This is a genomic window from Paenibacillus sp. CFBP 13594 (assembly GCF_014842675.1).
Lineage (GTDB): Bacteria > Bacillota > Bacilli > Paenibacillales > Paenibacillaceae > Paenibacillus > Paenibacillus amylolyticus_B.
The window spans coordinates 1-230,686 of record NZ_JACYVQ010000009.1 but is presented as its reverse complement, the minus strand read 5'-3'; the positions used below and the strand labels follow the sequence as shown (position 1 = coordinate 230,686).

At 47.7% G+C, this 230,686-nt stretch carries 202 protein-coding genes and 3 riboswitches (1 of these 205 cut by a window edge); of the genes, 141 read left to right on the top strand and 61 right to left on the bottom strand.

Annotation, left to right across the window (positions count from 1 at the left end):
• The 3 genes from IFU39_RS33455 to IFU39_RS25565 all read left to right on the top strand — a co-directional run.
• Positions 1 to 224, top strand: the end of a protein-coding gene (locus IFU39_RS33455) for a heparinase II/III domain-containing protein (protein ID WP_192135639.1). It extends 1,780 nt beyond the left edge of the window; the window shows 224 of its 2,004 coding nt (coding positions 1,781–2,004); its start codon lies beyond the left edge, outside the window; the stop codon is at positions 222 to 224.
• Complete coding sequence (locus IFU39_RS25570; protein WP_192135637.1) at positions 221 to 2,200, top strand: glycosyl hydrolase; 1,980 nt, start codon at positions 221 to 223, stop codon at positions 2,198 to 2,200. Before IFU39_RS33455 ends, IFU39_RS25570 begins: the two co-directional genes overlap by 4 nt.
• 164 nt (positions 2,201 to 2,364) lie before the next feature.
• Positions 2,365 to 3,501, top strand: coding sequence for a glycoside hydrolase family 88 protein (locus tag IFU39_RS25565; protein WP_192135635.1), 1,137 nt, complete (start codon positions 2,365 to 2,367; stop codon positions 3,499 to 3,501).
• Positions 3,502 to 3,672: 171 nt separating this feature from the next.
• Here IFU39_RS25565 and IFU39_RS25560 read toward each other — a convergent pair whose 3' ends face one another.
• Positions 3,673 to 4,278, bottom strand: a complete 606-nt coding sequence (locus tag IFU39_RS25560) for a methyltransferase domain-containing protein (protein WP_091019980.1) — start codon at positions 4,276 to 4,278, stop codon at positions 3,673 to 3,675.
• A 210-nt stretch (positions 4,279 to 4,488) separates the two neighbouring features.
• Here IFU39_RS25560 and IFU39_RS25555 point away from each other — a divergent pair, with 210 nt between their 5' ends.
• Complete coding sequence (locus IFU39_RS25555; protein WP_192135634.1) at positions 4,489 to 6,861, top strand: Ig-like domain-containing protein; 2,373 nt, start codon at positions 4,489 to 4,491, stop codon at positions 6,859 to 6,861.
• Between the two features lie 160 nt (positions 6,862 to 7,021).
• Here the strand turns inward: IFU39_RS25555 and IFU39_RS25550 are convergent, their stop codons facing one another.
• The 6 genes from IFU39_RS25550 to IFU39_RS25525 form a co-directional block, all read right to left on the bottom strand.
• Entirely contained in the window at positions 7,022 to 7,567 is a 546-nt protein-coding gene (locus IFU39_RS25550) for a chromate transporter (protein WP_017691072.1), read from the bottom strand.
• A gap of 2 nt (positions 7,568 to 7,569) precedes the next feature.
• A complete protein-coding gene (locus IFU39_RS25545; RefSeq protein WP_074093159.1) occupies positions 7,570 to 8,157 on the bottom strand; it encodes a chromate transporter in 588 nt (195 codons plus the stop codon).
• 12 nt (positions 8,158 to 8,169) lie between these two features.
• The gene (locus IFU39_RS25540) at positions 8,170 to 8,664 is read right to left on the bottom strand and encodes an Lrp/AsnC family transcriptional regulator (protein ID WP_192135632.1); all 495 of its coding nucleotides are present in this window, start codon (positions 8,662 to 8,664) and stop codon (positions 8,170 to 8,172) included.
• Between the two features lie 271 nt (positions 8,665 to 8,935).
• Entirely contained in the window at positions 8,936 to 10,051 is a 1,116-nt protein-coding gene (locus tag IFU39_RS25535; protein ID WP_192135631.1) for a PAS domain-containing sensor histidine kinase, read from the bottom strand.
• A complete protein-coding gene (locus IFU39_RS25530) occupies positions 10,044 to 10,694 on the bottom strand; it encodes a response regulator (RefSeq protein WP_192135630.1) in 651 nt (216 codons plus the stop codon). The genes IFU39_RS25535 and IFU39_RS25530 overlap by 8 nt, the downstream gene beginning before the upstream one ends.
• Positions 10,695 to 10,803: 109 nt before the next feature.
• Positions 10,804 to 11,235, bottom strand: a complete 432-nt coding sequence (locus IFU39_RS25525) for a GAF domain-containing protein (protein WP_091019986.1) — start codon at positions 11,233 to 11,235, stop codon at positions 10,804 to 10,806.
• 373 nt (positions 11,236 to 11,608) lie between these two features.
• On the opposite strand from IFU39_RS25525, the gene IFU39_RS25520 reads away from it, so the two are divergent.
• A complete protein-coding gene (locus tag IFU39_RS25520; RefSeq protein WP_244661116.1) occupies positions 11,609 to 12,385 on the top strand; it encodes a Crp/Fnr family transcriptional regulator in 777 nt (258 codons plus the stop codon).
• Positions 12,386 to 12,546: 161 nt separating this feature from the next.
• On the opposite strand, the gene IFU39_RS25515 is transcribed toward IFU39_RS25520, so the two are convergent.
• The 3 genes from IFU39_RS25515 to IFU39_RS25505 form a co-directional block, all read right to left on the bottom strand.
• Positions 12,547 to 13,104 (bottom strand): GNAT family N-acetyltransferase, encoded by a 558-nt coding sequence (locus IFU39_RS25515; RefSeq protein WP_091019996.1) that lies wholly within the window; start codon positions 13,102 to 13,104, stop codon positions 12,547 to 12,549.
• A gap of 315 nt (positions 13,105 to 13,419) precedes the next feature.
• Positions 13,420 to 13,575 carry a hypothetical protein gene (locus tag IFU39_RS25510; RefSeq protein WP_017691064.1) on the bottom strand — a complete coding sequence of 52 codons (156 nt, stop codon included), beginning with the start codon at positions 13,573 to 13,575 and terminating at the stop codon, positions 13,420 to 13,422.
• Between the two features lie 152 nt (positions 13,576 to 13,727).
• Positions 13,728 to 14,018 (bottom strand): hypothetical protein, encoded by a 291-nt coding sequence (locus IFU39_RS25505; protein WP_143786580.1) that lies wholly within the window; start codon positions 14,016 to 14,018, stop codon positions 13,728 to 13,730.
• A gap of 227 nt (positions 14,019 to 14,245) precedes the next feature.
• On the opposite strand from IFU39_RS25505, the gene IFU39_RS25500 reads away from it, so the two are divergent.
• The 4 genes from IFU39_RS25500 to IFU39_RS25485 all read left to right on the top strand — a co-directional run bounded on the left by IFU39_RS25500 (position 14,246) and on the right by IFU39_RS25485 (position 20,293).
• Positions 14,246 to 15,760 carry a DUF6359 domain-containing protein gene (locus IFU39_RS25500; protein ID WP_244661123.1) on the top strand — a complete coding sequence of 505 codons (1,515 nt, stop codon included), beginning with the start codon at positions 14,246 to 14,248 and terminating at the stop codon, positions 15,758 to 15,760.
• 215 nt (positions 15,761 to 15,975) lie between these two features.
• Positions 15,976 to 16,605 (top strand): sporulation-specific diadenylate cyclase CdaS, encoded by a 630-nt coding sequence (gene cdaS / locus IFU39_RS25495; protein ID WP_192135629.1) that lies wholly within the window; start codon positions 15,976 to 15,978, stop codon positions 16,603 to 16,605.
• Between the two features lie 287 nt (positions 16,606 to 16,892).
• Positions 16,893 to 17,999 (top strand): Glu/Leu/Phe/Val family dehydrogenase, encoded by a 1,107-nt coding sequence (locus tag IFU39_RS25490; protein WP_091020001.1) that lies wholly within the window; start codon positions 16,893 to 16,895, stop codon positions 17,997 to 17,999.
• 266 nt (positions 18,000 to 18,265) lie between these two features.
• A complete protein-coding gene (locus IFU39_RS25485) occupies positions 18,266 to 20,293 on the top strand; it encodes a methyl-accepting chemotaxis protein (protein ID WP_244661115.1) in 2,028 nt (675 codons plus the stop codon).
• Positions 20,294 to 20,624: 331 nt separating this feature from the next.
• On the opposite strand, the gene IFU39_RS25480 is transcribed toward IFU39_RS25485, so the two are convergent.
• The 4 genes from IFU39_RS25480 to IFU39_RS25465 form a co-directional block, all read right to left on the bottom strand.
• Positions 20,625 to 21,194: a nitroreductase family protein gene (locus IFU39_RS25480; protein ID WP_192135678.1), complete on the bottom strand. Its 570-nt coding sequence runs from the start codon at positions 21,192 to 21,194 to the stop codon at positions 20,625 to 20,627.
• A 9-nt stretch (positions 21,195 to 21,203) separates the two neighbouring features.
• Complete coding sequence (locus IFU39_RS25475; RefSeq protein WP_206759595.1) at positions 21,204 to 22,295, bottom strand: ABC transporter substrate-binding protein; 1,092 nt, start codon at positions 22,293 to 22,295, stop codon at positions 21,204 to 21,206.
• Between the two features lie 12 nt (positions 22,296 to 22,307).
• Positions 22,308 to 23,891 carry an AraC family transcriptional regulator gene (locus IFU39_RS25470; protein ID WP_192135624.1) on the bottom strand — a complete coding sequence of 528 codons (1,584 nt, stop codon included), beginning with the start codon at positions 23,889 to 23,891 and terminating at the stop codon, positions 22,308 to 22,310.
• Between the two features lie 61 nt (positions 23,892 to 23,952).
• The gene (locus IFU39_RS25465; protein ID WP_091020008.1) at positions 23,953 to 24,816 is read right to left on the bottom strand and encodes a LysR family transcriptional regulator; all 864 of its coding nucleotides are present in this window, start codon (positions 24,814 to 24,816) and stop codon (positions 23,953 to 23,955) included.
• A 156-nt stretch (positions 24,817 to 24,972) separates the two neighbouring features.
• On the opposite strand from IFU39_RS25465, the gene IFU39_RS25460 reads away from it, so the two are divergent.
• Together IFU39_RS25460 and IFU39_RS25455 are read left to right on the top strand one after the other, a co-directional pair.
• Positions 24,973 to 26,034, top strand: a complete 1,062-nt coding sequence (locus tag IFU39_RS25460) for an oxidoreductase (protein ID WP_192135621.1) — start codon at positions 24,973 to 24,975, stop codon at positions 26,032 to 26,034.
• A gap of 117 nt (positions 26,035 to 26,151) precedes the next feature.
• On the top strand, positions 26,152 to 26,520 hold the full coding sequence (locus tag IFU39_RS25455; protein ID WP_192135619.1) for a VOC family protein: 369 nt from the start codon (positions 26,152 to 26,154) through the stop codon (positions 26,518 to 26,520).
• 143 nt (positions 26,521 to 26,663) lie between these two features.
• Here IFU39_RS25455 and IFU39_RS25450 read toward each other — a convergent pair whose 3' ends face one another.
• Complete coding sequence (locus IFU39_RS25450) at positions 26,664 to 27,872, bottom strand: MFS transporter (protein ID WP_244661114.1); 1,209 nt, start codon at positions 27,870 to 27,872, stop codon at positions 26,664 to 26,666.
• A 297-nt stretch (positions 27,873 to 28,169) separates the two neighbouring features.
• Here IFU39_RS25450 and IFU39_RS25445 point away from each other — a divergent pair, with 297 nt between their 5' ends.
• Positions 28,170 to 28,748, top strand: coding sequence for a TetR/AcrR family transcriptional regulator (locus tag IFU39_RS25445; protein ID WP_192135615.1), 579 nt, complete (start codon positions 28,170 to 28,172; stop codon positions 28,746 to 28,748).
• 100 nt (positions 28,749 to 28,848) lie between these two features.
• On the opposite strand, the gene IFU39_RS25440 is transcribed toward IFU39_RS25445, so the two are convergent.
• On the bottom strand, positions 28,849 to 29,973 hold the full coding sequence (locus tag IFU39_RS25440; protein WP_192135613.1) for an LLM class flavin-dependent oxidoreductase: 1,125 nt from the start codon (positions 29,971 to 29,973) through the stop codon (positions 28,849 to 28,851).
• 264 nt (positions 29,974 to 30,237) lie between these two features.
• Here IFU39_RS25440 and IFU39_RS25435 point away from each other — a divergent pair, with 264 nt between their 5' ends.
• From IFU39_RS25435 to IFU39_RS25390, 10 genes are all read left to right on the top strand, one after another.
• Positions 30,238 to 31,632, top strand: coding sequence for a helix-turn-helix domain-containing protein (locus tag IFU39_RS25435; protein WP_105601576.1), 1,395 nt, complete (start codon positions 30,238 to 30,240; stop codon positions 31,630 to 31,632).
• Positions 31,633 to 31,830: 198 nt separating this feature from the next.
• Positions 31,831 to 32,355 (top strand): pyruvate kinase, encoded by a 525-nt coding sequence (locus tag IFU39_RS25430; RefSeq protein WP_192135611.1) that lies wholly within the window; start codon positions 31,831 to 31,833, stop codon positions 32,353 to 32,355.
• A gap of 310 nt (positions 32,356 to 32,665) precedes the next feature.
• Positions 32,666 to 32,854 carry an aspartyl-phosphate phosphatase Spo0E family protein gene (locus tag IFU39_RS25425; protein WP_223868875.1) on the top strand — a complete coding sequence of 63 codons (189 nt, stop codon included), beginning with the start codon at positions 32,666 to 32,668 and terminating at the stop codon, positions 32,852 to 32,854.
• A 242-nt stretch (positions 32,855 to 33,096) separates the two neighbouring features.
• A complete protein-coding gene (locus IFU39_RS25420; protein WP_192135609.1) occupies positions 33,097 to 34,920 on the top strand; it encodes a sensor histidine kinase in 1,824 nt (607 codons plus the stop codon).
• Positions 34,921 to 34,925: 5 nt separating this feature from the next.
• Positions 34,926 to 35,693, top strand: a complete 768-nt coding sequence (locus IFU39_RS25415) for a response regulator transcription factor (protein ID WP_192135607.1) — start codon at positions 34,926 to 34,928, stop codon at positions 35,691 to 35,693.
• A 103-nt stretch (positions 35,694 to 35,796) separates the two neighbouring features.
• Positions 35,797 to 37,092 carry an ABC transporter substrate-binding protein gene (locus IFU39_RS25410; protein ID WP_192135605.1) on the top strand — a complete coding sequence of 432 codons (1,296 nt, stop codon included), beginning with the start codon at positions 35,797 to 35,799 and terminating at the stop codon, positions 37,090 to 37,092.
• A gap of 30 nt (positions 37,093 to 37,122) precedes the next feature.
• Positions 37,123 to 37,824 (top strand): hypothetical protein, encoded by a 702-nt coding sequence (locus tag IFU39_RS25405; protein ID WP_192135604.1) that lies wholly within the window; start codon positions 37,123 to 37,125, stop codon positions 37,822 to 37,824.
• A 352-nt stretch (positions 37,825 to 38,176) separates the two neighbouring features.
• Positions 38,177 to 39,091 carry an ABC transporter permease subunit gene (locus IFU39_RS25400; RefSeq protein WP_192135603.1) on the top strand — a complete coding sequence of 305 codons (915 nt, stop codon included), beginning with the start codon at positions 38,177 to 38,179 and terminating at the stop codon, positions 39,089 to 39,091.
• Complete coding sequence (locus tag IFU39_RS25395) at positions 39,075 to 39,929, top strand: carbohydrate ABC transporter permease (RefSeq protein ID WP_192135602.1); 855 nt, start codon at positions 39,075 to 39,077, stop codon at positions 39,927 to 39,929. Before IFU39_RS25400 ends, IFU39_RS25395 begins: the two co-directional genes overlap by 17 nt.
• 87 nt (positions 39,930 to 40,016) lie before the next feature.
• Positions 40,017 to 41,354 carry an FAD-dependent oxidoreductase gene (locus tag IFU39_RS25390; RefSeq protein WP_192135677.1) on the top strand — a complete coding sequence of 446 codons (1,338 nt, stop codon included), beginning with the start codon at positions 40,017 to 40,019 and terminating at the stop codon, positions 41,352 to 41,354.
• 348 nt (positions 41,355 to 41,702) lie between these two features.
• On the opposite strand, the gene IFU39_RS25385 is transcribed toward IFU39_RS25390, so the two are convergent.
• Positions 41,703 to 42,353, bottom strand: a complete 651-nt coding sequence (locus IFU39_RS25385) for an amino acid ABC transporter permease (protein ID WP_105601568.1) — start codon at positions 42,351 to 42,353, stop codon at positions 41,703 to 41,705.
• Between the two features lie 58 nt (positions 42,354 to 42,411).
• Between IFU39_RS25385 and IFU39_RS25380 the strand changes: the two genes are divergently transcribed.
• On the top strand, positions 42,412 to 42,549 hold the full coding sequence (locus IFU39_RS25380; RefSeq protein WP_188310511.1) for a hypothetical protein: 138 nt from the start codon (positions 42,412 to 42,414) through the stop codon (positions 42,547 to 42,549).
• A gap of 27 nt (positions 42,550 to 42,576) precedes the next feature.
• Here the strand turns inward: IFU39_RS25380 and IFU39_RS25375 are convergent, their stop codons facing one another.
• The 3 genes from IFU39_RS25375 to IFU39_RS25365 all read right to left on the bottom strand — a co-directional run bounded on the left by IFU39_RS25375 (position 42,577) and on the right by IFU39_RS25365 (position 45,012).
• Positions 42,577 to 43,299, bottom strand: coding sequence for an amino acid ABC transporter permease (locus IFU39_RS25375; RefSeq protein ID WP_192135601.1), 723 nt, complete (start codon positions 43,297 to 43,299; stop codon positions 42,577 to 42,579).
• 102 nt (positions 43,300 to 43,401) lie between these two features.
• Positions 43,402 to 44,244 carry a transporter substrate-binding domain-containing protein gene (locus tag IFU39_RS25370; RefSeq protein ID WP_091018386.1) on the bottom strand — a complete coding sequence of 281 codons (843 nt, stop codon included), beginning with the start codon at positions 44,242 to 44,244 and terminating at the stop codon, positions 43,402 to 43,404.
• Positions 44,245 to 44,283: 39 nt separating this feature from the next.
• Entirely contained in the window at positions 44,284 to 45,012 is a 729-nt protein-coding gene (locus tag IFU39_RS25365; RefSeq protein WP_091018388.1) for an amino acid ABC transporter ATP-binding protein, read from the bottom strand.
• 480 nt (positions 45,013 to 45,492) lie between these two features.
• On the opposite strand from IFU39_RS25365, the gene IFU39_RS25360 reads away from it, so the two are divergent.
• Positions 45,493 to 47,106 (top strand): glycoside hydrolase family 28 protein, encoded by a 1,614-nt coding sequence (locus IFU39_RS25360; protein WP_105601565.1) that lies wholly within the window; start codon positions 45,493 to 45,495, stop codon positions 47,104 to 47,106.
• 152 nt (positions 47,107 to 47,258) lie between these two features.
• Here the strand turns inward: IFU39_RS25360 and IFU39_RS25355 are convergent, their stop codons facing one another.
• Positions 47,259 to 48,110, bottom strand: a complete 852-nt coding sequence (locus IFU39_RS25355; RefSeq protein WP_105601564.1) for an AraC family transcriptional regulator — start codon at positions 48,108 to 48,110, stop codon at positions 47,259 to 47,261.
• Between the two features lie 256 nt (positions 48,111 to 48,366).
• On the opposite strand from IFU39_RS25355, the gene IFU39_RS25350 reads away from it, so the two are divergent.
• Positions 48,367 to 48,828, top strand: a complete 462-nt coding sequence (locus IFU39_RS25350) for a cupin domain-containing protein (RefSeq protein WP_017691032.1) — start codon at positions 48,367 to 48,369, stop codon at positions 48,826 to 48,828.
• A 151-nt stretch (positions 48,829 to 48,979) separates the two neighbouring features.
• Here IFU39_RS25350 and IFU39_RS25345 read toward each other — a convergent pair whose 3' ends face one another.
• From IFU39_RS25345 to IFU39_RS25335, 3 genes are all read right to left on the bottom strand, one after another.
• Positions 48,980 to 49,831 carry a hypothetical protein gene (locus IFU39_RS25345; RefSeq protein ID WP_091018394.1) on the bottom strand — a complete coding sequence of 284 codons (852 nt, stop codon included), beginning with the start codon at positions 49,829 to 49,831 and terminating at the stop codon, positions 48,980 to 48,982.
• On the bottom strand, positions 49,828 to 50,346 hold the full coding sequence (locus IFU39_RS25340; protein ID WP_256975236.1) for a sigma-70 family RNA polymerase sigma factor: 519 nt from the start codon (positions 50,344 to 50,346) through the stop codon (positions 49,828 to 49,830). The genes IFU39_RS25345 and IFU39_RS25340 overlap by 4 nt, the downstream gene beginning before the upstream one ends.
• 277 nt (positions 50,347 to 50,623) lie before the next feature.
• Positions 50,624 to 51,451: an aldo/keto reductase gene (locus tag IFU39_RS25335; protein ID WP_091018397.1), complete on the bottom strand. Its 828-nt coding sequence runs from the start codon at positions 51,449 to 51,451 to the stop codon at positions 50,624 to 50,626.
• A gap of 332 nt (positions 51,452 to 51,783) precedes the next feature.
• Between IFU39_RS25335 and IFU39_RS25330 the strand changes: the two genes are divergently transcribed.
• From IFU39_RS25330 to IFU39_RS25315, 4 genes are all read left to right on the top strand, one after another.
• Positions 51,784 to 53,040: a DUF445 domain-containing protein gene (locus tag IFU39_RS25330; protein ID WP_091018399.1), complete on the top strand. Its 1,257-nt coding sequence runs from the start codon at positions 51,784 to 51,786 to the stop codon at positions 53,038 to 53,040.
• Between the two features lie 376 nt (positions 53,041 to 53,416).
• Positions 53,417 to 53,698, top strand: coding sequence for a hypothetical protein (locus IFU39_RS25325; RefSeq protein ID WP_192135600.1), 282 nt, complete (start codon positions 53,417 to 53,419; stop codon positions 53,696 to 53,698).
• Positions 53,699 to 53,729: 31 nt separating this feature from the next.
• Positions 53,730 to 55,019, top strand: coding sequence for a hypothetical protein (locus IFU39_RS25320; RefSeq protein WP_192135599.1), 1,290 nt, complete (start codon positions 53,730 to 53,732; stop codon positions 55,017 to 55,019).
• Positions 55,020 to 55,076: 57 nt separating this feature from the next.
• Positions 55,077 to 55,349, top strand: coding sequence for a hypothetical protein (locus IFU39_RS25315; protein WP_017691024.1), 273 nt, complete (start codon positions 55,077 to 55,079; stop codon positions 55,347 to 55,349).
• A gap of 227 nt (positions 55,350 to 55,576) precedes the next feature.
• On the opposite strand, the gene IFU39_RS25310 is transcribed toward IFU39_RS25315, so the two are convergent.
• The 4 genes from IFU39_RS25310 to IFU39_RS25295 form a co-directional block, all read right to left on the bottom strand.
• Positions 55,577 to 56,353, bottom strand: coding sequence for a YcnI family copper-binding membrane protein (locus tag IFU39_RS25310; RefSeq protein WP_244661113.1), 777 nt, complete (start codon positions 56,351 to 56,353; stop codon positions 55,577 to 55,579).
• A 489-nt stretch (positions 56,354 to 56,842) separates the two neighbouring features.
• Complete coding sequence (locus IFU39_RS25305; protein WP_206759594.1) at positions 56,843 to 58,558, bottom strand: copper resistance CopC/CopD family protein; 1,716 nt, start codon at positions 58,556 to 58,558, stop codon at positions 56,843 to 56,845.
• A 251-nt stretch (positions 58,559 to 58,809) separates the two neighbouring features.
• Positions 58,810 to 59,466, bottom strand: a complete 657-nt coding sequence (locus IFU39_RS25300; protein ID WP_036616682.1) for a response regulator — start codon at positions 59,464 to 59,466, stop codon at positions 58,810 to 58,812.
• Position 59,467: 1 nt separating this feature from the next.
• Positions 59,468 to 60,298, bottom strand: a complete 831-nt coding sequence (locus tag IFU39_RS25295) for a sensor histidine kinase (RefSeq protein WP_091018405.1) — start codon at positions 60,296 to 60,298, stop codon at positions 59,468 to 59,470.
• 304 nt (positions 60,299 to 60,602) lie between these two features.
• On the opposite strand from IFU39_RS25295, the gene IFU39_RS25290 reads away from it, so the two are divergent.
• On the top strand, positions 60,603 to 60,770 hold the full coding sequence (locus IFU39_RS25290; protein ID WP_017691019.1) for a hypothetical protein: 168 nt from the start codon (positions 60,603 to 60,605) through the stop codon (positions 60,768 to 60,770).
• Positions 60,771 to 60,902: 132 nt separating this feature from the next.
• Here IFU39_RS25290 and IFU39_RS25285 read toward each other — a convergent pair whose 3' ends face one another.
• The 3 genes from IFU39_RS25285 to IFU39_RS25275 all read right to left on the bottom strand — a co-directional run bounded on the left by IFU39_RS25285 (position 60,903) and on the right by IFU39_RS25275 (position 65,350).
• A complete protein-coding gene (locus IFU39_RS25285; RefSeq protein WP_091018407.1) occupies positions 60,903 to 62,735 on the bottom strand; it encodes a bifunctional diguanylate cyclase/phosphohydrolase in 1,833 nt (610 codons plus the stop codon).
• A gap of 360 nt (positions 62,736 to 63,095) precedes the next feature.
• Positions 63,096 to 63,686 (bottom strand): DUF5317 domain-containing protein, encoded by a 591-nt coding sequence (locus IFU39_RS25280; RefSeq protein WP_091018409.1) that lies wholly within the window; start codon positions 63,684 to 63,686, stop codon positions 63,096 to 63,098.
• Positions 63,687 to 63,928: 242 nt separating this feature from the next.
• Positions 63,929 to 65,350 carry a hypothetical protein gene (locus IFU39_RS25275; RefSeq protein WP_192135596.1) on the bottom strand — a complete coding sequence of 474 codons (1,422 nt, stop codon included), beginning with the start codon at positions 65,348 to 65,350 and terminating at the stop codon, positions 63,929 to 63,931.
• Between the two features lie 277 nt (positions 65,351 to 65,627).
• Here IFU39_RS25275 and IFU39_RS25270 point away from each other — a divergent pair, with 277 nt between their 5' ends.
• The 15 genes from IFU39_RS25270 to nfsA all read left to right on the top strand — a co-directional run bounded on the left by IFU39_RS25270 (position 65,628) and on the right by nfsA (position 80,079).
• Complete coding sequence (locus tag IFU39_RS25270) at positions 65,628 to 66,659, top strand: BMP family lipoprotein (protein WP_017691014.1); 1,032 nt, start codon at positions 65,628 to 65,630, stop codon at positions 66,657 to 66,659.
• A 114-nt stretch (positions 66,660 to 66,773) separates the two neighbouring features.
• Complete coding sequence (locus IFU39_RS25265; protein ID WP_192135594.1) at positions 66,774 to 68,273, top strand: ABC transporter ATP-binding protein; 1,500 nt, start codon at positions 66,774 to 66,776, stop codon at positions 68,271 to 68,273.
• On the top strand, positions 68,270 to 69,337 hold the full coding sequence (locus IFU39_RS25260) for an ABC transporter permease (RefSeq protein ID WP_091018415.1): 1,068 nt from the start codon (positions 68,270 to 68,272) through the stop codon (positions 69,335 to 69,337). The genes IFU39_RS25265 and IFU39_RS25260 overlap by 4 nt, the downstream gene beginning before the upstream one ends.
• Positions 69,321 to 70,244, top strand: a complete 924-nt coding sequence (locus IFU39_RS25255) for an ABC transporter permease (protein WP_076332630.1) — start codon at positions 69,321 to 69,323, stop codon at positions 70,242 to 70,244. Before IFU39_RS25260 ends, IFU39_RS25255 begins: the two co-directional genes overlap by 17 nt.
• Before the next feature lie 47 nt (positions 70,245 to 70,291).
• The gene (locus IFU39_RS25250; protein ID WP_017691010.1) at positions 70,292 to 70,963 is read left to right on the top strand and encodes a sulfite oxidase-like oxidoreductase; all 672 of its coding nucleotides are present in this window, start codon (positions 70,292 to 70,294) and stop codon (positions 70,961 to 70,963) included.
• A 1-nt stretch (position 70,964) separates the two neighbouring features.
• Entirely contained in the window at positions 70,965 to 71,723 is a 759-nt protein-coding gene (locus IFU39_RS25245) for a nucleoside phosphorylase (RefSeq protein ID WP_192135593.1), read from the top strand.
• A gap of 256 nt (positions 71,724 to 71,979) precedes the next feature.
• Positions 71,980 to 72,591 carry a hypothetical protein gene (locus tag IFU39_RS25240; protein WP_192135592.1) on the top strand — a complete coding sequence of 204 codons (612 nt, stop codon included), beginning with the start codon at positions 71,980 to 71,982 and terminating at the stop codon, positions 72,589 to 72,591.
• A gap of 192 nt (positions 72,592 to 72,783) precedes the next feature.
• On the top strand, positions 72,784 to 72,969 hold the full coding sequence (locus tag IFU39_RS25235) for a hypothetical protein (protein WP_036616704.1): 186 nt from the start codon (positions 72,784 to 72,786) through the stop codon (positions 72,967 to 72,969).
• Between the two features lie 123 nt (positions 72,970 to 73,092).
• Positions 73,093 to 73,584 (top strand): GNAT family N-acetyltransferase, encoded by a 492-nt coding sequence (locus IFU39_RS25230; RefSeq protein ID WP_091018422.1) that lies wholly within the window; start codon positions 73,093 to 73,095, stop codon positions 73,582 to 73,584.
• A 167-nt stretch (positions 73,585 to 73,751) separates the two neighbouring features.
• Positions 73,752 to 74,108 (top strand): metal-sensitive transcriptional regulator, encoded by a 357-nt coding sequence (locus tag IFU39_RS25225; protein ID WP_091018657.1) that lies wholly within the window; start codon positions 73,752 to 73,754, stop codon positions 74,106 to 74,108.
• A 60-nt stretch (positions 74,109 to 74,168) separates the two neighbouring features.
• Positions 74,169 to 74,369: a copper ion binding protein gene (locus IFU39_RS25220; protein WP_017691004.1), complete on the top strand. Its 201-nt coding sequence runs from the start codon at positions 74,169 to 74,171 to the stop codon at positions 74,367 to 74,369.
• Positions 74,370 to 74,594: 225 nt separating this feature from the next.
• Positions 74,595 to 77,072, top strand: coding sequence for a heavy metal translocating P-type ATPase (locus IFU39_RS25215; protein ID WP_192135675.1), 2,478 nt, complete (start codon positions 74,595 to 74,597; stop codon positions 77,070 to 77,072).
• A 353-nt stretch (positions 77,073 to 77,425) separates the two neighbouring features.
• Positions 77,426 to 78,586 carry a YhgE/Pip domain-containing protein gene (locus IFU39_RS25210; protein ID WP_192135591.1) on the top strand — a complete coding sequence of 387 codons (1,161 nt, stop codon included), beginning with the start codon at positions 77,426 to 77,428 and terminating at the stop codon, positions 78,584 to 78,586.
• A 157-nt stretch (positions 78,587 to 78,743) separates the two neighbouring features.
• Positions 78,744 to 79,343, top strand: coding sequence for a TetR family transcriptional regulator (locus IFU39_RS25205; protein ID WP_091018425.1), 600 nt, complete (start codon positions 78,744 to 78,746; stop codon positions 79,341 to 79,343).
• Positions 79,336 to 80,079: an oxygen-insensitive NADPH nitroreductase gene (gene nfsA, locus IFU39_RS25200; protein ID WP_192135590.1), complete on the top strand. Its 744-nt coding sequence runs from the start codon at positions 79,336 to 79,338 to the stop codon at positions 80,077 to 80,079. Before IFU39_RS25205 ends, nfsA begins: the two co-directional genes overlap by 8 nt.
• Positions 80,080 to 80,401: 322 nt before the next feature.
• On the opposite strand, the gene IFU39_RS25195 is transcribed toward nfsA, so the two are convergent.
• The 5 genes from IFU39_RS25195 to IFU39_RS25175 all read right to left on the bottom strand — a co-directional run bounded on the left by IFU39_RS25195 (position 80,402) and on the right by IFU39_RS25175 (position 84,573).
• The gene (locus IFU39_RS25195; RefSeq protein ID WP_192135589.1) at positions 80,402 to 81,232 is read right to left on the bottom strand and encodes a TatD family hydrolase; all 831 of its coding nucleotides are present in this window, start codon (positions 81,230 to 81,232) and stop codon (positions 80,402 to 80,404) included.
• Positions 81,233 to 81,313: 81 nt separating this feature from the next.
• Positions 81,314 to 82,222: an ABC transporter ATP-binding protein gene (locus IFU39_RS25190; protein ID WP_192135588.1), complete on the bottom strand. Its 909-nt coding sequence runs from the start codon at positions 82,220 to 82,222 to the stop codon at positions 81,314 to 81,316.
• Between the two features lie 37 nt (positions 82,223 to 82,259).
• Complete coding sequence (locus tag IFU39_RS25185) at positions 82,260 to 83,018, bottom strand: ABC transporter permease (protein ID WP_091018432.1); 759 nt, start codon at positions 83,016 to 83,018, stop codon at positions 82,260 to 82,262.
• Complete coding sequence (locus tag IFU39_RS25180) at positions 83,018 to 83,308, bottom strand: MTH1187 family thiamine-binding protein (RefSeq protein WP_105601532.1); 291 nt, start codon at positions 83,306 to 83,308, stop codon at positions 83,018 to 83,020. Before IFU39_RS25180 ends, IFU39_RS25185 begins: the two co-directional genes overlap by 1 nt.
• Before the next feature lie 224 nt (positions 83,309 to 83,532).
• Positions 83,533 to 84,573, bottom strand: a complete 1,041-nt coding sequence (locus tag IFU39_RS25175) for an ABC transporter substrate-binding protein (RefSeq protein WP_192135587.1) — start codon at positions 84,571 to 84,573, stop codon at positions 83,533 to 83,535.
• A 207-nt stretch (positions 84,574 to 84,780) separates the two neighbouring features.
• Positions 84,781 to 84,893: riboswitch (TPP riboswitch) on the bottom strand.
• 434 nt (positions 84,894 to 85,327) lie between these two features.
• Here IFU39_RS25175 and IFU39_RS25170 point away from each other — a divergent pair.
• Together IFU39_RS25170 and IFU39_RS25165 are read left to right on the top strand one after the other, a co-directional pair.
• Positions 85,328 to 86,728 (top strand): phospholipase D-like domain-containing protein, encoded by a 1,401-nt coding sequence (locus IFU39_RS25170; RefSeq protein WP_206759593.1) that lies wholly within the window; start codon positions 85,328 to 85,330, stop codon positions 86,726 to 86,728.
• 170 nt (positions 86,729 to 86,898) lie between these two features.
• On the top strand, positions 86,899 to 87,408 hold the full coding sequence (locus IFU39_RS25165) for a hypothetical protein (RefSeq protein ID WP_446740354.1): 510 nt from the start codon (positions 86,899 to 86,901) through the stop codon (positions 87,406 to 87,408).
• Positions 87,409 to 87,833: 425 nt separating this feature from the next.
• On the opposite strand, the gene IFU39_RS25160 is transcribed toward IFU39_RS25165, so the two are convergent.
• Positions 87,834 to 89,069, bottom strand: a complete 1,236-nt coding sequence (locus IFU39_RS25160) for an MFS transporter (RefSeq protein WP_192135580.1) — start codon at positions 89,067 to 89,069, stop codon at positions 87,834 to 87,836.
• 387 nt (positions 89,070 to 89,456) lie between these two features.
• Here IFU39_RS25160 and serS point away from each other — a divergent pair, with 387 nt between their 5' ends.
• The 26 genes from serS (at position 89,457) to sdaAA (ending at position 116,446) form a co-directional block, all read left to right on the top strand.
• Positions 89,457 to 90,755: a serine--tRNA ligase gene (gene serS, locus IFU39_RS25155; RefSeq protein ID WP_192135578.1), complete on the top strand. Its 1,299-nt coding sequence runs from the start codon at positions 89,457 to 89,459 to the stop codon at positions 90,753 to 90,755.
• Between the two features lie 451 nt (positions 90,756 to 91,206).
• Positions 91,207 to 92,313 carry an Ig-like domain-containing protein gene (locus IFU39_RS25150; RefSeq protein WP_192135576.1) on the top strand — a complete coding sequence of 369 codons (1,107 nt, stop codon included), beginning with the start codon at positions 91,207 to 91,209 and terminating at the stop codon, positions 92,311 to 92,313.
• A 396-nt stretch (positions 92,314 to 92,709) separates the two neighbouring features.
• Positions 92,710 to 93,261 carry a GrpB family protein gene (locus IFU39_RS25145; RefSeq protein WP_192135574.1) on the top strand — a complete coding sequence of 184 codons (552 nt, stop codon included), beginning with the start codon at positions 92,710 to 92,712 and terminating at the stop codon, positions 93,259 to 93,261.
• Between the two features lie 19 nt (positions 93,262 to 93,280).
• Complete coding sequence (locus tag IFU39_RS25140; RefSeq protein WP_244661112.1) at positions 93,281 to 93,673, top strand: ribosomal maturation YjgA family protein; 393 nt, start codon at positions 93,281 to 93,283, stop codon at positions 93,671 to 93,673.
• A gap of 28 nt (positions 93,674 to 93,701) precedes the next feature.
• A complete protein-coding gene (locus IFU39_RS25135; RefSeq protein ID WP_105601518.1) occupies positions 93,702 to 94,259 on the top strand; it encodes a GNAT family N-acetyltransferase in 558 nt (185 codons plus the stop codon).
• A 51-nt stretch (positions 94,260 to 94,310) separates the two neighbouring features.
• Positions 94,311 to 94,640 (top strand): DUF952 domain-containing protein, encoded by a 330-nt coding sequence (locus tag IFU39_RS25130; protein ID WP_091018450.1) that lies wholly within the window; start codon positions 94,311 to 94,313, stop codon positions 94,638 to 94,640.
• Between the two features lie 69 nt (positions 94,641 to 94,709).
• Positions 94,710 to 95,300: a DUF1572 family protein gene (locus tag IFU39_RS25125; RefSeq protein ID WP_091018452.1), complete on the top strand. Its 591-nt coding sequence runs from the start codon at positions 94,710 to 94,712 to the stop codon at positions 95,298 to 95,300.
• A complete protein-coding gene (locus IFU39_RS25120; protein WP_105601516.1) occupies positions 95,297 to 95,887 on the top strand; it encodes a histidine phosphatase family protein in 591 nt (196 codons plus the stop codon). Before IFU39_RS25125 ends, IFU39_RS25120 begins: the two co-directional genes overlap by 4 nt.
• Positions 95,888 to 95,890: 3 nt before the next feature.
• Positions 95,891 to 96,724: a DUF2785 domain-containing protein gene (locus IFU39_RS25115; RefSeq protein WP_192135570.1), complete on the top strand. Its 834-nt coding sequence runs from the start codon at positions 95,891 to 95,893 to the stop codon at positions 96,722 to 96,724.
• Between the two features lie 38 nt (positions 96,725 to 96,762).
• Positions 96,763 to 97,479: a 5-oxoprolinase subunit PxpB gene (gene pxpB, locus IFU39_RS25110; RefSeq protein ID WP_192135568.1), complete on the top strand. Its 717-nt coding sequence runs from the start codon at positions 96,763 to 96,765 to the stop codon at positions 97,477 to 97,479.
• Positions 97,476 to 98,510, top strand: coding sequence for a 5-oxoprolinase subunit C family protein (locus IFU39_RS25105; protein ID WP_192135566.1), 1,035 nt, complete (start codon positions 97,476 to 97,478; stop codon positions 98,508 to 98,510). Before pxpB ends, IFU39_RS25105 begins: the two co-directional genes overlap by 4 nt.
• A complete protein-coding gene (locus IFU39_RS25100; RefSeq protein WP_192135564.1) occupies positions 98,507 to 99,280 on the top strand; it encodes a LamB/YcsF family protein in 774 nt (257 codons plus the stop codon). Before IFU39_RS25105 ends, IFU39_RS25100 begins: the two co-directional genes overlap by 4 nt.
• Before the next feature lie 86 nt (positions 99,281 to 99,366).
• Positions 99,367 to 99,825 (top strand): NUDIX domain-containing protein, encoded by a 459-nt coding sequence (locus IFU39_RS25095; RefSeq protein ID WP_192135562.1) that lies wholly within the window; start codon positions 99,367 to 99,369, stop codon positions 99,823 to 99,825.
• Positions 99,826 to 100,467: 642 nt separating this feature from the next.
• The gene (locus IFU39_RS25090; RefSeq protein WP_074093246.1) at positions 100,468 to 100,884 is read left to right on the top strand and encodes a pyridoxamine 5'-phosphate oxidase family protein; all 417 of its coding nucleotides are present in this window, start codon (positions 100,468 to 100,470) and stop codon (positions 100,882 to 100,884) included.
• A gap of 477 nt (positions 100,885 to 101,361) precedes the next feature.
• Entirely contained in the window at positions 101,362 to 103,635 is a 2,274-nt protein-coding gene (locus IFU39_RS25085; protein WP_105601509.1) for a bifunctional 2',3'-cyclic-nucleotide 2'-phosphodiesterase/3'-nucleotidase, read from the top strand.
• A 213-nt stretch (positions 103,636 to 103,848) separates the two neighbouring features.
• Positions 103,849 to 104,907 carry an EAL domain-containing protein gene (locus IFU39_RS25080; protein ID WP_091018469.1) on the top strand — a complete coding sequence of 353 codons (1,059 nt, stop codon included), beginning with the start codon at positions 103,849 to 103,851 and terminating at the stop codon, positions 104,905 to 104,907.
• A gap of 173 nt (positions 104,908 to 105,080) precedes the next feature.
• On the top strand, positions 105,081 to 107,168 hold the full coding sequence (locus IFU39_RS25075) for a methyl-accepting chemotaxis protein (protein ID WP_192135560.1): 2,088 nt from the start codon (positions 105,081 to 105,083) through the stop codon (positions 107,166 to 107,168).
• Positions 107,169 to 107,356: 188 nt separating this feature from the next.
• Positions 107,357 to 108,649, top strand: coding sequence for an arsenic transporter (locus IFU39_RS25070; protein ID WP_192135558.1), 1,293 nt, complete (start codon positions 107,357 to 107,359; stop codon positions 108,647 to 108,649).
• Between the two features lie 322 nt (positions 108,650 to 108,971).
• Positions 108,972 to 109,115 (top strand): hypothetical protein, encoded by a 144-nt coding sequence (locus IFU39_RS25065; RefSeq protein ID WP_192135556.1) that lies wholly within the window; start codon positions 108,972 to 108,974, stop codon positions 109,113 to 109,115.
• Between the two features lie 99 nt (positions 109,116 to 109,214).
• Positions 109,215 to 110,141 carry a phosphate ABC transporter substrate-binding protein PstS family protein gene (locus IFU39_RS25060; RefSeq protein ID WP_091018473.1) on the top strand — a complete coding sequence of 309 codons (927 nt, stop codon included), beginning with the start codon at positions 109,215 to 109,217 and terminating at the stop codon, positions 110,139 to 110,141.
• A 114-nt stretch (positions 110,142 to 110,255) separates the two neighbouring features.
• Positions 110,256 to 111,191 (top strand): phosphate ABC transporter permease subunit PstC, encoded by a 936-nt coding sequence (pstC, locus tag IFU39_RS25055; RefSeq protein ID WP_017690972.1) that lies wholly within the window; start codon positions 110,256 to 110,258, stop codon positions 111,189 to 111,191.
• 2 nt (positions 111,192 to 111,193) lie between these two features.
• On the top strand, positions 111,194 to 112,081 hold the full coding sequence (gene pstA / locus IFU39_RS25050; RefSeq protein WP_192135674.1) for a phosphate ABC transporter permease PstA: 888 nt from the start codon (positions 111,194 to 111,196) through the stop codon (positions 112,079 to 112,081).
• A 12-nt stretch (positions 112,082 to 112,093) separates the two neighbouring features.
• A complete protein-coding gene (pstB, locus tag IFU39_RS25045) occupies positions 112,094 to 112,849 on the top strand; it encodes a phosphate ABC transporter ATP-binding protein PstB (RefSeq protein WP_036616781.1) in 756 nt (251 codons plus the stop codon).
• A 224-nt stretch (positions 112,850 to 113,073) separates the two neighbouring features.
• Positions 113,074 to 114,066, top strand: a complete 993-nt coding sequence (locus IFU39_RS25040; RefSeq protein WP_192135554.1) for a phosphotransferase enzyme family protein — start codon at positions 113,074 to 113,076, stop codon at positions 114,064 to 114,066.
• 348 nt (positions 114,067 to 114,414) lie between these two features.
• A riboswitch (glycine riboswitch) is annotated at positions 114,415 to 114,537 on the top strand.
• Between the two features lie 4 nt (positions 114,538 to 114,541).
• Positions 114,542 to 114,677: riboswitch (glycine riboswitch) on the top strand.
• 112 nt (positions 114,678 to 114,789) lie between these two features.
• On the top strand, positions 114,790 to 115,479 hold the full coding sequence (sdaAB, locus tag IFU39_RS25035; RefSeq protein ID WP_091018476.1) for an L-serine ammonia-lyase, iron-sulfur-dependent subunit beta: 690 nt from the start codon (positions 114,790 to 114,792) through the stop codon (positions 115,477 to 115,479).
• Positions 115,469 to 116,446 carry an L-serine ammonia-lyase, iron-sulfur-dependent, subunit alpha gene (gene sdaAA, locus IFU39_RS25030; protein ID WP_223199838.1) on the top strand — a complete coding sequence of 326 codons (978 nt, stop codon included), beginning with the start codon at positions 115,469 to 115,471 and terminating at the stop codon, positions 116,444 to 116,446. The genes sdaAB and sdaAA overlap by 11 nt, the downstream gene beginning before the upstream one ends.
• A 170-nt stretch (positions 116,447 to 116,616) precedes the next feature.
• Here the strand turns inward: sdaAA and IFU39_RS25025 are convergent, their stop codons facing one another.
• Positions 116,617 to 118,377, bottom strand: coding sequence for an alpha-glycosidase (locus IFU39_RS25025; protein WP_192135552.1), 1,761 nt, complete (start codon positions 118,375 to 118,377; stop codon positions 116,617 to 116,619).
• A 228-nt stretch (positions 118,378 to 118,605) separates the two neighbouring features.
• Here IFU39_RS25025 and IFU39_RS25020 point away from each other — a divergent pair, with 228 nt between their 5' ends.
• The 6 genes from IFU39_RS25020 (at position 118,606) to IFU39_RS24995 (ending at position 126,652) form a co-directional block, all read left to right on the top strand.
• Positions 118,606 to 119,289, top strand: coding sequence for a response regulator transcription factor (locus IFU39_RS25020; protein ID WP_192135550.1), 684 nt, complete (start codon positions 118,606 to 118,608; stop codon positions 119,287 to 119,289).
• 56 nt (positions 119,290 to 119,345) lie between these two features.
• Positions 119,346 to 120,857, top strand: coding sequence for a HAMP domain-containing sensor histidine kinase (locus IFU39_RS25015; protein WP_244661111.1), 1,512 nt, complete (start codon positions 119,346 to 119,348; stop codon positions 120,855 to 120,857).
• Positions 120,858 to 120,937: 80 nt separating this feature from the next.
• Complete coding sequence (locus IFU39_RS25010) at positions 120,938 to 121,852, top strand: ABC transporter ATP-binding protein (protein WP_047840345.1); 915 nt, start codon at positions 120,938 to 120,940, stop codon at positions 121,850 to 121,852.
• A complete protein-coding gene (locus IFU39_RS25005) occupies positions 121,849 to 122,565 on the top strand; it encodes an ABC transporter permease (RefSeq protein WP_036607500.1) in 717 nt (238 codons plus the stop codon). Before IFU39_RS25010 ends, IFU39_RS25005 begins: the two co-directional genes overlap by 4 nt.
• 1 nt (position 122,566) lies before the next feature.
• Entirely contained in the window at positions 122,567 to 123,301 is a 735-nt protein-coding gene (locus IFU39_RS25000; RefSeq protein ID WP_192135546.1) for an ABC transporter permease, read from the top strand.
• Between the two features lie 642 nt (positions 123,302 to 123,943).
• Complete coding sequence (locus IFU39_RS24995) at positions 123,944 to 126,652, top strand: PAS domain S-box protein (protein WP_192135544.1); 2,709 nt, start codon at positions 123,944 to 123,946, stop codon at positions 126,650 to 126,652.
• 164 nt (positions 126,653 to 126,816) lie between these two features.
• Here the strand turns inward: IFU39_RS24995 and IFU39_RS24990 are convergent, their stop codons facing one another.
• Complete coding sequence (locus tag IFU39_RS24990; RefSeq protein WP_091018489.1) at positions 126,817 to 127,770, bottom strand: L-lactate dehydrogenase; 954 nt, start codon at positions 127,768 to 127,770, stop codon at positions 126,817 to 126,819.
• 534 nt (positions 127,771 to 128,304) lie between these two features.
• On the opposite strand from IFU39_RS24990, the gene IFU39_RS24985 reads away from it, so the two are divergent.
• The 5 genes from IFU39_RS24985 to IFU39_RS24965 all read left to right on the top strand — a co-directional run bounded on the left by IFU39_RS24985 (position 128,305) and on the right by IFU39_RS24965 (position 133,127).
• A complete protein-coding gene (locus IFU39_RS24985) occupies positions 128,305 to 128,991 on the top strand; it encodes a hypothetical protein (RefSeq protein ID WP_192135541.1) in 687 nt (228 codons plus the stop codon).
• Between the two features lie 105 nt (positions 128,992 to 129,096).
• Entirely contained in the window at positions 129,097 to 129,948 is an 852-nt protein-coding gene (locus tag IFU39_RS24980) for a protein kinase domain-containing protein (protein WP_192135539.1), read from the top strand.
• Between the two features lie 161 nt (positions 129,949 to 130,109).
• Positions 130,110 to 130,358, top strand: a complete 249-nt coding sequence (locus IFU39_RS24975; protein WP_036672183.1) for a hypothetical protein — start codon at positions 130,110 to 130,112, stop codon at positions 130,356 to 130,358.
• A gap of 834 nt (positions 130,359 to 131,192) precedes the next feature.
• Positions 131,193 to 131,939: a type I methionyl aminopeptidase gene (map, locus tag IFU39_RS24970; RefSeq protein WP_192135537.1), complete on the top strand. Its 747-nt coding sequence runs from the start codon at positions 131,193 to 131,195 to the stop codon at positions 131,937 to 131,939.
• A 174-nt stretch (positions 131,940 to 132,113) separates the two neighbouring features.
• Positions 132,114 to 133,127, top strand: coding sequence for a zinc-binding dehydrogenase (locus IFU39_RS24965; protein WP_192135535.1), 1,014 nt, complete (start codon positions 132,114 to 132,116; stop codon positions 133,125 to 133,127).
• A gap of 120 nt (positions 133,128 to 133,247) precedes the next feature.
• Here the strand turns inward: IFU39_RS24965 and IFU39_RS24960 are convergent, their stop codons facing one another.
• Entirely contained in the window at positions 133,248 to 133,733 is a 486-nt protein-coding gene (locus tag IFU39_RS24960) for a CcdC family protein (protein ID WP_176873064.1), read from the bottom strand.
• A gap of 217 nt (positions 133,734 to 133,950) precedes the next feature.
• Here IFU39_RS24960 and IFU39_RS24955 point away from each other — a divergent pair, with 217 nt between their 5' ends.
• Genes IFU39_RS24955 through IFU39_RS24945 form a run of 3 tightly spaced genes read left to right on the top strand, consistent with a single transcriptional unit; the run spans position 133,951 to position 137,712 of the window.
• Positions 133,951 to 135,105, top strand: a complete 1,155-nt coding sequence (locus IFU39_RS24955) for a HEAT repeat domain-containing protein (RefSeq protein ID WP_091018497.1) — start codon at positions 133,951 to 133,953, stop codon at positions 135,103 to 135,105.
• Positions 135,086 to 136,528, top strand: coding sequence for a glycosyltransferase family 2 protein (locus tag IFU39_RS24950; RefSeq protein WP_091018499.1), 1,443 nt, complete (start codon positions 135,086 to 135,088; stop codon positions 136,526 to 136,528). The genes IFU39_RS24955 and IFU39_RS24950 overlap by 20 nt, the downstream gene beginning before the upstream one ends.
• Positions 136,529 to 136,581: 53 nt before the next feature.
• Complete coding sequence (locus tag IFU39_RS24945; RefSeq protein WP_091018501.1) at positions 136,582 to 137,712, top strand: hypothetical protein; 1,131 nt, start codon at positions 136,582 to 136,584, stop codon at positions 137,710 to 137,712.
• A 511-nt stretch (positions 137,713 to 138,223) separates the two neighbouring features.
• On the opposite strand, the gene IFU39_RS24940 is transcribed toward IFU39_RS24945, so the two are convergent.
• Complete coding sequence (locus tag IFU39_RS24940) at positions 138,224 to 138,796, bottom strand: TetR/AcrR family transcriptional regulator (protein ID WP_192135533.1); 573 nt, start codon at positions 138,794 to 138,796, stop codon at positions 138,224 to 138,226.
• The gene (locus IFU39_RS24935; RefSeq protein ID WP_192135532.1) at positions 138,793 to 139,524 is read right to left on the bottom strand and encodes an MBL fold metallo-hydrolase; all 732 of its coding nucleotides are present in this window, start codon (positions 139,522 to 139,524) and stop codon (positions 138,793 to 138,795) included. The genes IFU39_RS24940 and IFU39_RS24935 overlap by 4 nt, the downstream gene beginning before the upstream one ends.
• Positions 139,525 to 139,954: 430 nt before the next feature.
• Between IFU39_RS24935 and IFU39_RS24930 the strand changes: the two genes are divergently transcribed.
• Together IFU39_RS24930 and IFU39_RS24925 are read left to right on the top strand one after the other, a co-directional pair.
• Positions 139,955 to 140,419 (top strand): RrF2 family transcriptional regulator, encoded by a 465-nt coding sequence (locus IFU39_RS24930; RefSeq protein WP_091018507.1) that lies wholly within the window; start codon positions 139,955 to 139,957, stop codon positions 140,417 to 140,419.
• 261 nt (positions 140,420 to 140,680) lie between these two features.
• The gene (locus IFU39_RS24925; RefSeq protein WP_076215923.1) at positions 140,681 to 141,307 is read left to right on the top strand and encodes a nitroreductase family protein; all 627 of its coding nucleotides are present in this window, start codon (positions 140,681 to 140,683) and stop codon (positions 141,305 to 141,307) included.
• A gap of 185 nt (positions 141,308 to 141,492) precedes the next feature.
• Here the strand turns inward: IFU39_RS24925 and IFU39_RS24920 are convergent, their stop codons facing one another.
• Both IFU39_RS24920 and IFU39_RS24915 read right to left on the bottom strand, forming a co-directional pair.
• Complete coding sequence (locus IFU39_RS24920; RefSeq protein ID WP_192135530.1) at positions 141,493 to 142,176, bottom strand: S-layer homology domain-containing protein; 684 nt, start codon at positions 142,174 to 142,176, stop codon at positions 141,493 to 141,495.
• 144 nt (positions 142,177 to 142,320) lie between these two features.
• On the bottom strand, positions 142,321 to 143,181 hold the full coding sequence (locus tag IFU39_RS24915) for an AraC family transcriptional regulator (protein ID WP_192135528.1): 861 nt from the start codon (positions 143,179 to 143,181) through the stop codon (positions 142,321 to 142,323).
• Positions 143,182 to 143,416: 235 nt separating this feature from the next.
• Between IFU39_RS24915 and IFU39_RS24910 the strand changes: the two genes are divergently transcribed.
• The 7 genes from IFU39_RS24910 (at position 143,417) to IFU39_RS24880 (ending at position 152,097) form a co-directional block, all read left to right on the top strand.
• Complete coding sequence (locus IFU39_RS24910) at positions 143,417 to 144,472, top strand: lactonase family protein (protein ID WP_192135525.1); 1,056 nt, start codon at positions 143,417 to 143,419, stop codon at positions 144,470 to 144,472.
• A 237-nt stretch (positions 144,473 to 144,709) separates the two neighbouring features.
• The gene (locus IFU39_RS24905; RefSeq protein WP_244661110.1) at positions 144,710 to 146,104 is read left to right on the top strand and encodes a helix-turn-helix domain-containing protein; all 1,395 of its coding nucleotides are present in this window, start codon (positions 144,710 to 144,712) and stop codon (positions 146,102 to 146,104) included.
• A gap of 291 nt (positions 146,105 to 146,395) precedes the next feature.
• Positions 146,396 to 148,273 carry a rhamnogalacturonan lyase gene (locus IFU39_RS24900; RefSeq protein ID WP_192135523.1) on the top strand — a complete coding sequence of 626 codons (1,878 nt, stop codon included), beginning with the start codon at positions 146,396 to 146,398 and terminating at the stop codon, positions 148,271 to 148,273.
• Between the two features lie 481 nt (positions 148,274 to 148,754).
• Positions 148,755 to 149,834, top strand: coding sequence for a sulfate ABC transporter substrate-binding protein (locus IFU39_RS24895; protein ID WP_192135521.1), 1,080 nt, complete (start codon positions 148,755 to 148,757; stop codon positions 149,832 to 149,834).
• A gap of 87 nt (positions 149,835 to 149,921) precedes the next feature.
• A complete protein-coding gene (cysT, locus tag IFU39_RS24890) occupies positions 149,922 to 150,758 on the top strand; it encodes a sulfate ABC transporter permease subunit CysT (RefSeq protein ID WP_192135519.1) in 837 nt (278 codons plus the stop codon).
• A 67-nt stretch (positions 150,759 to 150,825) separates the two neighbouring features.
• On the top strand, positions 150,826 to 151,701 hold the full coding sequence (gene cysW, locus IFU39_RS24885; protein WP_192135517.1) for a sulfate ABC transporter permease subunit CysW: 876 nt from the start codon (positions 150,826 to 150,828) through the stop codon (positions 151,699 to 151,701).
• 156 nt (positions 151,702 to 151,857) lie between these two features.
• The gene (locus IFU39_RS24880; RefSeq protein WP_036607453.1) at positions 151,858 to 152,097 is read left to right on the top strand and encodes a YezD family protein; all 240 of its coding nucleotides are present in this window, start codon (positions 151,858 to 151,860) and stop codon (positions 152,095 to 152,097) included.
• Positions 152,098 to 152,187: 90 nt separating this feature from the next.
• Here the strand turns inward: IFU39_RS24880 and IFU39_RS24875 are convergent, their stop codons facing one another.
• Positions 152,188 to 153,828: an extracellular solute-binding protein gene (locus IFU39_RS24875; protein ID WP_192135515.1), complete on the bottom strand. Its 1,641-nt coding sequence runs from the start codon at positions 153,826 to 153,828 to the stop codon at positions 152,188 to 152,190.
• 251 nt (positions 153,829 to 154,079) lie between these two features.
• Positions 154,080 to 156,401 (bottom strand): helix-turn-helix domain-containing protein, encoded by a 2,322-nt coding sequence (locus IFU39_RS24870; protein ID WP_192135513.1) that lies wholly within the window; start codon positions 156,399 to 156,401, stop codon positions 154,080 to 154,082.
• A gap of 363 nt (positions 156,402 to 156,764) precedes the next feature.
• Between IFU39_RS24870 and IFU39_RS33310 the strand changes: the two genes are divergently transcribed.
• Complete coding sequence (locus tag IFU39_RS33310) at positions 156,765 to 159,476, top strand: S-layer homology domain-containing protein (RefSeq protein WP_192135511.1); 2,712 nt, start codon at positions 156,765 to 156,767, stop codon at positions 159,474 to 159,476.
• Between the two features lie 978 nt (positions 159,477 to 160,454).
• On the opposite strand, the gene IFU39_RS24860 is transcribed toward IFU39_RS33310, so the two are convergent.
• Positions 160,455 to 161,342, bottom strand: a complete 888-nt coding sequence (locus tag IFU39_RS24860; RefSeq protein WP_192135510.1) for a hypothetical protein — start codon at positions 161,340 to 161,342, stop codon at positions 160,455 to 160,457.
• Between the two features lie 180 nt (positions 161,343 to 161,522).
• Here IFU39_RS24860 and IFU39_RS24855 point away from each other — a divergent pair, with 180 nt between their 5' ends.
• From IFU39_RS24855 to IFU39_RS24840, 4 genes are all read left to right on the top strand, one after another.
• Positions 161,523 to 162,341, top strand: coding sequence for an imm11 family protein (locus IFU39_RS24855; protein ID WP_076319495.1), 819 nt, complete (start codon positions 161,523 to 161,525; stop codon positions 162,339 to 162,341).
• A 28-nt stretch (positions 162,342 to 162,369) separates the two neighbouring features.
• A complete protein-coding gene (locus IFU39_RS24850; protein ID WP_192135509.1) occupies positions 162,370 to 162,798 on the top strand; it encodes a GNAT family N-acetyltransferase in 429 nt (142 codons plus the stop codon).
• Positions 162,799 to 163,116: 318 nt separating this feature from the next.
• Complete coding sequence (locus IFU39_RS24845) at positions 163,117 to 163,749, top strand: NAD(P)-dependent oxidoreductase (protein WP_036607440.1); 633 nt, start codon at positions 163,117 to 163,119, stop codon at positions 163,747 to 163,749.
• Positions 163,750 to 163,952: 203 nt separating this feature from the next.
• Positions 163,953 to 165,632 (top strand): NAD(P)H-hydrate dehydratase, encoded by a 1,680-nt coding sequence (locus IFU39_RS24840; protein ID WP_192135508.1) that lies wholly within the window; start codon positions 163,953 to 163,955, stop codon positions 165,630 to 165,632.
• A 950-nt stretch (positions 165,633 to 166,582) separates the two neighbouring features.
• Here the strand turns inward: IFU39_RS24840 and IFU39_RS24835 are convergent.
• The 4 genes from IFU39_RS24835 to IFU39_RS24820 form a co-directional block, all read right to left on the bottom strand.
• The gene (locus tag IFU39_RS24835; protein WP_036672162.1) at positions 166,583 to 168,235 is read right to left on the bottom strand and encodes a methyl-accepting chemotaxis protein; all 1,653 of its coding nucleotides are present in this window, start codon (positions 168,233 to 168,235) and stop codon (positions 166,583 to 166,585) included.
• A 26-nt stretch (positions 168,236 to 168,261) separates the two neighbouring features.
• Positions 168,262 to 169,269, bottom strand: a complete 1,008-nt coding sequence (locus tag IFU39_RS24830) for a BMP family lipoprotein (protein ID WP_192135507.1) — start codon at positions 169,267 to 169,269, stop codon at positions 168,262 to 168,264.
• Positions 169,270 to 169,636: 367 nt separating this feature from the next.
• Positions 169,637 to 171,247, bottom strand: coding sequence for a gamma-glutamyltransferase family protein (locus IFU39_RS24825; protein ID WP_197997918.1), 1,611 nt, complete (start codon positions 171,245 to 171,247; stop codon positions 169,637 to 169,639).
• A 218-nt stretch (positions 171,248 to 171,465) separates the two neighbouring features.
• Positions 171,466 to 172,365, bottom strand: a complete 900-nt coding sequence (locus tag IFU39_RS24820; protein ID WP_192135506.1) for an SDR family oxidoreductase — start codon at positions 172,363 to 172,365, stop codon at positions 171,466 to 171,468.
• A gap of 155 nt (positions 172,366 to 172,520) precedes the next feature.
• Between IFU39_RS24820 and fosB the strand changes: the two genes are divergently transcribed.
• A complete protein-coding gene (gene fosB / locus IFU39_RS24815) occupies positions 172,521 to 172,940 on the top strand; it encodes a metallothiol transferase FosB (RefSeq protein WP_192135497.1) in 420 nt (139 codons plus the stop codon).
• Positions 172,941 to 173,075: 135 nt separating this feature from the next.
• Positions 173,076 to 173,279 (top strand): hypothetical protein, encoded by a 204-nt coding sequence (locus IFU39_RS24810; RefSeq protein WP_091018548.1) that lies wholly within the window; start codon positions 173,076 to 173,078, stop codon positions 173,277 to 173,279.
• 121 nt (positions 173,280 to 173,400) lie between these two features.
• Here IFU39_RS24810 and IFU39_RS24805 read toward each other — a convergent pair whose 3' ends face one another.
• On the bottom strand, positions 173,401 to 174,651 hold the full coding sequence (locus IFU39_RS24805; protein WP_091018549.1) for a helix-turn-helix domain-containing protein: 1,251 nt from the start codon (positions 174,649 to 174,651) through the stop codon (positions 173,401 to 173,403).
• A 185-nt stretch (positions 174,652 to 174,836) separates the two neighbouring features.
• Between IFU39_RS24805 and IFU39_RS24800 the strand changes: the two genes are divergently transcribed.
• From IFU39_RS24800 to IFU39_RS24720, 17 genes are all read left to right on the top strand, one after another.
• Entirely contained in the window at positions 174,837 to 175,028 is a 192-nt protein-coding gene (locus tag IFU39_RS24800; protein ID WP_091018551.1) for a hypothetical protein, read from the top strand.
• 121 nt (positions 175,029 to 175,149) lie between these two features.
• Positions 175,150 to 176,160, top strand: coding sequence for a 3-oxoacyl-[acyl-carrier-protein] synthase III C-terminal domain-containing protein (locus tag IFU39_RS24795; protein ID WP_091018552.1), 1,011 nt, complete (start codon positions 175,150 to 175,152; stop codon positions 176,158 to 176,160).
• Positions 176,099 to 177,487 carry a preATP grasp domain-containing protein gene (locus IFU39_RS24790; protein WP_179198596.1) on the top strand — a complete coding sequence of 463 codons (1,389 nt, stop codon included), beginning with the start codon at positions 176,099 to 176,101 and terminating at the stop codon, positions 177,485 to 177,487. Before IFU39_RS24795 ends, IFU39_RS24790 begins: the two co-directional genes overlap by 62 nt.
• Positions 177,488 to 178,774: a diaminopimelate decarboxylase gene (lysA, locus tag IFU39_RS24785; RefSeq protein WP_091018556.1), complete on the top strand. Its 1,287-nt coding sequence runs from the start codon at positions 177,488 to 177,490 to the stop codon at positions 178,772 to 178,774.
• 18 nt (positions 178,775 to 178,792) lie between these two features.
• Positions 178,793 to 179,053 carry an acyl carrier protein gene (locus IFU39_RS24780; RefSeq protein WP_192135495.1) on the top strand — a complete coding sequence of 87 codons (261 nt, stop codon included), beginning with the start codon at positions 178,793 to 178,795 and terminating at the stop codon, positions 179,051 to 179,053.
• Positions 179,053 to 179,931, top strand: coding sequence for a hypothetical protein (locus IFU39_RS24775; protein ID WP_105601455.1), 879 nt, complete (start codon positions 179,053 to 179,055; stop codon positions 179,929 to 179,931). The genes IFU39_RS24780 and IFU39_RS24775 overlap by 1 nt, the downstream gene beginning before the upstream one ends.
• A gap of 20 nt (positions 179,932 to 179,951) precedes the next feature.
• Positions 179,952 to 180,908 (top strand): 3-oxoacyl-[acyl-carrier-protein] synthase III C-terminal domain-containing protein, encoded by a 957-nt coding sequence (locus tag IFU39_RS24770; protein ID WP_179198597.1) that lies wholly within the window; start codon positions 179,952 to 179,954, stop codon positions 180,906 to 180,908.
• Between the two features lie 15 nt (positions 180,909 to 180,923).
• Complete coding sequence (locus IFU39_RS24765) at positions 180,924 to 181,646, top strand: hypothetical protein (RefSeq protein WP_192135493.1); 723 nt, start codon at positions 180,924 to 180,926, stop codon at positions 181,644 to 181,646.
• Positions 181,646 to 182,803, top strand: a complete 1,158-nt coding sequence (locus IFU39_RS24760) for an acyl-CoA dehydrogenase family protein (RefSeq protein ID WP_192135491.1) — start codon at positions 181,646 to 181,648, stop codon at positions 182,801 to 182,803. Before IFU39_RS24765 ends, IFU39_RS24760 begins: the two co-directional genes overlap by 1 nt.
• Complete coding sequence (locus IFU39_RS24755) at positions 182,796 to 183,764, top strand: hypothetical protein (RefSeq protein WP_192135489.1); 969 nt, start codon at positions 182,796 to 182,798, stop codon at positions 183,762 to 183,764. Before IFU39_RS24760 ends, IFU39_RS24755 begins: the two co-directional genes overlap by 8 nt.
• Before the next feature lie 18 nt (positions 183,765 to 183,782).
• Entirely contained in the window at positions 183,783 to 185,171 is a 1,389-nt protein-coding gene (locus IFU39_RS24750; RefSeq protein ID WP_192135487.1) for an MATE family efflux transporter, read from the top strand.
• A 27-nt stretch (positions 185,172 to 185,198) separates the two neighbouring features.
• The gene (locus IFU39_RS24745; protein WP_105601448.1) at positions 185,199 to 186,380 is read left to right on the top strand and encodes an arginase family protein; all 1,182 of its coding nucleotides are present in this window, start codon (positions 185,199 to 185,201) and stop codon (positions 186,378 to 186,380) included.
• A 2-nt stretch (positions 186,381 to 186,382) separates the two neighbouring features.
• Positions 186,383 to 187,360 (top strand): LpxL/LpxP family acyltransferase, encoded by a 978-nt coding sequence (locus IFU39_RS24740; protein WP_105601447.1) that lies wholly within the window; start codon positions 186,383 to 186,385, stop codon positions 187,358 to 187,360.
• A 24-nt stretch (positions 187,361 to 187,384) separates the two neighbouring features.
• Positions 187,385 to 188,692, top strand: coding sequence for a M16 family metallopeptidase (locus IFU39_RS24735; RefSeq protein WP_192135485.1), 1,308 nt, complete (start codon positions 187,385 to 187,387; stop codon positions 188,690 to 188,692).
• The gene (locus IFU39_RS24730; RefSeq protein WP_105601443.1) at positions 188,685 to 189,908 is read left to right on the top strand and encodes a M16 family metallopeptidase; all 1,224 of its coding nucleotides are present in this window, start codon (positions 188,685 to 188,687) and stop codon (positions 189,906 to 189,908) included. The genes IFU39_RS24735 and IFU39_RS24730 overlap by 8 nt, the downstream gene beginning before the upstream one ends.
• A gap of 34 nt (positions 189,909 to 189,942) precedes the next feature.
• The gene (locus tag IFU39_RS24725; protein WP_192135483.1) at positions 189,943 to 190,749 is read left to right on the top strand and encodes a 4'-phosphopantetheinyl transferase family protein; all 807 of its coding nucleotides are present in this window, start codon (positions 189,943 to 189,945) and stop codon (positions 190,747 to 190,749) included.
• Between the two features lie 107 nt (positions 190,750 to 190,856).
• Entirely contained in the window at positions 190,857 to 192,668 is a 1,812-nt protein-coding gene (locus tag IFU39_RS24720; RefSeq protein ID WP_192135481.1) for a S9 family peptidase, read from the top strand.
• 167 nt (positions 192,669 to 192,835) lie between these two features.
• Here IFU39_RS24720 and IFU39_RS24715 read toward each other — a convergent pair whose 3' ends face one another.
• From IFU39_RS24715 to IFU39_RS24700, 4 genes are all read right to left on the bottom strand, one after another.
• A complete protein-coding gene (locus IFU39_RS24715) occupies positions 192,836 to 193,873 on the bottom strand; it encodes a phosphotransferase family protein (RefSeq protein WP_192135479.1) in 1,038 nt (345 codons plus the stop codon).
• 21 nt (positions 193,874 to 193,894) lie between these two features.
• A complete protein-coding gene (locus IFU39_RS24710) occupies positions 193,895 to 194,869 on the bottom strand; it encodes an SMI1/KNR4 family protein (RefSeq protein WP_091018581.1) in 975 nt (324 codons plus the stop codon).
• Between the two features lie 165 nt (positions 194,870 to 195,034).
• Positions 195,035 to 196,066, bottom strand: a complete 1,032-nt coding sequence (locus IFU39_RS24705) for a ribonucleotide-diphosphate reductase subunit beta (protein WP_192135477.1) — start codon at positions 196,064 to 196,066, stop codon at positions 195,035 to 195,037.
• 403 nt (positions 196,067 to 196,469) lie between these two features.
• On the bottom strand, positions 196,470 to 198,788 hold the full coding sequence (locus tag IFU39_RS24700) for a ribonucleoside-diphosphate reductase subunit alpha (protein WP_091018585.1): 2,319 nt from the start codon (positions 198,786 to 198,788) through the stop codon (positions 196,470 to 196,472).
• Positions 198,789 to 199,561: 773 nt separating this feature from the next.
• On the opposite strand from IFU39_RS24700, the gene IFU39_RS24695 reads away from it, so the two are divergent.
• Positions 199,562 to 199,888 carry an MTH1187 family thiamine-binding protein gene (locus tag IFU39_RS24695; protein WP_017690882.1) on the top strand — a complete coding sequence of 109 codons (327 nt, stop codon included), beginning with the start codon at positions 199,562 to 199,564 and terminating at the stop codon, positions 199,886 to 199,888.
• A 184-nt stretch (positions 199,889 to 200,072) separates the two neighbouring features.
• Here IFU39_RS24695 and IFU39_RS24690 read toward each other — a convergent pair whose 3' ends face one another.
• Positions 200,073 to 201,197, bottom strand: coding sequence for a PsbP-related protein (locus IFU39_RS24690; protein WP_192135475.1), 1,125 nt, complete (start codon positions 201,195 to 201,197; stop codon positions 200,073 to 200,075).
• 444 nt (positions 201,198 to 201,641) lie between these two features.
• On the opposite strand from IFU39_RS24690, the gene IFU39_RS32685 reads away from it, so the two are divergent.
• From IFU39_RS32685 to IFU39_RS24665, 6 genes are all read left to right on the top strand, one after another.
• On the top strand, positions 201,642 to 201,746 hold the full coding sequence (locus IFU39_RS32685; protein WP_017690880.1) for a hypothetical protein: 105 nt from the start codon (positions 201,642 to 201,644) through the stop codon (positions 201,744 to 201,746).
• A 43-nt stretch (positions 201,747 to 201,789) separates the two neighbouring features.
• Entirely contained in the window at positions 201,790 to 201,897 is a 108-nt protein-coding gene (locus tag IFU39_RS24685) for a hypothetical protein (protein WP_017690879.1), read from the top strand.
• A gap of 263 nt (positions 201,898 to 202,160) precedes the next feature.
• The gene (locus tag IFU39_RS33070) at positions 202,161 to 202,472 is read left to right on the top strand and encodes a hypothetical protein (protein ID WP_017690878.1); all 312 of its coding nucleotides are present in this window, start codon (positions 202,161 to 202,163) and stop codon (positions 202,470 to 202,472) included.
• Positions 202,473 to 203,576: 1,104 nt separating this feature from the next.
• The gene (locus IFU39_RS24675; protein ID WP_091018589.1) at positions 203,577 to 204,173 is read left to right on the top strand and encodes an RNA polymerase sigma factor; all 597 of its coding nucleotides are present in this window, start codon (positions 203,577 to 203,579) and stop codon (positions 204,171 to 204,173) included.
• On the top strand, positions 204,170 to 205,153 hold the full coding sequence (locus IFU39_RS24670; protein ID WP_091018590.1) for an anti-sigma factor: 984 nt from the start codon (positions 204,170 to 204,172) through the stop codon (positions 205,151 to 205,153). The genes IFU39_RS24675 and IFU39_RS24670 overlap by 4 nt, the downstream gene beginning before the upstream one ends.
• A 191-nt stretch (positions 205,154 to 205,344) precedes the next feature.
• Complete coding sequence (locus IFU39_RS24665; protein WP_091018592.1) at positions 205,345 to 206,856, top strand: HD domain-containing phosphohydrolase; 1,512 nt, start codon at positions 205,345 to 205,347, stop codon at positions 206,854 to 206,856.
• A 4-nt stretch (positions 206,857 to 206,860) separates the two neighbouring features.
• Here IFU39_RS24665 and IFU39_RS24660 read toward each other — a convergent pair whose 3' ends face one another.
• Positions 206,861 to 207,514: a phosphatase PAP2 family protein gene (locus IFU39_RS24660; protein ID WP_091018593.1), complete on the bottom strand. Its 654-nt coding sequence runs from the start codon at positions 207,512 to 207,514 to the stop codon at positions 206,861 to 206,863.
• Between the two features lie 240 nt (positions 207,515 to 207,754).
• On the opposite strand from IFU39_RS24660, the gene IFU39_RS24655 reads away from it, so the two are divergent.
• The 4 genes from IFU39_RS24655 to IFU39_RS24640 all read left to right on the top strand — a co-directional run bounded on the left by IFU39_RS24655 (position 207,755) and on the right by IFU39_RS24640 (position 211,790).
• A complete protein-coding gene (locus IFU39_RS24655; protein WP_192135473.1) occupies positions 207,755 to 209,170 on the top strand; it encodes a sensor histidine kinase in 1,416 nt (471 codons plus the stop codon).
• 208 nt (positions 209,171 to 209,378) lie between these two features.
• Positions 209,379 to 210,536 carry an MFS transporter gene (locus tag IFU39_RS24650; protein WP_197997917.1) on the top strand — a complete coding sequence of 386 codons (1,158 nt, stop codon included), beginning with the start codon at positions 209,379 to 209,381 and terminating at the stop codon, positions 210,534 to 210,536.
• 74 nt (positions 210,537 to 210,610) lie between these two features.
• A complete protein-coding gene (locus tag IFU39_RS24645) occupies positions 210,611 to 211,267 on the top strand; it encodes an oxidoreductase (protein WP_446740355.1) in 657 nt (218 codons plus the stop codon).
• 148 nt (positions 211,268 to 211,415) lie between these two features.
• Positions 211,416 to 211,790 carry a RidA family protein gene (locus tag IFU39_RS24640; RefSeq protein ID WP_091018598.1) on the top strand — a complete coding sequence of 125 codons (375 nt, stop codon included), beginning with the start codon at positions 211,416 to 211,418 and terminating at the stop codon, positions 211,788 to 211,790.
• Positions 211,791 to 211,891: 101 nt separating this feature from the next.
• Here IFU39_RS24640 and IFU39_RS24635 read toward each other — a convergent pair whose 3' ends face one another.
• Positions 211,892 to 212,650, bottom strand: a complete 759-nt coding sequence (locus tag IFU39_RS24635; RefSeq protein WP_192135469.1) for a tryptophan-rich sensory protein — start codon at positions 212,648 to 212,650, stop codon at positions 211,892 to 211,894.
• A gap of 225 nt (positions 212,651 to 212,875) precedes the next feature.
• Here IFU39_RS24635 and IFU39_RS24630 point away from each other — a divergent pair, with 225 nt between their 5' ends.
• On the top strand, positions 212,876 to 213,841 hold the full coding sequence (locus tag IFU39_RS24630; RefSeq protein ID WP_192135467.1) for an arsenic resistance protein: 966 nt from the start codon (positions 212,876 to 212,878) through the stop codon (positions 213,839 to 213,841).
• Between the two features lie 217 nt (positions 213,842 to 214,058).
• Here IFU39_RS24630 and IFU39_RS24625 read toward each other — a convergent pair whose 3' ends face one another.
• Positions 214,059 to 215,687, bottom strand: a complete 1,629-nt coding sequence (locus IFU39_RS24625) for a response regulator transcription factor (RefSeq protein WP_192135465.1) — start codon at positions 215,685 to 215,687, stop codon at positions 214,059 to 214,061.
• Positions 215,688 to 215,692: 5 nt separating this feature from the next.
• Positions 215,693 to 217,522, bottom strand: coding sequence for a cache domain-containing sensor histidine kinase (locus tag IFU39_RS24620; protein WP_192135463.1), 1,830 nt, complete (start codon positions 217,520 to 217,522; stop codon positions 215,693 to 215,695).
• A gap of 143 nt (positions 217,523 to 217,665) precedes the next feature.
• Between IFU39_RS24620 and IFU39_RS24615 the strand changes: the two genes are divergently transcribed.
• The 9 genes from IFU39_RS24615 to IFU39_RS24575 form a co-directional block, all read left to right on the top strand.
• A complete protein-coding gene (locus IFU39_RS24615) occupies positions 217,666 to 218,547 on the top strand; it encodes a carbohydrate ABC transporter permease (protein WP_036607341.1) in 882 nt (293 codons plus the stop codon).
• Positions 218,547 to 219,383 (top strand): carbohydrate ABC transporter permease, encoded by an 837-nt coding sequence (locus IFU39_RS24610; RefSeq protein WP_192135461.1) that lies wholly within the window; start codon positions 218,547 to 218,549, stop codon positions 219,381 to 219,383. The genes IFU39_RS24615 and IFU39_RS24610 overlap by 1 nt, the downstream gene beginning before the upstream one ends.
• 919 nt (positions 219,384 to 220,302) lie before the next feature.
• Complete coding sequence (locus IFU39_RS24605) at positions 220,303 to 221,601, top strand: ABC transporter substrate-binding protein (RefSeq protein ID WP_036607334.1); 1,299 nt, start codon at positions 220,303 to 220,305, stop codon at positions 221,599 to 221,601.
• Between the two features lie 430 nt (positions 221,602 to 222,031).
• Complete coding sequence (locus IFU39_RS24600) at positions 222,032 to 222,598, top strand: TetR family transcriptional regulator (protein WP_192135671.1); 567 nt, start codon at positions 222,032 to 222,034, stop codon at positions 222,596 to 222,598.
• Positions 222,599 to 222,658: 60 nt separating this feature from the next.
• On the top strand, positions 222,659 to 224,644 hold the full coding sequence (locus IFU39_RS24595) for an alpha/beta fold hydrolase (RefSeq protein ID WP_192135459.1): 1,986 nt from the start codon (positions 222,659 to 222,661) through the stop codon (positions 224,642 to 224,644).
• A gap of 95 nt (positions 224,645 to 224,739) precedes the next feature.
• Positions 224,740 to 225,687, top strand: coding sequence for an aminopeptidase (locus IFU39_RS24590; RefSeq protein ID WP_105601420.1), 948 nt, complete (start codon positions 224,740 to 224,742; stop codon positions 225,685 to 225,687).
• 625 nt (positions 225,688 to 226,312) lie between these two features.
• Positions 226,313 to 226,732 (top strand): chemotaxis protein CheW, encoded by a 420-nt coding sequence (locus IFU39_RS24585; RefSeq protein ID WP_164783412.1) that lies wholly within the window; start codon positions 226,313 to 226,315, stop codon positions 226,730 to 226,732.
• A gap of 367 nt (positions 226,733 to 227,099) precedes the next feature.
• Positions 227,100 to 230,303, top strand: a complete 3,204-nt coding sequence (locus tag IFU39_RS24580) for a DEAD/DEAH box helicase (RefSeq protein ID WP_192135457.1) — start codon at positions 227,100 to 227,102, stop codon at positions 230,301 to 230,303.
• 46 nt (positions 230,304 to 230,349) lie between these two features.
• Positions 230,350 to 230,686: hypothetical protein (locus IFU39_RS24575; RefSeq protein ID WP_192135455.1), on the top strand; the 337-nt coding region annotated here is incomplete at its 3' end.

Sequence of the window (230,686 nt, the reverse complement as noted above, 5' to 3'; positions counted from 1 at the left end):
ATATGACGTATGATGCGAACCAGTGGCAAGTCCTTACGGAGGCAATAGACACAGTTGATCATGATAATGTACCAGTCAAATTCTATCGAACGTCACTATCATGGACAGGTGTGATTAATGAGACTGATGTTCGGATAGAAAGTTCTGATCTGATTGAAACGGTATGTGAGGTACACTTCAGCATTGAACCGAAAAATGGGAGAAACCGAGGTGAGCATACGTGAGTAAATATACATCTGCGTCCACATATCCATGGAAAGACGAACTCGAACGTTACCGTTCATTGGCAGAGCAAGCGGGCCCTCCTCCGGCAGACGGCTGGAATAGGGAGCGCAAGTTGGCACTTGTTGAGAGTGTTGTTCGCGCTTACACGCCATATCAGGACAGCCAGGGTGCAATTATCGACCCGTTCTCGGGTGTGGAGAGATATTATTCTACACCGGCCTATGCGATGGCTGCGGCAGTTCTGGTTGATGCGGGACGTACAGATCTGCTGGATTCCGCAGCGGCAGCCCTCTCACAGAGCATGGATGCCGTGGTCAAAGGTAGCGTACCTGACAATCACCCTGATTTTTATCCAGTGCTCATGATGAGAGCTTACATGTTGTTGAAGTCATATCTGCCGGAACAAGCGAAGATTTGGGCTGAGGCGCTCAAGACAATCGATCCTGAACAAGATTATGTATTTACGATGAGCAAGATGAACAATCCCAATCGCATGATCAACTGGAACGCGATTATGATCTCTGGCGAATACCTGCGGTGGCGTGAACAGCTGGCGAGTGAGGATACAAGGTGGATGGATCGTTATCTGGAAGCCTATCATGTACCTCGATTTACGGCACTTGGATTATATCAGGATGGACCGCTGGATCGACCGAATTGTCCATTTTCCTATGATATTGCCACCCGTTATCACCTTGGGGTGATGCTTGAAGCAGGTTACGGGGGAGCCACTGCCGATACGTTACGTGAGCATCTTCGCCATGGTGCGTTCAGCTCGCTGCTGACGCTATCTCCGCTAGGTGAGATTCCACCGCGTGGTCGCAGCTCTCAGCACCAATGGAATGAAGCGGCTGCGGCTTATGTATGCTCCACACATGCAACACTAGCTTTGCAGGCGGGAGATCCGGTGATGGCGGGTGCTTTTGCACGTGCGGCCAATCGGTGTTTTGCTGCTGTTGAGCGCTGGAAGATGGATAATGGACGTTTGAAAATCGTGCGCAATGAATACGCTCCAGAAGATCGGCACGGGTATGAAATCTATACCAACCATACCTGTTACAACCTGTGGACGGCAGCAGCGCTGGCCCAAGCTTGTCTCAGTGATCCGGGAGACGATGTGGGCGAAGTGTACCTTCCTTCCGAGTTAGGCAGCAGGGTTTTGCAGACCGATGGGTGGTTTGAAACTGTGATTGCTTCCATACCTGGTCAGCAACTGGTATTACACACGGCGATGAATGATCCGTATACGATTCCTGGTTTGGTACGGATTCAGCAGATGGGGTTACCTGGTCTGATTGGTCCGTCCGCTGCCAGCCATGTGCAGGCCGGGTTTACGGAATTTGCCGAAGGGGAGGTCCGTCCGCTCAGCTACTGTCCTGCCTGGAAGACACCAGATGGGGTATGGCACAGTCTTGCAGAGGGGATTTCATCCGGTGGTGCATATGATCGTGACATTGGATTAGACCCTGCTCAGGGAGGAGGGTCAATAGTGTATGAGAAGGTGGACCATGATACCCGGAATCAAGTGGAACAGCACCTGGCGGAAAGAGCGTCAGAAGATGGCGTAAATGCCTTGGAGAATGCTTTTGCCGTGACATGGGTCGGTCCATTACCCGGAATTGAAACATTGCGTACCCATTATGTGCAACAGGCGGATGTGCTGACTATAACGTATGAATTCGAAGGTGAGATTGCGGCGGCGGGTGCACTCATTCCATTGATGTTCCATGATGGTCGTGAACAGGCGGTAATTACCCATGCGGATCATAGCGTACGAACGGAGTATCGAGGAGCATATGTAGAATCTACAGCGCTGGATCAGGAAGCCATTATTCATCTGGAGGAACAGGCTGTGGCTTCACGTAATGGGTTGCTGAAGGAAGCGCGGATTGAAGTGAACGGAGCACGTAGTCTGTCATTTACGATCCGATTGGGCGAGGTTGCACATGAAGGTGTTCAGGTCGAGGATCATTAGATCTCGAAACATCTCGAATCATAGTTAAAAGTGTTATTCGTGGATGATTAGTGATATTTAACGGATAGATATAGTAGTTACGGCGTACGACGCTATAGATAAGTTGAGGATGAGCTGGAGCATCAAGAACGGTGTCCGGTATTGAATCGAGGAGGGATATGTTCATGAACACATCAACGTCGGTAAAATGGCTCGAGGAAGCGTGGCAACAGGGAGCTGCCAAGACAATTCGGAATGCAAAGCGGATCAAGGATACTTTTCCACACATTGCTCCGCAGGGGACGTATGACCGGAATGATCCGGAATGGTGGACAGCAGGTTTCTGGCCTGGATTGTTATGGCTAGTCTATGGGGATACGCCGGAAAGTGAAGCGGTCGCTCCGTTACATCGCATTGCCGAAAGCTGTGAGCGGCAACTGGAGGGGTGTCTGCGTGATCCTGAATCAGTGGATCACGATCTGGGGTTCATCTGGCTGCTTAGTGGCGTAGCCAACTACCGCCAGACGGGCAGCATGGATGGACGGCGGCGTGGCATGCTTGCCGCCAATCTGCTCGCTGCCCGGTTCCACGTGCGCGGTGAGTTCATCCGCGCCTGGAACTTCAGCTCGTCAGCAATGGATACGCGCGGCGTAGCCATCATTGACAGCATGATGAACCTTCCGCTGCTCTACTGGGCATCCGAGCAGAGCGGCGACCCTCGCTTCCGCTGGCTGGCGGAAGCTCATGCGGACACCGTGGCGCGCGAATTCATCCGCGCTGACGGGTCCATCTGCCACGTGGTGGAGTTTGATCCACACACGGGGCAGAAGCTGCGAGAGCATGGCGGACAGGGCCATGCTCCAGGTTCCGCCTGGGCGCGGGGCACCGCCTGGGCGTTGCACGGGTTTGCGCTGTCTTTCCGGTATACGGGCGAAGCCCGATATCTGGAGACAGCGGAGCGTGCGGCCGATTTCTTCCTCGCCATGCTTGGCGAAGAGATCGTGCCGATGTGGGATTTCCGCGCACCTGCGGAGCATCAGGTGGCGTGGGACTCGTCCGCTGCGGCGATTGCCGCGAGCGGGTTGCTTGAGCTGGCGAAGCTGTCGCCACGCGGGGAAACCTATGCCGTCGCGGGAGAGCGCATCGTCCGCGGGTTGCATGAGCACTATAGCTCCGGCGACTCGGCAGCGGAAGAAGGTCTGATCATGCAGGGGACGGTACATTACCCGGAAGGACGAGGGTTGAATGTGCCGATTATATACGGCGATTATTTCTATATGGAAGCGCTGGCGAAGCTGCGTGGACATGCGGGGTTATTTTAAAGAGGAAATAAGAACGATACAAACGATCATCACCTGTCCGCCTGAGGCTGTATCCAATAGGAGGAACGATATTCCCTCTATTGGAGGCGGCGTATACTTAAGCTTGATCTAGGAATAGACCAATCATATCAGCGGACAGGCTTATGATAACTTTATGAAAAGAATCACTTTTCACTTCGAAGGCGTACGTCTCAGGATGACAAAGTCGGCAGAAGATTGATCTGGATAGCGCTGCGGAATAATCTCATGAACTTTGAAATCAGGGTAGTCGAAGAGATATTCGAACAGATTACGGTCCTGGATTGTATCAATCCCCGGGTTGCCGTTTTCTTTCAAACGGGTGTAAAGCACCACCCATGCTGTTGAGGAGTGCAGAATATCATAGAGGGTATTACGAAAATCCGTTTCATCCGTGATGTGATATAACACATCCAGACAGACCGTCAGATCGGCTTGCAGGAAACCTCGGTTAATCCATAGTCCTGGTGTATACAGCATGAAACTCTTGGAAGAATCCTTGGCAAATTGGGAAGCACAACGCTTTACTGAAGAAGCCGCTACATCCACGCCCAGGTAGTCCTCATAATTCATGTATTGCAACTGGTTGCCATCCCCACATCCAAACTCAATGACACGATGAATCCCTTCACGTTGAATCAGTCCATTCACGACCTCGGCCTTGAATTCAGCCAAAACCCCGTATGAACCCCTCCCGGAAGTTTCACCCGAACGATATGTTTCCTCCCAATACCCGATGTAATCAAAAGGCTGACGCATTATGTTTCCTCCAATCCTGTTAAAAGAAGTTCAAGACAGTCAATATACATAGGTATGCGCAATATTCGCAGGTATGATCGGTTGAAACAGGAATAGAAGATAAATTAATTTCCATAGAATCCCTGAAAATTTCCTGAAAGTCTAAACATCTGGAAAGGACTTGCCGACATAAAACATAAGGAAAAAAATGATGATAATCGGGGGGAAATGATGTTAAAGCCAAGATTGACCAAGTACATGGTGATGATGCTGGTGTTGATGCTGAGTATTTCCAACGTAGGCTTGGCCGCTGCGGCAGACAAAGAACTGTCCAAAATTGTGGTTTCCAAGAATGAGATGTCGCTCGAAGTTGGTGATTCTGGGTCTGTTACGGTGACAGGGGTATATTCAGATAATACCTCGGCTAATGTAACGATTAGTACAACCTGGAGTAGCGAAGACACTTCGATAGCAACTGTATATAATGGTGCAATCACGGCCAAAAAGGAAGGTAAAGCGACGATTACCGCAGCTTACCAGGGTCAGAGTCAGACCGTTCAAGTGAAAGTGACAAAGAAGGTCAAAGCCCTTTCGAAAAACGTGCAAAGTCTGGATTTGCGCACGGGAGATACAAAAGAAATTATTTTGACAGCAACCTATAGTGACAATGAAACAAATAATGCAGCAGCAAGTACGGCAGAATGGTCTACCAGTGATGAGAAGGTTGCTACCGTTGTGAATGGTAAAGTAACTGGACAAAGCGCGGGTACGGCAGTTATTACTGCGAAAGTTGGCAGCCAGAGCGTGACTGTGGATGTTAACGTTGAAGTGGTTAAACGTGTAGATGTAGATAAACAACAGGTTAACCTGTTGTTGAACAAAAGTGAAAGTGTGAAAGTGACAGCTACGTATCCAGATGGCACAACCAAAGATGTAACCGATCTGGCGGAATGGACGTCCAGCAATGAGAAGGTCGCAGACGTTCTTAAAGGTGAAATTACAGGATACTCGGCAGGTTCTGCCAAGATTACAGCCAAATACGGTACAAAATCCGTATCCGTTGACGTGGATGTGGATCTGACCAGCAAGCTGAGTGTGGAGAAACAAAGTATTTTCTTCCGTTTGAGCGAGACAACCAAAACGGCTAATGTCGTTGTAACGGCTTCGTATCCAAACAGCAGCGATGTGAATGTAACGGATCAGGCAACATGGACATCCAGCAACGAGAAGGTTGCAACGGTGTTCAAGGGACAGATCACAGCGATTAGTGCAGGTTCAACAACGATCAAAGCAACCTATAGTGGAAAAACTGTAGAAATTGCTGTAGATGTAGATACGGCAAGATATCTGGATATCAAAGATGTAAATGACAAACTCGCCATGAGTGTTACAGGTGATAACAAGTCCAAGACATTGGTAGCCAATGCCGAATATATTGATGCCAGTACAGAAAATGTAACTTCCAAAGCAACATGGACTTCAAGCAATCCAGATGTTGTATATGTATCAAACGGTGATCTGATTGCATACAAATCCGGTACGGCTACGATCACTGTAGCTTATGGCGGTAAAACGGTTAAATTCACAGTGAATGTAGACGTAGCAGACAAGTATGAGATGGACAAGAAAAAAGCATCGGTAGCCGTTGGTGGAACGACTTCTGCCAAAGTACTGGCGTTGTATGGTGAAACATCCAAAGATGTATCTGAAGATGCAACTTGGAGCAGCAGCAGCGACAAAATCGCTGAGGTAGATAGCAAAGGGGTTATCACAGGTGTTGCTACAGGTAAAGTAACCATTACCGCGAAGATTGAAGGCAAAACACTGACTCTGCCTGTTGAAGTAGGTATGGCTAGTGGACTGGAAGCAGATGTGAACTTCGTTGTTCTGTCTGCCAAAGAAACTCAGACGATCCTTCTAACAGGTACGGATGAGGACGGCAACACGTTGGATGTAACATCCGAAGCAACCTGGAAATCCAGCAACTCACGTGTAGCGGATGTGAAAAAAGGCGTGATCACAGGTAACAGCAGTGGTAAAGCCAACATCACAGCAGAATATGGTTCCAAAAAAGTGACGATCCAAGTTGAAGTGGATGTCATCTCACGTATTGAAGCTTCCGAGCCGGTCCTTTCCCTGAAATCAGGCGATACAGCTGATCTGACGGTAACTGCCTTCTTGAGCGACGGTAGCGAGCGTGATGTTACGGACAAAGCTGAATGGAAAACGAACAGCTACAAAGTAGCTCAAGTGACCAAAGGTAAAGTCAAAGCTACAGGTTCAGGTAAAGCCAAAATCACAGCCAAATACGGTAGCAAGTCTGTAACGATTGCTCTAGATGTGGATACACTGAAATATTTGCAGACGGATAAAGTGACGTTGACCATGAAACCTGGTGAAAAGGTAACTGTGGCGGCTACTGCAACGTATGCTGATGGCAGTGAAGCTAATGTATCCAAACCGGCTCTCTGGAAATCTTCCCGTATTGCAACAGCATCGGTGAAAGATGGAATCATTCAGGCGAACGGCAAAGGTAAAGCAACAATTACGGTGACATTTGCAGGTGTGAAAACCAAAGTAACGGTAGTGGTTGAAGCGAAGTAATTGCTTTTCTTAATGTGAGCGTGAAACGCGCAAATAAAAAACGGTGATGCCAGCTAATAGCTGGTATCACCGTTTTTTGGTCTATAAACTAGAGCATGTCTTCAAGCGCTAACGAATCTGAAACGTCATATTCAGGGATCGTTCCCTGTAGGTTCTATAACTACATCGTGTGAGACAGTACCAGCGCACCATAGGCAAAAGCGATCACGATCAGAATGGCTGGGTGCAGCTTGGTCTTGGTCATGACCCAGAGCGAGATGCCTGCAATGATTAACGTCTGCCAGATGCCGATGGAATCAGTGGATAGCTGCCCGAATTCCCATGTAAGCAGAATCATAAGTACAGCGATAACAGGCTGCACGAGTAGGGTCATGCCTTTGACTTTCGGTGATGTGCGATGTTTGTTCAATAGACGAAGTAATATAATTAGTGCGGTTGCGGAAGGGACGATTGTGGCAAAACTTGCGATAAATGCCCCGAACCAGCCTGCCACGTGATACCCGACAAATGCAGCAATTTTGGTTGCAATCGGCCCGGGAAGGGCGTTACCAATCGCCAATACATCCCCGAATTGCTCTGTGGTCATCCATTGGTAATGGTTCACAATCTCTTCCTGCATGAGCGGAATCGAAGCCGGACCGCCCCCATATCCCAAGATGTTTGCTACGAAAAATCCCCAAAATAATTCCCACCAGGTCTGGAGCATCCTTAGGACACCCCCTTATCGGACTTGCCTTTGGACTTGAAGCGCTGGACTAGCTCCAGATGGAAGACACCATATCCAAGGAAAACCGCGATCACAATCCCCGGATGGATATCCAGCAGCTGTAATAGTACAAAGGCAATTACGCCGAATAGGGCGGCAAAAACTTTACCGAGTCCCTTCCAGGCTTTCATGGCAAATTCATAAGCCATCATGCCCAGCATGACAAAAATGACGGGCCTTACGGCCGCTACCATGCCTGCTACCACTTTCGACTCGCGTAGCGCGTACATGGAACCGAGCAGAGCAATGATGGCAATACTTGTCGGTAAAATGTGAGCGAGCACAGACACAATGGCGCCCAGAACACCTTTGGTTTTATAACCGAGATATGCGGCCATCTTGGTCGCGATGGGACCCGGCAGGGCGTTGGCGATAGCCAAAATCTCGCCGAACTCCTCATCACTGACCCATTTGTAACGCGTAACGGCTTCGTAACGGATTAACGGAATAACCGAAGGGCCACCGCCATATCCGAGAATTCCGGTCCGTACCATTCCGATGACGAGACCGTTGTAATCTTTCCAACCCATGCTGATTTCCTCCTAGAGTCTCATGCCCATCCGGCTTTTATAACGTTTCAACAATAGCTGTGATTCCACTTTGACGATACCCGGCATCTTATAGAGCTTCTCCAGCAAGAACTGCTCCATCTCTTCCATATCCGCAAAAATACCGTGCATGTGCAGGGTACTCGGGCCTGTCATATGATAAAGGCTGGTGACGGCTGGCTCTTCATCCAGTTTCTCAGCGACTTCATCCAGGAAGGGCGGTTCGACATCGACATTGAAAAAGGCCGAGACCTGAAGCCCAACCTTGCCAGGGTTGATTACAACGGTGAAGCGTTCGATGATTCCTTTTTCGGATAACGCATTAATGCGTGCCTGAACGGCTACACGCGACAACCCGATCTGTGTGCCCAGATCCGTATAGGATATCCGGCTGTTTTTGTGAAGTACGGCAATAATTTTACGATCCATCTCGTCCAGATTGTACATTTGCGGAATTTCTCCCCCTTTGGAGGAGCGTTTCTCTGACATGTTGACCATCCTTTTCTTTCGCTATATGAAATGAACAATGAAATTTTACTGAATATACAATGTGTATGTGGCATTCATAGTTTAATGACGAATCGTAACTGGAGTCAATCTATTTATCATGATTATTGAATTTAACCGATTTTGAGCCTTCATTTTGTCATTTCGACCAATCGGAAAATAAAAAGACCACTCGCACAGTCCAATAGCGAGCAGCCGTTAAATAATAGATAAGCTGAAGTGAAGCGCAAAGTGTGATACGAAGCATGTCCGCTTATGCTTGGGCTGTCTTGGGCAATAAAAGGGTAACGGTGGTCCCTTCGCCAGGCTCGGAAGATACTCTTAACGTTCCTCCTGCACCACGGGCACGCTCTTCCATACTGAACAATCCAACGCCATTCCCAGCAGTTGCTTCGCTGAATCCGGCACCCTGGTCTTCAATAATAACCATCGTCATGTTCTCAGCGTCTTCTATAGTAACACGTGCCTCGGCAACATCGGCATACTTCGCGACATTGGTTAAGGCTTCCTGAATAATCCGGTAGATGGCTATCTCCCGGTTCATCTCCAGTCGTTTGTGCAAATTACATTCCAGATCAACTTCGATACCGTAGTGACGGGTGTAATTCTCGATATACGTACGAATCGCCGGAACAACACCCAGGTCATCCAGAACGGATGGTCTCAGTTCCCATGCCATACCGCGTACATCTTCCATAATACCCGTGACCTGCTTACGAAGGGCTTCAACTCCGGGGTGAGGCTGGTCTGCCAGCAGTCGGTCCATCTGAATCACCAGAGAGAAGAGACTCTGTCCAATCCCGTCATGCAGTTCACGCGAGATCCGGCGACGTTCCTCTTCCTGAATGTTCATCACTTGGGACATCATCTTTTGCAATTCGGCTTCGACGGATTTTAACTTGGTGACTTCACTACGTACAGCCAGGTATTGATATGGCTCGCCGTCGTTATCAAGGAAAGGCACGATGGTGGTGTTGACCCAATAATGACTGCCATCTCTGGCACGATTGAGAATTTCTCCGTTCCATACCTTACCTGAGGATATCGTGTCCCACAGGTTTTTCATAAAGGTTTTGCCATGGTATCCGGAATTAATGATTCGATGATCCTTACCGATCAGTTCCTCGCGCTCATACTGCGAGATTTCACAGAATTTATCATTCACATACTGGATTTTACCCTTGCGGTCTGTCAGGGCTACAATGGAGGATTCATCCAAGGCAAATTTCAGGTCACTCAGTTGATGCAGGGAACCCTTCAACCTGCTGCGAAATTCATTATCCGTAATGTGATTATCGATTTCGTTCAGCAGAAGGCGTACGGGCTGGTCTGCGAGTCCACTTAGTCTGTTCTTGCGTGCACTACTCAAAGTTCAGCAACCCCTTTTTCATGGCGAATTTCACCAGTTCCGGTCGTGTGCGCAGGCCAAGCTTCTCCATCAGATTGCTTTTGTGGGATTCGACCGTTTTGACACTGATGATCAGATGTTCGGCGATTTCCTTGTTGGCGTAACCTTTGGCAATCCAGGACAAAATCTCTTTCTCCCGCTCGGATAACGTGTCATACGGTCCAGCGTTTTCCTGTTTGGCTTTGTCCAGATATTCACTCATCAGCCGCTTGGTCGCACTGGGGTACAGATAGGCGCTACCCTCTGCTACGGAACGAATTGCGGCAAGCAATTCTTCATGCGGCGCACTTTTGAGTATATATCCGGATGCTCCCGCGTGGATGGCGCGGAACAGATATTCTTCATCGTCATGCATGGTCAGTATCAGAATGGAGACATCTGGCATCAATTTCTTCAATTCAGCGGTAACGGTCAGACCGTCTTTGCCTGGCGGCATGCTAAAATCCATCAAGACCACATCCGGTTTTAACTCTTGAGCTTTGGCAATGGCTTCATCACCATCTGCGGCATCCCCAACGATATGTATATCATTCTTTCCTTCAAGTAAAGCGATCAGCCCGGAACGCACGACAACATGGTCGTCTACAACTAATAGTTGAATCACATGATTTCCCCCTGTCCGCTTCCTTAGTTCTTTCTATATCATAACAAAAAAAGAAGCCATTCAGAGCTTTAATCTCCGAATAGCTTCTCTCACGCTCTAGTTCATACTTTTATCCAAATACCTTCGGCTGAAGATGTAGAGCAACTTGCTCCGTCTGCCGGATCATGTCCGGTGAGAAGGTGCAGGGCAGTCTGCTGCCAACGAGCAGCACGGCGCCAGGCACACTTCCTTCCTGGAACACAGGTACCGCTATGGCACTTACCAGCCGCTCAGCAAGCATTAACGGGCAACGACCAGGCGTATGCTCCCCGGTGGATTGGGCATCAGATCGAGCTGTGCGTCCAGTCCGAAGGGCTGTGCCCACCAGATCTTGTCCGGGGCGCATTTCCATGCGTCTCACCCGTTCATTACTAGCCCCAGAGGTAACCTTCCAGCGTAGCATCGTCCCGTTCAGACAGGCAAGTCCACAGAAGTCGCTGGATGTGTTCAGGCGCAGGCCGTCGATCATCTCCTGAATGCCAGATGGCAGTTCATCATGCATGAGAGGACACTTCCTTTTTCAGATTATAACGTACGTAACGGTGTAATCATTATCTTTAACCTTTTAGGATCATCTTAAAGTAAGGGTATTTCGATGTTAATTCTATTGTAGACCCTTTCTTATACATTGTAATTCAGGGAAAACCCCTATTTCCGCTCCGTAATCTACTGAACTTGGGCAGTGGAGGACTCCTGAATCAGGTGCACCAAGGGATTGAAGAAATGCGATGGATGAGGCATATCGGTGAAATGTGACTTTTCTCACAGCAAATTCAGGGAGTTTCTTGTCAATGATCAGGTAATCCCCCGATAACCCTGAGGCTACTTTCGCGATATGATGTATACATAAGGAATCACCGAGGGGGACGAAGGTTATGGGTACAGTATTTGTGGAAAGAACAACCCAGAGAACAGAGCAGAAACAAACGGAGGCGGGCAAAATGACACGAGAAACAGGCGGAATCCTTTCGTTCGTTACACCTGAGCAATGGGACCTGATTGAAGCAAGAATGCAACCCAAACGGGTGAAGTCGGGGTATAGTCTCTTTCTCGAAGGCGATGAAGCCGGATATCTGTACTACATTCGTTCGGGACGAGTAAAAATGACCAAGTCGACGGAGGATGGCAAAGAAATTATTTTATCCATTCAGCAAAGCGGCGATCTCATCGGTGAATTCGGCGGTATCGGTGGATTGAATCATAGCTATAGTGCAGAGATGGCGGAAAAAGGGGAACTGGCTATTATCTCGCTTGGCGATCTGGAAAATATACTCAGTAAACATGGCGACCTTGCCTTGAAATTCTTGCAATGGATGGCATTGTCGCAGCGGATCACCCAGTCGAGATTCCGTGATCTGCTGCTCTATGGCAAGGCGGGTGCACTGGCTTCGACACTGATTCGTGCCAGCAATTCGTATGGCAGGGTTACACCGGATGGTATTGTGCTGGACATGAAGCTGAACCATACCGATCTTGCCGAGATGATTGGAGCGACCCGGGAGAGTGTAACGCGGATGCTGGGGGCATGGAAGGAACAAGGTACGCTGGATATGATGGACGGCAAACTGATGATTCGTGACCTGGCAGCCCTGCGCTGTATGTGTGGATGTCCGACATTCCCAAGCTGCCCGGTAGAGCTGTGCCGGTTGTAAGGTAGATCGTTCCGGTGTTCCGAGTTGAGGGAAGCACAACGGTTGCATTCCCAAGGAACAAATTCGATTTGGATTCCAAATGAGGCTTCAAGGCTTCACCTCCATTGGCGATTGGGGTCGTTACGGAGTAAAAAGAAAAGCTGACGTCCCATATATGGGAGTCAGCTTTTTGTGTTTGTTTGAAATTGTTCATGTGCATATTCACCGGAGAGAATCGAATAGATGACAGAGTCATGAAAGGAACCTTTGTAGAACCAGTGCTCTCGCAACAGCCCCTCACGCTGCATACCGATTTTCTTCATGACGTTCTCCGAAGCAGTGTTATGCGGACGACATTTGGCATAAATCCGGTGGATGCCGAGTTCGTTGAAACCGAAGCCTAGTAGAGCACTGGATGCTTCGGCGGCATACCCTTTTCCTTGATAGGCGGGATTGAGGACGTAACCGATCTCTGCATTGGTTTTCTCCATCACGTGAATACCTACTCCGCCGAGGAGAGTTCCATCACTTTTCAAACATATCGCCAGCTCATAACCTTCTCGTGGTTGTGTTTGCTGCATGTCCAACACAAACTGCACGTACTCTCGCGTATCTTCTTCCGTATTCGGCCCCCATGCGGTATGTTGTGTGACTTCCGGCATGGAAGTATAGGCATGAATCCTCTCCCAATCGGTCTCCCGAATATCCCGGATGATCAGTCTCTCCGTCTCCAGTTGCATCGTTGTTCACTCCTATATCAATTGACTAGAGAATATTACACTTGCCACTCCGATGACAGAACAACCCTCCAATCGCTGTTACCCCCAGATTTTTTCGATTCCCTTTTTCAAAGGGGAAAATCCGGGGATAAAGGTGAGGTGTATGCTTCCGAAGCAGCTTTCTTTCAGAAAGCTTTTAGCTCCGCTTCTTCAGGTTATTTCTGTCCTCTCCGTTTCTCGTGTAAATGTTTAGATCAATTATATTGTAAAACAAAAATAGCCCAATAACCGATTCATGTAAAGAATGGGTTATGAGCTATGTAAGTATAAGGCATGCTATTGTGGTTGTTTACATTGAACTGCGGGATAAGTATACGCCAGCTTACGGATGATTTCCTTTTGCCATCTCGTATCACCCAGGTTGGTTGCCAGGTTCAGAAGATCCAAATAATCGTCAAGCTGCAGATCAGCCTTTTGCAGAGTTGTATTCATTCGATGTTCGTTCCCCTTTATCTATAAAATCGTAAAATCATATGCAGTAGAAAGTTACATGGAGACAAGTTCAAGAATGATAATCATTATCACGTTATATATTCATTATGCAATGAACGCTGGCAAAATGCAATATCAAGTCCGTAACGAAGTTAACTTTTTTCTGAAAATAGGCTCCTCCACATCACATAGGGAATGTACACACCGAGATATGCAGACGGATACAGGAACCAGCCATTCATTAGGAATTGATGAATCTCGGTGGTGAACGTGGTCATATGAGCATTCGTTGCATACACATCACCAGCGATGACGGTTGCCGCACTATAGAAGCAGAGCAATGCAAGGATGTGGAATAGCCGCGTAACCATTCGGGAACGAAGAGCAAGATAAACCATAATTAGCGGGATAACTAACAAGAGCACCAAAAATACCAATTTCATCATCGTTTTACTCCTTCGGAAAATGGGATTCTAATGATAGTCAGTATGGGCAATTGGATGCCATCTCAAAACTTTTTCAACAATTTTACAAAAAGAAAGAGGAATTCATCATATGAACAATTAAAATAAAGGAGGATAACCCATTATCAGGTAATTCGGAGGAGGAGAAAGGGAATATGAAGAAGGCGTTATGGCAGCATTGGATCGGGGCATTCCTGGTCTTTATCATGATGGCAACTGCACTGTTGGGGCCGGGTTCGCAGAGTCCGGTACAAGCTGCAGCACCACTTACGGTATCTCAGGCCATCGCTGCCCAGAGCGGTGGAGGAACAGCGACGGTTGAAGGAATCATTGTTGGACATGCTACCGGGTCACTTACCGCGAAGTTTACATCTCCGTATGCCAATGATTTTAATGTTCTGATTGCGGACTCAGCGTCAGAGCGAACTAACGCCAGATTATTGGATGTACAAGTTCCCGCATCTTTCCGTTCGCAATATGGACTGGCTTCCAATCCGAGTCTTGTAGGCAAAAAGATCATCGTAACCGGAACCCTCGGTGCCTACAACAGCTATGCAGGAGTCAAAAACCCAACGTCCATCACACTTTCCTCTGGAACAACCAATCCTGATCCAGAACCGAACCCGGGCACAACACTGCCGGACGGTACCGGCAAGAAAGTATTGTTCGATAATACCCACGCCCAGACAGCAGGTGCTGCCGACTGGATTATTGACGGGGCATTTTCGGATTTTGCCAATGGTTTGCGAAACGCAGGCTTTGCCGTGGATCAGCTGGAACGCAGCATCCCGTATACATTCGGTGAGCAAGCCATCACCTACAATAAATTGAAAGATTACCACGTCTTTGTCATTGGTGAAGCCAACGTGCCGTTCAAAGCGACAGAGCAGGCTGCGCTGGTGCAGTATGTGCAGAACGGAGGGAGCATTTTCTTCATCTCCGACCACTATAATGCAGACCGCAACAAAAACCGCTGGGATTCTTCCGAAGTATTCAACGGTTATCGCCGCGGTGCCTTCCTGAATCCAGCCAAAGGCATGTCTTCGGCTGAAGCCGAATCACCAGCGATGCAGAGTGTGACGAGTTCAGACTGGCTCGCGACGAACTTTGGTGTCCGTTTCCGTTACAATGCTCTTGGAGATGTAAATGCATCGGATATCGTTGCACCTGCACAATCCTTCGGCATTACGGCTGGTGTTAATTCTGTAGCCATGCATGCGGGATCGACTGTTGCGATTATAGACCCTAACAAGGCCAAAGGTTTGGTGTATGTACCAAGTGGTGTGTCCAAGTGGGGCAATGCCGTGGATCAGGGCGTATATAATGGTGGTGGACGAGCTGAAGGAGCCTATGCCGCCATTGCAAAGGTTGGTGCGGGCAAAGCCGCGTTTATCGGCGACTCTTCACCTGTGGAAGACGCGACTCCGAAATATTTGCGTGAAGAGACCGGTGCTACCAAGAAGACCTACGATGGATTCAAAGAAGTGGATGATGCAACGTTCCTTGTAAATACTGTGAAATGGCTCGCGGTCAAAGAGAGTTACACTAGTCTGGCACAAGTGCCAGGACTGACATTGGACACGGCAACAAGCCTGCTTCCGATCGAAGCTCCGGCTGCGTCTACCGAGCCGCAACTTGAGCCATGGGCTGCACCTGCGGCAGGGTACAAATGGTATGACCCGACCACATTTAAGGCAGGTTCATACGGAAAAGCACAATAAGTGAAATAGATATCATATCATCATGCCGAATAGGGCCTGACCGTGGAAGTTTGTTCGCGGACAGGTTTTTTTTTTGCTTATTATACAAAGTTGCAGTCATGACCATGATTAGCTCATACCGCACTGTCATGGTATATATACTTGCTCCTGAGGGGAAGGTATGGGTATTCAGGATGTGTGCGAGGCATTAAAAGAATTAAAGGAGGAGGCGACGTATGATGAATCGGCAAGCAGACTGTGACAGTTCCACGATGAGACACAAGCTCAAAGCGGATCTCCATCGTGTAGCAGAACGTATGAATCTGACGTTATCCCGGTTTGACAATGACAGTGCCTGTCTGCTGGGGCAATTTGCAGAGATTCGAGCGGAGATCAAGCAGATCGAGGTGCTCGCCTCGTCGTTTTATCTGGATTGTTATCTGTCACCCTTTACCGAGAAGTTTGCCGAATTAACATCGAGCGTACAGCATCTATCTGACCGGAGATATGGGGCACTAATTGTGATTGAACGGGAGATTCCGTTGGAGTCGATCATCCACTCAGGGGTGGCAGTGGATGCCAGAGTTACCCATGCGCTGCTTGAATCGCTGTTCATTCCCGGTGCACCATTGCATGACGGGGCCGTGTTGATTCGTGGCAATCAGATTGTATCCGCTGGTAATGTGCTGCCGTTGTCGCAAGCGGAAGTGCATGAACGAAAAATAGGCACTCGTCATCGGGCTGCATTGGGACTCAGTGAATTGACGGATGCGGTTGTACTGGTTGTCTCTGAGGAGACAGGACAGGCTTCATTTGCTGTGGATGGCGATTTGCATCCAATTAATGTGGTTGAGACGCTCTCTTAAATATGAACGATCAAGTGGCCTACTTGGGGCGATTAAGTTGATGCTGTTGAGGGAAGTGTACCTTTCTCCTGTAAGGGAGAGAGGCTTTTCTATTGATAGACGATAAAATTATAATCTGAAATTCGACCGCTTTGCTCTCGCCATATGAGAAACATCGATCGATGCTTCTCTGACATTGCGATGTGATTTTGCACAAACTGGGTATTCATGGGTACAATAGAGGATGGTCAATGAATAGAGAACAATGCGATTGGATCGCAAAAATGGTTGGAGGAGACGGTTAGCACATGAGTTGGTTTGAAGCAATGGAGCATCACGATTATGAGGAACTGGTTCTGTGCCAGGATCGAAATTCAGGGTTAAAAGCAATTATCGCCATACACGACACAACACTCGGCCCTGCGCTGGGAGGCACGCGGATGTGGACTTACGCTTCAGAAGAAGCCGCCATTGAAGATGCCCTGCGCCTTGCCCGTGGTATGACATATAAAAATGCGGTATCTGGCCTGAATCTGGGCGGTGGCAAAACCGTTATTATCGGAGATCCAAGGCGCGACAAAAACGAAGCAATGTTTCGGGCGTTTGGACGATATATTCAAGGATTGAACGGACGTTATATCACAGCCGAAGATGTGGGAACAACGGAAGAGGACATGAACCTGATCTATCAGGAAACGGACTATGTGACAGGCATCTCGGCGAGCTATGGTTCATCCGGTAATCCATCACCTGCAACGGCTTGGGGTGTATATCGTGGGATCAAGGCAGCAGCCAAAGAGGCATTTGGTACCGATCTGCTGGAGGGTAAAACGATAGCGGTCCAAGGTGTCGGCAATGTGGCGATGCATCTGTGCAAATATCTGTATGAGGAAGGTGCACATCTGATCGTTACGGATATCCATAAGGACTCGGTGAAACAGGCTGTGGACCGCTTCGGAGCGGCAGCAGTTGATCCCGCAGACATCACGAGTGTGGATTGCGATATCTATGCACCATGTGCACTGGGCGGCACGATTAATGATGATACACTCAAAACGCTCAAGGCGAAGGTTGTAGCGGGCTGTGCCAATAATCAGCTGCTGGAGACCCGTCATGGGGATCAGCTGTATGATATGGGCATTGTATATGCGCCTGACTATGTTATCAATGCAGGTGGCGTAATTAACATTGCGGATGAGTTGAACGGTTACAACGCGGATCGGGCGTGGACCAAGATCGGAGAGATCTATTCCACTCTGGAGAAAATATTCGAAAGCTCACGTACCGAGGGCATCGCTACCTATGTTGCCGCAGATCGTCTGGCTGAGCGACGAATCGAACAGATGAAGAATACGCGCAGTACATTCTTGCAGAATGGCCACCACGCATTGAGTTCCCGGAGATTGCGCAAGTAAACGGTATTGAATCATAAAAAACTTAAAACGGTCTGTTAGATAACGGCAACATCCATTCCAAGATGGATAGTCGATCTGACAGGCCATTTTTATGTTGCTATCAGAATTTTAAAAAAAAGAAAAACAGTGGCAATATCTCCCTAATTGATCAATTTTACTATGGATTTTTCCGATAATGTATGTACATCGTTCAGATGCAGATGGTTCAGGGAAGTGGGGAGAAGGAAATGGGGAAAAGAAAAGGTATAGGGTATAAGCTCAAAAATATGTCGCTTAAAATCAAGCTGCCTTTCATGATCAGTGTATTGGTTGTGTTGGTTCTGCTTGGTGCAACAACCACAAGTTATATGATTTCATCTGATGTTGTGGTCAAGAAAAGCAAGGATGAGATTAATGTGATGGCTGACCGCCTTGGGGAAGGGCTTTGGACAGCGATGCAGCTTCAACAGCAGATGAGTCATGCGATATCCGTACATAGTACTTTTAAAGAACTCTTGAAGTTACGTGATACCAATGAAATGACAGATGAGACCTTTTTCACAGATGAGAATCCATATTTCAACAGAGCGAATACGATTCTCACCGACAGTATAACTGACACGGGAGGCACCAAGCCGGATCTGTTTGTGTTTGACAAGGAAGGAACCATGGTTGCGGGAACCATGCCGGAAGTCATTGGGCAGTCACGGGGAGATCGGGAATATTTTAAGGAGTCCATACAGGGGAAATCCTTCATCAGTGACGCGGTCGTCTCTAAGACTGGCAAGAAGCTCATTATTGTATTCTCGGAGCCCATCACCGATGAACAGGGGAATATACTGGGTGTGTTCGCCATGTCGGTGGACAGCAGCTTTTTCCTGGGGCAACTGGGAGACATTAAAATTAATGGCCAAGGCAGAGTTGAAGTGCTGAGTCGGAGTGGCATCATCATGTTCGACTCACTGGACCCTACGGTTGTGGGACAAACACTTGCAGAAGACAAGGAAGCCATGGAACTTATGGAGGCCAGAGCCACCGATAAAATGAAAATCACTTCGATGGATCGAGATGATATCTACTACCGTGTTAATCAGATTCCTGACGCAGATCTCTCCGTGGTCATTATTGACGATTATGATGATATCAAACGTCCATTAGAGGATATGCAACGCCAGATGGTTATCGTGACATTGATCGGAATTGCTCTGGCTATTGGCGTAGGATTATTGATCTCTCGTAGTATTACGAGACCTATCGTTCGTCTGATCGGGCTGTTCCAACAGCTTGCTCAAGGGAATCTGACCGTCAAGGCCAATGGTAGATATAACAGTGAATTCAAGGATCTGGCGGAAAGCTTCAATGGCATGGTGGAGCAGAACAGAAACCTGATCACCGATATGAATAGTTCGATCCATGTTCTTCAAGCCAGCACCCAGGAGCTGGAGGAAACGTCCAGGCAGACGGCAAGGTCCATTGATGAGACATCGGCGACGTCCATGGGGATTGCCAAAGCCATGGAGGCCCAATCGGAAGATACCGAGCAGATTGCAGGCAAATTCAACAGCTTTGGCGATAAAGTGGCTGCCATGAACAGCAGTGCACAGGATGTGAAGGCAAGAGCGGATGAGATCGAATCTGTATTCCACAACGGGAATGAAGTCGTCAATGAATTGATGCGTATTAATGAGGTCAACGAGCGGGAAGTGGAGAAAATCTCGGAGATTACCGTCAAACTTCAAACGAGTTCGGGCAGTATTAGTCAGATCACGGAAGCCATCAGCCAGATTGCGAAGCAGACCAATCTGCTTGCATTGAATGCTTCAATTGAAGCATCACGGGCTGGGGAGCATGGCCGAGGATTTGCGGTTGTGGCCGAGGAGATCCGCAATCTGGCAGAGCAGAGTTCCCGCCAGTCCAAGGAAATCTCCAGCATTATCGAGCAGAATCTGGCCGATGTCGCGGAGAACAACCATAGTGTGGCGGAAATTCACACCATCTCGTCCAGACAGGATGAGCTTGTTTTGCAGACTCGTCAGGCGTTTGATGTGATTCTGGAGAAAGTAATGGTCATTAATCAACAGATCGCCACGATGGCAGGACAGATGCAGGAGATGTTACAGAATAAGGATGACGTACTGGAGTCAGCACATAGCTTGTCAGCTTCAGGAGAGCAGGTATCCGCTTCAGTTGAAGAGGTAACAGCAACCATGATGGAGCAGTCTTCCACGGTGCAGCAGTTGGCGAACATGGTCGATACAATCGATCAATTGACGCAAAGGCTGGCCGAATCGGCTGCAAGATTCAAGGTGGAGTAAGGGACTGTCTCAAAAGGGATTCCGCCTCGCTCCAAGCGCTAACGAACCTACCGCACCTTAAAAGACGGATCATCAACGCTTGCAAGATTTAAAGAATCTCAGTAACGCTATTTCGTCAAAAAACGTTGTCAAAACCTAAAAAATCGAGCGAATCGACGAAATAACGTCTCTGTGATTCGTTAGTTCTCAGATCTGGGCAAATGGGAGCGACTAGCTTGTCTCAGGTTCATTAAAACAAAATAACACGAACAAGGGATGTCCTCTGTCATATTCATGACTTATAGGACATCCCCTTCTTTTTTATGGTCTCGATCAATGTGCTTTAGTCCATTTAGTGATCAATGAGATGCAACAGTTGAGAGAGAGGTGTGCGAGGCTTGGGCATAGGCTGATCTTCAGCGTTAAAATACCCCATGTGAAGTGTGCCTACTATTTTTTCCTCTGATGTCACACCAATGGCTTCACAGAATAGCGGACTTTCGTTGAAAGGACTTGTCTTCCATACGACGCCGATCTGTTGTTCCCAGGCGAGCAACTGTATGTTCTGGATCAGTGCCGAGGTTGCAGCAAAAGCCTCTTCCCACGCTTTAGAGGGCAGGTTGGCTGTCATAACCACAACCAGATGCACAGGTGTCTGTGCACAATAGGCCGCTCTGATTTGTTGTCCGTACTTTGTTATAAATTCAGGATTGCGTGTACTCAAGACAGCACTCGCGAATGTTTCTCTGCCATCATTCATAAACAGAATGAAGCGCCAAGGTTCCTTTTTGGAATGAAAAGGTGCCCATATCGCTGCCTCCAGAATCTCATGAATCGTTTCCAAGGGAATGGGTAGGCCATTAAATTCCTGAATCGTCCGTCGTTCGATCACGGTCTGCCTAAGACTTGTTTTAGGTTTCATCATGTCCCTCTATAACTCGAAGGAAGCAGCGATCTCATCAATAATTTTGCTCAGACCGATGGGACCGTATCCTGCAAACCACAGGTTGGCATCACCGATATATACATGATCGTTCTGGACTGCATTCAGATTGGACCAGATGGAAGTATCCATGATGTTATTAAGCACAACCTTGTTTTCTTCTCCTGGACGAAGAATAATAAACAGTCGATCCGGGTTCAGCTCAGGCAGAATTTCCTCGGAAATTGCCACATTCCATGATCCCTCGAAATCTACACTGTCTACTGAAGCAGGGGTTAATCCCAGAGCACCAAACAGAGTGAAGTTATCATCAGGTTTAATCAACTGGAGCTGTTTATCCTGTACGCGCATGTAGGCCACCGTTTCGTCTTTGGCTTTTACGGCAAGCTCATCATGGGTTTGGGTGACTTTGGCATCATAGGCGTCTTTGACCGCTTGGGCTTCTTTTTCTTTGCCAAGAACGGTTGCCGTTTCCATGAATCGCTCCCAGTCTCCTTTTTCTTCATTATCAAAAAGGATCGTTGGGGCAATTTTGGAGAGTTGCTCATAGTTTGCTTCATTTAACGTTTTGGAGGCCAGAATGAGATCCGGCTCAGCCTGGAGCAATGCTTCAAAATTGGGAGACTCGCCGGAACCTACGGCAGTGGTATCTTTCATCTGATCTGCCAGGTATTCAGGGAATCCGAGATCGTTATACGTTACCATGGCTGTCGGTTCAATGCCGAGAGCGAGTAATTGGTCAGCAAAGACGTAGAGCATACCCGCAATTTTTTGTGGTTCAGCAGGAATTTCGATATCCCCTTTGATCGTAGAAATGGTGCGTGTATTCTCACTTCCCTGTTCAGCGGTTGATGGCTTTGCCCCATTAGATTCGGGTGAAGCGGAGTTCCCGCTGTTCTGGGAAGTCCCACAGCCTGCAAGTATGCTGCATAGAACAAGAACGGTTATAAGGAATCGTCCTGATTTGAAAAAGGTAGAGAAGCGTTGGCTATTAGGTAAAGACACGTTGTACACACCCTTTAATTGATTTTGATTATCATTATCAAAATAATTATAGGTCCATTCCAAATCGTAATCCATGGATATTCCTGTTTAATGCATGGACGTTTGGCTCAGGAACAATTGACTAACCCGATTCAGAAACAGATTATGAGCCAAGGAAGTATAACAGGAGTAGGGGGAGGAATCGCCCAATTCATAGACTTGATTCATACGGACCGCCCCCCATTGCTGCCAGATTGAATTTTGCATAAGCGACGCTACAGTGTGCGTACGCTCTTCTGCGTGACCACTTGTAAACAGAATGAAGTGTTCAATATCCGACTGAACCAGCTGTTCCAGTGACATTAAACGGGAATGGGATACGTGGCGTAGGGCTTGAGGTACGGATAACTGCAAATCATCATAGAGAACCGTCCCCAGATTACGGTTGCCGTAGACCCGGAACTGTCCATCTTCGTATTGCGCCACAGCCACAGGGCGGTCATCCATGGCACGTTGTATTCCGGATATTTTTTGTTTGACCGATAGATCATAACGTTCCAGCCATTCTTCACCAGCTGTTATTTTGCCAACGGATTGTGCAATGGAGTACAACTGTTTACGCCAATCTTCTGCAAAAGATATGGTGCAAGTGGAGGCGATATGCCGAAATAATTCGGCTTTTTTGGGCTCTTCATAATCGGTTCCTTCATACCCAATGATCAGTTCCGGGTGTGCGTTCATTAATAGTTCCAGATCAGGCTGATCTTTGCCCACTTGAATCACATTTTTGAATTCATATGATGTCCTATGGACCGGGTTAATCAGTGCCGCATAAGGCTCAATACCAAGGGCAAGCAGATGCCCCGTATAGGGATGGGCAAGTGAAGCGATACGTGTTACGGAGCGATGCTTTTTAATATAAACCATGGGAGACAATCCAGTGGTTGCTTTAAATTTTCGGCTAAAATAGAATTCATCTTCATACCCGACCTGGCGGGCTGTTTGTTTGATCGTGTTGTCCGAAGCCAATAGCAGATCACCGGCTTCCCGGATGCGTACGGCGTTCAAATATTCAATGGGGCCTTGTCCAATCATTTTTTTGAACAATCTGGAATAACGGTTGACACTCAGTCCAGCCAATTCAGCCAGTTTTTCGCGTGTGAAGTTATCCTGATAATGTGTATTGATATATTTTTGGCTCTGCTTTACCGCTTCAATAGCTGTATCTTCCTGGAATTTCTGCTTCTTCTGCTTCAATAGGACAAGACACAGTTCCTGAAAGAGGATCTGACGTGCCATTCCAGCCCATGGATCTTCCTTCTGCCCACCTTCATGGATTTGAATGGCGAGCACGGGAGCTGAGGGAACAACAGCGGGAATGAATTCAAGATGTGGATCAATAACTCGCTGCATCTTGCCATCCAGTTCTTCGTTGTAGACATTGTAGGTTAAGGTGACACATTCAAAGTCATGCTGTACCTCGGTAGTTGCGTTACAGGTGTGAGAAGGAGGGACGGAAAGGACTTGAGGAGCGCATAGGGAGATGATTTTGTCTTCGACTTTGACGGTTAAGCTCCCTTTGATCACAACAAGCAGCATATGATGTGGACGGGATGGAAAGGACACTTGTTCAGCATTGTTGTCGACACGCCGGGCATCAATGAGCCTATATAAAAGATTCGTGAGTTTCATCTGATCTTCTCCTGACTGCTGTGAATGTACATACTATACTGCTGCTTATAAAAGTTATATATCAAAATGTAATGCACTTCTGATTGAGCAGCTTCATGAATTGATCCAGCGCACTGCTGACATACCGATCCTCACCGCGGACAAAGGTTGTCGTGGTATGAGTATAACGATCTGCGAGATCAAATACGGAGAAATCATCCGGTTTCTTGTGAATAACGCTGCACGGCATAATGGTAAAAGCAATGCCAGATTCCACACAGCTGAGCAGGTTTTCCATCGTACTCACTTCAATGATATTGCGTGCGGACAACCCTTCTTCTTGCAGGAATTCTTCAGTCATTTCACGATATGGGCAGCCCTCGGGGAAAACAACCCAGGATACTTGGCACAGGCTTGCGGGTGGTATATCCATCCGCTTGGAGATGATATGAACCGTGTCTTGCATCTCATATTCCACCTTCAGCCCCTGCTTCACACAAGCCCCACTGATAAAAGCACCGTCAATCTCATAGTCCTGTATTTTCTTGCGCAGTACTTTGGGTGAAGTGGCGTTAACGAGTGAGATGGACACCTCCGGGTAGGTTATTTGATATTCATTCAGAATCTCCATAAAGCGGCTGGATGCCGCAGTTTCCACAATGCCGATTTTTAGCGTGCCAGAAGGTTCACCTGGATCGGTCATATCCTGCTTCAGATCGTGCAAAAGGTTGTGAATCTGTGTGGCGTACTGGACGAACTGTTCTCCTTTGGAGGTCAGTGCAACACCTTTGGGAAATCGGTTGAACAACTGGATTTGATATTCCTGTTCCAGTTTTTTGATGCGTGTAGTGACATTGGACTGGGCGTAATTCAATTCTTTGGCGGCCTGTGAGATTTTGCCTGAACGTGCCACCGCAAGAATAATATCGATATCAGAAAGTTCCATGCTGTATCCTCCTGAATGTGAATTAACTTACATTGCTTCCGCAGATGTTCATGTTAGGTATCTCTCTGAGAGATACAACTATATATTACAATCATTTTACGATATATCAGAGCCGCCGTACAATATCCCTAATGACGAAGAGAGTAGGGATATGACATGGATAAAATGAATACACGTTCAACACTATTAAGCCCGGTGACGATTCATCAGTGGCAATTAAGGAACCGCATGGTGATGGCACCGTTGACCCGGGGATTTGCTGATGACCAGAGGGGGACCGTGACGGATGAGATGTTGGCATATTATGAGCAGCGTGCGCGGGATGGTGTGGGACTAATTATTACCGAGGGCATTAACCCGAATCTGGCAGGCAAAGGCACTTATGGTATCCCCGGCTTATATACAGATGAACAGACGACTTCTTGGAAAAGAGTAACGGATGCTGTTCACAGATATGGTGGCACCATTATTGCTCAACTGTGGCATGTCGGCAGATTGTCCCACTCCGATCTGATCGGAGCTGTTCCATTGGCACCTTCCAGCCTTGCGGCAGAGGGAAGAGTGCATAAGCTGCATAAGCCGTATCAGATTCCTAAAGCGATGAGTGCACAGGATATAGCGGATACGATTCAGCATTTTCAGAGGGCAGCCCGCAATGCGGTTCTGGCAGGTTTTGACGGAATAGAGCTTCATGCTGCGCATGGGTATCTGATCGACCAATTTATCAATGAGAAGACCAACCACAGAACAGACGAATATGGAGGCGACACTGCGGGCAGATTACGGTTCCTTCGAGATATTATTTTGGCGGTAAAAAAAGAGATCAGTGTGGATCGCATATCGGTTCGATTCTCCGAGAAAAAGGATGATGATGCATCCTATGCATGGGTAGACAAAGCTGGAATGATCGATGCATATCTGAAGTTGTTCCGCGAGACGGGAATTACAATCTTGCATCCCTCAACAGATCATTATGCGAAAGCGTGGGCAGGGGAGCAGTCCTTTCACGAGCGGATTCGAAGTCAGTGGGAAGGAATCATCATTGGTGTGGGGAATTTGGATGTTCAGACCGCAGAGCACGCGATTGGTAAGGGAAGCATAGATTTGGCTGCGTTCGGCAGACCGTTTATCTCGAACCCTGATCTGGTGCAGAAATTGAATGCTGGTGAGCCATTGGTGGAGTATGATGCAGCTAAGCATCTGCCCGTGTTGGTGTAAAAGGGGAAAACCGAGTCAAAGAAAAATTAAATAAAAGACTGAACGCTACTGACATACTGTTGGCAAGAGCGTCCTTGTATGATCAAGATATACAAATACTAAGGAGGACATTACATTATGTCAGCAATTGGACCCGATTTCATTTCACTTCAAGTGAGCAATCTTGAGAGCTCTGCCGAATTCTATCAAAACTATCTCGGGCTGGTACGCTCACAGGCGGGACCACCTCATGCGGTGGTTTTTGAAACAAAGCCTATTGCATTTGCTCTTCGTGACCTATTGCCAGGAACCGAACTCGGTTCAGGTACTCAGCCAGGACTGGGCATCGCTCTTTGGCTACATGCTCCGGATACACAAGAGATTCATGACAAACTTGCTGCAGAAGGCGTAAAGATTACATCTGCACCCATAGATGGACCATTCGGGCGAACCTTTACATTTGCCGACCCAGACGGGTACCAAGTTACCCTTCACAGTAAAGCCTAATACGCAGATGTATCCATCTTAATCATAGTGATACCTCGCTCTGTCATAGGGAGCCAAGTGTTGATTACAACATCAAGGGCAGTACTGATCCTAAGGATCAGTCTGCCCTTATTTGGTCGTTCGGATTAAACGATCAATTCATTCTATTCATGGCTGACGACTACAGCTTTCTTTTCCGTAAAGTAATACACCAAAGCGAGCAGCGGCATGATCAGGCCAATCAGCGTTGTGAGACTCCAGCCTCCGTTAGCATAAGACCAGCTTCCAAGAGATGAACCAATCGCACCGCCAACAAAAAAGATCGACATGAATATGCCATTCACACGCCCTCTCGCTTCACTTCCTAAGGAGTAGATGATGCGTTGACCCAGCACCAGATTTCCCGAGACAGCCATATCCAGTGTGATCGCCACGATCACAAGCAGGATCAATGCAAACGTGGAGTGGCTCTGGAACACATAAGCAAGACCAAATGAAGCAGCAGCGATCACCATGGCAGCACCTGTCAGAATGCGCGTTAGTCCGCGATCCGCCAGTCTCCCGGCGATGGGAGCAGCAATAGCACCTCCGACACCAGCCAGGGCAAACCAGGCAATGCCTTGCTGTGACATGCCAAAATTGTTAGCGAGCCTGAGCGGAACCGTGGTCCAGAACAAGCTGAAAGCACCAAACAAACTGGCCTGATAGAACGCCCGACGGCGCAGCAGAGGCATCGTTCTGAACAGTGTGCCCAATGACACGATTAATTGACCGTATTTCAAGTTTGGTTCAGGCTGGCGAGCAGGAAGAGCACGTGATAGGAGCAGCATTAGAAGTGCTATGACAATGGCGGAGAATACAAAGACCGTCTGCCATCCGAAGAAGCTGGTGATAAAGCTTGCGACAGGACGAGCGAGCATAATGCCCAGTAGCAGACCGCTCATGACATTGCCGACAACCCGCCCGCGTTGTTCCTCGGAAGTAAGATATGTCGCATAGGGTACCAGAATCTGAGCGACAACAGAACCTATACCGACGAATAGAGAGGCAGTCAGAAATACAACAGCAGTGGGCGAGAAAGCCGCAGCAATCAGGGCAACAACCAGTACGATGAGGAAAAGAACGACCAGGCGTCGGTTCTCAATAATGTCACTGAGCGGCACGATGAATAACAAACCAATAACATAACCAATCTGAGTCAACGTTACGATCAATCCGGCAGCGGCAGAAGAAAGGCCCGTGGTCATGCTAATCGGTCCGATAACGGTCTGAGCATAATACAGGTTTGCCACGATCAATCCACAAGCGGATGCCAGCAAAAAAATAATCCAGGCAGGTACAGGTGCCTTCTTCACTTGTTGTCTCATATCCATCTTAATCATCCTCCACAGATTTCATATTCGTATTGAAAATTCGATATTCCAGATAAACGGGTGCTGTTTAAAATGTTAATTACTAAACGTTGTGTTCACTAATTACAAACATATAATAAACTAAACGTTTAGTATTGTAAATAGGCTAAACATATTTTAATGAAAATTTAAATGAGGATATAAAAATGAGCGGAGAGTGAATTGTGTGTACGCAATGCATTTTAGTATAATGAACGTATCGTTTTTATGAATGTTACTGATGATAAAATATATTTTTTACATCCAGGAGGGCTCAAGATGACTGCCAAAAGAGGACGTCCACGTAACATGGAAACCCAGAATGCCATTCTTACCGCATCCTATGAGTTGTTGTTGGAACACGGATTCGGGGCTGTTACGATCGAAAAGATTGCTGAGCGCGCACAAGTGAGCAAAGCCACGATCTACAAATGGTGGCCGAACAAAGGCGCCGTCATCATGGACGGATATATGTCTGCTGCAACGGCAAGATTGCCAGTGCCGGATACAGGCTCGGTATTGGAGGATATACGCATACATGCGAGTAATCTGGTTCGATTTTTGACCAGTCGGGAAGGAAAAGTGATTACACAGATTATCGGAGAAGGGCAGTCGGATGAAGGGCTTGCCGAAGAATACCGTACAAGATACATCCAACCACGTCGACGTGAGGCTCGGGGAATTCTGGAGAAGGGTGTGGAGCGCGGCGAATTGAAGGCAGGGGTGGACATTGGACTGTACATTGATCTGATCTATGGGCCGGTGTTCTATCGTATGTTAGTGACAGGGGAAGCGATGGATGAAGCGTTTGTAGATGTGATGCTCCGTTCATTGTTTGAAGGCATTCAGTCCAATTAGATATAGGGATAGTCGCGATACAAGCGGGAGGAAGAGGGAAGAGGGCGATTCGTAGGAATCACCCTGGAAGGAGCACATGTATATTGTACGTGGGAGATTGTTAGACCTGGAATATAGGTGAGATGGCTGTGGGCCATGAATCTGTAACATTAGAGGAAAGGAAGGATGAGTGCTGGGTTAACACCGGGGGTTCATTCCATACCGAACTTGGCAGTTTACGACGTATTACAGGGGCCACTTCCTTGGCAAAACGCTCCACTTGCTCCAACTGTTCGCTATGCGTCAGTCCATCTACGCTGATACTCAGCACCTGATGTCCGTAAGCGGCATGATAGTCCAGAATTTTCTCAATGATCTGCTCCGGACTGCCAATTAACGCAGGGCCTCGTGCAATGTTATCCTCCAGATCGGTGAAGGGCGACTGATTATGCTGTGCGGCGGCGGTGGCGTGGAACGCTTCATAATATGGCTTATAGCGGCGAATGGCTTCTTCACCCGTATCCGCAAGATAGAGACTGCCGGCACCAGAGCCAATCACGGCTTGCTGCGGATCATGACCATAATAATCGAGGCGCTCTCGATAATGATCAATTAACGCTTTGTATTTGGCCTGAGGGTGAAAAGAGTTCGACGTGAAGAGCGGCTCGCCATATTTGGCAGCGAGTTCGGTTGAGACCGTGCTGGACGCGCTACCATGCCAGATTGGGATGGACTGCTGAAGCGGTCTGGGCCACGTGGTCACTCCCTCAAGCGGAGGGCGATACGTCCCCTGCCAGGTGACATTCTCTTCAGACCACAACCGTCTTAGCAAATGATACCGTTCATCGAGTGAGTCCCATTGTTCCTCTTCGCGTATGCCAAACAGCGGATAGTGGCGAGGGTCATTGCCTTTCCCGATGATCATTTCCAGCCGTCCGCCCGATAATTGATCCAACGTGGCATAATCCTCGGCAACCCGGACTGGATCAAGTATACTAAGAACAGTGACGGTGGTTAGTAACCGAATGCGTGTGGTTGCTGCGGCTATTGCGGTTAATACGACAGGTGGCGATGAAGATAGAAAAGGCGCACCATGTCGTTCACCGATTCCATAGGCATCGAATCCCAGTCGTTCAGCCAGCTTCGCTTGCTCCAATATATTATGGAATTTCTGCTGAGTTGTCAGAGCCTCCCCGGTAACGGCATTAGGCAGATTCATCATGAGACTAAACAAGGCAAATTTCATCTGACCTTCTCCTTGAACTGAATTGATCGTATCTGTGTCGTATAATCCTATTGAAATAGTAGGATATGTAAGTTGCATTAAATGTATCAGGTTCTCACGGATTCTTCTAATGGATTTTTTCTATAAGCAGGAACAGCGAGGCCTCCTTGCATAAATGTGAAGGAAATTGCCACGATTTTTATTGACCGCTGTAAAATTTAGGATTAAAATTGTGCTTATCATATAAATTCAAAATTATGGATTTTAATTGTGGAGGTGGGATACATGGAACCTACAACTACGATACGCTCATATATTGAGGACTACATCAGGAAACAGGGGTACACCCTGCAGTATTTTGCCGATATATCGGGAGTTAACGCCGGAACGCTTAGCGCAATTATTAAGGGGACTCGGCCCATCGCTATGGCGCAACTGGATCTGATTACCCAAGGCATGAAGCTGGAAGAGGGGTATTTCTACGAGATTTATGGGGCTGAATGTTTCGTGGAATCGGCACCTCATTGGAGGAGACTGGAACCATTCCTGCAACGCTGTGCTGAATTGGACAAGCTGGAATGTATTCATAAGGTTATCCAGGAAGTGACGGATGATCGCTCGTATATCTCGGAGTTGTTCGAGATGGCCGAAGGCATGCTTGAACGTGGACAGACGAAGGCCGCACGGATGTTGTACGAATGTGTGGCGGAGTGTGAGAAATATCAGCACTCGGAACGTCTGGCGCTGTGCCAGTATCGCATCTTCACGTTATCTCTCGGTCAGGACCAACACGAGAATCTGCGTGCAGCCGTACATTTTGAACCGTATATTAATCGGCTGGATGAGGAACGGCAGTTGGATGCGATTAGGGAGTTGGCGAATACATACAATGGGTTATGTCAGTGGGATAAAGTATTCCAATTAGCCGATGAACTGTTACAACGGGTCAAATTTCTGGAACAATACAAAAATAAAAAAAAGGGATTGGAGTTTATTAGAGCCTCCAAACACCCGTTATTTACTTATAAATTTTATGCTTACTTATTAATAGCAACTGTATGGGGAGAGCGTAAAGAGTATGAAAAGGCGCTAGAGTATACTTCTTTCTATTCAAATATTGTTATTGAAGACTCTACTACAGAAGATCAACTCTTTATAAAGCGATTTAAAGATTGGGCTGAAGTTAATACCTATTTATATAAGTTGATGACGGGCGACTATAATGCGCTTAACTCTTATCTCGACTTTATAGAAGTAAATGAAAATGAAACTCTTCTTGGACTTGTCAAAGTTATGGAAGCGGCTAATCAATACCAACTGAATGTTGACCATGTTCTCAAAAGATTTGATTCGTTTATCCGTATGTTAGTTAATGATTCTAACTATGAGAGTAGTTATACTACTCAGATAAAAGATGATCGATATACTAAATTTTGGGCTGAATTAGCATTCTACCAGTTGTCTAAAGCCAGGCATAATGAAGGATTCAGGGATCTGCTTACTTGTTTGAGTTCTGCTCACAAGATCAAGGATGACTCCACCATAATTTATTGTGTGAGTTTATTTGAGGAATACAGAACACAGGCTTCTGATTCAATAGAGTCCCAATATAAAAGTATTATCAAGGAGGTTTATGGTCGATATGAGAAAAAAAGCAATGTTGGTATTAACGCTGTTTAGTTCTTTCATTATGTTTTCTAGTATTACTGGTGGTATAAATAATATTATAAATCTGATTTTTAATCATGGTGCAGGTGGATATTAGGAGTATTTGGTATTAAAGTCTTCATTAACATGCGTCTTATTTCCGGGATATGGAGATGGGGCGCTTATTTGTTCTATCCATTAGATCATCCATAACGAAAAGAGGATTTATCATTGCAGATTGATATTCAAAAGCTTTACGACAAATATATAACATTGGACATTCCTAATCCATTCACATTAGAGCAGATTCATGATCGACTAACAGAGAAATTTTACGCTGAGAAGGTGGATTTAGAAGAGTTTTCAGACTTACGCAACGACCCTCATGCGGGATTTGATCAGGCGATTGCAGCTTATGTATTCAAGGATGAGAGGGGAACCAAGCAATTAATTAGCCTGAATAAGGATGAGGATATCCATGAGCCATTGGAGTTTGCATGGATCATCAATTCCACTGTGCGAGGGTTTTCGCTACTATTAATTCTTGAAATTGAAGTATTTTATGGAATGGCAGAGACTGAGATGACTCTTGGCAATCCACGTTTTGAGGAATATCTGATCCTACTCTATTTAACAGGTTACATTGAGTTTGGGAATGACTCCTTCATCAATCCATTACGTGCTCGTTATCGAGAGGGCTACAGACTTCGTTATTTTGGTATGCAGAACGGTGATGAGAATTATCTATACAAATAGATTACTTTTCGATAAAATTATTAACTTCTCGTGAGAGAAAGGCGCAAGAGATACTTAGGGTAAAATGGATAATATGTCCATAAATCACTTTAACGGTAAAGGATTTGCGTATTCTCGAATACGATATGTAGACATGTTATAATTTTCTTTGCCCACATCTTGTAGAAAAGAAGAGACGTCAACTCTCTATGTAAAATGCTTGATGTTGAAAGTATCTCTATGTAAATAAATATTTTATTCTGCAAAGGAATATAATATGAATTTTTTGGCAATGTATCCTAAAATGTTATACAAAGAGGGGGTGCATGCTGTGAGTGAACCGGTACAGATCACAGATAAAATCGAACGGAACAGGCAAGAGTTGAGTCGTTTGGCGGAGAATCATGGCATGCAGGACAACCAAGTCCTCCGACAGTCCATGGTACTGGACGAGCTTATTAATGAATATAATCGATTCAAATATAAAAGCCATCTCAGGAACAGACAACCGATTGCATAATGCAGTCGGTTTTTTGGTCTAATTAGTGTTCTATAGAAATACCTTAGTCGACTGTAGCGATACAGTCGGCTTTTTTGCGTTCACCCTGATACCAATGCGGATAACTTGAAATTCCGTACCAATTCCAGGGTTGGCAGGATAGCGAATGATCATTAAAACTGGATATGATGACCCCAGTTATATCCAGATTGATCTGTGAAGGGGGCTCATACAATGATCGGGAGAGGGAGGGATGAACGGAAATGATGGACAAGGTACGCATTTTTTTCGGAAAAAACGTAAACCTGCGCACCAAGTTGCTCCTGTTGTTCCTAGCGCTGACGTTGCTGCCGCTAGGCTTGCAGGGAATGATGAACTACAAGCATTTCTCGCAGACGATGGATCGCAAGACCGAGCAGTTCACCATTGAACTGGTTCGCCAGATTAACGCCAATCTGAATCGGCTGCTGAAGGACTTTGAGCGGTTGTCGCTCTTGCCGCTTTACGATCAGATGGTGCTTGGCATTCTGGGCGAATACAACGCTTCAATGGGATCTGGTACATGGGCGAGGTCTGAGGATTATCTGAAAATGAAGCTCTATACATCGGGTCAAGCTTATGACCGACCCGAGATTCGGGGAATTCATCTGATCAGCAATAGCGGCATCCTGTTCTCCAATCTCGATTCACTGGCAGTCAAGCCGGTATGGGACAGCAGACAGGATGACTGGTTTGCAGAGCTTGAAGACTCGGAAGGGACATGGCGCCTGCTTCCTCCGCATCAACCCAGCTATTACACGGGTGGTCAGCAAGAATGGTATATATCGGCGGGCAGAGTGCTTCGAGATCCGGGCACGCTTCAGCGACTGGGTTACATTCTGATTGATATCCGTCTAGAGGCCTTCGGTCAACTGTTATCCAATCTGAATTATGAGCAAGATGCAAGCCTGATGATTGTAGACAGCAAGCAGCGTCTGCTGTTCGAACGGACCTCGACCGGAGGAATGTCTGCTTACGACCAGTTGCTAACGAATGGACAGCTTCAAGGCTATGCAGGAAACCAAAAAATTGTTCTGGATGGGGAGTCCTATCTCTATGTACAACACCATTCCAGCTATTCCGGGCTTTCGGTGATCAGTCTTACACCTATTGTTGTGATTCAAAAGGAATCGGGTAAGATGCTCACCTTTACAATATGGTTCGCAGTGTTATGTATGGCGGGTATAGCGATTCTGGCGGTTCTGTTATCCTATCGTATCACCCGGCCACTGATTCGACTGAAGCACCACATGATTCGGGTGGAGCAGGGAGATTTCAGCCAGCGGGTAGCACACTTCAGCAATGATGAATTCGGACAGATGAGCCGGGGCTTTAACCGAATGATGGAAGAGATTCATCGACTGTTTAATGAGGTGTTCCTGCTGGGCATTCAAGAGCGGGAGGCAGAGTTGTCGGCGTTGCAAAGCCAGATGAATCCTCACTTTATATATAACACACTGGAGTCCATTAACATGATGGCCATTCGCCAGAAGCATGCTGAGGTATCGGACATGGTGACGGCGCTTGGCAAGCTGCTGCGCTATACGATTGATAAGGTGGACCGGATGGTTCCACTTGGGGAAGAACTTGCTTTTGTACAATCCTATGTACGCATTCAGCAGGTACGTTACGACGGCAAGTTAGAGGTTATCTATGACATCGAAGAAGGGATAACCGAGTATTTGATTCCGAAGCTGGTACTGCAACCGCTGGTGGAGAATGCAGTCTACCACGGCATTGAAGGGCAGGAAAATGGAGGAGTAATCTGGGTATCTGCCTTGAAATTTGACCATGAGCTGCTGATTAGCGTACGAGACAACGGTAAGGGAATGACTCAGGCTAAGATGTACGAGCTAAACGAATCCATAACGAAACAGCCTTCCAGTCAGGCATTACGTTGCCATGCCGGGGATAGTCTCGGGCTTAATAATATTGCCCAGAGGCTTCGTCTCATGTACGGAGAAGGCGGCAGCCTAAGCATTGATGGAAGTCCCGGGCAGGGCCTGGTGGTCACGATATCCATTCAAATTCTACCGAAAGGGGATTGAAGCGCATGTATAAAGTATTGCTTGTAGAGGATGAGACGATCATCCGTCAGGGAATGAGAGAGCTGATCGTACAAGCGTCTTCTCAGTTTCAGGTAACGGGCGAAGCATCGAGCGGCACCGAGGCGCTGGATTTTCTGAGATGTGAGGTGCCGGATGTGTTAATCACGGATATCCGCATGCGCGAAATGGACGGATTAACTTTGGCAAGCAAAGCCAGAGACATGTACCCTGAATTGCTCATGCTCATCATTAGCGGCTATGGCGAGTTTGAATATGCGCGCAGAGCGATGGAGTTCGGGGTGTTGAACTACCTGCTGAAGCCAATCGATCGCTATGAACTGGCATTATGCATACAGAAGATTCAATTGCTGCTGGATCGCAGATACGGTATTTCAACCCTTTCGATCCCGCAGCCATCTGGGAAAGCAGAACATGCTGGTGGAGATACGCGCAAGATTATCCGAGATGTGAAGGAGCACATCAAGCAACATCCCGATGGAGATTTGCGGCTTCAGACGATCGCAGATCTCGTTCACTTAAACCCTACTTATTTAAGCCAGTTGTTCAAGAACGAAATAGGTATTAATTATTCCGAATACATCACGGAGGCACGTATGGAGCGGGCCAAGTGGTTGCTGATCAACACGGGTCTCAAAATCTATGATGTGGCACGGTTATCCGGGCATCAAAGTCCCAAACATTTCATGCTGGTGTTCAAGCAGCAGGTGGGATGGACTGCTGGAGAATACCGAGACCGATTCAGTATTTCTTGAAAAACCATACCATTTCTGTAGTTGACGTGATTTATGAGGGCACGAAGCTTTCGTTATACTTTGGTTGCACCTGTATACCACAACGTCCATAAGGGGGATTTCCATGAAAAAAGCAGGACTGATACTGATGCTTGTACTCATGATGGTGACTTCAATCGCGTGCACAAGCTCCAATTCCAGCAGTGAACCTGGCAGTGCAGGCGGGGAGAATGGAGAGGTGGAGCTGAAGTTCATGATGTGGGGCAACCAGGCACATATGGATGTATACAACAAGCTGATTGATAGCTTCACCAAGGAAAATCCAGGCATCAAAGTCACGATGGAATCCGTACCTTTCGCAGAATACCAACAAAAAATTTCGGTGCTTGCTGCCGGAGGCTCTCTTCCCGATCTCGCCTGGGTATCGGAGCGAATGGTACCACAATTCAAGTCCAACCACATTCTGGCCGATGTATCCGAGTTTAAGGATGATGCACAGTTTAAGCTGGATGATTATATTCCAAGTACATTGGATTTGTTCCGTGATGGAGACCAGCTGCTGGGGCTACCTTTCTCTACACCTCCGGTGGTCATGTTTTACAATAAAGCGCTGTTCGATCAAGCCGGCCTGACGGATCCAAACACACTTGCCACCCAAGGACAATGGACATGGGAACAGTTCGAAGAATCTGCCAAGGCGATGACCAGCAAGGATGCGACCAACCGAATCTATGGAGCCAACTTTTTTCGCGACTGGAAGACCTGGGCAGTCCTCTCCTCCTACTCTTGGTCCAATGGAAGCGGTCCATTCGACGAAGGTATGACGAAGTTCACCTGGAACGATGCCTATGGCGTACAGACCTTTGAATTACTGGAGCGCATGATGTTCACCGATGAATCACATCCGAAGGCGGGCGAGCAAGTTAGCTTCGATGCGGGTAATGTGGGCATGTTCTTCGATAATTACAGCTATGTTTCCAAAGCAAGGGAGATTACGGATTTTGAATGGAGCATCGCGCCTATGCCATCCGGTTCACAAGGCAGTGTACCGATGCTGGGGCAGGCCGGATATGCCATGTTCAACGATAGCAAACATCCAGAGGAAACAAAGAAGCTGTTGAAGTATTTTGCGAGTGAGCAGGGGATTCAGGCGACAGCCACCTATTTTGTGCCTCCTCGTACTTCTGTTCTGAACTCGGATGCATTCATTCTTCAGCCGAATAACCCGAGCAAAGAGCATATTGTGCAGGCCGTCATTGATGAAATGCCGAAAGCGCGCTTAATCCCCGGCCATATCCGTTGGCAGGATATCGACAATGCGGTATTGCAGGGATTCGACCGACTGTTTGCCAAGACAGCGACAGCTGAGGATAACCTGAAACAAATGCAGGAAGAGATCCAAAGTGTGTTGCAACCCTGAGTAAGTCGATCGAAACCGGAGGTGAGAATAATGGGCAAATTCAAAGAATTACTTGAGCGGAAACCGTTGTCCCTGGTGGTCAGTCTGCCTGAAAATGAACTTGCTTTGGCTCGGGCAGCCATGGAAGAGGGGGCTGATGCACTCAAGGTGCACTATAATGTCGGTCATCGCGCCAGCGGGAATCATTTTGGCCCATTGGACAGGTATGCCGAGGTATTTCGGGCGATTCGCAGTGAATTTGGTGGTCCGCTTGGGGTCGTACCTTCCGGCAGTATAGATGGAGCACGACGGGAGGATGTGGAGCGCCTTGCTGGACTGGGTTTTGATTTCTATTCCATCTATGCACATCACTTGCCCTCCTTCATGCTGAGTGACTTGGGGCTGGACCCAACGTTTGCGATCAATGAAGAATATGATACTTCACTCGTAACATCGGCAGCTCACTTCGGCTTCACTGCTCTGGAGGCATCCATTGTACCTGGAAAAGAATATGGTACACCTCTCAGCTTCGCGGATGTGCTCAAGTATCGCCGTCTGGTCTTGCAAGCCCAGGTTCCGGTATTGGTTCCTTCCCAGCGAAAGCTGGTACCGGAGGATGTTCGGGTGCTAAGCCAAGCTGGGGTCAAAGCGATTATGCTTGGAGCGGTTGTGACAGGCAACACGGAGGATGAGCTGCGAAGGGCTGTGAACGGGTTCCGCAATGCGGTGGACAGTCTGAACGGTCCGGACTAATTAGGGAAAGTCACGTGTATCATGGGGGACACCCTATGTTAGCATCCAGTCGTTCTAACGAATCGAGCACATGTTATTCGCGTCCATTTGTACGGATCTAAAATTTAAGGAATCAGAGAGACGATATTTCGTCCATTTGGTCGATTTTCATGGTTCTGGCGACATTTTATGGAGATATAACATGACTGAGATTCGTTACCCGGTGCATTCTTTAAAAACTTGCCTTATTAAGATGCAGTAGATTCGTTAGCCCTTGGAGCGAGGGAGATCATACCTTTTGAGACAACACCTTATATAGAATGGTCACAGAGTTCAGCTTCGGAGGAAATATGATTAAAAGGAGGGCCTGATTGTGACCCATCCACACAAGCGCAAAAGAGGGGGACCGCTCGCCAGAGAGGCCCAGATCGCGGGGTGGCTGTTTGTATCGCCGATGGTGCTTGGGTTTACCCTGCTGCTGTTATTTCCCATGGGTCTCGCGTTATACATGAGCCTGACCGATTGGCCGCTGCTGGGTGATCATCATTTTATGGGACTGGAGAATTACCGGAATATTATGACAGACACCATGTTCTGGAAAGTGCTCGCCAATACAGTTTATTTCACAGTGGGGCTGGTCCCGCTTAATATTGTGCTCGCCCTGCTGCTTGCTTTGTTATTATCCAGAAATCTGAGGGGCATCGGAATTTTCCGGACGGCCATCTTTGTTCCGGTCATGACCTCGTTGATCGTATGGGCCATCGTGTGGAAGCTGATGTATGCGACAGAGTCGGGATTGATTAATCAGCTTCTGTTGATGACGGGCATCAAGGGTCCGGCCTGGTTATACAATGAAGATTTGGCAATGCCGGCAGTGATTGTGACCAGTGTGCTGAAAAATGTAGGTCTGAATATGGTGCTGTTCATTGCAGCCATTCAGCAGGTACCGCGTTCACTGTACGAAGCAGCAACATTGGACGGTGCGGGCAGAAGGGGAACCTTCTTTCACGTTACACTGCCTATGATTACACCAACGGTGTTTCTGACTGTGGTCATGACCGTGATTGGTTCACTCAAAGTATTCGGACAGATCTATGTGATGACACAGGGTGGGCCGAGTAACAGCACAAAGGTATTGGTTTATTATATCTGGGAAAAAGCATTCAAACTATTCCAGTTCGGCTATGCTTCTGCTCTCGCATATGTGCTGTTCTTCATCGTACTGATCCTGACGCTGCTGCAATGGCAGCTCCGAAAGAGGTGGGTATTCAATGAAGGCGATGCCTAGTCCTTCGGGGAGGAAGATAGGAAGTACCCTTGGGACGTATTTGCTGCTGACACTGATTTCGCTAATCATGATTGTTCCGTTTATCTGGATGATATCGACATCATTCAAGGAGCCCCAGGGCATATTCACCTATCCACCACAGTGGATACCGGAATCATTCCGATTTCAGAACTACATCGATGTCTTCCAATTGATTCCGTTTCACCGTTTTTATTGGAACAGTATCTACATTTCTGCTTTGGTTGTGCTGGGAACCGTATTTTTTGCTTCTCTCGCCGGTTATGCATTTGCCAAAATTCCGTTTAAGGGACGTAATGTGGTATTTCTCATCCTGCTGAGTGCCATGATGATTCCCCATGAGGTGACGGCGATTCCGATGTTCCTGTTCATGCGGCAGCTGGGGTGGATTGATACCCATCTTCCGCTGATACTACTGCCAATCTTTGGCGCGGGCGGTGTGTTTGGCATCTTTGTGATGAGGCAGTTCTTCATTACGGTGCCAACGGAACTGGAGGAAGCGGCGATGATCGACGGCTGCAACCGATTCCGAATATATGCGCGAATTATGCTGCCTATTGCCAAGCCAGGTATGGCTACGCTGACGATCTTCACGTTTGTGACGATCTGGAATGAGTTCTTCGATCCGTTGATTTTCATTAACTCGCGTGATCTAATGACGCTGCCGCTTGGATTATCTTTGTTTACAGATGAGGTCGGCACAGCCTGGCAATATCTGATGAGCGCCACCGTTATGGCGACCTTGCCACTTTTAATTGTTTTTTTCCTGGCACAACGGCGCTTCATTGAGGGGGTTGCCATGACGGGACTGAAAGAGTAAGCCATGAAATACGTGCAAAGGCGAGCAATACGTACAATACGTACAATAGAACGGAAGGAGGGACAACATTTGCATGAACGGATGAGCATGAAAAAGGAAGAAGCAGATGTCGTTATTGTGGGAGGGGGCCCTGCGGGAATAGCGGCAGCCATTGCCGCTGGACGACAGGGTGTCCGCACAGTGCTGGTGGAGCGATACGGATTCGTTGGTGGGATGTCCACTGCCGCTATGGTCTATCCCTGGATGACTTTCCATACGGAACGTGGTGAGCAGGTCATTAAAGGTATTGCACAGGAAATTGTGGATCGTTTGCAGATGCGTGGCGGCTCCCCGGGGCATTTGCGTGATACGGTTGGATTTGTGCACAGTGTCACGCCGTACCATCCAGCCATCTTTCAGGTGGTTGCGGCAGAGATGTTGCAGGAGGCTGGTGTCCGGCTGTTATTGCACAGCTTCGTGGATGAAGTGGTCGTTGGGGATGATCGGGTGAAAGCGGTGCGAGTGACAAACAAGTCTGGACGAAAGGAGTTTCAGGCGAACGTATTCGTGGATGCAAGCGGTGATGCGGATCTGGCTTATCTTGCAGGGGCTTCGGTGGCGAAGGGGAGAGATGGCGATAACCAGTCTCAGCCGATGACCATGAAATTTCGCATGCGTGGTGTGGATCTTGGACGAGTGAAGCAATACATGCAGGAGCATCCGGAGGATTTCTATGTGAAAACGCCTTTTGCAGAGCTGGACAGTATTCCGTTAACCGGGGTGAGCGGCTTCTATTCCCAATGGAAAAAAGCGGGTGTGCCGATTAATCGCGACCAAGTGCTGTTTTTTACCGGACCGGCTGACGATGAAGTGCTGATTAATTGTACCCGGGTGCAGGGACTCGATGCGACGGATGCCGAGGATCTGACCTCTGCTGAACAGGAAGGGAGGAAGCAGGTACTGATGATCGCTGAGTTTTTGCAACGTGATGTGCCTGGATTCGAACGGGCTTCCATCTCAGCGGTAGCACCTCAGATTGGTATCCGTGAATCCAGGCGAATTATAGGTCATTATGCGTTGACCCAGGCGGATGTGGTCGCAGGACGGAAGTTCGAGGATGTGATTACCAGAAGCGGTTATCCGATTGATATTCATGACCCTTCGGGTCAAGGTGTTGTGGCTGCCTTTATAGAAGGAGATGGGGCGTACGATATTCCGTATCGCTGTCTGATCTCTCGCAATATCCGCAATCTGCTGGCGGCAGGACGCTGCATCTCCACCACACATGAGGCGCATGCAACGACAAGGCTGACGCCAAGCTGTATGGCTACCGGGGAGGCCGCCGGGACAGCAGCTGCACTAACCGTGAAGATGAAGCTTGATCCGGTGGGACTGCCAATTGAGCTGCTACAGGCGGAATTACGTCACAACGGAGCGGCGATCTAGCTGATGAGCTGATTGTGGGCAAAATTGGGCGGATTGGACTAAGTATTAGTCTTGGGAGCGGCATGAATCATTAATAGTAGGCGTGGATGTTTATTTAATTTGCGGATGGCATTAGTTTTAACGAACCTGAGACGTCTAATTTGTGGCATAAGTCGAAATGAAAAATGTAACGAATCTCAGTGAAGTTATTTTACTCAAAAACCTGAAATACGGCGTAATAGCGGGATGAATCGGATGAATAGAGCGTCTACGATTCGTTAGATTAGAAACTGTCCTCAAAATGACTAAATAAGCTTCCCACGGTTCGTTAGAACATCGGTGGGAAGCTCGTTTCATTCATTCAGTCAATCAATTCATCCGTGCCTCAAGTCGTCTTGCGACAATGGACAGCGCGTAGTTGATCACAAAATACAATACGGCTGCGAGCAGCAGGGCCGGGATAATATAATCAAAACTTTGACCGCCAAGGATCTGCACGTTGTGCATCAGCTCCGGCAGAGAGATGATGATCGCCAGTGAAGTATCCTTTAGGAGTGAGATGAATTGGCTGACCATCGGCGGGGACATGCGGCGTAGCGCCTGTGGCATGATGATGCCACCGAGGGTCTGCATGTAGCTCAGGCCGGAAGAACGGGCAGCTTCCACCTGACCGCGCTCAACGGATTTCAGACCGCTACGGACGATTTCGGCAATCATCGCGCCTTCAAACAGACTCAGTCCAACAACTGTGGACCAGAAGACGGACATTTTAATCCCGAGCTGTGGAAGTACCATGTGAATGAAGAAAATGATGAGCAACAGCGGCAGATTCCGAATCGTATCCACGATCACCGCCACGATCTGTGACAGAACAGGGATGCGAGTAAACCGGACCGTACCCAGCACGGTGCCGAGTATGAAGCTGAATACAATGGATAGCCCTGCTACCTGCAGGGTGATCAGGAATCCGTGAAGCAGGAAACGAAGGTTGGGCCACGCATAGGCCCCGCTAAAGTCCATATTTTATTAGCCTCCTTCTGTATGCAGGAATGGAATATCGAAGATCAATAGATGGGGCATGGACTGTGTACAAAGCAACTCAAGCACCGTAGCAGTGAATTACAATATGCACTGTGACATGATCACCAATGCCAGCAAAACACAGACGATCCAGTACTCATTTAAACCACATGGGCAAGCCAATATATTTCCCTAAAAACCTGAGCTGGTACAAGTTAATCTGTTACATGGTGACCTGACCTGCCGATTTGTTCTTCTTCGTTTTGCCCTTGGTGTTGCGAGCCTCTGCATCGCTCTGTCCAAACCTGCGCTCCATATAATGCACCAGAAAGCTGAGTGGTAGTGTCAGCACCAGATAGAACAGCGCAACAATGGTGTACACACTTAGCGGCTGAAATGTATCCGAGTTAACCAGGTCGGCAAAATACATAAGATCCATACCGGCGACAACGGCAAGAATGGATGAGTTTTTGACCAAATTGATGAACTGGTTGCCGATGGACGGCAACACAATTTTGATGGCCTGGGGCAGAATGATCAGGTTCATGGCCTGTACATAGGACAAGCCGGAGGACCTTGCTGCTTCCAGTTGTCCACGCGGCACCGTCTGAATGCCCGCTCGGATTGCTTCGGCAATGAAAGCGGCGGTGTAGATGGTCAGACCCAGAGTGCCGGAGACAAACCCATCCAGCGAGATGCCTAGTGCAGGCAGTCCAAGATAGAAGAAAAACACAACCAGCAGCAATGGGATGTTTCGGATAAATTCCACAAAAGCCGTGCCGATCCAGTTCAGCGGTTTCACAGGGGATATCCGAAAGATAGCCAGGATCGCGCCAAGGATAAAGCTGCCAATGAGAGCCATAATGCTCACTTGAATGGTATTCAGGAACCCTTCCAGAAAACGATCCGAGTGTCGCATTAGTACGCTGAAATCCAATGTGCCCATATAGGCGAAGCCTCCGTTCTCCAGATGTAGAAACGGCGATTACGTCTGCTCATGCTTCGCATCCAGCAGACGAATTCGCCGCGTGCTCATCATTAATCGGGGTTACTCGGGCTTTGAGCCCAGCCATTTCTCATGTAATGTGTCATATTCCCCGCTGTCTTTCATGCTTTTGAGCAGCTTGTTGACTTCTTCCACGAAGGCGGTGTCGCCTTTGCGAATGGCCATACCATAAGGTTCACTTGTGAAATTGCCACCAACCAAATGGAAACTGTTATCCGTCTGTTGCATGCCGATGAGGATGATGTTATCTGTGGTCAGCGCTTCGCCTTTACCTGCTTTGAGAGCAGTGAATGCATCCTGATAGTTATCGAATTCAAGGACCTCAGCATCCGGGGCTTTCTCGCGAATGTTCTGAGCGGATGTGGAGCCTTTCACCGCGAGTACTTTCACTCCGCTGAGGCTTTCCAGGCCGGTAATCGCACTGTCGTTTTTCACCAGCAGGGATTGGCCTGCTTCAAAATAAACATCACTGAAATCCACCTGTTCTTTACGCTCATCCGTAATTGTCATTGTGGCGATGATGATATCGATGTCTCCATTTTGCAGCATGGGAATGCGCGTCTTGGAAGTGACCTCTTTCAGCTCGACCTTTGTCTCATCTCCAAGGATCTGTTTGGCGAGTGCCTTGGCGATATCAATATCGAATCCTTCAACGTTGCCACTTGCGGGATCTTTCAAGCCAAACAGCTTCGTATCGTATTTCACACCGGCGATGAGCTTGCCGCGTTCCTTAATCTGCTCTATTGTTCCTTTGGCTACGGCATCTCCGCCAGAACCGCCACTACCGCCGCTACTGCTATTCTCCTCACCTGTACTGCAACCGGACAATACAAGCGAGAGAATGAGGACAAGCATAAATGATGGCCATTTCAATAATTTCTTCATGAATAAAGACCCCTTTCAAAATGGAATAGTGGATTATTCTCAATGATGAATCAGACGGCTCAGGAATTGCTGTGCTCGTTCTTCTCTGGGGTTGTCAAAAAATTCAGCAGCGTTGGCCTCTTCTACAATTCGGCCTTCGTCCATGAAGATGACCCGGTCCGCAACTTCGCGGGCGAATCCCATCTCATGGGTAACAACGACCATGGTCATGCCATTATGGGCAAGGGAACGCATAACATCGAGGACTTCCCCGATCATCTCGGGATCGAGAGCAGAGGTAGGTTCGTCAAAAAGCATGATTTTGGGCTCCATGGCGAGTCCTCTGGCGATGGCTACCCGTTGTTGCTGTCCACCGGACAACTGGGAGGGATAACTGTCTGCTTTGTCGGCAATGCCCACCCGGGTCAGATACTTCATTGCTGTTGCGGCTGCCTGTTCTTTGGGTTGTTTGCGCACCTTCATGGGTGCAAGGGTAATGTTATCGATGACTTTTTTGTGAGGATAAAGATTGAAGTGTTGAAATACCATGCCGATGTCACGGCGGAAGAGGTTAATGTCCACCTTTTTCTGATGTAGAGGGACCCCACTGACAACAAGTTCGCCTTCGGTAATGGTCTCCAGGCGGTTAATACAGCGGAGTAATGTGCTTTTGCCGGAGCCGGAAGGTCCGATAATGACGACGACTTCTCCTTCTTCAATGTGAAGATGGATATCCTTGAGGACATGAAAATGACCGAAATGCTTCTGGACACCCCTAAATTCAATCAAGAGTACACCCCATCCTTTCTGCAACGTCTGTGTGTAAAAGGGAGAATAAGGAATAAATTGAAACTAGTTATTTAATCATACATAGTCATCCTGCTTATGGCAATTGGTTTGTGATAAAACATGACATAAGTAATAGGTTACCTAGGGCTATAGCCAGAAAATATGTTATATATCTGTCATGTTATTAAATACCTTGTGACGAATCCTGACAGAAAAATGAATCTATTCTCCTAGTTGTTTTCCAACCTTTGGAATAGTTGTATAGAGTATACTGAAAGTGATGTTTGATTTATGACTCTGATTAACAAAACAAATAGCATCAAGTTCCACGTGTACATGGCAAGAAAGCTCAACCCTACATGTCATGCCATTGATATGATGGAGCGAGAGAGCGTCCGTTTGAACGCAAGTAAGGAAAGTAAAAGCAATGTATTGATCCCATAACAATTCCATTACATGTAGAGAGGATGATTCTGCACGATGAATACATATCACTCCCCAATGTCGACAGGAGCAAGTGCCCAGTCCGATGTTCGAGATTATGAAGCCAATTTGCCTGTCATTCCTGCTCAGGATTTTCAGCTTACAGACTATGGAGCTGTTGGAGACGGCGTAACAGATAATACGGAGATGTTCCGACTTGCCATCGCTTCGTGTGCTGAAGCAGGAGGTGGAAGAATCGTAATTCCTGCCGGGGTATGGCTCACAGGTCCGATTGTAATGCGCAGCCGTATCGAACTACATGTGGAAGCAGGGGCACTGGTTACATTTAGCCGAGATTTTGATCAATACCCATTAATTGCATCAAGCTTCGAAGGCTGGCAGGTGGTACGCTGCCAATCCCCGATCGATGGAGATCAACTGGAGGATATTGCGATTACTGGTGAGGGGATATGGGATGGCGGCGGGGAGGCATGGCGTCCGGTAAAACGCTCCAAAATGACCACTTCACAATGGAACCAATTGGTCGCTTCCGGTGGTGTTGTAGAGCAATCCGGCGGAGAGGAAGAAATCTGGTGGCCTACCACAGCTGCACTTGAGGGCGGCACTATCGCGAATCGAATGCATGAGGAGCAGGTACGTGATGTCGCTGCCTATGAAAAAGTCAGAGACTTTTTACGTCCCAACATGGTCAGTTTACGGAGATGTAACCGGGTATTGCTGGACGGTCCAACGTTCCAGAACTCGCCTGCATGGAATCTGCACCCCTGGGCATCTGAGCATGTCACCATTCGTAACGTGAGTGTGCGGAATCCGTGGTTTTCTCAGAATGGAGATGGGCTGGACATTGAATCCTGCCGTCATGTGGTAGTGGAGAATAGTGTATTCGATGTCGGTGATGATGCGATCTGTCTGAAATCAGGCAAGGATGCCGAAGGCCGTGAACTGGGTCTGCCATCGGAGTACATCACCATTCGGGATTGCACGGTGTATCACGGTCATGGCGGGTTTGTAATTGGCAGTGAAATGTCCGGCGGTGTGCGGCATGTGCGTGTGTCGGATTGTACGTTTATCGGCACGGACATAGGACTTCGCTTCAAAAGCGCACGTGGGCGCGGCGGAGTGGTTGAGGACATTCAGATTGAGCGCATATATATGAAAGATATCATTATGGAAGCCATCTCGTTTTCCTTTTTCTATGCAAATCAGGAAGGGTCTGCCCGGGGCAGTGATCTGTCTCAGGAGATTAGCGAAGAGACGCCGGTGTTCCGGGATATTCGAATATCGGATGTGGTCTGTGCCGGTGCTGACACTGCGTTGCTTGTGAGTGGATTGCCGGAACTGCCTTTGGATGGGGTGATCATCCAGCGTTACAACGTGCAAGCTCGCAGTGGTATCCAATGTGCTCATGCAAAACATCTGCATATCGCGGAATTGCAGGCGCAGATCACCGAAGGTCCGTTGGTTCATTTGCACCAGTGTAAAGGGGCCGAATTAGAGAGCATTCAGGGCAAAGGTGCAGATGGCCGACTTCTGATGGTGACTGGACACGAGTCCGCAGGCATTGTATGTCGTGAAGGCGATGCAGAAACTGAAGGTCGTCAGATCTCTGTGGGTCCTGAAGTACGAAGTGGCGTGATCATTCGCAGGTAAAAGGTATGTAGTAGGTTTATACAAGTTGGTCCAATTCAGCCGTAGTGGCGTAGCCATAGATCCAGTAATCGCAATGTCTTTTGATACTAAGGAGTACGTAAACTCTGGAGCGAGGCTACCCACTCGGCTTTTATATGAAGTTATCTGATGATCTACCGGTGTTCCTTGCGATAGCGCAGCGGTGTTGTACCGGTAACCTGTTTGAATGTTTTGTTAAAATGAGCCGTATGCTCAAATCCTACCTTCTCAGCGATCATCTGGACACGCTCTTGTGTGGACAGCAATCTTCGTTGTGCCTCCCGGACACGAACAACACGCAAATATTCGCTAAACCGAAACCCGGTAAAACGGCTGAACATTCGGCTCAGATAGGATGGACTGATATAAAAACGATTTGCTGCACCCTCCAGCGTAAGTGGTTGGGTGTAGTTGCTGTTCACATATGTAACGATTTCACTGATTTTGTCCTGCATCGGATGCAAAGGACCGGGGCATGATTGCCGAATATCCTCCTCCACCCGATGAATACGGATCAAAAGTTGGGCAAGCAGACTTCTGACCGCAATCTCATAGTGAGGGCGTCGCTCTTTGCATTCTTGCAGCATCTGCCACAATATACGCTCCATCTCGGGCTGCTCCGCTTCAGGCAGTCGAAGGAGTCTTGAACAATTAAAAGGCAACAGACCACATATGCCAAGCTCCATCCCCGTTGCAAAAGCAGGAGAAAAACCAATTAAAATCCGTTCGAAGCCAGGAATACTTCCTTTGGAGGTGCTATGTACATCGTTTGGGTTAATCAGAATAAAATCACCCTTGCGGGCAGACAGTATCTGACCATTCATGGAATAAACGCGTTCACCTTCAAGCAGGTAATACAGTTCGTAGAATGGATGAGCGTGAGGCTGAGGCATACCGTTCCCATCATGTCTGCGCATATGTTCAATGGTAAATGAATGTTCACCGATTCGATATTTGGGTCCAATCCGATCTTCTATGAGACTCATGGTACAGCTCCCCTCTGCTTCACGGATTAACAACGATATCCATATCATAACGGAACATCCATCTTTTTGTAAACGCTATCATTGGAAATGAAATATTTCTTTAATCATATGTAAAATACCGTGAGACCGAATCTGGCATGGCCCATATGTGCTGTCAAGGTGACAAAACTTGAATGATGTTTTAGAGTAGGGGGAGAGAGGCGAAACTCTGGTTAAGGAGTGTCTCCAATATGATGTAGAAGGAAGGAAACAGGTTATGACGACACATGAATTATCGCCATTGGTTGCTGCGCTTAATATGCAGCCTCACGTTGAAGGCGGTTGGTATAAGGAAGAATGGAAGGCATCTTATCAGATTCCACAGTCCGTTCTGCCGGATACATACTCCGGCCCACGATTCTCGGCAAGTTCCACGTATTTCCTGCTACACGCACATGAAATCTCCGAGTGGCATACGGTTCTGTCCGATGAACTTTGGCTGTGGCACAGCGGCAGTCCAGTTGAACTGAAGCTGGGCGGCAACGGAGAGAACCCGGAGAACGAGGAAGTTCTTGTTCTGGGTATGGATATTGCTGCAGGTCAATCACCACAGGTGCTCGTTCCAGCCGGCGTATGGCAGACAGCACGCCCGTTGGGTGATGAGCCTGTACTGGTCACTTGCGTAGTTGCGCCAGGTTTCCACTTTGATGATTTCAAGCTGGTATCCAAAAGCGAATAGGTTTTGATATGTGAAAATCCCGATTGGAGATGCTCAGAGCATCCGAATCGGGATTTTTTGGGATTGAGCGTATTAAGTATGCTGAGGTCTATGCCTAGTTCAGGGATAGATCATTCCCTTTTGGATCAGCATCACTTTTAGCGATGACGGATCATTTGGGATTCTCGTTACTCATCCAGCTGTCCACATAAAACTCCTCATGATAATCCGGTTGCCCGGCGAGTTCTTTGAGCTTCTGTTCAGCTTCTTCAGCGGTAAGATATTCTCCAATAACTGCTGTAAACTCACCAGTGGACGTTTTGAGGAAAGAGATGTCCTCATCCGGATAGGATTCTTTAATTATACCCATCGATTCTCCAAAAGGCATTGATTCTGTGCGGAGAGAGTATACCTTCCGAGGTGTGACCGGTTTGCCGTCGGAAGTCAGTTTCACTTCCAGGTATCCAGGGTTCTTGAATTCCGTTACGGCATACTGTACCCCTTCTTTTAAAACAACGACGAATCCGACGGAAGAGTCGTCTAAAATCATGGAACCATATACATCTTTCACTAAAGGCTGAGTCATGAAGTCGGCTTTGACTTTCTCTATATCCATGTAACGTGCACCGCTAAACGTGAAGAGGATACGATTCGGTGCTTCTTTGTGCACCACATTATAATGGGGTGCATCATTAGTCTGATCTTGCTCGTCGGTGCTAAAATTAATTTTAAGCGTATTTTCAGTTGCTTCTGAACCTACGGTTACCCCATCCGTAATCTTGCCGCCATCGCCGAATTGAAGGACCTGAACAATCGTTCCGACCACAGGTATTTTGACCATGGCGTTTGCGACAGTAGGAATGTTGATAATGAGCAGCAAAGCGGCACATGCTGCCAAACTGGAAGCGTAGCGAATGATACGGGATGAGCTTTTGCGAGCGGCAGCCTTTTGCTGGGCACGACGAATAACATCTGGAAGTTGAGCTGGAATTTCAATGTTTTCATAACGTTCTTTACTAGTCATAGATCTCCAACCTCTCCTTCAATTAAATCCATTTTTAATTTGTTGATAATCCGATAGAATTTTGACTTCACGGTATTCTCTGACAGGGAGAGCACTTCAGCGATCTCTCGAAAACGCATATTACCAAAAAACTTTAATATAATGTAGGCTCTATCTTCGGGTACGAGTCGATCCAGTGCATCATACAGATCCATTTTCTCTTCCACGGATGCCCCTCGCTCTGGAGCCACAAACTCCTGCGCATGATCCTCCATATAGGTCAATCGCTGGTTGCGTCGAATATGATCTATCGCTGTGTTAATCACAATTCGTGACATCCAGGAATCAAAATAAGTCATGGAGTCCATCTTTCCATAAGCGATGAACCCTTTATAGACCGCTTCGGATACGATATCCAGCGCTTCTTGTTCATTTTTAACATAGCAGTATGCCAGTCGATATAATTTATTTTGAATCTCTGTTATTTTTTCGCTGAACTGTTCTTCTTTTGTCTTTCTATGGTTCAGTCTTATCACTCCTGATCCCCCCATGATAAACTTAAATATTCAAGTCACCGCTCGTTCCAGGCCTGGATTCTATATAAGTGCTTGAGTTCGCTTTACACTCGTTAGACTGATGAGGAGATCAAATAGTTCTAAACTGTCAAAAAAACTTTTTTGGGCACAGATTCGGTACTGAATAGCTGTCCTCGCCTCCATTCTTAACTACGAATAGATTGCCTATAACATCACATGACAAAACACCCGCTCTTCTGAGATCGAAGGCGGGTGTAATCGAATTATGATGTTTATATTAAAAATTAAAGTTGTCGGGATCGGAACCAAAGCGTTTGTTCTCGTTCAGTCCGTTAATCTGCTCTACTTCTTCCGGAGTTAACTCAAAATCGTAGAGATCGGCGTTCTCGCGAATACGCTCAGGCGTGACGGATTTTGGTATGGTCACGATGCCGTTCTGCAGATCCCAGCGCAGAATGACTTGTGCGGGGGATTTGCTGTATTTGGCGGCGATGTCCTGAAGTAACGGATGATCCATCAGGTGACCTTGTCCGAGCGGAGACCAGGCTTCGATCTGAATCTGATGTTTGTTGCAATACTCACGAAGCTCCGACTGAATCAAAAGTGGGTGAAGCTCCACCTGATTAACCGCTGGTTTGACCGTGGCATCGATCATCAAGTCTTCCAGATGGTGAATCTGGAAGTTGCTCACACCGATCGCTCGGATGCGTCCTTCTTTATGGAGTTTCTCCAGTGCTCTCCATGTATCTTTGTACTTGCCCTTAACCGGCCAGTGGATGAGATAGAGATCCAGATACTCCAGCTCGAGTCGTTCCATGCTGGCTTCGAAGGCAGCTAGCGTGGATTCATATCCCTGATCACTATTCCATACTTTAGTGGTAATGAACAGATCCTCACGAGCTACTCCAGATTCACGAATACCCTGAGCGACACCTGCTTCGTTGTTATACGCTTTGGCTGTGTCGATGCTACGATAACCAGCTTGAATGGCTGTTTTGACAGCATGAACGACTTCGTCTCCGTCTTTAACTTTGAATACCCCAAAACCTAGCCATGGCATTTTAACTCCGTTATAGAGCGTGGTTGTGTCCTGCACGTGTTTCATGGTCCGAAATTCCTCCTCTGATTGATTCATTGTTCCACTATGTAATTACCCTGCTGTTCAGCAGCCAATCGATATCGAAGGGCCGTTATGATTGATTATACTAAATTATTCCTGGTATAGGAAAAGGGAGTGGTTCGTTTACGACGTAAACACCGCTATTATCCTTTTTCTTCAACCAGAGGTTTGGTTTTGACGCTTGTGGGTGATAAGATGAAGTATACGATATATGGAAGTCAAGACTTTGTAATTGGAGAGTTTACATAAGAACAGACGGAGTACGGAATTGGGTACAGACCAGACCGTACGACTAACGATAAAGGAGCAAGAATACAATGGCTAAACCTAAACAAACCAAAAAAGCAGCAGCCTGGTCTCTCGTGGTAATGGGAGCAGGATTTGCTGCATCCTTGCCGTTCCAGGGCGTTCCCGTGGGCAAGTTGCTGGTAGGATCATTTGAAGCGGGACTCGTGGGTGGACTTGCGGACTGGTTCGCAGTTACTGCATTATTCCGTCACCCGCTCGGCATTCCCATTCCACATACGGCATTGCTGCCGAAAAATCGGGATAAAATGACGGAAGGTCTGGTCTCCGCAGTAGAGAATAACTTGCTCAACAAAGACAGCATTACCGAGAAAATTGCAGATTTCAAAGCAGCAGAGACAGTGCTCGATACGTTGACACGTGAGCTTCACAATGACGGAATCAAGACCATGATTGATACGCTCTGCAAACGAATTCTGGCTGGTCTGCCGTTAGAGCAGATTGCTCCACTCGTAGCGGCTGAGATCAAGTCACAGGCGGGCGCTTTTGATCTGGGTCCGATTCTGGAGCGGGCTGCCCATCAGATGACAGAGCGGGGTTACGATGCCAAAGCGCTGGACTATGGACTGAAGCAAGCTGAGGAATGGCTGGTTAAACCCGAGACGATCATGTTTTTGGGTGAAAGCGGGATGAAAGCGATCAGCGGCATTCAAATGAACGGATTGATGCAGTTTGCGATGAATGCGTTCCTTGGTTATATGAACGAGGAGCGTCTGGGTGGCATTTTACAAGGATATCTCTTCGATCGGGTAGAGGATATGAAACGTGAAGGCAGCGCTCTAAGGTATAAGGTGCTTGATATGGTACGTACCCAGACGGTGCGTCTGGCCATGAGTGAGGCTATGCAAGATGGAATCAACAGCTGGAAGAACAACATGCTGGAGGGCTGGAACGCAGAGGAAACGGTGCTGAACAAACTCACCGAACTGAGAGACAAGGCGCTCGCCGCGATGGAAGATGGACAGTATGTAGATACGTATGCACTGCCTGCCATTGAGCGGGTATTGGTTGAGCTGCGGGCAGATGACGAGTTGATGACAGGCATGAATGCCAAGATCGTAAATGGCGTCACAACACTGCTGGAGAAAAATCATTCCAAAATCGGTAAACTGGTACGCGAAAATGTGGACAAAATGGACAATGCCACTTTGGTTTCGATGATTGAGGATAAGGTTGGACAGGATCTGCAATGGATTCGGATCAACGGAGCTGTTACCGGATTTGTTATCGGGATTGCGCTGACTGCGCTGCAGATGGCATTGGCATAAAAGTCATGTATGTAAAAAAGGGCCGCTCTTACAAAGAGTAGGCTCTTTTTGCCGTGGAAGGGAAATATCAAATACTTTAAACATTTATGATGCAAAATTCAGGAAATCGGGTAATATACACGCGAACATGCGTATGAATCATATAGGAAGAAAGATACATAAAAACGATGCTCTCAGCCGATGTGGTCATGTTGATTTTGTACTATGATTCAGTTAACAGAAGCAGAGGGCATGGGTGAATGATCCTGATTCATTGGGTGCACATATACATTGAAATCATAAGAAGAAGGTGATTGGTATGAGGCCAATACAAAAAAAGGTATGTGTATTCTTACTAATTGTGCTATCTATCTTTATTTTGGGAGGCTGTCAGAACATGAAAGAAAGTGAGAAACAGGCACTTTTTCAGGAAGCAGAAGCGAAAGCGGTCAAATATTTCAAAGACAAGTATGAGATGAACGTTGTTATTACCAGCAAGGAGTTGCTACCCGAAATGGCACTGGACTCGATTGCAATGGAAGGGCATGTGGTAGATCAGAAGGATCAGGAGTTCACTATTTCCTATGACTATAATGATAAAAAAATCAAAAATTTTGGAATGAGCCCTGCAATCAAGGCAGCCATCATTGAGAAAGGCTACGATCCTTTTGCCAAGTAGATTGTAATGAATTTTTGGAGGTGAACATAACATGGGGGATACACCAAGAATTGATGATGAAACATACCGTCTGATGTCGGAACTGGCTTATGAAAATGCCAAAGCAGGTACCGAATATTCGAATTTACCAGGATGGCAAGTGCTTGAGGATACGCATGGCAACGGTTATTCCGGGTTTGACGCAGTGACTTTTTACAATCAGGAAACGGGGCAGGCGGTCATTTCTTACCGAGGAACAGAAGGAAGTGCCGGATGGGATCGTAAAGGGCTTGATTTTCTGGCGGATGGTCAGATTGCGATCCCCGAACTGGGCAGAAAAATTGAACAGTCTACCGATTTCACACCCGATTGGTTATCAGGTGGAATTCAAAAGGTAAAAGACGTCACTGGACTGACCCATTTGGATAATGCGTTGGGTGAGCTGGATAGGCAGATTGATAAAAAGCTGAACCCTTTTCCGAATCAAATGTACGAAGCAGAAGACTATGCGAAGGATATGCAGAACAAATACAAGAATTTGGACTTCTCTCTGACAGGGCATTCACTAGGCGGCGGAAATGCTCAGTATGCAGCAGCGAATACGGGAATGACGGCAGTAACCTTTAGTGCGCCATCTGTAATATCCAGCTTGACTCCATCACTGAAACGCAAGGCAGAAGAGGGTGGATTCGATAATCAGATCGTAAACTTTGGTCACCCGGGTGACTTTGTTGCCAGTGGATTCTTTGGTGGCTATGATCGCCATGTGGGTTCCATGTATTACATCAACTCTAATTACAAGGACATGAATGACAACATGAGCATGGGAGATAAGATGGGTAACACCTTTGGTGGGAAGGAATACCACGACCTGAAGCAGTATCAGTTCGAGAATGGTTATATTTCCAATGATCTATACGACCCTACCACTGGTGAGAAAATCAATAAAACTCCCCGTGAACCTTCCAATATCATGACGGAGCTTGCGGATATTATGCGTAGCTTTGGTGCGCAGACCAGCAAGATGGTTGCAGGTGTCGGCTCAGTGGGGGGAGCTTCCGGACTAATTCAGGTAACGCCGGAAGAACTGAAAAGTGTCGCTTCACGGTGGAAGCAAAATGCACAACAGTGCAATGCGGAGTTGAATCAGGTGCGAACCCGCATGGCCCAATATCTCCATACAAGCCGTAGTCGCAGGCTGGAGCCAATTGTCACCCAATTGGACGCGTCCATTCATGAGCTTGGCACATGGCATATGAAACACACCAGCCAGTTCCTGAACTTTATTGATGAGAAGGCGGATGCTTTCCGGCAGGCAGACGAGAGTCCAGTTCATTTTTAATTAAGGATTTCTGGGTGCCTAGCATTGATATCACGTACATAGGGGAGGGGAACACGAGTGGGTGGACAATTGCTGGTGGAATTGAATGATCTTCGGATTGCGGAAAAAGAACTGACACAGCTGCTTGCCCGTCTGCAAGCCGATGAACAGGAAGCGCGGGCGCTATACAGTCGCCTGAACGATTGGAAAGGCCAGTCAGCAGATCATACAAGACAGCAGATTGAAGAGTTTTTTGCGGGCCTGTCCAGACGTATTCAATCCATTGAACAGCAGAAGAAAAGCTTGCTGCAATACATTGAGATCATGATCCAGACGGATCAGGAACGCTAAAGAGCTGTACAGGTTGATGCCATATTGCGGATGGTAATCAGTGTGGATAAGAGTGTGACCGTGGAGCGGCATGATTAGTTCTAAACCACGGATTGTAAAGAACATGGGTAGCCAATCAAAATGATGATAGCTAAAAAGCCTACGGCACATCGGGTTTAATCCCAAATGCCATAGGCTTTTTGTTATCTGAATTTTTCTCAGGTTTTCGTAAAACTGTAAGTTAGTTCTTAACGTTTTTTGCGACGTGTAGCCAACGCGATTCCCAGGAAGGACAGAATCAGAGCCAGGATGGATACGATCAACGTTGCTTGTTGAAGCTTCAGTGTACCCGGGTCTGTATCCGTGTTGTTTGGTTCACCTGTAACGGTGTCATTGAGTGCATCGCCCAACGTAGTGTCATCGTTTGCTTTGCTATCGTCGGTAGCTGCATTATCCCCAGTGGCGCCTTCTGTACCTGCACTATCATGTCCATCGTTGGCATGACCTCCACCTGCCGCAGCATTACCAGCAGCAGCCGGATCTTCGCTAATCGTTGTGATACTGTGCGGGTTGGCATCACTTGGTTGGCCTGTCCATTCTACGATGCTGCCATCACTGTAGTATTGGAAGGCATCCCAAGCTACTTCAGCTTCAGACTTAGGGTTCTGTGCAACGAAGTTGAACTGCTGGAATTGTCCTGCCAGAATGCCTTCGTTATCGCCGTCAATCTCCCACGTAATTGATGTTACTTCATTGGAATTGTTCTTCTCTGTGGTGATTTTCCAGCCTGCCAGTGGTTGATATTGCTTGAATGCAACACCTTCCGGAACTTTCATGGTGATTTTGGTTGTAGGCAGTTCTTTCTCGGATGGAATCTTAATCGTGTACGTCTGCCATGCGCTTGTCTGTGCAACGGATGGGCTAACGGTAACGTGCGCGCTCGCGAATCCGGCAAATAGCATAAATGCTGCGGTACCTGTTGCGATAGTGGATGTAAGTTTGGAAATCCATGATGTTTTCTTCAAAATAAATAACCCCTCTCAGTTCTTATCATATATGATGCGGCCCATTTTCTTAAATGAGTGTCTACGTTCTGCAAAGGCACCGTTTCGATTACGAATTGTTCTTTCGATCACCGTTAATCCTGGATTTTTAAAATTTAACTAAATTTGATTTACACATACACTCCGACGACAGAATAACCCTCCAATCGCTGTTATCCCCAGATTTTTTTGATTCCCTTTTCTCAAAGGGAAAATCCGGTGATAGCATATGCTTCCGAAGCAGCTTTCTTTCAGAAAGCTTTTAGGCGATCGCTCCGCTTTTTCAGGTTTTTTCTGTCCTCTCCGTTTCAGTGTAAACATTAGTACATTTAATATTTAGTAGGTTGAAATCCGGGAATAAAGGCGAGTGCTTCGCTTCTCCAGAATCAATTTCGTTCCCTTCACTACATTTGCAGTTCGTAGAAACACTGATTTTAGATTGGATCACTTTTTAATATCAACGTTGTGTAACTATGGCTTGGCAGTGTCGATCTCGAATTCGGCATCCAGTGCATCCAGCGATTTGGTTAGCAGGTGTACCTTGATATTCCAACGTCCAGGCATGGAGATGTAATCTTCAGCCTTGTACACACCGGTGTCGTTTTTCGGAATGGTGATCTCATAGATCCCCATATCCATATCCAGATGTGTGAGTGACAGTGTGATCTGTTCCAGATCATTAACGATACTGCCATCTGCACGTTTCACATCAACTTCAAATTGGTTCTCTCCCGTCACATTGGGACTCACCTGAAGTGTGATCGCCGAGCCATCATCTGTAGTCTTTGTCTCCTGATACGGTCCAACTGCCGTCGGTTGTCCTGGAGACAGATGTGTCAGCACGGCAGCAAGAGCAAGAATTACAGCACCAGTAGCAAGCTCGGCTTTCAGGCTGCCGGACAATCTGCTCCCCGTTGCTGCTCTAGCGAGTCGCGCATGACGCCATGCCAAGATAACCATCACAATCAGCAGAACGATCTTGCCGATCAGGACAAGACCATAGGCTGTAGTGAACAAGGAAGTCAGTACAGGTGCTGGTAGAATAATCAGACTACTGTATATTCCTGTAGCAACCAGAGCGGCTACGGCGCCGATTCCCCAAGCGGTAAACCTGCGTATGGCAGTCCAGTAGACTTCTCCTCGCACCTTGGAAGGCAGCTTGTCGGCGAGGGGAGGCAGACATATCGCCATGGCAGTCAATGCACCAATCCAGAAAGCCGCACCGATCAGGTGCACGAAGTCCATGGCAATCGCGAGAGCACGTTGATCCGCCGCAGCCGGATGTCCCGTCATGGCGTGAGTGAACAGCCATCCAAGCACGAGCACGAGTGACCCGTAAGAAGACCAGATGCGAGCACGGATGGATCGATCACGATCATATCCGGAGAGAATCGTGACGGCCAGCAGCATTACAATGAGGATCTGTAACATCCAGATTTGACCGAAGGAAGTCAGTTTAAGCGCACTTCCGATCAGAGCCCAGCTTAGTTCGCTCAGAGCCACACCAGATTCGTATAACGTATTCAGTGGCAGGCTGACCAGCGCGGCAAAGGAAGCAGCAGCATAGCTGATCCATAACAGTTTGTAGCTACCTGGAACGTCCATAGGCTCTCTTGTCATGGATGTTGGTGCAATTCGCAGCAACAAGAATGCAAGTGTCCCCAGGATGACAGACAATCCGAGATACTGAATCCAGTCTGTCAGGGATACGATCCATTTCAGCGGCCCACCTGTTGAACCGGAACCAGATGTAAGATCACTTAGTCCGGCAGGAGAACCGGACGGTTCTCCGATATGGAAAACATATGCTCCTTGAATCGGGTGTCCATCGGCAGACACAGCTTTCCAGTTGACGGCATAAGTCCCGTTCCCGAGTCCAGCTTGCAGGCCAGTCTCCAGAATATGAGGGCGATCCACATCGATCTTTACATTTCCATCGTCTGCCTGATTGCCGTCAGGTCCGGTAATTTTGATATCATAAAAGGCCGTCTGCAAGGATTCGTTGAACTCCAGCGTCAGCCGCTCCGGAGCGGTTACGAGGATCTCGTTCTCTCCTGGCGAAGCCTTAACAATATAGGCATGGGCAGATGCCCACTGTGGCATAACAAGGCAGCACACAAGCAACAGGCTGGTGATCAATGCCCAGTGCCGTTTGCCCCATTTCAGGGTAAAGCTTGTCAAAATCAAAAAATCATCACCCTCAGGTTATAGATTTGTAGTCAATCCGGGTCCTTTATACACAATCTATCCCATTATAACTTTGTCCAAAATGACTGCGTATGACTACATTGGGCTATAAAAAAACGATTTGGTCTGCATAATTGTGACAAAAGCATGAATGTGTATGGTACAGAGCACCCATCTCGTCTTATGTTACAAATCTCATATTGGTGTGGGATAAGTTTATGCTACCATTCACATATTGCTACGAAGCCACGCTATTTGCGAAGTTTACGTCCCGCAAGCCCGCTCTCTAGCGCATAGCGGGTGAGTTGTACCCGGTTTTCCAGCTGGAGCTTCTGCAAAATGTTTTTTAGATGATTCTTCACCGTCTGGTCTGAAATACCGAGTTGATCGGCGATCTCCCGATTGGTATATCCCGCGGATACCCATTGCAGAATCTCAAGCTCCCGCGCCGTTAGCGGGTTATCTTGCACATCTTCACTGCGTGGTGCGGGAAACTCCTGTAAAATCCGGTAAGCCAGTTCCTTACTGAGCGGTGCGTCGTCACTGACGATGGCGCGCAGGTATTCAAGCCAGGTGGAAGGCGTTAGATTTTTGAGCAAATAGCCTTGAGCGCCTTGTTTCAGTGCTTCGAACAGAAACGTCACATCATCCGATACCGTGACCATAACAACAATAACATAAGGGAATCGCAGCTTGATCTGACGGGTGGCTTCCAGCCCATCCATGCCCGGCATCTGCACGTCCATCAGGATCAGGTCGGGCATCCATTGCCCAGTGAGTTCCAGCGCTTCCTGTCCATTCGAAGCTGTACCAATCACTTCAAACAGGCTGTCCTCGGATAAAATGCTACAGATCGCTTCACGCGCATGCGCATGATCATCAACAACCAATACACGTACATGTTCCATATTAAGCATGCTCCTTTCCTATCGTCATTCGTGTATGCCCCGGTCTTGAATCGAGGGTAAAAGACCAACCCATCTCGGCAGCACGCTCCTTCGTAATTCGCAGTCCGTACCGATCCTTCAGATGAAGAGGATCTCCGCTTAGTCCATTCCCATTATCCTGAATATAGATGAACCAGGCAATTGGATTACCTTCCGCATGAACCTGAACGCGGGTAGCCTGCGCGTGTTTGCGTACATTCAGTAACCCCTCCCGGATACAGGCGAGCAGTTCCACTTGCTCCTTGGAAGAGAACGTTACACCCCTTAGGTCCCAATGAATCTGTGCACCGGGTACCGTTTCTTTGACGAGCACTTCCACCTGCGCATGCAGTGAAATAATTTCTGATGTTACCGTAGAGGAAGGAACAAAACGCAACTGTGCAATAGCTTGCCTTACATATGTATTGACTTCATGCACGGTTTTTTGAATCTCCTGGATCTCATGCTCATGTCCGCTCCCTGCCAGACTACGGCCGGCTTTATCGGTCTTCACTGACAGCAGGAAAAGAGACTGAGATATGCCGTCGTGAAGTTCTCTTGCCAATTGGTCACGAGCTTCCAGGGCTGCTTTCGCTGCACGTTCCTGCTCCAGAGCAGCCCTGGCACCTTCGAGCATGCGGAACAATCGGCTGAGCAGTGTCACGCTGACGAGGTAAACGATGACGGGTGTTAACCAGTTTCCAGCGTCCATCGAAAGGTATGGCATCAGAAACTGATGACGAATGTATTCCCAGATGCCAACCGTGAATGTGGGGATCAGCAGAATCATCCATTTAATTTGTTTATAGGACATGAATGCAGAACTCCTTTGATCTAGGATTAGCTTATTTAGGTACTTTATTTATACAGGGATGGGACCATTATAACGCATGCTTGTCCAAGACCCTAGTCTGTGTCTTTGGAGAAAGCTGGGGAGGATCAGGGAGTATTTAGAAGGATATCTAAGAACGACAAGGGGTGAAATGTTGTCACGCTAGGTGAGGGTTGGTGTATCCAGCTGAAGAAGGCTGAGTCCGTTTTCCCTATTGGAGAAGGTCCTCTATACTTATATAGAACGTGAATTCATTACAAAACATGTTAAGGAGTGAAGCAACAACATGAGTCAAGAAGTATTGGAACGTCGCAGTGAATTGCTCAAAAAGAACATTCACCAGATGCTTGTTCAAGACAATCAGCACGGTATCAGTCGCCAAGACAACATGTTTTTGCAGCAGATGATCAAAGAGCTGCATCAGACCTCACATGAACTGAATACCAAATCTTAATGTAGAATCTGCACGAGAATGAAGATGTCTGGTGTACGATTCATTCCATGAAAATGAAAATGGCGCTATCTCCGATCAGACCGGGGATAGCGCTTTGATTTTTTAAGAGCCTATACAAAAGCCCCATTTATCTTACAGCAACTGTTGCTGAGCGGTTCTTTTCTCAATATACCGAATGAATAACTCGGCAAGCTCCGGATCGAACTGTGAACCCGAACATGCGCGTAGCTCCCGAATCGCTTCTTCCACGTTCTTGGTTTCCTGATACGGCCGCTCTGTCGTCATGGCATCAAAGGAGTCAATCACGGTCAGCATCCGGCACAGCCGGGGAATCTCGTTACCCTTTAGGCCGTAAGGGTAGCCCTTGCCATCATAGCGCTCGTGGTGAAGTTCAATATACGGAATCAGATCGGCGAAGCGATCGTTCGTGATCACCATTTTTTTGCCCCAGGTGACATGTCCCTTGATCGTTTCCCATTCTTCTGCGGTGAGCTTGTCTTTCTTGTTCAGAATGGACCAGGGAATCTCCAGTTTGCCGATGTCATGAATCAGTGCTCCCAGCACGAAACGACGCTTCTCCGCATTTTCCAGTGCGAGCAATTCACTGATATCCAGTGCATATTTGTAGACCCGTTTGGAATGTTTGAACGTATCCATATCCTTGTATCTGAACAGATTGAGCTGCTGCTCGATGTCACGAACGTCCTGTACCAGATCAATCTCATGTTCCATACCATCATTGCTGCCGTGGCGGTGCACGTTGTTCTTGCCCTGTTTCTTCGCATAATACAATGCTTTATCCGCCTGATCCACGAGCTGGGATTTGTTATACATATCCACCTGATAGGGCGCGACGCCAGCAGAGAAGGAGAGACAACCATGTGGAAACACTTCAACGCCTTCAAACGGCGTGTCGTTCAATTGTTTACGCAGCTTGTTCATGAACCTGTAGGATTCGTCCAGCTCCATGCCTGGCATGAGCAAAGTGAACTCTTCCCCTCCATAACGAAAAGCGGTAACAGGTGTGCCTTCCGTCTTGCGCATCAGAAAATCCCCCAGCAGGGCCAGCAGACTGTCACCTTGAAGGTGGCCAAACCGATCGTTATACTTTTTGAAATCATCGATATCAATAAGTCCCAGACAAAGCGGTGTTCCCTGCGTACGAGCGGTGGTTAGTTCATTTTCCAACATACTTTCAAAATAACTATGGTTGAACAGACCTGTGCGTTGATCCGTGTTCGCCTTCTCCTCAATGCTCTGATACATGACAAACAACTGCTTGAATGCATGGGAGAGCAGAATGCTGAGACTCAGATACAACAACAGACCAAGTACGCCATTGTGCACAACCAGAATCGTCAATACTAGCGCCAGAATCAGCGTACATAAATAAACCAGCAGGGATTCGGTAACGAATGCCCGCTTCATCTGCTGTAATGCATCCTTTGTTGAGAAATGAAAGAATAAGCCAAGTGTGATCGTGTTGATGATGAAGTAGGCTGCGAGCGCTGCAAAATAAGGAATCAGGTTATAGCCGTCCAGCGTTCCCGATTGCCCGCCAGTCCACTCAAACACGGCAGCTGCTCCCGTAATCATGAGACTGTAGATGCTGAAATTAACAATGTGTTTCCACCAGGTTAGCTTGCGCTCTTTGATTAACAGGATGATGGAGACAGGAAGCAGTACAGATAAACTGAAAGCTCCGCCAAACATGAATATACAGGCAAGGTATACCGATGAATCCATGGATTGCTGATTGCCTTTGGGTGGAATCTGGAACGTGAAGTAATCCAGAATTAACGCCGCACCCAGCATGGTGTAGACCATAACCCAATCCGCCGTGGTTAGATGAAGATAAGACCACTTGTTCATGTACAGAAAAACACCGATCCCGGTACAGCTAAGCAAAATAACATACAGACTGCTTCGATCTGCCTTATGGATAAGGTTACGAATAAAGTTCATAAAAAATCTCCTGCTTGGGTTTAGTCTACTCTTGATGTGTATATAAATTGAGCTGATGGGTATTAACACTTACAAATGTTCAGTTCAATATATAATTGTTGTTCTTGTATTGGGATATATTATATAGATGTTTAACATACCAATTTGCCTGGCAAAAATCCAGAAAGAAAAAACAGGCCGCTGGCAGCCTGTTTGTCTTGTTTGGCGGTATGGATACTAGCCGCCCAGCTTGTATCCCGAGGTTAATGCTACAACGACAGAAGCCACGATGATTGCGTTGATGACAATGCGGGAATATTTCACACCTTCAAATTTTTTCATGGAGAAGACCTCCCTTCCTTGGAGTCTACCTGGTTCTCTTTAAGCCTGATGAGTTTTAGCGGTTTGTACAGCCTTTTTGTCCCGATTCACCATCATGTATTGGATAAAAAGGAATATGCCAATATTCATGACCACATCACCGATGCTGATGACTTGAGTCCGTGGATAAGGGCTGGAGAGTGGGATGATATCACCGAGAAAAGGCAAATGTGTAGATGCATCCATCATAAAATGCTTTGATACGGCGCCGCCTTCCCGGAGCATGTCTACATAGTAGGGTCCCAGTACAGCGGAGGCTTCCACAGAAACAGGCATGCGCCCACCGTTTACAGCCATAACGGCAAAATTGAGAAATACCCCAATCCAGATGAGCATGAAACCGGTATGGTGTCTGTTGAGCCACAGAAAAGCGAGCCCTGTGATGTAGACGGCAGCAAAGAGATACCCATTAATGGATGCCACCCATTCGAATCGTTCCTGGAGATAGAAAATAAAGAACTGGATTAGCAACAATACAGGGAAAATCCAGCCGCTTCGCAGCTTGAGTGCTGCAAACTGGTTGAGCCCATGCCGCAACCCTCCCCGAAAAAAACCAACGATTAAGCCTAGTAGAATACCGTCATATACCATGGAGTAACTCCTGTTCGTGCGGAGATATGCAATATGATTGCGTGTTTGTGTACATAAAGGATTCGACCTTATATTGGTAATTCCTGCATGAGAAAAATGATTTTGTAGAAGAAATTCGCAAAATGCTGAACAAAAAACCGCCTTTACGAATCTAGGGGTCGAAAACCCTGGAAAATTCGGTAAAGACGGATGTTTATAATGGCAAAATACGAGCTTTAATTCGGTTGGAGACGGAATTTATTTTATTCAGATCCACCGTTCAGATAGTTGAAGAAGGGCTGGTCCACCCAGAAGTCATACGTCGAAATGTCCGCATCAGGAGCCAGCTTTAGGAAACCTTCCCGAATGGATTTGGCATTTTCCTTCAGAGAGAAGGACTGAGCATAGTAATTGCCAAGCGCGATCTTATTATTGGAAATGACCGGATAGCTGGCCAATGCCGTTGGTGAGTAATAAAGTGGTTGCCACCAGGAATTGAGAATCAATGGAGATGTACTGTCACTGTTCTTCTTGGCATATTTCAGAACAATATCATTGAAGCGGACCTTGTCTGCCACATTGTTGAACTCGAACTGAATATCATATTCCTTCGCAGAAGCGATATAGTTGCCGTTTTCGATCTGTGTCACTTTATAGTCTGGCGTTTCCTTCGGCTCTCCCCATTCCTTCAAATAAATGAAGGCGGATGTCTTCGGCTGGAATTGCACATCAGCATCAATACCTTCGCTACGCAACAAACCAACCAACTGTACAGCATGTTGAATATTATCGTGGCCGTAGGTAAGTGTCAGTTCATCGATAAAGTTGGAATCAAAGCGGCTATCCTTCAGATTATAACCTGTTACGAGATCATCTCGCAGGGCCTGATCCACAATCTTTCTCAGCTCAGGTGATTCGATCAGATCCGCTGTGCGATATGCAGCATACAGTTTGGAATAGATGTCCGCATCGCCGGAACGCCCAATCTCATGTTTGTATTTCCCTTGACTGACCAATACACGTCCAAGCAGAGTATCAGCGAAATCTTTACTTGCTATGCCACCCTTAAGGAGAGCGGGGTATAGGCTTTCGGGAATCAGGCCTGTATCAATCGCTGCAGCCAGTTCCTGTGCGGCTTGTCCCTGAACACGGTTCGGGTTAATGCCAACCTTGGCAAGTGCTTTGGCTGTTTTCTCAGCAGGATACGTATAGGCGAGCTCCTTGAATCCAGCTGCTTTCACCGCGATGAAGACGGCAGTATAAGTGCTCAGTTGATCCTTGGCACGTACTTCTGTACCTGTAAGAACCCCACTATTGAATAAGGAAACGGCAGCGTTATAAGAAGAATCACCCGAGGCCAGATCGGTAAAGACAGGAGCTTTGGCTTCACTGTCACTTGCTTGAGTTGCTTCCGTGATGGCTGCAATGGCTTGAATGAAATCACCTTTGGTCATCTGTTGCGGCAATTGAATGTTGTATTTCGCTTGCAAGAATTGAGCAAAATCCGCTGCGCTTTCCGTATAGGCAACTGGCGCCTGAGCTACTGGTCCTTTGACACTTTGTGAGGTGGTGGGTTTAGCCGGAGTTGCAGATGCTGCAGAAGCGGAAGCGGGCAAGCTAAGGCTGCCGAGTGTTACCGGAGCGGCGAGTAGGGCCGCCAACGTGATCTGGGTGATTTTTTTCAAATGAATAGCCTCCTTAAAATGGGTTGGAAAATAATCAGCTTTCGGTTATAATCCTGACAAATCCTATCAGAATAGAATAATTGGATTGACTTTAGCACGGAGACGCGCTGGATGTCAATGGAAAAAAAGCTTGCTATAAAGCGGTTTCCAAAGCTTGGTAGAAAGCAAATCATCAAATATATTCTAATTGAGTGTATACGCTCAAAGATTTATTGACAAGGATCGACAGTATCCGCTAGGATAAGAAAAAAGAATATTGAAAAGGGGTATTTTCAAAATGAAAAGAGGTTTATCGTTCGTCTTATCGATCATCATGTTGGCTATTTTGTTGGCAGCTTGTGGGAATTCGGCTTCCAAAGACGAACAATCCGCCCAAGGCAGTGATTCGGAGAAATCTCTTCGGATGGCCCTCGTACTTCCCGAAAAAATAGGGGTTAACCCTTTCTTTGTACAGATGGATGAAGGCTTCAAAAAAGCAGGCGAAGAATTCAAAGTAGACACCAAGACGATTGAATCGACAGACCCGGCAGCATTTGAACAAAATCTGCGTGCTGCGGTTGCCGAGAATTATGATCTGATTATTACAGCAACTTTCCAGGCAGAGGATGCATTGAAGAAAGTCGCTGCAGAAAACCCGGACAAGTCCTTTGCAATTGTAGATACAACCGTGGATCTGCCTAACGTACGTAGCGTTGGTTTCCGTGAATATGAAGGGGCGTACCTGCTCGGTGCAGCTGCTGGATTGTCCACCAAAACAGACAAAGTCGGCATGATCGCAGCAATGGACGTACCACTGATCAAGAAATATACAGAAGGTTTCAAAGCGGGATTGGAATCCGTGAATCCGGATGCTGAATTCCTTGTGAATTATGTAGGTGGATTTAATGACCCGGCCAAAGCAAAAGAATTGGCACTCGTACAATTTGGTAAAGGCGCTGATTTCATCGCTGGCGCATCCGCTGTAGGTGATCTTGGTGTGTTCGAAGCAGCGAAAGAAAAAGGCTTCTATACTTCAGGTCAGGATACGGACCGTACGGTTGAAGACCCGGAACATATCGTATTGTCTCAATTGAAATCAACCGATACGGTTGCTTATGAGACCGTGAAAGATTTTGTAGAAGGCAATTTCAAAGCAGGTGCAGTGAACTACGGCTTGAAAGAAGACGGTGTGGGCCTGACTTACGTTACACGTGATAGCGAATCTCCGCTGAATGCTTTTGTTGGACAAGAAGTGATCGACAAAGTGAAAGCAATCAAGGATGATATCGTATCCGGCAAAATCGTAGTCAAAGATCCATTGCAACAATAGTTTTGAATGTTCTTTTCAATGAATGAGTAATGGAAATGATCAGCCGGCTGCCCGATCAGGCAGCCGGTTTTGCTGCTATTAAATGACCGAGACCGAGAGGAGCGAACGCGAGATATGCTGTTGGAGATGGAGCACATTACGAAGAAATACGGCGGCTTCACCGCTAACCGTGACATCCGTTTTAATTTGCGTGAGGGAGAGATTCATGCCCTTGTAGGTGAGAACGGGGCAGGTAAAACAACCTTGATGCGTATGTTGTACGGCATGGAACAGCCTACGTCAGGCTCAATCAAAGTCCGTGGACGCGAAGTGAGCTTCGCTACGCCGTCCCAGGCGATGGCAAGTGGCATCGGTATGGTGCACCAGCATTTCATGCTGTTCCCTTCCTTTACGGTGGCGGAGAACATCGTGATTGGGCGCGAACCGGCGAAGGCAGGTGCATTTGACCGTAAAAAAGCAGCGGCCCAGGTGAATGAGCTTGGCAGACAATATGGCATGCCGGTTGACCCGTGGAAAAAAGTATCTGAGTGCCCGCTTGGCATGCAGCAGCGTGTTGAAATTCTCAAGGTGCTGCATCAGGGTGCAGACATCATTATATTGGATGAACCATCGGCGGTACTGACGCCGCTGGAAGTAAAAGAACTGCTGGCGAACATGAAATCACTCGCAAAGCTGGGCAAAACCTTTGTACTAATCACGCACAAGCTGCAAGAAGTCATGGATGTAGCCGACCGGATTACGGTACTTCGGGATGGTCAGGTGACAGGTACGCTCGAAGCCAAGGATACACATGTGGAGGAATTGTCCCGTCTGATGGTTGGTCGTGAACTTGTGCGTATGGACAAGCAGCCATCGGTTCCAGCCGAAGCGGTGCTTCAGGTGGAAGGGGTCAATCTGTCCGGGGCCAAGGATCGTTCGGCGCTCAAGGAGATCCATATGGAGGTTCGTAAAGGCGAAGTTGTTGGTATAGCAGGCATCTCGGGTAACGGCCAGTCGGAACTAATTCAGGTCATTGCAGGACTGCGTAAGGCAGACAGTGGTCGCGTTGTGCTCTCCGGGCAGGATACAACCAATTGGCCTGTACGGCGCATTCGGGAGCATGGACTTGCTCATATTCCGGAAGATCGTTACATGTGGGGAGCAGCCAAGGATGCGAGTGTTCGCGAGAACGGACTGATGGGCCATCATCATCGCTTGCAGTCACGTGGCATTATCAAAGCGAAAGCAGCAAGAACGATGGTAGAGAGCTGGATCAAACAGTTCAGCATCAAGACGGGATCTGCGGAGACCAAGGCGCAGTTTCTGTCCGGAGGTAATTTGCAGAAGCTGATTGCCGCTCGTGAATTTGCACAGGATACACCGTTTCTGATTGCAGCCGAACCAACCCGTGGTGTGGATATCGGAGCGATGGAGACGATTCATGCCGAATTGCTACGCAAACGTAGTGAAGGTGCGGGTATTCTGCTCATTTCATCGGAATTGTCTGAGATTTTGCAATTATCGGATCGCATTATTGTGATGTATGAAGGTGAAATTGCCGGGGAACTGAGAGCAGAGGAAGCAACTGAGGAACAGATCAGCTTGTTAATGGCAGGAGGGAAAGAGCGGATATGAATCGGGTAAAAGAAACACTTCGCGGACTCGTACAGCCGCTGCTTGCCGTATTCATCGGTCTGATTGCAGGGGCTGTGGCGATTCTGATTGTTGGCGGTAATGTGGTGGATACGTATGCGGAGATGTGGAAAGGGGCCTTCGGCAACTTCTACTTCTTCACCAATACACTGGCTCGTTCCACACCTATCATCTTGGCGGGACTTGGCGTAGCCTTGGCATTCCGGGCCGGATTTTTCAATATGGGAGCCGAAGGCCAGATGATTCTTGGCGGGCTCAGTGCTGCGCTCACGGCGCTCTATCTGCCAGGCCCGGGCTGGTTCGTGTGTATTGCTGCGATTGTAGCAGGTATTGTTGCCGGAGGAGTCTGGTCTCTGTTTGCAGGTTGGCTGGATGCTCGTTTCGGCATGAATCTGTTGATTACAACTTTACTACTTAACTATATTGCCATCTATTTTGGCGGTTACATGGTCTCCTATCCATTCAAGGATCGGACTGGATCAGCAGCGATGGCTCAGACACCCATGATTGATCAAAGTATCTGGTTGCCGAAGTTGTTCCAGGGCATGGGACTGCATGCTGGCTTCATCATTGCCATAGTCGCGGCTATGCTGATCTACTGGTTCACTCACAAAACGGTGACGGGTTACGAGATCCGCATGCTCGGCAGCAACCCGTCCTTTGCAACCTACGGTGGTGTTCGTCGCATTCGCATGATGATGCTGTCCATGGTCATTAGTGGTGGACTTGCTGGACTGGCAGGTGCGGGAGAAGTGCTGGGTACACAGTACCGTTTCCTTGATGGCTCGTTGTCATCGGCTAGTTATGCCTGGAGCGGCATTATGGCCACGCTGCTTGCCCGCTCGCATCCACTTGGTACAGCTGTAGCAGCTATTTTGCTGGCTGCGTTACAGACAGGTGCCATGGGGATGGAACGGAACACGGATGTGCCGCTGGAAGTCGGCAGTGTCATCCAGGCCGTATTGACGTTATTTGTATCAGCTCAGATCGGTTATTCATTCCTGAAGCGGAGAAAGGAGAAAAAGTCCAATGCAACAACTGTTTGATGCAGCCATGTTTGGCTCAACCTTGCGGATTATGACTCCAATCCTGCTTGCAGCGCTCGGTGGGGCTTTATGTTCCCGTGTCGGTCTGTTCAACGTGGGTCTTGAAGGACTGGTTTTGATTGGTGCGTTCTCCGCCATTGTCGGTAATTATCTGTTTGGCAATGTGCTGCTGGCTGTACTCTTTTCCATTATTATCGTCATGTTGTTCTCGGCGCTCTTTGCCTTTATAAGTATTAATCTCAAGGCCAACGCCATCGTGGTCGGGATCTCGCTCAATTTCCTGGCTGCGGGGGTGACGACCTTTGCACTGCGTGCGATTTTCGATGTAAAAGGTGCATACTACGACAAGGACATGGTGGGACTTCCCAAGTGGGATATTCCACTGATCAAAGACATCCCGTGGGTGGGCGATGTATTATCGGGACATAGTCCCTTGGTCTACCTCGGTATTGTGCTCGTGATTGGACTGCAATTCTATCTGTTCAAAAGTGTATCCGGCTTCCGCCTGCGTTCCGTCGGTGAGAACCCGATTGCAGCACAGAGCATCGGGATCAAGGTACGCGGCATCCAGTACGGTGCCGTTCTGATGTGCGGTGTGTTGTGTGCTCTGGCTGGCGCACAGTTGTCGCTCGGTCAGGTGACGATGTTTACCGAAGGCATGACTGCTGGTCGTGGCTTTATCGCGCTGGTGGCAACGATGCTGGGGCAAGCGAATCCGCTTGGCGTGATGGGCTCCAGTGTACTGTTTGGCTTCATGGAAGCATTGAGTATTCGTCTGCAAGGCTTCTCCTTGCCAACCCATTTCACATTGATGCTGCCGTATATTGTAACGCTGGTCGCGATGTTCTTTTTCAAAGACCGCACTTATGCACAAGATGCACTGAAAGCGGGCGGAAGCTCGCGTTAATTCCTGAATGCCCATGCTAGAGGCAGAAGAAGAAGGAGGAATTCCACTTGCATAACAAGGCTGAACGTTTGAAAAAAAGTAAAACCCCGGCACCCAAAACGGGTAACGATCACGGAGATCGGCTGCCGCCGGGACAGATGCTGACGGAGAAATTCCCGATTCTGCATGAAGGGGAAGTGCCGGAATATGACCTGTCCACATGGGACCTGAAAGTATTCGGCGAAGTGGAAGAGGAGAAGGTGTTTTCCCTGGCCGAGTTGCAGGCGATGCCACAGGTGAACACGGTAAGTGATATTCACTGTGTCACACGCTGGTCCAAATTCGATACGCCGTGGGAAGGTATTCGCTTCTCGGATTTTGTGAAACTTCTGGGGGTTAAGCCGGAAGCAAAATACGTCATGATCCATGCGGATCATGATTATGAGACAAATGTACCGCTCGAAGAATTGATGCATGATGATGTATTGCTTGCATTCAAATATAACGGCGAACCACTAACGCCCAAGCATGGTTTTCCACTGCGTATGGTTGTGCCACAACTTTACTTCTGGAAGAGTGCGAAGTGGATACGTGGGCTGGAGTTCATGACCGAAGACCGTAACGGATTCTGGGAAGTGAATGGTTTCCATCATTTTGCCGATCCGTTCAAGGAGCAGCGCTTCTCGGGTGAAGATCTGCCGATTCCGGAAGACGAGTGGACGAAGAAGGAGTTTGATTGATATGTTGATGCCTATTTTGCAGATTCATTCGGAAGACATGCCGGCATATGCCATTGTCTGTGGTGATCCGGCACGTGCGGAGAAGATTTCCCGTAAGTTGGAGCAAGCGAGAGAACTGGCGTTCAGTCGGGAGTATCGCACGTTTGTTGGTCTGTACGAAGGGGTACAGATCGCTGTGGTCAGCCATGGTGTAGGGTCACCTGGAGCGGCTGTCTGCTTCGAGGAATTGATTCGAGCGGGTGTAACAACCCTGATTCGTGTAGGTACAGCGGGATCGTATACAGCGGATTATCCGGCAGGTAGTGTGATTGTGAGTACAGCCGCTGTTCGTACAGATGGATTGACTCGCCAACTGGTGCCGGATGGTTTCCCAGCGGTAGCGGACATTGGGGTGACGCAAGCGTTGATTGAAGCTGCTCGTGAGCAGGGGAACGCGGATGCTACAACCTTTGCAGGCAAAGTGGGCGTTGGTATCACCGTAACGCTGGATGCGTTCTTTGCAGGCGTGGAAGAGATTCCACACCGCAAGTACAAGCAGGCTGGGGCACTTGCGGCCGAGATGGAAATTGCGGCACTCTACATCGTCAGCACCTTGCGTGGCGCTCGTGCCGGAGCCATTGTCGCGATTGACGGATTCGCGGACAGCGATCTGGCTGCTGAGTATGATCCGCATACAGATGCGGTTGGACAAGCGGTGGAGCGCGAGATTAATGCCGCTCTGGCAGCGCTAGTCGCGCTTGCTCGTCAGGATCAGGCATAGGTTAGTTTAAGGCAAGTATACATTTTTTCTCATTGTTACAAGCAAAACAGAAGATGATGTCCATTTAAGGTGTACAATATAAAAAGGGCGTCCCGTAAGGTCATAAATATGACCCAGGGGGCGTCCTTTACTTTTTGATTTTTTCGTTTTTGGTTCAGTGGAGCCTTTTAAATAAACTGAAAAAGAAGAGGGGATGCAGGTACAGTAGCGAATTGTATTTGCATGGCATGTTATTAAATTAGGAGGGTGATTATATATGGGTTGGAGTGAATTACGTGAAATTCCTAATGAATACAACGAAGAGGTACAGCGGATTGATGAGCAACTTTTGAAACTGGTTGCAGCTAGAAAGGAAATAACCGGAGCCGTCCAGTACCAACCCCCTCAAAGTACTATCGATGAATGGGTGAGCTTACTGGATATGAAGGAGGAAGATATCCGATATGTTCTTCGTAGCGTGCAGCCGATGCCGCAAAGACACTACTTTCCAAGTGAACCTCTTCAATTGACGAGTGTGGTGCCGATTATGAAGAAAATGATTAAAGATTCATGTGAGTATATGATCACACATTCGATGCAATATGAAGGCGAAAGCCTCGTTTATGTGGAGATTCAATATAAAGGGAATGAAGCTGAGCGTATACAAATGGTTCCACATTTGGCTCTGGAAATATTCAGCGAACAGAGGCATGTCACCATGAGACATGGCAGTCGTGGAGGAGGTGGGGAGACGCAAATTAGTTTCCGAGTGGTTCCTGCCCTCCCTTCTTCTCTGGAAAACGTTCGATTCTCCTTGATTCCCTCCATACCAGAGTTGGAATACAAAGTAGAGGAAATCATTTTGGATAAACAGGTTGATTTCGATTAGCGTGGAACAGGATATATCATGAAAATGACGTATGGAGAATGCGCATGTATTTAGGGCGCATATCTATACGTCATTATCTTTATCTGGGGAATAAGTGGATGGCCTGTCCTTCGCGAAGAATGATAATGCAGAAAATGGGCACGTTATATAAAGGAACATCAACATGAATACGAAAAAAGGGAGGACTCTACGATGACACAGAACAATCAACCTCAGGATGAAGCGGAAATTCGCAACAAGCTGGATGAAGACGGGGATTCCTTGATGGAGAAAAAGAAAATCTTGAGCGGAGTGGACATTGAGCCGCAGGCGGACGAATGGGCAGCGAAGCCATCACCTGTTGCTTTTAATGAAGGAAATACTTCTTCGAAAAAATAATCAACATGAGCATCATATGGGCTTGATGGAATGAAGATAAATTTTGTGAAGCAGGTACCCTTATGGTATCTGCTTTTTGGTTGTATAATAATGTAAAATTCAGCAGACGAAAGAGTGATGGGGATGAGCACGAAGGGGAATGTTAACATTCGAAAGGCAGAACTCAGGGACTACTCTGGCGTGTCATGGTTGATGGATGAACTGCACCAGATGCATGTTGAGGCGCGGCCGGATCTATACAGAGTGTTAGAGACCAGAATGGAGGAGAAGGAATTCACCGAACTACTGGAAACGGACAAGCGATACCTGTATGTTGCCGAGTCTTTAGAAACAGGCTTGATTCTGGGTTACGGGAGTGCGCAGTTGAGTGTAATTCAGGATAACCCATTGATGGTGGATCGCAAGATGCTGTACATCCATGAACTTGTAGTGGATACCAAGCATCGGGGCCAAGGAACGGGCAAACAGTTAATACAGGCATTCATCGAGCTAGGAAGAGAGCTTCAGGCAGACAGCGTGGAATTATCCGTGTCGACGTTTAACTCGGACGCACAGGCTTTCTATGAACAGATGGGTCTGGTCGTTCGCAGCAGCAGGATGGAATATACCTTGTAAGATGCACTGCTCTTTATAATTCGAACAAGCAATCATCTATTTTTAACAAAATATCAAAATGAACTTGAATACCCCCATGGGGTATGTTACTCTTAGAAAAGAACGAAAGGAAAGGGGTGTTCATGATGGATCATCAGAGCCATCCCGAGGAACCTTTGCAATCCTCCATGTCCGATTCAACGGAAGCTTCGGCTACAGTTCAAGAAGCAGTATCCTGTCATACCGAAGGCAGTGATGGAAAGCATGTGCGCAAGAGTCATCATTCGCAGGAGATGAAGAGTAACCTGGTTTCTCGTTTGAACCGTGTGGAAGGTCAGATTCGCGGGATCAAGGGATTGATCGAGAAGGATACGTACTGTGATGATGTGCTGACGCAGATTGCGGCGGCTCAGTCTGCTCTTAATTCGGTAGGCAAACTTCTGCTTGAAGGCCATATGAAGAGCTGTATCGTTGAGCGCATTCAGGCTGGTGAACATGAGGTTGTCGATGAACTGCTGGTTACGATGCGGAAGTTAATGAAGTAAGATGAATCAATTCACCTAATTAATTTTATCATTTTAATATACCCCAAGGAGGAATTTACAATGTCTAATGTTACGTTGAACGTTACGGGAATGTCTTGCAATCACTGTGTGAAGTCGGTTGAAGAAGCTGTGAAGAATACCGGTGCGAGTGGTAAGGTTGATCTGGCAGCGGGAACAGTAGCGGTGGAATATGATGAGCAGACGGTGAACGTGGATCAGATCAAAGCTGCGATTGAAGATCAGGGATACGATGTAGTCTAAAGGGATCACAGGCTTAAACCGAACATGCTCATGGGCGAAAAAGAGGTCAAAGTACCTTTTTCCAAGAGCCAGGTTTAAGCCTAATTTTCTGTCTAATATATACCCCTTAGGGGTATGTTGAATGCAACATACAAAAATTGAATCGACATGAAAGGAGCTGACATGATGGATAACTCAACGAATAAACCAACGGATAGATCATCTGAACCCACCCCAATACCAGCTATGGCAGACGCACCAGGACTGAAGGCAACACTGCACATCACGGGAATGACCTGTGCTGCATGTTCTACACGAGTGGAGAAGGGATTGTCCCGCATGGAAGGTGTGCATCAGGCCAATGTGAACCTTGCGATTGAACAGGCGACCGTATCTTATGATCCAAAGACAACCAACGTGAATGCGTTGCGGGATAAAGTAGAGGCGCTTGGCTACGGAACGGTGTCCGAATCGGTTGATCTGAACATCACCGGTATGACGTGTGCTGCCTGTTCCGCACGAATTGAAAAAGGTCTTTCCCGACTACCGGGGGTATCTCAGGCGAATGTGAATCTGGCGCTGGAGACAGGGCATATCGAATATGCCGCGGGCTCATTGAAACCTTCGGATATTACTGCCAAGATCAAGCAGATGGGCTATGGTGCTGAACTGCAATTGACCCAAGAAGAGACCACATCGGTTCGTGAACGTGAGCTGCAACGCAAAAAGTGGAAATGGATGATATCGGCTTTGTTATCAATTCCTTTGCTGTGGGCAATGGTTGGGCATTTCTCGTTCACATCCGGAATCTATGTACCCGAGCTGTTCATGAACCCTTGGTTCCAACTGCTGCTGGCAACACCGGTACAGTTCGTGATTGGGTGGCAGTTCTATATAGGAGCGTACAAAGCACTTCGCAACCGCAGCGCGAATATGGATGTTCTTGTCGCACTGGGTACCAGCGCAGCGTTTTTCTACAGTCTGTATCTGACGTTATCCAGTGGGTACTTGCCTTTTGCGTCGGTGGATCATGGTGCAATGGGAACGGGCGCAGCCGCCATGCCTTCGGTAGAACTCTATTATGAGACAAGTGCAATTCTAATTACGTTAATTTTACTGGGCAAATGGTTGGAAGCTGTGGCGAAAGGTCGCTCTTCACAGGCGATCAAAAGCCTGATTGAGTTGGCTCCACGTGAAGCCCGTGTCATCCGGGATGGACAGGAAGTTATGGTTCCTGCTGCATATGTTGCGGTAGGAGAACTCATTCTGGTGAAGCCGGGTGACAGCATACCAGTAGATGGTATCGTTGAGGAGGGGCAATCCTCTGTAGATGAATCCATGCTAAGTGGAGAGAGCCTTCCCGTGGATAAAAAGCCGGGAGATGCCGTTACAGGTGCTACGCTGAACAAAAATGGAGTATTACGACTGCGTGCGACCCGAGTAGGTTCCGACACGGTTCTGTCCCAGATTATCAAAGTGGTGGAACAAGCACAGGGCTCTAAAGCGCCGATTCAGCGGATTGCAGATGTTATATCCGGCATTTTTGTTCCGATTGTCGTCGGCATAGCTGCATTGACATTCTTGATCTGGTATCTGTTTGCAAGTCCGGGTGACTTCGCCGGTTCTCTTGAAAAAGCCATTGCTGTGCTCGTCATTGCCTGTCCATGTGCACTGGGGCTGGCCACGCCGACCTCAATCATGGCTGGATCAGGCCGTGCTGCTGAGTACGGCATTCTGTTCAAAGGCGGCGAACATCTGGAGTCCGCACAACAGATTCAGACCGTGGTGCTCGACAAAACAGGTACAGTGACTCAAGGTAAACCCGTGCTTACCGATGTTATCACGGCTCCGAATTGGACGGAATCGGATCTGCTTGAACGTGTGGGAGCGGCTGAACAGAGTTCCGAGCATCCGCTGGCAGAGGCGATTGTTGTGGGTATCCGTGCCAAGGGCCTGGAGCTGATCCCAACAGAGAAGTTCGAGAACATACCGGGATATGGTGTGCGAGCTTCAGTAAAAGGGCAGGAAATTCTGGTCGGCACACGGCGATTGCTTGCGGATGAACAGGTCAATGTCTCAGAGGAAACCGTTCAACAGATGAACCGACTGGAAGAGCAGGGGCGTACAGCGATGCTGGTAGCGGTGGATGGTCAGTGGGCAGGAATTGTGGCAGTGGCTGACACCATCAAGGATACCTCTCGTGAAGCGATCGGTCGTCTTCAGGCGATGGGGATTGATGTTATCATGATCACGGGAGACAATGAGCGGACTGCTCGCGCTGTAGCGGAACAGGCAGGGATCGGTAAAGTTCTGGCTGAGGTTCTGCCCGAAGGTAAAGCTGCGGAAGTGAAGAAACTTCAGGAGAGTGGCCTGAAAGTTGCAATGGTAGGTGACGGTATTAATGATGCTCCAGCACTCGCTACTGCTGATATCGGGATGGCCATCGGAACAGGAACGGATGTAGCGATGGAAGCGGCAGATATTACATTAATGCGTGGTGATCTGAACAGCATTGCAGATGCGATTGAAATGAGCCGGCGCACGATGGGTAACATCAAACAAAACCTGTTCTGGGCACTCGGATACAACGTTATTGGTATTCCCATTGCGGCAGTTGGCTTCCTGGCTCCATGGCTGGCAGGGGCGGCGATGGCGTTCAGCTCCGTATCGGTTGTACTGAATTCCCTACGTCTGCAACGCATGAAGCTGAAGAGAAATGACTGAACGACCTTTGTTTGGAGATACATTCAACGCCTTATTGTAAATGAAGTGAGGATGAATAAATGCGCGGTTCGCTGCGGCGGACCGTTTTTATTTGTTGAGAAAAATATAGTTAAGTCGCCAGAAAGTAAGCCTAAATTGTTGGTATAGATGTTCTTTTCTACGGAGAAAAGATAGCATAATGCTCTTTTGTGAAAATGGATCGATTGTATTCATGAATAAAGCTTACGTTTTCTGAATATTTCAAAAATGAGTTGACAATATGGTCATATTCACATAAAATTTAAACGATCGTTTGATTCAAACAACTGTTTAAATCAAATTAGAACTATTTTGAGTAATGGAGGACACCTTTTATGTTACAGGCTTTACGTACATTGTTTAAAAAACCGCCAGTGATTGTAGGGATCGTAACAGCACTTATGTTCCAAGTGATCTTTAGCGTGATCTGGATGACCGCATATTCTGGAGTAAATGACCGTGCAAAAGAATTGACGGTTGCAATTGTGAATGAGGACGGCGAAATGTCCAAAGGAATTGCAGATTCGCTCGCTGGAACACTGCCTTTCCATACCGTATCCAATCTGAGTGCAGCTGAAGCGTTGGATCAGTTAAATCATCACCAAGTACACATGGTGCTGGATATCCCGGCTGGATTTAACGAATTGCTTCAGACGGCTGGCTCAACCGCCGAGATTAAATACACCATTAATGAAGCAAACCCGGTTACGATTAAAAGCATGATGCAAGGTGTATCACAAAGTGTGACAAACACGATTAACAAACAAGCTACAGCGCAAGGGGTACAAACGGTACTTACTGCTTCGGGCGCGCCTGCTGATCAGGCTGCTGAAGCTGCTGCGAACCTGGCTACCCGAGTGGAAGGAACGACAACGTCCATCAACCCGGTTAACGGGATGAATAATCAGATGGTGCCAATGATGATGGTACTGGCTTCCTATGTAGGTGCCATGATCATGGGGATGAACCTCCAGACAGCCATGGGTATGCTGTCATCTACCTATTCCCGTTTGACTTTGTTTGGCTCGCGAGTAGTCATTAACGTGGGTTCTGCATTGGTCGTTTCCTTGCTGGGATCATCACTGATCGTGGCACTGGGCGGACAGATTGCACAAGGATTCGTTGCGTTCTGGTTATTCCAGGCACTCTTCCTATGCACGTTCATGTTCTTCTCCCAGTTCTTCCTGATCTGCTTCGGACCGGCAGGAAGTCTGTTCAACATCATCTCACTGTCCTTGCAGCTGGTATCTTCCGGTGCTATGGTACCGCGTGAATTGCTGAACAGCTTCTATAGCGGCATTGGGCAGTACCTGCCTGCAACATACGCCGTTCAGGGCATTCTGAGCGTGCAGTTGGGAGGTCCAGGAGTTCAGTCTGCTGCGGGCTCTATCGTGATTGTACTGTTGGTTGCTGTTGCGTTGTCACTGGTCGTGACGTTATTGAAAAAACAACGCATGCCAGCTATGGCTCCAAGCCCGGCTCAAGCAAACAACTAAATTCAGCAGATGTATACCATTGCATCATAAGATAGCTCAAGCACCCCGATGATTTTCATCGGGGTGCTTGGTGTAATATAATAGACAGATACAGTACCTGACTACAGCCCTTGAGCTGAAGCAGAGGAAATGAACGGACAAGAGGGAGCGGGACGGAATGACGGAACCGGAGTTGGATATCAAAACGAGGATATTACTTGCAGCCAAGAAGCTTTTTGCACAGCAGGGGTATGACGGGACGAGTGTTCGTCAAATCTGTGATGAGGCGGGTGCAAACGTGTCACTGGTCTCATACCATTTTGGCGGAAAAGAAAAGGTGTTCGAGGCATTATTTGAACATTTCTTCCCCGATCATATGATGAACTCGCTGGCGGAAGAGTCCATGTCCTCGCCTGTGGAAGGTATCCGACGAATTATTGGTGAAGTTGTGAAGTTCACGATGACAGATCGGGAGATGAGCGATATTGTGCAGCTTGAAATTACACTGCGTACACATCGCACAGCTACCGTATTTCGTTTTCTGGACCCCGTCTGGACACGTGTGAGGGAACTACTGCAAGAAGGAAAAGACCAGGGATTATTCCAAATCGAGTCCGTATCTTATGCAATGCTTCAGGTTATGGGTGTGGCTTTGGCGCACAAACGAGCCAAGAATTCACGATTTGGCTTTGATTATCAACATATGAATACAGACGAGCTCGCGGAGCAGACGATTGAGTTCGTACTTCGAGGATTGGGAGTGAACCGCCATGAATGAAACCATTGAGTTGATGATGAAACACCGCTCTGTACGAAAATTTAAGCCAGACCCGGTAAGTGATGAGCAGCTTGCAGCCATTGTATCGGCAGGGCAGATGGCTTCCTCTTCAAGCAGTGTACAAGCTTATACCGTGATTGCTGTGACTGAATCGGAGCAAAAAGCCAAGCTGGCTGAACTGGCAGGCAATCAGGCCTACGTCAATGAATGTCCGGTGTTTCTCGTATGGTGTGCCGATCTGTACCGGCTGAGTGATGCTGCGAAACGTCATCTTCCTGAGAAGGAAGCGTATGCCGATTCGACCGAGAATTTTATGGTAGCCACGATTGATGCCGCTTTGGCTTCCCAGAATGCCGCTCTTGCAGCCGAATCCCTTGGCTTCGGAATCGTATATATCGGCGGGCTTCGTACTCGGATTGAAGAAGTCGCTGAGCTGTTAGGATTACCTGAAGGCGTATATCCGGTGTACGGCATGTGTATTGGTGTTGCAGATCAGGAAACGGGAATTCGCCCACGTCTGCCGCTGGATGCAGTCCTGCATCATAATCGATATAATGCCGAGCAGAGCCTCCAAGGTGTTGCGCAGTATGATGAGACCACAACCGCGTACATGAAAGAACGGACCAATGGAGAACGAACGACCCCATGGTCCGAACTGATGGCGAAGCGCTTGACTGAGCCGACAAGATTGCAAGTGAGACCGTTCCTGGAAGGCAAAGGATTCTTGAAGCGTTAATTTGAACGGAAGGTAGTTACACTTGCCATTCCGATGACAGAACAACCTTCCGATCGCTGTTATCCCTAGATTTTTTGATTCAATTTTTGTAAAGGTGAAAATCTAGTGATAGCCGATGCTTCCGATGTAGCTTTCTTTCAGAAAGCTTTTAGGCGAACGCCCTGCTTCCTCAGGTTATTTCTGTCCTCTACATTCTTGTGTAAAAATTTTGTTCAACTGATATATACGGTAAATTAGAAGTCAGTCGGGGAAAAGTCGACTGGCTTCTTTGTGCTGTGCTGGCAGAGTAAGCGAGTTTGCTTGCTTCTACAATCATGTTGACTCAAGTTAATCCATAGAAACGCTTTGTGTTCTGATAAAAGAGACGGGCGGCCCTCTCGGTTCCCATGCCAGTGATTTCACTCCATGCCTGGATGACCTGTCTGGTCATGGCCGGGTGTGTCATTCGTCCCTGAAATGGTCCCTCGAAGGGCCAAGGTCCGTCGGTCTCGGCCATCACTTGTTCTGATGGATATTGCCGGGCGAGTTCACGAATCTCTTCTTCATAGACAATATCCGGTGTGAAGGAAATGAAATAACCGTTGTCCGCTATGCGCCTTACGGTTTGGCGAGAACCTTTGAACCAGTGGAAATGAGCACGTCGGAATTGATATTGCTCCAGCAGATCACAGACAATATCGGCATCATCGTATACGGCATGAACGACAAGTGGTTTGTTATGCTTTTTGGCAAGTTGGATGAAACGTTCAAGCAGCTTGATATACCCGCTCTGATCGAAGCGCTGTCCTGCCTGCTCCGCTTCCTGACGATTGTAATAGGGAAGGCCAACTTCTCCGATGGCTGTAGCTTGTCCAATATGCTCTTCGATCCATTGGAAGAACAGGTCCATTTCTGCAACGGAAGGCAGTTCCTGTTCTGGATGAAAACCGAAGGCCGGATAGATGGTGCGTGGATGTTGTTCGGCAAGCTCCAGATTGGCTTGGGCAGAAGCGAGATTCATGGACACGGCAATGACTGCTTCGACCTGGTGAGACGGGAAAGATAACAGCATCTCGCGTTGTTCGTCAGGGGTATACTGATCGAAGTGAATATGAGCATCAATTAATGGTGCAAAAGCTTGAGAATGCACGAGGGAATTCCTCCTTGTGTTCATTTATATTCTAACTATGTTACGCAGAATTCCTTGTGGTGGATCACCCATTAAAGGAAAATAATAACTTAAAAGCCCGCACTATCAAGATAGGCGGGCTTTCTGTTGTTCTTCTCTCATCCACTGTGCAATCTGCCGTTTACGCTCCAGAAAAGCGGATTCCTCCGTAATTTCTTCTCGTCTTGGGCGATCAAAAGGAACATGTACCTCGTGCAACACTGTTGCAGGTCGGTTGGATAACACATAGACCCGATCTGCAAGCAGCAATGCTTCTTCGATATTATGGGTGATGAACAGCACCGAGCGGCGGTTCTGTTCCCAGATATCGAGCAGCCAGCGCTGCATGTCGCTACGTGTCAGTGCATCCAGCGCGCTGAAGGGTTCGTCCAGCAGCATCAGTTCCTGCGGACTGAGCAGGGCGCGCAGGAATGCAGCACGCTGCTGCATTCCGCCCGACAGCATATGAGGGTATGCCTGCTCGAACCCGGCAAGACCCACGCTGCTTAACCACTTACGAGCTTCTGCAAGTGCTTCGGTCCGAGGGGGAGCGCTTGAAGCTACTTCTCCAGCAAGCAGTACATTGTCTTCAATGGTCCGCCAAGGGAAAAGAGCAGGCTGTTGTGGCATATAACTGATCTTGCCACGTTGGCCCGTTACATCATGATCGTCCATGAACACTCGCCCTTCCTGTGGCCTCAGAAGACCGCCGATGATATGGAACAGGGTGCTTTTGCCACAGCCGGATGGCCCAACGATAGCAACAAACTCGCCTTGCTCCACAGTCAGGGATAGGCCGTTCAGAACCGGTAACCTGCTCCGCCGTTCACGGAATGATGCATGAACATCCACGACATCCAGTGCAGGTGGAACCGTAGCAGCAGTCGTATTTGTCGGTAGACCAGGATTAGCCGAGTGAAGTTTTTCACCGTGCTTTGGTTCCAATGCGCGTGCTCCCCGTTCACGCTGGACATGTTCGTCCTTTTGCCGATTCATATGGTCATCACTTCCTAATTACAGATTACTTGCTTTACTACCGCTTCTGTGGCCGCCAGCGCACGAGCAGCTTCTCCAGAAGGGCAATGAACAGGAAGAGCAGCAAGCTGAGCGCGACAATAATCATGATCGCCACGAATAGGCGGTCCGTACGATAAGCAGACTTTTGCAGCATCATATAATAACCAATACCCTTGTCTGCACCGATCCATTCGGCGATAATGGCACCCATCACGCTATAGGTAGCAGCGATTTTGACACCGGAGAACACGGATGGCAGCGCATGGGGAAGCTCCAGCTTCCAGAAGATATGATGACGTTTCGCACCAGCCATGCGCATATAGTTCATCATCGCTGCATCTGTACGGGTCAAGCCGTCCATGGCTGCCACTGCAACGGGGAAGAAGCAGACGAGGATGATGGTAATCAGCTTGGGCAACAGCCCGAATCCGAACCAGATTAACAGGAGCGGCGCGAGCGCGATGGTCGGAATATTTTGACTAAGAATAAGTAATGGATACAGGGCTGACTTGAGAAAAGGAACCAAATGCAGCACCATCGCGATCAGTAATCCAACCGCTGTGCCGGCGGCGAATCCGATAAGCGTTAACTGAATGGTTGCGGAAGCGTGCATGCCAAGCCGATCAGCCTGGGATGCCGCTTCGCGGGCGATATCAGACGGTGCTGGCAGCATCCATTTTTCAATATGGAACAGGGAGACAGCTCCCTGCCATATCGCTATAAAGAGAATAACCGCCACGAAGGGCGGCCATACACTTTTGAAATAGGCATTCATTAGCGGTACTTCTCCGTCAGGGTATCCATGCTGAAGCCAGTAGGGCTATGGGCGATTTTGATCTGGGAGATGATGCTTGGGCTGCCAGCCTCGACGAGTACTTCGTGCATTTTGCGGACAACCTCCAGCAGTTCCTCCAGTTCCCCCTCCATCGTGGTGTCGAGCGGGTTCACCTGATATTTCAGGCCAGATTGCTGAATAACTTCAATGGCGCGATCTACATAAGGATAAGAGTTCTCGCCATTTGGCGTTTTTGGAATAACCTGAATGCTAAGTAGTGTGCTTGCCATGTGAGATCACGGCTCCTTTCGTGATATATAAAATGAACTAATGACGGTTACACTTGCCACTTCGATGACAGAATAACCTTCCAATCGCTGTTATCCCCAGATTTTTTTGATTCCCTTTCTCTAAAGGGAAAATCCGGTGATAAAGGCGACCGCTTCGCTTTTTCACGTTATTTCTGTCCTCTCCGTCCTCGTGTAAATATTAAGTTCGTTTTATATGAGATATTTTATTGGGGTAAAAACGCGTTCGTATATGCTTTGCTCACGTCGACCTGTTCATCCAGCAGTTTTTTGCTAAACATCCAGTCGGTGTAGTTCTGCCATACTTCCTGTTTCTGTTCTCCCCAGCGCGGGGCGTCATCCGTGTACTTTGGACTAAGCCATTTCTGGCTTGCCAGGACCAAGTCTTTATCCAGATCCGGGACGGCCTTGATCAGAATATTCGCTGCGTCTTCGGGATGATCAATTGCGTATTGATATCCTTCTGAAGTGGCTTTCAGGAATGCTTTCACCAGCTCAGGGTCGTTCTGAATCGTCTGCTCGTTCGTTACGAGAACAGGCGTGTAGTAATCCAGTGCATCTGAATAATCCTTCACATATAACATGTCGATCGGTTCTCCGCGCAGTTCAGCTTCAATCCCCGTCCAGGCGTAGAAAATCCACGCGAAATCAATATCCCGTTTCACTGCGGTGAAAAAGTCAGCGTCACCCATGTTAATGTTTTTTACTTTGGATACATCGGCTCCGTCGCCTTCCATAATGGATTGCATCACGGCTTCTTCCACAGGCGAACCCCAACCGCCATAGGTTTTCCCTTCAAAATCTTTCGGTGACTTGATATTCCGATCCGCCGGAGCAGCGAACCCGGATGTATTATGCTGAATAACTGCTGCGATGGAGACGAGTGGAACACCTTGTGTACGGGCTTGAGTTACACTTTCCTGATAACTTACGCCAAAAGGCACTTCATTCGAGGCAACCATCGTATCTGCGCCGCCGGCACCTGGTTGTACAATCTCTACATTCAAGCCTTCGGCCTTATAAAAACCTTGATCTACAGCCGCATACAAGCCGGTATGATTCGTATTTGGTGTCCAGTCGAGTACGACTTTAATATCCTTGAGGGCTGCGTTGTCACCTTCGTTGCTGCTCTCCGTATTCGTGTTGCCGTTGTGTTCTGCCGGGGCAGCTTCTTTACCGCCACATGCGGCCACAGTCACCAGTAGTACACATAAGAGCAACAGTCCCATTGTTTTACGCCATTTCATCTGTGATTCTCTCCTTCGGTATGTCCGGCCGAGTGGCACGGGGTACTCCTTGGCTTCATATCCAATCATCTTGCATAAATCGACAGATTTATACCAGTTGGATCTGGATGACTTATTTTTGTTTCGATAAATAAAACAAAAAAAGCGTCCCGTAATCCGGGACGCGTGCAGGCGTTAGAGAGGTGGCGTTCAGCCAGAGGGCTGTGCCATTTCGATATACTCCGATTCCTACGCTGGCATGATCCAGATCAGGTCTAAGGGTTAGTATCTTGGTGGGATACACTCTCAGCCGGCCAATTCCGACTCCCCTGGGAAACTATGAAGTTACGGGCATTACTAGGTGTAATTATAGGCCAGCGGGTAGAACGTGTCCAGTCAGGAACTGGATGGGGACAGATATGAACTTATCAAACAGGCCTTTATACAGATGTATATCAGCCTGTTTAGATGTGTTATTTTCAATAATTATCGTTGCGAATCATATAAGGAAATCTGGCTGAGTGTAAAAGCACCGGATAGTGGGTCATAGCCTAAGTGCTGAAGATCTGGAGGGCTCCCAACAAATACTTAGATCAAATCCGATGTTTGATATCTCGTCGCATAAGGGCTGCTTTCCCTATTTCAGTGATCAGCTTTTGCTCGTTTGACCTTGAGCGGTGCAGCTTGAGTAATTTAAACAACATAATTTAGATACAAAAGGAGATAGTACTGCTATACAAATAAATACTTTTACATACAAATGGGGGAGTACTGAATGATCCTTAAAACCATAATCGCAATTATTTTGTCCTATAGTGTCTACGTTTTTTTCACGGCTTACCTTTTATTTTTGGTTCCGTCTCCATCGACTATTGAAAATACGGATATGCAAAAAGCGTTAACAGAAGGAAGTACAACAGATCGCGTAATGCTCCTGGAGGACGGCTTTCAATCGGGTCAGGTGAGAATCCAGACCATTCGAGAGGCGAAAACAAGCATCGACCTGGCGTATTACTCCATCCAAAAAGGAAAAACATCTCAACTCTTTTTTGCTGCGTTATTCGATGCAGCTGATCGGGGTGTTCATGTTCGAATCATTTTAGACGGGATTTTTCACAGCATGCGCGGAGAGTTGCGTGATATTCCAGATGCCATTGCAGCTCACCCCAATGTGGAATTAAGATATTATGAACCACTCCACCTATTTATGCCATGGACATGGCATAACCGTATGCATGACAAGATCCTTCTTGTCGACAACACATATGGCATTATTGGCGGCCAAAATATTGGTGATAAATACATGGCATCGCAACCCCCAAAAGACTATGTATTCGATCGGGATGTCCTTGTTTACAATCCAAACGATAATACGAACAGCACGGTTGTTGAAATGAAACAATATATAGATCAGTTATGGAACCATCCATTCACCAAACCAGAAAAACATGCAAAACGTCAGCATCATGCAAAAGGATTAAAAGAGCTGGCTCAGCTGGCTGAGTTATATAAAAAGGCCCGCGCTCAGAGCGATCCTTTTGTTAAAGTGTTGCCGAAGGAATGGGCTCAAGGAACTCTTCATTCCGACCACGTCGCTTTCATTCACAATCCAATCCAAAGGCTGTATAAAGAACCGATCATGTGGAGAGCATTTGTTCATTTCGCCAATCAAGCAAAGTCGAAAGTGTACCTTCAGACGCCATATGCCATTCCCACCAAGAAAATGATGAAAGCAGTACATCTGTCGATGAATCCAGAAACAGAATGGGTCATGCTAACCAATTCAATCCAGCAGACCCCTAACCCTTTGGCTTTCGCGGGATACTTAAGCTCTAAGAAGCGGTTACTTGATACCAGTCTGGCTATTTATGAATACCAAGGCCCTTATTCCATACACGGCAAATCATTTGTCATGGATGATCACCTCAGCATGGTTGGTTCGTATAATCTTGATCCCAGATCTGCCTTCCTCAATACTGAATCTGCTGTGGTCATTTCCGGTTCTGCATTCGCCAACCAACTAACAGAGGCTATGGATATCAAACGTGCACATAGTACACTTGCGGTTAAAGGTGAGCATCCAGCAGAATCTACGAATCAGAAAGGCTCTGTTTTCAAACGAATGGCAATCACAGCGTTATCCAAACTGTCTTTTCTCTGGAAATTTATGTTGTAGATAAAAACTGCATTCTCTTGAGGTTGAATTTTTCTCCGCTTCATCGAAACTTGCGTTTCTCGCGTCAACCTGCAATTCATCACACGGGAAGAAAATCAGATTTGTTCACGGAATGTTCACTTATGTGGAGGGTTTACTCATCTCTATAATTACGAAGGTAAACAGAGAGGATGAGAGAATTGCCAACAAGCAAGAAGGAACAAATTATTTTCGGATTAATGATGTGTACAGGGATGGTCTTGGTCATGATGTTCTTCAATCTATGGCACAGTGGGCTACTCGGCAAGATGTCCCCGCTTGAAATACTGCTTCAATTCATATTATGTTTTGTCATCGCGTTTCTGGTGGAGTCATTCATTGTCGGACCTGTAGCGAGAAAGATTGCTTTTTCCTTGCCCTTTGACAAGTCCAACAAGATTTTGGGTGTGCTTGCTATGTCATTTTTTATGGTGATTGGCATGGTTCTGATCATGTCCATGTATGGAATGATCTCGGCATATCTCGCTGATCAATTAAGTGGGTCATCCGTACTCCGTACGTATCTCCATACAATCGCTCGTAACTTCAGCCTGGCGCTTCCATATCAGTTGATCGTTCTGGGACCACTCGTGCGATATGTATTTGGTAAATTCATCAAGGTTAACGGGCCCGTAATGCCTGTCGTTAACAAAGGTGTGTGATTCGGTTGGCCATAAGTATTTCCTGGGCAATCTTGTGCGCAAATGAATAGATCGTATTCTCACCTTTAATGAAAGGTGATCAGAGAGGCAGAGATAGGGCACTCGCCACCATGGTTACAGGCTAACGAATCGAGAACATCTTATTCGGCCAGTTTCTAAGGGAATGAAGACCTAACGAATCTCAGCGGTGTTATTATGCAAAAAACCTCCAACGAGGCATTTAATTGAAGCTAATTATCTATAATAACGTCTCTAGGATTCGTTAGATTTCAAATATGCAGAAATGGAGGGGGATAGCGTGTGCTAGGTTCGTTAGAACAGAGTAACGCTAAAACAAAATGTCCACCGCCAAAGTCATGGAGGTGGACATCTCAATCCCTATAATTGGTAATTCTACTCTCAGGCTAAGGGCGGACCCATAACTGTTAAGTCGCTGTATCGACCACATGTTTGTTCTGCCATTGATACGTGATTACACTAATGACAAGCAGGCCAACCGCAAAGATGGCAAGCATCCATGCAGATTGATTAACCGCCAGATGATCAAGGCTCCATCCCGTGGTCAAAGGAAGAATGGCACCGCCAACCCCACCTGAGGCAATCAAAATGCTGGGAGTGGATTCTTCGGTTCCAGGCAGCAGTTTACTGGCGAAGACAAGAGCAATGGAGAATATCCCTGACATCGCAAGTCCAAGCAGCAAGATGATGAGAAATGCAGACCAGATTTGGTTTGTAAATGGAAATACCATTAACAAAAGGACAGATGCAAGACAGCTGTACAGAACATAGACGCGGTATTGGAATTTCTCTGCGATATACCCGGCGAAGAGTCGTCCCACGGACATGGCAATCCAGAAACAGGTGACACTAAGTGCTGCTCCGGCTTCCTTCATGTTCATTTTCTCAATCAGAATCGCTGGCATGAAATTCGCAAGGCTCATCTCGGTGCCAACATAAAGGAAGAAGAACAAGACAAATAGAACCAGAAGAGTCAGGTTGCGTCCGCGATAGGCTGAACCGGGTATACTTGCAGATGCGGGGTGTATCTCACCTAATGTTCCGGCAGTGTTCGTATGTACCGAAGCAGGATTTGACCCCCGTTGATCCAGAACCTTGTCCAGCTCTCCAAATGATCCTTTCGCCCAGAAAACAAAGGTCAGCGCTGCGCATATTGCAACAACGAGGAAGGACAGACGCCAGTATCCGGCAGCAATCAGTGCGCTGGCCATGAGCGGCATGACCATGGCCCCGATCCCGAATAATACTTCCAGTCGGCTCATGGCAACGGCGGTATTATCTTTGATTGCAGCGATGATAATGGTGCCAATGACAGCCTCAACCATTCCGAAACCAAAGCCGGCAGCGGGTGCGATGACGAACATCCAGCCCCATGGTGGCAGCAGCATGTAGGATAATTCTGCAATACAGAGCAACGCTGTGGCGATTAACAAGCCTCCCCTTTTACCGAAGCGTCGGTTCAGCCATGGAGATAACAATACACCGCCCAGGAATCCGGCAAATTGAGCAAAGATCAATGTCCCGCCCTGGCTATAATCTTTGCCGTAATGTTCAAGTGCAACGGGCAGAATGGAACCGAGCACAACGTGGGCAAGTCCAATCAGGAAGTAGGAGAGACACCCGATCCAAAGTAATTTTTTCATAAAGAACTCCTTCTACATATATACATAAATTGAGGATCACATTAAAGCGCAATCTTGAAGACAAAGTCTATCATAACAGGACATGTTAAGTTGTGCCATGAATTCTGATCGATACAAAAGGTTGCAATTTGGTCCGGCGTTCGTATATACTGAGACACAACAATTACAGATCGGACCATGCCGTTGAAGAGCATCCAACTCGGAGGCGTTTTCGCCAGGGGAGCGATATTTCCCCAAGTTAACCGGAACCGCCCGTTATCGCGGACCAAGAGGCTGGAAACAGGATATCCTGATTCAGCAAGTTGGGTGGCACCGCGAGCAGAGCGCTCCTCGTCCCAAGGGATGAGGGCGCTCTTTGTATTTTTACAGCCAAAGGAGACGGTGACCATGTTGGAAATGAAGTGGATTCGTGCACATGCTGATGAGGTTCAGGCAGCAGCAGACGGGAAAAAAATCAAGATTAACATTCGCACATTGCTGAAGCTGGACGAGGAACGCAGAGCACTTTTACAGGAATCGGAAGAAGGGCGCAGATTACGCAATACGTTATCCGCAGACATTGGCGGACTCATGCAAGCCGGTAATCGGGAAGAGGCCGATGGTTTGCGGGCGCAGGTGAAACAGATCAATGAACAGTTGGAACAGGTGGAAGCGAAGCTCGCCCCTGTACAGGAGGAAGTAACCAGGCTGCAGTGGCTGGTACCCAATATCGTATCCCCGGATACCCCGAAAGGCACGTCGGATGCGGATAATGTGGAGCTGCGACGTGTGGGAGAGGTGCCAACGTTCGAGTATAACAACAAAGATCACGTGGAACTTGGGGAGTTGCATGATCTGATCGATATTCCCCGTGGCGTTAAGATTGGTGGTACGCGAAGCTATGTATTAAAAGGCGCTGGCCTTCTGCTGCATCGGGCAGTACAGCAACTTGCGCTGGATCTGCTGCTGAAGCACGGGTTTACACCGATGGAGGTACCGCTGATGGTCAGGGAGGACGCACTGGTGAACACTGGATTCTTCCCAACTGGTCGAGATCAGGTCTATGAACTCGAAGGGGAGAACAAGTGGCTGGTGGGGACTTCTGAAGTGCCGCTGGTCTCGTATTATGCGGATGAGATAGTCGATGTGAAGGAGCCGGTGAAGCTGGCCGCGGTATCGACGTGTTTCCGTAGTGAGGTTGGCTCCGGCGGACGTGATGTACGCGGATTGTACCGTGTGCATCAGTTTGCCAAAGTCGAGCAGGTCATTCTCTGTGCCCCTGATGCGGAAGAATCGGAGCGTATGTTGCAAGAGATTACGGGACACGCTGAGGAATTGCTGCAATTACTGGAACTGCCGTATCGTGTTGTCGCTGTATGTACCGGAGATATGTCGCAGAAAACGTACAAACAGTATGATATCGAGACTTGGATGCCAAGCCGCGATGCATATGGAGAAACGCATTCGTCGTCGAATCTGCATGATTTTCAGGCTCGCCGTTCGAACATTCGTTGCCTGGATGCCGAAGGCAAGTTGGCCTATTGTCACACGCTGAATAATACGGCTGTGGCATCGCCGCGTATCCTGATTCCTTTGCTTGAGAATCATCAGCAGGAGGATGGAAGCATTCGGATTCCGGTAGCCCTGCGGCCCTATATGGGCGGCGCGGAGAGCTTGATTTTACCAGAGCAGGATGAAGTGAAGTAGAGAGGTTATATAACGCTTTAGGCAGTAGAAGAGGGGATGTTCCATACGTCTTGTAAAATGACGGTGGACATCCCCTTTTAAATGATAACGCTATTTAATTAACCAATCCCCTAATACTTTGTGCCAAATTTACTAATCTGGTTAGTTCTCGGACCTAAGGTATAGCTTACTTTTTTGTTCACAAATTTCTTCGTTTATGTAAGTAAATAAAATTATTTTTTAAATGTTAACGCAGCCTCCATTCACGCTCGTTAATGATTTCAATTTGTCCAGATTCAAGGGTTTTTTTGAAACGATTGCGGGCTGCAGTATTACGCGACCTTCCCATATTATACAATGAAAATCATGAATTGTTCCAAGACTCCCACTTATGTTATTCAACTTTATGCAATTCGTATCCGATATAATATAATAGAAGTAAAATATTGGATTATGGGAGATGGAGATAGAAATGAGTAGAATCAAATTGGCGCTTCGAGGCACACTTGCTCTAATTATGGCATTAACCGTACTGGTCCCTTCGTTGGCCTTGGCGGCTACTGGTGACGTGAAATCGATTGAAATAACCAATAGCAGCCCGCAGAAGATGAGTGTTTCCGAAACAGCTGCGCTTCAGGTGATGGCAACGGTAGAAGGTTTTGATAACAAACAGGATGTTACCGAAGGTGTGACTTGGTCCACCAGTAATGCAGCGGTTGCGACGATGGTGAAAGGCAAAGTCAAGGCTGTGGCCGCGGGCGAAGCAACGATTTTTGCAGAGGTAGATGGGGCAAAAGCCCAGTTGGTTGTCCAAGTGCAGGAGAAGATCAAAAGCATCAAAGCTTCACCGAAATCCTACAGTTTTGTTAAAGGCAGTGAAAGCACCCTTCCGAAAGTAAGCATCACCCGTGCGAATGGTAAGGAAGAGGATGTGACGTCTGAGATTGTGTGGTCCGTATCCACTTCTTCGGCTGTGCTGGAAAACGGTAAAATCAAAGGGGTTACACCCGGCAGAGTATTGCTGCAAGGCAAATATGGAACAACGATCGTGAAAGTCCCTGTTGCTGTGACGGATGAGATTACTAAAGTTGAGGTCACTCCTGCCACAATGCAGCTGAACATCAAGAAGTCCAAAGCGTTGAAGGTTATCGGCACCTACGCGAATGGCAAAACGATCAACCTATCGAAACAAATCGTATGGACTTCTTCCAATACAAATGTAGCTGTCGTGAAAAATGGAACCGTTAAGACGCTGACCGAGGGACAAGCAACCTTGACAGGAACTTATCAAAATCAGACAATAAAGGCAGAGGTTACCGTTGTACCTTTGCTCAAAAAGCTGATTACAGGCCAGAAAAAACTGGTTTTGTCCCAACAGGGAAGCACAACACTGAGTGTGATGGCCCAGTATGATACGGGCAAGACCACTGTTGTGACCAACAGTGCGGTGTGGAGCAGCACAAAGCCGGGCGTAGCGACAGTAACAAATGGCAAGATCGTGGCTGTAGGCAAAGGTAAAACGTCTATCACGGCCAAGTGGGGCAATAAAAAAGTGACGATCCCTGTTACGGTAAAATAAATCTTCATATAATGAAGCGCTTTGCATAAATCCAAACATAAATTCAGTACATCATCACGTTAAATATCATCAATGTGATTAAGGGTATCAGACAATCAGGGGCGTAGACATACGCTCCTTTTTTGGATATATAGGAATATGTATCTGGGATGCCCTCTGCTAGAACAACAATATAACAGGATTGGATTGGATGGGATGAATTATGAAAGCTTCGATTATAAGCTCAGATTCTAATTCTAGTGATCTGGCTTACCTGAAATATCTTCTTTTATCCCTAAGTTCCATACTAACATTTCAACGGAATACTACGATTGAGTGCATGAAGCAACGCACCTATGCAAAATACAGAGAAGGTTATCATTTAAAATGTCATGGTCAAGAGGAGGGAGCATGTTAATGACAGATCCAATGCAACCAGAGAACTGGCCTGCCTGGGCGACAGAGGCGGTAGAGATTGCTCCAGCCAACCCCAACTGGGACGCACAGGCTCAGGAAGAAATCGGACAACTTAAACACCTTCTACAGCAGTTTAATATCCATCGATTCGAACATATCGGAAGCACGTCCATTCCAGGGTTACCCGCCAAGCCCATTATTGATCTGATGGCAGAGGTACAGTCATGGGACGACATGGATCTGATTGCGGATCAGCTGAATCCGTTGGGCTGGAACTACGTTCCGCCTGAACTGGATGGACGGGAGTACAGACGATTCTGGGTCAGGGTTAAGGATGGCAAGAGAGCTGTACACCTTCATCTGATGTGCCCGGGAGAAGAACGTTGGGATCGTCAAATGCGGTTTCGGGATGTGCTCAGAAAACGCCCCGATCTGGTGGAAGCTTACGCCGTCCTTAAGATGAAGCTTGCTGATGAGAATAAGGAAGACAGGGAATCGTATACCGCTGCCAAAACGCAATTTATTTTACAAGTGCTCGATGAAGGCGTGTGATTGATTGAAAAGCGTACTTATGAAAGACAGGCTAATCTATTTCTTCGCAGTCATGATTACAATGGCGGCAGGACTCGCCTCCAGACACTTCGGTGATCGACTGCCCAATTGGGTGTATGAACATTCCGGAGATGCATGTTGGGCGGGCATGATTTATTTCGGAGTACGCATAGTGTGGCCTCGTCGCAGTTTGGTATGGGCGATGGGTCTGAGCTGTGTATTCAGCTGGATGATTGAGTTCTCGCAGTTGATCCAGACGCCTTGGCTGATTGAGATACGCTCTACCGTATTAGGTGCACTTATTTTGGGACATGGATTTCTAGTGATCGATCTGATTCGATATACGGTCGGTATTCTGTGCATGGTTGTGATAGATCGTTATTTCCTGAGAAATAAGATGGCTGGATCATGAACTCAATTGAATCATGGAGGTGGGCTGAATGAATGTAGAAAAACTTTTTGCCGAATTGCCCGAATTCGAAACACAGCGGTTAAAACTGAGGCGGCTTACAATGGATGATCTTGATGAATATTATGCATTTGCCTCTGATCCGCGAGTGAGTCAGCAAAGCTTATGGAACTGCCATGAGACGGTGGAGGATTCAATTCAATATATTCAGCGGGTACTGGATAATTATGAACGGAAAACGGTACATATCTGGGCTTTTATTTTGAAGGAAACAGGGACCTTGATCGGGAGGGGTGGCATTTTTGATCTCAACGAACCCATGCAGAGTGCTGAACTAGGGTACGCGATAGCCAGCAGTCAATGGGGCAAAGGTCTCGCAGCAGAAGCGATGCAACCCATTGTGAATTATTGCTTTCGGGAACTGGACTGCAATCGACTGGAAGGGAAATGTAATGCAGGCAACATAGGCTCTGCACGCGTAATGGAGAAGCTGGGTATGTCGTACGAAGGTTTACTACGCAAACAGTTGAAGATCAAAGGTGTATTTACGGATCAAAAATTGTACTCCCGTATCCGGGATGATCTATAATACTTCCAATGACACATAGGGTACATCGCAGAAATTGAAGGAGGCGGAACCATGATCTATAGTATTATTTCCCGTTCGTTGTGGGAGCAAGTGTCAAAGGGGACTGAGTATGCACCAGATAGCCTGGAGACAGACGGATTCATTCATTGTTCCACCAAGGAACAGATCCCATGGGTAGCCGGGCAATATTATTCAGGCCGCACGGATCTGTTATTACTTAGTATTGATGAGAAGGCGTTGAAGCCGGAACTGGTGTATGAGGATCTCTACGAATTGAATGAACTATATCCACATATCTATGGAGAGCTCAATCTGGATGCGGTTCGCAAAGTCATTCCATTTGAACCGAATGCAGACGGCACATTTTCATTTCCTGAATAAAATAACATGTGACGCTTCTGTTTGAACATGATCAGGGGACAACATACTTTTTCGAAGGGTGGTTAACGGATGGATATGAATCAGGTTTTTCTAGAGACAGCGGAGAAACAATTCCTGTATTACAAGCAGCTCGGGGAAAAAGCCATGGCACAACTGGAGTCCGAGCAATTGTTTCAATCCTGGAATGAAGACGCGAACAGCATTGCCGTAATCGTAAAACATCTATGGGGCAATATGCTGTCCCGTTGGACGGATGTACTGACAACAGATGGTGAGAAACCGTGGCGTGAGCGAGATGCTGAATTTGTGAATGATCTTACATCCCGGGAAGAGTTGCTTGCTAAATGGGAAGAAGGCTGGAATTGTCTACTCGAAGCCATTCGTTCGTTTAACCCGGAACAATTGTCTCATATCATATACATTCGCAATGAAGGACACACCGTCATGGAGGCAATTATCCGGCAATTGGCGCATTATCCGTATCATGTCGGACAGATTGTATTTGCCGCGAAAATGCTTAAAGAAACAGCTTGGGACAGTCTCTCCATTCCGAGAAACGGGTCTTCTCAATATAATGGGGGCAAATTTGCCAAGCCGAAGGCACGCAAACATTTTACAGAAGATGAACTTCATATCGAAAAAGGTGAGGAACAACAATGACTCAAATTGCATTGATTCGCCATGGAAGCACAGCGTGGAATAAGGAAAAACGTTCGCAGGGCCAGACGGATAATCCGCTGGATCAGGATGGCAGGGAACAGGCCGTTTTACTTGCTGCGAGACTGGCCGAAGAATCCTGGGATGCCATCTATGCAAGTGACTTGGAACGTGCAAGTGAGACGGCTCGCATCATTGGTGATCGCTTGGGTATTCAGGAGATTCATCTGGACCCTAGACTTCGCGAGATGGGTGGGGGACAGGTCGAAGGAACGACGGAAGAGGAACGGTTAGCCAAGTGGGGAGCGGATTGGAGTACTCTGGATCTGGGACGTGAGCTTGCAGATGCAGGGACTGTTCGAGGCAGTGCGGTGCTTGAAGATATTGTACAGCAGCACCCCGATGGAAGAGTGATTGTTGTCAGTCACGGGGCCGTCCTGCGGAATACACTGCGAGGTCTGGTGCCTGAACTGGATATCAGCGTGAAACTGTCCAACACATCCATTACCCGGATCGCCAAGAATGAGAATGCGTGGCAATGCGAACTGTACAATTGCAGCGTGCATTTGGATTCGTCCAGGGAGTCTTAATAGATGGATGCTCTGACGTTAAAACAAAAATTACAGCATATTCAGTCGTCTAATCATTCCATTGATCACGAGGAACAGCCTTACGCATTGGCACTGCATATGATGAAGCATATTGGTAGTACTGACCCTGTCCTGCGGGATGAATTGATCTATGTTACGTTTGCAACCTGGATTGGACAGGGTGTATTTTCGGAAGATCAGCTAAGGCATGTGTTGCAGTTGGCGCTAGACGATCAGCACCTGTTCTATGGGATTGGAGAGCAGGGAACGGATAGTGTGTTTACGCGGACATTCTCCGTATTGTTACTGCCTCCCATTCTGAATGTGGATCGTCAGCGACCTTTCCTGGACAGAGAGGATATCGCAGGGATTCACCATCGGTTGACTACATATCTGGTATGTGAAAAGGATGTTCGCGGCTACGTCGACGATAAGGGTTGGGCGCATGCCCCGGCACACGCGGCGGACGCAGTTGAAGATCTGGTCCAGTCGCCCTATCTGGAGCAGGCGGATCTGTTGGAACTTCTGCATGTACTCACTGTGAAAATAACCGAATCAAGTGTAGTTTACATCCATGATGAGGATCAGCGAATAGTGCATGCCGTAATGACCATTCTGCGTCGCAATCTGTTGGAACAAAAGGATATTACGGTATGGATCGATACCCTTCATCAAGGAGATCAGGCGGTGAACAGATCACTTCTGGAAACCAGTCATAGGAACCTGAATGTGCGTCTGTTTTTGCAGACACTGTATCTTGCGATACGGACAGAAGAAGACGAGCCGTTTCCGGCGGTTCGTTCACTGGTACTACAGGCACTGGAGAGAGATCAATAACGATACGCTAAACGTGTGGATAAAGGGGGAGATGGCCCATGACCGGATTGACGTATGCATGGACGGAAGAGATTTTATCTCCGCTGGGTGAGACAGCAGTTATCATCCATTGCGGGGATCAATTGTCTGACGCGGTGCAGCGCAGAGTGATGTCTGTATGTGCTTTGCTGGAAAAGAGCACTCTGTCAGCCATGATCGAATGGGTGCCTTCATATACGTCCGTTACAGTATTTTATGATCCGTTCATCTCCCCGTACCCCGAGTTATGCCGCATTCTGCTTCAGCAGTTGAATCAAATGAAGGAATCCGTCCAAGACAAACCCAGAACGGTCACGATTCCCGTATGTTATGGTGGCGAGTGGGGGCCTGATCTGGACTACGTTGCCAGTGAACATGGACTGACCGCAGAGGACGTTATTGCGATTCATACATCCGGGGATTATCTCGTACATATGATAGGATTCGCACCGGGTTTTCCGTATCTCGGCGGGTTGTCTGAACAGATTGCTACGCCCAGACGGGCAACGCCAAGGCTTCGGGTTGAGGCGGGTACAGTAGGTATTGGTGGCAAACAGACGGGAATTTATCCACTAGACACACCCGGAGGATGGCAATGTATTGGACGAACGCCACTCCGGTTGTTTCGGCCGGAAGAGAACGTACCGAGTTTGCTGGCAGCAGGTGATCGGGTTCGATTTGAACAGATTACGATGCAGGACTATCTGGCGTTGAAGCGGAAGGAGGGCGAACGATGAGTATTGAAGTGATTCGCCCTGGTCTGTTATCTACCGTTCAGGATGAAGGCAGAACCGGGTATCGCCGATATGGTATTCATCCTGGCGGGGTCATGGACACCTTTGCAGCCAGAGCAGCCAATATGCTTGTGGGCAACTCCCGACATGCGGCAGTGCTGGAGATGACGATGACGGGGCCGGAGCTTCGATTTCAGGAGAGCCAGCTAGTCTCATTATGTGGAGCCGATCTGACGGCAACGGTGGATCATCTGCCTGTACCTTTGTGGCGTCCTGTGCTGGTGCGGGCTGGAAGTGTACTGAAGTTTGGTCAATGTCGTCATGGTTTGCGTGGATATCTGGCGATTGCGGGTGGAATAACTGTGCCTGAAGTGATGGGCAGTCGAAGTACAGACCTCAAGACAGGTCTTGGCGGTATGGATGGGCGAGCCTTGCGCATAGGGGATCTGTTATCCAATGGTGAACCTTCTGCCGAAGCGCGAGTATGGATGCTACGTATGGAGCAGCAGGTAAAGGAGAGTGAGCGGGACCACCGAATATTGGCGCCTGCGTGGCTTTTATCTGAACGTGAAAGACCTGACTATTATGGGCAACCTGTTATTCGTGTGATGGAGAGTAAAGATAGTTCGCTGTTCAGCGAGGCAAGTCTGGGACAATTTTATGCGGAAAAATACGTGATCTCTCCGCAATCCGATCGGATGGGCTATCGCTTGCAAGGCTCCAGACTGGAGCTGAATCAGCCGCTGGATCGGCTGTCTGAAGCTGTTACCTATGGCACGGTGCAGGTGCCACCGGATGGTCAACCCATCATCTTAATGGCAGATCATCAGACGATTGGGGGTTATCCTGTCATTGCACAGGTAGCTCGGGTGGATATGCCAATCCTGGCTCAGGCTAGGCCAGGAACCCAAATTTCTTTTAAAAAGATTACGCATGATCAAGCCGGACAGTTGTATATGGAACAGGAAAACAATATGCAACTCATAGATAAGCTGATACGCAGAAGAATGGCAGAAATGGGGGGAGCTTCATGAATACCTCGAAAACCTTGGATATCAATTGTGATCTGGGCGAAAGTTATGGTATATATCGCACTCTATCCGATGAGGCCATTCTACCCTTGATTACATCAGCCAATATTGCCTGCGGGTTTCATGCAGGAGACCCGGCTACAATGCGGCTGACGGTGGAGAGGGCATTGGAGCATCAGGTTGCGATTGGAGCCCACCCCGGGTTGCCGGATTTGCAAGGGTTTGGCAGAAGACGTATGGACATTACGCCACGGGAAGCATATGACATGGTGGTGTATCAGATCGGTGCATTGGATGCATTTGTCCGTGCAAGTGGGGGGCACATGCATCACGTGAAACCGCATGGAGCTTTATACAATATGGCCGCAGAAGATGCGAAGCTTGCTGAAGCCATTGTGGAGGCGATCTATCAAGTACAGCCTGATCTGTATCTGTATGGTCTGGCGGGCAGTGAGCTGATTCACGCTGCGGATCGCATTGGTCTGCGCAGTGTAAGTGAAGTATTTGCGGATCGAACCTATGGGTCGGATGGGCAGCTAACCCCTCGTAGCCAAGCTGGAGCCCTCATTGAAGAATCGGGACAAGCCATTGCTCAAGTGCTTCAGATGGTGAAAGACGGCGTGGTTGTATCCACGGATGATACGCTGGTTCCCATTAAGGCAGAGACGGTCTGTATCCACGGTGACGGAGCGAACGCTCTCGCATTTGCTCAAGAGATTCGTCGTGTGTTGGAATCGGAAGGCATTAAGTTATCCCCGCATACCAAGGGATGATACGCCTGTTCAGTAGAACAACAGTGTTATCAGGTTGAATGGATTGAACTTTGGAATTTTGGAATGACAAGGAGTGAATGAACAGGATGAAACCCATACGCAACTCGGCGAAAGCTGTCATTGTGCAGGATGGACGATTGCTGGTCATCCGGCTGGAAGACCAATATGGTACCGCTTATGTGTTCCCAGGTGGAGGACAGGAGAAAGGTGAAGAACTCAAGGATGCGGTCGCCCGCGAATGTCTGGAGGAGATTGGTCAGGCTGTGAACGTGGGAGAGCTGTTACATATCCGGGAGTATATCGGTAAAAATCATGAATTCGCCGAGTGGGATGCAGACATCCACCAGGTTGAATTTTATTTTGCATGCAGCCTGATAGATCCGGAGGCAACCGTTTTTGAAGGCTCCAATCCAGACGACCACCAAGTCGCCGTGGAATGGATTGCGCTGGAAGAGCTGTCTCAGGTTCGTTTATATCCAAAAAATATAGGTGAGCTGCTGCTTAAATCGGATTCTTCATCAATATATCTTGGAGATTTAAATTAGATCACCCATGAAGAAATTTTGCGCTAACCCCTTTATGTAAACACTTTTATAAAGCGATTTGCCGATTTTGTCACGTTTGCGTGCAGGTTCAAGGGATTCACCATAGGTGAGGTGGGTACACTATAAGTACAGGCTTATTACAGAGCAGCATTAAGCTGGCTCTAGTGATAAGCGATTAATGAACTGTCATTAAACAAAAGAGAGAGTAACAACTACACTTCTCTTTGTACTTTTATTAATCAACCTTAATTGGGAGAACGGTAGACGTAGTGGAGGGGACGGAATCGATTCTAAGGAAGCGAAGCGTTCGCATGTATCTTGAATTTTTATTCATATATCCTTTGGAATTAAGCATTCACACGATAACGGAGAGGACAGAAGAAACCTGAAAAAGCGAAGCGCTCGCCTTTATCAACGGATTTTTCCCTTTGAGAGAAGGGAATCAGAAAATCTGGGGATAACAGCGATTGGAAGGTTGTTCTGTCATCGTAGTGCCAGTGTGAATAGTCTTTAATCCAATGTGTATGAGAACAATATCAAGATTGTTGGGTGATAACAGCGATCCAAAGAACGATCCGAACCCGGAACGGCCGTCTACAAGAGTTCTCCTAATAATCCCCCAAACCGAAAGGAGCACTTCCCATGAACCAGACTGAATTGGAACAAAACATTGTAAAAGCATTGGAAAACAACCCTTTTTGCAGCTTCTCCACTGTGGAGAATGGTAAACCAAAATCCCGCTATATGGCGCTTTTCAACGATGGACTGAACATTCATCTGGCAACGAACCGCCGTACACACAAAGTAGAGGAACTGGAGAATAATCCGAATGTTAGCCTGCTACTGGGTTATGAGGCTGGTGGTTCCAAGGAAGTCGTTGAGATCGAAGGAACCTGTGAAGTGACCAAGAACGAAGGCTTGCGTGAGCAAGTGTGGAACGACGAACTGAAGGCGTGGTTCGATGGACCTAATGATCCGAACTATGTCATTCTGGACATCACCCCGACTCGTATTGAATATACAGGGAAAGATCATGAACATCATGTGTGGGAACAATAATCCAAATATGAACATAACCTCTGCAAAGTAGCGTCCTTATGCGAAAATATGCGCAGAGTTTAATCCAACCGTGAAAGCCATGAAGGTTTCACGGTTTTTGGTATGGATGAATAAAGCTGAATTGGTTATACATGTAAGACACATGTAATATACGTATTTTAAAGATAATAAGTACGATATACCTACTAAAATGTTGAAAAAAATGTCGAAATCACGCATGATAATGTAAACTTGCCTAGGTATGTGCGGTTAATGTAAAAAATAATGCTTTTCAATGGCTGAACATTGCGTTATGATTTGGAATGTAAACGACAAGCACAGACATAAATAGATGTTCATGTGAGATAAACTTACCTGAAATTCCGATGCATGTCATCAGAGCGTCAGTACGCACAACCCATGAGATCTATCTTTTTTCTGCGCTCTTCGTTTGCCCAATAATGCATGATTCAATGTACATAACCGGGAGGGGTTATTTTGAAAACGAGTAAAAAAGTATTATCAAGCCTGACTGCCGCTTTGGTTGCATTAAACGTGCTTGCGGTGTTTCCGGTACCTGTATCGGCTGCGGATGCTGCCAAAGTTAAACTGCGGATCATGGAGACAACAGACATTCATGACAATCTGATTAACTACGACTATTATTCCGACAAAGAGACAGACCAGTATGGACTTGCCAAAACAGCTACACTGATCAAAAAAGCGCGTGATGAAGCCAAGAACAGCTTGCTGTTCGACAATGGTGATCTGATTCAGGGTAACCCGCTGGGAGACTATGTTGCGAAGATTGATCCACTGAAAAAGGGTGAGACTCACCCTGTATATAAAGCGATGAATCTGCTCGATTATGATGCAGGTAACATCGGTAACCATGAGTTCAACTATGGTCTGGACTTCCTGGACATGACGCTGGAGGGAGCGAACTTCCCTTACATTAATGCCAATGTTTATGTAGACGATGGTGATGATGATGAGACAAATGACAAGAATTACTTCACACCGTATGAGATTTTGGATAAAAAAGTAACGGATGAGACTGGTAAAGAACATACGATCAAAGTGGGTGTGATCGGATTTGTACCGCCACAAGTCATGCAGTGGGACAGCGCTAACCTTGAAGGCAAAGTCATCGCCAAGGATATTATTGCTACCGCTAAAAAATTCATTCCAAAAATGAAGGCCGAAGGTGCCGACATTATTGTAGCCATTCCTCACTCCGGATTTGAGGATATCCCTCAAACGGATCTGATGGAGAACTCCGTACTGTACCTGAGTCAGGTAGAAGGCATTAATGCCATTCTGTTTGGACATGCTCACAAAGTATTCCCAAGTGCTGATTTTGCCGGCAAAAAAGGGGTAGACCTTGAGAAAGGCACAATCAATGGCGTTCCTGCTGTTGAGCCAGGGTTCTGGGGTGATCATCTGGGTATTATCGATCTGGATCTGGAGCTGGTTGATGGCAAATGGAAAGTGGTGGATTCCAAAACGGAAGCACGCCCAATCTATGACACTGCGAACAAAAAGCCACTGGTAGATGCGGATAAAGACATCATTGATGCGGTTCATGAAGAGCATGAAGGTACATTGGAGTATGTTCGTGGTCCAGTAGGCGAAACGACAGCACCGATCAACAGCTTCTTCGCTCTGGTTCAGGATGATCCATCCATTCAGATCGTAACGAATGCACAGAAATGGTATGTCGAAAAACATATGCAAGGTACGGAGTATGAGAAAATTCCTGTATTGTCCGCAGGTGCACCATTCAAAGCCGGTGGACGTTCAGGCGCTTCGTATTACACAAATATTCCTAAAGGCACCATTGCGATCAAAAACGTTGCTGACCTGTACGTGTATCCAAATACGGTACATGCTGTAATGGTTAACGGCGCAGAACTGAAAGAATGGCTGGAATGGTCTGCAGGCCAGTTCAACCAGATTGACCCGGCCAAAGGTGGACAACAACAACTGATCAACAACGACTTCCCAACGTATAACTTCGATGTTATCGATGGTGTAACGTATCAGATCGATGTGACACAACCAGCCAAGTATGACGGCAAAGCAACCGTTGTAAATGCATCGGCAAGCCGGATTAAGGATCTGAGTTTTAACGGGAAACCGATTGACCCAGCGCAAAAATTCATCGTAGCGACGAATAACTACCGTGCTTCTTCATCCAAGCTGGCTAACCCGGACGGTAAACGTATCGTTCTGGCTGCACCGGATGAGAACCGTCAAGTGATCATCGATTACATCCGTGAAAATAAAACGATTAATCCGGCAGCGGACGGCAACTGGTCCCTGGCACCAATCAAACCATCTGCTGGTGTAACTGCAGCAGCACTTAACGACCTTGAAGTGGTATTCGCATCTTCCCCGGATGCCAAAAATCTGGTTGAAGCGAACCCGGCGATGTCTTTCATTGGTACAAATGATGATGGTTTTGCTGAATACGGCATGAAATTGACTGGAGAAGCAACAACAACTCCGAAACCGGGTTCGGAGCCTGCTCCTACGCCTACAAAGCCAACTAAACCTACGGAGCCGACTACTCCAACCAAACCAACGACCAAGCCACAGCCTGAGAAACCAGCGGGCGGCAAAGTGGTATATGTGGTGAAAAAAGGGGACAACCTGTACCGCATCGGTATGAAATATGGTGTGGACTGGCGCAAGCTGGCAACAGCTAACAAAATCTCGAATGTGCATAACCTGAAAGTTGGACAGAAAATCGTGATTCCCGCTTCTTAAAGTGTAATAAGCTGAGGAGGAGACCGACAGTCATCAGACTGTCGGTCTTTTTTCTGCAAATTTGAATATATTTGTTCCAAGAACCGTCATACAGGAAGTCATCAAAACAGTAGAGATTAATTTTAAGACCCATGATATAATATTTACAAACTTTGGGTATATACAAGTGAACATTAATGGACATGGAATCTAAATTGGCAAGGGGGGTCCTACATGAATTGCAGTGGCTGCAGTCCAATCTATGCTATAGAGGGCCAAGGTACCTTGTACTTGCGTCCCATTTCCCCCGCTTTGCTGGAAGCGCTACAAACGCCGGGAAGACTTATTGAGACGTCGGATGACATGATGTGGATGGATTTTTCGAATCTGGAGACGGTTCAGAGCTTAATAGAAGAGATCGGCGAAATTGATCCGACATTACGTGATTCCCTAACCGTTCAGATTCTGCCTATTTACGAACAGGCTAATGAAGAAAGCTGGATTAGTCTAACCATGCAGGAGTCCCGTTTCAAACATGCGGAGCTTGTTTCCATTATTCTGGAGCATCAATTCAGCAGTCATATGCAACCCATCGTTGATGCATCGGAGCAGATTATCGGATATGAGTTTTTGCTTCGTCCTGCTGAGAATGGAAAATCCTTCAGTTCCTATGAATTATTTGAAGTTGCGCGTGAGACCGGACTACATTCTTTTCTGGATCGATTGGCGCGTATTACTGCTATTGAGACCAGTGCCCTTTTTCTGCCGCATGGTGTCAAACGCTTCGTAAATTTCCTGCCTTCCTCCATATACAATCCTGAATATTGTCTGACACATACGTTTGAAGCGATTGAACGCCTTTCGCTGGACCCTAAAGATTTTGTGTTTGAAGTCGTGGAAACAGAGCAGATTCAGCATATGCCCATCTTGCAGCAAATATTTGAGGTATATCGTTCCCGTGGAATGTCGGTTGCACTGGATGATGTGGGTGCCGGATATTCGACAATAGAGTTGATGAATCGGTTAGAACCGGATTTTGTCAAAATAGATCGAAGTCTTATTGACCGTTGTGATCAGGATTCGACCAAACAACAGCAAATTCTTCACATTGTTGAGATGTCGAGTCGATTTGGAGGGCAAGTCCTTGCCGAGGGGATCGAACGGATGGAAGAGTTTGAATTCTGTCGTTCCATAGGTATTGAGCTTGCACAGGGCTACTATTTTGGTAAACCCTCGGCACAACCCCCAGGCGGTCCGTACTCTAATACTTCATCTAATTCATGGAATAATTAGTAACCTGTACCTTGTACAAGTCGCTTCTGATCAGAGGTGGCTTGTTTGGCGTGCCTGCACATTTTTCACTCAAATAAAAACCCTCATTTAGCCGATATATAAGATAAGCCTTTTAGATTGATCCATACATACAAAGAAAGAGGGCATTTTTACATTTTGAGGGGGAGAAAGACATGAGTGAAACTCAGGATAATAAACCAATGAAAGCAGCGAAACCTGCCAAACCAAAACATAATCAAAATAAAAAGAAGAAAAAGAAAGGTTTCGTCTGGAATATAAGGAACAAACTATTGGTCTCCTTCCTGGCCGTTCTGCTCCTGCCAAGCTTGGCGATCGGCTTGATTACACTAACGATGGCTGAAGATGGCGTACAAGGACAATTAGTGGATAGTGCCAAGCAAAGTGTGAGCACTGCCAATACCATTGTAGAAAGCCAAGTGAATTATAAGATCCATGATATTAACTATTTCGGGGATGCCCTTGATCCGGGCTTGGTCAAAGGGGAGAACGATAGTCCAGAGCTTCAGTTGAAGCTGGAGCAATATCTGGGCTTGCATCCCGATGCCATGAACATTTTTGTAGGAACAACGGAAGGAGTCATGGTTCGGGGTAAAGCAACAGCAAGCAGTACGCGGGGAGATGCATATGATCCTAGGGAGCGGGAGTGGTACAAACTAGCGATGGAAAAGCCGGGTACAGCCGTTGTATCCGCTGTGTCTGTTAATACCGATGGCGTTGCCGTTGTATTTATCTCCAAAACATTAAAGGACCAATCCGGTGTTGTCGGTTTGTCTCTGGATCTAACAGACCTGCAAGAGCAAGCATCCATTAAGGTGGGTAAAGAAGGCTACGTCATTATTTTGGATGCAAACAAAAATTATGTCGTATCGCCTGAAGCAGATGCAGGTACACAGGAAGCTAGTGGTTTGCTGGATGAAATGTATGAGGGTAAAGAAGGTCAATTCGATTATGTATTCAATGAGCAACCGAAAACGATGATCTTTGCTACCAATGAAGCAACGGGCTGGAAAATTGCCGGAACGATGTCTAAAAGTGAAATAACCAATGCGAGCAAGGACATTCGCATGATTACATTTGTAGTGATCCTGGCGGCTACGTTCCTTACGCTCATCTTCATAATCTGGTTTACACGCTCCATGCTGCGTCCAATCAAACGACTTCAGGAATCGGCCAGAGCGGTAAGTAAAGGCGACTTGACCGTGAAAATGGAAACTGGGCGTAAAGATGAAGTCGGGGAACTGGCAAAATATTTTGAACGTATGGTCGATAACCTGCGAATGATGATTCTTGGTGTACAAGAAACGACAGAGCAGGTATCTGCTTCTTCTCAAGAGTTGTCTGCCAGTGCAGAACAAACCACCAAAGCGATTGAACATTCAACACAGGCCATTCAGGAACTGGCTGAAGGTGCAGAGCAGCAGGTAAACAGCGTGAAAGATGGATCGGGACAGATGAGCCGAATGGCAGAAGATGTTCGCATGATGTCCGAGCGTGTGCAATCGATTACGGCGAATATGCGGAATACGTCCGGAGCGGCTTCTTCTGGGAATGAGGCAGCAGGACAGGCTGTGGAGCAGATGAACAGTATCCAGGAAACGGTGGAGCAGCTGGGAACGGTGGTTCAATCTCTGAATGCCCGTTCCGTTGAAATTGGTAGTATGGTTGATGTCATTGCATCCATCTCGAAACAAACGAACTTGCTCGCATTAAATGCTTCTATTGAAGCGGCAAGAGCGGGGGATGCGGGTCGTGGGTTTGCAGTTGTAGCCGGTGAGGTACGCAAACTGGCAGAAGAATCCGGAAGTTCGGCAGCGCAGATTGGTGAGGTGGTTCATAATATCCGTCAGGACATGGATGCCGCTCTAATCGCCATGAATGCGGCTCAGACTCGGGTAGGAGAAGGAATTCAGGCTGTGAATACGTCAGGACAATCCTTTGCTCAGATTCGGGAGGCGGTGGAAGATGCTGTTCATACATTGGATGACTTGTCCGCAACAACGAAACAACTGGAGAGTGGTGCATCCCACGTTGCCAAGGCGATGAGTGATATTTCGAATGTGACCCAGGAATCGGCTGCGAATACAGAATCCGTGTCTGCATCTTCGCAAGAACAACTGGCATCGGTAGAAGAGATCGCATCATCCTCGGCACATTTGAACAGTATGGCGGAACAATTGCAGGGATTGCTTGGCATGTTCAAGATGGTGGAGGATACGCCGAAGGATAAGGGCAAAGAATAAATTCCAGCATTTTAGCAACATAATTTACCACAACTTTTATATATAGAAGAAAATAAAGATAGACAATGTTCCTGTAGCCCTGTATAAATATATCGTCTGGTTATTCTGCGCGTATAGCGGTGTAATCTTACAAAACAAGATCGAATTAACGAAATAATATATGGATACAGGGTACAGCAGGAGGCTCTATGGTATACGTAGCAATACTGATTTTTGTAGTAACAATCACCTTGGTAATCTGGCAACCTCGTGGATTGGGGATCGGTTGGACTGCATCGGGTGGGGCATTGGTTGCCTTGCTATGCGGGGTCGTCAGCTTGAACGATGCCTCGGATGTAGCATCCATTGTATGGAATGCAACGCTGGCCTTTGTTGGCATTATTATGATTTCTCTCATTCTCGACGAGACGGGTTTCTTTGAATGGGCTGCCCTTCATATGGCAAGGCTGGCTGGAGGAGACGGTCGCAGACTGTTCTTCTACTCCATTCTGCTGGGAGCCGCAGTATCTGCCCTGTTCGCCAATGATGGTGCCGCGCTCATCCTGACGCCAATTGTACTGGCGATGGTGCGGGCATTAAAGTTTGATGAGCGTATGGTACTGGCTTTTGTAATGGCGAGTGGATTTATCGCGGATACTACATCGTTGCCGCTGGTCGTCAGCAATTTAGTTAACATTGTGTCTGCCGATTTCTTTGGCATTACATTTGTAGAGTATGCGGTACGCATGGCCGTGCCGAATCTGATCTCGATTGTAGCGAGTACGGGGATGTTATTCTTGTTTTATCGCAAAAGCATACCCCAGCGCTACGACATCTCTCTAGCACGCGATCCGAAGGAAGCAATACGTGATCCACGGATGTTCCGAATTGCCTGGTTAATGCTTGGGCTGTTATTGGTGGCTTACGCATCCAGTGAGTTTCTGCCGATTCCCGTGTCGGTGATCGTGGGCTCCGTTGCGCTGCTGTTCGCTTTACTGGCACGCAAGAGCGAGGCTGTTGATCTGAAACGGGTCATTAAGGAAGCGCCATGGTCAATTGTGGTGTTCTCCGTGGGCATGTATATCGTCGTATATGGACTGCGGAATGCAGGGTTAACGGATCATCTGAGTCGCTGGCTGGATGCCATAGCAGAGCATGGTCTGCTGGCTGCTTCGCTCGGAATGGGCATCATAGCGGCCGTATTGTCATCGGTCATGAACAATCTGCCGACCGTATTGATTAACCTGCTAGCCATCCAGGGCGCGCATACCGAAGGTATCATTCAGGAAGCATTGATCTATGCCAATGTCATTGGTTCCGACCTGGGTCCCAAAATGACCCCAATTGGATCACTTGCCACATTGCTGTGGCTGCACGTGTTATCCCGCAAAGGTGTGAAGATTACATGGGGGTATTATTTCAAAGCAGGCATTATCCTGACCATTCCAACCTTGTTAATTACGCTAGCCGGGTTGGCGTTGTGGTTATGGATTCTAGGTTAGTTTAATTAGATTTTACATTAAGTATCAATAAGATAATTCTATTGTAATGTAAAAGGCTGCTCTCACAGCCGGTGCTACGCACTGGCAGCGAGGCAGTTTTTTTCTGCTTTTGTACCTTCTATAGAAGAAACAGATTTTCTTTCTCTATTAAAGAATCAACAAAGTATTTACACAAGGCCAGCCTTTTATAGGGCTGACCTTCTTTGCCTACTTCCCAGGCAGGAGATTGAAATGCCTGAGATCCAACGAGCGCTGACACAGCGAAGGGAACGGAACGATTGTGGAAAAGCGAAGCGTTCGCCTTTATCCCCGGATGTATTCCTTGGAAAAAGTAAATCATATAAATCCGGGGATAACAGCGATTGAAACAACGTCCGTTCCCGAAGCGGCCACTTCAGCGCAATTTGTCTCAAATGATTTTCAATATGCTGCCGATATTTTTAACATTGCGTTTACAAAACACTGATTTTAAGATGACATACCGAAACTACAATGAGTAAAGAGTTGATGGTGAACAAACAAATTCACAAAACGCCATCACTACATTGGGGGAGGAAAACAAAACATGTTTAAAAAGTTGCCGTTTATTTTGATGACCTTAACGTTCGTACTGGTGCTCGCTGCATGCGGATCGAAAAATGACGCGGGTACAGAGGGTGCTGCAAGCAATGGATCAGGGGAAGCTGCTGCTGAGCTTAGCGGTAACATTCTGGCAGTCGGATCGACAGCATTGTTACCTCTGGTAGAACAAGCTGGACAGAAATTTATGGCAGTTGATGAATATAAGAACGTAACGGTTCAAGTTCAAGGTGGCGGTAGTGGTACTGGTTTGACACAAGTATCTGACGGACAAGCTACAATCGGTAACTCTGATGTATTCGCAGAAGAGAAACTGGAGGACGAAGCCAAAGTAAAAGAACTGGTTGACCATCAAGTAGCCGTAGTAGCTATGGCTCCAGTTAGCAACAAAGATGCAGGTGTAGCAGATTTGACGAAACAACAACTAGTCGACATTTTCTCCGGTAAAGTAACGAACTGGAAAGACGTTGGTGGCGCGGATAAAGCAATCGTTATTGTAAACCGTCCAAGTAGTTCCGGTACTCGTGCAACGTTCGAGAAGTATGCATTGGGTGCAAAAATGGGTGATATCCAAGGTTCGATTCAAGAAGATTCTTCTGGTAACGTAAAAAAATTGGTAGCTGAAACGCCAGGTGCTATTGGTTACCTTGCCCTGTCTTACTTGGATGACAGCTTGCAAGTGTTGAAATACGAAGGTGTAGAAGCAACAGTTGAGAACGTAGAAGCAGGAACTTATCCGGTGTGGGCTTACGAGCACATGTACACCAAAGGTGAGCCGGATGCAGCAACAAAAGCGTTCCTGGACTACATCCTGAGTGACGAAATTCAACAAAACGACGTGACAGAACTTGGATACATTCCAATGTCAGGCATGAAAGTAAAACGCGATGCAGCAGGTAATGTGGTTCAATAATCTTTGAACTTGCGCATACAGCGAAAGAGGCGGACTCAGGTCCCGCCTCTTTACGCGGTTTGCTCTGAAATAATCCCATATTTTGCATTAATTCTACTATAGAGGATGGTTGTTATGGAACAGACCGAAGGGGGAACGGTAATGAATAACAAGTTGAAACCGCGCCGGCCCTTAAAAGAAAAACATTATTGGGAAGAGTGGACGGGACGGATCTATACGTCGATTTGTGTCGTTTTCCTGATCGTTGTCATGTTTTCCATTGTTTATTTTGTAGCGTCCAAGGGACTGTCCACATTTTTCCAAAATGGAATAAGCATAAGTGAATTCCTTGGTGGAAAGACGTGGAATCCAACTGGAGAACCTGCGTTCTACGGGGCATTGCCGTTCATTACAGGTTCTTTCATTACAACCTTGCTTGCAGCATTGATCGCTAGTCCACTGGGCCTGTGTGCAGCACTCTTCATGACAGAGATTGTACCGGGTAAAGGGAAAAAGATATTGCAACCGGCGATTGAGCTTTTGTCTGGAATTCCGTCTGTTGTGTACGGATTTATCGGTCTGAGTGTCATCGTACCTTTGCTGCGCAGTATCTTTGGTGGAACAGGCGTCGGGATTGCAGCCGGATGTCTTGTTCTCGCGGTAATGATTCTTCCTACGGTAACAAGTATTATGGCAGATGCGTTGTCCGCGTTGCCAAAAGGATTGCGTGAATCCTCTTACGCACTGGGTGCCACTCGCTGGCAAACCATCTACCGTGTCATCATTCCAACGACTTTGCCAGCTTTGTTGACAGGTGTCGTTTTGGGTATGGCCCGTGCTTTTGGTGAGGCCCTTGCTGTGCAGATGGTTATCGGTAATGCACCGCATGTTCCAACATCCTTGCTCGAATCGGCTTCAACATTAACAAGTGTAATTACACTCAGCATGGGTAACACCACGATGGGTTCTGTTCATAACAATGCACTGTGGAGTATGGCGCTTGTCCTGCTGGTGATGACATTTGTCTTCGTCATTCTGGTTCGCCTGCTTGAAAGGAGGAACCGGGTATGAAAATGAAGGCAAAGACGGTAGATAAAATTGCAACATCCGTTATCGTTGTATTGGCCCTGTTCATTGTTATTATATTGCTCGGTCTGCTTGGCTTCATCATGTATAGAGGCATTGGACATATTAGCTGGAACTTCCTGACGAGCGCACCCCAGTTGCTTAAAGGTGGCGGCGGGATTGGTCCACAGCTCTTTAACTCCATATTCTTGCTTCTCCTGACATTGATTGTGACCATCCCACTCGGATGGGGCGGCGGAATTTACATGGCGGAATACGCCAAACCAGGCAAGATTACCAGCTTCATTCGTCTGGTCGTTGAAGTGTTGTCCTCATTCCCATCCATCGTTATCGGTTTGTTTGGTCTCTTGTTGCTAGTCAATCAATTTGGTCTTGGTTTCTCCCTGATCTCAGGTGCCTTGGCTCTGGCGATCTTTAACTTGCCACTGATGGTGCGGACAACGGAGCAGGCCTTCCGGGCCGTTCCGAAGGAACAGAAGGAAGCAGGTCTGGCGCTTGGGCTGTCCAAGTGGAAAATCATTACTTCCATTCTGTTGCCTGTAGCATTACCGAGCTTGATTACGGGTACGATCCTGGCATCGGGCCGGATCTTCGGTGAGGCAGCCGCATTGATGTTCACCGCAGGTATGAGTAGTCCACCACTGGACTTTACGGATTGGAATCCGACAAGTCCAAGATCACCACTTAATCCTTTCCGTCCGGCAGAGACACTTGCTGTCCATATCTGGAAAGTGAATAGTGAAGGTATTGGGCCAGATTCCAAAGAAGTGGCAGCAGGGGCATCTGCCGTGCTTGTCATTCTCGTGCTGGCGTTCAATCTAAGTGCACGCTGGATCGGTCGGGTTGTATTCCGCCGCATGACAGCTTCGAAATAAGGAGGAACCAACATGGCCATACCTTTTGGTACGGAACAGTTAAGCATATATTATGGACATTTCCAGGCGGTCAAACAGATTAGCCTGACGTTTCCTGAAGCAAGCGTAACGGCTCTTATCGGGCCGTCTGGCTGCGGTAAATCCACGTTCCTCCGGTCGCTGAACCGGATGAACGACGAGATTGCCGGTTCCCGTACAGAGGGACATATCTGGATGGACGGTAACGATCTGAATGAGCCTGGAACCGATGTAATCAAGCTTCGCCAGAAGATTGGCATGGTGTGGCAGAAGCCGAACCCTTTTCATAAGTCCATCTACAACAATATCGCGTTTGGCCCCCGCTACCGCGGTACGAAGAGTAAGAAGGCACTGGATGAAATTGTGGAAAAAAGCTTGCGCCGTGCTGCGCTCTGGGACGAAGTGAAAGACAGACTGCATGAGTCAGCTCTGTCTCTCTCTGGCGGACAACAGCAGCGCCTATGTATCGCTCGCGCTTTGTCTGTTGAACCACAGATTCTGCTGCTCGATGAGCCGGCATCTGCACTTGACCCGGTATCTACGGGTAAAGTTGAAGAGTTGATTACCGAACTCAAGAAGGAGCTGCGGATTGTTATTGTTACCCATAACATGCAGCAGGCGGCACGCATCTCGGATTACACAGCTTATTTCTATCTGGGAAGCATGATTGAGCATGGGGATACAGAGCATATTTTCACGAACCCGGACAATCGTCTGACGCAAGAATACATTATGGGTCGTTTTGGTTAATTGGATCATGGAGTGTCACATAGAGCAATAGACAGAGAAATTGAGAAATAAATAGAGACAAAAGAAAGCACAATGCCTGGACGGTTGTTCGGGGGTTGTGCTTTTTTAATTTATAATTTTATTAGAATTTTCTGTATGTGACATAAACATTATGCTACGATATTTAGTAATAAGAGAGCGTTTACATTACTTTGAAGGAGATGTTGATAATCACTACGGATCAGATGTCTTACGACCATATGGCAGCTCAGATTATACAGAACTACACTATTGAGAAACCTGTCGTTTCCTATATTCGTCACAACGAGAATCTGACGTATCATGTCGTTGATGAAGCAAGCGGGCAGAAGTATCTGCTCCGTATCCATCAAGCCGCATATGCAAGTATGACAGGCATTCAGCATACACCTCCTGCGCTGGAGGCAGAGATGAATCTGCTTCATGAGTTAAATGCAACGACAGCATTGCGCGTGCAACATCCAGTACGCAACGCATCCGGTGAATGGGTCACGGTATGGACAAGTGAGGCAGGGAAAGAGATCTGCTGTACAGTACTGGAGTGGATTGAGGGCAGGGACATCCAGCAGGGAGAACGTCTGACAACAGAGCAGATCTATGATCTTGGGGCACAACTGCAGATGCTTCATCAATATGGGCGTGAGCAGAATCAGACAGATCGAACAAAGGTGCGGCCGGCATATGGCAACATTCATGAGAACTTGGTCATGCTAGGGCAGCTAGAGGAAGGTGTCCGACTGGGGATTTTTACAACGGAAGACTTCGATCTGCTTCGTGAGACGTTTGAGAACATTAATGAGCAGCTAGAAACATACCCGCAGCACGCGGAGACATGGGGAATCATTCATGGGGATATTACTCGCAACAATCTGCTGATCACGGATCAGGGGATGTCCATGATTGATTTTTGTCTACACGGTTATGGTTATTATCTTTTTGATGCCGGAGGGGCAGCGCTTATGTTCAATCGGGAGGAACGTGACATATTCTTATCAGGTTATACCAAACAGATCGCACCACTGACGGATCGTGATATCCGATTAATGGAAGGGTTCATGTTGATCTTTACACTTGGTTATTATGCTTTTCAGATGGGGAACGAGTCTAGGCACGAGTGGATGAAAGATCGCATGCCGAAGTTATGCAGCAAGTATTGCAGACCTTATGTACAGAACGAGAGTATCTTCTACGAACTGTGAATTAGGGTGTGCAGATCAGGATAGGCCACGAACAGTGTGGTTCAAATATTATGGTTGCCTGAATACCCGAACAGTTTCGTGGACAATATCATAAATAGTAGTAAGCGCTTTATGAATTGAAGGAAAATGAAATAAGCTGTTTAAAAGTTCTCTTTATCGAATTAATGTAATGAAAGCTGACAAAATATTCTGGTTTTCATCGGTTCAATCGAAAATGAGGGAAATACATCCAAAGAAATCGTTAAGTTTGTTGACACTGATCTTCCGGTCGATTAATCTTAATGAAGAAGAAATGAACGATTTCCATTACTGTTCTGACATACGCTCAGAATGGTTCCATACAGCGGATGATAACGAGCGGGAGAGACCTGAGTTAGCCGAGCAATGGCTAGTCTTCAGGCACCGAAGGAGCAAGCTGCTGCGCACCCGGCGCAGCGGTTAATCTCTCAGGTAAATGTACCATCGTTGGACGCAACTCTGGAGAGTGCGCGAACTGCGCCACCCAAGGGGTATATGATCAGTCAGCCTGGTGACCTTGTCTGCAATTGCAGGGCATGCACCTTGTCGTGAGACACTGCTGATCGTGAAACTCTCAGGTATCGAGGACAGAGAGAGGGCCTGTGGCCTTCTTCTGTCCTTTTTTGATGTCATCATTCAGTAATAAAGGAACATTATGGCATGGGATCTGGATGAAAATGACGAATACAATTGGAGGGTTATAAGGTGCGATTTAAAGATGTTTTCTCAATTATTGGTCCGTCGATGACGGGGCCTTCAAGTTCACATACAGCTGGAGCGGCAAGGTTAGGGAGAATTGCTCGACAGTGGCTAGGATGTACGCCAGATCGTGCCCGGTTGACACTATACGGTTCATTTGCTGACACGTATCAGGGGCACGGAACAGATCTGGCACTGATCGGCGGTTTGCTGGATTATGTCACAGACGATCCGCGTATTCCGGATGCAGAGCAATACGCAGAGGAAGCGGGCATGGAGGTTGAGTTTTATACAAGTGGCCTGCCTGCTCCTCATCCGAATACGGTCAAAATTGAGTTGTGGCATGAAGAACGTGCCTGCTCCTTGATTGGTGCATCTATTGGTGGTGGAAGCGTATCGGTGCATTCGATGAATGATTTTCGTGTTCAGATTAGTGGTGAGTTTCCGACACTCGTTCTGCGACATGCGGACAAAGCAGGAGTGCTTGCCTCGGTAACGTCCACGATCAGTTCATCCGGGGTTAACATCGGGTATATGCAGGTGGACCGCAAAGCCCGTGATGGCGAAGCGCTGACCGCGATGGAAATGGATGGTGTGCCTAATCCTGATATGCTCAAGCGCCTGAAGGAGCTGGATCATGTACTGGATATTCGTGTCATCGATTTGAAGAGAGGAGTTGATTCGGATGCGATTTAAACATTTACACGAACTGAATACGATCTGTACAGCGGAATCCAAAACGATTGCTCAGCTGATGATCGAGGAGCAAGTTCAGGAGACCAATACACCGGAAGCGGATGTTGTGAAGCAGATGTCTGAATATTATCAGGTGATGAAGGAAGCGGTACGTAAAGGGTTAACGGAAGATACAACATCACGCAGTGGATTAACGGGTGGAGACGGTAAAAGAATGGCCGAGTACATTCGCAAGGGTGAGACTTGCTCAGGAGATGCTTCCGCACTTGCCATGGCGTATGCCCTGTGTGTATCTGAAGTGAATGCCTCCATGGGGCGGATTGTGGCAACACCAACAGCCGGTTCCTGCGGCATTATCCCTGGTGTTTTTATTAGCTCACAGGAGCGATTTGGCTGGACGGACGAACATTTGGTGAACGGATTGTTCTGTGCGGGAGCGATTGGTTATGTTATTGCGAACAATTCATTTATCTCTGGTGCCGAGGGTGGCTGTCAGGCGGAAGTGGGTTCCGCGATTGGCATGGCTGCGGGTGCCATGGTTGAACTGCGTGGAGGTACACCGGAACAGGTCGTTCATGCGGTTGGCCTAGCATTAAAAAATACACTGGGCCTTATCTGCGATCCAGTTGCAGGCCTCGTTGAGATCCCGTGCATCGTCCGTAACGGACTGGGTGCAGTTACGGCGCTGGCTGCGGCTGACATGGCTCTGGCCGGAGTGCGTAGTGCTATTCCGTCAGATGAAGTCATCGACGTTATGCTGGAAGTAGGCAGTGCGATGCCGAGCCGCCACCGGGAGACGGCCCAAGGCGGGTTGGCCCAGACACCAACGGGCCGTAAAATGATGCAAAAGCTGGCTAAACCGAAGGCCAAGCGTGCAGAGCCTGAGCAGGAGTCGAAGCCAGAGGATTCTGATACAATTACAAGTGGTACGGATAATGCTCAAGTGCACACGGACCCTCAGGCTTAATCTAAACGGGGGCACCGTGGAATAACCAGGGACATTATGATATATAACGGCGAATACAAAACAAGCGTCCGCGAACCTGAATCCGGGTTCTGCAGGACGCTTGTTTATGCTGCCAGATGAAGCGAAGATAGGCTACTTAGATATGGCTCAGAAGTATGTGTATTATAACTCTAGTCCGGGCTCACAGACGTACTCAGTACGGCATATCCATACGCGGGTAGTTCAATGGCGAGTACGCCATCATCCTTGGCGGTACGATGGTTTCCACCGAATAGCTCGGTCCATTCCCCGTCACCGGCCTCCAGTTCGACAATAGCCGTCTCTTCGGATCGATTGAACAGAACCAGAATGCGTTCCTCCTCATTTTGCCGCTCAAATACCAGTTGGCTTCCATCGGGACGAGCCTGCAGGAAACGAACGGTGCCTTCTGCACGCAGGGCAGGATGAGCATGACGCAGGGAGATCAGTTTCTGATAAAAGTCGAACAGTTCTCGGTCCTGCTTCGCTTCATCCCATTCCATGCATTTACGGCAGCCCGGATCATGTTCGCCGTCCATTCCAATCTCGTCTCCGTAATAGATGCACGGCGCGCCCATGTAACTGAACTGGAATAATGCAGCCAGCTTCAACTTGCGCTGGTCGCCTTCACACAGCGTGAGCAGTCGCGGGGTATCGTGACTGTCCAGCAAGTTAAACGCCACTTCGCTGGCCTGAAGCGGATAACGGGATAATTGCCGACCGATGGAGTTCGCGAACTGTTCGGCGTGCATTGTGTTTTTCACAAAGAAAGCATTCACGGCATCAGTAAAGGGGTAGTTCATGGACGCATCGAATTGGTCGCCTTGCAGCCAAGAGGAAGACTCGTTCCATACTTCGCCCAGAATGTAGGCATCCGGATTAGCGGCTTTGACCACACGGCGGAAATCACGCCAGAAGGCATCGTCCACTTCGTCTGCAACATCTAGCCGCCATCCGTCCGCACCCACTTCCTTGATCCAGTACTCGGCAACCTCCAGCAGATATGCCTTAACCTCGGGATTCTCCGTATTCAGCTTTGGCATGTGCGCTTCGAATCCGAAGGTCTCATACGTAGGAATGCCGTCCTTCATGTCCAACGGGTATTCATGTACATGGAACCAGTCCTTGTATTTGGATTGTTCTCCGTTCTTCTGTACATCCACAAACGGCGCAAACGTCTTCCCGGAATGGTTGAACACAGCATCCAGAAGTACGCGAATTCCACGTGCATGGCACAGCTCGACCAGTCGTTTCACGGTATCTGCGTCACCAAAGTGCCGATCTACCCGCAGGTAGTCTTCAGTATCGTATTTGTGATTGGTGGTGGCTTCAAAAATGGGTGTGAAGTAGATCGCATTAATTCCAAGATCGCTGATGTAATCCAGATGGTCGATCACGCCCTGAAGGTCACCACCGAAGAAATTGAAAGGCGTCGGCTCGCCGCCCCATGGCTCCACCTTTTCCGGATTAATATCCGGGTTGCCGTTGGCGAATCGTTCAGGGAAAATCTGATAGAACACCGCATCCTTAACCCATGCAGGGGGTGTGAATACAGCTCCGGCATGAATATAAGGGAACTGGAACATGCGACCTGGATCGTCCGGTTCTTCTTCCTGGAAGTCCGTTTCGGTCATCCAGATCTGTTCGTCTCCGTTTTTGAGCAGAAAGGAGTACTTCAGTCGGTGGTAGGGAGGCTTCACCTCACCCTCGTAGTAATCGAACATGGAGTCAGAGGTGAACTTGGTTAAAGGAACCAGCGCTTTGGTTGCATCCCACGCATATTTATCCCCGGTCAGGGCATGTACCTCAGTCAGATCATTCTTTTTGGCACGCAGGCGCAGATGGATTGTATCTTGGTCATAGGCATAGGCCCAGTTTCGTTTCGGTTGATGATAGATGGCTTCCAGCAGCATAATGAATTTCCTCCCGTCAGGTGTAGGTATAATATGTACTTGGTAGATTTGATTGATATAACATTCCCCACGTTAATGGATAAGCTATAATTAGAATGTGTGGTAACGTAAAGGAATTCAATATGGTTTCAACAAGATATGAATCCATCTGTTATAGACAGCTTTTATTATGATGATGCTCAGATATATCATTAACCCAATGGGGGCAGAAAGGAAACGACTATTCGAATGAAAACCAAACTGTTATATATTGAAGATGATACGGAAATTGCGACTTGGGTCAGAGCCGATCTGGAGGAGCGCGGTTATGAGGTGGTATGGCTCGGCAGTGGTGAAGGTGCAGCGGAGGCTGCTGTCGGTTGCTCACTCATTATTCTGGATGTCATGCTGCCCGGGCTGGATGGATTTACGGTGGGCCAGCGACTGAAAAAAGAACATCCCGCGGTGCCCATTGTCATGCTCTCGGCCAGAACGTCCATTGACGACAAGTTGCATGGTCTTGATTTTGCCGATGACTATGTAACCAAACCATTTCACCCCGATGAACTGGCTGCCCGGATTGAAGTACAACTGCGTAAGGCAGGAACAGCGGTATCCACGGATGCCGCCCTGAAGCTGGATCATCTCTCCATCTATGAGAAGGACAACCGGATCGTCAATGAGGAGACGGGAGATGAGATTATTTTATCGGGAAAACAGTTCCACATCTTCGCCTACCTGCTACGACATATGGGCATGATTCGAACCAAAGAGCAGATCTATGAAGCCGTCTGGAACGAGCCCTATCTGGATGGGGACAAAACTTTAATGGTACATATTCGGCATCTACGCGAAAAGCTGGAGCTTGATCCGGCCAATCCTGCAATTATTCAGACGGTCCGTGGTGTGGGATATCGTGTGAAGAAGCCATGATCTGGCGGTTCCGAGAACGGAAGACCATGAAGGCAGAACGGAAGGAAGAACGAAGCATGGCTCAAAAGCAGTCCGGGCGGCGAAAGCTACGCTTTGGGCGGTCCTTGATGTCCAGATATATCATCCTGATTCTGGCGGCCGTATTATTCGTGCCTGTCGTTCTTCCGATCATATCCATCCTGTATGTTGTCGTAGTGAATAATACGAATACGAATCAAGCAGCACCTTATGGTGACGTTACCCGGATTAGTAACCTCTGGTCGCGGGAAGCAAAGAATCTGGATGGTGCATCCAATGAAGAGGTTAAGGCCCGATTGGAGCAATTACATGGCTCGTATCCCAAATCTTCCATGTATCGTGTGAATGCCAGCGGTGAGACCCTCTTCATTATCGGTGGTGAGGATGTAACCATTCAGAAATCCACATCCCCGGATGGCAGGCCAGACACGACATTGAGATGGTCACTGGACACCGGGCAAACGGCAGAGACTCGAATTCCGGCCATATGGAATGTGAGCAACACGGTGCAATTCATGAAAGAAGCTTCCTTTCGAGATCCGCTAACCGTAGTTACATACATCGGCGGAGGTGAAAAGGACAAGGGACAGGGCTTCATGATCATTGAAGTGCCGCGGTCACTTCTGCAAATGAATCAGAGTAACTGGCCGATGGAACTCTTGTATCTTGGTATCGTAATGACCCTCATCTTTCTGATCTTCATCATTATGTCGATTCTCTTCTTCGCACGCATTCGCAAACGACTTATTCGTTTGCAGACGGCCATGATGATCACAGGCAAGGAAGGCCTCCCGCTTCCGGTAGATATCCGCCGGTCAGACGAGATCGGTCAACTGGAGGAATCCTTTAATCAGATGGTGCATCAACTGTCCGATAGCCGTCACCGTGAACGCGAGGAGGAACAATTGCGCAAGCGTCTCATTGCGGGGCTTTCTCACGATCTGCGTACCCCGCTAACGGTGATTCGTGGACATATGCATGCTTTGCACAAGGAAGAGCTGAGCGAGCAAGGTGACCGTTCATTACATCGCATGGAAGCAAAGATGGAGGACCTCGGCGGGCTCATTGACAACATGTTATCCTACAATTTGCTCACGAGTGGGAAATATACACTGAAGCTGGAAGAGAAAGATATACTGCGGATCGTCAGGGAAACGGCGGCCGCCTGGTACCCGGTCTGGGAGAAAGAGCAATTTGAGATTGATATTGACCTGCCAGAGGAACCATTGATCTGGCATATGGATGAACAGGGCATGCGCCGTATTCTGGATAATTTGTTCCAAAACGTGATCCGCCATGCCGCCAGCGGGAGATATATTGGTATATCAACTCAGGAGATTCAGGGTGAGACGGCTATCGTTATTCAGGATCGGGGTCCGGGAATGCAACCGAATTCCGACACAAAAGGTACAGGTTTAGGCTTATCCATTGTAGACTTGTTGATTCGTGAGATGGGTCTGCGCAAGCGGGTAGACAGTTCCGAGACGGGTGTCCAGACATATATCTACAGTGGTAAGGGGAAACAGGGAAACAACAAACCGCTGAAATAGCTTTTTTAAACTAAACTTAAACTAGAGACTACTTTGGCTTTAACCTTGGAAGGTTACGATAGTTCCGAGGTGATCATACAGTGAGTGAAAATATTATTCAAACGGCTAATCTATGGAAAACATACCGGGACCGTGCAGCGGTCCGTGAACTTGATCTGCATATTAAAAAGGGAGATATCTACGGCTTCCTCGGTCCCAACGGTGCCGGCAAAACAACAACGATTCGCATGCTTCTCGGCTTGATTAAACCAACCAAAGGTGTGATCCGTGTCTTCGACAAGGATATCCGCAAGGATCGCATGGATATTTTGCGCCGTGTGGGTTCCTTGGTCGAATACCCATCCTATTACGGCCATCTGAACGCAGTAGAGAATCTGGAAACTTTGCGCCGCATCATCAATGTACCAAAATCAAGAATTGCTGAAGTGCTGTCCATTGTAGATCTGACCAAGGATGCCAAACGTTCAGTGAAGGGGTATTCCCTTGGGATGAAGCAACGTCTGGGTATTGCCAGCGCTTTGCTGGGTGAACCGGAGCTGCTGATTCTGGACGAACCAACGAATGGGCTTGATCCTGCCGGTATTCAGGAGATTCGGGAACTGATCAAACGCATGCCTCTGGAACATGGCATTACCGTTCTGGTTTCCAGCCACTTGCTGAGTGAAGTCGAACAGATGGCAAGTCGTGTTGGTATTATCCGTGAAGGCAAGATGGTGCTTCAGGATACTATCGCAAGTCTGCATAGTCAGACGGGTAGCTCTATCCGGTTAACGGTTTCCGAGCCGGAAGAGGCTATGAAGCTGGCGAGAGAACAGGGACAATTTGGTCAGCAACAAGGTGCTGCGTTAACGTTCCCTTATATGGATAACAGTTCAGTGGCACTGCTTGTGCGCCGATTAATTGAACAGGATCATGATGTGTATCGTGTAGAGGAACAGCGTCAGTCGCTGGAAGATCTGTTCATGCGGGTCATTGGCGAGGGGGCTTCCATATGACCGGGCGTGCATTATCGTCAGACTGGCTCAAGATTCGGGGGAAAGGGATCTGGTTTCTTGTCTTTCTGGCCCCTCTTGGATTGACAGCGATGCAGGCGCTTAATTTTGGCTTACGGTTGGACTATCTGAAAGAGCAGTATGCAGATAACCTGTGGGGCGGATTATTGGGCAATGTGGTTGTCTTTGTGCCCTTGTCTCTGATGCTGGGAGCAACCATTCTCAGCTCCATGATCGCTAATGTTGAGCATGAACAGGGATCGTGGAAACAGTTGCTCGCGATGCCCATTCCCAGACCAGCCGTGTATTTAGCCAAGTTCCTGCTTGCTTGTGTGCTGCTGGTGATCTCCTGCCTGCTGCTAACCGCAGGAATTGTGGGTCTGGGTCTGATCCTCGGATTCCATGCCAGCGAAATACCTTGGACACATGCGATCAAGCTGGGTCTATTGCCTTTGGCTGGTGCACTTCCGGTGTTGTCACTGGAGTTGTGGCTCACGATGGTTAACAAAAATCAGGCGCTTCCCGTCACGTTGGGCATCGTTCTCGCGATAACGGGTATGTTCTCACTCAGTATCTCACCAATCTTTCCGCTCGCATGGGCACAGATGGCCTGGAATGGGCCTAATCCATACCTGTATGCAGGCATGGGGGCAGGTCTAGGGTTATTAATCCTGTTGCTGGGTATGGTGCATTTTAGCCGGAAGGATGTGGCCTGATATGAGCTTTGCGACAACGTACTTCCGAATCTTGTCCGCTGAACGATTGAAAATGAGCAAATCGCCCATATGGCTCCTGATTCTGCTGAGTCCACTCATTGCGCTGCTCATCGGACTGTTGTCCACGCCATCGGGAAATTGGCAGGTATTGATGACCACGATGGTTTTCCTACACGGATTGTTATTGTTACCGATGCTGACTGGTGTGTTTACGTCCTTTGTCTGCCGTTTCGAACATGCAGGTGGAGGGTGGAAGCAGATGCTGGTTTTACCGCTCACACGTTCAGGTGTATATGCAGGTAAACTGACGATTGTACTCATGCTTCTGGCGGGCACGCAAGTATTGTTGCTGATGTCCATTCTGCTGGCAGGCATGTTTCACGGCATTACGATGCCAGTACCTTGGGGATTCTTGGTAGGCAAACTGCTGCTTGGCTTGCTGGCCTGTATACCCCTGGCTGCCCTGCAGATGTTCGTTTCATTGGTGTGGAGCAGCTTTGCCGCACCGCTCGCACTGAATTTTGCACTGACCATACCGAATATTCTCATTGTAAACTCGGCGACATATGGGCCGTATTATCCATGGGCACAACCAATGATTCTGATGACACCCGTGGACGGTGCAGGTTTCGGAGCCTACAATGTTCCACTGGTCACAATGCTGGCGGTTGTTGGAGGCAGTGCTGTTATTTTCATTGGAATCGGCATGATGTATTTTGCGAAAAAAGAAATCTGAATAATCCGTTACACCCTTGGTTATCGTAAGTCAAAATCCTCTTTAAGCAAAACATGCAAGCTCTATTGTATGTATGCTTCAGGAGGATTTTTTCTAATGTCTGACCCACCCATCATGAATGATTAGCTCGCTAACGAACCTGAGGAGTCTTAATCAAGGATTTGAAGTGATCTCAGCAATCTAAGGAACCTGAGACATGTTATATCCAATGAAACAACCGTTTGCAGCGTATATGACAGGGGATTATGGGGATTGACGTGTCTGATGTTCCTTAAAATTTAAAAAGGGCACATGGACGCCAAATAAGATGTCCTGGGTTCTTTAGAAAATTGCTTAGCCATTCGTCAGAATCAGCTGACTTGGAATTGAACTTCAAACTTGTTAGAGGCTTACATTGATCCTTGTATAAATTGTCTGCCTTTGCAGGCACCTCCTAAGTAAATCAAAATTCCAAGTATTACCTCACACATCGTGTGAATTGAATCATAGATTGCAAGCAAAATGAGACGAGAATCTGGTAAAATAAAAAAAGCTGTTTCTAGGCAGGCTTACATGGTTATTCGAGGGTAGGCCCATTTTAGTAAGGGATAATTAATCCCTGCTGTTAGATGAAGATATTGGCTGAGAAAAGAGGGGTAAGCCTTGGATATTAATAAAACGGAAACCCTGAAGCGCATTATTTCTGAGGGAAGTTCTTACCAATCACTGTTTTTTAACCATCCGGATGCCATTTATGTAATGGACATCCATGGAAACTATATTGATGCTAATCCCTCGGTAGAGCGGATATCTGGGTATACACTGGATGACTTGATTCGTATGAATCAGAGTGAGATCTGTCCTCCGGACAGTGAAAATTCACGCAAACAATACATTAAAGAGGTACTGGCTGGACGTTCAGTCAGTAATCCCATTACTTTTTATCATAAAGATGGTTCCCTGAAACAGGCAGAGATAACGTATGTGCCTATAACGGAGGGAAAAGAAGTTGTCGGAATCTATGGCATTGCCAAAGATGTTACCGATATCCTGGAAGTGCAACGTGAGCTTAAGGAGGCACAGGAGAAATATCAGGTGCTGGCTGACCATGCACAAGATCTGATTACAACTTGTGCTATGGATGGCGAGTTGTTATACGTTTCCCCTTCCGTGTACACCTTACTGGGTTATAAGCCGGAGGAAGTCATAGGTAAGTCCTTCAAGGATTATTGTTATTCGGGAGATTATCCGGACCCTATGGATCTTTCCAAGATCGGCAATGGCTGCAAGATGCGTGTGTTGCACAAGAAGGGACATTATATCTGGATGGAGACATTGGCGAAACCTGTGGCTGGAGAGCGTGGCAAGAGTGTCCAGATTGTAAGCATCAGCAGGGATATTACCCAGCATAAGGATGCGGAAAGACGTCTTCGGGAAAGCCGTCAGCGATACAGATCGTTGTTCGAACATAACCCGGCAGCTGTGTATTCATTGAATTTGGAAGGTAAATACAGCGCAGTGAACAGCAAACTGGTGCAAATGTTGGATATTCCGCGCAATAAGCTTATTGGCCAATCTTTTTTATCCAATCTGGATAAATGCGAAGTGCAATATGGCAAACATTATTTTGACATGGTGAAGCAAGGCGAACCGCAATATTATGAGACCCGAGTCGTTAATTCAAGTGGTCGGAAGATTGAAGTATCTGTTACGAATGTGCCCATTATTGTGGATAAGGAAATGGTGGGCGTCTATGGGATCGTGTCCGATATTACCGAGCGCAAGGAATACACGGAACGGATTCAGGAGCTCAGCAAGCAACATGAGCTGATTCTCAACACGGTTACGGAAGGAATATTTGGTTTGGATGCGGATGGAATCACCATGTTTATGAATCCAGCAGCAGCTTCGATGTTCGGTTATGAGGCGAAAGAATTCATTGGCAAAAACTCACATCCCATCATCCATCACACCCGTGCAGACGGAAGTCATTTGCCACAAGAAGAATGCCCGATCCACATGACCGTGTTGGATGGACAGATACGTTCAATCAAGGAAGATGTGTTCTGGCGTAAAGATGGCAGCAGCTTTCTGGTGCAGTATCAGGTGACGCCGATTATTGAACAGGGACAGATTCAGGGAGCGGTGGTTGTATTTAATGATGTGACTGGCGAACGTGAAATTGTACGTGCCAAAGAGACAGCTGAGCTGGCAGCTCAGGCCAAGTCGGAATTTCTGTCGATGGTTAGCCATGAGATCCGGACACCGATGAACGGGATCGTGGGGATGACAGAATTGTTGATCGGTACCGATCTATCGGAAGAACAGCGTGAGTATGCCGAGATTATTCGAGACAGCGGTGATGCTCTGCTGAACATCCTTAATGATATTTTGGACTTCAGTAAGCTGGAATCCGGGAAAATGGCACTGGCTTATGAACCATTTGCATTACGCAAGATGCTGGAACAGGTTGCCGAACTGTTTAAACCGCTTGCAGATGAGAAACATCTGGAGATCAGATATCGTCTCAATCCGAGCATCCCTGAGTTCATGGTCGGTGACGCCATACGTATCCGGCAGATTCTGGTGAACTTGGTTGGCAATGCGCTCAAGTTCACAGATCAGGGAAGCATTGAGGTTGCCGTGGATATTATCAAGGGCAGAAAGCCTGAAGACAGTGTTCTTGATTTTGCGGTACAAGATACGGGAATTGGCATCCCCGCTGACAAGCTGGATCAGTTGTTTCAGTCCTTCTCTCAACTACACCCGGTGATTAACCGGAAGTATGGTGGTACCGGATTGGGACTGGTCATCTCCAAGCGACTCGTGGAGATCATGGGAGGCAGTATTAGTGTCGAGAGCATAGAAGGGGAAGGCTCAACCTTCCGGTTTGCTGTTCCTGCGGCGAGTGTAGATGCTTCAGCAGAGCAGACAGCAAGTCAGTTCCATCATGATCGCACACGTCAGAGTGACAAGGTCGCCATGCGTATTCTGGTGGCGGAGGATCATCCGGTGAACCGGAAGATTTTACGAGAATATCTGGAGAAGCTCGGATACCACGCAGATGTATGTACTAATGGTGTGGAAGCAATTGATGCCATCTCTCAGAATGCTTATGATATTGTCCTGATGGATATTCATATGCCTGTGATGGATGGACTGAAGGCGACAGACCTTTTACACCGCCTAATTCCACAGGATCGCATACCTCCAATCATCGCAGTTACAGGCAATGCCAAACGTGAAGATAAGGAAGCTTGTCTGGAGATTGGTATGCGTGACTTCATTAGCAAACCGGTTATGCTGAGTGAGTTGAAGCGGGTGTTACAACAGTGGGGGCCAAGGGACGAACCTCAACTTGCACCAAATTGAACAACTACTCAAATCAATTATGAAATTGATTCATCTGGCTGTGAAAAATAATAAACGCAAACATGCCAATAAGACTCCTCGCATGGAGTATTATTGGCATGTTTGCGTTGGCAGGCTTTTGAAGTTGAGCCGAAGCATACAAAGTGGAGTTGTATACGAGTGGCTTATACCAATGTCAGACGATTGATGTTACCTGATAGGATTTCACAGGAATTATTGAATTTCTCACGTTCCGTTGCATCCAGATTCAATTCGATAATCTCTTGAATACCATTGCCACCGATGATTGCAGGAACACCGACGCAAACGTTGTGCTGGTCGTACTCTCCGTCCAGAATGGCCGATACGGCGATGATTTTGTGTTCGTCATTGAGGATGGAACGAGTGATATGTGCGAGAGCATTGCCGATCCCGAATTGGGTAGAGCCTTTGCGAGTGAAGATCTCCCAGCCCGCATCTTTCGTTTTGCGTGCAATATCGTCTAGATCCAGATGTTTGAAGCGCTCCTTGTGCTGATCCATAATGTGCATAATCGGTTTGCCACCGATGGTCACATGGGACCAGGCTACGAACTGGGATTCTCCATGCTCCCCGAGAGCATAACCATGCACACTGCGTGGATCGATGGAGAAGACTTCAGATAGCAGCGTTTTGAGTCGTGAAGAATCAATGGACGTGCCTGTGCCGATGACATGCTCACGCGGAAGACCTGATAGCTTCCATACCATATAAGTTACTATGTCAACCGGATTGGCAGCGACGACAAAAATCCCGTTAAATCCACTGTTCATGATCGGGACCACGATGTCTTTGGCAATCGATTCCGCTTCCTCCAGAATATCCAGCCGTGTCTGTCCTGGCTTGGGATTCGCCCCGGCAGTTAAGATAATCACATCCATATTGCCACAATCGGCGTACGTGCCTGCATATACCTTGGTGCGGTTATGTGTGAAGTCCATACAATGGGAAAAATCCAGTGCCTGTGCTACAGCACGGTCATACGTCCGGTCCACCATCATAATTTCTCTGCATATCGATTGATTAATCATGGAATACGCACAACTCGAACCGACAAGACCCGCCCCGATCACCGCTACTTTGCCTGATTTGCCTAACACTGCCGTTCAGCCCCCATTTTGATTGATATTTATTCTTCAATTACGCGTCCTATGTTAAGTATAGTCCTTTATTTTATGCTGGAATGCACTTCTACGTTACATAAGATAACACATGGAAAAGCTGTGCAGCAATGATATCCGCTATCGCGGGAGCGTATTGGAGTAAATGAGTTAACAAAATTGACATGAATCATATGATTTGACGGCGTTTGCACCTGTGTCATTCGACATGACAGCATTCATGCTCGTTGTCGGATTGGGTATTATTTGTGCAGATCATATACCTGACAAAACTTCTTATTAATCCGCAGAAACAGAACAAAACCGCCAAAGGGATCTGCCGAGAAGTTGACGAATACATACGGACAAGCAAAAGATAAACATACTTGATCCATGAGACAGGTTGCCCCGATCCGATGACGGTTCCATAAAGGAACGCTGAAGCCATAATGTTTTTATCCAAGAATCAATTTCATAACTCACTAAAGTTATATGAAATTGATTCCCAAAAGACTTCATTCCGGGAGGGAATTAATGATGATTGAAGAAGCAGGAGCAACGACGGAAACGGCCAAGAGCCTGGGCATAGGTGCCAGTACTCTTCGTAAATATGCGGCGGCACTGGAAGAACAGGGATACCGGTTCGAACGGTCCGCCAACAAATCCAGACTATTCAAGTCCGACGACATTGAGTGCATTGAACGCCTGATGACTGAACTCAGAGAGCATAATCTACCCCTGGCTGATGCTGTGGTGACTGTATTGGCTCCAGAAGCACCTGTAGCTGTAGTAGAAGTAGATGTACCGGTGGTGGGAGTTGAAGGTCTGTCAGAGACGGAATGTGCAGCGACATCAATGTCAATCGTATTCCCTGAAGAACCTGAAATAATGGGTAATCTGAGATCCTATGAAGGTCTGGGGCAACTGGTAAGTGAGGTGACTTATGGTGCTGTGGAACAACAACAGGATGATCGGGTACAGTTGCTGCAACAGCGGGTCGATGAACTGGAGCTGACCCTTCAGCATCTGGCTGATACACATATGGCTCTTCAGGAACAGATGGAAAAACAGCGTCTATGGATGAACGAGAAGCTGGAAGAGGAGCGGGATCGTGAACTCGTAACCAATCTGCGCAGTTTCCAGGGAAGAAAACGCAAACCAAAAGGAGTATCCCTGCGTATGTTGTTTGGGTTCCTGCCCAAGAAACATAAGGAAGCTTGAATGACAGGCTCTTGCTCATCGTGATTTTACAGTATCGGCCTGATATAATAAGCTCCATACAACATGAGGACTGGCAACGAACTGCTCAGTATAGATAAAGACTGAGTGGATCAGGAAGCTGGCGTGGGAGGGTCTGTGGAGCTGCGACGAAGTTGGCAAAGATTGCTTGGACTATGGACGGATCGTCCTCGGCGGGAAGGCACGACCATTGTTGAGCGTTATACAATACAGGAATTGCTGGGTATGGGGAGTTATGGGCTGACATACCTGTGTACAGATGACCAGAACGGCAAGGAAGTGGCGTTGAAGGAGTCCAAACCTAGCAAGGGCAGACTCTCTGCACACCTGTTGGAGCGGGAGGCGGACGTGATGAGACGTCTGCATCATCCGGCGATCCCTGATCTATTGGATGTGTTCACATCCGGGAGACGAAGTTATATCGTTACCGAGTATATTCGTGGACAGACGCTGGAAGATTGCATATTTGAGCAAGGTCTTCGATATACGGAGCGGGAATGTCTGGAATTGGCAGGTCAACTGCTGGCTCCGGTGGCTCATGTACATGAGCAGGGATATATTCATGGAGATGTGCGGATTCCCAATGTTATTTTACGTGAAGGGACGGTGCATCTGATTGATTTTGGCCTGGCGAGACGCTTGGGGGAGCCGTTGTTGCCGGAGCTGAAGCGACGTATGCGTGAAGTCCCTGAGCCTGAAGATGAGCCAGCTACACCGGATCATGATCTGCAGGATATCGGCCACTTTCTTCTCTTTATGCTGTATTCGGCTTATGAGCCAGAGAAGGGCCGTGAACCCGCCAGTTGGCAGGAGGAACTGAAGCTTACGCCGGAATTGCACCAGATGTTGGAGCGACTCCTTGGACTCCGTCCAGGTTATGAGGGTGGAGCGACGGAGTTACAGGCAGAGATCGAGAAAGTGTTGCTGAGATTACAATGAAATAGCTCTGTAGACCGACCTATACTAGTTATCCGTGACCTCTTCGTATGATATCTATAGGGGTCTTTTTCCTTTTTGCTGATAAATGCAAAACGTATCAAAACAGTGGGTTGAATGATATAATGAATAACAATTATACGTTGAAGGAGGCGATTCATCATATGCTTAAAAAACTGGAAGGCGATCATGCCGAATTATTCAAAACGTGGTTTCATAGCAAAAAAGACACCATTGTGGATATTGAAGGTAAGCATTATTTAATCAAGCCGCTGGAAAACGTGGTTCAGGAAGAAATAGAAAGTGATCTGGAGCTCAAAGCTTTAATTATGCAAGCCAAAAAAGATATTTCTTCGGGTAGGGTCTACTCTACAGATGATATAATTGACGCAATTGAAAAAGGGAATTTATAGATGTTGATCCAGTGGACACCTTCAGCAAGATAGGCTCTCGCTCAAATCAGAAGTGTTCGTTTCACTCAGGAAGAGACAAAGCTCTATAAGATTGAACTAGTTCGAAGAATTGAGATGAAAGTGGCTGTCATGGCGGAATCCATGCCAGCTCAGGAACCATCCTGGCAAGGGACGTACCGGATATTAGTTGATAAATTTAAAGTGTATTATTCGTTCTCCCTGGATAAGCGAATTTGCTATATTGAAGCATTAAGACATCAAAATCAGCAAAATTGATACATACTTATATAGAAACAATACAGGGGTGTTCTGCTGGCCGTAAGTATGGCTGGCGAACACCCCTTTACATATTCATTTATTGTAGGGTCCAATAAGCTGGTGTGATCATTACTCTTTAAAAGCAGTCGTGAAAGCCGCTTAGCTGGAGCTATATTTTCTGCTTTTGTAATACCCGGAGCCACTACGGCTATCCCGGTATTTCACATCTGAAGAAGAATAGCGCTTGTAGGAACGCTTGCCTGAGGAGCTGCTGTGACGTTTATATGAGCGCCTGTCGGAGGAGCTATGACGTTTGCGGTGAGATGAAGATTTGGAATCGATAAGTTTGCCAATAATCTTTTTGAACATGAGCTTTCACCCTTTCGACTTCAACTGTTTTAAGCATATACGTGGCCAGATATGGAGGGGTTTCGATTTTTTCATGGATAATTGTATTCATTGGACAGGAGCTTGGCGTATAATAGGATGTTGCTGATCGCACGGAATTTTTTATTTTGAGTGTTTAGCGTTACAATAGAGGACAGGATAAGATTTTAACGGACAGGAGTAGTTGTTATGATTACAATAAAGACCAAAGAACAGATTGAATATATGAAAAAAGCCGGAGAGATTCTCGCCGCATGCCATAGAGAAATTGCCAAAATAATTCGTCCAGGCATTACGACACAGGAGATCGACCAGTTTGCAGAAGCTTTTATGAAGAAAAATGGCGCTACGCCGGAACAAAAGGGATATAACGGGTACCAATATGCGACATGTGCGTCGGTTAATGATGTGATCTGTCACGGGTTTCCGGGAAAATATGCACTGAAAGACGGCGATATCGTTACAATCGACATGGTCGTTAATCTGAATGGCTGGCTGGCGGATTCGGCTTGGTCATATGCCGTAGGTGAAGTGACTCCGGAAGCACAACATCTGCTGGATGTAACCAAAAACTCTCTGTACAAAGGCATTGAACTTGCCGTGGTGGGCAACCGGATCGGAGATATCTCCAATGCGATTCAAGTGTATGCAGAAGGTGAAGGCCTATCGGTTGTACGTGAGTTTATCGGACACGGCATTGGTGAGAAGATGCATGAGGAACCACAAGTGCCTCACTACGGTCCGCCTCATCGGGGTCCGCGTCTCAAGGAAGGCATGGTTATTACGATCGAACCGATGCTGAATATTGGTACGTTCCGAAGTAAGCTGGATTCAGATGGATGGACTGCTCGTACTTTGGATGGAAGTCTGTCTGCCCAGTATGAACATACGATTGCGATTACGGCGGATGGTCCAGTGATTTTGACAGCACAATAATAGCCAAAAGCAGCTACAATGTGACGATATTTGCATATTTCAAGGCGGCCCACGTTTGTGAACCGCCTGTTTCGGTTTAAACTATTAAGAAGTGATAACACAGAGCCAGTGGTAAGTGATCTCAGCTGACAAGGGTTAACCTTGCGTCCACTTGGCAACAAGGAGGTAATTTTGGTGTCTTTAAATAAACAGATCGTACTTGCTTCTCGTCCCGAAGGTGCCCCATCCAGAGAGAATTTCAAATTCATTGATGCACCTCTTCCTGAACCGGAAGCTGGGCAAGTCCTGGTACGTACATTATATTTGTCGGTTGATCCATACATGCGGGGCCGCATGAAAGATACAAAATCCTATGCTGCACCTTACGCGTTAAATGAAGTGATTAAGGGTGGGGCCATTGGACAGGTTGTGGAATCTTCGGAACCGAATCTGCGCAAAGGTGACCTCGTATCCGGTATGTGGGGCTGGCAGCAATATGCCGCAGTGAACACGGCCGATCTTTCGCTAATTGATACCGAAGAAGCACCAATCACGGCTTACCTGGGTGCGCTGGGCCTGACGGGTCTGACGGCTTATTTTGGTATGGAGGACATCGGCAAACCGAAGGACGGCGAAACGGTTGTTGTATCGGGAGCAGCCGGAGCGGTAGGCATGATTGCAGGTCAGATTGGTAAGATTGTGGGAGCACGCGTGGTTGGTATTGCAGGCTCTGATGAGAAATGCGCTTATTTGAAAGAAAAGCTGGGCTTCGACGTGGTGTTGAACTACAAGAAGGAGCAGGATATGTCAGCGGCCATTGAACGGGCTTGCCCAGATGGTGTAGACGTCTACTTTGACAATGTGGGCGGGGACATCTCGGATGCAGTCTTGCGCCACATCAATCGGAATGCACGTATTCCGTTATGCGGTCAGATCTCGTCTTATAATCTGGAGAAGCCGGATATCGGGATGCGACCACAGACGTTGCTGTTAACAAACACAGCATTAATGAAAGGTTTCCTGCTGGGTGACTATACGAAATCCTTCAAGGAAGGCCGCGCCAAGTTGGCGAAATGGATCAAGGAAGGTCATCTCCAGTATGAAGAAAACATTGTGGACGGGTTTGAACAGACGCCTGAAGCTTTTATGGGCCTCTTCTCTGGAGATAATCTGGGCAAGCAGTTGGTTAAGGTTGCAGATCCGGAATAGATATCGAACGATGTACATGTACAATTAGGTTGAAAACGAAAAGACACGTTCTGCACACCAAGGGTGCGGCAGAACGTGTCTTTTTTATCTGTAAATCTGTGCGTGGTCTATGTAGGGTGACTAGTGTTCGGCGACCAGCACTTCTTTGTAGTGTTTGTACATATATACACGCCAGCGTACAATCATGCCAAAAGCCAGCAGGAAGAACAATCCACCTGTTTGCGGAATACTTACATATCGCTGAATGACTTCATGCAGGATCAGGCGTACGGCCAGCAATCCAAGCAAGATAAAAGCAAAGCTGCGAGAACGTGTTGCAAAAATTTCTTCACCTACTCGTTCAAACCGTGTACTGCGAATGAGGGGATAGGAGAAGAGGAACCAGCCCACCAGAAACGCAATGAATGCCCAGAGTAGAGGAACATGTGTCTCCGGTACAACAAACATGAGAAATCCTGTGCTCATGCCGAGCGGAGGAATAAGGATTTTACGAATGGTCACCGGTCTGTGACTGGCTTTCATGCGGATGAAGATGGCAAGCAGTGCCATGACAAGCATGCCCACGGTTGCTCCGATTTGCAGGTAGTACGGACTGATTTGAGCCACGTAGAACTCCCTCTTTCTGGAATAATATGTTATCCGGTGATCCCGAACCCAGTACGAATTGCCGGAATTTTCAGTTCCTATTATATCACAAACGCAGAAAGCCGATAGAAAGCTTAGTGTATCATATACCCGATATGTATTCACAGGGTGTATTTGAAAATTTTGTATTATTGTGCCCGTTGTAAGGCTGTTTATTCGATTAAGGGGAAATCATGCAATGATTGGACAACAATGGATGTATATCATACTTATCGGCTCACATCATAGAGGGTGGCTTGTGGGTAATACAGATTGGTTAGTACATGTGGTCAGCCTTGTATGTGCAAGTGTACTAGCTTTTTTGCTGGTTATCTACGGTTACATCTTATGGATAAAATATAGCAGTAGGCGCAGGGAAAAGGTTAAGACGGCACTGATGCATGAATTACTTGCAGAAGGTTCATTTCTACAGCGGTACCTGAACGAGGGAGAAATTGGCGTAAACTTATTGAATATGAGTGGAGATCAACAGATCGTTTTGCAGCAATTGTTATTGCAACGGCTCGCTCAAGGTCCCGCAGAGCATGAGATTTTGCGAATTCGTCTGTTATCTTGGCAAGTCTTTGGAAGCTCATACCGATTGGTTTTGAAGACGGGAAAGTGGAGTGAACGGGTTAACACGTTGTTATATATTGAACAGTTTCATATGGTGGAGCTTCTGCCCAGGTTAGAGGATATGCTGCGGGTTACTTCCTGTACGCCGCTTGAACGTTTCATCATTTTACGCATATATGCCAGAACCGGTTATTTCAGAATCGTTAAGGAATTGTTGCGTGAGCAATATGTATGGTCCGATTCGCAGGTTCTGCAGATTCTGCTGTTGCTTACCGATTCATCCTGGACACGTCTGAAGGATCATTTCAAGGATGTATCTTATCAAGTCCAGTGTAATATCGTCCAAGCCATTCGTATTCGGGATGACCAGACGGAGGGTGCTGTTGTTCTACTGGAGAAGCTCATTCTTGGAGAGGATGCATTGCTGCGTACCAATGCGTATCAGGCATTGGCTCAAGTGGGCAGAGGTCGTGAAGATTTGCTGAAGGGGCTATTGCTGGTATGGAACGAATCTGGTGAGGAGAGGCAACGCACTGAAAGACTAACAGTGACCCAGCTTATGGGTACTGTTCATGCGGATGCTTTTATTCCTAGACTGAAGGTAATGATGGGTGATCCTTCTTTTCAGATCCGACAGGAAGCTGCGAATTCCCTTGCCCGGTACGAGCAGGGACTTGACGAACTTCGGGATACGGCTGTAAACCATCCGGATAGATATGCAAGGCAGATAGCGGAAGAAACGCTGGAAAGGATGCAGTATGGACGAAAGATGGATTGAGATGCTGCGGAGTTTTGTTTTAGCATGTTACGAGGGTATATTTATCTATCTGGTGTTAGCGATTGTGATGTGCAGTGTTCTGGTGGTTGCTGCCGCTCGTACATTGATCCTGAGAAGGGATCTGGACCCGCTGCAATATCATGAGATGTTGGATGAAGAATTGGCTCCGGCGGTATCTCTGCTTGTCCCGATGCGTAATAGCGAGGATACGATCGTACAGCGAATTAACTGTCTATTGGATATTCAATATGCACGTTATGAAGTTATTATCATTAATGATGGATCAGAGGATGCAACAATGCCGCGGTTAATGGCAACCTATGATCTGATGCCCATTCGGAGTAAAGTTCATTACTCGGGACTCGTCCAGGAGACGGCTCAGATTAAATGTGTCTACCAATCCAGGCTGCATCATCGTCTGATTGTGATCGATAAGGCGTATGGAGGACGAATGGACTCCTTGAATGCAGGTCTAAATATCTCGCAATATCCTTATATCGCCTCTGTTGGACCCCGGACATTTCTGGAACGGGATGCATTGGTGAAGATTATGAAACCCGTTATGGATGCTCTACCAGGAGAAGAGGTTGTTGCTTGTAGTGGACGAGTAGATCTTATGGTCCCCAGAAATACGGCTCATACAGATTTAACGGAAAACAGCACAAGACTTACGGACAGTACGTTGCATGTAATGCAGACCATTGAATACGTGCGTGCTTTTTTGATTGGTGGTGTGGGACTTGTTCGTTACAATATTAATGTGCTTTTATTTACGGCCCAAGTATTCGGTGTATTCAAAAAGAACCGGGTGTTGGAAGTTGGGGGTTACAAGCGCGACGACCAGGTCGCTCACATGGAACTGGTGATGCGGTTACAGAAACATATGAAGCAGATCAAGGAACGTGGCCGTATTATATATATTCCCGATCCGATCTGCAGGGTAGAAGTACCCGGTACATGGCGTCAACTGTGCAGACAGCGTATCGGTTGGCACATGCAGCTTGCAAGCAGTCTATGGACTCAGCGGAGCATGATCTTCAATCCGGCCTATGGCTGGATGGGGATGGTATCCATCCCGTATTTTATTCTGATCGAATTGTTGGGGCCTGTGATGGAACTGGGAGCGATTTTGCTGTTCATTGCAGGCATAGGGCTACAGTTGGTGGATATCAACCTATGCATCATTCTCGTTCTGCTGCTGACGCTCTATGGTTCACTGTTGTCCGCAGGTATGGTAATGTTCGAAGTATGGTGTTCACGCAAAGCGTACACGTCCAGAGCAGTGACGCGTCTGTTATTGTATGCTTGTTCGGAGACGTTCTGGTTCAGACCGCTGAACAATATATTCCGTATGTTTGGCATTTTGCAGGCTATGGGATTGAGGAAGGAAAAGGAGAAGGAGATCAGGAATGGATTGGGGTAATCTATCGGCAATCCTGGTAATACCTTGGAACAGAGCAAGGAGGAAGACGCTTCATGAAAAAAAGTTACAGGCCAGCCACGATGTGGACGCTGGCTTGTTTTACAGTGGTATCGGTGGTGCTGGTTGTCCCCTGGATTATGTGGCAATCCCAGGCCCCTGTTCCACTGAACATCATGATTATTGACAAGAGCAGACCGGACTTGTCCTATCAGGGGCACAAGGGGTTGGTCTGGCTTTTGAATCAACAGAAAATTGTACAGCACACAGGGGAATACTACTCGTATGAAGAGGATTATTACGGCTATGATCTTCAGGACGGGCTTCCACGAATGAAACAACTTCTGCCTGATGAGGTGACAGACACGGATCTGATCTATCTGACGGCAAATCGGAGCAGTCTGTCTGCACACAAGAATGAACGGAAACAAGGCGGAATATATGAAGGATTAACGATATATGATGCGCAGAAGATTCGCGAGGCTGCGTATAAAGGGGTAACGATTGTCGCCGAATACAGTGCATTGGCGAATACGGCTTCGAAGATGACCAAGGAGCAGCTGTATCCCATCTTGGGAGTGAACAGCACTGGATGGCAAGGTAAATCGGTATCTAATCTGCAAAGTATAGAAGAAGTCCCCCGGTGGGTTCGGGCGAATTATGAGCAGCGGGAGAAGAAGAAATGGTCATATTCCGGAGCGGGTATGCTGCTGATACATATGGATGGACAAGTCATGGTACTGGAGAAAGGTCCGGATGTGAAGACAGGAAATGTACAAGTTGCTTTCACACAGGAGGGCAGGGATTGGAGCGGTATAACCCAGGATATACATTACAATGGCTGGTTCGATATCATTTTGCCGCAACAGCAGGATTCCATATTGGCTTGGTATAAGACGGATTTGACGAAGGAAGGCGAGCAGAAGCTGGTGGGTGCAGGAATTCCCGCGGAATTTGCTGCACTTGTCCGATATGACGACTATAATCGGTCCTATTACATGGCAGGGTCCTTCGGAGAGATGAAGCATTATTCTTTCTGGCGCCGAATCAAAGGATGGGAGGTCGTCCGGTCCAAGCTTACGCCCGATCAGAAAGATATTCCGGACATGTTCTACTGGAAGGTGTACGTGCCCGTGATGAAGCATATTTTAAATGAAGTGCAGGATGGACGGCAGCAATGGCCATAGATAGGCTATCGAGAACCTTTCGATGGAAAGAGGGAAGCCAAAGTCCATTCCACCTTTCGAGAGGAACGGGAGATGTACATAATAGAGAAGTGCGTCGTTGTGAGCGGCAAAAGTGTGGTTGAGAGACAGGGTACCCGCATAATCAATGCAATTTGGAGCATGAACACTCCGTATTTAGAGTCCATAACACAATGTGTGTCTGGACGTGTGCCGCTATGATGAGTGGACGAGTGTCTATGACAAGGTGATCTGAAGCACTGTACGTAGCAAATTCTAACGAACTCAGCACCTCTTATTTGGCCTAATTTGGTAGGTTGGTAAATATAACGAATCACAGACACGTTAAATGACGGAATATACTCATTATTCCTGTCCCGCTGCCAGTTTTCTGCGAAATAGGACGTGTGGAGTTCGTTAGATTTCAGTTAGTCAGTGAGCAATGTATGGAAGGGTAACGTAAAAAGGACTGCAGATCCTCTGCAGTCCTTTTCACGATGCAATACGTGCCATACTAGTCCTGGTGAAGATGCCGGAGTCCGTGCAGGAAGGCGGATACGGTTAGACGCAGACTTTCGTCCGGATCAAAGTTCATGCCGAAGCCGCCTTGTGCCTCAATGGAGGCAAATCCATGGCAGAGGCTGCGCAAACCACGAACGGCGTGTAATGCTTCCGCTTCGGTTAGCGGGTAGGGTTGCAAGCTGTGCAGCAGCAACTCCAGCGTGGCTGTGCTGGCCGCGGCGAGCTCTGGCTCTTCGCGATCAGGGGCATGAAATGAGGCTTCGTACAGCCCGGGGTGCTCGCGGACGAAGCCAATGTATGCCGCAGCGATGGCCTGAATGGCATCGTCGCCTGTGCGGTCAGCGGTAGCCGCGGTTAATGCGCGGCTGAGCTGTTGTACGGACATCAGCGCCATTTCCTGGCGAAGCCCGGGAAGTCCGCTGATGTGGTTGTAGAGCGATGGCGAGCGAACATCCAGCCGCTGTGCCAACGCGGCCAGTGTCAGCGCCTGAAAGCCGTCGCTGTCAGCAAGCTGGGCCGCGGCGCTGAGCAGAGCGCCGCGATCCAGCCCTTGCCGGGGGCTCATAGTTGCCCCCCGGCAAGATCAAACCGCTGCTGAGCATCAGCGGTTGCCACGCGCATGGCGGCCGCGGGCTGGCGTAGCATCCGTCCGTGGCCTACAGCCAGCACGGACGGTTCCAGCTCCGCCAGGCGCTTCGCGCTGGCCAGAGCCGCTTCGCGGTTCCACGTCGCCAGCGCGGGGAACGGGAAGAGCGGGCGCACGCGGCCGGATACGGCAAGGCCGCCTTGCAGCTGGTACGCGTCGCCAGCGATGAGCACGCGGCTGCGCGTATCCATGAAGGACATATGCCCCGGCGTATGTCCTGGTGAGGCTATGGCGACCAGTGAACCAATCTGGTTACCTTCATCCAGCAAGTGGTTTGGCTGGGTGCGCACCGCTTTGGGCTTAGGCACCCCGCCGCGTATCGGGGTTTGTGACTCACCGGGAAGAAGGGAAGTATCACCCGCCAATAGCCGGGCATCCCGTCTGGAGATGAAGACCTCGGCTTGAGGCAGTGCTTCTGTGAGATGATCCAATGCACCAATATGGTCGCTATGCGCGTGAGTCAGAATGATCTTGGTAATGGTCTTCCCAAGGGACTGGGCAGTTGCCAAAATCCCTTTAAGACTGAATGGTATTCCGGCATCAATCAGGGTTAATCCATCTTCCTCTTCAACCAGGTATACGTTCACAGGGAAGAGTCTTGGAAAAAATGTAACTTGAACTACATCAAATTCTCGGGTAATACGCATCGTTAAACCCTCCTTAAAACTAATGGTATTAGTATAATAACTAATGGGATTAGTTTTAGCAATACCTGTTGTTCATTTTATTTAAATAAAAAAAATTTAAAATAATGATGCACTTTACAAAAAAAGCGTTTTCAAATTGAAGATTACCGATTATAATAATCACGTAAGCCCTTTCATATGTCTATCTTATTGGAGCCCTTCGCGTAGCGGAAGGCTCACTTTTTTGTTCTTTTTGGATTAAAATGAAGACGGGATGTTAATCCTAGCTTAATTATGTTGATGAGCTGTAAGTATTGGTATATCAGGAAAAATCACGTTTGATCTCTATGCTGGGTGAAAGTTGACAAACATAACTGTTATTCATATAATGACAGTTATACTTACCTTGGGTTGGAGTTCATCGGTGTTGTAAGCCGGGAAGGAGTAAGTTATGAACAGCGAATTTACCATAGCGGTGCATTGTCTTGTTTTTCTGTCGATGAGAGATGAGTGTATGGCCAATAGTGAAGATTTGTCCCAGAGTGTGGGTACACACCCGGCCAGAGTCCGTAAGGTACTTAGTGTTCTGCGCAAGCATGGTTACCTGACGACCAAGGAAGGTGCTCATGGTGGGTACTTGCTTAGCCGTCCAAGTGAAGAGATCAAGCTGGGAGAATTGTACAGACTGGTAGCTGGTGGTTCACTCGGTCCCAACTGGTGCTCAGGGGAGTCCGGTTCATCGTGCGTGGTATCTTCCAATATGCAGGATGTGATGGGGAACATCTATAACGGAGGCGAAGAAGCGCTCAGCGCTTATTTTGACCGTATATCTATTCAAGATGTGAAAGAGCGCATAGGTCATGGGGAAGGGATAACCTTGTCGCTGAATGGATTGCCTGCAAAGGAGAAGTCCTGACGGAGTCCACAACGAATGCTCCTTCATGACATGGCTTTGGTTTAGTCAGGCGTGGTGGACAAGTTATGGTATTGGCGTGTGCTCCGGTGAAAGATCCATTGATGTTCTCAGGCGATTCCGGGCATAACGTGAACACAGATGGGGAGAGATCGTCTGCGCTGATGTTATTTTCGGAAGGCAAATCCTTGATAGAGTATAATTCAAGATCACCTTGCGAAAGTAAAGAAGTATAAACAATTTAGATTCTGGGGAGTGGAACACATGTCAGGCATTGAAAAAAATGAAACACTTCGCGTTATTAGCGAACGCCATGCTGTCAAAAAGTACGAAAAAGGGTTTGAATTGCCTGAAGCTGATCTCAATGCGATTCTGACAGCAGCTGCGGAAGCACCATCTTCATGGAACCTGCAACACTGGAGATTCCTCGTAATTGAATCCGAAGCAGACAAAGCGAAATTGCTGCCAGTTGCTTATGGTCAAAGTCAGATCGTGGAAAGTTCAGTTACGATTGCTGTTCTTGGAGATTTGGAAGCAAACCGTAACACCGTAATCTACGATCAAGCTGTTGAAGCAGGCGCACTGACTGCTGAGGTTCGTGACGCATTGGTTGGACAGATCAACGGTGCTTACCAAAGTCCGCAAATCGCTCGCGATGAAGCGATCCGCAATGCATCTTTTGCTTCCCAAAATATTATGCTTGCTGCACGCTCCCTGGGTTACGATACATGTCCAATCGGTGGATATAATCCACAAAAACTGATCGAAACATTCAACATTCCTGCACGATTTGTGCCAACGTTGTTGATTACTGTAGGTAAAGCTGCACAGCCAGCTCGCCCGTCAGGACGTTTGCCGTTGTCTGAGGTTGTTGTTAAAGGTTCTTTCTAAGTTAGAAAGTTAAATCTGATGATTTTGCATCAGTGATATAAGTATAATTCAAACAGCCGCACTTTCCTGTTGAGGGAAGGTGCGGCTGTTTGGCATATTGAGGTTGTATGGAAAAGTCCACTAACGATGACTCCAATCGAGCGGATTCACCATTCAATTGAGTTCTTACTTCCACCATGAAAAGATTACTTCTCAGGTGTTTCCGGGATTTGTGGTGCATGGAACGATTCCATGTACTCGATTGCGTTATACATCATCACTGCTGCTTCGGCACGAGTAATCGTTTGTTTAGGATTGAAGTTTCCGTCGGCATCCAGTTCATTGATTGTGAGAACGAGTGAACGTTGAATGGCACCTTGATACTCTGGAGTAAGTTGCTGTTCGTCGGTAATGTCCATAGGTTTGATATTAATCATCGGCAGACCGCCTTTGGCCTCGATGCCTTGCATCAGGAACAGGGTGAATTGTTCACGAGTAAGCGGTTTGGACGGATCGATATCCTGTGACATCTGAATGCCATTATATTGTGCGCGGATAAATGCATCACTGTACCATACGCCATCTTTTACTTGAGAGAAGTGGTCACTTGGTAGCGGCTGCTTGATAAAACGAATCGTGTCCAGGTTCAGATTTAGTCCGTCCGCAATCAGTTGAATGCCCTGAGCTGTATTTAATTCCAGTTCGGGTTTGAACAAGCTGTCGCTCACACCTTTGATGAATCCATCCTTATGGAGAGATTCGATTTTGTCTGCTCCTGCGATACCTTGAATATCCGTGAATTGGGCCTGCGCGGCGCTGATCGGGCCTGCACTTAGAGACAGCGTGAGCAGAGCTCCTGCAGTTAATGTAGCAAGTATATTTTTTTTCATGATAGGTTCGCCTCACTTTTCCAGGGATGATCCCTTTATATAAAAGTTATTTGCTCCTATAGACGACCCTTCTGTTCAAAAGGTTGCTGCAATTTTCCAACTGAATTCATATCATTTAGAAAGGGCTAAGTGAAGGCACTGTCTCTAACCTTTGGATTTATTTCGATAATCTGTGGGTGAACGTCCCATCATTTTGCTGAACAGACGGGAGAAGTAGTACGGGTCTTTGAATCCAAGCTCGGAACTGATCTGCTTCACGGTCCAATCGGTAAAATCGAGATAGCGGCAGGAATGCTGGATCTTGAGCCGCAGGAAATAATCGATAGGCGAATGTCCGGTCGCTTGCTTGAATAACTGAGAGTAATGAGGGACAGACAGTCGCGCGTGTGCTGCCAGTTCCTTGAGGGTGATTCCATTCTCCAGGTGCTCCAGCATATATTGGACGGACTGCTCGGCCGCACGTTTGCTGCTTACGATCCCACCATCTGACCCTGTCGTCTCCGGTCCATAAGCGAGCATGCCAAGCATATAGCCAATAATCTGGGAGGCATACGTCATCGTCTGCATGGAGTAACCCGTCTCTAACGCGCCGTAACATTCATGGAACAGCTCAAGCCATTTCTGAGCCTTGGCCGGTGGCATCGTAGTAATATGATGAGTTAACAAGGGTTCTATGTAGGATAAAGCGTGTTCCCCGCGCAGATGAATCCAGAAGATGCTCCATGGTTCAGCTGCGTTGGCTCCGTACACATGAGGGACATGTGCAGGTAATATAACGAGGTTTCCAGGGCTGACATCATAAGTCTTGCTGCCATCCATCGTATACCAGCCTGTGCCTTGGACACAGTACATCAGAATGTGTGATTCACAACCATCGGGACGATCACGGTAATGATGCTCCGCTTCGTGAAAGTAACCGATATCGGTAACATATAAGCCGGACGTGACCGGATAAGCTGCGGTTTCTTGCAGCAGGGAGTCCGGAAGCACCATGAGTTTTTGCATACGAAATCCGTCAGATTTACGCTGTAGGGGTGGTCTGTTGTTAGGTCTCATACTTTGTATTATGGTGAGAGGCGATAAGGGAGTCAATGACAGATATGAGAGCGCACACCGGGCTTGTTATCGATTTAGAAAGCCACGTTACAGGAAGTGAAGCAGTTGCCCGTGAATTGGGTAAGTACATATCAGTGGGAAGAATCAGAACAGTGAATATACAGGATAAGGGAGAGATTTAGATATGGAACCAGCCAAAACAAAGGAAACGCTTTTCTATACAGGTACGTATGCGTCAGCGGGTGAACCCGGAATATTCCTATGTGCGTTGAATGCGGATACAGGAGAGATGCGAATCGTCAATGACATGGATGGTGTGGATAATCCGTCTTATCTGGCGCTATGCCCTGATGGAAATTGTCTGTATGTGGCGAGTGAGACGGATGAGGGAGAGGTGTTGGTCTATCGGAGAGATGCGGCAACGAGTGAGCTGCACCTGATGGATCGAAAACAGACCAGAGGGGCTTCTCCATGTTATGTGTCTGTCTCCAAGGATGGTCAGTGGGTGTTCTCATCCAACTATAGCAGCGGCAGTGTCAATGTATTCCCGGTTGGCGATCAGGGGACGCTTGGTGAGATGAGTACATGGGTAGAGCACACGGGAAGTGGAATCAACGAAGAACGCCAGGAAGGGCCGCATGCACACTCCATTCAGCCAGATCCGTCCGGACAGTATGCTGTCGTATGTGACCTCGGTCTGGATCAGATCATTGTGTATCGGTTGGAAGAGGGACGTTTGGTTACCCATCGTGAGATGGATCAGCCACCAGGCGCAGGGCCAAGGCATCTTGTGTTCCATCCCAACTCAAAGTGGGCATATGTAATTAACGAATTGAACAACACGGTTACGGCATTCCTATACGATGAGCGCAGAGGTGAGTTCACTACAGTGCAGCACATTTCCACACTTCCAGAAGGGCATAAAGGAGAGGGTACGGCTGCAGACATCCGTGTATCTCCATGTGGACGTTTCCTGTATGCATCCAATCGGGGAGATGACAGCATCGTACTCTATCATATTGATCAGGAGAGCGGTGAGTTGGAAGCCGTAGAATGGACGTCTACAATTGGGCAGACGCCGCGTAACTTTAATATTTTGCCAGGTGGAATTCTAGTCGTGGCGAATCAGGACAGCAATAACCTCGTAGGTTTCCAGATCAGCGAAGAAGACGGACGTCTGACACATAATGGATTCAAGCTGGAACTGCCTCGTCCGGTATGTATTGCTCCTGTGGTATAAAAGTTGTAATACGGTGAAGTGAACGTGGAATATTACATCTAAAAAGTGGTCTATAAGCTGTGAAATCATGGAGAAACACATGGTTTTACAGCTTTTTTTAGTCTTTTATGCGATTAACTTGAAAATAGTGGCAATTATCACATTTTTTTATTGACCATTGTTCGAACGTTCATTATGATCAGAATATATAGTGATTAAACCTAAAATCTGGATGTTGCACGAAGGGTGGTGCTTTCCTTGGAACCTGCAAATTCAATTCGGGAGCAATTAACCCAGTTTATCGATAAGAACAGCATGACGCTCTCCCGATTCTCGGAAGTATCGGGCATTAATACAGGCACAATTAGTCGTATTTTACATGGGAATCGTCCCATATCTGTGAGTCAGTTGATTGCGATATCATCAGGAATGGGCGTGGCAGCGGATCATTTTTTTGCCGACTATGTGGAAGAATGTTTTGCTTATTCCGTATCCATGAGGCGGATCAGACCGTTTATTCTCCGAAGTGCGGAGCTGAATCGGCTGGACTGCATTGAGCAGATTCTTCATCGGCTACTGGACGACCTCGATTATGCGACAGAACTATTTGAGATGGCTGAACAATTATTTGAACAAAATCAGCAGTCTGCGGCGGCATTGTTATATAAGAGTGTGAGTGAGGTTGAGAAATATCAGCATTCCGAACGGCTTGCGATGTGTCAATATCGGTTGTTTCTCATTGGACAAGGAGAGAACCTGGAGGAAAATCTAAGGACAGCTATCTTGTTCGAGCCTTATGTTGACCGGCTGGATGAGGGATACCAACTGGACGCGCTGAAACATTTAATTCATTCTTTCGGCTCAGTGCATAAGTGGAACAAGGTTAACGAACTTGCCAACAAAATGCTTCATTTAGCCCAAATAGAGTATGAGGCACCTAGAAATCGTAAACGTAACTATCAGGAGCTGAAACGAACAGAGCGACCAATATACTTTTATATATTGTACTCTTGGTTAATTCAATCTACCGTATATGAGGAACACAGGGACTATGTCCGAGCACTCGACTTTGTGAAGTTATATGCTGACGGACAAAGATGGGTGAAAGAGGACAATGAAGAATCCCGTAGTATCTTGAAGCAGTTTGAAGAGTGGGCCGTGGCTAATACGTATCTCTATCGTTTAATGTCTGGCGAAGTTGAAGTCATTCCCGATTATGCAGACTATATTGAGGGACGTAAAGACGAAATCTTCATCGCCCTTCGATATATAGTCCAAGCTGCGAATAAATTTGGCGTTAACATTGATCACATTTTGGATCGTTTCTCTGACTATATCCCCTTGCGTACGTACAAGACTGAATTTGGGGAGTATAATCATGCGATTATGGGTGAGAGTTACGCACAGTTTTTAAGTGATTTAGGCGTATATAATCTTAGCAAACATCGTCGTAATGCAATTAATCTAATTTTGGAAGGTTTGCATTTTTCAGTTAAAATAAATAGTGATCGGAATATTATTACGTGCATGACCCTGTTTGAGCAATACAGGGATCAAGCTGATTCAGTTGCAAAACAAAAATTCAAATCTCTAACAAGTGAGGTGCATCGGATCAATGCAGAAAAAATGGTCGTTACTTCTATTTCTATGTAGTTCCATCATCATAAATCCTGAGATTATAGTGCTGATGGGACATGGATGGGGTGGAGGTTAAACAGTCGAAATGGAAATCTGCACCAATATAATTTTGTTTTTAATGATATACGTTATGAAGTCGAAGGAGAAATCCTTCGGCTTTTTTACATGCTATCCATTCAATTACTAAATTAGACCTATAGATGGAATTATATGTTTAATTTAAAATAAATATATTAAAGCGCTTACACAAAAGATGGCGCTACAAGGGCAGCGGGCTTACCACTACAATTGGGGAGGCAATTGTTTATGGGGAATCGATCATCATTGTGGAAGCGCACATTACGTACAGCGGGAGTATCACTGCTGAGTTCCGCATTACTGGTCACTTCGCTTGGCTTTGGCAACACGCAAGTAACACATGCAGCGGGAGCAAGGCAGATGGAATATCTGGATCGCGGTGTGGTGGCTGTGAAGACCGGGACAGGTGTGTTTGTCAGTTGGCGACTTCTGGGAACGGAAGGATCGAATGTATCGTTTAACGTATATCGAGATGGAACCAAGGTGAACGCTACGCCCATAACAAACAGCACCAACCTTCAGGATGCAAGCGGGACAAGCAGTTCCAAATATACGGTTCGCGCTGTAGTCAGTGGAACGGAGCAGGCTGCTTCAGCGGCAGCAAGCGTATGGGGCAATAACTATCTATCTGTACCGCTCAGTGTACCCGCTGGTGGGACAACGCCCGATGGAGTAGCCTACACTTACAGTGCCAACGATGCCAGTGCAGGTGATCTGGATGGTGATGGTGAGTATGAATTGATCGTGAAGTGGGACCCCTCCAACTCCAAGGATAACTCCCAGAGCGGTTATACCGGGGAAGTGTTTATCGATGCCTACAAATTAAACGGAACACACCTCTGGCGAATTAGTCTGGGCAAAAATATCCGTGCCGGTGCTCACTACACTCAGTTCATGGTGTATGATCTCGACGGTGACGGCAAAGCCGAAGTTGCGATGAAAACAGCCGATGGCACCAAGGATGGTACTGGTGTGGTCATCGGGGATGCCAGCAAGGATTACCGCAATTCCAGCGGTTATGTGTTGTCTGGTCCCGAATTCCTGACGGTCTTCAATGGACAGACTGGCAAAGCGCTCTCCACGGTGAACTACGAACCGGCGCGTGGCAATGTATCCAGTTGGGGGGATAACTACGGCAATCGGGTGGACCGATTCCTTGCGGCCATTGCCTATCTCGATGGCGAGCGCCCAAGTCTGGTCATGGCTCGCGGGTATTATACGCGCAGTGTGCTCGTGGCCTATAACTGGCGGAATGGACAGCTGACCAAGCAGTGGACATTTGATTCCAATACCTCCGGTAACTCGGGTTATGCCGGGCAGGGTAATCATAATCTGAGTGTGGCGGACGTAGACGGAGATGGGAAAGACGAGATCGTTTATGGTGCCATGGCAGTGGATGACAACGGCAAAGGATTGTACACAACAGGACTTCATCATGGCGATGCCATGCATTTGAGTGACCTCGACCCGGACCGCCCTGGACTTGAGGTATTTCAGGTTCATGAGACACCGTCCAATGCCGGAGTGGAATTCCGTGATGCGGGTACAGGCCAATTAATCTGGGGAGTCAAAACAACGAAGGATATTGGACGTGGCATGGCGGCAGATATCGATCCAAGATATAAAGGTGCCGAAGTATGGGCAGACGGCAGTCTGTACACAGCCAAAGGGCAGAAACTCGGGACAACCCTGCCTTCCTCCACGAATTTTGGGATCTGGTGGGATGGCGACCTGCTCCGTGAACTGCTGGACAGCAACCGAATCGACAAATGGAATTATACCAACAGCACAACGATGAACCTGCTCACCGCATCCGGCGTTTCTTCCAACAACGGGACCAAGTCTACGCCGAATCTGCAGGCCGACCTGTTTGGAGACTGGAGAGAGGAAGTGGTATGGCGGACGAATGACAGCTCAGCGTTGCGGATCTATACTACAACAGCAGTTACGGACAAACGCATCTATACGCTGATGCATGATCCAGTGTACCGTCTTGGCGTCGCTTGGCAAAATGTAGCCTACAATCAGCCGCCACACACCGGTTTTTATCTGGGAGAAGGCATGAGCACACCACCAGTACCCAATATCCGGTATGCGGGCAGATGAGGAATGGACAAGGTGTGGCCGTCCAATTCTGTTTATGTTTACAATAGCCAGCGAAGCATGGGATTCGCTGAAGGGAACAACGGACGATGGTTCGTTGTTCCTCTTTTTTTGCCAATAGCCAAGGAATACGGTAAAAATCGGAAAAAACGTTTGACAGGTATATAGACTGCCTTTATTATACGTATATAACTTACTAAACAGGTAGGAATAATAAAAATGAATCTGTTTTCATTGTGAAAACGGTCATTTTACAGACAGATGCAACCATGCAACCTGAACAGAATAACGTTCTCACCGTATAGACGGAGGAACACCGCAGCGCATCCTTTTCAGATGGAGCATGCACGGCCTTAAGCCGGCATGACTTTATGGGGAGAAGTGCGCGGGGGTTCCTCCGTCTTCTTGTTTTTTTACGGGGCGTTTGATCCTGTTCAGCCGGCCTGAGGTAGTCATGCAGATCTATATCGGGGGAGTGTTATTTATGAAAAAGAGAATTCATAAGGGTATTTTGGTTGGTCTGGCACTGGTGTTAACAGGGGTACTGGCAGCATGCGGATCGGATAGCGGCGGGTCCAGTGCAGCAGGAACATCGGGGGGATCGGAAGGCGGCACAGAAAAGGCCAAGGCCATCGAGCTGCTGAATGTTTCCTACGATCCAACGCGGGAACTCTATGAACAATATAACAAAGCGTTTGCGGCGCATTGGTTGAAAGAGAAGGGCCAGGAAGTGACCATCAAGCAGTCCCATGGGGGATCGGGCAAACAGAGTCGTTCTGTTATTGACGGACTGGATGCAGACGTGGTGACGCTGGCATTGGGATACGATATTGATGCGATTGAAGATAAAGGTCTGATTAATGAAGGCTGGCAGGATAAATACGAGCATAACAGCTCTCCGTATACCTCTACGATTGTCTTCCTTGTACGTAAGGGTAATCCAAAGGGCATCAAGGACTGGGATGATCTGATCAAAGGGGATACCCAAGTCATCACCCCAAATCCTAAAACGTCCGGCGGGGCGCGCTGGAACTATCTGGCGGCATGGGGATATGCCCTTAAGCATAATAACAATGATGAAGAGAAGGCGAAGGAATTCGTTGGTGAATTGTTCAAACATGCGCCTGTGCTGGATTCGGGTGCTCGCGGATCTACAACCACGTTTGTTGAACGTGGCATTGGTGATGTGCTGCTTGCCTGGGAGAATGAAGCTTTTTTATCGGTAAAAGAGCTGGGTCCGGACAAATTCGACATTGTCGTGCCTTCGGTTAGTATCTTGGCAGAGCCGCCCGTTGCGATTGTGGACAAAAATGCAGACAAAAAAGGAAGCCGCGACGTGGCGGATACCTATCTGAAATATTTGTACAGTGAAGAAGGACAGACGATTGCTGCTGAAAATTATTACCGCCCAACGCTGGACAGCGTGGAGGAAAAATTCAAAGATCAGTTCCCGACACTTGAGCTGTTCACGTTGAAAGATGTATTTGGAACATGGCGGGATACTCAGGCCAAACATTTTAATGACGGTGGTATCTTCGACCAGATCTATGTTCCAGGCAGCTAAGGTTGCTCTGTTCAATGAACACCCGATCAATCGCGCTGTGAGCGGCCAACCAGCCTTACCGGCTGAAGGCAGAGAGGATGAACGTGCATGAGCAAGGTGGTTGTGGCGCGGAGACGCACATTGCCGGGATTTGGATTAACGATGGGTTACAGTGTGTTCTACCTGAGCCTGGTTGTACTTATTCCACTGGCTGCGCTGTTATTTAACTCCACAGGGCTGACGTGGGCAACCATGATTGAGGTTGCGACCAATCCCAGGGTGCTGGCTTCATTCCAGGTCAGCTTCCTGACCGCAGGTGTAGCGGCGCTGATTGATCTCGTGCTGGGGTTACTTCTGGCATGGGTGCTTGTTCGGTATGAATTTCCGGGCAAAAGGTTGTTTGATGCGGTCATTGATCTGCCTTTTGCCTTGCCGACAGCGGTAGCAGGGGTTGCTCTTACGGCGATCTATGCCGGCAATGGCTGGATTGGGCAGTTTGTAGAACCTTTGGGCATCAAGCTCGCCTATTCACAGGCCGGGATTACGCTGGCGCTGATGTTTATCGGAATTCCATTTGTAGTTCGCACGGTGCAACCGGTGTTGGAGGAGCTGGAGGCAGAGGTGGAAGAGGCGGCTGCTACACTGGGGGCAGGAAGATGGCGGATATTCCGCACGATTCTGTTGCCAGATCTGATTCCACCGCTGCTGACGGGTTTTGCTCTGGCATTTGCCCGAGGCATTGGCGAATATGGCTCGGTTGTATTTATCTCAGGCAATATGCCGATGAAAACGGAGATTGCTCCCTTACTGATCATGGCCAAGCTGGAGCAGTTCGATTATGCAGGCGCTACAGCTGTAGCTTTGCTGCTTCTTCTAGTTTCTTTCATCCTGCTGCTGATCATTAATTCCTTGCAGCGTTGGAGCCGAAAGGCGGGCAGAGCATGACAATGAAGCATGGTGGAATAAGGATATTAAAAGACGTCACTCACCCAAACCAAAGGAGGTGCAGTATATGGCGGGTTCTGTTCCACTGAGCCCTGTTCCACCCGTTAAGACCAGCCGTGGAACTAACCGTGCAACAACGGAAGCTCCCTGGGTCAAATGGTTGTTGATTGGACTGGCAAGCCTGGTACTCATATGGCTGCTTATTTTGCCACTGGCCATTGTGCTCATGGAGGCGTTGAAGCAGGGCTGGGGTGTGTACATCGCGGCTCTTACCGAGCCGGATGCCATGTCTGCACTGAAACTCACGTTATTAGTTGCGGCGATTACCGTACCGCTGAATACGATATTTGGTGTGGCCGCTGCATGGGTCATTACCAAGTTCCAGTTCAAGGGTAAGGGACTCATGATCACCCTGATTGATCTTCCTTTTTCAATTTCGCCTGTGGTGGGCGGGTTGATTTTTGTATTGGTCTTTGGTTCGAATGGGTGGTTAGGGCCGTGGTTGTCCGAACATGATATTAAAATCATTTTTGCGCTGCCAGGCATTGTGATTGCAACGCTGTTTATTACCTTCCCGTTCGTAGCGAGGGAGTTGATTCCTCTTATGGAGGACCAGGGAACAAGGGAAGAAGAAGCGGCGGTTACGCTAGGTGCTTCCGGATGGCGAATCTTCTGGAGTGTAACCTTGCCCAACATCAAATGGGGACTGCTGTACGGTATTATTCTGTGTAATGCCCGCGCTATGGGCGAGTTCGGAGCCGTATCTGTGGTGTCCGGGCATATTCGCGGAGAGACCAATACGTTACCACTTCATGTCGAAATTTTATATAACGAATATCAATTTTCGGCTTCGTTTGCCGTAGCTTCCCTGCTCCTGATTCTGGCTCTTGCCACGTTGCTGCTCAAGAGCTGGCTTGGACACAAAGCCGTTTCAGAAAAGTGATTATGAGAAGAAGAAAATACAGATTGACAGCTACTGGAAGCCCTGCTAATGTATAAACCAAGTATATAGGTTGGATAAGAATGATTTATAAATCCGTTGGATGACAGCGCACTTAGGAATATGGCGGGCAGTAGCCCGAGAAGAGGAGGCGGCTCTATGGCTAAGCCGTTAAAAGTGGATGAGGTATGGTTGGACCGAATTGCCGGACAGCTGAATGACATGGAGTTTGGTTCATTGCATATCGTGGTGCACGAAGGTCAGATTGTGCAGATGGAGCGGACCGAACGTAAGCGTTTTGAAAACACGCCCTCAGGCAGCGCCTCCAAATCCGGAAGCACGGCACGAAGCAGTTCAGCCCGTTCACTACGCGGATCAAATGCGAGTGCGAAGGGATAGAGAGTGACGTGAGGGAAGCGAAGATAGGTGCATAGGAACACATGTAAAATCCAGAAACTCATGGGAAATGCATGTTCCAAACCATCCTACCTATTGGGCACGACTTGTCTCCATATGCTCCTTATACCAATGATTCGCTTCGAGCAGTACCTGTTGCCCACCTGCATCCATGAATTCTTCCACAAAGGTATCGAAATACCCCACAGGCTGATCGCCAGTGATGATGGAGATGTACGCTCTGTCTCTCATGCGAATCAATTCAGATGAATATTGAATCAGGGCAGGGGTTGCAACCTCCAGGCGATTATAGATACCATTCTCCGTCAACCCTGCAGATGCAGCCCACTGTTCACGTTTATCCGAGGGTGTACCTGGAACCGTCATGCCGATACTTGAGCCGATCATATTAATATAATTCTCCATTCTGTTGTATGGGTAAAGTAAATGGAACGAGTTTGAATCTTCAGCGCTCCAATTCCAGTGTTTTCCTGGAAGGCCATACTCCATTTTGATCTGCTCCTCCGGATCGGGGTTGGCACTTACATAATCGAGTATCTCCAAAATTTTCTCCAGTTTTCCCGGCTCCTTTGCAGCCTCAGCACCTATAGCAATAAAATTCATCAGCAGATTGTTCCCTTTTGAACCGCTATGTCCTTCAGGACCAATAACAGGAGAACCAAATACAACCTCTGCAGTTGCGTTCTTCTGTAGTAGCTCACTGACATTGAACGAGGCTCCCACAGGGGTTTCTTGGCCATTTTCATTAAGGACACTATAGTCTCCCTCTTGATTCCAATGATAATAGTTGCCCATCGAGGTCATCCCAATTTTTCCATTAATAAAAGCATGGGATAGATGTTTATAGCCACCTTTGTTTTCACCGGTTATGAACTCAGGGTCGATAATCCCGTCCCGATACCACTTTTGCATATAAGTCAGGGCTTTTTTCATCTCAGGCTCCAAAGCACCGATCACGAGTTGGTTGTTTTTTTCATTAAAATACAGTTGCTCGGTGAAAACGGACTGTCCAAAAGCGCCAAACACAACATTTAAGCCCTCTCTGGAAAGGCCATACGTATCCTGTTTACCATTCCCGTCCGGATCATCTTTGGCAAAGGCATACATAACCGTTTCAAATTCATCTAATGTTTTTGGCACCTCCAGACCAAGCTGCTTAAGCCAGTCCTCTCGGTATACAACAGGGGTTCGATAGATGTTGGTCTGATTAATGGCCGGAATTCCATATAAGCCACCGTTTATTTTTCCATACTCTAGGTAACGTGAATCATAATCGCGAATTCGCTGTACGATATTTGGCGCATATTGTTCAAGAACTTCCGGGGGAATTTCCGCTAAGACCCCTTGCATTTGATACTTAAGCAGATCATGTGGTTGTCTGATCCGGAAAAGATCCGGTATTTTCCCTTGAGCAAGCTCCAGATCCAGCAGTTCCTCATACCGCTTGTTCTCAAGGTTCCACACCTCCAGATCGACATCAAACCGATCCTCAATATATGCAATCATCTCAGCGTCTTCAGGAACAGGGATATTTTGATGCATGGTCCAGGATATCGTATACTGCGGTGCTGTATCTTTCTCAGCGCTTGCCAAATGTTCCTGCTGTTGCACTTGTGATCCTTCCCTGTTTAGAAAGGTACAACCGCTCATCAATCCTATAAGAATAGATGTAGCAATCAATAGACATAGCGTTCTTAAATGGTTGATGTTCATAGCAGCTCCTTTCCTGATTTCAAATTCTATATAGGTTTAATCAAAGAATATTTACACGGACACTCCGATGACAGAACAACCTTCCGATCGCTGTTATTCCCAGATTTCTTTTGATTCCTTCTCTAAAGGAAGAAATCCGGGAATAGCGTATGCTTCCGAAGTAGCTTTCTTTCAGAAAGCTTTTAGGCGAACGCTTCGCTTCTTCAGGTTCTTTCTGTCCTCTCCGTTTTTGTGTAAATGTTAAATTGATCCTATATAGATCCCTGTTCCATTAGATTGCGCATGAAGTTTTTTGGCGTACAGCCGTGAATTTCTTTGAACTTTTTAATGAAATAGGCAGGGGTACGGTAACCGACCGTACTTGCGACCTGCTCAACCGTAATTTCGCGTTGTGTCATGAGTTCCCGTGCGCGTTCCATTCTCTGATTCGTAACATATTCGGAATAAACAATCCCGGTTTCTTCCTTGAAAAGTTTACTCAGATATTTAGGGCTGATGAATACTTGCTCTGAGACATGATCCAGCGTGAGATCGCCTGATAAGTGCTCGTGAATATAGGCTTTGACAGCCGAGATGGTATCCACACTTCGTACCTCGCTTCGCTTCTCCATCTGCATCACAAATTCGGTCACGAGATGAATCATCCATTCCGAGTATCGGTTGATATTGTAGAACAATGAAAATTGCTTGTACATATTCAATGAACTCGCCTCGGTGGGTTGCAGGCGCACCTGATTAACACACTCAGCGTAAATAGATACCGTTTTTAATAAGATGATCCGACTGTATTCGGCTGAATAGGGGCCTTCTTTTATTGTCGCGACCAATTCCTGAATGGCCTGAACCGTACCTTGCACATCCCGAGTCTGTAATTTCTTTTCAAAGTTTACGAGGTATGACTCCGGTATTTCCAAACTGCTGGCTTCCCTGTTCAGAAGATCAAGATCCTGAATGGCAGACTGCTCGGGGAAAAAGTAGCTGTATCGAATCAGGGTATTCGCCTGATGATAGCTTGTGTGAATCTTCGTGAAGTGCTCTACCCATCCGCCTAACGATAGTACAAATTCCAGACCAAATCTGCTGATCGCCTCAGCGTGAATAAAGTCTACAATGTGATCAGAGAGCGGTTCTTCGGGTTGGTTGGTACAGATGATTACTGCTATTTTGTGATCCTGCAATTCCTCTGCCAGCAGTTGAGTTCCAACCATTTCTGCGATCTCCAGTTGCTGGATCATCGTATACAACGTATGCTGCAACTGTCGTGGCTGCAGATCCTTCCACTTCTCATTAACAGGGTCAATGACGATGCAACGGAAGCGAGAGTAGGCCATTGAAATGTGAATAGACTGGAGCTGTTCCGTAAGTTCCTCGGGTGTAAATCGGTTATTTAACATATTGAGCATGATACTATGCTTAATCATTCTGTGATTGGCCTGTAAAGTTTCTTCAAGACTATCAACTTTATTGGACAGACTGTTAAACGTTGTATCGATGAACCGATATTCGTCCTGCTTTAAGCTGGTTGGGCTATCCATCCGGCTCTTGATGTTATTCATGATTCGTTTAAGAGGACTATAGTTGGCCCTGGTAAAGATGGACGACATCGCTATTCCAACCGCAACAGCCAATAAACCGAGAAGAACCGAAATCTCCTTCAAGCTATCCAATTTATAATAGAAGCTTTCATTAGGTGTGGTTGTGTAGATTCTCCATGCATTTCCTTTAAATTGATCTTGGGTAACGACATGAGAGTCATAGTTAAATACAGGTGTGAAGCTCTCATCTGAAGTATGAAAGGTGAGCAGCGACTGCGTCAGATTCTCCTCCGTGGAGCTGCCTATCAACGTTTTGTCCGCGGCAGATATGACGGTTCCGTCCTGATCGATGATTAATGTATTTGCATAGTCAGCAGGGAGCATATTTTTAATGATCTGACTGATCGCTGATTCTTTGATATCAATCGCAATCATGGCCTTACTGTCTTGTCCAGACGATTGAAACGGGTAACTATGGACATAGGAAATTAGAGGACTCATCTTGCCTTGTTCCCGTGATTCGATATAAACATCCTGAGGCACCATGCGAGTCTTCATCCATAAGGAGCTTTCTGAAGTCTCTTTCATCGCAGCAATCCAATCCGTCGTATGATCCACACTCGAAGGCGTGTCCTCATAGAGCAATAGCCCATATACAGATGAGACGATGAAGTGGTTCTTCGTATCGTACACATGAATAGCTTCAATGAGATCGGAATAATTTTGCACCATATTTTTGAGGGACTGTTCGATGTCCAGGATTTTGCTATGGTTTCCTTTTAAGCTATCTAAATCGATACTAGCGGCGTTACCGAGTGCCAGGGACAGATAGACCTGATTCACCTTCTGGATAACGGAGCTCTCAATATAATTGACAGTGCTTTTCAGTGACAGCTGATTATTGATTCGAATCTCTTTGCTGTATTGATGGGAGAAGAAGAGGTATAGAATGGAGCCGAAAAGAAGCGCAATGACAAGAACAACAGCAAGGTAGGAAAGAACCATCTTGGATCTTACAGTTTGAAATGGCTTATGCATTCTTTTTCCCCCTTCATGTCTCTTTTCTAAACAACTTCATCATTATATAGCAGGCCGAGGACTAGAAATCATGTTGATCGAAATTTAACAAACTCCCACTCCATAATTTACTTTCAGTTAATAAAGCGTTTACAAAAGTAGGTATTTTAATTGATAAATGTAGTATCTAGCTCCATTTTTCTTGGCATATAAGCTCCGGAACGTACGATTTTGATATAAAACGGAATTTGTTCTATAGATGCGAAACGCCCCTAATGCTACAGTAACGGCAGATCAGACATCTGTATAGAGTCTTTCTTACTCATTTGCAGATGCAGAAGCAAAAAAATAATTTACCATAACGGGAGCGTGTATTTGCAAGCCATGAGAAAACCACTTAAAAAGTCACTGGCATTACTTCTAATGTTGTCTATGGTAGGTCCGACATTTGCAGAGAAAAGTTTTGCAGCCGAGCAGAAGATTCAGTTCTCTGATATTAAGGGACACTGGGCGGAAGCAAATATTCAAGCATGGGGTGATGAAGGATTAATTCGAGGTTACCTGGATCATTCATTTAAACCTAATACGTATATTACAAGAGCAGAATTTATGAATTTGGTAAACGGTGCTTTTGGATATTCCGGACAAGCTAAAATTACCTTTAATGATGTGTCTGAGAGTGCATGGTATTACGAAGCAATTTCTATTGCAAATGCGAATGGATATATAGATGGATACACCGATGGCACAATGAAGCCGCAAGATCCGATCACCCGTCAAGAAGCAGCTAAAGTGATCGCTGGCATTTTGAATCTGGAGTTAAATGAAACAGCAGCGAATGTATTTAGCGATTCATCGTCTATAGCGGCGTGGGGCAAGGGAGCTGTAGGTGGAGCGGTAGCAGCGAAAATTATCTCCGGATATGCAGATGGAACCTTCAAACCGCTTAATTCCATTACTCGTGCCGAAGCGGTGTCTGCGCTCGTTAAAGCTGTGGAAACAGATGCTACTACAGCTGCCAAACCAGCTAAGCCAAAAGGAACGGCAACCGTTCTGAATGTTAATCCCCCAGCAGATGAAGCTCGGTTATCCGCCGTGAAGCACGGAGCCAATGCCGGAGACGACACCTTGAAAAATATTGCGGAAACCAATCCGTTTATTGATATTTTAGACGGTTTTGATCAAGTATGGTCCATGAACCTAGCGGATTGGAGAGATGGAACAGCGGCAACTAAAATTGGAGCTGACGGGAAAAATGCAAAGTATGGAGATGGACCGACTCCATATTATGACGGCTTTAAGAATGATCCAACCGTAGCTGTTGCTGATCAGAAAACATATGCAAATGAAGAGATCCGAAACAAAGCGACTTGGGAAGCCAATATCAAATATGTAGAAAAGGTCACGCAAAATCGCACAGGTGAAGAGACATTGGCAGCCTATTATGATGACCAAAGAGATAAGATCTATAGCGTGATGGAGGGCTTTGGTCCGTTGGCTAACACGTATGTAGATATCATCAAGCCAAAGACAAACGTTGAACGAACGGTGGACGAGATGAATGTGGTATTGACCGAAGAAACAGTGGAAGATGAAAGCCAAGGCATTGGAGATTGGGAAGCAAAGACGGAACTTGCAGACTTGGTTCATTTAGTTGATCTGGTTCGATTCAAAATTCCTGCCTCATCTAATCCCTCTAAATATTTCTACTCTTCCCCTAGACCGTGGAGAATGAATTCCAATGGAGAAGTGAAAGAAGTTGTTGACAGCAAAGGACTGCCTGTATGGGAAACCTTGGGCGAAGGTGAGAAAAAAGAAGTACCTTTGGCTTCAGGCGGCACCAAATCAACAGGAGAAAAACATTACCAGCAATACGAAACTAACGTTAAACTTATTCCTGCGTTAACTTATGTCAAACGAATCGCTGAGGATGGAAGAGGGAAAGATGGCGCATTTCCGAGCGGACATACCAGTGCAGCGTACTTATCCGTATTTCCTTTGGCATACGCTACACCAGAACGATTCACTGAATTGTTAACGAGAGCAGCTCAGTTGGGCGAGAATCGAATCGTAACGGGGATGCACTCACCGCTTGATGTTATAGGAGGAAGAATACAATCCACAGCCATGGCTGCATATGCACTTAATCAGGCTGAGAACAAAGATGTGTTAGAGAAAGGTTATGAGAATGCAGGAGAAGTATTTGGAGCTGCAGCCAAGGAAAAAAATATGAGTCTGTATGAGTATGCACACACCGTAACAGAGGATTACACGTTCAAGAGTGCTTACGATGAACACAAATGGGAAGATCATGATGCCAATAAAGCCTTCTATAGAGAAAAGATGACTTACGGTCTACCACAAACCGGAACCAAAGGTTTGGCTCCAGTTGTACCGCAAGGAGCAGAAGCCCTGTTAGAAACACGTCAACCGTATTTAACAGATGAGCAACGCAGACAAGTATTGTATACAACATCCATTGACTCTGGATATCCTGTACTGGATGAATCCAAGGGCTGGGGTAGAATTGATCTGGTCACGGCTGCGGATGGCTACGGCGCATTCTTGAACAATGTAACTGTGGATATGGACGCTTCCAAAGGGCGCTTCAATGCAGAAGATTGGTGGAGAAATGATATCACCGGTAGTGGAATGCTCACGAAAAAGGGGACAGGCACCCTTACATTGACAGGGAAAAATAGCTACACTGGCGGAACATTACTGCAAGCAGGAACGCTGGTAGCTGAATCTGCAACTGCTTTTGGTACAGGTGATCTGTATGTAGAAAATGGAACAGTTGTCGTTGATGTCGACGGAGCACTCAACTTAGATAGAAACTTTACCATGGATAACGGTACGTTGGAATTGGTAGTGACTGACAACAACAGTCAGCTGAATGTCGGCAGAAAGCTCTATATTGATGGAGGAAGTCTCAAACTCGACTTGTCCAACTATAAGATTGAAGGTGCCAAAGATATTACGTTAATCACGGCTAATGGAATTACAGGTGAATTCGACAGTGTAACTGCCGAAGGTTATGACGTGACTGTCACGTACGAAAATGGCCGCGTCATTGCACATGTTGTAGCCAAATAAGTGAAGTAATTATCCATGATATAAAGTGAACTAAAGAATGTCACACATGCCACTTCGATGACAGAATAACTTTCCGATCACTGTTATCCCAGATTCTTTCCTTCTTCAAAGGAAAAAATCCGGGGATAAGCATATGCTTTCGATGGAGCTTTCTTTCCGAAAGGCTTTAGGCGTAGCGAATGCTTTCGAAGTAGTTTTCATACAGAAAACTTGTAGCTTCGCTTCTTCACGTTATTTCTGCCCTCTCCGTTTTTGTGTAATTATTAAAGTTCGTTTTATATCGTTCAATTCTTCGCAAGAAAAGATTATAGAAAAGGGCTTAAACTACAATGTAGTTTAAGCCCTTTTCGCGTACAGTTACGTTGGGATATAGGGGATGTTTTCAACACGTCCTGAAAGCCGAACTGTATCTGAACGTGTCCGGAGTAGGCAAGCGCTAAATACTAAATGTAAGAGCAAGCAATTAGGACTTCGCAAAAGCGATTTTCCTATTTTCCTCTACCAATGAGAATTTTCGCTTCGTACGAGAGAGAAACGAGGTTTCCTCTCAGTCGCGCTTGGAACAGAGCATGAACAGGGGTTGAGCGCTAACGAATATGAGGCGTCTTATTCAAGGGTTTGAAGCACCCGCAGAAATCTAAGGAATCTGAGACACGTTATATCGAAATGTACGGCGTTTTAGAGCGTTTTTATCGAGCGATTTTGGGAAATAACGTGTCTGAGGTTTTTTACAATTTTGAAAGAGGCTGTAGAGGCCAAATAAGACGTCCTGAGTTCCTTAGAAAATAGATTGGCTACTCAATAGGATCAGCCAGACGGGAGCTCGATAATTTTGGGACACTGACATCCATCATCGTATAGCATGCCGAGTAAGGAGACACGACCTGATCGGTGAAAATCCAGCCGAGGGAGGGCCAAGTCTCGTATCATCGATGTGGGTATCTAAGTTTAATCATACGGAAGCGGCTGAATCGTAGGTTATTCGTCGGTGTTGGTACCAGATGTACGACGTGTATTTCCTTCCAGTTCCGTAGAGACTTGCTTCGTTGGTTCCAGATCCGTATGTCCTGCGTAGGGGCGCTCACTTCGAGAGCGTGTCCCAGTCAACCCGAAACCCGAAGTGAATATAATCAGCTGTAATCCAAGGGCGTAGGGCGCAGCAATAGGTCCAATCAGATGGAGCAACGAGCATAGCGCGATCAGCAAGGAGAGCATTTTGGTTACTGTACTTGACCTATCCCGGCGTGGGCTGGCCCAGAGCAGGTAACCATATATTATGGTGATCATCAGGGAAATTGCGCGAATCCATGGCAAGATGCTGTCCCATGAGTCCACAGGCACGTCCAACATCCGCTGACGAAATACCAGATCTATAACCAGAAACCCTGTAGCCGCCAGTGCGGCTGGTTCGGCTACAGGCCGAAGGATGGTCCAGACCGCTGTGCCCCAATGATCTGCATGAGTATCCCGGCTTAGTTCATCCGATAATACGGTGCATTCCCGTTCCAGTGCTCTGTGCATCAGTCCAAGTCGGGCAGGGTCATGATCCTTAATACAGTCACGGATCTGGTCCTGTAGCTGAGGAGATAGGTAAGATGCAGCTTTGCAGGCTAACATTGCTGTTATCAGATCGTCATGTTTGTGTTCCAATCGTTCATAATTCCGATTTTCCTGGATGGTAAGTTGTCCCAAGAGGGCTGTACTTATGTATAATGTATCTCGTATCCTTCTCATTCGCCTTTCGTGGCTGCGGCGAACTTCAGTGGCAGACCATATGTATATCCCCAGAAGCAAAGCCATGACTCCAAACAGCACAGCCACAGCGCCTGGGCGCGATGTTAGATCTTCAATCCAACGTTGAAACACACTTGTTCCTCCTTTGCACCAACTTCACGTATCAAGAAACACGCTTCACGTAAGCTTTCTCTCACTATTACACAGGAAGTAGATGAATTCAAGCAGAATTCATATGTTAAAGTCATGATACGTAGAGTAGCTCAGTGACACAGATGTAATTATAATAGAAAGATTTTAAGGTGGGGAGAAATGAAATTTTATAGGTTTAATCATGATACGAAAACGAAGGTCCTAGCTTCAGTGGAAGATGATCATCATCCAATTAATAGTGATTTCCACGGTCAATCTAAAATAAAAGGATGGACAACAATAGGTTTAGAAACCCTTTATAAAAAATCATACAAGGATTTTCCGAATTACCATATCGGTAAACCTGTGTTCTCAAAAAGAGTTAAAGAGATGATGGAGAAAGAGAGTTTATTAACAAGCGAAGTAGAATTTTTGCCCATAACGAATGATAATATGGAATTGTTCATACTAAATGTTACTAATATATTGGACTGTGTTGATTATCATCGTTCTGATATTGGTAGATTCAAAGATGGGTCTTGGGCACGGTTTAACAAGCTTGTATTCGATCCTGCCAAAATACCGGAAGGAACGTGTATGTTCAAGATTAAGGAAACTCCTGGTGTTCAGGTTTTTGTTACAGAAAAGTTTAAAGAATGGATTGAAGAGCGTAAGCTCAAAGGGCTTAACTTTTCCGTGATATATGATTCTGACTTTACAAAGGAAATGGAAGAAGAGCAGCAACGGGTATATGATGCAGCTCTTGAAGAAATTGAACGAAATAAAGGAGAAGAGTATTCCTATGATGATGCCCGTGAACTTGTAGATCAGGGAGAAACCATGGCTAGCGGTCCGTGGAGGATTCGGCTGGAAGATCAGGGGAGGTTATGGCTAGGTCAGTTGCTTCAAGATCTGTCTTACCAGTGGATTATGCCTGTATATATCCCGCCGGTTTTGCTGTTGAAGTCTTGGCATGTGGTTGACAGAATAAAAGAATAATTTATTTTGTTGGAGAGGGGCACAATTCATGGATCATGTGAGTATTGAACACACACCACCCGCAGCAGTGGAGTATCTTGCTTTACGGCAGGTTTCGGGTCTTAGCCCGATGAGCAGGGAAGGGGCGGAGATTGGATTACGGAATAGCTTGTTTGCAGTATGTCTGCGTGAAGAGGATATGCTGATAGGCATGGGGCGAGTGATTGGAGATGGAGGTTGTTTCTTTCAGGTCGTCGATATTGCTGTACACCCGGATGTTCAAGGAATGGGGTATGGAAAACTGATCATGAGCGAGCTTATGAATTATCTGCGTAAAGCAGTACCTGCCCGTGGTTTAGTCAGCCTGTTGGCGGATGTTCCGGCTGATCAACTTTATGCTCAATTTGGATTTGAATACACCAGCCCAAAATCGGAGGGTATGTGGTGGAGGCAGGGAGAAGAAGGACCGACTACCTAGCGGAACGGAAACTGAAATCTTGAGATAAGAATAGACTTATGTCGTATGAAATTATCTTAGTATAGCCGCATTTAGCGGCTTTTTTCATGATTCGTGTTGAGTGCTTGCGGAGAGAGGGGATACTTAAGAGTGTCGGTGCTTCTTCCGCTAGTTGAAGTAAAGATTATTTTTCTACATATAAGCTGTAAGAGATAGGTTTACAAGATGTCACATCCGGTTTAAGATGGCGTGAGCCGTTTAAGGTATATAACAATAGGATTAAGTATTAAAATAACGGTAAGTTGACAAGATGATATCTACAGAAAAGAGGGAATTCATATGAAAGTAGCCATTTTTGGAGCAACCGGAGCGATTGGCAAGATGATACTGTGGGAGCTGATGGATCGTGGGCATGAAGTGACAGCGGTGGTGCGTGACCCTTCGAAGGTTGAGATGGTTCATGAGCGTTTGCGTGTAGAACAGGGAGATCTGCTTAACCCGGATCAGGTGGCTGATTTTGCAGCGGGTCAAGAAGTGGTTGTGAGTGCATATGGACCGAAGTTTGGTGGAGAAGAAGAGATGCTGGAAGTGACACGTTCGTTGATCGAGGGTGTGCGCCGGGCAAAAGCAGGACGTCTGGTTGTAGTTGGTGGAGCGGGAAGTTTGCTAACCGATTCCGGTGATATGCTGATGGATACGCCGGGATTCCCGGAAGAAGTCAAACCACTGGCAAAAGCACATGCAGAAGCATATGACCTGATTGAAGCATCAGGTATTCACTGGACCTACATGAGCCCTGCTGCGACAATCACAACAGGACGTCGGACAGGCCAGTTCCGGGTTGGCATGAACCGTGTGATTACGGATGATATCGGGGAAAGCTCGATTTCCGTTGGCGATTTTGCAGCGGCTTTGGTGGACGAACTGGACGATCCGCAATTTATCCAAGCTCGGTTTACGGTAGGTTATTAAGTGTAAACAGGCTTTGGAATGGATGATTTAATCTGAAGGTCTCGTACACGGGATCGATAGAGCTTCCAATGATGCATGAAGCGCATCATGGTAACTATATGAGGTAAAGGGAAAGATAGCGATACACATACAGGATACAGCGTTTAGGTGCGATGTTGTTGCTTATAGGTATGAGATGAGCTTGTCACGGGGAGGGATGAACGTTGTTTATCGTAACCGCTGAACAGATGAGAGCTGTGGACGAGTATACCATTCATCAGCTCGGTATTCCGGCAGCAAGTCTAATGGAGAATGCAGGCCGCGCCATAGCCGAGGAAGTCATCAAGCTGTGCCGGGAAGGGCAGGCAGAAGGTTGGCTTGCGGATTCAGGGCAGCTTGGCTATAGCAGCAAGACAGATGCTAGGCGGGCACACACCGGGCCCGGTGATCGGCAAGGTTATGGTGGCGACATCATCGCCGATCCGGCGCTGGTGATGGAGCGCCCGGGAGATCAGCAGTGGTACATGCTGATCGGCAAGGGCAATAATGGCGGCGATGGGCTGGTGGCTGCGCGCCATTTGGTTGAAGCAGGGCTTGGCGTGACATTGGTCTACGCCGATGCCCCTGTTGCACTGCGGGGCGAAGCCGCAGTGCAACGGGATGCCGCCGCGAAGCTTGGCATCCCTGCTCTTGTCCACGGGCGCGAAGCCGTGGACTTCAGCCGGTGCACAGGCATCGTGGATGCGCTGCTGGGCACCGGCTCGCGGGGAGCGCCGCGCGGAGCTTACGCGGCGCTGATTGAGGCGGCGGACGACAGCGGCAAGTCGGTCGTGTCCGCGGATGTGCCGAGCGGGCTGAACGCCGACACCGGAGAGGTGTACAAGCCCTGCATTCAAGCCCGGGTGACCGTATGTCTCGCGCTGCTTAAGCGCGGGCTGGTGCAGTACCCGGGTGCTTCTGCTGCGGGGCGCATTGTGGTGCGCGCCATCGGCATTCCCGCGCGACTTGCGCCAGAGCATGGCCCCTCGGTCCGTCTGCTGACGGACGAGGTGCTGCGCGGTGCGCTGCGCGTGGATACAGGCCGTCTACGGGCACCGGACGGCCACAAGGGCACCTACGGCCACGTACTGTTGGCCGCAGGAAGTCTGCCGATGAGCGGCGCTGGCCTGCTCTCGGCCAAGGCCGCGCTGCGCGCAGGCTGCGGGCTCGCCACATGGGCGCTGCCCGCGGCACTGTTGCCGCATGTCATCGGCACCGTGCCCGAGCTCATGCTTGCTGCCGCCGCCGATGGCGACAGCGGCGAATGGAACGCGGCTTCCGCCGACGCCGTGCTGCGTCTCGCGGAGAGCCGCGACGTGCTCGCGACCGGCCCCGGCCTCGGCCGCTTCAAGGGCGACACAGACTGGCTGTGCCGTCTGTGGCAAAATACGGATCGTCCGCTCGTCATCGACGCGGACGCCCTCAACATGCTGGCAGACGCTGGCCCACATGGGCCTCGCGACTGGGGCCAGCGAAGTGCGGCGACAATCCTGACGCCGCACCCTGGCGAGATGGGCCGACTGCTGGGCATGTCGACCCCAGAGGTGCAGCGTGACCGCATTGGGCACGCTGCAAAATACGCCCGCGAGCAGGGCGTGACCCTTGTGCTCAAAGGAGCACGAACGGTCATCGCAACGCCGTCCGGCGAGGCGTACATCAACACCACCGGGCACGCCGGCATGGCGACTGGCGGTGCCGGAGACGTATTGACCGGCATCATCGCCGGTCTGCTTGCCCAGGGGCTCAGCGCGGAGCAAGCCGCCGCGTTCGGCGTATATCTCCACGGACAGGCCGCTGAACGCGCAGCACTGCTGCGCGGTGACCCATCGTCCCTGCTGGCCGGAGACATCATCGACGCACTGTGAGGATGGGGCAGGTGTGGGACAAGCTCATGGTTTTGGGTTGCTGTCTATGACTAATCATTTCTAAACTGCAAGTGATCCAACGAATCAGCGCACCAGCGCACCAAAAGTAGATGAGTGCACGTTGTCCATTGCTAAATGCTAAATGCTAAATGCTAAATGCCCGGCGCCCAATGTCCATTGCTCAGTACTCAATACTCAATACTCAATACCAATGCCCAGTGCTCATTGCCCAAACGAACCTGATACACCTTATACCACGGTTTACATCGAGGAGCAAAAGCTAACGAATCTCATCCACGTTATTTCTGTGTATTTCAGAGAAAACACCTGAAAAACCGGACTAAATTAGGGAATAGAATGCCTGAGATTCGTTAGATTTTATAATCTGCAATTAATGGCCCAATAAGGTTTGCTCAGTTCGTTAAACGTTTGGATCTGAAATGCTGATGCCTTGTTATCTATATAAGTTGAACTAAAGAATATTTACACTAGACACTCTGTTGACAGAACAACCTTCCGATCGCTGTTATCCCCATTTTTTCTTTTATAAAGTGGAGAATCCGAGGATAGCGGATGCTTCCGAAACAGCTTTCTTTCAAGAAGCTTTTTAGGCGAAGCGTATGCTTCCGATGCAGCTTCTTTCAGGTCGCTGTTAGCTCCACTTTTTCAGGTTCTTTCTGTCCTCTCCGTTTCGTGTAAATGTTTAGTTCAATCTATATACTTTCATATCTTTGAAACGAATTAATGGTTGGATGAAACAATGATTAGTTACTGAAAAGGGGAGCCCTGTCATGATGCATGACGGAGGCTCCCCTTTATTTGTTTGTATGTTCACGCTACCTGATCCTGGCTCGGCTATAACCTGCCCATAACATGCCTATAATCTGCATCTAACCTGCATCTAAACGACATCCGACCTACGTCTGGCCCAAGTTCTCGCGGCATCCTGCTTACAGCCGGAATCGCAGCAGTTCCTGATGCATCTCTGCGCTGATATCACGCAATGACTTCACCTTGATACTTGCATCAGCGAAGGAACGTTGTTGTTCCGACGTGGAGGCGGTAATCTCTTCACTGCTGGCAGCCGACTGCTCGGTGATGGCACTGATATTTTCGATGGCTTGTTGCACCTGTGTACTGAGTTCATTGGAGTGTTGCATGTCCTCAGCAAGCTGATGGATACCCGTACTAATGCGCTCCACACTTTCACGAATAGCAGAGAAGGATTCGCGAGTCTGGCCAGTGGCTTGTTCCTGTTCGCCGAATAACTGCATGCTTTGTGCTACAGAGTTCTTCACCTTGTCCATGGAGGTTGTGATCTCGCCCACAGCCGCATAGATATGTTTGACCGATTGCGCAGATTGTTCGGCGAGTTTGTTCACCTCGCCCGCAACAACAGCGAAGCCACGTCCGGCTTCTCCAGCGCGAGCAGCCTCTATGGAGGCATTTAACGAGAGCATGGTTGTTTGTTTGGCAATCTCTGATACATATGCCGTCATCGTAGTGATTCGAACCGCGCTTTCTTCCAGTTCCCGCACCGTTTGTTCCACCTCGGCCATCGCCATACGATTCACTTCGGCCAAGCGGAGTTGCTCCGCTACAGCCTTATTACCTTCCTCAACGGTAGTTAATACTTCACGACCATCGATTACCGATTGGGAAGTGGCCTCCAGATTGCTATTGAAGGTAGACTGCATTTTGTCCACAACCATCACTGTTTCACTCAGATCCTCGGCAATCTTTTGACTGCCAATTGACAGTTCCTCCGTGGTGCGGGATACTTGCTGCACAATCGCTTGGGCTGTATCATTACCGCGGTCAATATCTTGTGCCATCAGATCGACACGATGACCCGCTTCACCAATCGACTGAATAATGCCGCGGATATTATGAGTCATGGTACCGAAGGAACGACTCAGGTCATCGAGTTCATCTTTGCCCCGAGCTTCCGGTAATTGTCCGGTCAGGTCACCGTCCGCAATTTGTCCAGCGGCGTCTTTGAGTGTTCGAATACGCTTGGCAATCTGACGTGAAGTATACATATTAAACAGCATCACGGCGACGAGCAATACGATAGCTCCTGCCAGAGCGGCTTGCCACGTTTGCTGAATGTCACGTTCCAAATCGACGGTATATTGATCATAACGATCCCGAGTCATCTCATCTAACGAATAGATATCATTCTGTATGCCCCGAACCCGAGTGCTGTAACGTTTCGCTTCCGCACTGTTCATCGCACTCATCGCTTCGGTGGCTCCCTGGTTGAGAGCTTCTAATTTTGTCTCGATGGACTGAATAAGTTGTAACTGCTGATCTGTTTCGAGCAATCCGTCCGTAAGCTCCTGAATCATCGTTTGGCCTTCATCCAGCAAGCGAAGCACGGCGTCCTGGTTTCCTGCTGTCATGGAGAATGAGTAGACATCCAGCGCTTGCTGGGTCTGAATCTGATTGGCGTTCAGTTCACTCACCTTGAGCATGGCTGGTACCAGATTTTGATTTTTGGCATTCATGTTGAGCAATTGCATGATAATATAAGCGACTAGCACAAGGCATAGAAGTAGTGAAATTAGAGCATTAAGTATCAGTTTTCCCTGTAGTTTCATATGCGTACCTCCTCGTATCCGATGGGTTATTGATCAAGCGTAATTTTGATTTGACCGGAAGAGATCTTAGCCTTCAGATCTTCGAAGGTTTGCTGTTGTTCATCACTGAGCGTGATATTATGTAGAGCAGTCAGACCCACGGCGTTCTCCGCCAGCCCCTCCACGATTTCCTTTTGAGGGAAGGTATGATTGTTTTTAACAAACGTGTTAACGGCATTGTAGATAGAGACATCCACATTTTTCAGCATGGACGTAAGAATGGATTTTTCCGCCAAAAAGAATTGATCGGTATCTACACCGATGGCGTATTTCCCTAATTTCTGAATCTCCGTCAGTGCACCAACGCCTGTAAGACCAGCAGCTACGTAGATCACGTCAGCGCCCTTTTCCTGAATCATCTCTGCAGCCAGTTGTTCACCCAGCTCGGCATTGCCAAAGTCCCCTGCGTAGACGACATCAACGGTTGCATTCGGCTTGACAGCCAGAACACCTTGTTTAAAACCCAGCTCGAAATTACGAAGGACTGGTATCTCTATTCCACCAAGGAAGCCAACATGATCTTCCGTTGAAGCCATAGCGGCAATAACACCTGCCAGATAACTTCCTTCTTCCGCCCGGAATGAAATGGAGGCAATGTTAGGCAGTTCGGACTGACTGTCAATCATGAGGAACTGCTGGTCAGGATATTTGGCTGCAACTTTCTCCATATCCGCTTGGACAGCATCACTCAGGCCGATAACCAGATCGAATTTGGCTTGCGCAAACTCTTCAAATGCAGCTTCGGCATTGTCGCCCGGTTCACGATAGTCGAAGACAATGCTTTTCTCATTTCTGGCCTGAACCAGTCCATCAAAAGCAGCATCATTAAAAGAACGGTCACCCAGACCCACTTCCGTAAGCACGATCCCAACCTTTGTTCTTGTGTCTGTTGCCGTTGTTGTATTGTTGGGTGAACATGCCCCCAGGATTAGTACCGTCAGGATCATCATTATGGTGAGACCTAGACCTGCGCGTCTGTTCTTGTTTGTTTTCATGTGTGGTACCCTCATTTCTGTAGTCGCATTTTTCTGTTTTGCGTGATTCCTTAGCTCCAGGGAAGTACGTGTGCATGATGACACGTATGGTGAGGATTTCCCTTTATCTATATCGGTCAGAAAGGCACTGTGATTTATGGTATTTAGTGAAAATTTACGAAAAAATAAGTATTTTTCATGAATTACACATTATTTTTACATTTATCTGCTTAAAAGGGTACATAAATATCTACAGTATGTTGTTTACTGATGTTAGAAGTCGAAAAAAGGCACAACAGAGATGACATGAATCATCTCTGTTGTGCCTTGAAATTTCACCCTATACGAATGATAAGGTGATCATCCTATTATAAAAATGACGCGAGTTTTACCAAGCCGCAATCGAGCCGTCGGCTCGGGTTTCCGTACCCCCGCATAATACGCCATTGTCCGGGTTGCGCCAGATGATCTGACCGCGTCCAAACTGGGATGGATCGAGTGCCACTTGAATATCATGTCCTTTGCGGGCGAGTGCCTGAGCGATATGCTGCGGGAAACCCGGTTCCACGAGAATTGTTTTGCCCTTCGTCCACTGCCAGCGCGGAGAATCCAAGGCGGCCTGTGGGTTCAGGTGATAATCGATCGTATTCATAACCACCTGCACATGACCTTGCGGTTGCATGAAACCACCCATGACACCGAATGGCCCAACCGCTTCGCTGCCACGGGTGAGGAACCCCGGAATGATCGTGTGATACGTTCGTTTGCCTGGCTCCAGGGCGTTCACATGATTAGGGTCCAGTGAGAAATTATGTCCGCGATTCTGCAAAGCAATGCCTGTCCCCGGAACAACCAATCCAGAACCGAAGCCCATATAGTTACTCTGGATAAACGAAACCATGTTGCCTTCACCATCAGCCGTAGCCAGATACACCGTTCCACTTGCTCGTGGATCACCTGCCTCAGGTGCTCGTGAGGTATCACCAATGAGTTTGCGCCGTTCTTCCGCGTATGCCTCGGACAGCAGTTCCTCCACCGTCACACCCATTTTGCGTTCTTCGGTAATATATTTCTCCCCATCGGCAAATGCCAGTTTCATGGCTTCGAGCTGCTGATGATATGCCAGAACGGATTCTTTCTCGTCAAAATCATATCCCTTCAGGAGATTAAGCGCCGCGAGAGCAATCAATCCTTGTCCATTCGGCGGAATCTCCCATACATCGTATCCGCGATAGGAGACGGAGATGGGATCAACCCACTCGGGCTGGAAAGCCTTCAGATCTTCGCGAGTCAGATAACCACCATGCTCTGCCATAAAGGAATGAATGCGCTCTGCCAGTTCTCCTTCGTAAAAGTCTCGCGCTTCGCTCTCGCCAATCTGGCGCAAAGTCGCCGCATGATCCGGCGAGCGCCACATCTCTCCAGCTGCGGGAACACGCCCGCCAGGAGCAAATGTCTCAAACCACGCACGCCCTGCCTCCGCATCACCTTGGCGTGCATAAATCTCGGCTGCCCTTGCCCAGTGGCGGGCCAGCCCAGGCGCAAGCGGATAACCTTCCTCCGCATAGCGGATAGCCGGTTCCAGCGCTTCCGCCAGCGTGAGCCGCCCAAAACGGCGGCTCAGCTCAGCCCAACCCGCCGGTGCGCCAGGCACCGTCACCGGAACAACCCCAAGCTTCGGCATCTCCGTATGGCCTGCCGCTTGAAGCGCCTCAATGGATATGCCCTGAGGCGCAGGGCCGCTGGCATTCAGGCCATGCAGTTTGCCCTCGGTCCAGACGAGGGCAAAAGCATCGCCGCCAATGCCATTGGACGTGGGCTCCAGCACGGTGAGTGCTGCCGCAGTTGCAATGGCGGCATCAATGGCGTTGCCGCCTTTTTTCAATACATCCAGACCGGCTTGTGCAGCCAATGGTTGAGACGTGGCGACCATGCCTTGTTTCGCATACACAGGCACGCGGTAAGAGGGGTACGGTTGGTAGAGTGGATCGAAGTTCATCGGGTTGTTCAGCTCCTTGTCACAAGATGTCAGGCTCCGGCATCACCGGATCATACTCCTAACCCTCTTCGCAACCGGACAACCGATATCCTGCCACACCTGCTAAATCCAGCCTGACATCAGCAACACTTCGTTCAGAAATACGTTCCATCCCGGCCTGATTAGCCATCATCTAATACGTTTCTACCAAGGGAGGTGACATCAGCCACCGCATTACCCTAAGTCGTTACCATATCGCCGCCATTGACATGAATGCATTCACCTGTGACGTAGGATGAATCGCGGGAGGCGAGATAGACATAAGCTGCCGCCAGTTCGTAAGGCTGACCAGCCCGACCCATAGGCGTCTCCGTTCCAAATACCTGCACATCCTCCGCGGAGAAACTGGCAGGAATAAGAGGTGTCCAGATAGGGCCAGGGGCAACAGAATTCACGCGGATTCCCTGTGCTGCGAGTGATTGGGAAAGTACACGAGTGAGCGACACGACAGCCCCTTTGGTGGAGGAATAGTCGATCAACTGGACGTTACCTTTGTATGCTGTGATGGAAGCCGTATTGATGATGGAGGCACCTTTGCACAGATGGGGGAGAGCGGCCTGGATCAGAAAGAAATAGGCGAACACATTCGTTTGAAAGGTGTGGTACAACTGCTCCTCCGTAATATCAACAATGCTTGGCTGCACATACTGCACGCCATGGTTGTTGACCAGAATATCGATCTTCCCGTAGGTTTCCATGGTTGTGCGAATGACGGTTTCACAATTTTTCTTCAGGCGGAGATCTATCTCGATCAAGAGACAGCGCTGTCCGAGTTCTTCGATCCGTTCACGAGTCCTTTCGGCATCTGTCCGTTCATATAGATAAGCAATGACGATATCCGCACCTTCCTTGGCAAAAGCGATGGCGGCCGCCCGGCCGATTCCACTGTCACCACCCGTAATAATGGCAACTTTACCTTGGAGTTTGCAGCTACCGATATAGGCAGGATCTTCACTGATCGGTTCAGGCACCATCAGGGTTTCCAGACCGGGTTGCTGGTCCTGATGCTGGGGTGGAAATGCCAGCTTTTGCTCCTTGCACACCGTTTTCTCACCATAAAAAGGATAAACAGGATTCATTCGCTTTACATCCTCCTCGAACGTACATTGATACGGATAACCTATGCATTCGCCCAGAAGGATGTGCGAGAGGAGCAGGCACAGCGGTTGTTTTTTGCACAAAATATACCATAATAAGGATAGATCCTTAAATCTTTGGAGGTGTCAGGAGCCACATGAATATTCAAGGAATTAATCATTTGTGCTTTTCCGTATCCAATCTGGAGCGGTCCATTACCTTTTATGAGCAGGCTCTCGGTGCCCGAATTCAGGTGAAAGGACGCAAACTGGCTTATTTTGAGCTTGCCGGTCTGTGGATTGCCCTGAATCAGGAGGATGTTATTCGCAACTATACGGAACGAACCTATACCCATATTGCATTTACCGTTACAGAAGAGGAGTTCGACGCGTCTGTTCAGCAGCTGCGAGCAGCGGGTGCTGACATTCTTCCCAGAAGGCCAAGAGATCCGCGGGATGCATTATCCGTTTATTTTACCGATCCGGATGGACATTTGTTTGAACTGCATACAGGTACGATGAAGCAAAGGCTGGATTATTATCGCGAAGACAAAGATCATATGACCTTTTATCCGTGAGTTTCATGTGCAAGTAGAGGTAAATGATGATTAACGTATTTAAAGTCATTGCAATTATCCGTAAAATACGTATTAGGTTGCCAGAAATCGATGGTGGAATATGCTACCCAATTATAAACATGAGGAGAGATGAGCATGGAGAGTAAAGGAACCAAATTCGTTACAACCGCAAGTGAACTCTGCATGGTTACTATCATGCTTCTACCTTTTATTGCAGGACAGCTTCATGTTTCGGAGGCATATGCAGGATCGGCTAAGTTTAGTAGTCAGCAGGGACAAAAGCATGCCGTATCTACGGAAACGCTGCTGGAGCTGAATGATCCTGTACCTGTTCGATGAGAGATTGATCCTGTGCCCTTTCACCGTGGATTCCCGGAAGTGGGGTCCCTGTTCAGAGACCCTAAAATCCATCTGTTTATTTCCCTATGTCCTCAGTTGTTAGATGAAGAAGGTATCTGTTTTATTTGATCAATGACTTATAATCTTCGTAGTTCATTTTACGCTCTTGCAGGCTTAACAGAAGGAGTTGATGGCTGATGTCAGCCTCGCGGTTTGCAGAGATGCGTTTAAGTAGATCGTGACTCATTCTTAGAAAGTAATAACCTTCATTGCTGTTGTTTTTCTCATGAAATACAATACCCAGCAAGCGATACAGTTTGGCACGAAGCATCCCTTCATCTTGCTTATCCAGCAGTTGGAGGGCTTCTTTGATGATGGCCTCTGCCTGTTCTGGCTCACGCTGTTCCAAATAAACTTTACTGATTTCCTCTAATATGGAAGCCTTCTTGTGGGGAAGATTGCGTTTATCGTAAATTCGTGCGCATTCATCCAGTAAGGGGAGGGCTTCTTTTTTTTGCCCCATATGAAGCTGGATCACGGCGAGGTTGTGAAGTGCCAGAACGTAGGATTCGCTGCTCGCCTGTTTATAGGCCTGTACGGATCTCTTGGTCCAGTCATAACTTAACCGCATGTGTCCGTCCTGTTCGGACATATAATATGCTTTGCCCAGACCCAGTGTAATCTCGCCATACAGTTCCGGTTGTCCCGCCATTTGGGCTTCCTTCTCCGCTTTGAGATAGTAGTTCAACCCTTCATTCACATTGCCTAGTCTTAAATGGGTTGTGCCAAGAAAGGTCAGCGATTGGATGTGTTCTTCCTGTAGATGTTTGAGTCTGCTGCTGTACGTATACGCCTGTTCATAATGTTTCCGGGCAGCATGAAACAGCTCTGCATGAAAAGCCGCTCTCCCCATTTCCAGATAATATTCAACAATACGTTCCCTGTCACCTGTTCGAATGACCGTAAATGCTGCAGTTTCCCCCTCATCCAAGGCTTGTCGATAATCCCCAAGTCTGTTGTGACTTCGTAAAATGAGCAGGTAGGCTTCTGACTGATCCGATGTATCCTCCGTCAACGTCAGCACTTTATGGGCTATGCGGATGCATGCAGAATCATTCTGCTCGGCATAACAGGCTTTGGCCTTGTCCAGTACAGCCTCCCCAATATCCGTATCTGTTGCTGCACTTCCTCCCAGAAAAAACTCCATGGGTGTATTAAGTCTCCTGGCAATGATTTTTAACATACGCTGCGAGGGAACGGCTCTACCTTTTTCGATAAGGCTGATGTAAGAACGCGTCATATCCTCACCTGCCAGTTGCTTCTGAGACAGTCCAAGCTGCTCCCGGATTTGCCGGATTTTGGGTCCGAGCATGATCGTTCACCGTCCCTTGATATAGTTTGATTGGAATGGAGATCTGATTGGTATGTTGGGCCTATCGTGAGTATCCAGAAGCAGGGGTAAGGAGAGTGAGAGGTTCATTTACCTCCATTTACAGTTTAAATCCAATTTGGGAGATTATAGAATCAGAGTATCCAAGATGAAAGGAGGAGATATGAATGGTCATTAAAGCGACTCCCATTACACTGGAGCAACTGAAGCGCAAAGAAGTTGAAGCAGCACAATTGGAAACGAGTGGACTGGGCGAGGCACGTGAAGTCAGTGCACGCGCGGTTTCCGCTCGCGCAGTTGAAGCCCGTGCTGTAGCGGCTCGTGCTGTAGCAGCTCGTGCAGCGGCGGCTCGTGCCTGATTTTTCCTACTTACTTATCGTATTACGCTAGATTCATAGATGGGAGCTTCTGCGGAAGCTCTTTATCTCCCTATATTTCAGTGAGATTCGTACGTTAGTGATAACGAGGTGTCTGAAGCCGATGCATATCAAGCAAATATGGTCTTACATTCCGGAGCACATTGTGCCGATCAGGGAACTGAACGAGGTGCTGGGACTCAATAATGCCCAGACGAAGGTACTGGAAAAAATTCATGGTTTGAAACAGGTTCGGCAAGACAGGGATGGAGATCTGGCTTCGTTGCTTGGGCGCGTATTAACCCAGGTGGTAAATAACCCGGAGATCGCTCCTAACTCGATTAAGTATATCATTTATTGCCACACAATTCAGGAAAATTTCCCCTTTCCTATGAAAGTTTTGCAAGTCCTGAAACGGGCTTACGGGTTGCAGCATGCCATCGCGTTTTCGCTTACGCAGCAGAACTGTGCATCGGGCTTAATTGCCCTGAATGTTGCCGAGACATTGCTGCCTTCATTGGAAGCGGATGATCATATTTTAATTTTGACAGGTGAAAAAACCTTTAGTCCCGTTGTGCAATTGATCCCCAATACCACCGTGATGGGAGAGGCATCAGCCGCCGTGCTGGTGGGCAACAAGGGCAACGGAAGTCGTGTAGTTGGACTTACGAGTGTTACCTTGGGCCAATTCTGTAATGTACTAACGGGAACCCCGCAGATTCTAAGGGAGTTTCAGGAAATCTACACGCCTCGGTTATGTGAAGCCATTGTTGCAGCCGTGGAGCAGGCGGGTCTGACGTTGCAGGATATTCGATACATCGTCCCACACAATGTGAATCTATCCTCGTGGAAGAAGGTGGCTATCCGTTTATCCTATCCCCTTGAACGCATATATACGTCCAACGTACAGGAGATCGGACATTGTTTCTGTTCGGACCCATTTATTAATCTGCAAGCTATTCTGGAGCAGAAGCTGTTGCAACCAGAGGAGTATTATCTGCTTGTTACGGTCGGACTTGGGGTTACATTCAGCGTAGCAGTGATGCAATATGCAGGAATAGGAGGGGATGGCCGTGACCACCGTATTGACGGATTTTTCGAGCAAGCTCAAGTGGGCGTTAACGGGCCAGCATGACGTTACTTTTGTGTATCTTAACAATTTTGAGGTAGAGGAGCACTGGAGTGAAACGGGTATTCTCAAGCTGCCCTCATTAAGCATAGGCTCGGCTGCGGATGTCGTTAATCGGATGGAGGAACTGGGTGTTTTCCTCGCCGGAGAGAACGATATTATCCTGCTCAAGGGGCCGCCGAATCAGGGATTCATGGCAGATGCACAGGCGCTTGGGTTTGGTCGCTCCCGATGTATAACGGTGGAGCACAATGATCCGGCACTGAACATTACCGCGAATCTTCTGAATTGTCCAAGGACAATGGACAAGCTGCGAGAGCTGTCACAGGCTGCTGGAACGAATGTTTATCTGGTTCCCTTTGGAACCTCGGATCAGGAAGAGGAATTCTCCCGACGGACCGGCATTCCGCTGGCTGTTCCATCTTCAGATATTTTCCGCAAGGTGAATGACAAGGGGTATTCCCGCCGTCTCAACGCGGAGTTGGGCATTCGCCAAATTCCAGGCGTTGAATGCACGTCTTTGGATGAACTGGTGTCTGGTTTCGATCAGCTAAAGGCCGTTCTAGAGCAGGGTGGACGTCTTGTGTTGAAGGATTCCATGGGTGTATCAGGCAAGGGAATTACCGTCATTACCGATGAAGCCAGGTTTCACAAATGCATGAGTATGCTGGAGAAACAGGCAAGCAAAAAGGGAATACGGCAAATCAACTACGTGCTTGAGCAATGGATTGATAAAATCTGTGACCTGAATTACCAGATTCTCATCGATCGCTCGGGTGGAGTTGAGTATCTTGGCGTAAAGGAATCGTTGGTAGAGCAAGGCGTACATCAAGGGCATCTCATGCCTTCGCGGCTCAACGATGTTCAACTTGAGGTCATTCGCGAAGCGGCCATACGGATTGGAGCAGCTCTGTATCGAGATGGATACTACGGCATTGCCGGCATGGACGCCATTCTGGACGAGGACGGTACAATCTGGCCCAATCTTGAGATTAATGCCAGGTTTAATATGTCTACCTATCAGACCAACATTCAGCATCAATGGGTGCCCGAAAATCAATGTGGACTGGCAAAAAAATATACGCTCCGGCTCAATCACTTGCTGGAATACAAGGTGCTTCGTTCCAGTCTGGGTGAATTGATGTTCGAACCGGAACGTGGCGAAGGATTATTGATTAATAACTTTGCCACAGTCAATGCGGCATTCAGAAGTGAGGGGACCTTGTTCTCCGGACGTCTGTATGGCGTGATTATTGCGTCCTCCCCTGAACGGCTGGGAGTGATCGACGAAGCGATAGAAGCCGTCCTATCTTCCATTAACGAGGTGATGTGAGTGTCTACGGAATATCAGATCCAGCAGTTGTGTGTCTCGGACATCGCTGAGAAATTCGGAACTCCGCTGTATATATATGACGGGGATGTGTTGCAGCAGGTGTATCAGGAGCTTCGGGAATTGCTTACGCCTCAAGTGGAGCTGTTCTATTCATTGAAGGCCAATCCGAATATTTCGATCGTACACATGTTGCAGGAGATGGGCGCGCAGGCAGAGGTGTGTTCCCTGGCAGAATTACATACGGCCGTACAGGCTGGAGTAGCGCCAGAAAGCATTATTTTCCTTGGACCCGGAAAAAGCGATGACGAGATTACGGCATGCATACGTCTGGGCATATATGCGATTGTATGTGAATCGTTCCAGGAGCTGGAGCGCATAGAGATCATCGCTGCAAGTGAGGGGCGAATCGTGCCGGTGGCCCTGCGAGTGAATCCTTCCTTTTCTGTTAAAGGCTCCAGGTTGACCATGGGTGGCAAACCACGTCAGTTTGGTATGGATGAACAAAGTGTGCTCCAGGGAAAAGAGCAGTTCGAGAGCTTCTCCCATGTGGAGATCATGGGACTTCACGTGTACATGGGAACCCGCATGTTGGATGTAGAGCCGATCGTTCAGAATACCCGTCATATTCTGGAATTGGCTGATCGAATCGAGAACGAGCTGGATATCACGCTACGTATGGTCGATGTAGGCGGGGGATTGGGGGTGCCCTACCATGAAGGTGAGCAGTTCCTATCCATAGCCGCACTGACAGAACAGTTGAATCCAATGTTCGAATCGTTTCGGCATAGTCATGCCAACACCCGGCTGTTCATGGAGCTTGGGCGATATCTGGTAGGCACCTGCGGTATGTTGGTCAGTCGAGCCCTATATGTCAAGCAATCGTATGGAGAGCACTTCGTCGTAACCGATGGTGGAACGAACTGCCATATGGCGGCGGTGGGCACAGGTTCTTATGTGAAGCGTAACTTTCCGATTGCCTCCCTGACGCGTTATGGTGAATCCCCTGTAGCAGAATACAATATTACGGGTCCCTTATGTACGCCGAATGATGTTGTTGGGAAACGGGTATTGCTTCCTCCTGTTGAACGGGGCGATCTAATCGGTGTTTTTCATTCGGGAGCCTACGGACCAACGGCTTCTCCCACACACTTTTTGAGTCATGGAAGTCCGGCGGAAGTGCTGATTGTCGCTGGGGAGGCTCACTTGATCCGTGAGCGAGATACTCCGCAGGATCTACTGTCCAAGCAACGCTTGATTAAAGTGTCCCACACGGCAATAACCAATTGATGAGGAGAGATGATGATCATGAAGACTGCAGTATTGCTTGAAGAGATCAAAGGTGCCCTTGCTGAAGTGTTGAATACGGAAGCCAGGGAGGATATTCAATTAAGCACATCTTTATTTGACGAACTCTATCTGGATTCGACCTCTGTTCTGGAACTGTTGATGACGCTGGAAGACCGGATTGAAGGTCTGGAGATTGACCCGGATGATCTGGAGCCCGATGTATTTGATACGGTAGGCTCCCTGGCTGCTTATATTGAGAAGCAGCTCATTGCGGCCTGATGGCTTCGCCTGTTGCCATACGGGAGATGGGAGTCAGGCTGTTCTGGGAGAAGAAGCCCCCGTTTGATCATCCGGAACTGCTGCGATTTCATCAGGACATGCTCGCGGGTACTCCGATCAAGTACGACGTTCAACTTTTGCAGGGTCGTAACAACAATGCCTATCACGAGATGAGTGTGGAACTGCTGGAAGAGACGGGACTTGATCGGGTCATGCAGGATGTGGATGTGTTGCTGCTGGCATACAATTTTCCGAATACCCGCCCGGATATATCAATTGTGAATTATTTGATGGATCGTTATCAGGCCCGTTTTATCAGTTTTGCTGTAAATGATCTTGGTTTTGGTGCTCCTTTTGCGGCGCTCCACATGCTTCAGCATTATCTGGGCAGAGAAGGTTACATGAAAGGCATGCTGCTGGTTATGGACCAGACAGCTCTCCCCTATGAAACGATGGAACTTGTTTCACCGCCTGGACCGGACACGGCTGCAGCAATATACCTTGATCGGATGACAGGCGTAGGACCTTCCCTGCTTGGTGTAGAGATGCGACATGCCGAGTATTCCATAGCCGATACTGCGGAGATGGTACTGGATCGATTATGTGCCCAGGCATCCATTCACCGAAATCAGATTAACCTGCTCATCCATCCTGATTTGGAGCAGCTGTGCAATCAGGCTGCTTGGTACAGGGAGTGTGGATCGAAGAGTTATTATGATCCATCGCGCTGGAGTGCAGCACCATTCTTCGCATTACAGGAGTTATTGGAGGAGAAGGACGGGGGCGAGTACATATGTCTTATGCATCTGGAGCAGACGGATTCGTTTATTCATGCCTTGCTGATCCGAACCTGTGAATGGAGTATGGATGGACACTAGTCGCAGAAGGAGGGAGAACATTGGGGTTCGGTATTGTGGATATTGGCGTCTATTTGCCTGAACAGATTCAGCAGCCGGAGGAGGTGCTGGCTGCCCTGGAGCTTGGGAAAGGTGAGCTTCAGTTTCTGCGCAAGTACCACCGCCTGGAAGGTGTGCCTGTAACGGAATCGGGCCAGATGCTTGACGATACGATCGCACAGGCTGTGGAACGGCTCCAGACCAGACCTGCCCTTTCCGGAATCGACCTTGTTCTCTATGTCCATTCCTTTCAGGTGCAGACACCGAGCGATTACAGGCTTGTGCAGCGTGTCCTCCAGCGCTTAGGGCTGGAACATGTACCGTTCTATGGCATATCCCAAATGAACTGTGCATCGTCGATAGCCGCTCTTCAATGGCTTGAGCGAATCTCGCAAACGCAGCCTCACATTCGGAATGTGTTGTTGATCTGTGCGGATCAATTCAATTTTTTGCCTCCCGAATGGCGCTATCTGCGCAAATCGGCCATTCTGGGTGATTCTGCCGTAGCTGTTCTATTGAGCAGAGAGAGCTGTCAGCATGTCGTTCAGGCGGCGCATGTACTGCGAGATACCCGGTTCCATACTGGTTATCATGCAACCGCCGATGAGATCTCGGCATTTAACCGATTGTATGTGGACCATATCATTCAAGGGATGGAAGAGCTGCTGTCAACGCAAGGCCTGAGTTTCGAAGATGTGGATCATATTTTTCCCCATAATGTGAACTGGACTACCTGGAAGGAATTCTCGCGACGTACGGGAGTTGGACTTGAACGGATATATCTGGATAACATTCAGCGAATCGGACATACCTTTTCCACCGACCCGTTCATTAACCTGAGTTCGGGATTTGAGCAGGACTGGGTGTGCAGGAAGGGGCACTCCATCATGGTCAGTATCGGGCTCGGCAGTTTTTTTGGTTTTGCACTGGTGGAGCATGGAGGATGCGAAGAAGAATGAACAGGAGGAATGACAATGCACGTTATTGAATTCCAGGGCCCAGATGCAAAGCCCGTCGGATCAAAGGCAGCAGGCAACCCCGTTGCTCCGATATCGGAAATGTTGGAGGCAAAAACCTTGCTGGTGAACAATCGTCCAGTGCTTTTGGCAACAGGTCCATACGTGCTCGCGACCGCTCATCTCATTGAACAAGATGCTTTACTTTGGAATGAAGAATCAGCTGGGCTGTATCGTTGGAACCAACTACATGCTGTTCATGTACAGGATCGGATGCTGGAGCCCTCCGGATTACTGTTATACCGGGTACAGCCGAATGAGGGTGAGAAGGCTGAGATATCAGGCGAGAAAGTGACCTCGAATGAGCTGAGAACACGCCTGCTTGAGTTCCGGGTAGAGCTGTGCAAGGTTGGATTGGAGCAGGTTCGCAGGCATTTGTCGGTGCGAATATCGGGCGGGCAATCCACGTTTCAGCACCAGCTCGTGAAAGGCATGGTCGCTGACATCCTGACAACGCTCTACATGGCGGAAACATTGCCTGAGGACCGCTTTCTCTCAGCAAATCCAGATCTTCCATCGGTCCGGGTTCATGCGTGGATACATCAGGAATTGGACGAAGCCTTCAGACAGATTCAACGTCTTGGCGGCGGTTTCGGTTTTTTGAGACATGGCGTATCTGCATATACATATGCAGGTCAACTGGTGAAAAACATGCTGTTGCCAGCTAAGGAGGAATATTGATGATTACTCCATCAACGATTGCGATTTTCGAGCAAGTGATGAAGCAGTATGCTGCGGAGCTTCGTCAGATCGGCCTGACGATTGACCAGGAGCCAGACCGGCTCACCGAGTTTTTGCACACGTCTGCCCTGCAGGCCATCAATCATATGATGATTCCCCCGGAGTATGGCGGCCAGCCAATTGTAACCATAGGTCAGGATCGATATTATGGACTCTCTTCGCTGGAAAGAGTCATTACGATCGAGCAGTTGTCCGCAGGAGATGCGGGCGTTTTTCTGGGAGGACCTGGTCCTTCCATGTCCAGCATCGTCATGATTGACTTGGGCGATGAGGAACAGAAGGAGCGCTTTTATAGCCACTTTCTGAAAGGTCCGGCCTGGGCTGTTTTTGCCTTGTCAGAGCCGGAGAAGGGTTCAGATGCCACTGAGATCAGCACGCGGATTACGCGACATCCGGATGGGGGAATGGAGCTAACCGGACATAAATTCTACATTGGGAACGGACACCGGGCGAGTATTGGACTGGTATTCGCCCAGACCAATCGTACGCCTCTGGGCATTCAGGTGGCTATAGTTGATCCTTCTGTGCCAGGTTTCACAGCAACCCCGCTGGACACGATGGGGCTTCGCGGTCTGCAACTCAGCCATCTGCAATTCGAGGCCTTCCCACTGGAAGAGAAAGATATTCTGGGTCGTCACCTAAGCCCAACCAAGCGTGGACTTTGGGGAGCACTGCGTACATTCCACCGGATGCGCCCTAGCGTGGCGGCTTTGGCGCTTGGTGTTGCACAGGCTGCATATGATTATGTTGTAGAGCACAGAACGATCTTTACAGAACGTGAAAAGACAGAACTGGAGCGACTGGAGATGCGTCTGCATGCGCTGCGCAGCATGATTCGGAATGCAGCAGCAGAGATTGACCATGATGCGAATAAGGGATATCTGGCTTCCCTCAGTAAAATACGGGCTGCGTCCGTTTCCGAAGAAGCGACGGAATGGGCACTGGAGATGATGGGGCCAGGTTCCTTACTGGAGCATCCTCTGCTGAATAAATGGTATCGCGATGCAAGGGCCTTTGAGTTTATGGAAGGCACAACGTCCATTCAGAAGATAAACGTTTTTCAGGCGTATGCCAACGGGAAGATGCAGCATGTCTGATTCACTTCATGATGATATTGGCGCACCAATCTATGTGGATCATATTTGCTGGCTTACTGCGGAGGATCATCTGTACACGCTGGATTGGCCAACACCGGATGATTATGTTTACGTATCGCCGCACATATATATGGAGGATCACTATTATGGTCGCGTGGGAACGCTGACTCGCTCCCTTATGGCAGACGGGAGACGGGTGACAGCCGGTGATCTTGCGCTTATGGTGCTGGAGCATTTGGGTACAAAGCCGCATTGGGATTGGTTGATCCTTGCCCAGACCTGTCCGGAACGTCATGCGCTGAATGCTCCACTTGCCCGAATGCTTGAAACGGCCCCGTGGCGAGTTGATCATCCACTTGGTATTACCCATATGGGTGCGCTCGCAGGCACCGAGGCCATTCAGGTTGCTCTTTGGAGCATGCTTCCTAACGAACGGACTGCGATTGTGCTGGTGGAGCAGCGAATTCTCCATGACGATGGACAGATTGGATATGGTCAACCATCTGAACCTAAGGGTGATTTGGGTGACATGGCGGTGGCGCTTGAGGCAGGCCTTGGTCAAGGAGCGTTGCAGATACACTATGCGGGAAAACGGATCATCAGATCGGATGATGCCACGGCTTTTGCATCCGAGGCACTCGGCATGATCCGCGAATGGATCGATAGCCATGCAGCCGTGCATGTCATTCTTCAGTCGAGACTGGGATTACGTCTCAATGGCAGTTCTGTTTTGCATATTTCGCCTTCCAAGACCATCTGCGTTCCACGCACCGATTATCAGAGCGGTGATGTATGGATACAGCTGGCAGATAAGCTAGAGCGGGGTATCATCAGGCCGGATGATCGAGTCATGCTGGTCTCGTGGGATGACGATCGGGTGATATCTGCTTGTTGCGTACATGTGATACGTCTGCCGATCCTCAACAGGCTTACAATAAATCAAGAAATCAAGACTTCATGAATTATGGAGGTGAACCCCATGCAGGGGATCGATTATACGGCCGGCTCGATCCATCGTTTGTTATTCCGTACGGCCGTTCCGATGCTACTCGCTTCTCTGGTTAACGTGATTACACAACTGGCCAATGTATTTTTCCTGGGTCATACGAGTCAAAGTGTATTATATGTGCTCTCATTGTATATTCCTGTCTCATTCGTCATGATTGCCATCATCGAAGCGATGCAACTGTCTGTTCAGGTAGCGGTAGCGCGCAGTCGTGCCGGGGGCTCTCGTGCATTTACCCAGCTATTCGTGCACATGATGGGCAGTGCAATGCTGCTTGCCATTCTGACCGGGGGAATTGTGATGTTAATGACCCCTGTGCTTTCATGGTTTTACCGTGTGCCTGCCGACATTGGGCCCATGTTTACGCTGTACGTAGGGGGAATGATGGCAGTGAGCATCCCGGCTGTCCTGGCTGCAGTGACCAGTGCGGCGTTACGAGGACTGGGCCGGGCACAGGCAGCGTCGTGGAACGCGGTTGGGATGGCGATGCTAAACATTGCTCTTGTGTATACATTTGTGTCGGTCTTCGGGTTGGATCTGAAGGGCATCATTTATGCTAACCTAATCACTTCCGTCTTGTCCTTGGCTATCTCTCTGCTCATTCTGTTCATTCGTCGGGAAATGATCTTTGAACGCTTTGCTTTTGCAAAAAAACATCTGATGGCCCTCAGGCATGTCGGTATTCCTGTGTTCATCTCGTACTGCATGATTTTTCTGAGTACATTTTTTTTTAATAAAATTGTCAGTCACTTTGGCGAAGGGGCGGTTGCTGGCTTTGGCGTTGGTTATCGAATTCAGACGATGGCGATCCTGCCGGGTATCGTCATTGGGTCGGCCATCGGCATTATCATCAATCATAATTTGCAATCACCACACCGGCCAAGGGCCTATGCAAGTTATCGCCAAGGTCTGTTGCAATCCTTTGTTCTGTACGTGATCATTGCCGTTGCCGTCTGGATCTGGCGAGACCCGCTTATCGCATTTCTGATCGAAGACGCGGCAACCCGAGCAGAAGCAGCACAGTATTTGTCCATCGTAGCTCTTTCCTATATTGGCATGGGTCCCATGATGACAACGTTGCTAACGATGGAACAGAGCGGGCGCGGATATCAGGCCATACTCCTGAATGCGGTGTATTTTCTGATTATTATCGTCCTTGGCTGGGGATTGACTCGGGCCTTCAATGAGGTTACTTACTTCTATGCGGTGATTGCTGGCATGAATGTGGTCGGCATGTCGTCGTTCTTCCTGCCTTTCATGCGAATGCTGAAGCGGGAATATGTGGAGTCGTCTGCGGATAAGGACATCAGTACAGAAGGTGAAGCGACGTTGCCGAATAAGAGCTATTCCACACAGACTTGACTCTAACTACGTACAGGAGGTTTTTGCATGACAACATCAGAACCTGCTTATCTGGTACGTCGCATTGCAGATGCGTGGATCGCTGCGGATGAAACGTTCAGCCAGTTTTATGAGCTGGAACCTGCGAAAGAGCTGGAGCCACAACGCCCCCCGGATTTGCCGGGGGTGGAACCTGCGGAAGCGCCTTTTTTTTTGTATGAGCCTCTTATCGGTCATGGGGCTCCTCAACTGGGGATCTTGGGTATCCCTCATTCTGGTGGGACAAGCATGTTAAACTCCTCCGTTGCCGGACTTGCGCATGCGTTACGCGTAGAATCGTGGAAAAAGGTCATCTATCCATCGTTACAAGAGTCCGGGAATTCGAGCTTGTACGATATTGGAAGTGGGAGACGATTGCTTGAGAGCGTAGCCATGCAGGATTGGGGTACTTGTCTTATGAATGAAGCGGAGGCGGATACAGCTGTTCCTTATCAAAAGGGGCTTGCGGCGGCACTGGATCATGCGCTGGATCAACAGGCACTATTGTGCTGTATTGGCGGAGACCATTCCATTACGCATGCCGTGCTTCAGATGATGGCAAAGGCCCCGGGCAGTCGAAGAGTGCTGGTCCAGTTCGATGCCCATCATGATTGCGGTATCGATGCCATCCATCAGGAGCAACCCAGTCACTCCAATTTTGTGAGACATTTGCTAGAGCAGGATACGGTTGCTGCTGTTGTACAGATTGGCCTGCGTGGTCTTCGCTCAGCAGATCAGATGTACAGCCATCCTGGCTTGATTCAAATATCGGCAGAGCATATGACACCCGAGAGGGTGAGCCACGTTCTGAACGAGGTAAGGCAGAAGTACGATGTCGACTCGGCTTATTTAACTTTTGACTTGGATTCCCTTGATCCGGGAAGCTTCCCGTTTGTTGATTTTCCGATTGCTGCAGGACCGACGTGGCAGAATATTCGAGACTGCGTTATTGCAGCGCTGGAAGTCCCGTTATCTTATGAAGGGATGGACATGGTTGAAGGACAGGGTGTGCAATCGGATCGACACATTCCTGGACAATATGAGCTGGCGCTTCGAATGTTGGTCTATATGATGGATGGTATCGACCGGAATCGTCGGCGGTTTGAATTGTCTTCTAGAACTAGCGCAGCCAGGGAAGGAATGCTGTCGGGAACGGGAGTATCCATGAATCAGGATATACAGGAGGTGTAAGGATGGAGGATTTTCATACATTATATACGTTACATAAGGAACAGGTCAGGGAGGAGTTGTATAGGGAAAAGACAAACGGAATTCAACTGGGATTCTTCTATGCGCTAATGAATATTGTTAAGGAGCTTGCACCACTTCAACCGGAATCGTCACCGGAGTCGATCTGGATGGATTATCTGGCTTTTTTGCGGACGGTTGACGAACACAAAAAAAGCCCGTACTCCTTTATGGATTGGGATGAAGTCGAGGGGCTTGAACATTTGCAAGCGACTTTGCAGGAAGGTGGGGCTTTGTTGACATGGCATTATGGATTCGTCCGGCATAATATGATCACCATCGGACAGGAGATTCGCGCAGGCCACATGAAGTCCGGATTACCCTTCTATCTTGTGGCTGAGCAGGGCACCGTAGAGCAGGAACAGAAGCTGTCGTCATGGAATACCCTACGTCAGTTTGCAGGTGCTGATCTGTTGAATGCCGAGGATGAGATGATTGGCATACGATTATATTCTCATTTGCGGAAGGGAGGTTCATTCAACCTTTTCGTAGATGGTCAGACCGGGTTCAACGCGGATAATCGCGCAGTGGAGCTCCCTTTCCTGAGTTCACGCATCCGGACGAGGAGCGGTATTTTTCGTATTTTAGCCAAGACACGCAAGCCTGTATGCCCCTATTTCATGACATTGACTGAAGATTTTCGTTCCAAAATTGTTTTCTTGCCGCCTTTCATCTTAGAAGGGGATATTCAGGAATCAGCAGGACGTGTATATGAGCCGTTTCGCAATCAACTGCTGAAGCAGCCTGCATTATGGAGATTCTGGGACCGTCACCATCAGCAAGTGATTCACTGGAAAGAGGATGAGACTAATCTTCATTCAACGGAGGCTGAGAGTCAGGTGGACTGGTTCTCCAAGCCGCTGGAGGGATTCGGTCAGCTTGGACTGAACACCGAGAGTGGCATGATCTACAATTTGGGTTAACCGTCAGATAAGGGGGAGGCAGGAATGCAGTCTTTCATTACGGAGCAGTACAATCGTCTATCGGTCCATGTGATGCCAACAAGCCAATACGCCAACTGTTATCTCCACCTTGGTATCGTTAACGAACAGGGAAGGATTCCATCAGCGGTGTTTGCAGTCATTGTGCGAATGCTTTTCAGGCAGGATTCACTCGGCAAAAGAAAGCTACGGCAGCAACTATGGTCTATGTATGCCGATGAGCTAAGATGCGAATTGGAGCAGAAAGGGGAGACTCAGCTCGCATCCATTCGGTTGCGTATCCCTGCAGGGTTGTTGCCCGGGACCGATGCACGGACGCTCGATGCGCTGAAGCTGCTCGCAGATATGTTGTTTGGATCGAGCCTCCAGGGTGTATTCGATTTTGATGAAGTGCAGATCCAGGAGGAACTTGGTTGGGCAGAACATCATGCTGGCTATGATGTTTCCAATTGGGATAAGGTGGTACAGGGGCGTAGTCTGGAATGGCTTGGGTATGCGGAACGAAGCAGGGATGCCGACGTGGAGCAACTGCAACATTGTGTGCGTGATGGTGAACTGCAGCAATGGTACCGGGAGGTGCTTTGCAGCCCACTACATATTCATGTGATCGGTGATTTCCAGTCGGATGTGATGATAGCTCAGGTCATGGAGACCTTTGTGCCATTGCTTGTCACGGCTGAGGGGAGAGCTATCCCATCTGTGATCGGGCATGGTCAACCTACTGAGCGCCGGGAGGAAGGCGAGATGATGCTTGAGCTGATGGATATTCAGCAATGCAAGATTAATGTGACCTTCACCACCGGGGTTACGTATGGATCGTCGGACTATCCTGCACTGTTTCTTTTTCATTCCCTGTTTGGCGCTACGCCTGCTTCCAGGCTTCAATCCGAGCTTCGTGAACGAAAGCAATGGGTGTATCAGATCTACAGCACACTGGATGATTATCGGGGAACGCTTCATGTGACAACGGGAACAAGCAGTGGATATGTGACGGATGTGCTTGAAGCGATAGATGCTGAATGGCTGAGGATATGCAGTGGAGACATTCAGGAAGTGGAGCTGTATAGAGCGATTCAGAATGTGATGCATTATGTGCAAGTGGGATACGATCTGCCTGAGCAGGTGGTCAACCTTCATATCGATCGATTGCTCAACCGGGTCCAGATGACAACTCCGCAATTCCTGGAAGCCATATCCTGCGTTACTGCGGAACAAGTGGCCGAGGTAGCCTCTGGCATGAAAAAGGCTGTCACCTGGATTTTGTATCCTGAGAGTGAATATTCTGCACCAGTGCAGGAGGTGACTCATGAATAGTATTGTGAATATCGCACCTGTCCGCAGGCGTTTATCCAATGGTCTGTCGGTCCACATTTTCCCCGAACCCCAGTTCCATCATACTTTTGTTTCGTGGTCCGTGTCCTATGGCTCAATCCATGATGCAGCCCTGCCTGGCAGAGCGCATTTCCTTGAGCATATGATGTTCTACAATCCGGATCAACGACCCGTCAAGCCGCTATTTCATACTCTGGGAGCTTCGACATCTGCATTGACACGTTACGATGTAACAACTTATCAAATGGCCTGCACAGGCGATTTGAAACGAAGTCTGGAGTTGTTCACCGGCATGCTAGCTACTCCATATTTCACCCCGATGCATCTGGAACAGGAACGGTCCGCCATTCATCAGGAGCTGTCCATGTATGCAGACCAGCCCTCCTGGAGAGCTTTGCAGCAGTTGACTCAGATGATGTATGGCAGCAATCACCCCATCACAATGGATGTTGCAGGTACACCGGATAGTCTGTATCAAATGACAACGGATGAGCTGAATCATGCTTACAATACTCGCTATGACACAGGAAGAATGGCAGTAGCGGTAGCGGGTCCGGTTGAAGCGGAGTTCATTGTGGACATGCTGGAACAATTCCCTGCAAAAGAATCACTGAATGATGCCTACCTGCCAGAAGTTACACTCGACTATTTGGGCGAGGACTCCAATAAACAATATCGGGAGATTGAATGCGGATTGTCCTTGCCGCTTGTAAGGTATGGGTTCCGTGCAGAAGATGGGATGCAATTGAAAGAGCAAATCGCTTGCATGATCGGTATTGAAGCTTTACTGGGTGAAACTTCCGATTTCTACGCGGAATGTATGGAGTTGGGTCTGCTTCATAAGGGTGCAGAATGGGACCACTATTATCGTAAGGAATTTGCCTTTTCGAACGCTTGTGGGTATTCAGCAGATCCCGTTTCTTTATATAACCGGGTTGAGGAGATGTGTGAGCATATTCAGAACGGAACGCTGTCCCTATCCAACTTCAACTATGCACGGATGAAGTGGTTAAGCAAGTATTATGCAGACATGGATTCGTTAAAACAGCGATGCATGCACGTCTCCGAATATGAGGTGATTGGACTGGATTATATGCAGCTTGGCACGTATGCACTTGAATTAACAGTAGAAGAGGTTAGGAGTGGTCTTAGAACTATTGCAACGTCTGCTCGTCTGCGGATGGTTGTTATACGTTAGCATGTACGTAACCCCGTTTAGGGAGGAGGGCCTTATGGAATCCAGAACCGGAACAATCAGCAGCCTTCTGGCAATGAGGGAACAAGGGAATGATACGTTCACGCCATTTTCAGGAGAACCGGAGGTCCACATTTGGACACAGACTTTACCCATAAGGGAGGATCAACTGCAGACAGCGACTACCATGGAATCCGATGCAATGACTGTAGACGAACATGAACGTATGGCTAGAATCAGTACAACCTCACGTCTACAGGCTCATTGCTGGATGATTTCAAGGGTTTTCTTGCGAAGAGTGCTGGCACAGTACATGCAGCTTCAGGCAAGGGATATTCGATTTGAATACGGCACTTCCGGAAAGCCTTATCTCGTGGGAGGTCCGCAATTCAGCCTTTCGCATACGAATGGGCTGTGTGTACTGGCGATTGCATCCAGTAACAACGCAATTGGCATAGATGTGGAATGGGTACGCCCACTGATAAGAGAGCAGGCCATCATCCAACGTTTCCTGACGGAAGAGGAGCGGGATTATGTGCTGGAAGCCATGTGTTCCGGGGAAGATTCTTCTTTTTTGCTGTGGAACATTCTCACAGGCAAGGAGGCCTGGATCAAGGCTTCAGGTCAATCTTTATGTGGGCAGTGGAGGAATCTGAATACGGCACAAGCTATAAATCATCATGAACATTTGCTGAAATGGGCCGGACAGAAGTATGTGTTGCAGTCTCTGAAAATGGGCAAAGGCTACTCAGCATCATTATGCGTGACAGGGAGCCAAATACCACTCATTCACTGGATGAATATGGATAAAAATATGCAAAGCGATGAGGGGATCTGTAATTAAATCTTACATATCTATTGTCTAAACATTGGCATTACCTATAATATGGACAAACGGTACCTTAATTTACCAATGTTAAATTCATTGGTTCAATTCCAAGGAGGTTTGTCATGATTCAGTTCCCTAAACCGGATGTCGAGCAATATTTTCAGACGTACCGCATTTGGCATTTTGCCGTATCGGCAGACGAGAAACGTTTGTTCATGGACAGCAATCTGAACGGTCAGCCGAATATTTGGGCGATGGATTTGCCTGGAGGATACCCGTATCCTTTAACTTACTTGAATCAGAGCAGTCAATTTATTAAAGCAGACCCGCAAGGACGTCATCTGCTTACCGCGTTTGATCGGGATGGAGATGAGAACTATCATCTGTATGCACTCCCACCCGAGGGTGGTGTTCCACTGCCTGTGGTTCCGGCAGAACCGAATGATCGCTGTTATTTCGCTGAGTTGTCCGAGGATGGACAACGTCTCTATTATGTCACCAGCGCGGGTAATCCGAATTATCTGAATTCACGCCGCATCGATCTGGAGACAGGTGAAGATGAACTGTTATACAGTGGAGAAGAGGTTACGAGCAGCCTGGTTGCCGTAAGTCCTGACGAGAAGAGTTATGTCATTCTCAAAATGTACTCGAATACGTATCAGACGGCGCATCTGTATCGTAACGATGAAGAAATGGTAATTCTGCCTGCCTCAGAACGTCATAGTCAGGTATCCGATTTGATTTTTGCAGATGATAATCGCCTTCTGTTCATTACCAATGACGACTCGGCATATTCCTATGTGGCTGAATATCGCATCGATACCCGTGAATTCCGTCTAGTGTGCCAAATCGAAGGGGAAGACGTAGAGTTTATCCGCTGGCATAAGGCTTCCCAGACCTTATATTTCTGGACACTTACAGGACCGGAAAATCGTATGTACGTATTGGGCAAAAATGCCGCGGAGCCTCGGCGCGTAGAGATGCCGCTGGATACGATAGAGCAGGTCAACGTTACCAAGGCTGGTAATGTGTATATCCTCGGACGTGGAGCGATCCAACCGCATAACATATATCGCCAAATGGCAGATGCAGAGTCCTGGGAGCCGCTGACCGCCAATCGGGTAACGGGACTTGACCCAAGTGATCTCGTGTATCCTGATGTTATTCGGTATAACTCCTACGACGGACTGGAGATCGAAGCGCTCTTGTTCAAAGCAAAGCCGGAGCAGGCCAATGGTTATACGGTTTTTTGGCCACATGGAGGGCCGCAAGCCTCGGAAGCGAAGTTCTTCCGGCCGATGTTCCAGATGATGCTCGCTCAGGGCTATCATATCTTTGCACCGAATTTCCGTGGCAGTACCGGATATGGTGCGGAATTCGTTAAATTGGTTGAGAGAGATTGGGGCGAAGGGCCAAGGCTGGACTGTGTTGCCGGGATCAACTGGCTGTTTGATCAGGGTATTACCTCGCCAGAGCGGTTGTTTGTGGTAGGTGGAAGCTATGGGGGATATATGACCCTGTTATTGGCAGGGCGCCATCCGGAGCTGTTCCGGGCTGCGGTCGATATTTTTGGGCCGAGCAATCTGTTCACGTTCCTGGAATCCGTACCGGAAGACTGGAAGCCAATGATGGATAACTGGCTGGGTGATCCGGTCCGTGACCGTGAACGCTTAACGAAGGATTCACCGATTACGTATCTCGATCAGATGGTTAACCCGATGCTGGTCATTCAGGGTGCCAATGATCCAAGGGTCGTGAAGGCCGAATCCGATCAGATCGTGGCTGCGCTCCAGTCGAAGGGAATTGATGTGGAATACATCGTTCTGGATGATGAGGGGCATGGTTTCTCCAGAAAGACTAACGAGATTCTCGTATATCGCAGGATGCTGGAGTTTTTGCAGAAACATCAGGAGTCACCCGTCGCACAAGCCTAAGTTGAGAGATTCCATGTTTGATTGAAAAATAGTGAGATATAAAAACCGCCAGAGATCATTCTTGATCTTTGGCGGTTCTATCCGTGCGTCCAGATGTTGGTCGACATATATGGAGTGATACATACGTTAGTTTGGAAGGCCGCTATCCTTGAGCGACCTGTCCAAATCTACTCATCCAGCAATGCGACAATCGAATTAATGGACTGCTGAGCCCACTGTGCAAAAGGCAGGTCGGCCGTCCACGTCACTTGTCCTGTCGCTTTGGCTTCCCCCCACCACAAGATACGTTGATAGAGCAGATGCATGCTGAGACGTGTGCGGAAGTGTTGGCACTTCTCCTCATCTGCTGCACAGATCAGATCCCGGTAGCAGCGAAGGAACTGTGCAGCCAGCTCTGGTTGACCCTCACGAACATACCTGGTGGATATTTTGGTTAGGTCGGCTGTGCCGTCTCCGAAATAGGCGGTTGTAAAATCAAACAGGCCACTAATCTGCCACCCGAAAGAACGGTCGCCCACATGTTGAATCAGAATATTCTCGACCTTGAAGTCTCCCATGACAAAACTCGGAACAGCTTTGGAACGAAATGCCGGTTCAGCATTCTTGAATTGATCGTCCACCCACCGAACATCTTCATCCGTAATCACCGAGTATTGCTCTGCGTCATGTAACCAGTGGCGAATGGTTCCGTACAACCAGTCCAGATAATCGCCTGCAAAGGAAACAATCTGCTGCGCTACAGGATCATATTCCCCGGCGTCAGGCACCTTCCAGCGGTGCAGCTCAGCCAAAGTATGAGCAAGCATACAGGCAATCTCTTCCTGATCCTGCTGTGACAGTGAAGCCTGGAATACCGGATCATACAGGTGATTCCCGGGCAGGCGCGGCATGATGGCATAACTCCAGCCCAGAAGTTCGGTATCTTCCTGTAATAAATAGGGGTCAGGGACAGGAATGGACGTATGTTTCGCCAGTTGTTCTACATAGAACTTTTCTTCCTGTAACTGTCCTGCATATAAAGGATTGCCTTTCAGAATATACTCTCCACGGGAAGTTCGAATGAGCAAGGTCTGCCCCATAACCCCTTTATCCGTTCGTTGATAGTCTTCAAGGGTTCCCAGTTCAAGTTCATTCAGCGCGTCCTGCAATGAAATGGCAGCCACTTCGCCAAGTTGATTGGAACCAAAATAGATACGGGTTGTCATATGGCCAGATCCTCCTGAAGTTTAGTCCTCATTCTCTTCGTCAGACAGGTCATACCAATCCTCATCGACCAATCCACGGATGAAAGCTTCAAAATTCGGCGCAAGATATGTAATCTCATAATCATTTTCCTGATCCACATGAACGACACAGGGTTCGCCTTCAGGACCACAGAAACGATAATCCAGCATAACGACATCATGGCCAGCGGATGGACAATCACAGATCACAATCCCCAGGTCAGGGTATCCCCAATCTTCGATCATGAACCGACTCCCAAACTCTCCTCCAAGGGAATACATCTTGTCCCGGCCGATCCCCAAAATACTTGAAATCTCAATATGGTCCACAGCCCAGGAGGTTGCTTCTTCGGTTGGGAACACCGTTCGTGCAGGGATTCCACCATTTTGGGTATGCATAAGCTGAATATAGGAGGCAGGGAGCTTGTAACCAAATTCGTGTTCAAGAGATACAATCATGTCTTCGTCAAAGGGGGCCGACACATGGTTATCCCGTGCATAATTACTCTGCTTCCAGAATGTCACTGGGTCGTACGTTCCTGAAGCAGCACGAAGATGGTTCAACGTGCCATGCTGCTCCCATGCTGTCACTTGTTCTTCATGGCGTTGTCGATCCCGTCGCATCTTCTCGGTAAAAGGTCGAATCTGACTTAGGAATTCAAGGGTTGATTCATCATGGGGCTGAAGTTCGTTAGCTCTCTCAAACGCCAATAGTGCTTGTTCATAGTCGGCGATATAACAGTACGCGTACCCTATGCGATAATGCCACAGCGGGTCGTTTACCCCTTGCTCCTCGACAGACAACAGTTGTTGAATGGCTTCGCGGTAACGTGCGTCATTGTTATAGGCTCTGGCGAGTTGACCAATCAGATCATAATCCCGCTCTGAGACGGGGATTCGTTCAATACGTTCAATAATGAGACTGAATTGGTCCTGCTCATGCCACAAGTTGATTTGTTCCAGCAGTTCTTTTTCCATGATTAGGCCTCACTTCAGTAGGGGATGAGAATCTCTTCCAACTATTTTACAAGGTTCAGAGGTAAAAAAACACTCCCGCTTGTAGACAACCACGATGGCTTTCTACGAACAAGGAGTGCTTTAATGTGATCATTATGAATGATTGAAGAATGCAATTAGCTGGGTTTACAAATCGTCAAATCCGTTATCGTCGCCAACTTTACCGTAGTTACGGGATTTAGCTTCGAAGAAGTCTGTTTTGGTTGCATTCAGTGCTTCATCAGAGAATGGTTTGATCCAAGGCATGCAGTTTACATCCACACCTTCATATGCTTTTTCCATACCCATCAGACGCAGACGTTTGTTGGCGATGTACTTGATGTAATCTTCCAGCTCGTTCAGGTCAATGCCGCGTACGTTGCTGAGCGTGTAATGTGCCCAGTTGGTTTCGAGCTCAACCGCACGATTAATAGTTGTGTATACATACTCCATGTTCTCAGGTGTGTTCAGTTCAGGGAAGTCTACCAGCAACTGTTTGTACACTTCGGCGAAGAAGTAACAGTGTTGGTTTTCATCCCGTTGGATATACGAGATCATCTGGCTGGTTGCCATCATTTTCTGGTCACGGGCCAGGTTGTAGAAGAAGGCAAACGTACTATAGAAGAAGATTCCTTCGAGTACCAGATCGGCTACCATAGCCTGGAAGAACGTCTGTGGAGACGGCTCGTCCCGGAATGTTTGGTAGATGTCTGCGATGAAACGGTTACGGTCAAGAAGGACTGGATCATGTTTCCAGTATTCGAAAATTTCCTTTTGCTCCCGATCCGATACGATGGAAGAGAGGACGTAAGAGTACGATTGGTTATGAACAACTTCCTGTTGTCCGATAATGGCCGAGATCGCTTCGAGTGAAGAATCGGTAAAGTAACGTTTTACGTCACCCACAAACATCGTCTGCATGGAATCAAGTACCGCGAGCAGAGAGATGTTGATTTTAAACGTACGTTGCTCTTCCTCGTCCAATTGGGCAAACTGGGAAGCATCTTTGGACATGGGAATCTCGTCTGCGATCCAGTGGTTAAGTAGCAGTACTTTGTACAATTTGTACATATGAGGCATGCGAATGTCGTTCCAGTTCAGGATACCGGAGCATTCACCTTCAATAATACGGGTTGATTGGTTAGGGGCTTCGGTATTGAAAATTTTCTGTACTTGCATTGTTCCGTTCACTCCTTGAATGAATTTACACTGTATAACTACGATGACAGAACAACCTTCCGATCACTGTTATCCCCTGATTTTTTTGATCCTCTTTCAAAGGGGAAAATCCGGTGATAAAGTCGATGTGTATGCTTCCGAAGTAGCTTTCTTACAGAAGGCTTTTAGCTTCGTTTCTTCAGCTTTGTTCTGTCCTCTTCGTTATCGTGTAATCATTAATTCTTTTATATATTAGGATTGTATAATGTGGCATCTATATCAACATCTTGCGATGCTGTGATCGTGTTTTAGGCAAAAAAGAACCAGGGCAACGCCATTTTGCAATCAAAACAGGATGCCCTGGTGGTCACCTTGAATCTAATAAATCTTCTCTGTCATACATAAAACGTAACTTGCGCAAAAATTAAGATTCTTCAATCGTTAATGCTCGGCTACGAACATAATAAGTTGATTTCATGCCGGCTCTCCAGGCGTGCAGATGCAATTCCAGGAATTCTGTTGCTTTAATATCTGGTCGAACGTAGAAGTTGAAACTTTGTCCCTGATCGACGTGGCGCTGACGGGCAGCCGCCATATTAATGGAAGCATGCTGATCCACCTGGAACGCCGTTTGGTAATAAGGGCTTGTTTTTTCGGACAGATCCGGAGCCGGGTTGGCAATTTTGTAAGTTGTTTTCTCTTCATAAGATAACAGCTCATAGAGCGGATCAATACTAGCCGTTGAGCCGGCAATGATGGACGTAGAACCATTAGGTGCAATGGCGAACAACCAGGCATTACGTACACCGTTTTGTCGTACTTCGGCTTGCAGTTCTTTCCACTGTTCGGTTGTCACGAACTCGCCTGCGCGCTCACCTGATGTGTACTCGCGTTGGTCGAAGTAGTGACCACTTTCCCAATCGGAACCTTTGAATTTCGGATAATGTCCTTTTTCTTTGGACAGCTCCATACTGGATTTCACGAGCAGGTAGTTAATTTTTTCATACAGATTATCGTTATACGCTACCGCTTCGTCAGACTCCCAATGAATGCCTTCGAGAGCAAGCAGGTGGTGAAGTCCAAACGTTCCCAGACCGACTGCGCGATATTGGCTGTTGGTATATTGGGCTTGCAACACTTCAATGTTGTTAATGTCGATAACGTTGTCCAGCATGCGCACCTGAATTGGAACGAGACGCTCCAATACATTATGAGGTATAGCACGTGCCAGATGGATGGAGTTCAGGTTGCAGACAACAAAGTCGCCAGGCACTTTGGAAATCACAATGCGAGTTTGTCCATCCTTGGTTACGAGTTCTTCCTTTTCAATCACAGTGGCAGACTGGTTCTGCATAATTTCGGTACACAGGTTGGAGGAGTATACCATACCGTGTGCACGGTTAGGATTTGAGCGGTTAACCGTATCCCGGTAGAACATGTATGGCGTACCTGTCTCCAGTTGGGATTTAAGTACACGCTTCATGATGTCAATCGCCTGTACTGTAATCCGGGACAACAGTGGGTGATTCACTGCTTCTTCGTATTTATCACGGAACGCACCTTCGCCAAAGGACTCATCATAGAAATCTTCCAGTCCGAGTGCACGACCATTCTCGTCCTTCCAGCCCATCACTTTCTTTGTTTCGTGAGGACAGAACAGGCTCCACTCGCCGCGAGTGGATACCCGCTCCATGAACAAGTCAGGCAGACAGATGCCGTGGAATACGTCATGCGCACGCATACGCTCGTCACCGTTGTTCAGCTTCAGATCGAGGAAGGCCAGAATGTCTTTGTGGAAAACGTCCAGGTAGACGGCAATGGCACCTTTACGCGTACCGAGCTGATCTACGCTGACTGCTGTATTGTTTAGTTGGCGAATCCAAGGGATTACACCGGAACTTGTATTTTGGTGACCACGGATATCCGAACCACGAGCTCTGACTTTGCCGAGGTAAACGCCGATGCCGCCACCCATTTTGCTCAGACGAGCTACATCCGTGTTGGAATCGAAGATACCTTCGAGTGAGTCGTCCACCGTATCAATGAAGCAACTTGAAAGTTGACCGGCTACTTTTTTACCTGCATTGGACATCGTAGGAGTAGCTGCAGTCATGTACATGTTGCTCATTGCCCAATATGCTTCCTTCACGAGATCCATACGTTTCTCGGCAGGCTCTTGGTGCATTAGGAACATGGCGATAACCATATAACGCTCTTGCGGCAATTCCATTACTTTTCCATCAAAATCGTGAGCGAGGTAACGTTCTGCCAGTGTGAGCAAGCCGATGTAATCGAAGAGCAGATCGTTGCGGTAGTCAATGCACTCAGCAAGTTCGTCGATCTGTTCTTTGGTGTAACATTCCAGCAATTCTTCGCGGTAGATACCTTTCTTCACGAGATCTACAAGAAGAGGATGGAATGCGCCATAAGGCTCGTCCGGGTAAGACTTGTATCTGCGGTTGGTAGCCGCTTTTTTGTACAAGGAAGTGAGCAGGGCGCGTGCTGCTGAAAATTTCCAGTCGGGCTCTTCCTTTGTTACCAGTTCCAGTGCACTCATGATAAAAGCGTTGCTGATTTCGTCCCCGGTAACTTCGTCACGACGGAGTTTGCTGTTTACCCCACGTACGAGACGTTCCTTGTCCAGTGTCTCCAGTCCTTCCAGATTACGGTCGGCATATACCGAGATACGCATCTCATCAAAGGCAAGCTGGCGGTTGTTCGGCTTGGTCACAACTTGTGGCATGAATATTCCTCGCTTTCGCATGTTAAAGAGATAAATTGGAGAAATTCTTTATATAAAGAATTGAGTGTTGTCTTACGGTGAGAAAAAGGTAAAGGTTGCTTTTGGCAGACTGCAACGGCGGTGACAAGTTCATGTCTTAAATCGCTCAACTTGAGGAGCACAAAACAGCACAATGCAGAACATGCTCATATAAAAAGCATTCTCCCGCCTCGCGGCTGAAAATGCCCATGGATGCTCTGGCTTTCTTACTGTCTTAGAAGTTCTGGATATAGACAGAAAAAGGTGCTTATGTAAGCTTTGGTCTATTGCAGATGTGCCTGTAGTTTGAGGATACCGGATGCAGTCCAAACAGCCCCGTTAACCTCCATGTCAACTCTGTTTCGAGAAAGCGATTTACACCTACAGGGACGTGCCTTTGGAGGTGATTTCATCCTGTTTTTCGCGAGAATGCAGAAGGTGACTAATAGAAGCGGAGAAATCTAGTGTTACTACATTTTGTAGCTGTCAACATACTGTAACCCAACATATTGTGTTTGTAAAGTGGGCCGATACAGTAAAACGTAATTCCGAGTATACCATTTAAGCCAGGAATCCGCAAAGGAAAAGGACTGGAAGATTTGAAGATTTATCAAAAAAAATTTTTGAACAATTTGAATGACGTCATCACGTCAGTTTGAATTGTAACGCATTCAACTGGTAGAATAAAAATAGTCAAAAATCGACTAAAATTAGCGGCAGCGGTTGTTCACGGGGCCCAGAGGAGGCGGAGCAAAATGGCAATAGCAGAAGTGACTGTAATTCCAATCGGAACGGGTACAACCAGTCTAAGCAGTTATGTGGCGGACATGCAAAAGGTATTGGAACATCAACGGGGCATTACATATCAGTTAACTTCCATGAGCACCATTATTGAGGGACCGCTTAACGAGATCTTTACAGCAATTGCGGCTCTGCATGAAGCACCGTTTTTGTCAGGAGCTCAGCGTGTTTCCACATCCGTCAAAATTGACGACCGTCGTGATAAACCGGATGCCTCAAGTATACAGAAGTTACAATCGGTTCAGGATAAACTGACGTCACTTCAGGCAAGGCCTAATTAATGGTTTAGTATAAACATCCGTATATACGGTTATTTGGTATGTTATAAATCATCATTAATTAAAGGTTAGATTGTGTCTGTCTGTGTAGTTAACGTGAATTTCTGACATTTATAAACAGAAAGACAAAAAGACCAGCTTAACGTTCATTAAGCTGGTCTTTTTGTATACTCATTTAACATTTTAATTAATCTGCAACTACCAATGAGGCTCCAATCAACGTGGCGTTGGTGTAACCACCGCCAACATTTTCAAAAGAGAAGTTGGTAATTGGAGCACCGATCACCGTGGCATAATCACCGTCAAGCAAATCTCCGGTCGTTGCAGGATATAACGCTATAATATCATTTCCATTCTCATCCATGACATGAACGACAGAGAAAGTTGCTCCGAGAGAGCTATCTTCTTCAACGGAAATGACTTCCCCGTTAATTTGTACGAAAGTATTGTAATAGTTGGCTACATTTTTATTCAGATGACGGGTCGTTACGTTGGAGTCAACGAGCCCCCGTACCTTTTTGCTTAGTTCTGCCGTAATGGCCGGGAATACATCGTTATGTTTACCAAAGAAATCATAAGATGCCTGCTCCATAAAGGCTGTGTCTTCTGTAATGTACGGAGTTAACTCATTAAAGAAATCCGCAGCTGATGCCGTAACAGATGAATTTCCAGTCGTTGCAGTTGGTGCTGTTTGCTCCAGAGAAGCAGTAATGCTTAGGGAATCAAGGATATCTTTGATCTCATCCTGATTATAAGTATCCTTGGCGTAAGTTAACGTCATGGTATAGAGTTCTGTATTGGTCGGAATCAGATACTGCACAAGGATAACATCTGTACCCGAGGAATGCTTATAGGCTCCTTCCAAGACACCAGCGCTATATTCTTTATAAGGCTTGTTTGTGTAGCTGGTTTTTTTATAATCGGAAATGCCGATGCTTGAACCGCTTTGTGTGTAATAATCCACTATATTATTAGCGTATTCTTCAGGATTAATTGAACCGGTTGAGCTGGTCTCAATCGTCAGATTCATATTATCTGCAAATGTGGCTGAGGAAGATTGGTCTGAAAAAGCAGCTTTAATGGATGGAGCATTCATTTGACTTGTATCTACGCTTTTCCAGGATTCAGGATATGCAAAAGAAAATCCTTCTCCACTATATGTAGTGTATTTCGTAGCTTTTGCTTCTGTTGAGACAGTTTCAGTTGCCTTGGATGCTTCGGACGTTTGGCTATCGGTTGTTGTGTTTGTTTCTGAATTACCACAAGCACTAAGTAATGTGGCTAATGCCAAAATCGTAATAAGTTTCTTCATTATGTCTAATTTCTCCTCATGTGCTTCCCATCGGTTGGGATTTTTTCTAAGGTCATCATTTCGTTTGGGATAATCTAGTTTAGGTGGTGAGCATGGAAACTCCTTTCTACTTTATTAGTAAAATAATAACATAAATAAAGATTTCAGTATTCATAATTACTAAAAAGGTAATTTATCTGTATTTAACAAGTTAAAAGCTAATAATATACCGTGTGGGTATCCATTTTGAGCGATAGTACATACATTTGGTTGATATAACCGTGGGATTTATTTATGAATTAAACATATATGAACATAACATGCCGACTTAAGAACTAACCCTTTGTGTAGGTGAAATTAAGGAATAGTCGGTGGAAAAAAACAGCCCATTTTCGATCTGAGCCCGGTCCCATGTGTGATTGGTGCATATAGTGAACTGTACCTCAAATCAAAGGAGGGGTTTACATGAGTGGAGTAGTAGGTGGATACGGCGGCGCATGGACATCGACTGGCGCGATCTTGGTTCTCTTTATCTTGTTGGTCATCATCTCTAAAGCATTCTTGATCTAATAAACCGCTTGGACCCTAATATATTTGTAAAGGAGGGTTCTGCATGAGCAACGTAGTTGAAGGCGTAGGATACGGCGGCTGGACATCGACTGGAGCAATCCTGGTTCTGTTCATTCTTCTCGTAATCATCACTAAATCTTTCTGGGTATAATATGGCGAGCTCTGCCGGGCAACCGGTGGGGTTTTTTTTCTAGAGGACAAGCATGGTGGAGAGCCAGGAAGCTAAGATAGCTTGTAGTTAAACAGAAGAATTGGTGGAATTCAAGAAATGGAAGGGCGGAGTATGTTTCGAAAATGGGGAAGGTACCTCATGGCTAAACGCCCATTTTGTCAATATGAGGGCGATAGCCCGGTCCAGAGGTAGGCTGAATACATAGCTTAGGGGTGTAGGCAAATGTTAAGGAGGAATGAACAATGAGCGAAGTAAAACCGAATTCACCGAACGGACAGGGACACGTATACGGACATATGGGAGGTTATGAGCATATGCAAGGATACCAATACACAGGTCATGAAATGCATGGGTATGGATATGGTTGTGGAACAATGCCAATGGGATATGGCTATGGATACGGACACCATGCCAATCAGGCTCCAATGATGCACGGTTATCAACAGGGTTGTGGAGTATCCTATGGTCATGGCGGCGGAAGCTGGGGTTCCATGGGTACGATCCTTGTACTGTTCATCTTGCTGGTCATCATCTCCAAAACGATGTTTATCTAAGTATTTGTGAGTGCAAGGAGACTTTGCTGATCGTGGATCGTTGCGATAGGTGCTCTAATAAACTCCGAGTTTGAGTTCCATGTTGGGCAATACGTACCTATGATTCAGAAAGGGACAGCGTAGGGTTTCATCCTGCGCTGTCCCTTTTTTATTAGAAGTGAAGGAGCGTTGGGATTACTTTCTTTAACGAACCCCACAGAAGCTATTCCATGCATTTTCGCCATTTCACAAGTTTAACGAATCGTAGACGTCTTATTATCTGAATCTGGGCATGTTTGGAGCCTATATTCATGAAGTGACATGGATTAACGTGGCTGAGATTCGTTAGATTTTACATAGCATAGAAATCCTTAATATAAGGTGTGCAGGATTCGTTAGCATCTGGTGAGCGTAAACATTTGCTTTAGAGGCCGGGGTTATTTGCACAATTAGAGAAGTAAGGAAGTAAGTATCGAGGGGTGCACGGGAGAGTGGAAAAATTTTAAAAGCAGAGCCGAATATATCTGGTTAGTCCGATAAGTGAAAGGAAGACTTTTCTCAATGAAGGAACGGTGTCCGATAGTCTGTGGATGATGCTGAAATGTGTATGTAGACATGGATAAACACCCGGAACCCAATTCCGGGTGCTTTGTGTATGTTTTCAATCTTCTCAAGAATAAGTGATATCCAAAACAACAAAAGCCCTACCTCTCTTTTGTCCTTGCGGCTCCGATGACCGCGCCAGTGTGAATGGGAACATCTTGTGAAACTCTGTACTACCGGGTTATCGTGATTCAGGTTCTTCAATCTTCATAGGTTAATTGTGCTTATAGTTCGCTGCGGTCGCAGCATGAAGAAAATATTCCGGGGTTTAAAGAAGACAGAAATCATATGAGGTTGTTTGATACAACTCTTATAGTATACCACAGGCTGTAATTTATTGCAATAAAAAGGAAAGGGCGAACAGAAAAACATGTTTTTCTGGTGGTCTTTCAAGTCAGAAGCTGAAATGCTCGTCTGAAAATATACAGAATTTTTTCAATCTATTTCTCAATTTAGGTAATCCTCTTCAAAAGATTCTGCGTAGGTTATAATAAGAGGGAAGAAACAGAAAGGGGCCCTCGCATGACTGAATCGATGGAGGACAGCAGGTTAATGCGGCAGATTGCGGAACGTGATTCCTCCGCACTGGAGCTTTTATATGACCGTTATGAGCGAGCGGTGTATTCTTTTGCCTATCGGATCGTTGGTGATCCCATGACGGCAGAAGAGACTGTTCAGGAACTTTTTATGCGGGTCTGGAATAATGCTGAACGATACGATGCCTCACAGGGGAAGCTGACCACATGGATGTTTGCGATTACGCGCAACATAGCAGTGGACATGCTGAGGCGGAAATCGAAAGGGGCAGCGGCTACTTCAGTTGAACACGAGACACTGGCGGCCTATGCCGATGAGCATACGAATACGGAAGAAGAAGTGCAGCGTAAATTGGAAGGCACCCGTATTAAAGAGGCGTTGTCCCAACTGAATGGTGATCAGCAGCAAGTTATAGAATCGATTTATTATGCGGGATTAACCCAGCAGGAAGTATCCAGCCGATTCGGGATTCCGCTGGGTACAGTAAAGAGCCGTGTCAGGCTTGCCATGCGACAGCTCCAAAAGTTGCTGGCCGATGCTGAATTGCATCCGGACGCGGGAAGGGAGGGCATACATCCATGATAGAACGACATGAGGAGTGGTCTGATCTGGCACCGATGTATGTGCTGGGCGGACTGGAAGCAGAGGAAGTGGCGGCGTTTGAAGCGCATATGGCAACTTGCGAACCTTGTCGCCAGGAGGTGAAGGAATTGCAGGAAGTGACTGGCTTCCTGCCACTTGCGGCGGAACCTGTGGCACCGCCGCCAGGTATGCGAGCACGTGTGCTGGGCAACGTGCTCGGACATGTGCAGGAGAGCACCGAGGCGAAGCCGGCAGCTGCTCCTGCTGAGCCTGAAGCACCCGTGGTGCTTCAGGAGGATCTTGCGCCGCAGCACAAACGTGCGGCGCAGCCCGGGCCAGGCCTGCCGCCGGTAACGGCGGTGCCTGCAGCCCGGGTGGAAGAGGCTGCCCAGGCACAGCCATGGCAGCCACAAGCGCGCGCGCGTGCGCGCAGCAGCAGCGCTTGGCGCATAGCCAGTGCCGGCCTTGCGGCCGCGGCACTGTTGCTGGGCGTGTACACGGCGCAACTGCAGAGCCAGATCGACTCGCTGACGCAGCAAGCAGCGGGCTCGTCGGCTACGCAAGAGCAGCTCGTGCAGGCACAGGCACAGAATGTGCAGCTGCAGGAGCAGCTGGCATCAGCTCTGAAGCCCGCACAGGGCATGCAGACTGGCGAGGCAGTGAAGCTGAATCCTGCAACGCAGGACATTGTAGCTCAGGGTCTCGCAACCATCGTTATTGACAGCAAAGGCACTCACCTGGTTGTGCAAGCTGAGAATCTGCCGAACCTGGAAGGCAACGAGGCTTTTCAGGTCTGGTTGATCAAAGGAGATACCCCTCAGAATGCGGGTACTTTCCTTAGTCGTGACGGAACGGGAGCGGTATATTACACATTGGATTCGGCCAACGACTATGATACGGTTGCCATCACGCTTGAACCGGATGCAATGGGAGATGAGCCGCGCGGTACAATGATTCTGGCTGCCAAGATTAAAGGATAAATATAGGATAGATCACCAAAGGCTGCTCCGTCGTGGAGCAGCCTTTTTGTGTTTTCCAGTTCTGGCGCCGACCCATTGGATTTTATTAATTTTTTTAGTCGGAGCAACCGATAAACAAATAGAAAGCAATACCCTTAATCTCCCTGTGTCTCAAGGGAGAACTGGTTGCACATAGAGAGTGAGGGGTTCAGTTGGAAGCATACCGTTCATTTATCTTTCGCCTGATACGCAATTATCTGATCGGTTCACTGGCAGCTGTTTTTGTTGTCGGTACAGTAGTTATGGTATCTACTCTGCAAATACCCAATATTCAATTTGTTCGGCTCATCTTCATTGTACTGATTTCACTCTTGTTCATGCTGGTTGCAGAATTAATTACGCTGTGGGTACAGCTTGGCCCCATAAGACAGTTTTTCACTTCCGAGCATCATGAGAGAGAAGAATTAAACCACATGTATGAGAAAATTCATCGTTTCCCAGGACAGACCATATATCGGATCATGGGTCCGCACATGCTTGGTTTTTCACTCCCAGCAGCCGGATTAACAATATGGATGATATCCACAGGGTGGCTTGAATTCCCTTACTTGTATATTGTTGTGGCCGCCGCATGCGCCTTTCTGATTGCCATCATGCATGCACTGATTGAGTATTACCTAACGGTGCGGGCGATTAGACCCCTGTTACTTGAGATTCGACATCGAGGCAAAGTCCAATATGGGATGGAACCTTCACTGGGAGGTCGCATCCTGGTATCGATCCAGCGTAAATTTCAACTAAGTACGGCACTGATTGGCTTATTTCCTCTATTTCTATTTTTCCTGGCTACATATATCAGACTTCAGTATATAGACAGTGAATTTGCGAAAGAGTACATACTGTGGGGAATTCTCATCGTTGTTCTGGGCGCGGGGTTTGCGCTGGTGGGAAGCTGGCTGTTGATTCGTGATGTTCGTGATCCAGTCGCTGAACTGACGCATGAGATGAACCGAATTCAGGGGGGAGACCTTGGCAGACGAGCTCCGGATTTATATGCGGATGAGTTTTCGGCACTGATCTCCGGTTTTAATATGATGATTAATCGGCTGGAGATGAGACAGGAACGCAATCGACAGCTGTTGCAAAGTTATTTTTCTACGCTGGCTGCTGCTTTAGACGCCCGAGATAAGTACACGGCAGGACATTCCATGCGTGTGGCAGAGTATTCGCTGATGATTGGCAAGCTGAGCGGAATGAATGAGGAACAGGCGGATTTATTGTACAAATCAGCCCTGCTTCATGATATCGGGAAAATTGGCATACCTGATGAGGTACTGCTGAAGGATGGAAAACTAAGCGATGAGGAATTCGCGATTATTCGTACACATCCCGTGCAGGGAGAGAGTATTTTGTTACAGATAGAGCCTATTGATGCCATGGCCGATTTTCTGCCAGGTGTACGATCTCACCATGAGAGATATGATGGCAAAGGATACCCGGATGGGATGGCTGGTGATGATATTCCCCTTTTTGGCCGCATCATTGCGGTAGCGGATGCCTTTGATGCCATGACGTCTGATCGACCCTATCGGAATGGGATGAGTCACGAGAAAGCGCTAACGATTTTGGAAGAAGGAAAAGGGACCCAATGGGACCCCTATTTTGCAGGTTTGTTTATTGATGAATGGAGACGACAACAACATCTTCAGAAACCATCGAAGTGAGGGATCAGTTGATCCCCTCTGTCCACTTCGATTCTTTTCTGCGTCTCCGGTGAAGAGCGAGGCCTGTTATGATGGTGAGAACACACTCGCCGAGTATGACTGCACCCAAGGCGTCATAGATCACATGTTGTTTGATCATTAGCGTGGATACGATAATAGTTGCTGCCCCGGCGGCCACCAAAATCTTGATGGGTTTGCGGATGCTTGGAACCGAGAGAACGGCACGCATAACCAGATAAGAGTGAAGAGAATGAATACTTGGAAAACAATTATAAGGACGATCCTGGCTATAGAGCCATCCGAGAACAGATGCTCCCAGGCCTGTACCCGTCAGTTCCGGGCGCGGTACCATGGTCTGAAAGTTGAAATAGATCAGATAACATATCCAGACACAGATATTCATGGATAACAAGACACGGTAATACGTCAGGCGATCCTTGGCACACAGGTAAGCGAGCACACCGAATACAAACGGGTACCAGCCCAAATATGGAATGGACATGCCAGGCACGTAGGGAATGATCCGGTCGAGCGGCGAATCAAGCACTGCGAACCCGCGTTCCGGACTGTTAAGAATATCATAGAACAGCCCCATGACGGCCAAAGACAGCATCAAACTCAATGACAGCCAATAGGATTTGCTTTTTAACAATTGCACAACATCTTTCTCCTTTCATTCATGCTCCCTAGGAGCATGACCCCAGCAAATAACTAATTCAAATTTAAACAACAATATATTCTACTACGACCAGCGCACAAATTGAATCCTGATTTGTGTATTTTTGTGTATTTTTTTGACGAAGAAGGAATGCCGAAGCTTCGATGGGCATGATATGATAGAGACACATACGGACGAAGGTAATTTGGCCAGTAAAGTCGGTACAACAGGAGTGAGTGAATGCAATTTTCAAAAATGTTCGTATTGAATATGGGGATGCTTATTACCATTGCATATCTTGCTAGTGTGTTCTATAAATATGTCGTAATACGTGCCTCTTCCCGAGTGAAGCAGATCAGCTCCGTGCTTGTCCTTATATTTGCAGGTTGGATCAGTACGGTTTTTGGATTTCAACTCACGGATGAAGTAGTCTTTGACCTTCGTTATGTTCCTTTAATTGTTGCCGTTCTGACGTACAGACAACCCTATAGTGTAATTATTGTGGGTGTAGGGATAGGTTTATCCAGGTTAACCTTTGGTATCACGGATGCTACGGTGGCAGCGGTAATTAATATGACTTTACTCGGTGTAATATGTGCGGGTTTAAATATATGGATAAGACGCAGCAACTTCAGACTAATCACAAAAGGCTTCCTTGTTGTACTAATCGTCAATGTGGTCAATAGTGTAGGCATTGCTATTTTTGGCGTCATCCCGGCTACATACTTTTTCTCCCATATTATGCCTTACACGCTTCCTGCAGGTATCTTGTTAAGTCTTATGTTTGCGTTTATATTACGTGATTTTCAGAATGAACAGAATCGAATTTTGCTGATCCAGAGTACAAACCGGCTTTTATCTGTGCAAAAGGAAGAGTTACAGAAAGCCCAGATTGTACTGGAGGATCGAGCGAAACAATTGATGATTGCCTCACAGTACAAATCCGAATTTCTCGCCACTATGTCCCATGAACTGCGTACACCGCTCAATAGTGTTATTAACTTTGCCCAGATGATCAGCGAGAATGCTGACACGATGGATCAGGAGGATATTGTACGTTTTGCCAATATGATCGACCACTCCGGGCAGGAACTGCTCACGCTCATTAACGATATTCTGGATCTTTCCAAAGTAGAAGCGGGGCGCCTGGATATTGTACTGGAGGATATCAGTGTCGCACAACTTACAGAAGATGCCATGAGCCACTTTCAGCTCGTTGCTGAGAAAAAAGGTATTCAGTTGGTTCTGGACAAAAAACAGGGACTGCCCGAGACGCTCTGGTCTGATCCCCAGCGGGTTCAACAGATTTTGCGGAATCTGATGTCCAATGCCATCAAGTTCACTCACCGGGGGAAGGTCACGCTGACCGTAAGCACCAAGCAGATTAAGAATGCAGGTATTCAGAATCGATGGCTTATTTTCTCCGTTCAGGATACAGGTATTGGGATTTCTGAGGACAAGCATCATTCCATATTTGAAGCATTTCAGCAGGCTGACGGGTCGATTAGTCGGAAATTTGGCGGTACCGGACTAGGCCTGTCGATCAGTCGGGATTTAGCGAGATTACTGGGGGGATCGATTGAACTTGAGAGCACTGAAGGTAAAGGAAGCACCTTCTATCTCTATCTCCCGTTGGACCGTGAAAAAATGAGTTGACAAGCTTCGCGCCGTGAGTAGAATTTGGGATGACAACTAGCATCGACCGGCTTTTGAGACCCGGTCTAAGGAGTGTATCCCCATACAGAAGACGGTCAACGTTAATCCTCCCCCGTTAACAAGCAAACCACGGCGCAAGGGTTCGACACAACGCACGAATTTATCGATTGCAACATGGGAGGGTGTACCGGCAATTATTTTACAGACCTTGCTGGGAGGCCCATTTTTAACCGGATTTCTGCTGTACCTTGGGGCCGGGTCGAGACATATCGGCTTTGTGCTCGCGATTACGACGTTTGTGAACATTGCCCAGATCGGAGCAGCTTATTGGATGCAGCGTATTCGCAGCCGTAAACGCATGCTGCTGCTGTTCGTGGGCACACATCGTATCTTGTGGAGTGCAACGGGACTGATCCCGTTCATATTCCCCAAAGAATGGTGGGTAAGCGTATATATTGGCGTGTATACGGTTGCTTTTATATCAAATACCATCGGCGGTATGATCTGGACTTCACTGATTGGTGATATCGTACCTGCTAAGGTGAGAGGGCGTTATTTTGGAATTCGAAATACGATTCTGAATGCTCTTGGAAGCGTATGCTTATTTGCAGGTGGTATTGTTTTGGACCGTTACCCTGGAGAAATGGGCTTTCTGATCCTGTTTATTCCGGTGTGGATCTGTGCTATTGCCAATACAGTTATCTACTTTTTCTATCCGGACGTTCCCTTTGAACGTTCTACCGAAAAGGTTTTCTGGCGCATGTTCATCAAGCCGTTCCAGGATCGTTCTTTTCTGAAAGCAACGCTGTTCCTTGCTGTCTGGTTATTGATCCAGACCTTGATTGTTCCGCTCTATTCCTATGTTATGCTCGATTTATTGAACATCAATTATCAGACTGTATCCCTGATCACGGTAGTCCAGACGCTGGTTATGATGGCCGGTTTTTATGTCTGGGGCAATCTGAATGCCAGATTCAGCAACAAAACCCTGCTATTTTGGACATTGCCAGTCATTGCACTCTCCTGTTTGTCGTGGGGTTTAATGTCGTTCATGCCCGTATTGATCGCACTATTTCTATCTCATATCTTCCTTGGGATCGGTGTAGGTGGATTCAATCAGCTGGCATTTAACTTTACCATTGGAGACACACCCAAAAGTGAAAGACCGATGTTTGTCGCGGTGTATTCCGCTCTGACCGGAGTAACTTCGTTTCTTGGGCCGTTGTTGGGTGGTTGGTTGTATGAAAAAATGGAAACCTGGTCCGATGCGCTCGCCTGGATCTCAGCCTATGGATTTCAGGTGGGGGTTGGTGTCGTGATGCTGATTCTGACATTTACCCTTGGACGTCGTGTACTGTTAAAATAGAAATGATATCACATAACTTAATATAACGATGGCGAAGTGGAGGGATGTATTTGAATCGTCTCGAACGGAAAGCCATGGTGATTGGAGCCACGGGGCTTGTAGGCGAATTACTGGTTCATCATCTGCTGGAGCACCCGGCATACAACTTGGTTCGCGTTCTGGTTAGACGTCCGCTTGAGCTGCAACATCCCAAACTGGAACAGCATGTGGTGGACTGGGAACAGCTGGAGAGGCAAGACCACTTATTCAATGGAATCGATGACCTGTACTGTTGTTTGGGGACAACAATCAAAAAAGCAGGCAGTCAGGACAATTTCCGTCAGGTGGATTATCATTACCCGGTTCGTGCAGCCACGATTGCAAAGCAACATGGTGTAGTACAGATGCTGGTGATCTCCTCCATGGGAGCGAGTGCAGGTTCCCGGGTCTTTTACAGTCGGACCAAAGGAGAAATGGAGGATGCATTGTCCGATATCGGTTTTCCGTCACTGCATATCTTCCGTCCTTCCTTAATTCTTGGAGATCGAAACGAGAAGCGGTTCGGTGAGCAGATGGCTGCCTATGCCATGAAGTTTCTGGATCGCTGGATGAAAGGCAGAGCGGACAAATACCGGGCGGTCCACGCCGCAACCATTGCACAGGCCATGACCAATATTGCGCTGGTGCAAGCCAAGGGAAACCATGTGTATTCCAATGAAGTGATTCATGTCCTTGGTGTGGACGGGGGCTAAGAAACCTTTGAACGAGCTGTTTACTTCATGTGGCTAGTGAGGAGCGTTTCTCGCTTGAGGCAGATCGTGGTATAATAGGCAACAAAAATGAGTTCGAACCCTGACTCCATGCGGCAGCAGGATAACGAACATGAAGGAGAACTCGTCCATGAAAAAACCAATCTCTACCGATCAGGCGCCAGGCGCCATTGGTCCATACAGTCAAGCCGTTGATGCAGGCGATTTCATCTACACTTCCGGACAGCTTGGCCTGGATCCTCAAACGGGAGAATTCGGTGCAGATGTACAAGAGCAGACACGTCTGTCTTTGAGCAATGTGAAGGCTATCCTTGAAGCAGCAGGCACAAGTATGGATAAAATCGTTAAAACGACGGTGTTTCTGAAAGACATGAACGACTTCGTTCCTGTGAATGAAGTGTATAGCACGTTCTTCCAACAGCCGTATCCTGCACGCAGTGCTGTGGAAGTTGCTCGTTTGCCAAAAGATGCACTGGTGGAGATTGAAGTTATTGCCCTGAAATAGGACAACCTTCATTCACTGCGTTATACATAAAAAGCCGATTTCAGGTCAAATGACCAGAATCGGCTTTTTGCTTTATGTTTTTGCGTTAGGATGGAAGTCGCTCAATCGCGATCCTGATTACGGGCGAAGAACAGCCAAATCGCGTATATTGCCAGTACGATCGCAATGATGATTGCCGTATAATATACGGAAGTGACATCCTTTTGTTTAAGTGCAATGGCGATATAAGCCCATGTGAATACCAGTGGATATACACTGTCCCGATAACGGAAACTAACGAGTACAGCCAGCACCATACCCACAATCAGCATAATGATCGTCCAGGTCGGTTCGCTGAGACCAAAACCATCCCAGCCGATTTTATATAACAATACAGCTGTATTGACGATCGTTGCCACGCTAACCCATCCCAGATAGATGCTGAATGGCAGCTTCACAAGCCAGATCTCAGCAGTGGTCGGAACAGTAATGGTACGTGTTTTTACATACAGCATGATCAGGCACAACAGAAGCAGTACAATAATCAGTAAAGCAAGACCGGTCTGCAAGTTTTGAAAAGCAAAAATCCAGGCTACGTTAAAGGCACAGCTTGCCAGGAACCAATACCCGAGACGGGTAATCGAGTCCCTTTTCCAGGAAGCAGGTACGAACTGATAGATCACAAACCCTGCCAGCAGCAAGTAGATCAAACCCCATATAGCGAAGGCATAGCCAGAAGGTGTGAGTAGCACAGGATACATATCCGATACTTCTTTATTGGTCTTGCCTCCAATCGGCAGAGCGTTGGAGAGGTAGTTCACGATAATTACAGCGATAAAACCAATGGCGTTTAACCACTTGTACGGATTGTTACGTGACATTGTGTTTCCTCCTTGGTTTAACGAATGAATGAACCACGGGTCAGTCTACAATGAATATACCCAGTTCTTGCACATTCTAATAACAGCCGCAAAAAATTCACAAGTTGATCTTTCAGATCCTTGTGCTCAGTCGCTATGTTGGAACGGTACTCTGTCCCAATGTACGCGAAACGAAGCAGAAATATGTCCATGCCTACGATGTTCCACTAGAAGAGGAGAAAGAGAATGCTCACAAGAGAAACGATGGAGAAACAGCAAACCTGGTTCTATGTAGTTGCACTGTTCTTAGGAGCAGCGATAGGGCTGAGTAATCCGGTATGGGGAAATGGTTTACACTACACCGTGTCCCCGGTTCTTGCCGTTCTGTTATACAGCATGTTTGTACAGATTCCCTTTTTACAGTTAAAAGAGTCTTGGTCGAATCTTCGATTTATGTGCGCGTTACTGGTGGCGAATTTTATCGTTGTACCTGTAGTCGTATGGTTGCTTACACTGGTCTTTCCACAATCACCAGGCGTTCTGATCGGAGTCTATCTGGTACTGTTAACACCCTGTATTGATTACGTCATTGTGTTCACACAGCTCGGCAGGGGCAATGAGAAACTGATGCTGGCCGCAACACCCCTTTTATTTGTTATACAAATGATCTTGTTGCCATTTTACTTATGGCTTTTGATGGGTGCTAAGGTGGCGCAGGTCATGCAGATAGGGCCGTTCGTGGAGGCTTTTCTGTTCCTGATCGTTATTCCACTGTTGCTCGCTGTCGTTACACAGGTTCTCTCAAGAGGTAAAGTGAGCGGGGAGCGGGTCATGAATGCAACGGCATGGCTCCCGGTTCCGATGATGGCACTTACGCTGATCGTGGTTGTCGCATCCCAGATTGGCAAAGTCTACAATGATATGGCGATCATCGTAAACGTGATCCCGATCTATGTTGCTTTCCTAATCATTATGCCTTGGATATCTCGACTTATTGCTACTTGGTTTGGATTGAATCCAGGCGCCGGGCGGGCGTTGATTTTCAGTTCAGCCACACGGAATTCGCTGGTCGTTCTGCCACTTGCGCTGGCACTCCCGCCAGAATGGGCAACCATAGCTGCGGCTGTTATTGTGACACAGACGATGGTGGAGCTTGCAGGAGAGCTATTCTACATTCGACTTGTACCTGCGGTAATTTTACGAGATCGGTGAGGCAGCCCATACAACGGGAAATAAAATTTATTATCTCTACTTTGGTGTAGCTGTAGCCGCAATCTTTCGGAGCGTATCCTATCTTAGAAAAGAAAGAGCCAACAAGTCGTCTTGATCTATGCTATTCTTTGTGAAATTAAAATTAAAAAGAGTACTCCCGATAGGCCATGCCGGGGAGTACTCTTTTTAATTCAAATAAATTCTGAACAGGTACTCTTTAAGTACCGGCCTCCAATAATGTTTTACGATATTCCGCTGGCGTGATACCCTCCATTTTTTTGAACACTTTGCTGAAATACTTTTCGTCCTGGAATCCAACCATCTCCGAGATTTTAGCGACTCGCAGGGAAGGGTTTTGCAGTAACAGCTTGGCGTTGTTGATCCGCAGTTTGCCCAGATATTCCGACCAGTTCAGACCAAATTGCTGTTTGAATTTGCGGGAAATATACTCCCGGCTCAGATAGAAACGCGCGGCAATCTGCTGTAAGGATAGGTCCTCCTGATAATGGGCGTCCATATAACGTGCAATCTCACTCATGGGATCAGGATTGGCTTGGTGATGAGCGGTGAGTGCCTTTCCTGCGGCAAGCAGTCGTTGTTCCAACAATGAACGAAGCAGGGGGAGGGATAACAGTCCTTCAGCGTCCAAAGGTAACTCGGCAAAGGGAATAGACTGTTCCTCCGTCACTTCTTCCTCTTTAAATGACGAACCTGCTGTATCATCAAGCCAGCGGTTCAGCATCCATTCCAGCTCCTCGATCCATTGCTGGATCTGCTCAGCACTGACAACCTCGAGATCAGTAATCGGGTCAAGCCACTCGGCGACCGCAGCGGATACACTGGAAGCCCGGCAACTCATGGCTGCCATACGCAGGGGTTCTTCATGGGCGGTTAAACGCCTGATTTTATTCCCATTTGATGATTCCACTGAGGCATGGATTCGCTGTTTAATTTGCACAGCATTGCGTCGCCACAACCTTGAACTTGCTTCCAGATAGGCCGCTGAGATTCCGCCAGGGTAGGACTCACAGGTGGAGATGCCAAAATGAAGTCGGCGCTGAATCGTCTGCTCCAATCCATGATTGACCTTGTCCAGAATATGTTCCAATGAAGTGGATGGACCCCAATGCAGCAGAACAATCTCGTCCGGTTGATCCAACTGGCGAAACATTACACCTTCGTCTGGTGTGGATAACATCTCGGCACAGATATTGAGCACGGAGAACACAAGCAGGTCCGGTTGACTGCGGTATTTTGCCAGACAATCTGCATCCAGATGGGACAGGCTGGTGACAGCGACACTACAGACAGAGATTAGACGGGGGAGATTTAACTCATCCTGTAATCGCTGCAGGTGTGATTGGCTGCTGCCTCTTCCGACGGCAAGTTCGGTGAGCAGACGATCCTGGTAGTGAGGGCGCATTCGATTAACAACAATGGATTGCCTGGTGGATTGTATCCGAATGGCGTCTTCCTCTTCCCAAGCTGTAACGGCCTTTAATAGAGATTCATTCAGCTCATCTGCTTCCACGGGTTTCAGGAGGTAGTCCATACCACCATGCCTAATTGCATGCCTCACGAGTTCAAAATCGTCATATCCGCTGATAACCAGCACTTTGCTGTGTGGGACATGAGCTGATATCCATTCAAGCAATGCCATACCGTCCTTGCCCGGCATACGCATGTCACTGAGTATGATTTGAGGTTGATGTGCCGTGATGGCGGCGATGGCTTCATCCCCGTCTGCTGCTTCAAGTAATGTATCAATGCCAAACTCTTCCCAATGACCAAGCAACCTTATGGCATCGCGGACATGTTTTTCATCATCTACAAGCAGTGCCTTCATGTTGTTCACTCTCCCGCGTATAGTTTAACCGTAATCTTCACACCATTGGGTTCCCGATTGTTGATCTCAAGCCTGGCTGAGTGACCGGGATGTGAGTTCAATTGAAGCCGGCGTATTACATTTCGTAGACCGATGGATTCAGACTCGTCGGATTCTTGTGTGGATAATCCGGTTGTTGTATGACTTTGATGTAGCCATCCGCGGATCTCCAGTAATTTATCTTCAGGTATGGAGGGGCCGTTATTATTCAATTCTATTTCAATCCAATGATCATTGATCCGGCGGCTGGATAGGGATATGTGACCTTTGCCAGGCTGAATATCCGCTCCATGTTTGAAATAGTTCTCAATTAAAGGTTGTAACGTCATTCTTGGCATTTCGACAGACAGGGTATCTTCGGCAAAATCCAAATCCACCTCAAGGCGGTCACCAAACCGCTCCTGCTGCAGTTCCAGATATAATCGGGCATGCTCCGCCTCTTCGCGTAAGGTCACGCAGGTCTGATCCCGCATGCTGTAGCGCAGCATTTTGGACAGGCTAGAGAGTAGTATATACGCCCGTTGTCCCTGCTGTTGAAGGGCAAGTGTACCGATCGATTGCAGTGTGTTATATAGAAAATGCGGATGAATCTGCGCTTGCAACGCTTTGAGCTGATTCGTCTTATTGGCGATCTCGAGTCGATATTCCCGCAAAATAAGATTATTTACCGTATCCATCATATCCCGGAAATGACGAGCGAGCACCCCGAATTCATCTCGGCTGGATAGATGGATATCCACATGCAGACGCCCGGCTTGAATTTGGTTCATATACCGCATGAGTTGCTTGAGCGGACCTGTGATTCGGATGGAGATAAACAAGGTTGCAATAATGACTAATACAAGTGCTGCAATGGCAATCATTGCGTTATTCCACGTGAGTGTGGTCGCCCTGGCGTATAACGTCTCATTCGGAATCTGTTTGACGATGGTCCAATCGGCGTATGTGCTGCCAAGTTGTTGGTATACATACATGGATCGATCCTGTTCAAAATGTCCTGCGACATTCTGGGCTGTACCAGCGCTAGAGCGCGCGATATTCAGTTCACTAGCCGTTTCCTCTCGTAGTGCATCCGTATGATTGACCTCGGAACGACCTTGGTAAATGATCTGATTCTGACCATCCACAACATAGATCTGTTCCTTAGCCGGATCATACAGCCTGCCACAGATTGCTGCAATGGTATTCATATTCAGATCAATGGCGAGTACACCCAGACGCTCGGTGGACGGAATATCCTTGATCACCCGATGCAGGGTAATGACCGTTCTGGCAGGGTCATCGGGGGAGGCAGCCTTAAATCCGTACGTGTGACTCATATGGGCCGATTCCACCCAGATATCCGGGCTGTCACCGCCTGTTTTTCCATGAAGCGAGCCGGAATAGGCCTGTTTGCGTTCCTCCCGCTTCGGAAAGGGATTTGTAATTAAGGTGGATTGATTGGCGGCAAAAGAGTGCAAATACAGCTGGAATACATCCGGCACAGCCGCGCGTATCGTCTGCAAAGTGGTGTACACCTCGGCAACCGCACGATAATCACCAGGAATTTTTGCCAAGTTACGCAGAAAGTTCGGGTCGTTATACACAGCGAGCGACGCTCTGGCCACGTTATCCACATAGTTGTTGAGATTGGTGGACGCTTGGTAGATCAGGCGTTTGTTCTCTTCAACAGCCTGTTCCCGCAGGGCTGTCTTGGTCTGGATAAACGTCATGCTGATCGATGCGAGCAGTGGAAGTGTGGTAGCAATGAGCATAAAGGCAATCAATTTGGTGCGTATACTGTAGTATTTGGACATCGGAACACCCCTTCTGGTTGCAGGTTAAGAGAGGACAATATTTTACCCCCAACTGTTCACACGGGTCGGTGTTTCCCTCGGCGATAATGGGGTTTAATAGAAAAAGAGACCAATTTCATCCATCTATAGAAGGGGAGAACGATATGAAGCATCGCAAATCTTCACAGCTGTTACAGCAGCTTGTGTTCGTGGGTCCCTCCATCGTGTTTTTTATTCTCATCATCGTGGTCCCTTTCCTGCTTGGCATGGTGTACTCCTTCACGGACTGGAACGGGGTATCGGAGAACATTAATTGGGTAGGGTTTGATAACTTCGTGCATGTTTTTGCGAATGATCCCAAGTTCCAAACGGCGTTTTGGTTTACGGTGCGCTTCACCGTGGTTGGTGTGGTACTGACCAATGTGATTGGCTTTTTCCTGGCGTATTTCCTGACCAAACCGCTCAAGACGAGAAACATTCTGCGTACGATCTTTTTTATGCCTAACGTGATCGGTGGGTTGTTGCTCGGCTTTATCTGGCAGTTCATATTTGTGAAAGGGTTTTCAGCAGTAGGCGATGTAACCGGCTGGTCCTTCTTCAACCTTCCTTGGCTGGGAGACGAACCAACCGCCTTCTGGGGAATCGTGATTGTGTTTGTATGGCAGACCGCAGGTTATCTGATGGTCATCTACATCTCATCTCTGACAAATGTATCCCCTGATCTGCTGGAAGCCGCCGAGATTGATGGCGCAAGTCGCTGGCAGGTACTGCGGAGCATCATTCTTCCGCTCATTATGCCAGGTGTAACGATCTGTCTGTTCCTGGCGATCTCCTGGTCGTTCAAAATGTTTGATCTCAATCTGTCACTGACCAAAGGTGGACCATTCGGATCAACAGAGTCGGTTGCACTTAATATTTACAATGAAGCCTTTGTGAATAACAGATATGGCATCGGAACCGCCAAAGCGCTCGTGTTCTTCGTAATCGTTGCCATCATCACCATGATTCAGGTACGTCTGACGAAGAGCAAGGAGGTAGAAGCCTAATGGAGACGACGAAAAATTACCGCTTCAGTACCATTGTAACCGAGATTGTCATGGTACTCCTTGGACTTTTATTCCTGGTTCCGCTTTACTTCCTGTTTGTGAATTCGGTCAAAACATTCGGTGACCTGCTCACCAATTCGGCTGCATGGCCGGAAGTATTTCAGTGGGGCAACTATGCGAACGCCTGGGAGAAAATTAACTTCCCTTCCGCGCTGATGAACTCGCTTATCGTTACCGTGGTCAGCAATCTGTTGCTTGTGCTGATCAGTTCCATGGCCGCGTACCGAATGGTTCGCAGCGATACCCGATTCAACCGTATTTTGTTCGGCATGTTCATTGCCGCTATGGTGATTCCGTTCCAGTCTATCATGATTCCACTCGTTACTGTAACCAGTAATCTGGGATTGATCGACAGCCTTGGCGGCCTCATTATCTGTTATCTCGGTTTCGGGGCACCGATGTCTGTCTTCCTGTTCCACGGATTCGTAAAATCCGTCCCGCTGGAGATTGAGGAAGCGGCTCGTGTGGATGGAAGCTCTGCCTACGGGGTGTTCTTCCGGATCGTATTTCCACTCATGAAACCGATGTATGTAACCGTCATCATTCTGAACACACTCTGGATCTGGAATGATTATCTGCTCCCATCGCTGATCCTGCAAAGCTCCAACCTGCGTACGATCCCGATTGCGACCTTTGCACTCTTCGGACAATATACGAAGCAATGGGATCTGGCCTTGCCAGCACTTGTGCTCGGAATCATGCCGATCATTATCTTCTTCCTGCTGATGCAGAAGTATATCATTCAGGGGATTACCGCTGGATCAGTTAAAGGGTAAGCGTTGCGAGGGCAGGGTCGCTGGCGGGATCAAGGTGCGCTTTCGGTCGCTGTTGCTCCTAGGTGGCCTGAATGGATTAGGGCAAGGAAGCCACCGAGTATCAAAGGCGAACGCTCCGCTCCTGCAACGCATTCTTGATCCCTTTGCTCCCACCTCGCATGGAGGTGTGCAAAGGGGAGTCATGCCCGCATAGCTTGGGCATGACTCCTGGGGAAAGAGCAATAAAGAGAAAAGACCGATAAAGAGAAATGACCAAGAATGAAATGATTTTAAGACCAGGTTCGATAAGGCAGAAGGTGAGTATATAATGGCAGGGTCGCTGGCGGGATCAAGGTGCGCTTTCGGTCGCTGTTGCTCCTCGGTGGCCTGAATGGATTAGGGCAAGGAAGCCACCGAGTATCAAAGGCGAACGCTCCGCTCCTGCAACGCATTCTTGATCCCTTTGCTCCCACCTCGCACGGAGGTGTGCAAAGGGGAGTCATGCCCGCATAGCTTGGGCATGACTCCTGGGGAAGAGATCAATAAAGAGAAAAGACCGATAAAGAGAAATGACCAAGAAAGAAGCTTGTATAGCCAGGAACTTCTTCTGCAGAGTGAAGTGATGGTATGGGCCCTGTCCAAAGCGCTAACGAATCCAACGCATCTTAATAGGTGGATAATCAAGGGTAACGAACCTCAGTAACGTTATTCGGGTGTAAAGCGGCGTCAGAGCCCTGAAAATTGACTAAATCGACGAAATAACGTCGCTGTGATTCGTTAAAATTGGAACCTGTGCAAAGCAAATAGGTGCGAATAACGTGCGTCGGTTCGTTAGAATGAAAACACGCTTCAAGGGAAGGTTATTCTGTCATCGGAATGCCAGTGTAAATATTCATTCGTCGAACGGTTATACTGAAACTACTATAGGGAGAGTGTATGTATGAAAAGAATGACAAAGTTGACGTTGCTTATGCTGATTGCTTTTTCGGTAATGCTCGCGGGTTGTGGCAATGGAGACAAGAGTGGCAGTCCGGTCAACACGGATGCTCAAGGTGGTGGTGAGGCTGCTGCTGGAGATAAAACCATTAAAATCTTCCAATTCAAAGTCGAAATTGCGGAAGCGCTCAATCGTCTCAAAGCGGAATATGAATCCTCCCATCCAGGCGTCAAACTGGACATTCAAACCGTAGGTGGCGGCAGTGACTATGGTGCTGCATTAAAAGCCAAGTTTGCCGCTGGCGAACAACCTGACATTTTCAACGTAGGTGGTTATCGTGAATTGGATACATGGCTTGAATATCTGGAAGATCTGTCTGGAGAATCATGGGCTAAGGATGCGCTCGAAGTAGCCAAAGAGCCAATGACCAAAGACGGAAAACTCTACGGACAGCCGCTCGCATTGGAGGGTTATGGTTTCATTTATAACAAAGATCTCTTCCAAAAAGCGGGTATTACGGAAATTCCAACGACACTGGAACAATTGGATCAAGCCGCACAGAAACTTCAGGCCGCAGGCATTACCCCGTTCTCGAACGGATATCAGGAGTGGTGGGTGCTGGGCAATCATAACGTAAACGTCGCATTTGCAAATCAGGCAGATCCGGTGAAATTCATCCAGGGACTCAACGAAAGTACGGAGAAAATTCCTGGCAACCAAGTGTTCGCCGACTGGATCAACTTGCTCGACTTAACGTTGAAATACAGCAACAAAAACCCGCTGACAACCGACTACAATACGCAAGTTACGTTGTTTGCGAGTGGAGAAGCGGCGATGATGCAACAAGGAAACTGGACTCAAGTACAGATCGATGGAATTGATCCAGATCTGAATCTGGGTATCCTCCCAATGCCAATTAATAATGAACCCAATGACAAATTGTTTGTCGGTGTGCCGAACTATTGGGTTGTGAACAAGAACTCTCAAGTGAAACCGGAAGCAAAAGAGTTTTTGGAATGGCTCGTCACTTCGGATATCGGGAAACAATACATGACAAAAGAGTTCAAATTCATCCCGGCGTTCAGTTCCATCACGGCATCCGAAGAGGATCTGGGTGACCTCGCCACAGAGATTATGAAGTATAGCCAGGAAAACAAAACACTCAGCTGGAACTTCAACCGTTTCCCTGAAGGGGTTCCCCAAGAGTATGGCAGCACAATTCAGGCTTACGTTGCAGGCAAATCGGATAAAGCCGGATTGCTCGACGCATTGCAGCAGAACTGGGATAGTCTGAAAAAATAATTCGGATCATGGACGGTATCCACAGGTTACCAAAACTGTTCAGAAATTTTCGGATAGAAAAGTTAGTCTATCGAATATATAAGATAATTGAAACAGGCCAACCAGAAATTTTATTCTGGTTGGTCTGTTTTGGTTTTTCCGAGGAGCCAATAGCGCACTGAAAAGTTCAAAGTTAGTAATATCCCTGAAATGTGGATAACCCCAAAGCAGTTTAACGATCCCATGACGTATTTAACACAGAGTTTATACTATATGTGGATATCCTGTGTGTATAACACTCTAAATGTGGACAAGTAAGGAGTAGATGGAGTGGAAGATCCTCATTTGTTAACAGAAATACTTGTTTTCAACTTACTAGTACTGTATAGTTCTAAATATGACAAATCCAAAAATGAACACGGGACCCGCCAAATCCAAGAGTTCCAATCCGGTGAACCGGACCAAGGCAATTGAAGTGGCGGCACAATTATTTCTACGTCAGGGGTACAGCTATGTCAGCATGGATGAAGTCGTGCGAGTGAGTGGGGTATCCAAGTCGAATATTTATTATCATTTTAAAAACAAGGAGGAACTGCTTCAGGCCGTGGTACAATACTGGATTGCCCAGTATGAGTCGGAGTTGTATCTGCTGCTCAGTCAGCGTGAGCGAGGAGTGGAGGAGCGTATATACTCATTCATGGCATTACTGTCGGCAGGCATTGAGGGCCGAAATTACGAAGGGAGCTGTCCTTTTGTTACGTTATATATGCAGGCACCGGACAGTGCACCCCAAGTGAAGGAAAGCATATCCAGATTCTTTCGTGAGCTTAGACCTATGGTGGAGAAGTTGTTTCAGCAAGGTTTGGATCGCGGTGAATTTCGCAAAGAGATCGAGCCGGGACCGGCTGCGTTGTTGTTTATTGCAGCACTGGAGGGTTCACTAATCCTGGCGGGAACTGCCCGTGATGTTGGGATTATAGAACAATCGGCACGTACGTTTTGTCAGATGCTTCGTTAATCGAAGCTCTTTTTTTGAATATAACTAGTACTATATAGTACTAAAAGGAGCCGTAACAGAATGATTGTACATACTAACCGTGTATCCATGGAGGAAAACACAGCAGCAAATTCAACAAACATGAATCAGGTAATAAGCAAGTCTGATATTGCAGCCACGATCATTTTTATGACAGGAAGCACAGGTTTTATCGGCAAAGAAACGGTCAAACAACTCACGCAAGGAGACGTACAATTGCTCTTGTTGGTTCGTTCGGAACAGCGAGCCAGAACTGTGCTGAAGGCTTATGGAGTGGAGGATTTCGACCGGATTACCTTTATTACAGGTGATTTGTCCAAGTCGGGTCTTGGACTTACCGCAGCGGACCGGGTGCGTGCTCTTGAAGCAAATGTGATCATTCATACGGGAGGAACGATGGACGTCACTTTGGAACGAAAAGTAGCCGAGCAGATATTCATGAACGGGGCCAGAGAACTGGCACAGCTAACACAGGAAATCCACTGTACTCATGGATTGAGACATTTTATCCACGTTGTTGGTTATATGAGTCCTTATGGAGAGCGGAATGAACAGGGGAATTATCTACAGGTTGAGCATGTGGATAACAATGAAAGTGCATATGAAGAGATGAAGTTTCATGCCGATCTGCACATTCGCGAGCATGCAGAACAGCATCACTATCCCTTATCCGTTGTAAATCCGAGTACAGTGGTTGGGCCACGTCCAACCGGTGAAACCGAGCAAACGGGTGGGATTGGACTGCTCATTCAGGCGATTCAGAAAGGACTTATGCCAGTAGTGCCGGGAGGTTCATCCTATTGGTTACCGCTTGTGGAGAATGACATTGTTGCACAGACGCTTGTTTTTCTATCCAAGGAAGCTGCTCCAGTCGGAGGAACTTATCCACTATTGGCGCGGAGGGAAGACAGTCCCAATATGAAGGAACTGCTGCAACTCTTGGCACAGCAATTGGACGTACCCAAGCCCAAAGGGGCTGTGCCACTACGATGGATTCAATGGATCATGAAATCAGGGGGCACACGCATCAGTGGTGTTCCAACGGAGTCGGTTGCTTTTATTACCAACAGATCATTCCCGGTTGAAGAGACGGAGGCTCTGTTTACACGTATGGGGCAATCCTGGCCGGACATCCGGGAACAGCTTCCTCTGGTTACAGCCGATCTGGACTATCGTCTGAGGTATACGCCGTTACCTGAGGGTTTTCCGACAGATTATACTCGGTCACGGAGCGGAAATATGGCTATGCTTGGTTGGGAGGGTGAGGGAGAGCCTTGGATTATTGTACATGGTTTGCTTCAATCTGCGGATGAGATGTTACCTTTGGGACAACAGCTTAGGGAACGGACCGGGAACCCGGTATGGTTAATCGATCTCGCTGGATTTGGACGGTCTCCTGTACATCAGGGAGATGAAGCGTTTGAAGGTCAGGTGGATGCACTGCTTACGGCTCTTGGTGAGTTTGAGGGTCCGGTGAAGCTGGTTGGTCATTCAGTAGGGGCTGCTATTGCAGCTGCGGCACAGATGCGTAGCGGGCGGACAGACATTCGGTTAGGTTTGCTTCAGCCAGTTGCCAACAATTCGAATCCGAATGTGCTAAGAGGGATTTCCCGTTTGCCAAGAGGGGTGATGCGCTCCCTGCTGCGTGGCAGATCGGAGAAAAGTTGGAATCAAATGTTCAGTTCACATAGCGGCGTAAGCAGTGTTATGGCCGATACCATAGGCAAGAGAATACGCTCCAGTCTCCAGTCCCCTCGCATCGCAGGAGCGCATGCAGACTTGTTGCGCTGGATCCACTCGGGTCAGAGGAAAGGCGCCAGATCAACGTTGTGGGCGAAAATGGAAAGTCAGCATTATGCCAAGAATGTATTAGTTGTATGGGCCAATCAAGATCGGGAATATCACTATCCCCAGGATATGAACTCACAGGTCAAACGGATAGATGTACCCTATGGACATTACTTTCCGACGTTTCAGTATAAGGAAACGGCTGCAATCCTCACTGAATGGGCCGATACCTTGAGGTGAGTTCAGGTTTGGATACGCAGGAATCCCGTACCAATTGTCGAAAGGGTCAAGTCGAGTTACGAAGAGGATTAACCAAAGATAGGAGAGATGAATGTATGAGTCAGCAACGTGTGGAAATCAGTAAAAATGTGCTAATCGAATGTCTCGGACTGCGCAGCGGAGAGAATCTGGTAGTTGTCGCAGACGATATGAAACGGGATTTGGCTGAATCCATCTATGAGGCAGGCAAAGCACTTGGTGCAGAGTCGGTCCTGTTAATCATGAAGGAACGCAGCAGATCTGGAGAAGAGCCGCCTGCGCCGATTGCAGAGGCCATGATTCGAGCAGATGTAGCCGTGTGTGTAACGCGATATTCATTAACACATACCCAGGCACGCAAAAAAGCCGCTGCCTCTGGTACCCGAGTGGCAACAATGCCCGGCATGACAGAGGATATGTTTGTGAACGGAGCCATTACAGCTGAATATTCGCAAGTAAAGGCGTTGACCGAGAAGGTAACGGCTCTATTAACCGCAGGTCGCCATGTGCGAATAGAGAAGCAGGGCCATAGTCTTTCCTTTTCCATTGAAGATCGTAACGGTGTACCAAGCACAGGTATGTATTTGAACCCTGGTGAATCGGGTAACTTGCCGTCAGGAGAAGCCTATATTGCTCCCGTCGAGGGCAAGGGCGAGGGCAGTATTATTGTAGATGGTTCCGTTGCTGGAATTGGGGCACTCCGTGAACCGATGCTATTGACCGTTAGTGAAGGACGGTTGGTGTCAGCTGAAGGACCAGATGGGGCTCAATTACTGGAAACGCTTGGTGAGGGCGATGGTCGTTTTCTTGGCGAATTCGGGATCGGTACCAATAACAAGGCACGAATCACGGGTGTGGTGCTGGAAGATGAGAAGGTATACGGCACAATTCATGTGGCCTTTGGCAGCAATAACACATTTGGTGGAACGATTGCCGCGGGTGTTCATATTGATGCAGTTGTACAAAAGCCGGACGTGTACATCGATGACAGGCTGATCATGCGTCAGGGTGAATTGGTCGAATAACTACAGCGAAGGAAATTGGGCATGTCCACAACATGTCCACAGTAATGGATAACTGAAGCGGAAATTCAGATTTTACGTCAGATTTACAAACAAATACACAACATGTCCACATTAAATTAATGAATATCCACATGAAAAGCTAAAGATATCCACAGCATGTGTGCAATATGTGCACAACTTATCCACAAATCAGGTATAACTTGTGTTTTCATCCGATAAAACAGTTGTTTTGGAGTAATAAAACAAGTTATCCACAGGTATTTCGCTTTTTTGTTCCAAGTATTTGAAAACATAGAAACAGATCCATAAATATATGGGGATAAAAAAGACCAAAAATCGGCATAAAGCTGATCTTTGGTCTTTTTTTGAATATCATTTTTCAATCCAATGTCAGGTTACTTACGCTCAATATTAATACGACTAACTTCCACCACCCTCTACAACAGGGCAAATGAGCAGAGCGGAGACAGCAACCGTAATGCAACGTCTGTTGAAGTTGGCAAAATTGATCTGAAGCCTAAACATTTGGTCAAAAATAACCGATAAACCAAAGTAACATCTAATGGGACGAAAGTAGTCTGATTATACGGAATGAGAGGGTATGGGGATAACTATGGACGAGGGAATGCAATATATTAATTTTTCGGTAGGAGACCAGATCTTTGCACTACGAATTGATGAAGTTCATGAGATCATCAGAATGGTACAGGTGACAACAGTTCCATTTGGAAGCCCAGAGATCAGAGGTTTTGCTTCGCTGTACGGTAAGGTCGTTTCGGTTGTGAGTCTTCGTGTATTGTTAGGCATGCCGGACCAGGAGGATACTTCTTCTACACGTATTATTGTGGTGCCTTACAAAGGTGGATTTGTACCGCTGATCGTAGATATGGTCGATTCTGTCGTAAGTTACGATCGTTTCGAGGAACCTGCTGAGGAACACCGCCGTTTCATGCTTGGCGTTTTTGACAAAATCGGGTTCTGTGAAGATCATCGTGCAGGCATTTTGAACCTGGATGTATTACTGGGCAGCTTGATCAGATCATAGGAGTATAACGATCCGTAATTCTTTCAATATTCAGTATTTCCTTCGGTTTACCCAAATGTTCCTCATCCGCTTTTCGGGAGAAGGGACATTTTTTTGTGCCGCTAGGGCGTGTCTGAAAACTCCGAAGGAAGCAGATTTTTCCGAATTTTTCGTTCCAAGCAAGAAAGTTTTCCGCAGGCGTGCCGGGGCACTTCAAGGGAAAGTGACGCAGAAGGGGGCGAAAAGGGGGGAAAAGATGCACTTCAGCGAGTTTTGAGACACGCCCTAACCCTCGAAATAACCACTTTTTATGGGCAAAGGTTTTTAAATCCGGTCATTTTCGTATATGATGGAGAGTAACAATGCGAAGGGATGACGGGAGACTTTAATGATGCAATCGCTGTATGGAGTATGGCTTGGTGACGTATTTTTTTGTTTTTCCGGTGAAACATCGGAACCGCGTGTGGATGCATGGAGCCACGTGGTAAGAAGGTTGAATTTTGGCGACGGGGGTCGTCTGTTTCAGCCTGCCGCTCTGCGTCTTGCGGAGCTGCGCTGGCCGAATCCGCTGAGGAACACGGCTGAAGCCAAGAACACGAAGCGGCGTCAGCTGCTGGGGCGCACATTGGAAGGATTGGCAGTCTCGCCTAAGGATGCCTTCAGGTTGCTGCTTCAATGGGATGACCGTTTGTTAAATGCAGCCGGAATTCAGGTTGGAGAAGAGATGCGTTACTGGATCAAAGCAGCGCAGTTCACACAGGAGCTGCTGTTGCGGGGAGCGATTGCTCCATCGGCTGAATTCGCAGCAAAGACCGGAGCACGGCGACGGACCGGGCAAGAGACATTAACAGGCGTATGGCGGCCACGCTTGCAGCAGGAGGAGGACATCGAACGCTTCCGCGATCTTGCTGAAGCGATGCCTCCGATTGGATTGGCCGCTCCTGGAGCTTATGCTTCATTGGAACCGGAAACGCGTGAAGAAGCAGGGGCTGCGGTATTATTTTCATTCATGAGTGGCATGATTCATGCTGTAGTGACAAGTGAACTGGAGGGTATGGACAGTGAACTGTCCCGTTACCGCACCCCATATCGACGCGGATCTTCGCCAGTAGCCGAACTCTGGTGGAACAGTCTGATCTCGATGTTCCGTCCTGTGACTGTGCAAGGGCCGACGGACGATATGACAGCGTTTATTCATACGCTGCAAGAAGTGGGTGGAACGTCAATGCCAATGGTGGGAGCAGAAGAGATGGCACCTGCTGAAGGCCAATTGAAGCTGGTGCTCCGCTTGGAGCCTCCACTGGGCGAACATGAAACGATCTGGGGAATCAGCTTTTGGGTGGACAGTGAGCAGGAACCAAGCCTGAGGTTGCCTGCACGGACTATCTGGGCACATCCGGAGCGAGATCTGGACCGAGGGAAGGTGTTGTATACCTCGGCGGCAGAGCAATTATTGATGGCACTTGGGCAAGCGGCAGAACTGGCACCTGAACTGGAGACGGCGCTGCTTACCGCTCGTCCGGAGGAAATTAAGCTGGAGCAGCAGGGTTTCTTTGAATTTCTCACGCATGCAGTTCCTCGTTTGCAGAAGGCAGGGATAACCGTTCTTATGCCTTCAAGGTGGAGTCGTGCGGGGAAACGTCGTGCGGGACTACGTCTGCAGATGTTGAATCGGGGAACAGAGCGTTTGCCTGGAGCCACATCGGCACTGGGCATGGAACAATTGGTTGCTTTCAAAGCAGAGCCTATGCTGGATGGTAAACCGGTCACGGCGGAGGAACTGGCAGCACTGGCTGAATCCACAGTTCCGTATGTCATGTTCCGTGGTGAATGGATTGAAGTGGATACAAAAGAGATTCGCCAAGTCCTGCGTTATATGAAAAAAGAAGAAGAACAATATATGCCTCTCTCCGAATGGCTGCATCTGGCAGCGGATGAAGGGGAGGATTCCGCCTGGAAGGGTCTTTCCGTCTTTGGTGCCGAATCTGATGGGATGCTTGCTTTCCTGCTCGATGGACAGGTGCTTCGCAGCATTGAGCCTCGTCAGGTTCCGGCAGAATTGCATGGTGAACTAAGACCTTATCAGGAACGAGGTTACCAATGGTTATCCGCTATGCGTGAGCTGGGCTTTGGCGTATGTCTCGCGGACGATATGGGACTTGGGAAGACCATTCAGGTAATTACCTGTCTGCTGGACCGCAAACATGAGGAACGCCAGGCAGCTGAAGAGGAAGCGCGTGAGAATGAGCTCCTGAATGGATCAGATGATTCTTTCCCGGCGGATCAGCACACGAATGAGCAGCATGTTCATCTGCCTGCACTTATTGTGTGTCCTACCTCGCTGCTTGGAAACTGGCAGCGTGAGCTGAAGCGGTTTGCCCCGGATCTGTCCCTATATATTCATCATGGCGGACAACGGTTGCACGGGAATGATTTTCAGGCTGAAGCACAGACGCATGACATTGTACTGACGACCTATCATCTGGCAGGCAGAGATGGCCCGGATCTGGCTTCGTTGCACTGGTCCACCATTGTGCTGGATGAGGCACAATATATTAAGAACTACCGTACCAAGCAAGCGCAAAGCGTGATGCGCCTGTCTACACTTCATCGTATTGCGATGACGGGAACGCCTGTAGAGAACCGCCTGAGCGAACTTTGGTCGATTTTCCAGTTTCTCAATCCGGGGTATCTGGGCACAGCGTCATCGTTCCGCCAGCGGTATACGGGACTGGGGCCATCCGAAGAAAATGCAGCCTCCTTGCGTGAGCTTCATCGACTGGTATCTCCATTCATGCTGCGCAGGCTGAAAAGTGATCCGGATATTCGCAAGGATCTGCCAGAGAAGCTTGAACTGAAATCCTATTGTTCTCTGACGCCGGAGCAGACGGTGCTGTACCAGCGTGTGGTAGATGATCTGATGGGTGGTCTGGACGGCAGAAATGGTATTGCCCGGAAGGGGATTGTGCTGTCCTCCCTGACCAAGCTCAAACAGATCTGTGATCATCCGGTGCTGGCGGACAGTAATCGGAAAGACCACGGCAAGGCTGAGGCATCCGGTAAGATGGAACGTTTGCTTGAACTGCTGGATGCCATCCGTGATAACGGGGAATCCGCCCTGATTTTCACGCAGTATGTTGCTATGGGAGATTTGTTGGTATCGAGGTTGAAACAGCGATATGAGGAAGAACCCTATTTCCTGCATGGTGGTGTGTCGAAGGCGCAAAGAGATGATATGGTGGAGACTTTCCAAAAAGGAGAGGGGCCGTCCATGTTTGTTCTATCTCTTCGTGCCGGAGGTGTGGGTCTGAATCTGACACGGGCGAGTCATGTCGTTCACTATGATCGGTGGTGGAATCCCGCGGTTGAGAATCAGGCGACGGACCGTGTATTCCGAATTGGACAGAATCGCAACGTGCAGGTGCATAAGCTGATCTGTCAGGGAACGCTGGAGGAACGGATTGATGAGCTGATCGAAAGCAAGAAGGCACTCTCCGAGCAGGTCGTTGGTTCGGGTGAGAACTGGCTGACCGAGATGTCGGATGATGAGCTGCGCGGTCTAATCTCACTTCAGGGTGAGACGTGGCTGTGACCTTGAACATTCAGGGGAATATAGATGTTGAGAAAGGGGGATTATTGTGAGCGAAAAATGGAAGATCGAGCTGCATATGTCCCCCGGTGGGTGGACAGCAGAAGTCAATACAGCAGCGGATGTGGACCAGGAAGTTTCCGTTTCTGCTTCCGCTGCTGAGGGCAAGACCGGATCAGCCGCAGGCATGTTCATGGTCACGGGAACGCCGGCGCGACTGAGCGAAGCCCAGCGCGAGGCTGTGCTGGCTCAACTGCGCAAGCGCCCGCTGACGCTGTACGCCCTGCTGCGCGGCGGCCCGGCGTCCGAGGAGCTCGCCGGGCTGCTGCCGGCTGCGCAAGCGCCCGAGGGCTCGCCAGGCGCAGCAACGACCAGCGCGGCCGTGG

Bases quoted from the DNA above. Each gene is read 5' to 3' on its own strand.
- IFU39_RS25565 (WP_192135635.1), top strand. From the start codon at position 2,365: ATGAACACATCAACGTCGGTAAAATGGCTCGAGGAAGCGTGGCAACAG.
- IFU39_RS25560 (WP_091019980.1), bottom strand. From the start codon at position 4,278: ATGCGTCAGCCTTTTGATTACATCGGGTATTGGGAGGAAACATATCGT.
- IFU39_RS25555 (WP_192135634.1), top strand. From the start codon at position 4,489: ATGTTAAAGCCAAGATTGACCAAGTACATGGTGATGATGCTGGTGTTG.
- IFU39_RS25550 (WP_017691072.1), bottom strand. From the start codon at position 7,567: ATGCTCCAGACCTGGTGGGAATTATTTTGGGGATTTTTCGTAGCAAAC.
- IFU39_RS25545 (WP_074093159.1), bottom strand. From the start codon at position 8,157: ATGGGTTGGAAAGATTACAACGGTCTCGTCATCGGAATGGTACGGACC.
- IFU39_RS25540 (WP_192135632.1), bottom strand. From the start codon at position 8,664: ATGTCAGAGAAACGCTCCTCCAAAGGGGGAGAAATTCCGCAAATGTAC.
- IFU39_RS25525 (WP_091019986.1), bottom strand. From the start codon at position 11,235: ATGCATGATGAACTGCCATCTGGCATTCAGGAGATGATCGACGGCCTG.
- IFU39_RS25520 (WP_244661116.1), top strand. From the start codon at position 11,609: ATGGGTACAGTATTTGTGGAAAGAACAACCCAGAGAACAGAGCAGAAA.
- IFU39_RS25515 (WP_091019996.1), bottom strand. From the start codon at position 13,104: ATGCAACTGGAGACGGAGAGACTGATCATCCGGGATATTCGGGAGACC.
- IFU39_RS25510 (WP_017691064.1), bottom strand. From the start codon at position 13,575: ATGAATACAACTCTGCAAAAGGCTGATCTGCAGCTTGACGATTATTTG.
- IFU39_RS25505 (WP_143786580.1), bottom strand. From the start codon at position 14,018: ATGAAATTGGTATTTTTGGTGCTCTTGTTAGTTATCCCGCTAATTATG.
- IFU39_RS25500 (WP_244661123.1), top strand. From the start codon at position 14,246: ATGATGGCAACTGCACTGTTGGGGCCGGGTTCGCAGAGTCCGGTACAA.
- cdaS (WP_192135629.1), top strand. From the start codon at position 15,976: ATGATGAATCGGCAAGCAGACTGTGACAGTTCCACGATGAGACACAAG.
- IFU39_RS25490 (WP_091020001.1), top strand. From the start codon at position 16,893: ATGAGTTGGTTTGAAGCAATGGAGCATCACGATTATGAGGAACTGGTT.
- IFU39_RS25485 (WP_244661115.1), top strand. From the start codon at position 18,266: ATGTCGCTTAAAATCAAGCTGCCTTTCATGATCAGTGTATTGGTTGTG.
- IFU39_RS25480 (WP_192135678.1), bottom strand. From the start codon at position 21,194: ATGAAACCTAAAACAAGTCTTAGGCAGACCGTGATCGAACGACGGACG.
- IFU39_RS25475 (WP_206759595.1), bottom strand. From the start codon at position 22,295: ATGGATTACGATTTGGAATGGACCTATAATTATTTTGATAATGATAAT.
- IFU39_RS25470 (WP_192135624.1), bottom strand. From the start codon at position 23,891: ATGAAACTCACGAATCTTTTATATAGGCTCATTGATGCCCGGCGTGTC.
- IFU39_RS25465 (WP_091020008.1), bottom strand. From the start codon at position 24,816: ATGGAACTTTCTGATATCGATATTATTCTTGCGGTGGCACGTTCAGGC.
- IFU39_RS25460 (WP_192135621.1), top strand. From the start codon at position 24,973: ATGGATAAAATGAATACACGTTCAACACTATTAAGCCCGGTGACGATT.
- IFU39_RS25455 (WP_192135619.1), top strand. From the start codon at position 26,152: ATGTCAGCAATTGGACCCGATTTCATTTCACTTCAAGTGAGCAATCTT.
- IFU39_RS25450 (WP_244661114.1), bottom strand. From the start codon at position 27,872: ATGGATATGAGACAACAAGTGAAGAAGGCACCTGTACCTGCCTGGATT.
- IFU39_RS25445 (WP_192135615.1), top strand. From the start codon at position 28,170: ATGACTGCCAAAAGAGGACGTCCACGTAACATGGAAACCCAGAATGCC.
- IFU39_RS25440 (WP_192135613.1), bottom strand. From the start codon at position 29,973: ATGAAATTTGCCTTGTTTAGTCTCATGATGAATCTGCCTAATGCCGTT.
- IFU39_RS25435 (WP_105601576.1), top strand. From the start codon at position 30,238: ATGGAACCTACAACTACGATACGCTCATATATTGAGGACTACATCAGG.
- IFU39_RS25420 (WP_192135609.1), top strand. From the start codon at position 33,097: ATGATGGACAAGGTACGCATTTTTTTCGGAAAAAACGTAAACCTGCGC.
- IFU39_RS25415 (WP_192135607.1), top strand. From the start codon at position 34,926: ATGTATAAAGTATTGCTTGTAGAGGATGAGACGATCATCCGTCAGGGA.
- IFU39_RS25410 (WP_192135605.1), top strand. From the start codon at position 35,797: ATGAAAAAAGCAGGACTGATACTGATGCTTGTACTCATGATGGTGACT.
- IFU39_RS25405 (WP_192135604.1), top strand. From the start codon at position 37,123: ATGGGCAAATTCAAAGAATTACTTGAGCGGAAACCGTTGTCCCTGGTG.
- IFU39_RS25395 (WP_192135602.1), top strand. From the start codon at position 39,075: ATGAAGGCGATGCCTAGTCCTTCGGGGAGGAAGATAGGAAGTACCCTT.
- IFU39_RS25390 (WP_192135677.1), top strand. From the start codon at position 40,017: ATGAAAAAGGAAGAAGCAGATGTCGTTATTGTGGGAGGGGGCCCTGCG.
- IFU39_RS25385 (WP_105601568.1), bottom strand. From the start codon at position 42,353: ATGGACTTTAGCGGGGCCTATGCGTGGCCCAACCTTCGTTTCCTGCTT.
- IFU39_RS25380 (WP_188310511.1), top strand. From the start codon at position 42,412: ATGGACTGTGTACAAAGCAACTCAAGCACCGTAGCAGTGAATTACAAT.
- IFU39_RS25375 (WP_192135601.1), bottom strand. From the start codon at position 43,299: ATGGGCACATTGGATTTCAGCGTACTAATGCGACACTCGGATCGTTTT.
- IFU39_RS25370 (WP_091018386.1), bottom strand. From the start codon at position 44,244: ATGAAGAAATTATTGAAATGGCCATCATTTATGCTTGTCCTCATTCTC.
- IFU39_RS25360 (WP_105601565.1), top strand. From the start codon at position 45,493: ATGAATACATATCACTCCCCAATGTCGACAGGAGCAAGTGCCCAGTCC.
- IFU39_RS25355 (WP_105601564.1), bottom strand. From the start codon at position 48,110: ATGAGTCTCATAGAAGATCGGATTGGACCCAAATATCGAATCGGTGAA.
- IFU39_RS25350 (WP_017691032.1), top strand. From the start codon at position 48,367: ATGACGACACATGAATTATCGCCATTGGTTGCTGCGCTTAATATGCAG.
- IFU39_RS25345 (WP_091018394.1), bottom strand. From the start codon at position 49,831: ATGACTAGTAAAGAACGTTATGAAAACATTGAAATTCCAGCTCAACTT.
- IFU39_RS25335 (WP_091018397.1), bottom strand. From the start codon at position 51,451: ATGAAACACGTGCAGGACACAACCACGCTCTATAACGGAGTTAAAATG.
- IFU39_RS25330 (WP_091018399.1), top strand. From the start codon at position 51,784: ATGGCTAAACCTAAACAAACCAAAAAAGCAGCAGCCTGGTCTCTCGTG.
- IFU39_RS25325 (WP_192135600.1), top strand. From the start codon at position 53,417: ATGAAAGAAAGTGAGAAACAGGCACTTTTTCAGGAAGCAGAAGCGAAA.
- IFU39_RS25320 (WP_192135599.1), top strand. From the start codon at position 53,730: ATGGGGGATACACCAAGAATTGATGATGAAACATACCGTCTGATGTCG.
- IFU39_RS25300 (WP_036616682.1), bottom strand. From the start codon at position 59,466: ATGGAACATGTACGTGTATTGGTTGTTGATGATCATGCGCATGCGCGT.
- IFU39_RS25295 (WP_091018405.1), bottom strand. From the start codon at position 60,298: ATGTCCTATAAACAAATTAAATGGATGATTCTGCTGATCCCCACATTC.
- IFU39_RS25290 (WP_017691019.1), top strand. From the start codon at position 60,603: ATGAGTCAAGAAGTATTGGAACGTCGCAGTGAATTGCTCAAAAAGAAC.
- IFU39_RS25285 (WP_091018407.1), bottom strand. From the start codon at position 62,735: ATGAACTTTATTCGTAACCTTATCCATAAGGCAGATCGAAGCAGTCTG.
- IFU39_RS25280 (WP_091018409.1), bottom strand. From the start codon at position 63,686: ATGGTATATGACGGTATTCTACTAGGCTTAATCGTTGGTTTTTTTCGG.
- IFU39_RS25270 (WP_017691014.1), top strand. From the start codon at position 65,628: ATGAAAAGAGGTTTATCGTTCGTCTTATCGATCATCATGTTGGCTATT.
- IFU39_RS25265 (WP_192135594.1), top strand. From the start codon at position 66,774: ATGCTGTTGGAGATGGAGCACATTACGAAGAAATACGGCGGCTTCACC.
- IFU39_RS25260 (WP_091018415.1), top strand. From the start codon at position 68,270: ATGAATCGGGTAAAAGAAACACTTCGCGGACTCGTACAGCCGCTGCTT.
- IFU39_RS25255 (WP_076332630.1), top strand. From the start codon at position 69,321: ATGCAACAACTGTTTGATGCAGCCATGTTTGGCTCAACCTTGCGGATT.
- IFU39_RS25245 (WP_192135593.1), top strand. From the start codon at position 70,965: ATGTTGATGCCTATTTTGCAGATTCATTCGGAAGACATGCCGGCATAT.
- IFU39_RS25240 (WP_192135592.1), top strand. From the start codon at position 71,980: ATGGGTTGGAGTGAATTACGTGAAATTCCTAATGAATACAACGAAGAG.
- IFU39_RS25235 (WP_036616704.1), top strand. From the start codon at position 72,784: ATGACACAGAACAATCAACCTCAGGATGAAGCGGAAATTCGCAACAAG.
- IFU39_RS25230 (WP_091018422.1), top strand. From the start codon at position 73,093: ATGAGCACGAAGGGGAATGTTAACATTCGAAAGGCAGAACTCAGGGAC.
- IFU39_RS25225 (WP_091018657.1), top strand. From the start codon at position 73,752: ATGTCCGATTCAACGGAAGCTTCGGCTACAGTTCAAGAAGCAGTATCC.
- IFU39_RS25220 (WP_017691004.1), top strand. From the start codon at position 74,169: ATGTCTAATGTTACGTTGAACGTTACGGGAATGTCTTGCAATCACTGT.
- IFU39_RS25215 (WP_192135675.1), top strand. From the start codon at position 74,595: ATGGCAGACGCACCAGGACTGAAGGCAACACTGCACATCACGGGAATG.
- IFU39_RS25210 (WP_192135591.1), top strand. From the start codon at position 77,426: ATGTTACAGGCTTTACGTACATTGTTTAAAAAACCGCCAGTGATTGTA.
- IFU39_RS25205 (WP_091018425.1), top strand. From the start codon at position 78,744: ATGACGGAACCGGAGTTGGATATCAAAACGAGGATATTACTTGCAGCC.
- nfsA (WP_192135590.1), top strand. From the start codon at position 79,336: ATGAATGAAACCATTGAGTTGATGATGAAACACCGCTCTGTACGAAAA.
- IFU39_RS25195 (WP_192135589.1), bottom strand. From the start codon at position 81,232: ATGAACACAAGGAGGAATTCCCTCGTGCATTCTCAAGCTTTTGCACCA.
- IFU39_RS25190 (WP_192135588.1), bottom strand. From the start codon at position 82,222: ATGAATCGGCAAAAGGACGAACATGTCCAGCGTGAACGGGGAGCACGC.
- IFU39_RS25185 (WP_091018432.1), bottom strand. From the start codon at position 83,018: ATGAATGCCTATTTCAAAAGTGTATGGCCGCCCTTCGTGGCGGTTATT.
- IFU39_RS25180 (WP_105601532.1), bottom strand. From the start codon at position 83,308: ATGGCAAGCACACTACTTAGCATTCAGGTTATTCCAAAAACGCCAAAT.
- IFU39_RS25175 (WP_192135587.1), bottom strand. From the start codon at position 84,573: ATGAAATGGCGTAAAACAATGGGACTGTTGCTCTTATGTGTACTACTG.
- IFU39_RS25170 (WP_206759593.1), top strand. From the start codon at position 85,328: ATGATCCTTAAAACCATAATCGCAATTATTTTGTCCTATAGTGTCTAC.
- IFU39_RS25165 (WP_446740354.1), top strand. From the start codon at position 86,899: ATGAGAGAATTGCCAACAAGCAAGAAGGAACAAATTATTTTCGGATTA.
- IFU39_RS25160 (WP_192135580.1), bottom strand. From the start codon at position 89,069: ATGAAAAAATTACTTTGGATCGGGTGTCTCTCCTACTTCCTGATTGGA.
- serS (WP_192135578.1), top strand. From the start codon at position 89,457: ATGTTGGAAATGAAGTGGATTCGTGCACATGCTGATGAGGTTCAGGCA.
- IFU39_RS25150 (WP_192135576.1), top strand. From the start codon at position 91,207: ATGAGTAGAATCAAATTGGCGCTTCGAGGCACACTTGCTCTAATTATG.
- IFU39_RS25145 (WP_192135574.1), top strand. From the start codon at position 92,710: ATGACAGATCCAATGCAACCAGAGAACTGGCCTGCCTGGGCGACAGAG.
- IFU39_RS25140 (WP_244661112.1), top strand. From the start codon at position 93,281: ATGAAAGACAGGCTAATCTATTTCTTCGCAGTCATGATTACAATGGCG.
- IFU39_RS25135 (WP_105601518.1), top strand. From the start codon at position 93,702: ATGAATGTAGAAAAACTTTTTGCCGAATTGCCCGAATTCGAAACACAG.
- IFU39_RS25130 (WP_091018450.1), top strand. From the start codon at position 94,311: ATGATCTATAGTATTATTTCCCGTTCGTTGTGGGAGCAAGTGTCAAAG.
- IFU39_RS25125 (WP_091018452.1), top strand. From the start codon at position 94,710: ATGGATATGAATCAGGTTTTTCTAGAGACAGCGGAGAAACAATTCCTG.
- IFU39_RS25120 (WP_105601516.1), top strand. From the start codon at position 95,297: ATGACTCAAATTGCATTGATTCGCCATGGAAGCACAGCGTGGAATAAG.
- IFU39_RS25115 (WP_192135570.1), top strand. From the start codon at position 95,891: ATGGATGCTCTGACGTTAAAACAAAAATTACAGCATATTCAGTCGTCT.
- pxpB (WP_192135568.1), top strand. From the start codon at position 96,763: ATGACCGGATTGACGTATGCATGGACGGAAGAGATTTTATCTCCGCTG.
- IFU39_RS25105 (WP_192135566.1), top strand. From the start codon at position 97,476: ATGAGTATTGAAGTGATTCGCCCTGGTCTGTTATCTACCGTTCAGGAT.
- IFU39_RS25100 (WP_192135564.1), top strand. From the start codon at position 98,507: ATGAATACCTCGAAAACCTTGGATATCAATTGTGATCTGGGCGAAAGT.
- IFU39_RS25095 (WP_192135562.1), top strand. From the start codon at position 99,367: ATGAAACCCATACGCAACTCGGCGAAAGCTGTCATTGTGCAGGATGGA.
- IFU39_RS25090 (WP_074093246.1), top strand. From the start codon at position 100,468: ATGAACCAGACTGAATTGGAACAAAACATTGTAAAAGCATTGGAAAAC.
- IFU39_RS25080 (WP_091018469.1), top strand. From the start codon at position 103,849: ATGAATTGCAGTGGCTGCAGTCCAATCTATGCTATAGAGGGCCAAGGT.
- IFU39_RS25075 (WP_192135560.1), top strand. From the start codon at position 105,081: ATGAGTGAAACTCAGGATAATAAACCAATGAAAGCAGCGAAACCTGCC.
- IFU39_RS25070 (WP_192135558.1), top strand. From the start codon at position 107,357: ATGGTATACGTAGCAATACTGATTTTTGTAGTAACAATCACCTTGGTA.
- IFU39_RS25060 (WP_091018473.1), top strand. From the start codon at position 109,215: ATGTTTAAAAAGTTGCCGTTTATTTTGATGACCTTAACGTTCGTACTG.
- pstC (WP_017690972.1), top strand. From the start codon at position 110,256: ATGGAACAGACCGAAGGGGGAACGGTAATGAATAACAAGTTGAAACCG.
- pstA (WP_192135674.1), top strand. From the start codon at position 111,194: ATGAAGGCAAAGACGGTAGATAAAATTGCAACATCCGTTATCGTTGTA.
- pstB (WP_036616781.1), top strand. From the start codon at position 112,094: ATGGCCATACCTTTTGGTACGGAACAGTTAAGCATATATTATGGACAT.
- IFU39_RS25040 (WP_192135554.1), top strand. From the start codon at position 113,074: ATGTCTTACGACCATATGGCAGCTCAGATTATACAGAACTACACTATT.
- sdaAA (WP_223199838.1), top strand. From the start codon at position 115,469: ATGCGATTTAAACATTTACACGAACTGAATACGATCTGTACAGCGGAA.
- IFU39_RS25025 (WP_192135552.1), bottom strand. From the start codon at position 118,377: ATGCTGCTGGAAGCCATCTATCATCAACCGAAACGAAACTGGGCCTAT.
- IFU39_RS25020 (WP_192135550.1), top strand. From the start codon at position 118,606: ATGAAAACCAAACTGTTATATATTGAAGATGATACGGAAATTGCGACT.
- IFU39_RS25015 (WP_244661111.1), top strand. From the start codon at position 119,346: ATGGCTCAAAAGCAGTCCGGGCGGCGAAAGCTACGCTTTGGGCGGTCC.
- IFU39_RS25005 (WP_036607500.1), top strand. From the start codon at position 121,849: ATGACCGGGCGTGCATTATCGTCAGACTGGCTCAAGATTCGGGGGAAA.
- IFU39_RS25000 (WP_192135546.1), top strand. From the start codon at position 122,567: ATGAGCTTTGCGACAACGTACTTCCGAATCTTGTCCGCTGAACGATTG.
- IFU39_RS24985 (WP_192135541.1), top strand. From the start codon at position 128,305: ATGATGATTGAAGAAGCAGGAGCAACGACGGAAACGGCCAAGAGCCTG.
- IFU39_RS24975 (WP_036672183.1), top strand. From the start codon at position 130,110: ATGCTTAAAAAACTGGAAGGCGATCATGCCGAATTATTCAAAACGTGG.
- map (WP_192135537.1), top strand. From the start codon at position 131,193: ATGATTACAATAAAGACCAAAGAACAGATTGAATATATGAAAAAAGCC.
- IFU39_RS24955 (WP_091018497.1), top strand. From the start codon at position 133,951: ATGATTGGACAACAATGGATGTATATCATACTTATCGGCTCACATCAT.
- IFU39_RS24950 (WP_091018499.1), top strand. From the start codon at position 135,086: ATGGACGAAAGATGGATTGAGATGCTGCGGAGTTTTGTTTTAGCATGT.
- IFU39_RS24945 (WP_091018501.1), top strand. From the start codon at position 136,582: ATGAAAAAAAGTTACAGGCCAGCCACGATGTGGACGCTGGCTTGTTTT.
- IFU39_RS24940 (WP_192135533.1), bottom strand. From the start codon at position 138,796: ATGAGCCCCCGGCAAGGGCTGGATCGCGGCGCTCTGCTCAGCGCCGCG.
- IFU39_RS24935 (WP_192135532.1), bottom strand. From the start codon at position 139,524: ATGCGTATTACCCGAGAATTTGATGTAGTTCAAGTTACATTTTTTCCA.
- IFU39_RS24930 (WP_091018507.1), top strand. From the start codon at position 139,955: ATGAACAGCGAATTTACCATAGCGGTGCATTGTCTTGTTTTTCTGTCG.
- IFU39_RS24925 (WP_076215923.1), top strand. From the start codon at position 140,681: ATGTCAGGCATTGAAAAAAATGAAACACTTCGCGTTATTAGCGAACGC.
- IFU39_RS24920 (WP_192135530.1), bottom strand. From the start codon at position 142,176: ATGAAAAAAAATATACTTGCTACATTAACTGCAGGAGCTCTGCTCACG.
- IFU39_RS24915 (WP_192135528.1), bottom strand. From the start codon at position 143,181: ATGCAAAAACTCATGGTGCTTCCGGACTCCCTGCTGCAAGAAACCGCA.
- IFU39_RS24910 (WP_192135525.1), top strand. From the start codon at position 143,417: ATGGAACCAGCCAAAACAAAGGAAACGCTTTTCTATACAGGTACGTAT.
- IFU39_RS24900 (WP_192135523.1), top strand. From the start codon at position 146,396: ATGGGGAATCGATCATCATTGTGGAAGCGCACATTACGTACAGCGGGA.
- IFU39_RS24895 (WP_192135521.1), top strand. From the start codon at position 148,755: ATGAAAAAGAGAATTCATAAGGGTATTTTGGTTGGTCTGGCACTGGTG.
- cysT (WP_192135519.1), top strand. From the start codon at position 149,922: ATGAGCAAGGTGGTTGTGGCGCGGAGACGCACATTGCCGGGATTTGGA.
- cysW (WP_192135517.1), top strand. From the start codon at position 150,826: ATGGCGGGTTCTGTTCCACTGAGCCCTGTTCCACCCGTTAAGACCAGC.
- IFU39_RS24880 (WP_036607453.1), top strand. From the start codon at position 151,858: ATGGCTAAGCCGTTAAAAGTGGATGAGGTATGGTTGGACCGAATTGCC.
- IFU39_RS24875 (WP_192135515.1), bottom strand. From the start codon at position 153,828: ATGAACATCAACCATTTAAGAACGCTATGTCTATTGATTGCTACATCT.
- IFU39_RS24870 (WP_192135513.1), bottom strand. From the start codon at position 156,401: ATGCATAAGCCATTTCAAACTGTAAGATCCAAGATGGTTCTTTCCTAC.
- IFU39_RS33310 (WP_192135511.1), top strand. From the start codon at position 156,765: ATGAGAAAACCACTTAAAAAGTCACTGGCATTACTTCTAATGTTGTCT.
- IFU39_RS24855 (WP_076319495.1), top strand. From the start codon at position 161,523: ATGAAATTTTATAGGTTTAATCATGATACGAAAACGAAGGTCCTAGCT.
- IFU39_RS24850 (WP_192135509.1), top strand. From the start codon at position 162,370: ATGGATCATGTGAGTATTGAACACACACCACCCGCAGCAGTGGAGTAT.
- IFU39_RS24845 (WP_036607440.1), top strand. From the start codon at position 163,117: ATGAAAGTAGCCATTTTTGGAGCAACCGGAGCGATTGGCAAGATGATA.
- IFU39_RS24835 (WP_036672162.1), bottom strand. From the start codon at position 168,235: ATGAAACTACAGGGAAAACTGATACTTAATGCTCTAATTTCACTACTT.
- IFU39_RS24830 (WP_192135507.1), bottom strand. From the start codon at position 169,269: ATGAAAACAAACAAGAACAGACGCGCAGGTCTAGGTCTCACCATAATG.
- IFU39_RS24825 (WP_197997918.1), bottom strand. From the start codon at position 171,247: ATGAACTTCGATCCACTCTACCAACCGTACCCCTCTTACCGCGTGCCT.
- IFU39_RS24820 (WP_192135506.1), bottom strand. From the start codon at position 172,365: ATGAATCCTGTTTATCCTTTTTATGGTGAGAAAACGGTGTGCAAGGAG.
- fosB (WP_192135497.1), top strand. From the start codon at position 172,521: ATGAATATTCAAGGAATTAATCATTTGTGCTTTTCCGTATCCAATCTG.
- IFU39_RS24810 (WP_091018548.1), top strand. From the start codon at position 173,076: ATGGAGAGTAAAGGAACCAAATTCGTTACAACCGCAAGTGAACTCTGC.
- IFU39_RS24805 (WP_091018549.1), bottom strand. From the start codon at position 174,651: ATGCTCGGACCCAAAATCCGGCAAATCCGGGAGCAGCTTGGACTGTCT.
- IFU39_RS24800 (WP_091018551.1), top strand. From the start codon at position 174,837: ATGGTCATTAAAGCGACTCCCATTACACTGGAGCAACTGAAGCGCAAA.
- IFU39_RS24795 (WP_091018552.1), top strand. From the start codon at position 175,150: ATGCATATCAAGCAAATATGGTCTTACATTCCGGAGCACATTGTGCCG.
- IFU39_RS24780 (WP_192135495.1), top strand. From the start codon at position 178,793: ATGAAGACTGCAGTATTGCTTGAAGAGATCAAAGGTGCCCTTGCTGAA.
- IFU39_RS24775 (WP_105601455.1), top strand. From the start codon at position 179,053: ATGGCTTCGCCTGTTGCCATACGGGAGATGGGAGTCAGGCTGTTCTGG.
- IFU39_RS24765 (WP_192135493.1), top strand. From the start codon at position 180,924: ATGCACGTTATTGAATTCCAGGGCCCAGATGCAAAGCCCGTCGGATCA.
- IFU39_RS24760 (WP_192135491.1), top strand. From the start codon at position 181,646: ATGATTACTCCATCAACGATTGCGATTTTCGAGCAAGTGATGAAGCAG.
- IFU39_RS24755 (WP_192135489.1), top strand. From the start codon at position 182,796: ATGTCTGATTCACTTCATGATGATATTGGCGCACCAATCTATGTGGAT.
- IFU39_RS24750 (WP_192135487.1), top strand. From the start codon at position 183,783: ATGCAGGGGATCGATTATACGGCCGGCTCGATCCATCGTTTGTTATTC.
- IFU39_RS24745 (WP_105601448.1), top strand. From the start codon at position 185,199: ATGACAACATCAGAACCTGCTTATCTGGTACGTCGCATTGCAGATGCG.
- IFU39_RS24740 (WP_105601447.1), top strand. From the start codon at position 186,383: ATGGAGGATTTTCATACATTATATACGTTACATAAGGAACAGGTCAGG.
- IFU39_RS24735 (WP_192135485.1), top strand. From the start codon at position 187,385: ATGCAGTCTTTCATTACGGAGCAGTACAATCGTCTATCGGTCCATGTG.
- IFU39_RS24730 (WP_105601443.1), top strand. From the start codon at position 188,685: ATGAATAGTATTGTGAATATCGCACCTGTCCGCAGGCGTTTATCCAAT.
- IFU39_RS24725 (WP_192135483.1), top strand. From the start codon at position 189,943: ATGGAATCCAGAACCGGAACAATCAGCAGCCTTCTGGCAATGAGGGAA.
- IFU39_RS24720 (WP_192135481.1), top strand. From the start codon at position 190,857: ATGATTCAGTTCCCTAAACCGGATGTCGAGCAATATTTTCAGACGTAC.
- IFU39_RS24715 (WP_192135479.1), bottom strand. From the start codon at position 193,873: ATGACAACCCGTATCTATTTTGGTTCCAATCAACTTGGCGAAGTGGCT.
- IFU39_RS24710 (WP_091018581.1), bottom strand. From the start codon at position 194,869: ATGGAAAAAGAACTGCTGGAACAAATCAACTTGTGGCATGAGCAGGAC.
- IFU39_RS24705 (WP_192135477.1), bottom strand. From the start codon at position 196,066: ATGCAAGTACAGAAAATTTTCAATACCGAAGCCCCTAACCAATCAACC.
- IFU39_RS24700 (WP_091018585.1), bottom strand. From the start codon at position 198,788: ATGCCACAAGTTGTGACCAAGCCGAACAACCGCCAGCTTGCCTTTGAT.
- IFU39_RS24695 (WP_017690882.1), top strand. From the start codon at position 199,562: ATGGCAATAGCAGAAGTGACTGTAATTCCAATCGGAACGGGTACAACC.
- IFU39_RS24690 (WP_192135475.1), bottom strand. From the start codon at position 201,197: ATGAAGAAACTTATTACGATTTTGGCATTAGCCACATTACTTAGTGCT.
- IFU39_RS32685 (WP_017690880.1), top strand. From the start codon at position 201,642: ATGAGTGGAGTAGTAGGTGGATACGGCGGCGCATGGACATCGACTGGC.
- IFU39_RS24685 (WP_017690879.1), top strand. From the start codon at position 201,790: ATGAGCAACGTAGTTGAAGGCGTAGGATACGGCGGCTGGACATCGACT.
- IFU39_RS33070 (WP_017690878.1), top strand. From the start codon at position 202,161: ATGAGCGAAGTAAAACCGAATTCACCGAACGGACAGGGACACGTATAC.
- IFU39_RS24675 (WP_091018589.1), top strand. From the start codon at position 203,577: ATGACTGAATCGATGGAGGACAGCAGGTTAATGCGGCAGATTGCGGAA.
- IFU39_RS24670 (WP_091018590.1), top strand. From the start codon at position 204,170: ATGATAGAACGACATGAGGAGTGGTCTGATCTGGCACCGATGTATGTG.
- IFU39_RS24655 (WP_192135473.1), top strand. From the start codon at position 207,755: ATGCAATTTTCAAAAATGTTCGTATTGAATATGGGGATGCTTATTACC.
- IFU39_RS24645 (WP_446740355.1), top strand. From the start codon at position 210,611: ATGGTGATTGGAGCCACGGGGCTTGTAGGCGAATTACTGGTTCATCAT.
- IFU39_RS24640 (WP_091018598.1), top strand. From the start codon at position 211,416: ATGAAAAAACCAATCTCTACCGATCAGGCGCCAGGCGCCATTGGTCCA.
- IFU39_RS24635 (WP_192135469.1), bottom strand. From the start codon at position 212,650: ATGTCACGTAACAATCCGTACAAGTGGTTAAACGCCATTGGTTTTATC.
- IFU39_RS24630 (WP_192135467.1), top strand. From the start codon at position 212,876: ATGCTCACAAGAGAAACGATGGAGAAACAGCAAACCTGGTTCTATGTA.
- IFU39_RS24625 (WP_192135465.1), bottom strand. From the start codon at position 215,687: ATGAAGGCACTGCTTGTAGATGATGAAAAACATGTCCGCGATGCCATA.
- IFU39_RS24620 (WP_192135463.1), bottom strand. From the start codon at position 217,522: ATGTCCAAATACTACAGTATACGCACCAAATTGATTGCCTTTATGCTC.
- IFU39_RS24615 (WP_036607341.1), top strand. From the start codon at position 217,666: ATGAAGCATCGCAAATCTTCACAGCTGTTACAGCAGCTTGTGTTCGTG.
- IFU39_RS24610 (WP_192135461.1), top strand. From the start codon at position 218,547: ATGGAGACGACGAAAAATTACCGCTTCAGTACCATTGTAACCGAGATT.
- IFU39_RS24605 (WP_036607334.1), top strand. From the start codon at position 220,303: ATGAAAAGAATGACAAAGTTGACGTTGCTTATGCTGATTGCTTTTTCG.
- IFU39_RS24595 (WP_192135459.1), top strand. From the start codon at position 222,659: ATGATTGTACATACTAACCGTGTATCCATGGAGGAAAACACAGCAGCA.
- IFU39_RS24590 (WP_105601420.1), top strand. From the start codon at position 224,740: ATGAGTCAGCAACGTGTGGAAATCAGTAAAAATGTGCTAATCGAATGT.
- IFU39_RS24585 (WP_164783412.1), top strand. From the start codon at position 226,313: ATGCAATATATTAATTTTTCGGTAGGAGACCAGATCTTTGCACTACGA.
- IFU39_RS24580 (WP_192135457.1), top strand. From the start codon at position 227,100: ATGATGCAATCGCTGTATGGAGTATGGCTTGGTGACGTATTTTTTTGT.